The following is a 197,452-nucleotide window of genomic DNA, read 5'->3' on the forward strand; positions in this document are numbered from 1 at the left end:
GGGCGGGCGCGGGAATCCCGCGCCCGCCCCTCCGGCTCGGGGCCGGACCGGGCCTACAGGCCCAGCAGGTGGTCCAGGGCGAGCTGGTCCAGCGCCTCGAAGGCCATGCCGCGCTCGGCGGCGGCGTCCGCGTCGAAGGACTCGAAGGCGCTGGGGTCGGCCAGCAGGTCGGCCAGGGACTCGCCCTCGGCCAGGGTGGGCTGCGCCAGCTCGTGCAGCCGGGAGGCCCGCAGCGCGGCCTGCACCGCCGGGTCCGCGCGGAAGGCGGCGGCCTTGGCCTTGAGCGCCAGGTAGTTGCGCATGTTCCCGGCGGCGGAGGCCCAGACGCCGTTGATGTCCTCGGTGCGCGGGGGCTTGAAGTCGAAGTGCCGCGGGCCGGCGTAGTCGGACGACTCCAGCAGGTCGACCAGCCAGAACGCCTGGCGCAGGTCGCCGGCGCCGAAGCGCAGGTCCTGGTCGAACTTGATGCCGGACTGGCCGTTCAGGTCGATGTGGAACAGCTTGCCGTGCCACAGCGCCTGGGCGATGCCGTGCGGGAAGTTCAGCCCCGCCATCTGCTCGTGGCCGACCTCGGGGTTCAGGCCGACCCGGTCGGCGTGCTCCAGCGAGTTGATGAAGGCCAGGGCGTGCCCGATGGTCGGCAGCAGGATGTCGCCGCGCGGCTCGTTGGGCTTGGGCTCGATCGCGAAGCGGATGTCGTAGCCCTGCGCCTCGACGTAGTCGCCGAGCAGGTCGAAGGCCTCCTTGAGCCGGTCCAGGGCGACCCGGACGTCCTTGGCGGCGCCGGACTCGGAGCCCTCGCGGCCGCCCCAGGCGACGTAGGTGGTGGCGCCGAGCTCGGCGGCCAGGTCGATGTTGCGGATGGTCTTGCGCAGCGCGAAGCGGCGGACGTCCCGGTCGTTGGCGGTGAAGGCGCCGTCCTTGAAGACCGGGTGGGTGAAGAGGTTGGTGGTGGCCATCGGGACGGCCATCCCGGTGGCGTCCAGGGCCTGCCGGAAGCGCTTGATGTGGCCCTCGCGGGTGCCGGCGTCGCTGCCGAAGGGGATCAGGTCGTCGTCGTGGAAGGTCACCCCGTACGCGCCCAGCTCGGCCAGCCGGTGCACCGACTCGACCGGGTCCAGGGCCGGGCGGGTGGCGTCGCCGAAGGGGTCGCGGCCCTGCCAGCCGACGGTCCAGAGGCCGAAGGTGAAGCGGTCGGCGGGGGTGGGGGTGAGGGTGGTCGGGTCAGTCATTTTTCGGCTCCAGAGCACGAGGGGCTATTCGTCATCGCAATAAACAAATTAGTATCAGACGACCGGGAGGGGAAGACCCCGGGCCGGACCAAGGAGGAACCGTGCAGGTCGTGATCGGGATCGACAGTTCCACGCAGTCGACCAAGGCGCTCGCCGTCGAGGTGGGGACGGGCGCGGTGCTCGGCGAGGGCCGGGCCGCGCACACCGTCAGCGGGGGCGGGGCGCGGGAGAGCGATCCGCGCGAGTGGTGGCGGGCGCTGGGCGAGGCGGTGGCCGCGACCGGCTACGCCGAGCAGGCGGCGGCGGTGTCGGTCGGCGGCCAGCAGCACGGCCTGGTGACCCTGGACGCGGCGGGCGAGCCGGTCCGCCCGGCGCTGCTGTGGAACGACGTGCGCTCGGCCCCGCAGGCCGCCGCGCTGGTCTCCGAGCTGGGCCGGACCACCTGGGCGCGGCGGGCCGGAAGCGTGCCGGGGGCCGCCTTCACCGCCGCGAAATGGGCCTGGCTGCGCGAGGTCGAGCCGGAGGCCGCGGCCCGCACCGCCGCCGTGCGGCTGCCGCACGACTACCTGACCGAGCGGCTGACCGGCGCCGCGGTGACCGACCGCGGCGACGCCTCCGGGACCGGCTGGTGGACGCCCGAGGGCTACGACCACCGGCTGCTGCAGCTGCTCGGACTCGACGCCGGGATGCTGCCGGAGGTGGTGGAGCCGGGCAAGGCGGCCGGCTACGTCGGCGCCGGCACGGCGCTCCGGGCCGGGATCCCGGTGGCGGCCGGGACCGGCGACAACATGGCGGCGGCGCTCGGCCTGGGCCTGGAGGCCGGCCGGCCGGTGCTCAGCCTGGGCACCTCGGGCACGGTCTACGCGGTCACCCGGGGCCGCCCGGCCGACCCCAGCGGCACGGTCTGCGGCTTCGCCGACGCCCTGGACGGCTGGCTGCCGCTGGCCTGCACCCTCAACTGCACCCTGGCCGTGGACCGGGTGGCCGCCCTGCTCGGCCGGGACCGGGAGGCGGTGGAGCCCGGCGGCACGGCCGTCGTGCTGCCGTACTTCGACGGCGAGCGGACCCCCGACCTCCCCTACGCGGCCGGTCTGATGCAGGGGCTGCGGCACGACACCACGCCGGGCCAGCTGCTGCAGGCCGCCTACGACGGGGCGGCGTACTCGCTGCTGGCCGCGCTGGAGCAGGTGCTCACCGCGGGCGGCGAGCGTCCGGACGGGGCCGAGGAGCTGCTGCTGATCGGCGGCGGCGCGCAGGGGGCCGCCTGGCAGCGGACCGTACTGCGGCTGTCCGGACGCCCGGTGCGGATCCCGGCGGCCCGGGAGCTGGTGGCGCTCGGGGCGGCGGCCCAGGCGGCGGCGCTGCTCACCGGGGAGCGCGCGGACGAGGTCGCCCGCCGCTGGAACACCGCGGCGGGCCCGCTGCTGGAGCCGGTGGCCAGGGATGACGAGGCTTTGCGGCGGCTGGCGGATACGCTGCAACGATCCGCGACATTGTTCGAGAAGTGAAGCTTTGAGGCCACGGGGGTCCCATGCCGAGTCCGTCCAGTGACGAGCGCCGTCCGGCGTCCCAGCAGGGGATGCGCAGACAGAACCTGGCCCTGGTGCTGGGAGCGATCGCCGAGCACGGCCCGCTCTCCCGCGCCGAGGTCTCGGTCCGTACCGGGCTGACCCGCGCGGCCGTGTCCAGCCTGGTGGTGGCGCTGCACAAGTCGGGCCTGGTGGTCGAACTCGGCCCCGCGCCCAGCGGCCGGGTCGGCCGTCCCGGCAATGCGCTGGTGCTCAGCAGCACCGGCCCGGCCGGGCTGGGGCTCGAGGTCGGGGTGGAGCACCTGGCCGTCTGCGTCGCCGACCTCAGCGGGGAGATCAGGGCCCAGGCCCGGGTCCCCGCCGCCAACCGGGGGCGGCCCGCCGACGAGGTGATGGCCGAGCTGGGCCGGATCGCCGAAGGAGTGCTGGCCGAGGCCGCCGGGCTGGGACTGCGCCCGGTCGGCGCGGTGGTGGCCGTGCCCGGCCTGATCGACGCGGCGTCAGGAGCGGTGGTGCACGCGGCCAACCTGGGCTGGCGCGGGCAGCGGCTGCCGGAGAGCCTGCTCGGGCTGCGGCTGGAGGCCGGCAACGAGGCCAACCTCGGCGCGCTGGCCGAGCTGTGGCACAGCGGCCCGGGCGGCCCCGCCGACTTCGTCCATGTCTCGGCGGAGTCCGGCATCGGCGCGGCGCTGGTGGTCGGCGGCCGGCTGTTCCAGGGCGCCAGGGGCTTCGCCGGCGAGCTCGGCCACGTCCCGGTGCACCCGGACGGGCCCGCCTGCCCCTGCGGGGCGCGCGGCTGCCTGGAGCAGTACGCGGGCGAGGGCGCGGTGCTGGCGGCGGCCGGGCTGCCGGAGGCGTCCGGCGACTGGGTGGCGCTGCTGGCCAAGCACGCGGCCGAGGGCGCGGCCCCGGTCCGGGAGGCGCTGGCGCAGGCCGGGACGGCGCTGGGCACCGCGCTGGCCGGGGCGGTGAACCTGGTCGACCCGTCGGCGGTGGTGCTCGGCGGGGCCTACGCCGAGCTGGGCGAGTGGCTGCTGCCGCGGATGCGCGGTGAGCTGGCGGCCCGGGTGACGGTACGGCCCTGGGAGCCGGAGGCGCTGACGGTGTCGAAGCTGGGCCGGCGCGGACCGCTGCTGGGGGCAGCCCTGGTGACGGTGCGTCGGGTGCTGGACAACCCGGGCCTGGACGATCCGCTGCCGGTGGAGTCCAGCGGCGTGTCATGACCGGATCAGCCTGGATGTAGTGCTACGAATGGCCTGGTTTGTCATTTGATGGTGCGAACAGACAGGCGGGTCGGCATGGCCAGTGGGCTGAGCGGCGCGGGGCTCCAGCGCGGATTCGGTGCCGAGATCAGGGACGCGGTGACCACCAGGGCCTTCGTCCTGGTGCTCGGCGTGCTGCTGCTGCAGTTCGGCTTCATCGTGTCCTACGTGGGCGCGCTGCACCATCCGTACCCGCACCGCGCCTCGATCGCCGTGGTGGCCCCGCCGCAGGTCAGCGGGCAGCTGGTGAGCCGGCTGAACGCGCTGCCCAAGCAGGTGCTGGACGCCAGGGCGCTGCCGGACGAGGCGACGGCGCGTCAGCAGATCCTGGATCAGAAGATCTACACCGCACTGGTGTTCAACGCCGCGGGCAAGCACGACACCCTGCTGGTCGCCAACGCGGCGGGCCCGGCGCTGGCCACCGCCGTGGAGAAGATCATCACTGGGGCGGAGCAGCAGCAGGGCCGCAGCTTCAGCACCGAGGACCTGGTGCCGCTGGCCGCCGGGGACGCGGAGGGGCTCTCCTCCTTCTACCTGGCGGTCGGGCTGTGCGTCGGCGGCTACCTGGTCGCCTCGATCCTCGGCATCAGCGCGGGCTCGCGCCCGGCCAACCGCAAGCGGGCGGTGATCCGGCTGGCGGTGCTGGCGCTGTACTCGGTCGCGGCCGGGATCGGCGGCGCGCTGATCGTCGGACCGATCCTGAACGCCCTGCCGGGCAGCGTCCTCGGGCTCTGGGGGATGGGCGCGCTGGTGGTCTTCGCGGTCGGCGCGATCACCATGGCGCTCGAGTGCCTGTTCGACGTGGTCGGCATCGGCCTGGCGGTGCTGCTGTTCGTGGTCCTGGGCAACCCCAGCGCGGGCGGCGTCTTCCCGCCGCCGCTGATGCCCCCGTTCTGGCGGGCCATCGGCCCCTGGCTGCCGAACGGCGCCGGCACCAGCATCGCCCGCTCCATCGCCTACTTCGACGGCACCGCGATCACCAAACCGCTGCTGGTGCTGACCGCCTGGGTCGTGGTCGGCGTCCTGGTCTCCCTGATCGCCACCGGCCGCCGCCCCCGAGGCGGTCGCCCGATCACGCAGCCCGACCCCGCCTGATCCGCCGGGAGCCGGGCCGGGGCGGCCCCCGGCGGGGCGGGTCAGGCCAGGGCGATCAGGGAGAGGCCGTAGCCGACGGCGGCGAGGCAGGCGGCGAAGCAGAGGGTGGCCAGGGCCAGGGCGGCGCCGCGGGCGGCGGTGCCGTCGGCCACGGCGGTCTCCCGGCGCGAGAGCGCCGAGATGCCGAGGCAGAACACGGCCACCACGCCGACGGTGATCAGCAGGCTGACACCGAAGGTGCTGCCCAGGGCTTGCCAGTTGATCTTCATAGGGGTACGGCTCCAGCTCGAACGGTCGGGCGGCGAACGGGTCAGGCGGCGACGGGCGCGACGGGTGCGGCGGCGTCCAGCGGGGTGACGGTGGCTCCGCCCGGCACGTCCACCACGTTCTCGGCGGTGACGGCCTGCCGGCGGGAGACCAGGTAGATCCAGGTGCTCAGGCCGATGCCGACCGCGGCCAGCAGCGCGATGCCCCAGCTGCCCCGGTCGGCGACCAGGGCGCCGGCCCCGCCGAGCACCGCGGCGGCCGGGAGGGTGAGGCCCCAGGCGTAGACCATCCGGCGGGCAGTGGACCAGTTGACCTGGCCGGTGCGCCCGGCCTTGCCCGCGCCCATGATGCCGCCGGAGCAGACCTGGGTGGTGGAGAGGCCGAAGCCCATGTGCGAGGAGGTGAGGATCACCGTGGCCGAGGCGGTCTGTGCCGCGAAGCCCTGCGGGGCCTCGATCTCGGCGATGCCCCGGCCCAGGGTCCGGATGATCCGCCAGCCGCCCAGGTAGGTGCCCAGTGCGATGGCGACGCCGGAGCTGACGATCACCCAGGTGGGCGGGTTGGCGCCGGGCGACAGCACTCCGGCGGAGACCAGGGTCAGCGTGATCACGCCCATGGTCTTCTGGGCGTCGTTGGTGCCGTGCGCCAGCGAGACCAGCGAGGCGGAGCCGATCTGCCCGACCTTGAATCCCAGGGTGTTGGCCTTCTCGCTGCCCTTGGCGGTGATCCGGTAGGCGACCTTGGTCGCCGCCCAGGCTGCGATCCCGGCCACGATCGGGGAGGCGACCGCCGGGATCAGGATCTTGGTGACCACGGTGTCGAAGTTGACCCCGTGCGTCCCGACCGCGACCAGGGTCGCGCCGATCAGGCCGCCGTAGAGGGCGTGCGAGGAACTGGAGGGGATCCCGCGCAGCCAGGTGACCAGGTTCCAGAGGATCGCGCCGATCAGCGCGGCGAAGACCACCTGGGGGCGGACCCCGGCGCTCTCGTCGATGATCCCGCCGGAGATCGTCTTGGCGACCTCCACCGACAGGAACGCCCCGGCCAGGTTGAGTACTCCGGAGATCGCGACGGCGACCTTGGGACGGAGTGCGCCGGTGGCGATGGAGGTGGCCATCGAGTTGGCGGTGTCGTGGAAGCCGTTGGTGAAGTCGAAGGCGAGGGCCGTGATGATCACGACGCACACCAGGAACGTGATGTGTTCCATTAACCAAACAATCGTCTCAGCGGAATCGTCGTGGCCGACCGTAGGGATGCTGGGTGAACGGAAAGTGAACTGACGGCCGATCTGGAGTTGCCGCAGGCGCGCAACGTGGACGAATCCACCCGGATCGCTCCGCGGAGACCGGGCTGTGGCTGGATCCTGCCGTTCAACGCGCCTTCAGGAGAGAGCTGTGTCACATTCACCGGGCGCTGCTTGGCTGAGACGGACGTGAGAATCCAGGACGTGCACTGCCCAATGTCAGGCAGGCGTGGAAGGATCGCCGGGGCAGGACGACGGGGAGCGAGGGGAATGTCGGTGCGGGGCATGGCGGGGCGCGGTTCGACGGCACAGCGGGACGACACGGCACAGCGGGGCACGGGCGGGACGGGCGCTGCGGCGCAGCGGCCACCGGGCGGGAGCGGGCTGCTCTCCACGGCCACCCGGCCCTGGCTGCGCGGGGTGCTGCGCTGCGGTCTGATGCTCGCCGCGGCCTCGCTCGCGGTGCTGCCGCTGGCCGGGACGGCCAGTGCCGCTGGGGCCCCCGACGGCTCGTCCGGCAACACCGTGCAGGCCCTCACCGCGACCGAGCAGACGCTGCAGCCGATCCTGGACCAGCTGCACGCCACCTACCAGCTGGCCGAGACGGCGACGCAGAAGTACGACGCCCTCTCCGAGCAGCTGAACCAGGCCCAGACGGACGACGACGAGCTGCAGGTCGAGGTCGACAACGCGCAGGCGAGCGTGGACGCCGGGACCGTGGTGGCCGGCCAGCTCGCCTCGGCCCAGTACCGCAACGGCGACCTCTCCCAGCTGGGCCAGCTGATCTTCGCGCAGAACCCGCAGGAGGCGCTGCACGAGGGTGAGTTGCTGAAGGCCGCGGCCACCTCGCAGGCCGTCTTCCTGAAGCAGCTGGAGGCGGACCAGCAGAGCCTGCTCCAGGCCAAGGCCGCCTCGGCGACCGCCAAGGCCAACGCGGCCGGTCTGGTCGCGGCCCAGGGCGTGGCCAGAGACGCGGTCAACAAGCAGCTGGACGCGGTGCGCAAGCAGGTCGCCACGCTCACCGGGGCGCAGCAGGACCAGCTGTCCCAGCTGGAGCAGAAGGACGCCGACGCGGCGCAGACCGCGCTGCTGGCCTCCGGGATCCTCGGCAAGGGCGGCCTCAAGCCCTCGCAGGCCGGCGCGGAGGCGGTGACCTACGCGTTCCAGCAGCTCGGCGCCAAGTACATCTGGGGCGGCATCGGCCCCAAGTCGCCCACCACCGGCTTCGACTGCTCCGGGCTGACCTCGCAGGCCTGGCTGCACGCCGGTGTGCCGATCCCGCGCACCAGCGAGGAGCAGTGGGCGCAGCTGACCCATGTGCCGCTGAACGCGCTGCGCCCCGGCGACCTGATCGTCTACTTCTCCGGCGCCAGCCACATCGCCCTCTACATCGGCGGCGGCATGGTGATCCAGGCCCCGCACACCGGGGCGTTCGTCGAGGTGACGCCGATGGCGCAGAACCCGATCCTCGGCGCGGTCCGGCCCGACCCGAACAGCCCCTCGCTCGGCTCCTACACCCCGCCGGTGATCCCCAAGGGCAGCACCGGACCGCAGCCGATCGGCCCCGGCCCCGCGCCGACGCAGACCCCGAAGCCCAGCTCGACCCCGAAGCCCACCGCGAAGCCGACGACCAAGCCGACGGTGCCCGCGAGCCCCAGCGGCTCGCCCACGGCGACGCCCACCGGCGGGACGCCGACCCCGACGCCGTCCGCGTCCAGCACGCCGTCGGCGGACCCCACGCCCAGCGCCGACCCGACCTCCGCCGGGGCGAGCCCGACGGCGGCCGAGGCCACGCCCACGGCGGGCTGAAGCTCAGCCGGTGACGGCCCCGGCGCCCGAGTCCTCCGCGAAGCGGATCACCACGGACTTGGACGTCGGGGTGTTGCTGGTGTCCGCCGTGCTGTCCAGCGGCACCAGCACATTGGTCTCCGGGTAGTAGGCCGCCGCGCAGCCCCGGGTGGTCGGGTAGTGCACCACCCGGAAGTGCGGGGCGCGCCGGGTGGTCCCGTCGGTCCACTCGCTCACCAGGTCGGTGTAGTCGCCCTCGGCCAGGCCGTGTTCGGCGGCGTCCTCGGGGTGCAGCAGCACCACCCGGCGGCCGTCGGTGATGCCGCGGTAGCGGTCGTCCAGGCCGTAGATGGTGGTGTTGTACTGGTCGTGCGAGCGCAGGGTCTGCAGCAGCAGCCGCCCGGCCGGGACCTCGGGGGCGGTGAGCGGGTTGACGGTGAAGTTGGCCTTCCCGGTCGCGGTGGGGAAGGCCCGGGTGTCGCGCGGGCCGTGCGGCAGAGCGAAGCCGCCGGGCTGCTTGATCTTCTCGTTGAAGTCCTCGAAGCCGGGGACGACCCGGGCGATCCGGTCCCGCAGGATGCCGTAGTCGTCCGCGAACTCCTCCCAGGGCACGGTGTTCCTCGGGCCCAGGGTGCGCCGGGCCAGGCCGCAGACGATCGCGGTCTCCGACAGCAGGTCGTCGGCCGGCGGCCGGAGCGCCCCGCGCGAGGCGTGCACCATCCCCATCGAGTCCTCGACGGTGACCTGCTGCGGCCCGCTGCTCCGCACGTCCCGGTCGGTCCGACCCAATGTCGGCAGGATCAACGCCCGTGCCCCGGTGACCACATGGGACCGGTTCAGCTTGGTCGACACATGGACGGTGAGCCGGCAGCGGCGCATCGCGTCCTCGGTGACGGCGGTGTCCGGGGTGGCGCTGACGAAGTTGCCGCCCATCGCGAAGAAGACCCGCACCTGGCCGTCGCGCATCCCGCGGACGGTGTCCACCACGTCCCGGCCGTGCTCGCGCGGCGGCTCGAAGCGGAACTCCTTGCCCAGGGCGTCCAGGAAGGCCGCGCCCGGCCGCTCGAAGATGCCCATGGTCCGGTCGCCCTGGACGTTGCTGTGCCCGCGCACCGGGCAGACCCCCGCGCCGGGGCGGCCGATATTGCCGCGCAGCAGCAGGAAGTTGACCACCTCGCGGATGGTCGGCACCGCGTGCTTGTGCTGGGTCAGGCCCATCGCCCAGCAGACCACGACCTTCTCCGACTCCAGGACCAGCGCGGCCAGTTCCCGGATCTGCTGCTCCGGCAGGCCGGTGGCCGCCAGTACCGCGTCCCAGTCGGTGGTCAGCGCGTCCTCGGCCCAGTCCTCGAAGCCGTGGCAGTACTGCTCGATGAAGGCCAGGTCGAGGACGGTGCCCGGTTCCTTCCGCTCGGCCTGCAGCAGCAGCTGGTTGACGGCGCGGAACAGGGCCAGGTCGCCGCCGAGGCGGATCTGCAGGAACAGGTCGGTCAGCTTGGTGCCGGTGCCGACCAGGCCGCGGGCGTTCTGCGGGTTCTTGAAGCGCTCGAGCCCGGCCTCCGGCAGCGGGTTGACGCTGACGATCTTCGCCCCGGCGCGCTTGGCGCGCTCCAGGGCGGAGAGCATCCGGGGGTGGTTGGTGCCCGGGTTCTGACCGGCCACGATGATCAGGTCGGCCTGGTAGAGGTCCTTGAGGCTGACGCTGCCCTTGCCGATGCCGATGGTCTCGGTCAGCGCCGAACCCGAGGACTCGTGGCACATGTTGGAGCAGTCCGGCAGGTTGTTGGTGCCCAGCTGACGGGCGAACAGCTGGAAGGCGAAGGCGGCCTCGTTGCTGGTCCGGCCGGAGGTGTAGAAGGCGGCGGCGTTCGGGGTGTCCAGGGCCTTGAGCTCGTCGGCCACCAGCTGCAGCGCGTCGTTCCAGCCGATCGGGGTGTAGTGGGTCGCCCCCTCCTCCAGCAGCATCGGCGTGGTCAGCCGGCCCTGCTGGCCGAGCCAGTAGCCGGAGCGCTCGGCCAGGTCGGCCACCGGGTGCCGGGCGAAGAACTCCGGGCCGACCTTGCGCAGCGTCGCCTCCTCGGCGACGGCCTTGGCGCCGTTCTCGCAGAACTCGGCGATGTGGGCGTGCTCGGGCTCGGGCCAGGCGCAGCCGGGGCAGTCGAAGCCGTCCGGCTGGTTGAGCTTCAGCAGGGTGCGGACCGAACGGCTCGCGCCCATCTGCGCACCGGCGATCTTCGCGGTGTGCAGCAGGGCCGGCAGGCCGGCCGCCGCGTGCTTGGGCGGGGCGACCTCGGGGGCGTCCTGCACGGGGTCCTGGTCGGGAGCCTGCCTGGCCATCTGCGCTCTACCTCCGGTGGTGGGTGCTTCCATCCTGTCACTGCGCGGCGGATCGGGCTCCGACCAGGTCCAGCACCGGGGTCAGCCCGTCCGGGCGCTCGGCCACCGGGAGCGACCTGACGTGGTGGAAGGCGCAGCCGAGGGCGGTCGCGCCGCCGTCGGCGGCCAGGTCGTCGCCGACCATCAGGGTCTCCTCGGGGACGCTGCCGAGCCGTTCGCAGGCGGCCAGGAAGATCCGCGGGTCGGGCTTCTGGACCTCCAGCTCGAAGGACAGGACGTAGGCGTCCACATACTGGTCGAGGCCGCCGTGGACGAAGATCGTCCGCAGGTCCCAGCCGATGTTGCTGACCACCGCGACCGGGACGCCGCGCCGCCGCAGCTCCTTGAGCACCGGCTCGGCGTCGGGGTACGGGCTGCGCCAGCAGCCGGGGGACTTGTGCCGCTGGTAGAGCTCGTCCGCCACCGGGTCCACCCGGTCCCGGCCGAGGGCCGGCAGCAGGGCGAGCCTGGTCTGCGCGGTGTACGCGGCGCGGTGGTGCTCCGCGCTGAGGTCGCGCTGCCCCCAGCCCTCGGGTGCGCGCAGCGGCGGCGGGCCGCCCGGCAGCGCCCCGCTCTCGGTCAACCGCCGGACGCAGTCCGCGCGTTGGTCCTCGGACAGGCCCAGGTCCAGGCCGTCGAACCACTCGGCCACCGACTCGATGTGGAACAGCGTGCCGGAGAAGTCGAACATCACAGCTCTGATCATGGGCCCGATTATTGTCCCGCGAGCTGGACCGATGTTGACCGAACCGGACAGCCACTGGTCCACTGGCGGGGTGAATACCGAGCTGCGCCTGGTCACCAGGGGCCATATTGACTTCGGTCGGGTCTGGTCCGCGGCCTGTCCGCTGTAGGGCCTGCCCTCGGGCTCCCCTCGCGCTGCTTCGTCGCGGAGGTGTGGGGCCCGGACTCCGCTGGGTACGACTCGGGAGAGCGGCCGTCGAGTGGCTCGCGCCACTCCCGTCGCCTTCCTCCCCCTCTCCTCCATCCTCTCCTTCCGTACCGGAGGTACCTCAGTGAGCAGCAGCCTGGACGACTGGAAGCACTGGCGCGACGACCGGGTGGTCGTGGCCCGGGCACCGCACGGCCCGCTCGCCCTCACCGGTACCTACTGGCTGGCCGATCTGCGCGAGGGCCTGCCGGGGGTGCCCGGACGCTGGGAGCTCCAGGGGAGCTGCGTGGTGCTCACCGCGGCCCGCCACGACGGTCTCGAGGTCGACCACGTCGCGCTGGACGGCTCGGTCCGGCTCTGTCCGGACACCGCGCCCAAACCCTCCCTGATCACCCACGGCGGCCGGCTGCTGCTGCTGATCCTCCGTGAGGGGGAGTACGCGGTCCGGATCTACGACCCCGCCTCCGCCGCCCGGAGCGCCTTCGCCGGGATCGACGCCCACCCCTACGACGCGGCCTGGGCGCTGCCGGCCCGCTTCACCCCGTACCCGCAGGCCCGGACCGTGCCGGTGGAGAACGCGGACGGGCGGGAGCGCGGGCTGGCGCTGGCCGGGGAGGTCGCGTTCACCCCGCCGGGCCGCAGGGAGCCGCTGACGCTGCAGGTCGGCCAGGCCGAGGACGGCTCGCTGAGCGCGGTGTTCGCGGACACGGGGAGCGGGAAGCAGGTCTTCCGGTTCCGCTTCCTCGATCTGCCGGCCCCCGACGCCGACGGTCTGACCGAGATCGACTTCAACTGGGCCCACCTTCCGCCGTGCGCCTTCGCGGACCACTTCATCTGCCCCTTCCCGCCGCCGGGGAACACCCTGCCGCTGGCCGTCGCCGCGGGCGAGAAGCGGGTGCTTCAGCACTGAGCGCGCACCACCGGGCCAGGCCCGACTTCCTCAGCAAACCGACCCTGGACGGCGAGCTGGTCGTCCTGCGCCCGCTGACCGACGCGGAGCTGCCCGCGCTGCGGCCGATGCTGGCGGACCCCGAGGTGGCCCGGCTGACCGGCACCCAGGGCGCCGCGCCGGACGAGGACCGGCTGCGGGCCTGGTACCGGACCCGGATCGGCCAGGACGACCGGCTCGACCTGGCCGTGTTCGAGCGGGCCAGTGGGGCCTGCGTCGGCGAGGCGGTGCTGAACGACTGGAACGGGCCGAACGAGAGCTGCAGCTTCCGGATCGCGCTGGTCCCGGCCGCCCACGGCCGCGGGCTCGGCACCGAGGCGACCCGGCTGATCTGCGGCTACGGCTTCGAGAAGCTGGGGCTGCACCGGATCTCGCTGGAGGTCTACGCCTTCAACCCGAGGGCCAGGCGGGCCTATGAGAAGGCCGGCTTCGTGGCGGAGGGCGTGCTGCGGGACGCCCTGCTCTGGGAGGGGGAGTGGGTGGACACCGAGGTGATGTCGATCCTGGCCCCGGAGTGGGAGCGGCACCGCGGCCGGCCGTCCGAGGGGTGACCGCGAGCTGGACGGCTGTCCCAGGGGTTGATATACATCGAGGCTCCTGGCGACGGTGGGCGACCGGACCGTCCTGATCGCAAAGGTGTGTGGTGAACAGGTGCGATTCCTGCGCGTAGGACCCTTCGGGGCGGAGCGGCCTGCCCTGCTGGCCGCCGACGACGAGACGAGGGCGTACGACCTCTCCGGCCTCACCGGGGACATCGACGGCGCCTTCCTGGAGCGGCTGCTCGACGAGGGCACCGAACGGATCGGAACCCTGCTGGCACAGGGCGCACTGCCCGTGCTCGACCTGGCCGGGCAGCGGATCGGCGCGCCGGTGGCCCGTCCGCCGAAGGTGGTCTGCATCGGCCTCAACTACCGGGACCACGCCGCCGAGGCCGGGGCGGAGATCCCGGCCGAGCCGGTCATCTTCATGAAGGCCACCAACACCGTGGTCGGACCGGACGACGAGGTGCTGGTCCCGCGCGGCAGCGGCAAGACCGACTACGAGGTCGAACTGGCCATCGTGATCGGCCGGACCGCCCGCTACCTGGCCTCCCCGGCCGACGCCGACGCGGTGATCGCCGGGTACGCGGTCAGCAACGACGTGTCGGAGCGCGAGTTCCAGCTGGAGCGCGGCGGGACCTGGGACAAGGGCAAGTCCTGCGAGACCTTCAACCCGCTCGGCCCCTGGCTGGTCACCGCGGACGAGGTCGGCGACGTGCAGCGGCTCGGCCTGCGGCTCACCGTGAACGGCGAACCGCGGCAGGACGGCAGCACCGCCGGGATGATCTTCGACGTCCGCCATGTGGTCTGGTACGTCAGCCAGTTCCTGGTGCTGGAGCCCGGCGACATCATCAACACCGGCACTCCGGCGGGGGTGGCGATGGGGCGTGCGGACAAGCCCTACCTGCAGCCCGGCGACGTGATGGAGCTGGAGATCGACGGGCTCGGCCGGCAGCGGCAGGTGCTCGGCAAGGCCTGACGGCCGGCGTCCGGTCCTGGCCCGGTCAGGCCGGGGGTCCGGCGGCGGCTCCGGTGAGCAGGGAGCCGAGCCGGGCCACCAGCCGGGCCCCGGTCTCGGCGCCCGCGCCGGTCAGCATCGACCGCAGCACCCGCTGCGACTGCGGGTCGTGCAGCGCGGACACCGCGAACATGGCCACGAACTCGTCCACCAGCCAGTCGCGCAGCTCCGCCGCCGAGCCCACCCCGGCCTCCCCGGCCGGGGAGGCCTCCCCGGGGGAATCCCGGCGGGCGTCGTCCAGCCAGGTCAGCGCGGCCGTCTCGACCACCGCGATCCAGGACCTGACCAGCAGCAGCAGCCGCGGCCCCGGGTCCTTCACCAGCAGCTGCTCCAGGATGCTGCGGTGGGCCGCCCGGCGGACCTCGTCCACGATCGCGCTGGTGCGCTCGGTCTCGGCCACCGAGCCGCCGCGGAGCAGCGCCCCGTAGCCGGCCGCGTGCTCGTCGACGAAGCCGAAGTACTGGTCCAGCACATGCCCGAGGCGTTCGGCCGGGCCGCCGTCGACCGGCGCGGTGAAGCGCGAGGACAGCTCGTCGGCCGCGGTGCGCAGCGCCGCCTCGTACAACTGCTGCTTCCCGCCCGGGAAGTAGCGGTAGACCAGCGGGCGGGAGGCGCCGGCGGCCAGTGCGACGTCGTCGAGCGAGACCTCCTCCGGCGGATGGCGGCTGAACAGCTCCAGGGCGACGGCGATCAGCTGCTCCCGGCGCTGCTCCACCGGCAGCCGCCGGTACGGTCCGCGCCGGGCCCGCGGCGCACGGGCGGCGGCCGGACCCGCGGCGGCGTCGGCAGGCAGGGGGTCGACTGCGGCGGGGACGTCCATGCGCCCCACCCTACGGCCGCCGCCGCGGGCCCTCAGCCCGCCAGCAGGCCGGAGCGGCGCCACGCGGCACGGTCCAGGCGGCTGTGGATGATGCCGGTCTCCTCCAGGAAGCCGGTCAGCCGCTCCGCCGACCAGCGCATGGTCTCCCGGCGGTGCTCGCTGGTCCGCGCCTGGCGCACCGCCTCGTCCACGTCGAGTCCGACCGCCGCGTACACCGCCGGGCTGACCAGGGCCCGGGCGACCACCACCGAGGCCTCGCCGGAGACGGTACGGGTCAGCTGCCGCTCCCAGGCCGGGCAGGTCGCCATCTGCCGCCGCAGCTCCTCGCGGGCGTAGCGGACGTGCCGGGCCTCCTCGACCACGTGGATCCTGGTGATGCCGCGGATCAGCGGCTGGATGGTCTCGTCCGGGAAGGTCTGCCGCTGGATCCGGTCCAGGATCTCCTCGACCAGCAGGGTGGCGGTGAAGGCCCCCGGGGTGGTCGCGGTGGTCTTCAGGATCCGGCCGAGGAAGCGGGTGACGCCGCCGGGACGGTAGTAGGGGGTCTCCAGCTTGGTCACCATCCGGGCGAACATCCGCGAGTGCCGGCACTCGTCGGCCATCTCGGTGAGCGCGTAGGTGACGTGCCTGCTGCGCGGGTCCAGGTCGTAGATGTGCCGGGTGAGCAGCTGCATCAGGATGATCTCGAACCAGATCCCGGCCGAGGCCAGGCTGGCGGCCTCGTGCCGGGAGAGCTCGATCCGGCGCTCCTCGGAGAGCCGCTCCCAGAGCGGCGTCCCGTAGAGGGAGACCATCCGCTCGGGCAGGAACCACTTCCCCGGCTGCAGCGGGGCGTCCCAGTCCAGCTCGGTGTCGGGGTCGTACGAGTGCTTGGCGGACGCCTCAAGCAGGCGTTCGGCCACCTGCTCACGGTCCGTCAGCAGGGCGGTCGCGGCTTCGGCGCGCATGGTCGGACTCCTTCCCGGGCGGATGTCGCGTAGTTCTCTTATAAGACTCCATGTCAACAAGACAGTCAATCCCCCCGCCGGGCGGCAGGTGTGTCACCCGGCGGGCCCCGCGCGGCAGCCCGCAGAATGGCCCCCATGACGACGGCAGTTCCGCCCCGGCCCCCCGCCGCCCGCTCGCGCCCGCGCCGCTGGGCGGCGGCCGTGGCCCGCTATGTCAGGGCCGCGCCCGGCAGCTGCCTCTGGCTGGTGATCCTCGGTCTGAACACCTTCGCCATGGTCCGGATGTCGCCGCGGATGCGCCGGTACTTCCTGTTCACCCACAGCACCAACCTGGACCAGCTGCGGCACCATCCGATCAAGGTCCTGATCACCAGCGCCTTCTGGACCGAGACCCCGAGCTTCTTCTTCTGGTTCCTGGTCTTCAACCTGTTCCTGGTCCCGCTGGAGCGCTGGCTCGGTACGCGGCGCTGGCTGCTGGTGGTGGTGGCCGCGCACGTCGGGGCGACCCTGGTCAGCGAGGGCGTGGTGAATGTGCTGATCAACACCGGGGCGCTGCCGGAGCGGGACGCCTACGCCCTGGACATCGGCGTCAGCTACGCCGTGGCCGGCGCGGTCGGCATGCTCACCTGGTTCCTGGCCCGTCCGCTGCGCTGGTACTACCTGGGCGCGGCGACCTGCTTCTTCGTGCTGCTGCTGATCAGCTCCTGGGACTTCACCAACCTCGGCCACATCACCGCCTTCCTGATCGGCGTCGGCTGCTACCCCGTCGGCCGAGGCGTCCCCGGCGGCGACCGGAGGCCCCGGTGGCCGCTGCGCGGCGGTGGCCGGGACCGCGAAAAAGCTGTCACCACTGCGCAGGGTGCGACAGGATGACGGCATGGCTGACACAGTGACTTCCGATGTCCCCCGTACGCCCCGGCAGCTCGCCGACTCCTATGTCGAGGCGCTCACCGCACTGAACCCCGGCGTGGCGGCGAGTCTCGGCGTCAACCCCGAGGACGACCGCCAGCCCGACCTGTCCCCGGCCGGCTTCGCGGCCGAGGCCGAGCTGGCCCGCCGGGTGCTGGCCGACCTCGCGGCGCTGCCCGCCGAAGCCCTGCGGGAAAGCGCCGAGGCCAACTGCGCCCGGCTGCTCAAGGAGCGCCTGGACGCCGAACTGGCGGTCCACGACGCGGGCGACCACTTCCGCTCGCTCAGCAACATCGCCTCCCCGGTGCACGAGGTGCGGGCGATCTTCACCCTGATGCGGACCGAGACCGAGCAGGACTGGGCCGTGGTCGCCGGACGGCTGCGGAACGTCGAGGGCGCGCTCCGGGGCTACCGGGCCACCCTGCAGCAGGGCCTGGACCGGGGGCTGCACTCGGGACCGCGCCAGGTCGAGACCGTGATCGGCCAGCTCGGCGACTGGCTGGGCCCGGAGCAGGGACCCAGCTGGTTCGGCGACTTCGTGGCCGCCGGCCCGGATGCCCTGCGGGCCGGCCTGGACGCCGCCGCGGCCGAGGCCACCGCCGCCACCGCGGAGTTCCGGGACTGGCTCCGCACGGAGTACGCCCCGGCCGCGGCCGGCGCCTCCGACATCGCCGGACGCGAGCTCTACCTCCGCTCCGCCCGCTACTGCAACGGCGCCGACCTCGACCTGGACGAGGCCTACGGCTGGGCCTGGACCGAGTTCCACCGGCTGTACGCGGCCCAGCTCGCCGAGGCCGCGCGGGTGCTGCCCGGGGCCACCCCGCTGGAGGCGGTCGCCCACCTGGACCGGCACGGGCACGCCGTCGAGGGCGTCGAGGAGGTCCGCCGCTGGCTGCAGCAGCTGATGGACGGGGCCATCGAGGCCCTGGACGGCACCCACTTCGACCTGGAGGGCCCGCTGCGCCAGGTCGAGGCGATGATCGCGCCGTCCGGCAGCGCCGCCGCCCCCTACTACACCCGTCCCAGCCTGGACTTCTCCCGCCCAGGGCGGACCTGGCTGCCGACCCTGGGCCGGGAGGACTTCCCGACCTGGGAACTCGTCAGCATCTGGTACCACGAGGGCGTCCCGGGACACCACCTGCACCTGGCCCAGCGGATGCGCTCGGCCGAGCACCTGTCCCGCTACCAGATGACCCTGGGCGGGGTCAGCGCCGACACCGAGGGCTGGGCCCTCTACGCCGAGCGGCTGATGGACGAGCTGGGCTACTTCACCGACCCGGGCCACCGGCTCGGCTTCCTGGAGGGGCAGATGCTGCGCACCATCCGGGTGATCATCGACATTGGCATGCACCTGGAGATGGAGATCCCGGCCGACTCCCCGTTCCGCCCCGGCGAGCACTGGACCCCGGAGCTGGCCACGGAGTTCTTCGCCGCCTACAGCGGCAGCCCGGCCGAGATGCGGGAGAGCGAGATCGTCCGCTACCTGGGCTGGCCCGGGCAGGCCATCGGCTACAAGCTCGGCGAGCGGGCCTGGCTGCGCGGACGCGAGGAGGCCCAGCGCCGGCACGGCGACGGGTTCGACCTCAAGGCGTGGCACATGAAGGCGCTGTCGCAGGGCCCGTTCGGCCTGGACGACCTCACCGAGCAGCTCGCCTCGCTCTGATCGCCCGTCAGATCGTTGACCTGATCGTTCCGGTCCGGGCGCAACGGGGCACTTCGCCCCCGGCGGTCGTCTAACGTGGCATCCACGCAGAGCCCGCCAGGGGGAGGCCCTATGACCGCGACCGACCGTCAACTCACGTCCGTGCTGCACTCGGTGGTGGTGTACGCGGCCGGGGCGCTGTGCCGCCGCCGCGCCGTGCTGACACTGCCGCCGGGTCCGGCCGGACCGCTGCGGGTCCGGCTGGACGGGCTGCCGCTGACCGCGGACGCCCACAGCCTGCGGGGTTCGCTGCGCTCCGGCCCGGACGGGCTGCGGATCCTGGACGTGCGCCGGGTGGTGCGGGCCGAGCTGTCGGCGGTCGAGGACCTGTCGCCGCTGCGTCGGGACTGCGACGCCGCCGAGGAGGAGCTGTACGCGGCCGGGGCGGCGCGGGCCGCGCTGGCGGCCCAGGTGGAGCACATCGCCGCGCTGCGGGCGGTCCCGCCCACCCCGCGCCGGGGCGACCCGCCGCGCCGCGCGCCCGCCGCCGCGCTGCTGGCGCTGGCCGACTTCGTGGACTCCCGGCTGGCCGAGCTGCAGCAGCGGCTGCTGGCCGCCGAGGACGCGCTGCGCGAGGCCGAGCAGCGGGCCGAGATCGCCAGGCGGCGGCTGCGGGCCGCCTCGGCCGGGCAGCCGGTCGAGCAGGTCGCCGGGACCACCTCGGTGCTGCTGACCCTCGATCAGACCGCGCCGCTGACCACCGGGGCGGAGGTCGAGCTGGAGCTGGAGTACGGCGTGCCGGGGGCGACCTGGACGCCCACCTACCAGCTGCGGCTGGACGGGATCGACGGCGACCGGCCGACCGGCCGGCTGTTCATGCGCGCCTGCGTGGCCCAGCGCAGCGGTGAGGACTGGACCGGGGTGCGGATCGGGCTCTCCACCGCGGACCTGCGGCGGCGCACCGACCTGCCCGAACTGCGCTCGCTGCGGATCGGGCGCAAGCAGGACGAGCCCGCGCCGCAGCTCTGGCGGGAGCCCCCGGCCGGGCTCGCCGAGCTGTTCGACGGCTACGACGACTTCCTCGGCCCGGCGGTCCGGCAGCAGGAGATGTCCGCGCTGTCGCGGAGGGCGGTGGGCGCCGCGGGCGGGTTCGGGGGCGGTCCGGTGCCGCCGCCGGTGCCCTTCCCGCCCGCGGTGTCCATGCCGATGGCGCCGACGCCGGTGGCGTCCATGCCTCCGCCGCCCCCGGCGCCGGGCGGTGGCGGCTACGGCGCGATGGCGCCGCAGGCCGCCGAGCCGGACCGGTCCCGGTCCCTGCCGAAGACGGCCAAGGCGGTCCGGGCCTCCTCCGCGCCCGCCGCCGCGGAACCAGCCGCGCCCGCCGCTCCGCCGCAGCCGCCGGCACCGGACCCGGCCCTGCGCGACTACGCGCAGCTGGCCCTGGCCGGGGCCGGCCCGGAGGAGCCGCGGGAGGAGCGCGGACGGCTCCGCCCCGCCGCGCCGCCGCCCGGTGCGCTCGCCGCCGAGCAGCGCCGGCAGGCGGAGGCCGTCACCCGGCTGCCGCTGCCGCCGCACTGCCGGCCGGTGCGGGCCTCGGCCGGCTCCTTCGACCACCGCTACGACGCCGGCGCCCCGGTCGACGTGCCGTCCGACGGGGCCTGGCACACCGTCCCGGTGCTGGAGTTCCCGGTCGAGGCGGTGCCCGAGCACATCTGCGTCCCGGCCGTGGACCCCCGGGTCTACGCCGCCGTCCGGCTGGGCAACACCAGCACCCACGCCCTGCTCGCCGGGGCGGCCGAGGTGAGCGTGGACGGCGCCCACCTGATGACGGTCCAGCTGCCCACGCTGGCGCCCGGGGAGCACCGCCGGGTCGGCATCGGCGTGGTGGAGAGCATCCAGGTCGCCAGGCGGGTGCAGTCCAGGGAGTCCAGCGCCGGCCTGCGCGGCGGCACCACGGTGATCACCCAGGGGATCGAGATCGACCTCGCCAACCGGCTCGGCCGCCCGGTCACGGTGGAGGTCCGCGAACGCGTCCCGGTCAGCGACGACCGGGACGTCAGGGTCGAGGAGCAGCCCGCCACCCCGCCGTGGACCGCGGTCCCGCCGGAGCAGGACGAGACGCACCGGCGCGGCATGCGGGTGTGGCGGGTCACCCTGGCCCCGCACGCCCGGCAGCGGCTGAACGGCGGGTACGAGATCCGCGTCCCGGTGGCCAAGGCACTCTTCGACGGAAACCGGAGGCTCTGAACGTGCCGTCTGATGTCATCCCCTGTCCGGTGACCGCCGTCACCCTGCTGGAGGACCGGGCCGAGCTGGAACGCGCGGTGCGGCTCGACCTCGCCCCCGGCGCGCACCGGGTCCGGCTGGGCCCGGTCACCCCGCTCGCGGTGGACCGCTCGCTGCGGGCCGAGCTCGACGGCGTCGAGGGGGCGTCGGTGGTGGACGCCCGCCTGGTCCGGCTCTACACCCCGCCGCCGGTCGGCGCCCCGGGCGAGGACGCCTCCGCGCTCCGCCGCCGGGTCCACGAACTGGGCGAGGCGGTCCGCCGCGCCGAGGCGGACCGGGACCGCACCGCGAGCCGGGTCGCCATCCTGGACCAGCTGCTGGCCGAGCTGCACCGCGACATCGCCGAGGGCACCGGCGCAGGGGAGGCCGACCCCGAGCGCTGGACCGCCGACCTGGACCGGGCCTACCAGGAGCACACCCGCCACACCGAGGCGCTGCGCCTGATCGGCCGTCAACTGCTGCGAGAAGGCGAGCAGTTGCGGCAGGCGGAGCAGGCGCTGCTGGAGGCGGAGGAGCAGCCGCTGGTGCTCTCCGCCTTCGTGGACCTGGTGATCGAGGCGTCCGCCCCGGTCGCGGCGGCCGGGCTGACGCTGCGTCACCTCACCCCCTGCGCGCTCTGGCGGCCCGCCTACCGGGCCGAGCTGTCCGCCGGCGGCGGCTCGCTCACCCTGCAGTGCGACGCCGTCGCCTGGCAGCGCACCGGCGAGGACTGGACCGGCGCCGCGGTCACCCTGTCCACCGCCCGCACCACCCTGGCCGCCGAGCCGCCCGCGCTGGGCGAGGACGTGCTGCTGCTGGTCGACCGCACCCCGGAGGAGCGGCGGACCATCGAGGTGGACCTGCGCGAGGTGGAGATCCAGACCGTGGGCCCCGGCGCGGAGGACGCGGCGGAGACCGGGTTCGACGCGGCCGTGCCCGGGGTGGACGACGGCGGCGAGGCCCGGGTGCTGACCGCGCCCGCCCCGGTGACCGTGCCCTCCGACGGCCGTCCGCACCGGATCCGGCTGGGCGCCGCGACCCTGCCGGCGCGGACCGGGTACAGCGCCGCCCCGGAGCTGTCGTCGCTGGTCAGCCAGGTGGTCAGCTTCCGCAACAGCACCGGGCAGGTGCTGCTCTCGGGGCCGGTGGACCTGGTCAGGGGCAGCGGCTTCGTCGGCCGCGGCGAGCTGCGGTTCACCGCCGTGGACGCCCCGGCCGAGCTCTCCTTCGGCAGCGAGGACACCTTCCGGATCACCCGCTCCGTCGAGGAGTCCCGGGACACCGCCACCCTCACCGGGCGGACCGTGATCGCCCGCACGGTACGGCTGGCCGTCTCCCGCTTCGCGCCGCCGGGAGCGCCCCCGCTGGTGGTCGCGGTGCGCGAGCGGATCCCGGTCTCCGAGCTGTCGGCGGTGGACGTCCGCCTCGACAAGGAGCGCTGCTCGCCGCCCCCGGACGAGTCGGACGCCGAGGGCGTCCTCCGCTACGACCTCACCCTCGGCCCCGACGAGCGCCGCACGCTGACCCTCGGCTACGAGATCAGCGCGGCCCGGGCGGTGGTCATCTGACCCGGCGCCGGGCCTCCACCTCGATCTCGATCCGCATCGCGGGGTCGGCCAGGCCGCAGACCATCATCGTCGCGGCCGGCCTGACCTCCCGGAAGCAGGCGCTCAGCACCGGCCAGCAGGGCTCGAAGTCGGCCCGCTCGGGCAGCAGGTAGCGCACCCTGACCACATCGGCGAAGGAGCTGCCGGCCTGTTCCAGCGCCTCCCCGATGTTGCGCAGGGCCTGCGCGGCCTGCTCCACCACGTCCTCGGAGATGGTCATGGTGCGGTAGTCGTAGCCGGTCGTCCCGGAGACGTGGATCCAGTCCCCGTCGACGACCGCGCGGGCGTAGCCGATGGCCTCCTCGAAGCTGGAGCCGCTCAGGATCGGGTAGCGCTCAGAAGTCATGATCGTGAAAATAGCGCCCGGCCCGGCGCTCACCAGTACCGGCCCGCCACCATCTCCTCCAGCCGGGCCCGGTGCATGATCAGCCGGTCCGGGTCGGCGGGTGCGGCGGCCTCGCCGAAGTGCAGCTGCCGGTAGCCGATCCGCAGCATCACCACGGCGTGCCGCAGCGCCGCGTACAGCAGGTGGAACTCCAGGTCCCGCGGGGTGTGGCCGGTGAGCTCGGCGTAGCGGGCGCAGACCCGCCCGGGGTCCAGGAAGTCCGGCATCCCGGGCAGGCCCGAGCTCTCGGTGAGGTCCTGGAAGAAGCGGTGCAGGAAGACCAGCCAGGCCAGGTCGAGCTCGCGCGGGCCGAGCGAGGCCATCTCCCAGTCGAGCACGGCGGCCGGGTCGAAGCCCCGGTAGACGATGTTGCCGATCCGGGCGTCGCCCCAGCTCAGCACGGTCGGGCCGGGCTGCTCCGGCCACAGCTGCTCCAGCCGGTCGAAGGCCCGCTCGATCAGCGGGGAGCGCGGTCGGCCGTCCACCACCCAGGCGTAGTAGGCCCGTTGCTGCCGCACATGGCGCCGCAGCGCGCTGGTCCGCCCCGCCGCGTCCTCCGGTTCGAGGAAGGCCGCCTGCTCGGCCGGGACGGCGTGCAGCGCGGCCAGCACCTCCAGGGTGGACCGCTCCAACTGCTCCCGTTCCGCGGCGGAGGCGTCGAACAGCCAGTTCCCGCCGTAGGTGTAGGGCATCAGGTCCGGCGGGACCCTGCCGTCCACCCGCTCCATCACCAAGCCGGCCGCGCCCAGCGGTCCCGGGTCGGTCTCCAGCCGCAGCACCCGGGGCACCGGCACCGCGGTCCGCTCGGCCACCAGCCGCATCACCCGGTACTGCCGCTCCATGTCGTACTCCGGGAACACCGCGTAGGCGTCCGTGTCGGCCGCCAGCCGCAGCACGCACGGCCGGACCTCGGCCGGCCCCGGTCCGCGCAGGTCGAACAGCACGGTCTCGCTGGACATCCCGTTGCCCGACGGCACCGACAGCCCGCCGACCGTCGCGCCGGGCAGCCAGCCGTCCACCCAGGCCCCGAGGCGGCGCTCGAGCTCGGCCGGGTCGCGGGTGGTGGTGCGCGGACGCGGCGCCTCCGGCTCGGCGGTCACGGCGCCACCGCCGCGAAGTCGGCGAAGCCGCTGGGGTCGTGGCGGCCGAAGCTGCCGTGCTCGAAGATCCCGTGGCCGACCTCGCTGTCCAGGGTGAACCGGGCCGCGTGGTCGGTCACCCCGTACCCGGCCAGGCCCAGGTCGGCCGGGTCGGCCAGGTCGTACACCCGGCGCTCGCTCCAGCCGCGCCCCTGCCAGGTCCCGTGCTGCCAGCCCTGGGCCGGCGGGTAGCCGGCGCCGACCGCCAGCGGGCTGCCGATCAGGATCTCCGCGTGGATCTCCAGCTGCTTGCGGGCCGCGTCGCTGAGGTGGATCACCGCGGAGCGCGGGTCGCGGGTGCCCGGCGCGTAGGCGATGTCGACGTACGGCCAGCCCAGCTGCTGGTCGGCCCGGCCGCTGCCGTCCGGGTGCACCAGCACCGCGTCGCCGAGGGTGCGGTAGCCGTCCGGGTCCTCCTGCAGCACCACCATCACAAAGCGGTCCCGGAACCGGATCGGGCACCAGACCCAGTGGAAGCCCTCGGTGCGGTGCTCCTCGGCCGCCCGTCCCGGCTGCTCGCCGGGGATCGGCCGGACGCCCCAGCTGCGGTCCCTGGTCCCGGTCCAGCCGCCGGGGTCGACCCGGTACTCGGTCCCACCGGCCCGGACGGTGCCCGAGGGGGCGCCGGCCTGGACGAAGCGGCGGCCCTCCAGGGTCAGCCGGTCGCCGGTGCGGGCGACGTGGTGCGGCTCCCACAGGGCGGGGAAGGCGGCCTCCCAGACCAGGTCGAAGCTGAGCCCGTCCGGTTCGGCCGGATCCGGCTCGCAGACCAGCCGCAGGGTCCGCAGCGGCTCCCGCACCTCGATCCTCAGCGGTCCCACGGCCAGTTTCATCCGGTCCTCGCCCAGCGCGTCGGAGGCCCGTACCGCGTGCATCCGGTCGCCGGCGCGCAGGGTGGCGTAGGCGTCGACCACCCCCTGGTTGGGGTAGACGCCGAGGCCGGCGATCAGCAGCGCCTGCCCGCCATGGTCGAACACATGGAAGATGCACCGGTCGTAGGCGTTGCGGTCGCCGGTGGCGACGTACCGCATGGAGAGCGGGACCTGGTGCACGGGGTACTCGTCGAGCGGCACCGGACGGTGTGTCATACGGTCGTCCTCCCTCGGGATCGAACAAGAGCTGACGGTACGTCAGAAACCAGGTCCCGGAACAGACCCGGGACCGCGCCGACCGCCCCGCGTCGAGACCCTGTCCTCCCGCCCGGTGGTCCAGTAGCGTCGGATGCCTTCGGCACTGGGGGGGCGGAGATGACGGCAGGCGGGCGGCTGTGGACTCGACTGGGCGGCGACCGCAGGTCGTTGGCGCGCTACCGCAGGCCGGCCGCCGCGGCGGCGGAACTGGAGCCGGCCCTGCGGTCGCTCAGCGACCCGGAACTGCGGGCCCATGCCGAGGCCTGGCAGCGGCGCCACCGCGGCACGGTCGGGGCCGACTGCGAGGACCTGCTGCCGGAGGCCGCCGCGCTGGTCCGGGAGACCTCGCGCCGGGTCCTGGGCAAGCGGCTCGACGACGTCCAGCTGATGGGCGGTCTGGCGCTGCACGACGGCGCGATGGTGGAGATGAAGACCGGCGAGGGCAAGACCCTGGCCCTGGTGCTGCCCGCGGTCCTGGGCGCGCTCGCCGGCCGCGGCGTGCACGTGCTGACGGCCAACGACTACCTGGTCGAACGGGACGCGGCGCTGACCGCCCCGCTCTACGGCGCGCTCGGGCTGAGCTGCGGGACCGTCCTCGAAGTGGGGGACGGGAAGCGCCCTTCGGCGGCCCGCAGGGCCGCCTACGCCGCCGACGTCACCTATGCCACGCCGCTGGCCCTGGGCTACGACCTGCTGCGCGACCGGCGGGCGAACACCCCGGAGCGGACCGTCCAGCGCGGCCGGTACCTGGCCCTGGTCGACGAGGCGGACCTGCTGCTCTTCGACGACGCGCGCAAGACGGTCCATCTGACCCGCACCGACGGCGAGGCCGATCCGCGCTACGCCAAGATGACCGCGGTGGTCGGACGGCTCAAGCCGGGCCTGCACTACCGCGTCGACCAGGAGCGCAAGCTGGTCACCCTCACCGACGCCGGCACCGAGCGGATCGAGGACCTGCTCGGCACCAGCGACCTGGACCGGACCGCGGACCCCCGGCTGCTGCGGATCCTGGACGCGGTGCTGCGGGCCAGGGAGGTGTTCCGGAGGGGCGTCGACTACGTGGTGGTGGACGGCGCGGTCGGGGTGATCAGCGGCTACTCCGGCCGGGTCAGCCTGACCACCGACTTCGGCGACGGGGTGACCCAGGCCATCGCCGCCAAGGAGGGCCTGGAGGTGCCCGCCGAGACCAGGCGGCTCTGCACCCTGCATGTGCACTGGTTCCTGCGCGGCTACCAGCGGCTCGGCGCGATCACCGGCGTCGCCGCCGAGACCGAGGCCTACCGCCGGGTCTACGGCCTGGAGACGGTGCGGATACCGACCGGACGGCCGGTGCTCCGGGTGGACCGTCCGGTCCGCTTCTACCCCTCCGACCGGGCCAGGACCGAGGCGGTGGTGGCGGAGACCGCCGCCCGGCGGGCGAAGGGCCAGCCGGTACTGCTCGGCACGGCGTCCATCGCCCAGTCCGAGCAGATGTCCGCCGCGCTCACCGAGCGCGGCATCCCGCACCACCGGCTGACCCCGGAGAACCACGCCGAGGAGGCCGCGGCCGTCGCCCGGGCCGGCAGCGTCGGCGCGGTCACCGTGGTGACCCGGATGGTGGGCCGCGGGGTCGACATCCAGCTCGGCGGCGGCGCGGACGGCGGCGCCGACGCCCCCGACCCCGCCGACCACGACGCGGTGGTCCGCAGCGGCGGCCTCTATGTGCTGGCCGTGGACGCCTACGAGTCCCGGCGGCTGGAACTGCACATGCGCGGACGGGCCGGCCGCCGCGGCGACCCGGGTGAGTCGGCGGTCTTCCTCTCGGTGACCGACCCCTCGCTGAAACCGCTGTTCCCCGCCTGGCAGTTGAAGGTGCTGGGGCTCAACCCCGACCCGGCCGACAGCTCGATGGCGTTCAGCCGGGGCGTGGAACGGGCCCTCGACATCCGGACCGGGCAACTGGCCCAGCAGCTGTGCGAGAGCGTGCGCTACGACGAGGTGATGGAGCGTCAGTCCGACCGGCTGCAGCGGCAGCGGCTGGTCGTCTTCGACGGCAGCGGACGGCGGGACTGGGTCGCCCGCGCCCTCGACAGCACGGCCGACCAGGCCGTCGCCGCCGCGAAGCCGTCCGGCGGCGCCAAGGCGCTGCGCCGCGCCCTGGCCCAGGCCTACCCGGTCGGCCTCGACGTCGAGTCACTGGCCGCGCTGCCCCCCGAGCAGCTGTCCGCGGCGGTACGCGCCGATGTGCACAGCGCGTACGCCCGGCGCGAAGCCGAGGTCACCGCGCCGGTGCTGCGGGACTACGAGCGCTGGATCCCGCTGAACCTGATCGACAACTTCTGGGCCGACCACCTCAGGGCCCTGGACGACCTCAGCGCGGCCACCTCGCTGCACACCCTGACCGGCGCGGACGGCCTGGCCCACTACCAGCAGGAGGCGGAGCGGCTGTTCACCGGCCTGCTCCGGCGGATCGAGCGCCGGGCGGTGTTCCACCTCTTCCGGCAGGAGGGCCCGGAATGACCCGGCCTCAGCCCGCGTCCGAGAGCGGGTCGCAGGGCTTGGAATGCGCCACCGACGGGTCCAGCGCGTCCTCCACCATGCCCAGCACGGTGGGGGAGAAGGCCATGCCGACATGGGTGACCACGATCGGCAGCAGCGAGTGGCAGACGTCCTGGACCACCTCGTTGTGCACGGTGGCGCCGGGCCCCGCGGTGAGCGCCTGGACCGTGTACGGGGTGACCACCATGTCGTCCCTGGTAGAGATCACGGTGTAGTCCACCCCGGGCTGGGTGTCACCGCCGGCGTCCACCGTGGTGTTCACCCAGGAGCCCTTGAGCTGCTGGTGCAGCGCGGGTCCGCCGTTCAGCGCGGTGGTGGTGGCGAAGAAGCCGATCGCGTTCAGGGCCGGGCCGAGCCCGTCCAGGTCGCTGCCGTGGTTGCTGGGCGCGATGCCGATCAGCTTGGCCACCTTGTTCAGCCGCGGGTCGGCCGGGTCGGTCCCGCCGTCGAAGCGCAGGTACCAGCGGGGGAGCACCCCGCCGCCCTGGGAGTGCCCGAGCAGGTCGACCTGCCGGGCCCCGGTGGCGGCCAGCACCCGGTCCACGAACGCGGCCACCTCCCCGGCCGAGGTGGGGATGTCGCCCAGGGCCTTCAGCGGGCCGCGCCCGGTGTCGCCGTAGTTCAGCGCGAACAGGCAGTAGCCCTGCTGCTTCAGTTTGGGGCCGAAGTAGTGCCAGTTGAGCATCATGTTCGCGCCGGTACCGTTCAGCAGCACGACCGGTTGCGGATGGGCCGCGCTGGGACGGCAGCTCCAGTCGTTGGTACCGGGTGCGTCCTCGTTGTAGTGCGCGAGACCGGCCGCGACCGCGAGCGACTCCTCCCCGAGCCCCCGCCGCTGCGGGGCCGCGTTCGCCGCCGACGCCAGGACGGTGGCCGCGAGTACCGCGGCGGCGAGAACGGCCGCGATACGGGGTCGGCGGGTGCGATGCGCCATCGCTGCTCCCTGTGTTCGAACTGTCGACGAACTGTGAGTGTCCGTCAGCAGATCTTCTCACCCGGGACGCGGCGGATCCGACTCCACAGCCGCGCGTCGCTTCGAGGAAGAAGTCCCGGTCACCAGGCCAGCGGAGGATCGAGCGGGCGCAGTTCGGCCGCGATCCGGTGCACCGCCCGCAGCCGGATCCGCTCGCCCTCGGCGAAGGGGCCCGGTATCCCGCTGAGCGGGGTGCCGCGCCAGAGCCCGAACGCCCGCTGCAGCAGGTCGGCGGCGTCGGCGGGGGAGCCGGTCCTGAGCGCGTGGGCCGCGCCGACCAGCCGCTCGAAGGCGATGGCGTCGACCCGGTCCGGGGCGATGTCGAGCAGGTACCCCTCCTCGGTCCGGTACAGCCGTTCGGCCGACCCGGCGAGCAGGGCCCGCAGCCGGTCGGCCTCCCGGCGCAGCTCCTCGGCGGTCCAGCCCCACCGGTCCTCGATGTAGGTGCCCTCGCCGTAGAGGCCGTCGACCAGTTCCTCGGCGCTGACCTCCTGGCCGGCCCGCAGCGCCAGCATGGCCAGCACCGCCTGCTGCCGCGGCGATCCGGTCAGCAGCGGGCAGCCGCCGGACCAGCCCCTGGTCCGCCCCAGGAAGGCCAGGTACGGCGGTTCGGCGGTCGCCGTGGCTTCGGTCGGGCACTGCGGGGCCGCTGTCGGTCTCACGCTTCACGTTCTCCCGGTTCGGGCCGGTACCCCGGCGTCAGGCTGGAGACCGTAGGAGGAATGGCTCAACACCGGTTCAACGCCGTCCGAGAAGAAGCGGTTCACCCGGCTTCCCGCTGTGGCCGCGGGGCAGCCGGTGCTACTGTCCGGGTGCGTCGCAGCGGGAATCCCGCCTGGATTCCGCGTTCGCACGGGGAGACAGACCATGGCCAAGTCGGAGGCGGACCGAGCCGGTCCTCCACTGGAGTTCCAGCTGCTCGGCGCGGTGCGGGCACGTCTGGACGGAATGCCGCTCGAGCTCGGCTCACCGCAGCAGCTCGCGGTGCTGGCCCGACTGCTGCTGGCCGCGGGCCGCGCGGTGCCGGTGCAGGACCTGGTGGGCGGCATCTGGGGCGAGACCTCGCCGCCGCGCGCGGTCGGCACGGTGCGCACCTATGTGTCGCGGCTGCGCGGGCTGCTCGACCCGGCCCGGGCCAAGCGCGGACGGGACACCGTGCTGCTCTCGGTCGGCGACGGCTACGCGCTGCGGATACCCGACGGCGCCCTCGACCTCGACCTGCTGGAGCAGCTGCGGACCCGCGCCGCCAAGGAGTACAGCGCGGGCGACCCGGCCGCCGCCGGAGCGCTGCTCGACCGGGCGCTGGCGCTGTGGAGCGGCGAGCCGCTGGCCGGGGTCCCCGGCGAGTACGCGACCAGGGAACGGGACCGGATCGCGGCGCTCCGGTTCGACCTGGTGGAGGAGCGGGCCGCGGCCGACCTGGCGCAGGGGCTGCACGGCCAGGCCGTCGCCCTGCTGGGCCCGCTGGTCGCCGAGCAGCCGCTGCGGGAGCGGCCGAGGGCGCAGCTCATGCTGGCGCTCTACCGCGGCGGCAGGCAGGCCGAGGCGCTCGGCGTCTACGCCGACACCCGCCGGCTGCTGGTCGCCGAGCTGGGCGTCGAGCCGGGGCCGGAACTGGCCGCCCTGCACCGGCGGATCCTCGCCGCCGACCCGGATCTGGACCCGGCCCCGCAGCCAGGCCCCCGCAGCGATGCGCCGCCGATCCCGCGCCCGTCCCAACTGCCCTCGGACATACCCGACTTCATCGGCCGCGCGGACATCGTGCGGTACCTGCTCCGGGTGCTGACCGCCCGCGAGGGCTCGGCCGTGGGCGTGTACGCGCTCTCCGGCCTCGGCGGCGTCGGCAAGACCACCCTCGCCGTCCATGTCGCGCACCGGGCCAGGGAGGCCTTCCCGGACGGCCAGCTGTACGCGGACCTGAACGGCACCCAGGCCGTCCCGGCCGACCCCTTCGACGTGCTGGCCCAGTTCCTGACCTCGCTCGGGGTGGCGCCGGACCAGCTGCCCGAGCAGCTCGACCAGCGCAGCGCGCTACTGCGCTCGCTGCTGGCGGACCGGTCGGTGCTGATGCTGCTGGACAACGCCAGGGACGCGGCCCAGGTCCGTCCGCTGCTGCCGGGCACCCCCGGCAACGCGGTGCTGGTCACCAGCCGGATCCGGCCGGCCGAACTGCCCGGCGTCCAGTTGCTCGGCGTCTCCACCCTGGGGCAGGACGAGGCGGTGTCGCTGCTGGCCGCGGTCGCCGGTCCGGCCAGGATCGCCGACGAGGAGCCGGCCGCACGCGCCCTGGTCAACGCCTGCGCCCTGCTGCCGCTCGCGGTGCGGATCGTCGCCGCCCGGCTGGCGGCCCGTCCGTCCTGGACCGTGGGATCACTGCTGGCCCGGCTGGAGGACCAGCGCCGCCGACTGGACGAGCTGCGCGTCGGCAGCCTCGCCGTGGAGGCCACCTTCCAGCTCGGCTACCAGCAGTTGACGGAGCATCAGGCCAGGGCCTTCCGGCTGCTGGCGCTGCCCGAGGGCCCGTCCCTGCCGATCGGCGGCGCCGCCGCGGTGCTCGCCGGGGCCGAGCCGGAGGTGGAGGACCTGGCCGAGTCGCTGGTCGACGCGGGGCTGCTGGAGGCGGACGGGGCCGGCCGCTACCGCTACCACGACCTGCTCCGGCTGTTCGCCCGCTCCCGCGCCGAGGCGCAGGACCCGGCGGAACTGCGGGCACAGATCCCGCTGCGGCTGCTCGAGCACCTGCTCGGCCGGGTCTGCGACGCCTGGCGCACCCTGATGCGGGACGAGGCCCTCAGCTGGCGGCTGCACCCCGGGGAGGCCCCCGGCGCCGACTTCGCCGACGAGGACTCCGCCTGGGCCTGGCTGCGGGCCGAACTGCACCTGGTCCCGGCCGTCGCCGAACAGGTGCTGCGGCAGGCCCCGGAACCGTCCCTGCGCGCGGTCGTGGACCTGCTGATCGGCTGGATCTGGCTGTTCGAGAACGAGGCCTCGGCCCAGGGCTTCGGCCCGGTGCTGGCCCTGGCCCTCGACACCGCCCGCACCCTCGACGACGCCCGCAGCACCGGACGGCTGTGCTACCTCACCGGCCTGCTCGCCGCGCTCGCCGGACGCACCACCGAGGCCGAGGAGCACCTCCGGGCCGCCCTGGAACTGCTGGAGGCGGACGACAACCTGGAGATCCGCTACACCGCCGCCAGCGAACTGGCGCTGGCGCTCAACTCCTCAGGACGCCCCGAACAGGCCCTGCCCTACCTGGAGCTCGCCCGCGGCCTCAGCGCGGAACTCGGCCACCTGGCCGACGAGGCCCGGCTGCTGGGCAACATCGCCCGGGCCCACCTGACCGCGGGCCGCGCCGCCGACGCGGTACGCGCCGCCGAGGCCGCGATCGCCACCGCCCAGGTCTCCGGCAACCTCGGCTGCCTGGCGGACGCCGTCTACCAGTTGGGCATCGCCCGGCAGGGCTCCGGCGAACCGGCCGCGGCGGCCGAGCGGTTCCAGGAGGCGCTCGGCCACTTCCGGGCCCAGCAGCGCCCCTGGCTGGAGGGCCCGGCCCTGGCCCGGCTCGCCGACTGCCGCACCGAGCTGGGCAGCCCGGCCGCCGCGGTGGTCCTCGCGGAGCAGGCCCTGGAACTGGGCAGCAGCCTCGACCTGCGCTACTGCCAGGGGCTGGCCCAGGCCGCGCTCGGCCGCGCGCTGCTCGCCCTCGGCCAGGAGTACCGGGCCAGGGGCTGCCTGACCGAGGCCCGGCGGATCTTCGAGGAACTGGACTCCCCCGAGGCCGCGACCGTGCGCAGACTGCTCGACGGGGTCGAGTCGGGAAGCCGGTACCCCTCGTTGATCCGATATTGATCCGGGCCCCGCACAATGACATGTGTGCGGGAGAGTCCCCGCACCGGGTGAAGTAGAACGAGGAGATGCGTCATGAGCACGCCGGAGGAGTCCGCGGTTCCGTCCGAGCAGGACCCGACCGCTGTGGAGCCCGCCGCCGAGGACGCGGCCGGTACCACGAACGACGACACCCAGCCCGATGCATCGGACTCGGGCGGCTCCCCGATCCGCCCCGACCACGTCCGCACCCAGCCGTAACGGGAGAGGCGGCAGGGGGACGAACCGGGGGGAAACCGGGGGGACCGGTCCGGGGGGATATCGGGGGAGTGGGGGAGCGCCGGCAACGGCGTTCCCCCGCCCGCGTTGGGCCAGGGCCTACAGCACCCCGAACACCGCTGTCGCATCGTCATACCGCTTGCCCCGGAAGCTGCCGGCCTCCGCCGCGGCCTCGGCCGCCCGCAGCTCCCGGACCACCGCGGCCGGCCCCCGCTGCTCCAGGGCGTCCAGCACCCGGGCCCAGCTCCACCCGTAGCGCTCGACCAACCGCGACACCCCGTCCGTGACCACCGCGAAGCGCCGCACCTCCGCCGCGGGCACACTGCCGGTCAGCGCGCGGTCCGCCGCCTCCGGCCTGGTACTGGCCACCCAGAAGCCCTCATCGGTATTGCGCAGCCGCGACACCGAGGCCCGGTCGTAGGCAGGCAGATGAGCGGTCCGATCGTCATGGACCTCGACGATCCCTCCCCCCACCCGCTCCACCACGACCCACGAGTCGGCCAGCACCAGCCACTCCAGCAAGCCGCCCCGCTCCCGCACCACCGCCACCGTGCTGGACGGACTGTCCGGGTTCCTGAGATCACACCCCGCGTGCAGCGCAAGCGTGCTGACGATCCCCTCCCGCAGCACCTCCACCAGCCCCAGCTCCGGCCGCTCGATCAGCACCGCCGCCAACCGCCCCCCGAGCCGCCCGGCCAGCCAGGCCACATCGTGCACACACCCCGTGGGCATCCCACTGGCGGTCGCCCCGTCCAACACCACCACGAACCGCTCCGAAGCCAGCACGAAGTCCTCGTTCGCACTCACCTCCGGACTGGCCTCGCACACATAACCGACCTGCACGGGTCTCCTTGCAAAACGAAGGCCCAGGTTCACGGGAACTCCCGCTGACCTGGGCCTTTGTGGCACTCCGTACGAAGTGCCCCCGGTAGGATTCGAACCTACGCACCCGCCTCCGGAGGGCGGTGCTCTATCCCCTGAGCTACGGGGGCCTGCTGTGCAACATGCAGAACACTACCAGCCTCCACCTGCTGCTTGTGCACAGGTTTTGGTCCCCGGAACGAGTGGAAACCGTGAAAGCGGGGACGGGGTGTCACCCCGACGCCTACCCTCAGTGACATGTCGGGCGTGTTCGGACGGGTCCTGGTTGTCGATGACAGCGAGGTGATCCGTCAGCTGATCAGGGTCAATCTGGAACTCGAGGGGTTCGAGGTGGTGACCGCCGCCGACGGCGCCGAGTGCCTCGACGTCGTCCACTCGGTTCAACCCGATGTGATCACCCTCGACGTCGTGATGCCACGGCTCGACGGTCTGAAGACCGCGGCCCGGCTCCGGGCCGACCCGCGGACCAGCCGCATCCCGATAGCGATCGTCAGCGCCTGCACCCAGCTGGATCTTGAGCGCGGCGAGTCCGTCGGGGTGGACGCCTACCTCGGCAAGCCGTTCGAGCCGATGGACCTGATCGACCTGGTGCGCCAACTGGCAGCCGCCCCGTTCAGCCCTGAGCGAACAGCGCAGCCGCCAACCGCCGGACACGACCGTCTCAGCCCCTAAACGCGATGGCGGACGTACCCCCCGTCTCGCCTAGGCTTGCCCCTGTGACACCCGCAGAGCTTTCCCAGGCAGTCCAGTCCGCTGTTCGTGCCGCCGTCGAGGCGGGCGAGCTGAACGTCGCCGCGCCCGCAGCGGTGACCGTCGAGCGGCCCAAGAACAGGGACCACGGCGACTACGCCACCAATGTGGCCCTCCAACTGGCGAAGGCGGCCGGACAGCCGCCCCGACAGGTGGCCGAGCTGGTCGCCGGTCGCCTGCGAGAGCTGCCCGGGGTCGCCAAGGTCGACATCGCCGGGCCCGGCTTCATGAACATCACCCTGGGCGACGCCACCCGGGGCGAGGTGGCCCGCAGCATCCTCGCCGCCGGCCCGGTCTACGGGCACAACGACTCCTTCGCCGGGGCCCGGGTCAACCTGGAGTTCGTCTCCGCCAACCCCACCGGCCCGATCCACATCGGCGGCGTCCGCTGGGCCGCGCTCGGCGACTCGCTCGGCCGGATCCTGCGCGCCTCCGGCGCCGAGGTCACCACCGAGTACTACATCAACGACGCCGGCGTGCAGATGGGCAAGTTCGGCAACTCGCTCCTCGCCGCCGCCAACAACCGCCCGGTCCCCGAGGACGGCTACGTCGGCGAGTACATCAGCGACATCGCCGCCCAAATCGTCGCAGAGAACAAAGACATCCTCTCCCTCCCCGAGGACGCCCAGCGCGAGCGCTTCCGCACCGAGGGCCTCCGGCTGATGGTGGCCGAGATCAAGCGGTCCATGCAGGAGTTCGGCGCGCACTTCGACGTCTGGTTCTCGGAGAAGTCGCTGCACGACTCCGGCGCGGTCGAGAAAGCGGTGGACCGGCTCCGCGAGCAGGGCCATGTCTTCGAGCTGGACGGCGCGACCTGGCTGCGCACCACCGACTTCGGCGACGACAAGGACCGGGTGCTGATCAAGGCGGACGGCGAGACGACCTACTTCGCCTCCGACGCCGCCTACTACCTCAGCAAGCGCGACCGGGGCCACGAGGTCAACGTCTACATGCTGGGCGCGGACCACCACGGCTACGTGAACCGGCTCAAGGCGATCGCCGCCTGCGCCGGCGACGACCCGACCCGCAACATCGAGGTCTTGATCGGCCAGTTCGTCAAGATGCTCAAGGACGGCCAGGAAGTCCGCATGTCCAAGCGTGCGGGCAATATCATCACCATCGACGACGTCGTCGAGTGGATCGGCGTGGACGCCGCGCGGTACACCCTCTCGCGCTCGCCCTCCGACTCCACGATCACTCTCGACATCAACGTGCTCACCAGCACGTCCAACGAGAACCACGTCTACTACGTGCAGTACGCGCACTCGCGGATGTGCTCGATCCAGCGCAACGCCGCCGCGCTCGGTTTCGACAAGGGCCCGACCGAGGGCTTCAAACCGGAACTCCTGAACACCCCCGCGGAGAAGGAACTCCTCGGCGCCCTCGCCGACTTCCCTTCCGAAGTGTCCAAGGCCGGCCGCTTCCGCGAACCGCACCACATCGCCCGCTACCTGGAAGAGACCGCCGGGTCCTACCACCGGTTCAACGACCAGTGCCGGGTGCTGCCCTTCGGCGACGACGAGGTCACCGACCTGAACCGCTCCCGCCTCTGGCTGGTCGAGGCGACCCGTACCGTCATCGCCAATGGCTTGGCCCTGCTGGGCGTTTCAGCCCCCGAACGCATGTGAGGCAGGCGGGGGCCGAGACGCCCCCGCCTCCCCCGACACCGTGGAGAAGTACGCATGAGCCGCTCCGCCCACCCCGCAGGCCCGCGCCACGGGGACGTCATGCCGGAGGGTCACTTCACGGCCCCTCCCGCCGACTTGAACGTCCTCGACCCCAAGGTCTGGGCCCACACGGTCACTCGTACCCGCACCGGCTCGGTCACCGTCGGCGGCATCGACGTGCAGCAGCTGGCCGAGGAGTTCGGCACCCCCGCCTACATCCTGGACGAGCAGGACTTCCGCTCCCGCTGCCGCGCCTGGCGCGACGCCTTCGGCAGCGACGCCGACGTCTACTACGCCGGCAAGGCCTTCCTCTCCCGCGCGGTCGTCCGCTGGCTGCACGAGGAGGGCCTCAACGTCGACGTCTGCAGCGGCGGCGAACTGACCGTCGCCCTCTCCGCCGGAATGCCCGCCGACCGGATCGCCTTCCACGGCAACAACAAGTCGACGTCCGAACTCGAATACGCGGTGAAGTCCGGCGTCGGCCATATCGTGGTCGACTCCTACGACGAACTGGTCCGGCTCTCCTGGATCGCCGAACAGCAGAGCGTCCGTCAGAAGATCCTGATCCGGGTCACTGTCGGCGTCGAGGCGCACACCCACGAGTTCATCGCCACCGCGCACGAGGACCAGAAGTTCGGCCTCTCCCTCTCCGGCGGCCACGCCGCCGAGGCGGTCCGCCGCGCGCTCACCCTCGACGGCCTCGAACTCCGCGGCATCCACTCCCACATCGGCTCGCAGATCTTCGACATGGCCGGCTTCGAGGTCGCCGCCCGCCGCGTGGTCGGCCTGCTCGCCGAGATCAAGGCCGAGCACAACGTCGAGCTCCCCGAGATCGACCTGGGCGGCGGCCTGGGCATCGCCTACACCAGCGAGGACGACCCCGCCGAACCCGCCGACATCGCCCAGGCCCTGCAAAGCATCGTCCACCGCGAATGCAACGCAGCCGGCCTCGCGACCCCCCGCCTCTCCGTGGAACCCGGCCGCGCCATCGTCGGCCCCACCGCCTTCACCCTCTACGAGGTCGGCACCATCAAGCCGCTGGAAGGCCTGCGCACCTACGTCAGCGTGGACGGCGGTATGTCCGACAACATCCGCACCGCCCTCTACGACGCCGAGTACTCGGTCTCCCTGGTCTCCCGCGCCTCCACCGCCGAGCCCATGCTGTCCCGCGTCGTGGGCAAGCACTGCGAGTCCGGCGACATCATCGTCAGGGACGCCTTCCTGCCCGCCGACCTGGCCCCCGGCGACCTGCTCGCGGTCCCGGCCACCGGCGCCTACTGCCGCTCCATGGCCAGCAACTACAACCACGCCCTCAAGCCGCCCGTAGTCGCGGTCTCGGACAACAAAGCCCGAGTGATCGTCCGCCGCGAGACAGAGGAAGATCTCCTGCGTCTCGATATCGGATGACGAAATACACGTCTCAAAATCTGGAACGCGCGCAAATATATCCGCAGCGTCCCTGAGACTGGGAACAGCCAAAAACCCAAGCAGACTGGAGTCGGACGATGCGCACACTGAAGGTAGCGCTCCTCGGTTGTGGAGTAGTAGGCACCGAAGTGGCCCGCATCATGACGACGCACGCCGCTGACCTCGCCGCCCGGATCGGCGCCCCGGTGGAGCTCGCCGGGGTGGCCGTCCGCCGTGCCAACCGGCCCCGTCCGGGCATCGCCGACGAGCTGATCACCACCGACGCGACCGAGCTGGTGAAACGCGACGACATCGACGTCGTGATCGAGGTCATCGGCGGCATCGAGCCCGCCCGCAGCCTGATCCTCACCGCCTTCGACCACGGCGCCTCCGTGGTCAGCGCCAACAAGGCGCTGCTCGCCGCCGACGGCTCCGCACTCCACGCCGCCGCCGCCTCCGCCGGCGCCGACCTCTACTACGAGGCCGCCGTAGCCGGCGCGATCCCCCTGCTCCGCCCGCTCCGCGAGTCCCTCGCGGGCGACAAGGTGAACCGGGTGCTCGGCATCGTCAACGGCACCACCAACTTCATCCTCGACAAGATGGACAGCACCGGCGCCGGCTACTCCGAGGCCCTGGAAGAGGCCACCGCCCTCGGCTACGCCGAGGCCGACCCCACCGCCGACGTCGAGGGCTTCGACGCCGCCGCCAAGGCCGCGATCCTCGCCGGGATCGCCTTCCACACCCGGGTCACCGCCGCCGACGTCTTCCGCGAGGGCCTGACCGAGGTCACCGCCGCCGACATCGCCAGCGCCAAAGCCATGAACAACATCGTCAAGCTGCTCGCCATCTGCGAGCGCTCCGCCGACGGCAGCTCCGTCACCGCCCGGGTCCACCCGGCGATGATCCCCCGCACGCACCCCCTCGCCAGCGTCCGCGGCGCCTACAACGCCGTCTTCGTCGAGTCCGAAGCCGCAGGCCAGCTGATGTTCTACGGCCCCGGCGCCGGCGGCGCGCCCACCGCCAGCGCGGTCCTCGGCGACCTGGTCGCGGTCTGCCGCAACAAGCTGGCCGGCTCCACAGGACCGGGCGAATCGGCGTACGCTCAGCTCACCGTGAGCCCCATGGACGGCGTGGTCACCCGCTACCACGTCAGCCTCGACGTAGCCGACAAGGCAGGCGTCCTCGCCCAGGTCGCCACCGTCTTCGCCGAGCACGGCGTGTCCATCGACACCGTCCGCCAGCAGGGCCGGGAGGGCGACGCCTCACTCGTCGTAGTGACTCACCGCGCCACTGACGCCGCGCTGTCCGCTACGGTCTCCGCACTGCGCAACCTGGACAATGTCCGCGGCGTGGCCAGCATCATGCGTGTCGAAGGGGAATGACGTCATGACCAGCACTCACACCCACCAGTGGCGGGGTCTCATCAAGGAGTACGGCGACCGCCTCCCGGTCACGGCCTCGACCCCGAACATCACCCTCCTCGAAGGCGGAACGCCGCTCGTCCCGGCCCAGCTGCTCTCCGAGCGCACCGGCTGCGACGTCTACCTCAAGGTCGAGGGAGCCAACCCCACCGGCTCCTTCAAGGACCGCGGTATGACCATGGCCATCTCCAGGGCCGCCGAGGAGGGTGCCCAAGCGGTCATCTGCGCCTCCACCGGCAACACCTCCGCCTCCGCCGCCGCCTACGCGGTCCGGGCCGGCATGGTCTGCGCCGTACTGGTCCCCCAGGGCAAGATCGCCCTCGGCAAGATGGGCCAGGCCCTGATCCACGGCGCGAAGATCCTCCAGGTCGACGGCAACTTCGACGACTGCCTCACCCTGGCCCGCGACCTCTCCGACAAGTACCCGGTCGCCCTGGTCAACTCGGTCAACCCGGTCCGCATCGAGGGCCAGAAGACCGCCGCCTTCGAGATCGTCGACGCCCTCGGCGACGCCCCCGACATCCACGTCCTCCCAGTAGGCAACGCCGGCAACATCACCGCTTACTGGAAGGGCTACCAGGAATACGCCAACGACAAACTGGCAACCCGCACCCCCCGAATGTGGGGCTTCCAAGCCTCCGGCAGCGCCCCCATCGTCAACGGCGCCCCCGTCCTGGAACCGAAGACCATCGCCACCGCGATCCGCATCGGCAACCCCGCCTCCTGGGACTACGCCATCGCCGCCCGCGACGAGTCGAACGGCCTGATCGACAAGGTCACGGACCGCCAGATCCTGGCCGCGTACCGCCTCCTGGCCTCCAAGGAAGGCGTGTTCGTCGAACCCGCCTCCGCGGCCAGCGTGGCCGGCCTGCTGCAGGCCGTCGACCAGGGCCTGGTCGACCCCGGCCAGCGCATCGTCTGCACCGTCACCGGCAACGGCCTCAAGGACCCGGGCTGGGCCGTCGAAGGCGCCCCCCAGCCCACGATCATCCCCATCGACGCCACCGCCGCCGCCGAACGCCTGGGCCTCCTCTAGCGGCGAACGCACCGCGCCTTTCCCCACCCCCGCACGGGAGGGGGTGGGACGGGGCGGGGTGGTCGCGGCAGGGGCCGTCAAAGCGAGAAACGGATGTAGCGGCGTAACAAGGGCACCTCGACTCCACGCCATCCGTTTCGCAGCAGGTCCCAGAGCGACTACCCCGACCCGGCCCGCCCCCGACCCCGCGCACCCACCCGCGCCGCAGGCAAAGCAGAACCCCGCAGACAGAACACCCCTTCGATACCCTAAAAACCCAGCCCCAGGCGAGATCCACCCCCCAGGAGCGACAGCAACATGCCGGCCCCCTCCTTCCGCGCAGCGGCCACCCGCGTCCGGGTCCCCGCGACCAGCGCCAACCTCGGCCCGGGCTTCGACGCCTTCGGCCTCGCCCTGGGCCTGTACGACGACGTAGTCGTCCGCATCGCGGACTCCGGCCTCTACGTCGACATCGCCGGCGAAGGCGCCGACACCCTCGCCCGCGACGAGCGCCACCTCGTCGTCCGCTCCATGCGCGCCGCCTTCGACCGCCTCGGCGGTCAACCCCGGGGCCTCGAAGTCGTCTGCGCCAACCGGATACCGCACGGCCGCGGCCTCGGCTCCTCCTCGGCGGCCATCGTGGCCGGCATCACCGCCGCCCGCGCGGTCACCGTCGGCGGCACCGAGCTGATGGACCAGGCCGCCGTCCTCGCCCTGGCCTCGGAGATCGAGGGCCACCCGGACAACGTCGCCGCCTGCGTCCTGGGCGGATTCACCATCGCCTGGACCGACGAGGGCCACGAGGGCCACGACGCCCACGCCGTCACCCTCGCCCCCTCCACCCAGGTCGTCCCGATCGTCTTCGTCCCGGCCAACCCGGTCCTCACCGAGGTCGCCCGCGGTCTGCTCCCCTCCACCGTCCCCCACGCCGACGCCGCAGCGAACGTAGGCCGCGCCGCACTCCTCGTAGAGGCGATCACCCGCCGCCCGGAGCTCCTGCTCCCCGCCACCGAGGACCGGCTGCACCAGGACTACCGCACCCCCGCGATGCCCGAGAGCGCCACCCTGGTGGCCACGCTCCGCGCGCAGGGCGTCGCCGCCGTGATCTCCGGCGCCGGACCCACCGTCCTGGCCCTGACCGACGCCGGCACCGCCGACAAGCTGCTCGCCGAGGCCGACCCGTCCTGGGCCGCGCACCGCCTGGAACTGGACCTCGAAGGCGCCGCGGTCCTCCCCCTCGCCCCCTGACCACTCACCCCCTCACCACCCGACTACTCACCCTCTGAAGAGATGTGTACCGAGGGGTGAGATGGGGGACACGATTGACAGACGCGGAGTGGGGGAATGTTTGTTGGGTCCAGTAGTGTTAATCTCATGTCTGCACCAGGCGCCCTACGGGGCCCGGTGCGCCGCGTCCCGATCCTGGTCCGCTCCGTTCCGCGGAGTGACTGTTCCGGGACAGCAATTCTCCGGGAGCCCGCCACAGCGCGTACGCAGCCTGCCTGCGCAAGTGTGACCGCATCCCGAAGCCGTGTCGGTGCCTCAGTCCCGCATGTGACTCACACCCATGACACGCGACGGGGGCCCGGGAAGCGGTGTGCGTCAGCACACAGAACACCTACACCGCACGTACGCATGACCGCCATCCGGCGGACCACCGCCCCGTAGCTGCGAAAACGAGCGCAGCTCCGGACAGCACAACCGGTCGCCGAGCCAGACAGGCCGACGTCCGCTCCAGGGAAGGACCCTTCGTGAGCGACACCACCGATCTGATGGGCGTGCGCCCGGACGCTGACGCGTCGGACGCAACTACGGCCCCTGCGCCGAAGCGCCGTCGGACCACGGGCACCGGGCTCAACGCCATGGTGCTCGCAGAGCTCCAGCAGCTCGCCACCGGCCTTGGCATCAGCGGCACCGGCCGTATGCGCAAGAGCGACCTGATCGACGCCATCAAGGAGAAGAACGGCGGGGACCCGATCCTTGCCGCCTCCGAGGCGCCGGCCGCGAAGCGCGCCACCCGCAAGGCGGCCACCACCCCCGCCGCCACTGCCGCCGCCGGCTCGGCCGCGGACGCCCCGGCCGCGGACGCTGCCGCCGCCCCGGCCACGGCCGCAGCGGCCGTCGACGCCCCCCCGGCCCGGCGCACCGCCCGCTCCCGCGTGGCCGAGCAGCAGATCGAGATCCCGGTGCAGACCGCCGGTGACGCCACGGCGGAGCGCGCCCCGCGCCGCAGCCGCCGGGCCACCGCCCCGGTGACCTCGACGACCTCGGCCTCGACCTCGCTCACCGGAGCCCCCGCTCCTGCCTCCGAAGGCGCTCCGCAGGAGTCCCCGGCCGCCTCCCTCGCCACCGAGGTGCGCGAGCGCCAGCAGGACGGCGGCAGCGACTCCGGCCGTGAGGGCCGCCGTGACCGCCGCGAGCGCCGCGAGCGCCAGGACGGCAGCACTGCCAACGGAACCGCCACCACCGTGGGCACCGGCACCGGCACCGGCAGCGACGCCGACTCCGCCGACCGCTCCGAGAACCGCCGTGACCGCGGCAACGCGTCCGGCGGCCAGGGCAACGACCGCAGCGAGCGCCGCAACCGCCGCGACCGCAACAACCAGGGCCAGGACGGCCAGCAGAGCCGCCAGGGCCAGCAGGGCGGCGGCCAGCAGGGCAGCGGCGGCGGCGGAGGCCAGAGCCAGGGCCAGCGCCAGCAGGACCAGCGCCAGGACCAGCAGGGCGGCTTCCCGGACGACGACGAGTTCGGCGGCGGCCGTCGCCGCGGCCGTTACCGCGACCGCAACCGCCGCAACCGCCGGGACGGCTTCGACGCCCCGCCGGAGCAGCAGGTCAACGACGACGACGTGCTGATCCCGGTGGCCGGCATCCTGGACATCCTGGACAACTACGCCTTCGTGCGGACCTCGGGCTACCTCTCCGGTCCCAACGACGTGTACGTGTCCCTGGCCCAGGTCCGCAAGAACGGCCTGCGCAAGGGTGACGCGATCACCGGCGCGGTGCGCCAGCCCAAGGACGGCGAGCGCCGCGAGAAGTTCAACGCGCTGGTGCGCCTGGACTCGGTGAACGGCAGCGAGCCCGACAACGGCCGCAACCGCCCGGTCTTCAACACGCTGACCCCGCTGTACCCGCAGGAGCGGCTCCGGCTGGAGACCGACCCGGGCGTGCTGACGACCAGGATCATCGACCTGGTCGCCCCCATCGGCAAGGGCCAGCGCGGTCTGATCGTCGCCCAGCCGAAGACCGGCAAGACGATGATCATGCAGGCGATCGCCAACGCGATCACCCACAACAACCCCGAGTGCCACCTGATGGTCGTGCTGGTCGACGAGCGTCCGGAAGAGGTCACCGACATGACCCGCTCGGTGAAGGGCGAGGTCATCTCCTCGACCTTCGACCGTCCGGCCGAGGACCACACCACGGTCGCCGAGCTCGCCATCGAGCGTGCCAAGCGGCTGGTGGAGCTGGGCCACGACGTGGTCGTGCTGCTGGACTCGATCACCCGCCTGGGCCGCGCCTACAACCTGGCGGCCCCGACCTCCGGACGCATCCTGTCCGGTGGTGTCGACTCGACCGCGCTCTACCCGCCGAAGAAGTTCTTCGGCGCCGCGCGCAACATCGAGAACGGCGGCTCGCTGACCATCATCGCCACCGCGCTGGTCGACACCGGCTCGCGGATGGACGACGTGATCTTCGAGGAGTTCAAGGGCACCGGCAACATGGAGCTCAAGCTCGACCGCAAGCTCGCCGACAAGCGGATCTTCCCCGCGGTGGACGTGGACGCGTCCAGCACCCGCAAGGAGGAGATCCTGCTGGGCTCCGAGGAGCTGGCGATCACCTGGAAGCTCCGCCGGGTCCTGCACGCGCTGGACGGCCAGCAGGCCATCGAGCTGCTGCTGGACAAGATGAAGCAGACCAAGAGCAACGCCGAGTTCCTGATGCAGATCGCGAAGACCACGCCGGGCCAGGACTGACCCCCACCCTGACCCGCCGCAGTCGGAACACCACGCACACCGCCGCCCCGGACGCACCTGTCCGGGGCGGCGGTGCCGTGTTTCACGGCTTGTAAGGATTCGTACAGGGCGGCTCTCATACGGCTGACGTACGCTCGCGGACATGAAGGACAAGTCGGACGAAAAGCCACAGCCCAAGAAGGCAGTCAGCCGCCGCCGGCGCCTGCTGCGGATCCTGGCCTGGTCGACGGCGACTCTTGTCCTGGTCTGCGCGGGAGCCGGCGGCTACCTGTTCTGGAGGCTCAACAACAACATCAGGACCGTGGACATCAGCGGCGCCCTGGGCACGGACCGCCCGGAGGAGTCCACCGGTGCGATGAACATCCTGCTGCTGGGCTCCGACTCCCGCTCCGGCGGCAACGGCAAGCTGGCCGGCGGCGCGACCGACGGCACCGCGCGCTCGGACACCGCGATGGTGATCCATGTGAACCAGGCGCACGACCACGCCGACATCGTCAGCATCCCCAGGGACACCCTGGTCAGCAGGCCCGCCTGCGTCTCCGCCCAGGGGGGCGGCACGGTCGCCGCCTCCGACAGCGCGATGTTCAACAGCGCCTACGAGGTCGGCGGCCCGGCCTGCGCCGTGAAGACGGTCGAGCTGATGACCGGGCTGCGGATGGACCACTACGTCGAACTGGACTTCTCCGGCTTCGCCAAGCTCATCGACGCCCTGGGCGGGGTCACCGTGACCACCACCGTCGACATCAACGACACCGACAGCGGCCTGCACCTCAAGGCCGGTACCACCAAGCTCAACGGCACGGAGGCGCTGGCCTTCGTCCGCACCAGGCACGGCGTCGGCGACGGCAGCGACCTGGGCCGGATCGGGCTGCAGCAGCAGATGATGAAGTCGATACTGACGAAGATCCAGGGCATGGGCCTGCTCACCGACCCGGCCAAGATGATCGGCATCGCCGACACCGCGACCAGCGCGCTCACCACCGACAGCCAGCTGGGTTCGGTGACCGCGCTGGCCTCGCTCGCGCAGAGCATGAAGAAGATCGGCGCCGACGACATCACCGCGGTCACCATGCCCACCGTGACCGCCCCCAGCGACCCCAACCGCCTGGTCGCCCTGGACCCGCAGGCGAACGAGCTGTGGGTGGCGCTGCAGGTGGACCAGCCGGTCCCGTCCGTGGTCCTGGAACTCCAGCAGCAGAACCCGGCCTCCGCCACCCCCACCGGCACGCCCACCGCGACCACCACCTCCGCACCCGGTACGGAATAGCGGGAGGCGGTCTCCGGTTTGGGCAGATGCGGCCAGTGCTGGCAGACTGGTACGTCGGTCCCGGTTCACGGACGGCAATCCGCCCTCCGACCCGGAACCCTCCCGAACCTAGGAGCACCCCTTGAAGTCCGAGATCCACCCCACCTACGTGGTCACCCAGGTCACCTGCACCTGTGGCAACGAGTTCACCACCCGCAGCACCGAGCCGTCCGGCGTCATGCGCGCCGAGATCTGCTCCAACTGCCACCCCTTCTACACGGGCAAGCAGAAGATCATGGACACCGGTGGCCGCGTGGCCCGCTTCGAGGCCCGCTTCGGCAAGAAGCACGCCGCCAAGCACCTGTCGCGGGCCCTCGGCGCCGACCGGGCGCACTCTCCCCCGCGGAGGTGCGACCCGGTCGGCGCCGTTCGCGTTACCCATCGCATCGCGCATCCCCCCACCCCAGCTCACGCACATCGGAAGAAGGCACAGCGCCATGTTCGAGGCAGTCGAGGAGCTCCTGAGCGAGCACGCGGTCCTTGAGGAGCGGCTGGCCGACCCCGCGGTGCACGGCGACCAGGCCGAGGCCCGCAGGCTCTCCAAGCGCTACGCCGAGCTGACCCCGATCACCGCCGCGTACCGCGCCTGGCGGCAGACCGGCGAGGACATCGAGGCGGCCCGCGAGTTCGCCGAGGACGACCCGGACTTCTACGCCGAGATCAAGTCGCTGGAGCGGCAGCGGGAGCAGCTGACCGAGGACCTGCGGCTGCTGCTGGTCCCGCGCGACCCCAACGACGACAAGGACATCATCCTCGAGGTCAAGGCCGGTGAGGGCGGCGAGGAGTCGGCCCTGTTCGCCGGCGACCTGCTCCGGATGTACCTGCGCTACGCGGAGAAGGTCGGCTGGAAGACCGAGATCATCGACGCCAATGAGTCGGACCTCGGCGGCTACAAGGACGTCCAGGTCTCGGTGAAGGCCAGGGCCGGCGCCGAGCCCGGCCAGGGCGTCTGGGCCCGGATGAAGTACGAGGGCGGGGTGCACCGGGTGCAGCGGGTCCCGGCGACCGAGTCGCAGGGCCGGATCCACACCTCCGCGGCCGGTGTGCTGGTCACGCCCGAGGCGGAGGACGTGGAGATCGAGATCAACGCCAACGACCTCCGCATCGACGTCTACCGCTCCTCGGGCCCCGGCGGCCAGTCGGTGAACACCACCGACTCGGCGGTCCGGATCACCCACATCCCCACCGGCATCGTCTCCTCCTGCCAGAACCAGAAGAGCCAGCTCCAGAACAAGGAGCAGGCCATGCGCATCCTGCGGTCGCGGATCCTCGCCGCCGCGCAGGAGGAGGCGGACCAGGAGGCCAGCGACGCCCGTCGGAGCCAGGTCCGCAGCGTGGACCGCTCCGAGCGGATCCGGACCTACAACTTCCCCGAGAACCGCATCTCGGACCACCGCACCGGCTTCAAGGCGTACAACTTGGACCAGGTGCTCAGCGGCGAGCTCGACCCGATCATCCAGTCGGCCGTCGACGCCGACGCCGCCGCCAGGCTCGAAGCAGCAGCCCAGAACAACTGAACCGGGCACCCGACCGGACATCCGACCAGAGGAGGTATGCGGTGAACCTGCTGCTCGCCGAGGTGGCCCAGGCCACCCAGCGATTGGCCGCCGCAGGCGTGCCCTCACCGCGCTTCGACGCCGAGGAACTCGCCGCGTACGTCCACGAGGTCAAGCGGGGCGAGCTGCACACCGTGGCCGACAGCGAGTTCGACGCCCGCTACTGGGAGGTCATCTCCCGCCGCGAGGCCCGTGAACCGCTGCAGCACATCACCGGGCGGGCCTTCTTCCGCTACCTGGAGCTGCAGGTCGGCCCCGGGGTGTTCGTGCCGCGCCCGGAGACCGAGTCGGTGGTCGGCTGGGCGATAGACGCGCTGCGCTCCATGGACGTCGCCGAACCGCTGGTGGTGGACCTCTGCACCGGCTCCGGCGCGATCGCGCTGGCACTGGCCCAGGAGGTGCCGCGGAGCCGGGTGCACGCCGTGGAGCTGTCCGAGCAGGCGTACGCCTGGGCCCGCCGCAATGTCGACACCAGCCCGGACGCCGCCAGGATCAACCTGGTCCAGGGCGACGCCACCACCGCCTTCGACGACCAGCCGGAGCTGCACGGCCGCTTCGACCTGGTGATCAGCAACCCGCCCTACATCCCGCTGACCGAGTGGGAGTACGTCGCCCCCGAGGCCAGGGACCACGATCCGCAGCTGGCGCTGTTCTCCGGCGAGGACGGCCTGGACACCATCCGGGGGATCGAGAAGGTCGCCGCCCGGCTGCTGCGCCCCGGTGGCGTGGTGGTGATCGAGCACGCGGACACCCAGGGCGGGGTGGTCCCGTGGATCTTCCGCGAGGAGTCCGGCTGGACCGACGCCGCCGACCACCGCGACCTCAACAACCGCCCGCGCTTCGCCACGGCCCGCAGGGCCGCGCTGTGACCGTCCGAACTCCGCAGAAGACGCAGAAGATCCGCAGCTGTCCAGCCCACGGAAGGGGCCTGTACCGATGAGCCGCCGCTACGACTGTGCCGATCCGAGTGACCGTGCCGCCGGCCTGCGCGAGGCCGCCTCGGCGATCCGCCGGGGCGAACTCGTCGTGCTGCCCACCGACACCCTCTACGGCATCGGTGCGGACGCCTTCACCCCGGAAGCGGTGGCCGCGCTGCTGGCCGCCAAGGGCCGCGGCCGCAATATGCCCAGCCCGGTGCTGGTCGGCTCGCCGACCACGCTGCACGGCCTGGTCAGCGACTTCTCCGAGTCCGCCTGGGAGCTGGTCGACGCCTTCTGGCCGGGCGGGCTCACCCTGGTCACCCGGCACCAGCCCTCGCTGCGCTGGGACCTGGGCGACACCAGGGGCAGCGTCGCGGTCCGGATGCCGCTGCACCCGGTGGCCATCGAACTGCTGAACATCACCGGCCCGCTCGCGGTCTCCAGCGCCAACCTGACCGGCGGCACCTCTCCGGCCGACTGCGACGAGGCCCAGCACCAGCTGGGCGACAGCGTCTCGGTCTACCTGGACGGCGGCCGGGCCGACCACGCCGTGGCCTCGTCCATCGTCGATGTCACCGGCAAGGTCCCGGTGCTGCTCCGCGAGGGCGCGGTCACCGCCGCGCAGCTCCGCGAGGTGGTACCCGACCTGGTGGTCGGCAGTTGACCGACGTCCGCGCCGGAGTGCTGGCCCATCCCAACAGCGCCGGGCCCCATCGCGGGGCCGCGGCGGCTTCCGTCATTCCCTTGGGCAGCCTCTCCGGTCCGGGGGGCGGACGGCACGCGCGTCCGGTTCCCCGCCCGTACTACGGCGGGGCCGAGCCCCGGCACGGGGCGTTCAAGATCCTCTACGTCTGCACCGGGAACGTCTGCCGCTCGCCCATCGCCGAGCGGCTGACCCGGCACGAGCTGAGCCACCGGCTCGGCACTCGGGCCGGGGACATCCTGGTGGAGAGCGCCGGCACCTGGGGCCACGAGGGCGCGCCGATGGAGTCCAACGCCGCCGAGATCCTCGGCGAGTACGGCGCCGACCCGCGCGGCTTCGTCGGCCGGGAGCTGCTGGACGAGCACGTCATCGGCGCCGACCTGGTGCTGACCGCGACCCTGGACCACCGGGCCCAGGTGATCTCCATGGGCCATGCCGCCGGGCTGCGCACCTTCACCCTCAAGGAGTTCACCCGGCTGGTGCGGGCGATAGACGCGGCCACCCTGCCCGAGGCCGCCGAGGTACCCGGCGAGATCGCCGAGCGGGCCCGGGTCCTGGTCCGGGCCGCCGCCGCGCTGCGCGGCTGGCTGCTGGCCGCCACCCCCGAGGCCGACGAGGTGGACGACCCCTACGGCGCCCCGCTGGGGATGTTCCGCAACTGCGGCGAGGAGATCTTCGACGCGCTGGACCCGATCGTGACCGCGCTGACCGGAGTGGCCCGGGTGCCCGCCTAGCCCAGGCGTAACGATTGCTCCCGTCCTACAGTGAGTTCCCAGGGCCCTTACGGTTCCGGGCCCACACGGTGCGAGCGGGAGCGTGGGGATGTCGGAGCTGAGCGCGCGGGATCCGGAGCTCGCCGACGTCCTGGACGCCGAGCTGCGGCGCAGGAGCAGCCAGCTGGACCTGCTCGCGGGGGAGAACTTCGCTTCGCCCGCCGTCCGCGCGGTACTGGCGGGCCCGCTGGGCGACAAGTACGCCGAGGGCTATCCGGGCCACCGGCACCACACCGGCTGCGCCCAGGCCGACGCCGCCGAACTGCTCGCGGTGCGGCGGGCCAGGACGCTGTTCGGGGCCGACCACGCCAATGTCCAGCCGTACTCCGGCACCACCGCGGTGCTGGCCGCCTATGCCGCGCTGCTCCGGCCGGGTGACGCGGTACTGGCGATGTCGCTGCAGCACGGCGGCCATCTGACCCACGGCTCGGCGGCCAACTTCTCCGGCCGCTGGTTCGAGTTCACCGGCTACGGGGTGCGCGAGAGCGACGGCCTGGTGGACCTGGACCAGGTCCGCGACCTGGCCAGGGCGCTGCGCCCGAAGGCGATCATGGCCGGGGCGATCTCCTACCCGCGGGCGCTGGACTGGGCCGCCTTCCGGAGCATCGCCGACGAGGTCGGCGCGTACCTGGTGGCGGACGCCTCGCAGACGCTGGGCCTGGTGGCCGGGGGAGTACTGTCCTCTCCGGTGCCGTACGCGGACGTGGTCTGCGGGGTGACCCACAAGCTGCTCGGCGGACCCAGGGGCGGCCTGCTGCTGTGCACCGAGGAGCTCGCCGAACGGGTCGACCGGGCGGTCTTCCCGTTCACCCAGGGCGGTCCCGCGATGAACCAGATCGCCGCGAAAGCCCTGGTCCTGGGCCTGGCCGCAGGTCCCGAGTACGCCGACTACGCCCGCCGTACGGTGATCAACGCGCAGACCCTGGCCGAGGCGCTGGGACGGGAGGGGCTGCGTCCGCTGACCGGCGGGACCGACACCCACCTGGTCACCGCCGACGCCCGGCCGCTGCGGCTGACCGGGCGCGAGGTGGAGCAGCGCTGCGAGCGGGTGGGCCTGCTGCTTGGCACGTGCGCGGTGCCCTTCGACCAGGCCCCGCCCACCTCGGCCTCCGGGGTGCGGCTGGGCACGGCCGGGGTGACCACGCAGGGGATGGGGCAGGCGGAGATGAACGAGCTGGCGGTCCTGGTCGGCCGGGCGGTCCGGGCGGCCGGATCCGCCGAGGAACAGCTGGTCGCGGCGGAGGTGCGGGTCATGGCCGAGCGCTTTCCGGTGGACGAGCCGGAGAATTCATAGCCAAAGGGATGTGTAGACAAAACCGCAATGGTGGGTCTCTGCGTCCGTGTGAATAGGGTGGTGCTTTGTGATGCCGCATCAACACCACCCAGCCCACCTGACTCGGCCGCTATGCTCAGCCGAAGTCACGGGGGTGCCGACCGCAACATTGGAGGGCGCTGATGCGTGAGTTCCTGCTGACGCTGTGCGTCGTCACCGCGGTCACCTATCTGCTCACAGGACCGGTGCGCAAGTTCGCCATCATCGCGGGCGCGATGCCGCAGATCCGCGACCGGGACGTGCACAAGGAGCCGACCCCGCGCCTCGGCGGCATCGCCATGTTCGGCGGGTTGTGCGCGGGCCTGCTGGTGGCGGCCCACCTGGACAAGCTCTCCAGCATCTTCAGCAACACCGGGGACGTCCCCGCGCTGCTGGCCGGCGCCACCATCATGTGGGTCATCGGCGTGCTGGACGACAAGTGGGGCGTGGACGCCCTGGTCAAGCTGGGCGGCCAGATGGTCGCGGCCGGCGTGATGGTGTTCAAGGGCGTCACCGTGCTGTGGCTGCCGATCCCCGGCGTCGGCACCGTGGTGCTGCACCAGACCTGGGGCACCTTCATCGCGGTGGCCCTGGTGGTGATCAGCGTCAACGCGGTGAACTTCATCGACGGCCTGGACGGCCTCGCGGCCGGCATGGTCTGCATCGCGGCGCTGGCCTTCTTCGCCTACTCGTACCGGCTCTCCTACGGCTACGGCATCGCCGACGCGCTGCCGGCCACGCTGTTCAGCGCGATCCTGGTGGGGATGTGCCTGGGCTTCCTGCCGCACAACCTGCACCCGGCCAGGATCTTCATGGGCGACTCGGGGGCGCTGCTGCTCGGCCTGGTGCTCTCGGTCTCGATGATCTCGCTGACCGGCCGCGTCGACCCCAGCGTGATCACCAGCGGCTCGCAGACCGTCGCCGTGCACGCGATGGTGCCGATCTACATCCCGCTGCTGCTGCCGCTGACGGTGATCGCGATCCCGCTGGCGGACCTGGTGCTCGCGGTGGTGCGCCGCACCTGGAACGGCCAGTCCCCGTTCGCCGCGGACAAGGGCCACCTGCACCACCGGCTGCTGCAGATCGGCCACTCGCACAGCCGCGCGGTCATGATCATGTACTTCTGGGCGGCCCTGTTCGCCTTCGCCACCGTGGCCTTCTCGGTGAACCGCACGCCGCTGCTGGCCGTGAAGATCGCCATGGCGGCCTGTGTGATCGGGATCATCGTGCTGCTGCTGCCCCGCTTCAAGCCGCACGCGCCCCGGATGGCGGAGCGCTTCCTCCCTCCGCGCTACCGCCGTCCGGCCGAATCCACGGAGCCCGCTCCGGCGCCGGAAAAGGTAAGAGAACTTCTTACCCAGAGCGACCGAATCGGCGCGGAGAGCACCGGTGATCATGGGGATTCCTTTTCCCATGAGGACGAAGAGCTGCTGCGCAAGATCGGGACCGGTGCACACGCCGCCGGACGCCATTCGGGCGCAACCGGACGAAACGGCAGTTAACCCCTCCGGGTGAGGCTGATGTGGCAAGAAGCACAGGTCTAGGGTAAAGACCTCACCAAATAGCTTGTGATACCGTTCACGACATCAGGTAGAAGAGCCGAAGGACCTTATGGGAGAAGGTCGTTCGGTCGCGACCCGCCTCGCGGGTCTGTGATCCAGTGCTCTTTCTCCTCGCTTCCTTTGATCGCCTTTCCATTCCATCGCGCCGGAGTTGACGACGATGCTGTCCAACGACGCCCAGATCCTCCGCGGGTCAGCCGTGCCGGCTGTGCCCGTGGGGATCGTCGCCGCCGTGCTCAGCACAGTCTTCGCCGGCCCCAAGGGTCTGGTCGGTGCGCTGGTCGCCATCGCGGTGGTCGCCGTGTTCTTCGGCCTGGGTTTCTGGGCGCTGATGCGGTTGACCCAGAACAAGCCGCAGTTGGTGATGACGGCCGGTCTTCTGGTCTATGCGGTGCAGATGCTGCTCATCGGCGTCTTCATCGTCGTGTTCAAGAACACCACCCTGTTCAACGGCCGGGCGTTCGCCCTCACTCTGCTGGCCACCGCGCTGGCCTGGGTGGGCGGACAGATCTTCTCCACGCTGCGGAGCAAGACGCTCTACGTCGACCCGGAGCCCTCGGTTCCGGTCAAGGCGGAGTCCCGAGATGGGGCATAAGGGCCGACTAAAGACGCTTCATCCTGATCTGCTATCGTCCGGAATCGCGTCCGGTCGAAAGGGACTCTTCAGTCCCCTCCCGGAGGCGCCAGGGCCGGGTCGAGTCGACCGAGGCGGCGCCACCACCCCATGTCCCCCGTGCCGAACCGTGGCCGCACAGGCCGCACCGACACTCAAGGTTGCAGTTCTTATGCGTCACGACGAAGGAGTCACGGGTGAGTACCCCAACGATGGTCGCTGAGAGCGCGTGCCACATCACGCCCTCGGGCTGTGGTTTCCCCGCCCCGGGTCTCAACTCGTTCGACTTCAAGCCGATCTTCAGCATCGGCAGCTTCGACTTCACCAAGCCGATGCTGCTCGCGCTCATCTGCATGCTGCTGGTGGTCGGGTTCTTCTGGTCGGCGTTCGCCAAGCCGAAGCTGGTCCCGGGCAAGCTGCAGCTGGTCGGTGAGATCGGCTACACCTTCATCTCCCGCGGCATCGCGCGCGATGTGATCGGCAAGAAGGGCGACAAGTACGTCCCCTTCCTGACCTCGATCTTCTTCTTCGTGTGGATCATGAACATCATGTCCATCATCCCGCTGGCGCAGTTCCCGGTGGCGTCCCGCTTCGGGTTCCCGGTGGCCATCGCGCTGCTGGTGTGGGTGACGTACATGTACCTCACCTTCAAGACCCACGGCTTCGTCGGCGGCTGGAAGCACCTCACCGTGCTGCAGGGCCTGCCGGGTTGGCTGCTGCCGCTGATCATCGTCATCGAGTTCCTGCAGAACGTGATCCTGCGTCCGTTCACCCTCGCGGTGCGGCTCTGGGCCAACATGTTCGCCGGCCACATGCTCATCGTGATGTTCAGCGCCGCCACCTGGTACATGCTCACGCCCTCGGTCTTCGCGCTGTTCTCGGGCGGCTCGTTCGTCATGGCCGCCGGGATGACCGCCTTCGAGGTGCTGATCCAGTTCCTGCAGGCCTACATCTTCACGCTGCTGACCTCGCTGTACATCAGCGGAGCGCTCGAAGAGGGTCACTGACCCGCTCGCACCACCTCAGACTTCCGCTGGGAAGCCCCCCAGCGGTACGGCAACACACCTAAGGACAGAGACAGATGTCTAACGTTGAGCTCGCCGCCGGCGTCTCCGGCAACCTCGGCGCCGTGGCCTACGGTCTCGCCGCGATCGGCCCCGGCGTCGGTATCGGCCTGGTCTTCGGCCACTCCATCGAGGCCATGGCGCGTCAGCCCGAGGCCATGCCGATCATCCGCCAGAACATGTTCCTCGGCTTCGCCCTGTGTGAGGTTCTGGCGCTGCTCGGCCTGGTCGTCCCCTTCATCTTCAAGTAAGCCGACAGCCAGCCACACTCGACGAAAGGTTCAGACATGGTGGGCTATCTCCTGGCAGAGGGAGGAGCACAGAACCCGCTCGTTCCCGAGATCCCGGAACTGATCATCGGCCTGCTCTGCTTCTTGATCGTCTTCGGCGTCCTCGGCAAGAAGCTGCTGCCCGGTATCCAGAAGACCCTGGACGAGCGGCGCGACGCGATCGAGGGTGGACTGGAGCGGGCGGCTGAGGCGCAGGCCGAGGCCACCCGGACGCTGAAGGAGTACCAGGACCAGCTCGCGGAGGCCCGTCACGAGGCCGCTCGGATCACCGAGCACGCCCGTGAGCAGGGCGCCGTGATCATCGCGGAGATGAAGGAAGAGGGCCAGCGCCAGCGCGAGGCCATCATCACCGCGGGCCACGCCCAGATCGAGGCGGACCGCCGTCAGGTGACGAACGTGCTTCGTCAGGACGTCGGCCGGATCGCCACCGACCTGGCCGGCCGCGTCGTCGGCGAGTCCCTGGAGGACTCCGCCCGGCAGAGCCGGATCATCGACCGCTTCCTGGACGAGCTCGACGCGAAGTCGGCCGAGGCCGCGGGCGCCGCCAAGTGAGCAGCGCCACGCGTCAGTCGAACGCGGCCGCTCGCGAGCGCCTCGAGGCCCTGACCGACAGCACGTCGGTCGACCCGGCCGCGCTCAGCGCGGACCTGCTGGCCGTGACCGGCGTGCTCGACCGCGAGGTCGGACTGCGTCGGACCCTCACCGACCCGGCCACCTCGGGCCAGCGCAAGGCCGACCTGGTCACCGCGCTGCTCAGCGGCAAGGTCGGCGCGGAGACGCTCGACCTGGTGGCCGGCATGGTCCGGTCCCGCTGGGCGACGTCGCGCGACCTGGTGGACGGCGTCGAGCAGTTGGCCTCGCTCGCCCAGATCATCGGTGCGGACCGGGCCGGCGCGCTGGACGAGGTCGAGGACGAGCTGTTCCGCTTCGGACGGATCGTCGCCGGCAACCCCGCGCTGCGGGCCGCGCTCACCGACGGCGCCGCGGACTCCGCCGCCAAGGGCGAGCTGGTCCGCGGTCTGCTCGGCGGCCGGGCCAAGCCGCAGACCACGCAGTTGGTCGTCGCCCTGGTGACGCAGCCGCGTGGACGTAGCCTGGAAGGCGGCCTGGAGGAGTACTCCCGGCTGGCCGCGGGCCGGCGTGGCCGGGTGGTCGCCCTGGTGACCGTCGCGGTGCCGCTGTCGGACGCCCAGAACGAGCGGCTCGCCGCTTCGCTGGCGCGGCTGGTGGGTCGTCCGGTCCACCTGAACATCGACGTGGACCCCTCGGTCCTCGGCGGGGTCCGGGTGCAGATCGGCGACGAGATCATCGAGGGCACTGTCGAGAGCCGTATGGACGGCGCGCGACAGGGCCTGGCGGGCTGAAGCCCACCCCCACAAGGGGAGCATTGTCCGACCCTCGGTCGGTTTGTACGGTCAGTGGACATGCTGGCCGAGAGTCGAATACTTGCGGCCCTCCACGGGCGGGCCGAGGATCGCAACTAGGAGAGCAGGGAACCCAGATGGCGGAGCTCACGATCCGGCCGGAGGAGATCCGGGACGCGCTGGACAACTTCGTCCAGTCGTACCAGCCGGACGCCGCCTCGCGTGAAGAGGTCGGCACTGTCACCTACACGGCTGACGGCATCGCCCGGGTCGAGGGCCTGCCCTCGGTCATGGCGAACGAACTGCTGAAGTTCGAGGACGGAACCCTCGGCCTCGCACTGAACCTCGACACCCGCGAGATCGGTGTCGTCGTCCTCGGCGAGTACAGCGCAATCGAGGAGGGCCAGACGGTCCGCCGTACCGGCGAGGTGCTGTCGGTCCCCGTGGGCGAGGGCTACCTCGGCCGCGTGGTCGACCCGCTGGGCCAGCCGATCGACGGCCTCGGCGAGATCGAGTCCAGCGGCCGTCGCGCCCTGGAACTGCAGGCCCCCGGCGTCATGGTCCGCAAGTCGGTGCACGAGCCGCTGCAGACCGGCATCAAGGCCATCGACGCGATGACCCCGATCGGCCGCGGCCAGCGCCAGCTGATCATCGGCGACCGCCAGACCGGCAAGACCGCGGTGGCGATCGACGCGATCATCAACCAGCGCGACAACTGGCGCTCGGGCGACCCGAAGAAGCAGGTCCGCTGCATCTACGTCGCCATCGGCCAGAAGGGCTCCACCATCGCCTCCGTGCGCGGTGCGCTGGAGGAGGCGGGCGCGCTGGAGTACACCACCATCGTGGCCGCCCCGGCGTCCGACCCGGCCGGCTTCAAGTACCTTGCCCCGTACACCGGTTCGGCCATCGGCCAGGAGTGGATGTACGACGGCAAGCACGTCCTCATCGTCTTCGACGACCTGTCGAAGCAGGCCGAGGCATACCGCGCCGTGTCGCTGCTGCTGCGCCGCCCGCCGGGCCGCGAGGCCTACCCCGGCGACGTGTTCTACCTGCACTCCCGTCTGCTGGAGCGCTGCGCCAAGCTGTCGGACGAGCTGGGCGCGGGCTCGATGACCGGTCTGCCGATCATCGAGACCAAGGCCAACGACGTCTCGGCGTACATCCCCACCAACGTGATCTCGATCACCGACGGCCAGTGCTTCCTGGAGTCCGACCTGTTCAACTCGGGCATCCGCCCGGCCGTGAACGTCGGTATCTCGGTCTCCCGCGTCGGTGGCTCCGCGCAGATCAAGGCCATGAAGTCGGTGGCCGGACGCCTGCGCCTGGACCTGGCCCAGTACCGCGAGCTGGAGGCGTTCGCCGCCTTCGGTTCCGACCTGGACTCGGCCTCCAAGGCCCAGCTGGAGCGCGGCGCCCGGATGGTGGAGCTGCTCAAGCAGGGCCAGTACCAGCCCTTCCCGGTCGAGGAGCAGGTCGTCTCGATCTGGGCCGGCACCACCGGCCAGCTGGACAACGTCCCGGTCGCGGACATCCGCAAGTTCGAGCGCGAGTTCCTCGACTACCTGCGCCGCGAGCACAAGAACGTCCTGACCACCATCGTGGAGACCAGCAAGCTCGAGGACGGCACGATCACCTCGCTGACCGAGGCCATCACCTCGTTCAAGCAGGAGTTCACCACGTCCCAGGGCGCGCTCCTCGGCGACTCGGCCTGACGAGAGACGGAAAGGACGGTAACTGACCCATGGGAGCACAGCTTCGGGTCTACAAGCGCCGGATCCGCTCTGTCACCGCGACGAAGAAGATCACCAAGGCGATGGAGATGATCTCCGCGTCGCGCATCATGAAGGCGCAGCGCGCGGTGGCCGCCTCCTCCCCCTACGCGGACGAGCTCACCCGTGCGGTGACCGCGGTCGCGACGAGGTCCAACGCCAAGCACCCGGTGACGACGGAGCCGGAGAACCCGGTCCGGGCCGGGGTGCTGGTGGTCACCGCCGACCGCGGTCTGGCCGGCGGCTACTCCTCCAACGCCATCAAGCAGGCCGTCGCACTGTCGGCCCGCCTGAAGGCGGAGGGCAAGGAGGTCGTCACGTTCATGGTCGGCCGCAAGGGCGTGGGCTTCTACGCCTTCCGCGAGATGCCGGTCGCGGCCTCGTGGACCGGCTTCTCGGACAAGCCGACCTACCAGGACGCCAAGACGGTCTCGGCCGGTCTGATCGACGCCTTCGTGACGGAGACGGCGGAGGGCGGCGTGGACGAGCTGTACGTGGTCTCGACCGAGTTCGTCTCGATGCTCACGCAGAACCCGGTGGATGTGCGCCTCCTCCCGCTCAAGCTGGAGGAGACGCAGGCCGCGGCGAAGGAGCACGGCCCCTTCCCGCTGTACGACTTCGAGCCGTCGGTGGAGGGCGTCCTGGACGCCCTGCTGCCGCGGTACGTCGAGAGCAGGATCTACAACGCGCTGCTGCAGTCGGCCGCCTCGGAGCACGCCGCCCGGCGTCGTGCGATGAAGAGTGCGACCGACAACGCGGGCGACCTCATCAAGTCGCTTTCGCGACGCGCCAACTCGGCCCGACAGGCCGAGATCACCCAGGAAATCAGCGAGATCGTCGGTGGCGCTACCGCCCTGGCCGACGCGAACGCGGGGAGTGACTAGACACATGACTGCCACTGTTGAGACCGCGACGGCCACCGGCCGTGTCGCGCGGGTCATCGGGCCGGTCGTCGACGTGGAATTCTCCGTCGACGCCATGCCGGCGATGTTCAACGCCCTCAAGGTCGAGATCGACGCGCCGGACGGTACCGGCCGCAAGATCCTGACCCTCGAGGTCGCCCAGCACCTCGGCGACGGCCTGGTCCGCGCCATCTCCATGCAGCCGACCGACGGTCTGCAGCGCGGGGCCGGCGTCACCGACACCGGCGACGCGATCTCGGTTCCGGTTGGCGACATCACCAAGGGCAAGGTCTTCAACGCCCTCGGTGAGGTGCTGAACGCGGACCGCGAGGAGTTCGAGGCCTCGGTCACCACCCGCTGGCCGATCCACCGGGTCGCCCCGCGCTTCGACCAGCTCGAGTCCAAGACCGAGATGTTCGAGACCGGCATCAAGGTCATCGACCTGCTCACCCCGTACGTGCAGGGTGGGAAGATCGGCCTGTTCGGCGGCGCCGGCGTGGGCAAGACCGTCCTGATCCAGGAGATGATCTACCGCGTCGCCGAGAACTTCGGTGGTGTGTCGGTCTTCGCCGGTGTCGGTGAGCGTACCCGCGAGGGCAACGACCTCATCGAGGAGATGAAGGACTCGGGCGTCCTCGACAAGACCGCCCTGGTCTTCGGCCAGATGGACGAGCCCCCGGGCACCCGTCTCCGGGTCGCGCTCTCGGCCCTCACCATGGCGGAGTACTTCCGCGACGTGGTCGGCCAGGACGTGCTGCTGTTCATCGACAACATCTTCCGGTTCACCCAGGCCGGTTCCGAGGTGTCGACCTTGCTCGGCCGGATGCCCTCCGCGGTGGGCTACCAGCCGAACCTGGCCGACGAGATGGGCCTCCTCCAGGAGCGCATCACCTCGACCCGCGGTCACTCGATCACCTCGATGCAGGCGATCTACGTCCCCGCGGACGACCTGACCGACCCGGCCCCGGCCACCACCTTCGCCCACCTCGACGCGCTGACGGTGCTCTCCCGTCCGATCTCCGAGAAGGGCATCTACCCGGCGGTCGACCCGCTGGACTCGACGTCCCGGATCCTGGACCCCCGCTACATCGCGGCGGACCACTACGAGACGGCGGTCCGGGTCAAGGGGATCCTGCAGAAGTACAAGGACCTCCAGGACATCATCGCGATCCTCGGCATCGACGAGCTGAGCGAAGAGGACAAGGTCACCGTCTACCGCGCCCGCCGGATCGAGCGCTTCCTGTCCCAGAACACCTACGTGGCGAAGCAGTTCACCGGTGTCGAGGGCTCGACGGTCCCGCTCGAGGAGACCATCCACGCGTTCAACGCGATCGCCGACGGGAAGTACGACTCCACCCCGGAGCAGGCCTTCTTCATGTGCGGTGGCATCGACGACCTGGAGCGCAACGCCGCCGAGCTCGCCAAGAAGTAGTCCTTCCTGGATGGGCCCGGTGCTGAGGGGCGGCCCCGTACGGGACCGCCCCTCGTCCGTACCCCCACCCGATTGCACGACTGATCGAGTGGCCCGTTATTCTTTCCGCAACCCGGGCTTTACGGCACGGGCATCAAGACCGAGGAGCCCACTGTGGCTGAGCTGCACGTCGAGCTGGTCGCGGCCGACCGCAAGGTCTGGTCGGGCGAGGCCACGATCGTCCTTGCCCGTACCAAGTCCGGTGACATCGGCATCCAGGCCGGGCACACGCCCGTGCTCGGGGTGCTGGAGTCCGACCCGGTGACCATCCGCCAGGCGGACGGCACCACGGTGATCGCCGCGGTGCACGGCGGCTTCCTGTCCTTCGCGGACAACAAGCTGTCGCTGCTGGCGGAGGTCGCCGAACTCGCCGACGAGATCGACGTCGAGCGGGCCGAGCGGGCTCTGAACGCGGCCAAGGCCGATGCCGAGGCGGGCGCCGCGCGCCGGGCCTCGGTGCGGCTCCAGGCGGCTGCGTCCCGCTAGGCGCAAGCCTTCCGGGGTCGCCGTCGGCCGACCCGCACGACCGGTCCCGGGGCACGCGAGTGGCCCGGGACCGGTGTATTCGCAAGCGCTGGATCGCACGGGAGAACGAGAGTTACCCCCGGGGCGCGACGGCCGTTGAAAAGGCACATGGGCCGACGGGCGAGGGAGGTGGCAGCGCGTGGAACTCGCGGTGGTGATCGTCGTTGCGGTGCTGCTGGCCGCCCTGTGCGGGCTCGGCGCCTTCGCGGTGCGCCGACGGCTGATCCAGCGGGCCGGCGGCACCTTCGACTGCTCGGCCCGGCTCCGGATCCCAGTGCCGGTCGTCCCGGTCGGCGACCCGCCGCCGGTGGACCCGGACGCCCCGCTGCCCTCCGGCTCCGCGCCCGCCCCGGCCTCGGCCGACAACGGCGGCCAGGGCTGGGTGTTCGGCATCGGCCGCTACAACCACGACTCGGTGGAGTGGTTCCGGGTCTTCAGCTACGCCCCCCGGCCGCGCAAGGTGCTCAAGCGCTCCCGGATCGAGGTACTGCACCGGCGCACCCCGCAGGGGCAGGAGGAGCTGGCGCTGCTCTCCAACGCGGTCGTGCTGACCTGTCTGCACGCCGGCGAGCCGGTGGAGCTGGCGATGAGCGAGGACGCCCTGACCGGCTTCCTGGCCTGGCTCGAGGCCGCCCCGCCCGGACAGCGGGTCAACGTCGCCTGAGAGGGCCTAGGCTCGGCCGTATGGTCAACCTCACGCGCATCTACACCCGGACCGGCGACGACGGCACCACCGCTCTCGGCGACATGAGCCGGACCCGGAAGACCGACCCGCGGCTCGCCGCCTACGCGGACAGCAACGAGGCCAACGCGGCGATCGGTGTGGCCATCGCCTGCGGCGGGCTCACCGACGAACTGGCCACCGTGCTGACCCGGATCCAGAACGACCTCTTCGACGTGGGCGCCGACCTGGCCACCCCGGTGGTGCCGGAGCCGGAGTACCCCCCGCTGCGGGTGCTGCAGTCCTACGTGGACCGTCTTGAGCAGGACTGCGACCGCTTCCTCGAGGACCTGGAGAAGCTCCGCAGCTTCATCCTCCCCGGCGGCACCCCCGGCGCCGCCTACCTGCACGTGGCCTGCACTGTGGTCCGCCGGGCCGAGCGCAGCACCTGGGCGGCGATCGAGGCGCACGGGGACAGCGTCAACCCGCTCACCGCGACCTATCTCAACCGGCTCTCCGACCTGCTCTTCATCCTGGCCAGGACGGCCAACAAGGAGGTCGGCGACGTGCTGTGGGTGCCGGGGGAGAACCGCTGAGGCAGCGTCACCCGTACGATGCCAAGAATGACGGAACGGTTGCGGGTGGTGGGCGGCGCGAGGCTCGCGGGGCGGGTGCGCGTGCCGGGCGCGAAGAACAGCGCGTTGAAGCTGATGGCGGCCTCGCTGCTGGCCGAGGGGCGGACCCGGCTGGGGAACCTGCCGCGGATCCTCGACGTGGAGATCATGGCGGAGCTGCTGCGGCGGATGGGCTGCACGGTGACGCTGGAGTGGTCCGCCCTGCCGGGGCACCACAGCGGCACGGCGGTCATCGACGTCCCGGCCGAGCCGGGGCACGAGGCCGACTACGACCTGGTGCGGATGATGCGGGCCTCCATCGCGGTGCTGGGCCCGCTGCTGGCCCGCTGCGGGCAGGTGCGGGTGGCCCGTCCGGGCGGGGACGCGATCGGCTCGCGCGGCCTGGACATGCACATCGACGGGCTGACCAAGCTGGGCGCGGTGATCACCAATGAGCACGGCTTCCTGGTCGCCTCGGCGCCCGGCGGGCTGGTCGGGACCTCGGTGGAGCTGGACTTCCCCAGCGTCGGCGCGACCGAGAACATCCTGATGGCGGCGGTGCTGGCGGAGGGCGCCACGGTGATCGACAACGCCGCCCGGGAGCCGGAGATCGTCGACCTGTGCCTGATGCTGGAGGCGATGGGCGCGAAGATCGGCGGGGCCGGCAGCTCCACCATCGAGGTGCAGGGCGTGCCGAAGCTGTCGCCGGTGGCCTACGAGACGGTCCCGGACCGGATCGTGGCCGGGACCTTCGCGGTGGCGGCGGCGATGACCCAGGGGGACATCACCGTCGAGCACGCCAGGGCCGAGCACCTGCGGATCGCCCTGGACAAGATCACCGCCTGCGGGGCCGAGGTCAGCCTGGTCCCGGACGGCTTCCGGGTGGTGATGGACCGCCGGCCGAAGGCGGTGGACGTGGTGACCCTGCCCTACCCGGGCTTCGCCACCGACCTGCAGCCGCAGTTCGCCGCGCTGAACGCGGTCGCCGAGGGCGTCTCGATGATCACCGAGAACATCTTCGAGGCCCGCTTCGTCTTCCTGCAGGAGCTGGCCCGGCTCGGCGGCCAGGTCCGCACGGACGGGCACCACGCGGTGCTGCGGGGGGTTCCCCGGCTCTCCGGCGCCCCCGTCCGGGCGACCGACGTACGGGCCGGGATGGGCCTGGTGCTGGCCGGCCTGGTGGCCGAGGGCGTGACCCTGGTCTCCGAGATCCACCACATCGACCGCGGCTACGCCGGCCTGGTGGAGCAGCTGAACGCGCTGGGCGCGGAGGTCGGCCGGGAGCCCGACCCGGACGTCGTGCTGCTGCCCTAGGGTCCGGCCGCCGCCCTACGGCGGCCGGTGCGGCCCGGCCCGGTCAGGGCGCCGCGCCGGTGTCGCGCAGCAGTCTGCGGGCGCTGGGGGCGGCGTCCGGCCAGACCATCAGCCGCCGGCCCTGGGTGGTGTCGACCAGGGTCCAGCGGATCCCGGCCGCGTCCAGCCGTGCGGTCAGCCGCCCGGTCTCGGCGTCGTCGGCCGGTGCGGCGACGGCGACCAGCAGCCCGTACTCGTCCGGCGCACCCCGCCGGGGCGTACGCGGGACCAGCGAGCGCCCCTTGCGCGGGCTCCAGGTCCAGCGCAGCAGCAGCACCAGGATGCCCAGGACCGCGAAGGGGAGGGCCAGTTGGATGACCGGATAGATTCTGCCCACGATGCTGCCCCTTTGTTCTCCCCAGCATTATCGAGCGTGAGCTTCGCCACTGGAAGACGGCTTCCCGTCGCCCTGGAGGCACCTGCGACGTTAGATTCTCAAACAGGACAGCGCCGTCCCTCCACACAGATGCAAGGGGTACCACCGTGGCCAAGCAGATCGCCGTCGTCGGAGCCGGCCTGATGGGCTCCGGTATCGCCCAGGTCTCCGCGCAGGCGGGGTACCAGGTGGTGCTGCGCGATGTGACGGACGCTGCGCTGGAGCGCGGGCTCGCCGGGATCCGCTCCTCCTACGAGCGCTTCACCGCCAAGGGGAAGCTCACCGCCGCGGAGGCCGAGGCCGCGCTGGCCCGGATCACCACCAGCACCGACCTGGACGCGGTGGCCGACGCCGACCTGGTGGTGGAGGCGGTGTTCGAGCAACTGGAGGTCAAGCAGGAGCTGTTCCGGGCGCTGGACCGGATCGTCCGCCCGGGCGCGGTGCTGGCGACCAACACCTCGGCCATCCCGATCACCAGGATCGCCGCGGTGACGGAGCGTCCGGAGTCCGTGGTGGGGGTGCACTTCTTCTCGCCGGTGCCGATGATGCAGCTCTGCGAGCTGGTGCGCGGCTACAAGACCAGTGACGAGACCCTGGCCGCCGCGCGGGAGTTCGCCGAGGGCGTCGGCAAGACCTGTGTGGTGGTGAACCGCGACGTCGCCGGCTTCGTCACCACCCGGCTGATCTCGGCGCTGGTGGTGGAGGCGGTGAAGCTCTACGAGTCCGGCGTGGCCTCGGCGGAGGACATCGACACCGCCTGCCGGCTCGGCTTCGGCCACGCGATGGGCCCGCTCGCCACCGCCGACCTGACCGGGGTGGACATCCTGCTGCACGCCGCCAGGAACATCTACGACGAGACCCAGGACGAGAAGTTCGCGCCGCCGGAGATCATGGCGCGCATGGTCACCGCGGGGGACCTCGGCCGCAAGAGCGGTCAGGGTTTCTACAGTTACGAAAAATAGTGCGAACCGAGAAGGAAAATGCTCACCCGAAGGGGTGAATTCACCTCGGATGTCGCCGTGGCCAGCAACCCGGACACCTGCTTCCGCGTCAGATGAGAGAAGCATCGGTTCAACAGCTATTCCATTGGGAGCGCGCATGCGGATCAGGGGTGACCAGACCCAGCTCGCCATCGAGGGACGCCTCGATGTGCGCACCGCGGCCGATGCCCGCTCCGTCCTGCACCGGGCCGTCGACTACGGGGACGGCGACCTGGTGCTCGACCTGTCGCTGCTGGACTCCTGGGACGCCACCGGCCTCGGTGTGATCATGGGCACCCACCGCCGGGCCGGGCGCGGCGGCCGGCGGCTGGTGCTGCGCGGCGTCCCGGCCCAGCTGCAGCGGCTGCTGGTGGCGACCCGGCTGCACCGCATCCTCGCAATCGAGGGCTATGTCCCCGAAGCGGCGGTTTCCGCGCCTTCGTAAGATGACTTTCCCATAACGGTATGGCCGCCCCCTCTCGCCTCGGACCACCGCGTGCGGAAGAGTATGCAAAGCTCCGGGGGCGAAAGAGGATAATGAATCTACCCACTCTGGGCGAAGGTGACGGGGACGGCTCGGCCGACCGCCCCTCGTACAACACCGAGTCGCCTGCACCCACTCGAATATCCCCGTCCGATTCCACCGTGAACCTGCCGGTGCTCCCGCGCGGCACGGCGTCGACCGAACTCGTCAGAGTGGCGCCCGCACCCGTGGAGCTCCCGCAGGTCGAGACCGCCGCGGACGGCAGCGCCCGTACCGGGACCGTGTTCACCGGGGAACTCCAGCTCGCGGTCAACGCCCCCGACGGCAGTACCGCGGCCGACTGCCCGCCCGGACTCCGTCCCCAGGTCACCGCCGTGCCCGCGGACCCGACCGTCCGGCCCCGGGTCGCCAGCGGCCTGCTGGAGCGGGACGCGCTCTGCGAGCGGCTGCGCGGACTGCTGCTGCAGGGGCGCTCGGTCCGGCTGATCGGCCCGCAGGGCTCCGGCCGCTCGGCCATCCTGGACGCCGTCGCCACCGCCTGCTCCGGGCTCGCCCCGGCCGGGGTGGTCCGGCTCACCGGCTACGCCCGTACCTCCGGCGACCTGCTGCAGGACCTGTTCAGCGCCACCCACCAGGCGCCCGGCTACCGCCCGGGCCGGGTGCAGCTGCCCGAGCTGCTGCGCGAGCTCTGCGCCATCGTCGTCATCGACGACGTGGAGTTCAGCGGCGAGACGCTGGAGGAACTGCTCGCGGTCGCCCCGGAGAGCTCCTTCCTGATCACCTCCACCACCGCGACCGCCACGCCGCTGAGCGCCAACTCGAAGGTCGGCGCCCGGCTGGAGGACACCCGGCTGCCCGGGCTCTCCCGGCAGTCCTCGCTGGCCCTGCTGGCCCGCCTGGCCGGGCGCTCGCTGGACGAGACCGAGCGGGCCTGGGCGGTGGACCTCTGGTTCGAGTCCGAGGGCCTGCCGCTGCGCTTCGTCCAGGCCGCCGCGCTGCTGCGGCACCGCGAGTCGGCGATCGAGGCCATGGCGGCGGGAGTGCCCGGCCCGGAGTGGGCCGGGCCCGCGGCGATCGAGGCCGCGCCGTTCCAGCCGACCGTCCCCCGGGGCGACCTGTCACCGGCCCGGCAGCAGCCCACCCCGGGCGGCTTCGAGGCCTATCTGAGCCAGCACGGCAGGGACGACGAGGCGCCGCTGGTCGACCCGGTGCCGCTGCCCTCGGTGGCCGAGAGCGCGGCCCCCGCGGTCCGGATCTCCCGCGGCCTCAGCCAGGGCGCACGGCGCACCCTGGGCCTCGCCACCGCCCTCGGCGGCGAGATCCCGAGCGCCCCGCACCTGCCCGCGCTGATCGACGTCGGCCACGGCGAGGAAGCGCTGGAGGAACTGGTCGCGGCCGGTCTGGCCACCCCGGTCGGCACCCGGCACCACCGCCTGGTCGGCGGAGTCGCGCAACTGCTCGCCGACGAGTGGCCCGGCGCCGACAGCGCCCACAACGCGGCCCAGCACTTCGCCTGGTGGACCGGCCACGCCTCGGTGACGGAGGAGCAGATCGCGGCCGAGGCCGAGGTCCTGCTCGCGGTGATGCACGCGGACCGCGAGCACGGCCGGCACCACCAGGTGGTGCTGCTGGCCCGCGCCTGCGCCCCCGCCTTCGCGCTGGGGCTGCGCTGGGGCGCCTGGGAGCGGTCGCTGCGGTTCGGCCTTGAGTCCGCGCGGGCGACCGCCGCCGTGGCCGAGGAGGCCTGGTTCCACCACGAGTTGGGTGTGCTCGCGCTCTGCGTGGGCGCGCACGACCGCTCCCGCGCCGAACTGGAGGCCTCGGTCGCGCTGCGCGGCGCGCTCGGCGACAGCCGCGGCACCGCGAGCGGGCGCCGGGCGCTGCGGCAGCTGGACCACGTCGGCACGCTGCTCCCCGGGCGCACCGTGGTCCTGGCCGGGCGGAACGGCCCCGGCATCGGCGGGCTGCGCCGGGTGTTGCCCTTCCGCCGGACCGACGAGCCGGGGGCGACCCGGCGTCAGATCGTGCTCGCGGTGGTCGGTGTGGTGCTGATGGGAGTGCTCGGCGCGGCGGTCGCGCTGGGCGTGGGCGCGTTCGGCAAGGTCGGCGCCGGCACCGGGATGACCGTGGCGCCCGCGGTGGGCGACACCGGTGCGGCCGACCCCGGCAGCAGCAGCGACCCGGTGCCCACGGCCACGGACAGCGGGGCGGCGGCCCCGGCCGGCAGCCCGTCCTCGACGGCGAGCCCGTCCGGCCCCGGCGGCGGTTCGGCCGATCCGGGCGGACAGCAGTCCGACCCCGGAGGGCAGGGCACCGGGCCGACCAGCCCGAGCCTCAGCCCCAGCGCGACGATCACTATGCCGCCGACCCACGGCGGGACGCCGAGCAAGACGCCCAAGCCGACCCACACGAATTCGACCCCGCCGCCGACCAGTGTGTCGCCGACGCCGACCGATACGCCGACTCCGACGCCCTCGGACAGCAGCAGCAGCGGCCCGGTCACCGGCTCGGCCTCGGCGCCGCTGCCGTCGCAGTCGGGATCCCCGGTGTCCCCGATCGTCTGATCGGGGACACCGGGGATCCGGTGCCGCTCAGAACAGTTTGAGCTTGTCGTCCTCGATCCCGCGCAGCCCGTCGTAGTCGAGCACGACGCAGCTGATGCCGCGGTCCAGGGCCAGTACCCGTGCCTGCGGCTTGATCTGCTGCGCCGCGAAGACCCCCTTCACCGGGGCCAGCAGCGAGTCGCGGTTCAGCAGTTCGAGGTAGCGGGTGAGCTGCTCCACCCCGTCGATGTCGCCGCGGCGCTTGATCTCCACCGCGACGGTGGTGCCGGAGTCGTCCCGGCAGAGGATGTCCACCGGGCCGATCGCGGTGGGGTACTCCCGCCGGATAAGGGTCCAGCCGGCGCCGAGCACCTCCATCCGGTCGGCGAGCAGCTCCTGGAGGTGCGCTTCCACGCCATCTTTGATCAGTCCGGGATCGATCCCGAGTTCGTGCGAGGAGTCGAGCATGACCTCCTCCAGGGTGATGATGAGCTTCTCTCCGGCCTTGTTCTCGACCGTCCACTGCCCGTCGCCCTCCTTGAGGGTGCAGGGCGGAGACATCCAGTTGAGAGGCTTGTAGGCGCGGTCATCGGAGTGAATGGCGACGGAACCGTCGGATTTCACCAGGATGAGCCGCGGGGCGGACGGCAGGTGGGCGGTGAGCCGGCCTGCGTAGTCGACTGAGCAGCGGGCAATTACGAGACGCACGGCCGACCACGCTAGCCCACGAGGGCCATTCGGAGCGATTCGGAAGAGGAACGCGCTGCCAGGGGTCCGATTGGGTAGAGGGAGCGTTTGCTTGGTGAAAGGGTCGCGGAGCGCAGGCCGCCACCTGCCGTGATGGCTTGTTCCGTACACGGCATTCTGGTGCTCCTGTGTCTACTGGCCTACGGTGAGTCACGAGGTGTTGCGGAGGGGGGTTCCGGATGCAAATGACCGGTTCCTCCCGGGTCGATCGACCTGATCTGGGTCGTATCGAGGCGGAATGTATGGTTCCGCCCCAACTAGGCATATTCCCTGGGACGCTGTTCCCTACGCGTGCCCCCGACAGGGAGCGATGCAGCACCCTTCGCACAGAGCAGCACCACCTCAGTGGGCCGCCCGGCCCGCGAGGCATGCGAGAGGAGAACCCATGTCGCTCGACGTCTCACCGGCCCTGCTCGAAAAGGCCGAGCGAGGCGAGGTCGACGAGAGGGAATTCGTCGACTGCGTCCGTAGTTCACTGCCCTATGCCTGGGCCCTGATCAGCTCGTTGGTCGCCCAGCAGAAGGTCGACGGCAGCGAGTTCGCCGACAACCAGGTACCGCCTCCCTCGGAGCAGGCCCGTGGCCAGTTGCTCCGCGCGATGGCGAGTGATGCGATCCGGGGATCGTTGGAGCGGCACTTCGGTGTCCGCCTGGCGTTCCAGAACTGCCACCGGGTGGCGGTGTTCCCGCCCGGCCCCGGTTCCGAGGCCAGGTATGCGCTGTTCACCTCGGTCCGGGCCCAACTCCTGAATCAGTCCGAGGAACTGAGGGACTGCTGAGGTACTGCGTACACCCGCCGACGGTCCCCCCTGCGTCGGCGGGGCAGCGCGGTTCAGGCCAGCAGCGGCAGCACCTCGGCCCCCAGCCGCTGCACATTGCGCAGGGTCGACTCCCGGTCGCCGGAGCCCTCCACCAGCAGCGCGAAGCGCCGCACCCCGGTCCGCTCGGCCGTCGCCGCGATCCGGTCGGCGCAGAGCCTGGGCGTACCGACCGCGTGCAGGTCGCAGAGCAGCTCGGTGTACTCGTGCGGATCCCGCATCCGGCGCTCCCTGCCGTCCACCGTGCGGTGCGCGGACAGGCCGTAGTTGAACCAGCCCGGCATGGACTTCAGCAGCACCCGGCGGGCCTCGGCGGCGCTGTCCTCGATCTGGGCCAGGCCCGCGGCCACGTGCTCCGCCTCGATCCGGTCGATCTGCTCCGGCGTACGTCCGGCCTCGCGCGCCGCCGTGCGGTAGAGGGCGACCATGGCCGCCTTGTCCTCGTCGCCCGAGTGCATCCCCAGCAGCATCGGCACCCCGCGCTCGGCGGCCAGCCGGACGCTGTTCGGCGAGGTGCAGGCGACCACCACCGGCGGCCCCCCGGTGCCGCCGGCGGCCCCGGCCCCGGCCCCGGTGCCCGACGAGTACTCAGGTCCCTTGCTGCCGCCGGGGGAAGGCAGTGGCAGCGGGTGCTCGGTGGCCCTGGGCACCACGGCGACCTCGGGGAAGCGGTAGCGGGGGCCGTCGGCGCCGACCCTGGACGAGCGCAGCCAGCGCAGCAGCAGGTCGAGCGCCTCGGGGAATCCGCTCTCGTAGGCCTCCACCCCGGTGCCGAACACGTCCAGGTCCACCCAGGGGCCGCCGCGGCCGACGCCGAGGGTGAACCGCCCGCCGGAGGTGAGGTGCAGCAGGGCGGCCTGCTCGCCCAGCGCCACCGGGTGCTGGGTCGGCAGCACGCTGACGGCGGTGCCGACCCCGATCCGGCTGGTCCGCCCGAGCAGCAGCGCGGCCAGGGTGGCGGCGGAGGGGCAGACGCCGTACGGGACGAAGTGGTGCTCGGCGAGCCAGACGCTGTCGAGGCCGGCCTGCTCGGCGGCCACCGCGGCGGACACGGCCCGGTCCAGCGCCTCCGCGTGGCCCTGGCCCGGGAACTGGGCGGAGAGCAGGAAGGCGCCGGTGCGGATCGGGCCGGGGCCGCCGCCGACCGCCGCCGGCGCGGGTCTGGTCGCCGTACCGGGCGCGGTGCGCTGCCGGGGCACCCGCAGGCTGCCGACGATGCCGCCACCGGGGCGGTTCCTTCTCGCTGCGATCCTCGTCCTGGCCGACATCGGAATCAACTCCTAGGTCCCGCGGGGGAACAGGTCCCGCATCTCCCTCTGGAGTAACTCATGTCATGTGCCGCTGGCACGCGAATTCGGCCCCGGCCGCCCGATTAGAGGGGGAATTGGGGTCACTCTCTGGAGATTCAAGGGATCTTGTGCTAAAGCGAGTTCGAGGCAGCTGAACCGTTATCCTGGTGTGTGTCCAGCATCCTCGTCCGCCCAGGGAGAACCGTGTCGCCGCGCCGCAGTCGCCCCCGGGGGAGTGCTCCGAATTCCTCGAACGCCGAGCCGGAACCGCGGGCGGGCGGCGGGCTGGGCTGGGGCGGCGAGCAGACCGAGAGCTACCGCGGCGAGGACTGGAAGGTCCGCCCGGTGGCCGGCGACAGCGGCAAGTTCTACCGCTGCCCCGGCTGCGACCAGGAGATCCCGCCCGGCGTCGGCCACCTGGTGGCCTGGCCGGTGGACGAGATGGGCGCGGTCGGCGGGGTGGACGACCGCCGGCACTGGCACCGGGCCTGCTGGAAGGCCCGTGAGCGGCGCGGCCGGACGATCCAGCGCGGACGCAACGCACCGCGCTACTGAGGCTGCTGAGCCCCCACCAGGGCGTCGCCCAGCGGCGTCCGCGAGTAGAGCACCGAGCGGCCCGAGCGGGCCCGGTGCAGCAGTCCGGCCCGGCGCAGCACCGCCAGGTGGTCGCCGACCGCGCCCACGGCCAGCCCCAGGCTCCCGGCCAGCTGGCTGGTGCTGGCGGGGCTCTCCAGCGCGGCCAGCAGCCGGGCCCTGGACGGTCCGAGCAGGTCCGCGAGGGAGTCCTCGGCGCCGGAGGACGGCGCCGCGGCCTCCCAGAGCGCGGAGATGCCCCGGGCCGGGTAGATGACGGTCCTGGGCCAGGGGTCCTCCTGGTGGGTGGCCACCCTGGGCCAGACGAAGACCGAGGGGATCAGCAGCAGCCCCTCGCCGCCGAGGCCGACCGTGTGCGTGCCGCTCAGCCGGCGCAGCACCTCGACCCCGCCGTCCCGCCAGCGCACCTGCGGGTGCAGCCCGTCCAGCGCGGCGGCCCAGCCCGACCGTCCGAGCAGCCCGGCCCGGTGCACGACGTCCCGCTCGCAGATGGCCCGCAGCTGCGGCCAGTCGCGGGCCAGCAGGGTGTGCCAGGCCAGGTCCAGGGCCTCGGCGACCCGGGCGACCACCTCCGGGCCCTGCAGTACCTCGAGCACCCGGGGATCGGTGACCGGCTGGGCCGCGAGCACCCGGGCGATCTCGCGCCGGGCCTGCGCCAACGGGGTGGCCCGGATCGCGGCCAGGTCGTCGGCCCAGCTCTGGGCCAGGCCGGCCGGCGGCTGGGCCACGAAGTCCGCGCCGAAGGCCGGGGTGTGCAGGGCCAGCGCGGCGTCCAGGTCGGTGCCGCGCCGCAACTCCTGGAACGCGGGCAGCAGCCGGTCCGCCCAGCCGGACGGGAGCTGACGCCGGGTCGGCCGCTCCAGCAGCCGCAGCGCGTTGCACAGCTCGAAGGCGGGGGACAGCGCGAAGCGGCTGTGCAGCAGGTCGTCGGTATTGACCTCGAAGCGCAGCATGCCCCGACCTTACGTCCTGGGACGAAACAGTGGTGCCCGCGGCGGCCCTCGGAGCAGAGTCCCGCCATGACCACCACGCTGGCGCTTCCGCCCCGCACCACCTACCGGGAGGTGCTCTCCGAGCCGCGCTTCCGGCTGCTGTTCCTGACCAGGACGCTGGGGATCGTCGCCGACTCGCTGCGGATCACCACCCTGTCCGTGCTGGTCTTCGCGACCACCGGATCGCCGCTGCTGAGCGCGCTGGCCTTCGGCGCCGGGTTCCTGCCGCAGCTGGCCGGCTCGCTGCTGCTGGGCGGGCTCGCCGACCGGATCCGCCCGCGCCGGCTGATCTCGGCCGGCTACGCGCTGTCCTGCGCGGTGGCGGTGCTGCTCGGACTGGCCCCGCTGCCGGTCCCGGCGGTGCTGCTGCTGGTCGCCGTGCTGGCGCTGCTGACCCCGGTGTTCTCCGGGGCCTCGGCCCGGCTGGTGGCCGAGGCGCTGACCGGCGACGCCTATGTGCTGGGCCGCTCGCTGTCCAACATGGCCTCGTCCGGGGCGCAGCTGGCAGGGCTGGCCGGGGGCGGGATCGCGGTCACCCTGCTCGGGCCGCGGCAGGCGCTGCTGGTCAGCGCCGCCGCCTATCTGATCGCCGCGGTGGCGGTACGGGCCCGGCTCGGCGACCTGCCGCTGCCGCCCACCGCCCCCGGCACGGCGCCGGCCAGGAGCTGGACCGTGCAGCGGGCGCTGCTCGGCGCGCCCCGGGTGCGCGGGCTGCTGCTGGCCCAGTGGCTGCCCTCGGCGTTCTCGGCCGGGGCCGAGGGCCTGGTGGTCGCCTACGCCGGGCGAAGCGGCTTTCCGGCCGGGACGGCGGGGCCGCTGCTGGCCTGCCTGCCGATCGGGATGCTGGTCGGGGACCTGGCGGTGGGCCGGTTCGTCCGGCCGGCGCTGCGGGAGCGGCTGGTGGTCCCGCTGGTGCTGCTGCTGGGCCTGCCGCTGCTGGCCTTCGCCGCCTCCCCTGCGCCGGTGCTCTGCGCGCTGCTGCTGGTGGTCTCCGGGGCGGGCTTCGCCTACGGACTTGGGCTGCAGCGGGGCTTTCTGGAGGCGCTGCCCGAGGACAGCAGGGGACAGGCCTTCGGCCTGCTCTCCTCGGGCAACATGACCTTCCAGGGCGTCTGCCCGCTGCTGTTCGGGCTGCTGGCCGAGGCGGTGCCGGTGGGGGTGGCGATGAGTGCCGCCGGCGTGGGCGTGCTGCTGACGGCCGGTTACCTGCGCGGGGTCATGCGTCCCGGCGCTTGAGCAGCGACCAGCCGCCGACCAGGCAGACCAGGGCCCAGGCCAGGCAGACGAAGAAGGCGGTCACCGGGCCGTAGGGGATGTCGGAGCTGCCGACCACGCTGACCATCTGCGAGCCCGCGCTGTCGGGGAAGTAGTGCGCGACCGACTTCACCTTGGGCACGGCCGACAGGATCGGCGAGATCAGGAAGAAGAACGGCATCAGCAGGCCCAGCGACAGCACCGGCTTGCGCAGCATGAAGCCGACGCCCAGCGAGAGCAGCGCGATGAAGGTCATGTAGAGGGCCAGGCCGAGTACCGCGCGCAGCACGTGCGGATCGCCCAGCGAGGTCCCGTGGTCGCCGAGCAGGGCCTGTCCGAGGAAGAAGGTGACGAAGCTGGTCACCAGGGAAACCGGCAGCGCCAGCGCCACCACCACCGCGGCCTTGGCCAGCAGCAGGGTCCCGCGCTGCGGCACGGCGGCCAGGGTGACCCGGATCATCCCGCTGCTGTACTCGTTGCCGACCACCAGGACCGCGAACACGATCAGCGCCAACTGGCCCAGCAGTATGCCGGAGAAGGCGGTGGAGACCGGGTCGAAGGTCAGCTTGTCCTTGTCCGACATGGTGTTCCACTGGCTGTTGGCGACCAGGCAGACCACCGCGCCGAGGCCGACCGTGACCACGAACGCGATCAGCAGGGTGACCACGGTGGACCTGACCGTCTTGATCTTCGTCCATTCGGAGAGCAGCACCGCTCCCGGGCTCGCCATCTCAGTGCTCCTTCTTCTGCTCGGCGCCGGTCCTGTACTCCACCGAGTCGGCCGTCATCTGCATGAACGCCTCTTCCAGCGAGGCCCGTTGCGGGCTCAGCTCGTGCAGCGCGATGCCGCGGTCCCGGGCCAGGTCGCCGACCGCGGCCGGATCGCCGTCCACGATCTCGAAGCCGCCGTCGGACAGCGGGGTGGAGCTGATCCCGGCCCCGGCCAGCGCGTCCAGCAGCGCCTCGGGCTGGGGCGTCCTGATCCGGACGAAGCTGTGCGAGTTCTGGCTGATGAAGTCGTTCATGGAGAGGTTGGCCAGCAGCCGGCCCCGGCCGATCACCACCAGGTGATGCGCCGTCAGCGCCATCTCGCTCATCAGGTGCGAGGAGACGAAGACCGTACGCCCCTCCTGGGCCAGCGACTTCATCAGAGTGCGGACCCAGAGGATGCCCTCCGGGTCCAGCCCGTTGACCGGCTCGTCGAACAGCATGATCCTCGGGTCGCCCAGCATCGCCGCGGCGATGCCCAGCCGCTGCCCCATACCCAGCGAGAAGCCGCCGGAGCGGCGCGAGGCCACCTCGCGCAGCCCGACCAGGTCCAGCACCTCGTTCACCCGGGACACCGGGATCCGGTTGCTCTGGGCCAGCCACAGCAGGTGGTTGCGGGCGGTCCGGCCCGGGTGCACGGCCTTGGCCTCCAGCAGTGCGCCGATGTACTTCAGCGGCTCGTTGAGCTGGCGGTACTGCTTGCCGTCGATGCTGACCGAACCGCTGGTGGGCCTGTCCAGGTCGAGCATCATCCGCATGGTGGTGGACTTGCCCGCGCCGTTGGGGCCGAGGAAGCCGGTGACCACGCCCTGCGGGACCTGGAAGCTGAGCCGGTCCACGGCGACGGTGTCGCCGTACCGCTTGGTCAGCTCATGGACCTCGATCATCGACGCTCCCGGGGGTCTGGCCTGGCGCTGGTCACTGTGCGTCAGACTAGGACAAACCGCCCGGTGTCGCCCTGTGGGTACGGCCGAGCGGCGCATACGCTGCACGCATGACCGATCGAATCTCCGTACGTGAGGCCGGATCCGGCACTCCGCTGGTCCTGCTGCACGCCTTCCCCCTGTCCGCCCGGATGTGGCAGTCCCAACTGGACGAGCTACCGGGCTCGGACGGCAGCGAGGCCCGGGTCCTCGCCGTCGACCTGCGCGGCTTCGGCGGTACGGAACTCGGCAGCGACGAACCCTCGCTCGACCTGCTCGCCGACGACGTGGCCCTGCTGCTGCGCCGGGCCGGGATCGAACGCGCGGTGGTCGGCGGGCTCTCCATGGGCGGCTACGTGGCCATGGCGCTGGCGCGCCGCCACCCGGAGCTGCTGGCCGGACTGCTGCTCGCCGACACCAAGGCCACCGCCGACACCGAGCAGGCCCGGGCCAACCGCGAGCGGATCGCGGCGGCGGTGCTGGCCGCGGACAGCGTGCGACTGCTGCTGGACGAGCAGGTCCCCGCGCCGCTGCTCGGCGCGACCACGGTGGCCGAGCGGCCCAAGCTGGTGGAGAAGCTGCGCAGGGCGGTCGAGCAGGCCACCCCGCAGGGCGTCGCCTGGGCCCAGCGGGCGATGGCCGCCCGCCCCGGATCGCTGGACGTGCTGGCCGGGCTCACCGTCCCGGCCCTGGTCGTGGTCGGCGAGGAGGACACGGTCACCCCGGTGGCCGACGCCGAGGCGATGGCGGCGGTGCTGCCCGACGCGGTGCTCACCGTCATCCCCGCGGTGGGCCACCTCTCGGCGCTGGAGGCGCCGGACACCTTCAACTGGGCGGTCAGGGGCCTGCTCGCCCGGGTGCGCTGAACGACGAAGGCTCCGGGCACCCCAGCGGGGCCCGGAGCCTTCGTCGATACGTCAGCGCGACTGCTGCGCGGGCACCCCGCGGGTCAGCGAGTCGTCGTCCGGCAGGGTCGCCGCGGCGACGGCCGCACCGGTGAGGGTGGCCAGCATCTCGCGGACATTGGTCAGCTGGGCGTTGATGCTGTCCCGACGGTTCGTCAGCGCGGCGAGCTCACGCTCGGACTCGCTGCGGATCCGGTCGGCCTTGGCGTTGGCGTCCGCGACGATGTCCTCGGACTGGCGCTGGGCCGTCTCGACCGTCTGACGGGCCCGGCGCTCGGCGTCGGTACGGAGCTTCTCCGCCTCCAGGCGAAGCTGCTCCGCGCGGTGCTCGATCTCCGCGAGGCGCTTCTCGGCCTTGGCCTGACGGGCAGCCAGATCCCGCTCGGACTGCTCCCGGCGCTTGGCCAGGTTGGTCTCGAAGTCGGCGGCGGCCTGCGCGGCCTTGGCGCGGGTCTCCTCGAAGAGGGCGTCCGCCTCCTCGCGCTTGTTCTGCGCGTCCTTGGTGGCCTCGGCGCGGAGCTGGGTCGAGTCGCTCTTCGCCTTGTCGACGATGCGCTGGCCCTCGTCCTCGGCCTTGGCCTTGCGGTCCTTGGCGTAGGTCTCGGCCTCGCTGCGGACCTGCTGCGCGGCTGCCTCGGCGAGCTCGCGGTGCTGCTCGGCGGCGCGACGGGCCTCCTCACGAAGGTCCTTCGCCTCCTCCTCGGCCAGCCGCAGGATCTTCTCGACCCGCGCGCCGAGCCCGGCGTACGAGGGCTCCGCGTCGGTGACCTGGGCCTGCGCGTTCTGGGTTTCGAGGTGCAGTTCCTCGATGCGCTTCTCGAGGGCGGTGATACGGGCGAGGGCGCTGTCCCGGTCTGCGACCAGCTTGCTGATGCGCTCGTCGACCTGAGCACGCTCGTACCCGCGGCGCACGGTGTCGAAGCCGTGCGGAGAGTGTGGATCGCTCATGGGGTGGAGTTCCTGTCGTATGCCCGGTGAGGTGTGGGGTGATTAGGCGAATCCTGGCACGGATTCGGAGTGTCATCTGTTGAAAGCGCGTGAAGAGTGGAGAATGTCCGCTCAATCGGGTGGTGTGGCGTCACCATGCTTGCCCCCCAAACGGGTTGCCCCCGCTCTGGGCGCCCCGGCGCCGACGCCCGCCGGGGCCGCGCCCCGGCCTCCGCCCGGCCGGCTTGCGGTACTGCCCCCGTTGCTGCCGTTCGTCTTGCCCGAGCCGGACGCCGGTGACGGAGCCTCGAAGGACTCCAGAGCCTGCAGCACATCCTGGACCCGGGCGATCTCGGTGTTGATGTCCTTCCTGCGGTTGACGAGTTCGTCGAGTTCACGACGCCCCTCGTCGGTGATCCGCTGGGCCTCCGTCAACGCCTCGTCGGTGAGCTGCTCCGCCTCCTCGCGGGCACGGGCCAGCTCGTCCTCGGCGGCCTTGGCGGCGGCCTTGCGGGTCTGCTCCGCGGCCTCGGCGGCGGCGGCGCGAAGCTGCTCCGCCTCCGCCCTGGCGGTGGCCAGGTGCTGATCGGCCTCCGCCTCGCGGGCCTCCGCCTTCGCGGTGGACCCGCTGAGTTTCTGATCCGCCTCCTTCAGCAGCCCCTCCGCCTTGCGGACGGCTGCCAGACGGACCTTGCTCGCCTCGGTGGAAGCCTCGGACTGCGTCTCCGCAGCCTCCCGCTCCGCCGCGGCGACAAGCTCTCCGGCCTTCTCCTCGGCCTCGGCGACGAGCCTCGCGGCCCGCTCCTGCGCCTCGGCCAGGGCCTGCGAGGCCTCCCGCTGGGACTCCTCGACCTGCTCGGTCGCGGCGGCCACCAGCTTGTCGACCCGCTCGCCGGCCGCCTTCATCGCCTCGGCGGACTCCTTGCGGGCCCGCTCGTGCAGCGCGGTGGTCTCGGCGTCGGTACGGTCCCGCAGCTCCTCGGCCCGCTCGCGGATGGCGGTGGCGTCCCTGCGGGCCTCCACCAGCATCACGTCCGCGTCCGCGCGGGAGCGCTCGACCAGCGCCGCGCCCTCCGCCGCGCCCTCGGCGGCCAGCCGCTCGGCCTCCTTGCGGGCGGCCGAGACCATCGCGTCGGCCTGCTCCTCGGCGGCGGCGGTGGTGGCCAGCGCGGCGGTCTCGGCGTCGCCGGTGACCGACTCGGCCAGGGCCTCGGCCTCGTCGACCACCCGGGCCGCCTCCGCCACCGCGGCCACCCGGACCGCCTCGGCCTCGGCCCGCAGCCCGGCGCCCTCGTCCCTGGCCCGGACCAGCTCGGCCTCGGCCTCGGCCCGGATCCGCGCGGCGTCGTCCTCGGCGCCCTGCCGCAGCTGCGCGGCCTCCCGCTCGGCGTCGGCCCGCAGCTGGGTGGTCTGGTTCTCGGCCGCCTCGTACATCCCGGCCACGGACTGGCGGACCTGCGCCGCGTCGTCCTCGGCGGTGGCCACGGCCAGCGCGGCGGCCTGCTCCGCCTCCTGCCGGAGCCGTTCGGCCTCGGTCTCGGCGGCGGCCAGCAGCTCCCCGCGCTCCCGGTCGCCGCGCTCCGCCTCCTGCTCGGCCCGGGTGAGCAGCTCGGCGGCCTGCTCGCGCAGCCGCCTGGCCTCGTCCCCGGCCGCCGACCGCACGCCCCCGGCGTCCGACTCGGCCTCGGCCCGCATCCGCTCGGCCTCGGCCCGCGCGGCGCCCAGCAGCTCGCCGCGGGCCTGCTCCGCCCGCGCGTTCTCCTCGGTCGCCTCGGCGATGACGCGCTCGGCCCGCTCGTCCGCGGCGACCCTGGCCGCCTCCGCGGCGGCCAGCGTCTCGGCGGCGTCACCGCGCAGCCGCTGCGCCTCGGCGAACTCCGCCTCGACCTTCGCCGCCGACTCCGTCCGCAGCGCGGCGACCTCGGCCGCCACCGACTCCCGCAGCTCCAGCGCGAAGGCCTCCGCCGCGGCCAGCGCCTCCGCCGCCGCGGCCTCGTCGGCCTCGGCGGTGGTGCGCCGGCGCTCCAGCTCCTCGCCGGCGTCCGCGTAGTCCTGCCGCGCCTGCTCCTGCAGCGCCGCCGCCGCGGCTGCGGCCTCCTCGGTGCGCTCCCCGGCCAGCTGCTCGGCCGCCCGCAGCACCTGGTCCCGCTCCTGCGCGGCGGCGGCCAGCAGCTCGCCGCGCTCCCGCTCGGCCGCGGCCCGCAGCGCCTCGGCCGCCTCGGCGGCCTGCTCCGCGCGCTCGGCGGCGGCCCGCTCGGCCGCCTCCACGATCTCCGCGCGCTCCTGCTCGGCCGCCGTCGCGGCCTCGTCCCTGGCCTGCTCCGCGCCCACGCGCAGCCGCTCGGCCTCGGCCCTGGCCCGGGCCAGCACCGCCTCCGCCCGGCTCTGCACCTCGGTGGCCTGCTCATTGGCCCGCTCGCGCAGCTTCGCCAGCTCGACCGCCGCGCCCCCGCGCAGCTCGTCCGCGTCGGCCTTCGCCCGGACCAGCAGCTCCTCCGCGGTCTTGGCGGCCTCCTCGATCTGCGTTATGGCCTGCCGGCGGGCCTCGCCGAGCCGCTCGTTGCGCTCGCGCTCGGCCTCCGCGCGCAGTTCCTCGGCCTCGGCCCGGAGCCGGGCCGCCTCGTCCTGGTGCGCCTGGATCTGGTCCAGCGCGCTGCCCTGCGCCTGCTCGACCCCGGCCCGGCTCTCCGCCCGCAGCCGCTCCACCTCGGCCCTGGCCTCGGCCCGGATCCGCTCGGCCTCCTCGGCCGCCGCCGCCCGGGTCTCCTCCGCCTCGCGGGTGGCCCGGCCCAGCACGTCCTCGGCCGTCCTGGCCGCCTTCGCCAGGTGCACCGTCGCCGTCGCGGCGCCCTCGGTACGCCCGGACTCCTCGGCCTCCCGCCGCAGCGTCTCGGCGGCCTCCTCGGCCTGCGCCCGCAGCTGCTCGGCCTCGGCCTGCGCCTGCTCGAGCAGCGCCAGCGCCTCCGCCCTGACCTGCTCGGCCTCCCTGGTCGCGGTGGCGACCATCCGGGCCACCTCGGACTTCGCCGTGGCCGTCCGCTGCTCCCCGGCCGCCTCGGCCTCGGCCCGCACCCGGGCGGCGGCCTGCTCGGCCTCCGCCCGCAGCGACTCCGCCTCCTGCCGCAGCCGCTCGACCTCGGCCTGCTGCTCCTCCGCGGCCCGGCGCAGCGCGTCCCGCTCCGCCTCGACCTGCTGCAGCTGCTCCCCGGCCTCGCTGTGCGCGGACAGCTTCACGCGCTCGGCCGACTCGGTCGCGTCATGGGCCTGCGCCGCCGCGGCGGTCAGCAGCCGCTCGGCCTCGGCCCTGGCCCGCTGCAGCACCTGGTCGGCCTCGGCCCTGGTGGACTGGACGTCCGCCGCGACCTGCGAAGTCGCCTGCTCGGACACCGCCATCGCCTCGGCCCTGGCCGAGGCCAGCAGCCGCTCCGCCTCGGCCCTGGACTCCTCCAGGACCCGCCTGGCCTGCTCCTCGGTACCCGCCCTGGTCTGCTCCGCCCAGGACACGTTCTCGTTCACATGCCGCTCGGCGCTGCGCCGCAGCTCGGCCAGCTCGTTCTCCAGCTGCCTGCGCCGGTTCTCGGCCTCCGCCTGCCATTCGGCCTGCACCCGGGCCGACCGGTCGGCGGCCTCCTGCATCACCCGCTGGGTGGCGTTCTGGGCCTCGATCCGCATCCGCTCGGCCTCGGCCCGCAGCTGCTCCGCCTGCATCTCCGCGGTCCGCAGGATCTGCTCGGCCTGCCCGGAGACGGAATCGAACGCGCGTGGCTGGGCGAGCTGCCGACGTGACTCGTGCAGCTTCGCCCGGAGAACCTCCACCTGGTAGGCGAGGTCCTCGGCGTGTGTGACGGCCTTCTCCCGCTCCGTTCGAAGCCGGTCCATCTCGGCCTCGAGCTTGGAGAGGTGATCGTCAGCCTCGTAGCCCCGCACTCCGCGGTCCCATCCGTCTCCTGGTCGGGTCGCCACCGCACGGCACTGGGCCGTCCGAGTGAGCTCCTTGATGTCGTCGTGCCTCAGGGAGACATGGTGTCAGATCCCGGGGGCAAAAAATCCCCCTCCCCCCGCACAGAGGCACCGGCGCATTTTCTCATGTCACGGGCCTGAAGCGCAGGGGGGTGGCCCCGCTTTCTGTTGTTACTCGTGAGTCGCCGCGGAGGTGACCAGCTCGGTCAGCACCCCGCCGCAGTCCTTGGGGTGCAGGAAGGTGATCCGGGACCCCATCGAACCCGTGCGCGGCTCCTCGTACAGCACCCGCACCCCCTTCTCCCGGATCGCCGCGGCGTCCCCGTCCACGTCCGCCGTGCCGAAGGCCACGTGGTGCACACCCTCGCCGTTCTTCGCCAGCCACTTGCCCACCGCGGAGTCCTCCCGGGTCGGCTCCAGCAGCTGCAGGTACGAGGCGCCGCCGTCGCCGGTGTCATTGATCTTCAGCATCGCCTCGCGCACCCCCTGCTCCTCGTTGACCTCGGTGTGGAACACCTCGAAGCCGTACGTGGCCCGGTAGAACTCCACCGTCCGGTCCAGGTCGAAACAGGCGATACCAATGTGGTCGATCCGCGTCAGCACGATTCTCCTCCAGAGGGGTTGCCTCCAGTGCACCGCAAACCACCGCCCCGCGAAACCCGCCCCCACCGTGCCCGTGATCACACCGGCGCCGGCGTGACGACGACGTTACGCATCAGTACATTGGGGCAAAACCCTGGACCGCAGTGACCGTGGCAGCGCCGCGCCCAGACCTCATCGCAGCAAAGGGGCTACGAAGAATGAGCAACGTGATCGTCGCAGGCGCACGGACCCCGATGGGCCGCCTGCTCGGCTCCCTCAAGGGCTTCTCCGGCGCGGACCTCGGCGGCATCGCCATCAAGGAGGCCCTCCGCCGCGCGGGCATCACCGGCGACCAGGTCCAGTACGTGATCATGGGCCAGGTGCTGCAGGCCGGCGCCGGCCAGATTCCGGCCCGCCAGGCCGCGGTCAAGGCCGGCATCCCGATGAACGTCCCGGCCCTCACCATCAACAAGGTCTGCCTCTCCGGGCTGGACGCCATCGCCCTGGCCGACCAGCTGATCCGCGCCGGCGAGTTCGACATCGTCGTGGCCGGCGGCCAGGAGTCCATGACCAACGCCCCCCACCTGCTGCCCAAGTCCCGCGAGGGCTACAAGTACGGCGCGGTCGAGCTCCTCGACGCGATGGCCTACGACGGCCTGACCGACTCCTTCGAGGGCATCCCCATGGGAGAGTCCACCGAGGGCCACAACGTGCGGCTCGGCATCGGCCGCACCGAGCAGGACGAGATCGCCGCGCGCTCGCACCAGCTGGCCGCCGCCGCCGCGAAGAACGGCGTCTTCGACGCCGAGATCGTCCCGGTCGAGATCCCGCAGCGGCGCGGCGAGCCCGTGGTCTTCAGCAGCGACGAGGGCATCCGCGCGGAGACCACGGTCGAGTCCCTCGCCAAGCTCCGTCCCGCCTTCACCCGCGACGGCACGATCACCGCCGGATCCTCCTCGCAGATCTCCGACGGCGCCGCCGCCGTCGTCGTCATGAGCAAGGCCAAGGCCGAAGAGCTGGGCCTCAGCTGGATCGCCGAGATCGGCGCCCACGGCAATGTCGCCGGCCCCGACAACTCGCTGCAGTCCCAGCCCTCCCACGCGATTCTCGCTGCGCTCGGCAAGGAAGGTCTGACGGTTGACGACCTCGACCTGGTCGAGATCAACGAGGCGTTCGCGGCGGTCGCGGTCCAGTCCGTCAAGGACCTCGGCATTTCGCTCGACAAGGTGAACGTCAACGGCGGGGCGATTGCCCTTGGCCACCCCATCGGCATGTCCGGCGCCCGTCTTGTCCTTTCGCTGGCCCTGGAGTTGCAGCGGCGCGGGGGTGGGGTCGGTGCGGCGGCGCTTTGCGGTGGCGGCGGTCAGGGTGACGCTCTGCTGATTCGCGTTCCTTAAGGCGTTTGCCTGCGGCGCGGGTGGTTGCATGGCAGCGGGGGCGGGCCGGGTCGGGGTAGTCGCTCTGGGGCCTGCTGCGAAACGGGTGCCAAGAGTCGAGGTGCCTTTTCTACGCCGCTCGCACCCGTTTCTCGCTTTGACGGCCCCTGCCGCGACCACCCCGCCCCGTCCCACCCCCTCCCGTGCGGGGGTGGGAAAAAGCGAGGTTGCGCTCGCCGTGGTTTCGTCCGGGGCTCGGGTTGATGGGAGATTGCCGGGATGGATATCGGAACGCTGGTCGAGCAGGCGCGGGAGGGGCGACCGCGGGCGGTCGCGCGGTTGATCTCCCTGGTGGAGGCGGCGTCGCCGCAACTCCGGGAGGTGATGGCGCTGTTGGCGCCGCTGACCGGGAACGCCTACGTGGTCGGCCTGACCGGCTCGCCGGGAGTCGGCAAGTCGACTTCGACCTCCGCCCTGGTGAAGGCCTACCGCCAGGCGGGGAAGCGGGTCGGCGTGCTGGCCGTCGACCCCTCCTCGCCGTTCTCCGGCGGCGCCCTGCTGGGGGACCGGGTACGGATGCAGGACCACGCGACGGATCCCGGCGTGTACATCCGCTCCATGGCCACCAGGGGCCACCTCGGTGGCCTCGCCTGGGCCGCGCCGCAGGCGATCCGCGTGCTGGACGCCGCGGGCTGCGAGGTGATCCTGGTGGAGACGGTCGGTGTCGGCCAGTCCGAGGTCGAGGTCGCGGCCCAGGCGGACACCACCGTGGTGCTGCTCGCCCCCGGCATGGGGGACGGGATCCAGGCCGCGAAGGCGGGGATCCTGGAGATCGGCGACGTCTACGTGGTCAACAAGGCCGACCGCGACGGCGCGGACGCCACCGCGCGGGAGCTCAACCACATGCTCGGCCTCGGCGAGGCCCGCAGCGCGGGCGCGTGGCGCCCCCCGATCGTGAAGACCGTGGCCGCCAAGGGCCAAGGCGTAGACGAACTGGTCGCGGCGCTGGAGAAGCACCGCGCCTGGATGGACGAACACGACCAGCTGACTCAGCGCAGGGTGCGCCGCGCGGCCCAGGAGATCCAGACCCTCGCGGTCACCACCCTGCGCCAACGCATCGACGCCGCAACGCTGGACGCCCTCGCCGGGCAGGTCGCCCGCGGCGAGCTCGACCCCTACACCGCCGCCGACGCCCTCATCTGAACTACGGCGAGCGCAACCTCGCTTTTCCCCACCCCCGCACGGGAGGGGGTGGGACGGGGCGGGGTGGTCGCGGCAGGGGCCGTCAAAGCGAGAAACGGGTGCGAGCGGCGTAGAAAAGGCACCTCGACTCTTGGCACCCGTTTCGCAGCAGGCCCCAGAGCGACTACCCCGACCCGGCCCGCCCCCGACCCCGCGCACCCACCCGCGCCGCAGGCAAACCAAAACCCCGCACAGTGCAACGCCTTGCGCCGCAGGCTAAACCCGGCCCCGTACGGTGCGGAGGTGTTCGGCGATGGGGGCGAGTGCCTGGTACATGGAGGCGATCTGCGAAGGCTCGAGCCTGTCGATGAAGTGTTCACGGACACTGCGGACGTGGTGGGGTGCGACCCGTCGCATCGTGTCCCAGCCGTCGTCGGTGAGCACCGCGTACAGCCCGCGCCGGTCGCCGGGGCACCCCTCGCGGGCGACGAGGCCCGCGGCCTCCATCCGGGTGATCTGGTGCGAGAGGCGGCTCTTGGACTGGAGCGTGGCGGTGGCCAGGTCGGTCATCCGCATGCGGCGCTCGGGGGCTTCGGAGAGTTCCACCAGGATGGTGTAGTCGTTGATGGCGAGCCCGAAGGGCTGGAGCCCCCGCTCCATGGCGTAGCCCAGCAGCCGGCCCACTTCGAGGTGCGCGCGCCAGAGCGCCTGCTCCTCGGGGGTGAGCCAGGGAGCGTCCTCGTCGGTGTCGTCCTGGAGGGTCGTGGCGCTGGTTTCCATGGAGGTGATGATACCCGTCAAAGTTGAAAGTTGGACAATATTACAGACCGAACTGCCGCCCGAGGTTCCCGAGGTTGCCCAGGTTCGGCTGCTGCGCCCGTCCGCCCTGGGCCGGGGGCCGGGCCCCCGGGATGCCGGGTTCGTCCGCGACCGCCCCGGTCGCGTACTCGGGCATCAGGACCTCGGTGGACTGAAGCAGGACCTGGCCCGCGCCCACGAACTCGAACTGGTGCTCCTCGCCGGAGGCCCCGCCGAGGCCGGTGAGCCGGCGGACGCCGCCGAGGACGCCGCGCATGTAGCTGTGGTCGTAGTGGTGGCAGGGGGAGGGGCAGTCGGCCCAGCCGACCAGGGCCTGCGGGTCCACCCGAACGGGGGGTTCCACGAAGTGGACCGGGCCGTTGGAGGCGGCGACGAACTTGCCGCTGCCGATCAGGGTGAGGAAGCCGGGGATGATCGACTGCTTCAGCGCGAGGGTGGAGGCGTAGGCGAGCAGATTGCCGGAGCGGACGGTGAGGTTGCCCTCTTCGAGGTCGTAGGAGTTCACGTCGTAGGCCCGGTCCGCCAGGATCATGTGCCCCTGGCCCTCGGCGACGACCCAGTCGGTGGCGTGGGTGGGGGAGTGGAAGCTGGTGGAGATGAGCTGGTCCAGCGGGCCGTAGCCGATGGGGTGGAAGGTGATGTTGCCGTAGTAGGCGACCATCTTGCCCTTCTGCAGGAACCAGCGGCCGTTGAGGGCGACGGAGAAGGCGTAGGGGTTGACGTTGTCGTCGGTCGGGAGGGTGGAGGGGTCCCAGATCACGGGGCCGGCGTTCACAGTTTCTCCTCGCTGGCCTGGACGAATACCGTTCCGTTGCCGGTCAGTTCGAGCTGGAAGGCCTCGCCGGAGCCGCGGCCGATCGCGTCGCGCCAGCCGATCGCGGTGCTGACCTTGCTCTGCACCTCGCCGCGGTGGGCCACGTAGGCCTGCGGGTCGACGTGGACCGGGTGCTGGGGGGTGATCGGGATCTCGAACACCCCGCCGTGGGCCAGGACCGCGGCGGATCCGTGGCCGGTGAGGGTGGTGGTGAACAGGCCCTGCCCGGTGGCCTGGCCGCGAATGATGCCGCGCAGGCCGCCCTGGGAGCCCATGAACATGGTCGACTGGTTGAGCGTGCCGTCGAAGACCAGCAGCCGGTCGGCCTCGACGTAGAGGGTGTCGCCGGTGAGGTGGACCAGGTGGGCGTGGTGGCCGCCGTGGCCGAACATCACGGTGCCGTGGCCCTCGATGGTCATCAGCGGGGTCTGCTCGTTGGCGATCCGGCGGCCCAGCATGGAGCCGATGCCGCCCTGACCGCCCATCAGGTCGGGGGTGAAGCTGACGTTGCCCTTGTAGGCGAGCATCGCTCCGCGCTGGCTGTAGAGGCGCTGGCCGGGGACGACGGGGGCTTCCACCATCTTGCTGTTGATCTGAGTGAACATCAGACCTCCCCGGCGACGGTGCGGCGCTCGGAGGGCTGCACGTAGACCAGGCCGTTGCCCTCGAACTCGATCTGGAAGCTCTCGCCGCCGGTCTCGCCGACCAGGGCGCGCCAGGTCACGTCGGTGCGGAAGCTCTGCTTGAGGTCGCCGGTGTGGGCGACGTACGCGCCGGGGTCGACCCGGAGCGGGAGGCCGGGGGCGACCCGGAGGATCACTGCGGGGCCGTCGGAGGTGATAGCGGCCCAGCCGGCTCCTTCGACCTTGGTGGTGAACAGGCCGTGGCCCTCGGAGGCGCCGCGGAGGCCGGTGAACTCGGTGCCGGTGCGCAGGGTGGCCTCGGTGCAGAGCAGGTTGCTCGCTTCGACGTGGAGGCGCTCGTTGTTGAGCTGGACCAGGTTGATCTCGGCCGCGCGTTCGGCGAACCAGCAGGTGCCCTTGCCCTGGACCTCCATCACGGTCATCTTCTCGCCGGTGATCCGGCGGGTGACCATGCCGCGCAGGCCCTCACCGCCGCCGGTCATCCGCTTGAAGGTCATCTGGCCGTCGTAGGCGACCATCGAGCCGTTCCGGGCCTTGACGGCGTCGCCGGCGAGGTCCACCGCGAGTACTCGTGAGCCCTGCATTCTGAACTGTGCCACGGCTACAACGTAGTGGGGGTCGAAGTGGCACGGGAAGGGGCGGGGTGATCGCCGGCCGAGGTCTCGACCTCGAGGAGTGAGGCCTCGTGGCGTTCGGCCTCGAACGCCTTCCCGCCGCCGCGGAGCCCGAACAGCCGCTTGGCCAGGAGGATGTAGAGGACCGCGAGGAGGTTCAGGGCCAGGGTGGCGATCTTGAAGCCGCTGACCTTCTCGGTCAGTTCGTAGATCTCCAGCGGCAGGAACGCGGCGGTGGCGACGACGGTGAGGTACTCGGCCCAGCGCTTGGCGGCCCAGAGCCCGAACGCCTCGACGATCTCGATCAGTGCGTAGACCACGAGGGCGGCGGCGGTGATCAGCAGGGTGGAGTGCTTGTAGCTGAAGGTCTTCTGGATGCTGCCGACGATGGGGGAGTTGTTGAGGTCGTAGTGGAAGTGCTGGGCGATCGGCTGCAGGAGGTTGAGGTCGTCGTTGAAGAACTGCTGCACCGAGGTCTGGCTGTTGCTGAACTTCCAGACGGCGATCGCGATCAGGATGATGAAGACGCCGCGGACCATGCGTTCGACGGCCAGGAAGCGGAGGATGAAGAGGTCGCGCAGGGCCTTGCCGCGGGGGACGAACGGAGCGTCCTCGGCCTTGCCGGTGCCGTGCGGCTCGCCGAGGGCGAAGTCGCCGCAGCGGAGGCAGCGCCAGGCGTCGCCGAGGGCGGTGTGGGCGTGGAGGTGCTCACGCAGCAGCGGCTCGGTGGGGGCGTAGGTGATGTGTCCGCGCCGTGAGCAGGTGCGTCTGTTCCAGTCCCACTTCATCGCTGTCCCCGTATGAGTTCGGTGTGCTTGTTAGCCGGAACAATAGCCGGGGGCGGGTCGGTGATACTGGGGTGTCCTTGTTTGTGCTGCTGAGGGGTTCGTTGTGAAGAACAGTGCGGTCCACCGTCTGCGCCTGGTGTCCATGCCGGAAGGGCTGTCCTTCCTGCTGCTGCTGGTGTGCTCGGTGCTGAAGCGGACCACCAGCTTCAATGCGGTGCCGGTGATGGGAATGGTGCACGGCATCCTTTTCACCCTGTATGTGGTGTTCGCGCTGATGGCCTGGGCGAAGCAGCGCTGGAGCCTCAAGCGGGCGGCGGGCATCTTCGTGCTCTCGGTGCTCCCCGGCGGCGGCTTCTATGCCGAGCGGGTGCTGGCCAAGGAGGAGGGCGAGGGTTATCCCGCCCCTGCCGTCGCTGTCTGAGGCTGCGGGTACGGTAAGGACGTGCCCAAGCCGCTGAGCCTGTCCTTCGACCCCATCGCCCGTGCCGACGAGTTGTGGACCCGGCGCTGGGGCGCGGTGCCGTCGATGGCGGCGATCACCTCGGTGATGCGGGCGCAGCAGATCCTGCTGGCGCAGGTGGACGCGGTGCTGAAGCCGTACGGGCTGACCTTCGCCCGGTACGAGGCGCTGGTGCTGCTGACCTTCAGCCGGGCCGGCGAGCTGCCGCTGTCGAAGATCGGCGAGCGGCTGATGGTGCATCCGACGAGTGTGACCAACACGGTGGACCGGCTGGAGCGGGCCGGCCTGGTCGCGCGGCGGCCCAACCCGCTGGACGGGCGGGGCGTGCTCGCGGCGATCACCGAGGACGGCCGGCAGGTGGTGGAGAAGGCGACCAGGGACCTGGTCGCCATGGACTTCGGCCTGGGCGGCTACGACGAGGCCGGGTGCCGGGAGCTGTTCCAGGTGCTCCGGCCGCTGCGGGTGTCCGCGGGGGACTTCGCGGAGGAGTAGGCCGGTGTGAGAGATCCACTTTTGGGCGGCTACGCTCGTTCCGTGAACAAGTCGAATCGTCTGCTGACGGCCTACCGGGTACTGGCGTACGTGACCGGTGTCGGGCTGCTGCTTCTGTGCGCCTCCTGCATCGCCTGGTACGGCTTCGGGGTGGCCCAGATCGCCGTCGCGATCGTCGGCACGATCCACGGCTGGGCGTTCATGGCCTATGTCGTCGTCGCCTTCACGCTGGGCAACAAGATGGGCTGGCCGATCGGCCGGATGGTCTTTGTGATCCTGGCCGGAACCATTCCCACCTGCTCCTTCATCGCGGAACGCAAGGTGATGGAGGAGATCCGGGCGCAGACGGCGGACGCCGGGACGGAGTCCCTGGTCCAGGTCTGAGCTGCTGGAGTGTGAGGCGCGTCTCTCTGAGGCGCGCCTCTTTTGCGCGCTAGAATTAGTAGGACATCCAAGTAGTTTTGATTGCGGGGTCGGCCGATGGACGCACGTGAACGCTGGCAGCTTCGGTATGACAAGGCGCGGAAGCGCGATGCCGACTTCACGACCCTGAGCGGCGACGAGGTCGACCCGGTCTACGGGCCCGCGGACGGCCGGGTGCCGGAGCGGATCGGCTGGCCGGGGGAGTACCCGTACACCCGCGGGCTGCACGCCACCGGGTACCGGGGGCGGGCCTGGACGATCCGTCAGTTCGCCGGCTTCGGCAACGCCCGGCAGACCAATGAGCGCTACCGGATGATCCTGGACGCGGGCGGCGGCGGCCTCTCGGTGGCCTTCGACATGCCGACGCTGATGGGGCGGGACTCGGACGACGCCAGGGCCTTGGGCGAGGTCGGGCACTGCGGGGTCGCCATCGACTCCGCGGCCGACATGGAGGTGCTGTTCGCCGGGCTGCCGCTCGGGGAGGTCACCACGTCGATGACCATCTCGGGTCCCGCGGTGCCGGTGTTCTGCATGTACCTGGTGGCCGCGGAGCGGCAGGGCGTGGACCCCGGTGTGCTCAACGGCACGCTGCAGACCGACATCTTCAAGGAGTACATCGCCCAGAAGGAGTGGCTGTTCGAGCCGGAGCCGCATCTGCGGCTGATCGGCGACCTGATGGAGTACTGCGCCGAGCACATCCCGGCGTACAAGCCGCTGTCGGTGTCCGGCTACCACATCAGGGAGGCCGGCTCGACGGCCGCGCAGGAACTGGCGTTCACCCTGGCGGACGGGTTCGCCTATGTGGAGCTGGGGCTGTCACGGGGTCTTGACGTGGATGTGTTCGCGCCCGGGCTCTCCTTCTTCTTCGACGCGCACCTGGACTTCTTCGAGGAGATCGCCAAGTTCCGTGCGGCGCGCCGGATCTGGGCCCGGTGGCTGCGGGACGTCTACGGGGCGACCAGCGAGAAGGCGCAGTGGCTGCGGTTCCACACGCAGACGGCGGGGGTGTCGCTGACCGCGCAGCAGCCCTACAACAACGTGGTGCGCACGGCGGTGGAGGCGCTGTCGGCGGTGCTCGGCGGCACCAACTCGCTGCACACCAACGCCCTGGACGAGACCCTGGCGCTGCCCTCGGAGCAGGCCGCGGAGATCGCGCTGCGGACCCAGCAGGTGCTGATGGAGGAGACCGGCGTCGCCAATGTCGCGGACCCGCTGGGCGGCTCCTGGTACGTGGAGGCGCTGACCGACCGGATCGAGGCGCAGGCCGAGGCGATCTTCCAGAGGATCCAGGACATGGGCGCGCCGGGGCACCCGGTCGGGCCGATGACCGCGGGGATCCTGCGCGGGATCGAGAACGGCTGGTTCACCGGCGAGATCGCCGAGGCCGCGTTCGCCTACCAGCAGGCGGTGGAGAAGGGCGAGAAGCGGGTGGTCGGCGTCAACTGCCACACCGGCAGCGTGACCAAGCCGCTGGAGATCCTCCGGGTCAGCCACGAGGTGGAGACCGAGCAGGTGCGCGAGCTCGCGGCACGGCGCGCGGGTCGGGACGAGGCGGCGGTGCGCGCGGGTCTCGACGCGATGCTGGCGGCGGCCAGGGACGGCAGCAACATGCTCCCGCCGATGCTGGACGCGGTCCGGGCCGAGGCCACCCTGGGCGAGATCTGCGACGTGCTGCGGACGGAGTGGGGGACGTACACCGAGCCGGCCGGGTTTTAGGACGTCAACGGGGTCAGCAGCAGGGTGGTGAAGCGGCTGATCCAGGCCGGGGAGGCGGGCTCGCCGCTGACCAGCATCCGGTGCTCGACCGCGCCGGCGATGGTGTCGAAGATGATGTCGATGTCCTCGCAGGCCGCCTCCGGGCTGGTGTCGGCGGCGAGCTCGCCCCTGGCCTGGGCGGCGGCGCGACCCAGGCGCACCAGTTCTTTTTGCGGGTCGATGATCGACTCGCGGACCCGCAGCCGCAGCGCCGGGTCGCGGCTGGCCTCGGCGAACAGGGCCAATAGCGCGGCCTGGCTCTCCGGCTGCGCCAGCAGACCGGCGAACTGGCGCACCACGGCCTCGATGTCCGCCCGCAGGCTGCCCAGGTCGGCCATGGCCAGCTCGTCGAAGAGCACCGCCACGGCGTCCACCACCAGCTCGTTCTTGGACGGCCAGCGCCGGTAGAGGGTGGTCTTGGCGACCCCGGCCCGGGTGGCGACGTCGCCCATGGTCAGCCCGCCCCACCCCAGCTCCGCGAGCGCCGCCCGGGTGGCGGCGAGGATCGCCCGATCAGCGTCGGCGCTCCGCGGGCGGCCCTTGCGGGCGGTGGGGGGCTCGGTCACAGCCGTTGACACTACAGCCGCCGCCGGGGGTCGGCAGTGTGGCGCAGGTCATGTCGGAGGGGCTGCGGGGCGAGGCCGGATCGATATACGCTACGACCTGTAGCGAAAGGCGACAACCACGCTGCCGCGCGGGTGGGGATCCGCGCAGTGCTTTGAGTACCACCAGTAGTTCCAGAGGATTCACACCGGAGCGCGCTGACGGGGGAGGATAGGCCCATGCAGCCACGGAACATGTCCATGCGCGGCGCGGTCGACCTCGCCGCGGTCAAGGCGGCGGCGGAGGCCGCCCAGAAGGCGGAGCAGACTCGCGCCGCCCGCGCCCGCCAGGCCCAGGAAGCGGGGGGCGACGGTACGGCCGTCCCTCCGGCGGGCCCTCTGGTTTTTGATGTCAGCGAGGCCGGGTTCGAGGAGCAGGTGGTCCAGCTCTCGGCCGAGGTGCCGGTGGTCCTGAACTTCTGGGCCGAGGGCTACGAGCCGGCCGAGGCGCTCAACCCGGTGCTGGTCAGACTGGCCGAGGAGTACGACGGGCGCTTTGTGCTCGCCATGGTCGACATCAGGAGCAACCAGCAGCTGGCCCGCCAGCTGCAGATCCGGGACCTGCCCACCGTGCTCGCGGTGGTCGCGGGCCAGCTGGTGCCGCTGTTCGAGGGCCCGGCCGGCGAGGCGGACGTCCGCCAGCTGCTGGACTCGCTGGTCGCGGGCGCCGAGGAGCGGTTCGGGATCGTCGGCGAGGTCGGGGTCCGCTCCGGTACGGGCGCCCCGGCGGAGGTCGCCGAGGTCGAGCCGCCGGTGGATCCGGCGCTGGCCGCCGCGCACGAGGCGCTGGACCGGGGTGACCTCGCCGGCGCCATCCAGGCGTACCGCAATGTGCTCTCCGACCGGCCCGCGGACGTCGAGGCCAAGCTGGGGCTGGCCCAGGCCGAGCTGCTGCAGCGGGTGCAGGGCGTGGACCCGCAGGCGGCGCGGACGGCGGCGGCCGAGCGGCCCGCCGACGTCGAGGCCCAGCTGACCGCGGCCGACCTCGATCTGGTCGGCGGCCACGTCGAGGACGCCTTCGCCCGGCTGGTCGACACGGTCGGCCGGACGGCCGGCGCGGACCGGGACCGGGTGCGGGTGCACCTGCTGTCACTCTTCGAGGTCATCGGCGCGGACGATCCCCGGGTCGTCAAGGCGCGTGGGGCGCTTGCGCGGCGGCTGTTCTGACGCTTGACGATTTGACGACAAAACCGCTGCGGGCGGCGTCGTTTACCAAATCTTGACGTTCGACGACGGCGGTCACCCTGGGTGGCCGCCATCGTCTGTTAACTCCATGTTTCATGGAATTTGCCCGAGTGCTGAACCTCCGCATGGTGACGGAAGGTGATATCGGCCTCGTTCGCGTGATCGAAGGTATTCACTCCCTCCTTACTCGCCGGTAATGAAGTACTTGTGCACGGGCCCCGGATGGACCAACATCGGGCTCGCTCGGTCCGTTGCCGAAGCCCCGACCGCCAGTCGGGGAGGCGGACCCGGAATCCCCACCGAGCAGGGACCGGCCGTCCGGTCCCTAAGAGGGCAGGGGGGTCTTCGCCTTCCCCGGCGGAGCCTGTCCTCTCACGGCCGAGCAGCCAGCACGGCCGGTGGTTGTCGCTCGGGGGTGATCGCCGATGCTGCCGATCAGAGACTTCGTACCCACGACCTCACGCACGCAGCCGACGCGCTCCCCTTCCCGAGGACGTAGCTCTTCTCCCCATCCCAGGCCAGGGCCCAAGCGGGGCAGGCCGGAGATGTACGTCCGAGAAGGAGGATCTCGTTAATGTCACAGACTTTCGGTAAGACCCGCTGGAAGCGGTTCGCCGTTGTCATGGTTCCCACCATTGCCGCGACTGCTGCGGTTGGTATCAGCATCGCCCAGGGCGCGCTCGCCGCGTCGTTCAGTGTCTCCGGGCAGCAGTTCGAGGTGTCGGCCGGTCACCTGCACGGTGACAACTTCCGCCAGTACGGCACTGTGTTGGACGGGACCAAGACCCCGAGCAACCCGTCCGGCAAGGACCCGGTCGCGGTGTCGGGCTTCGACAGCGCCACCATCAACCAGCTGTGCCAGTCGGTGGACTTCCCCGTTCCGGGCCTGGGGGACTTCACCCTCAGGATCGACGCGGGCGGCTCCTACGACGCGAAGACCGGCAAGGCCTCCGGCCCGGTGGTCTCCGCGACCGGACTGTTCATCTCGATGTCCGACCTGAAGGCCGACTCCGCGGTCTTCAACGGCATGAACATCGGCGTCGCCACCGGTGACGTCGGCACGGCGGCGGGCCAGACCTCGCCCGGCACGACGTTCAACGGGCCCACCAACCCGGGTGCGTTCGCCCAGACCGCTGAAAGCGCCGACCTGACCGGCGTCCAGCAGACGGCGTGGGCCACCTCGGCGGCCACCTTCACCCTGAACGGGATGCACCTGCACCTCGACTCGGGCAACACCGGCTGCTTCTGACCCCCACCCGGGTCGGCAGTAGCGAACCGCACGGCGTGGGGAGGGGCCCAGGTCCCTCCCCGCTGTGCTTCCAAGACCATCTGCACCACCTCCATCAGGGAGTTGCCACGTGACCAGCGCGACCGCCCATGCGCGGCCCGAGCCCGAGTCCCGGAACGGCTTCAGCAAGGGCCGTGAGGCGTTCCGCAACTGGCGCCGCAGCCGTCCCTTCTGGGGCGGGCTGTTCGTCCTCCTCGCGAGCATCCCGATCATCTACTTCCCCTACAACGACATGAGCGTCGGCGCGCTGCGCATCCATATGGCCACCACGGCCGGCGCGGGTGCGCTGGTCATCGGGCTGCTGCTGCTCGCGCTCGGCATCTCGGTCTGGTTCCAGCCGCTGATCCGGGTCTTCGCGGGCATCGCCGCCATCGTGCTGTCGCTGGTGTCGCTCCCGGTCTCCAACTTCGGAGGGTTCGGGCTCGGCCTGTTCCCCGGGCTGATCGGGGGCGCCCTGGTGTGCTCCTGGGCTCCGATGAAGGTCAAGGAGACCGCTGCCCCGGAGGGGGCCGCCGAGGCGTTCGAGGCGGAGGCCGACAGCGAGTTCGAAGGGCCCGAGTCCAAGCTCTCCGAGCTGATGGAGCCGGAGCAGCAGGAGACCGCGGTGGAGCAGGCCGGGAGGCACGACGGTGGCGAGTGACCCCGAGCGCCCCCGCAGCGCCGGGCGGCACGCGGCCCCTCGGATCACCGTGCGTGGCCGGATGCAGCTCCCGGTGGGCCGGGCCCTGGCGCTGACCGCTGTGCCGACCGCCCTGATCATGGGCTCGCTGGCGCCCAAGTTCGCCTTCGCGGCGGACGCCGCCAAGGCGGCGCCGGTCAGCAGCACGGTGCAGGAGGTCGTCAAGGGCTCCAACGGAGCTGACTGCACGACGCCTTCCGCGGCCCCGACGTCGGCGGCGAAGAGTTCTACGGCGAAGGCTCCGGCGGCGAAGAAGAGCACGACGGCCAAGAGCAGCACGACGGCGAAGAGCAGCACCGGGAAGACCGCCACGACGCCGGAGCAGCACACGGTGCCGACCGCGACGTCGACCCCGAGCGCCACCGCGACGCCGACCCACCGGGCCGCTCCCCCCGCGGATCCGATCAAGACGATCCTGGACGGGCTGGGCGGGCTGCTCGTCCCCAAGGCGACCCAGCCGGCGGCCACCGCGGCGCCCAAGGCCGCTGCGAGCACCCGTGCTGCTGCCGCCCCGACGGCCACACCGACCGCGACGGCCACGCCGACCCCCGACCCGACGGTGAAGGCGACCGCCACGCCGTCCGCGCCGTCGGCGTCCTCGCCGAAGTCGGCGACTCCCTCGTCCAGCGCCTCCGCCAAGGCGCAGGCGAACCGGGTGTGCGACGTCAGCAAGCTGGCCGCACCGATGGACGCCGCGGCGCCGACGGGCGGGATGCCCGCCGTCCCATGGACGCTGAAGACCTCGCGGCTGGCCCTGGGCAACACCCAGTTCTGGGGTGTGAAGACCGTCGACACCGCGGCGGGGCCGGTCCGGGTGCTGAAGTTCACCTCCCAGACGGTCCAGATCGACAACCTGGACATGTCGGCGAACCAGAACGGTCAACTGCTGCACGTCCAGGGCGGTCCGAACACCACGTCCACCATGACCGGCGGGACCGTCACCATGTACGTGACGAGCCTCTCCGGGACCCTCTCCAAGGCCGAGGGGATTCCGCTGGCGGAACTGGGCATCAAGCTGACGCTGACGCCGGACACCCTGCCCGAGTGGCTCTACAACCTGATCGGCTCGGTGCCGATCCCGTTGAACCTGGAGCTGAACGACGCCACCGCGATCCAGGCGGGGCAGTTCGGCGGCAACCTCACCATCCCGGGGATGCACCTGTACTACACGGCGCTGAGCTAGTCACCGCAGGCGCACGGAATGAGGGCCGGTCCGGTGGTTCCCGGACCGGCCCTCCGCCGTTGTGCGGCTCCCGCGATGCGGTCAGCGCCGGCTTCCGTCGGCGCGCTCGCCCAGGTGGTGGACCCGGAGCATGTTGGTGGTGCCCGACAACCCGGGGGGCGATCCGGCGGTGACGATCAGGGTGTCGCCGTCGACGTAGCGGCTGAGGTGGGCCACCGCGTCGTCGACCTGGTCGACCATCTGGTCGGTGGTGTCGACCTGCGGGGTCACGAAGGTCTCCACGCCCCAGCTGAGGGCCAGCTGGTTGCGGGTGGAGGCGTCAGGGGTGAACGCCAGCACCGGGATCGGCGAGCGGTATCGGGACAGCCGGCGAGCGGTGTCACCGGACTTGGTGAACGCCACCAGCGCCTTGGCGCCGAGGAAGTCGCCCAGCTCGCAGGCGGCACGGGCGACCGCGCCGCCCTGGGTGCGCGGCTTGCGGCCGGGGTTGAGCGGCTGCAGGCCCTGCGACAGCATCTCCTCCTCCGCCGCCTCGATGATCCGCGACATGGTCTGCACGGTCTCGACCGGGTACTTGCCGACGCTGGACTCGGCGGACAGCATCACCGCGTCCGCGCCGTCCAGGATGGCGTTGGCGCAGTCGGAGGCCTCGGCGCGGGTGGGGCGCGAGGCGGTGATCATCGACTCCATCATCTGGGTGGCGACGATGACCGGCTTGGCGTTCCGGCGGCACAGCGTGATCAGGCGCTTCTGCACCAGCGGCACCCGCTCCAGCGGGTACTCCACGGCGAGGTCGCCGCGGGCCACCATCACCGCGTCGAAGGCCAGGACGATCTCCTCCATGGCCTCGACCGCCTGCGGCTTCTCGACCTTGGCGATGACCGGCACCCGGATGCCGACCTCGTCCATGATCTTGTGCACGTCGTCGATGTCGGCGGCGTTGCGGACGAAGGAGAGGGCGACCATGTCGACGCCGAGGCGCAGCGAGAACCGCAGGTCCTCCTTGTCCTTCTCGGACAGGGCGGGGACGTTGACGGCGGCTCCGGGCAGGTTGATGCCCTTGTTGTTGGAGAGGACGCCGCCCTCGACGACGCGGGTGACCACGCGGGGGCCGTCGACGCTGACGACCTCCAGGGCGATCACGCCGTCGTTGATCAGGACCGGGTCGCCGGGCTTGACGTCGCCGGGCAGGCCCTTGTAGGTGGTACCGCAGATGTGCTGGTCACCGGGGACGTCCTCGGTGGTGATGGTGAAGGTGTCGCCGTTCTCGACGGTGACCGGGCCGTTGGCGAAGGTCGCCAGACGGATCTTCGGGCCTTGCAGGTCGGCGAGTACGCCGACGGCGCGTCCGGTCGCCTCCGAGGCGGCGCGCACATTGCGATAGCGCTCCTCGTGGTCGGCGGGGACGCCGTGACTCATGTTCAGACGGGCGACGTTCATTCCAGCTTCGATCAGAGCTTTCAACTGTTCGAAGTTGTCCGTCGCGGGACCCAGGGTGCAGACGATCTTGGCTCGGCGCATATGGCTCATTCTATCGGGTCACCTTTCATGGGCATTTTCGAACAAATCGCATGTCTATCCGAGGTCGCTGACGAGGGAGAACGTCTGCCGGGCGATCTCCAGCTCCTCGTCCGTGGGCACCACCGCCACCGCGACCCGGGAGCCCTCGCGGGACACCAGCCGGGGCTCCCGGGAGCGCGCCGAGTTCCGGGCCGGGTCCAGTTCGATGCCCAGCGCTTCGAGCCCCGCCATCGCCGCCGCGCGGACCGGGACGGCGTTCTCGCCCACACCCGCGGTGAAGACGACCGCGTCGACCCGTCCGAGCACCGCGTAGTACCCGCCGACGTACTTGCGCAGCCGGTGCACATAGATGTCGAAGGCCAGCTTCGCCTGCGGGTCGCCCTGGTCCAGCCGGCGGGTGACCTCGCGCATGTCGTTGTCGCCGCACAGGCCGGCCAGGCCGCTGCGGCGGTTCAGCAGGTCGTCGATCTCGTCCACGGACAGGCCGCCGACCCGGTGCAGGTGCAGCAGCACGGCCGGGTCCAGATCGCCCGAGCGGGTGCCCATGACCAGGCCCTCCAGCGGGGTGAGGCCCATCGAGGTGTCCACGCAGACCCCGCCGGCCACCGCGGCGGCGCTGGCGCCGTTGCCGAGGTGCAGCACGATCACATTCACTGATTCGGGTGACTTTCCCAGGAGTTGTGCCGCACGCCTGGACACGTACTGGTGGGATGTCCCGTGGAAGCCGTAGCGGCGGACCGAGTAGCGGTCCGCGGTGGCTGTGTCGATGGCGTAGCGGGCCGCGCTCTCCGGCAGCGTGGCGTGGAAGGCGGTGTCGAACACCGCCACCTGGGGCAGGTCGGGCCGCAGTTTGCGGGTGGTCTCGATGCCGGTGATGTTGGCGGGGTTGTGCAGCGGCGCGAGCGGGACCAGCTCCCTGACCGCCTGCAGCACCTCGTCCGTGATCAGGGTGGGCGCGGTGAAGCGGGTGCCGCCGTGCACCACGCGGTGGCCGACGGCCGCGAGCGCGGGGGAGTCGAGACCGGTGCCGTTCGCGGCGAGCTGCTCGGCGACCAGGTCCAGCGCCGCGGTGTGGTCCGGCACCTCGCCGCCGCCGATGCGTTCCACCAGGCCGGAGCCGAGGCGGGCGCCGTCCGCCATGTCGATCAGTTGGTACTTCACGGAGGAGGAACCGGAGTTGAGCACAAGTACACGGGTGGCACCGGTCATCGGCGCTGCTCCTCTGCTGCCGCGGGCGCGGCGGCCTGCTGCGCCTGGATCGCCGTGATGGCGACGGTGGTGACGATGTCCTGCACCAGGGCCCCGCGGGAAAGGTCGTTCACCGGCTTGCGAAGACCCTGCATCACCGGTCCGACCGCGACCGCCCCGGCCGAGCGCTGGACCGCCTTGTAGGTGTTGTTGCCGGTGTTCAGGTCGGGAAAGATCAGCACGGTCGCCTGCCCGGCCACCTTGGACCCCGGCAGCTTGGTCGCGGCCACCTTGGGCTCGACCGCGGCGTCGTACTGGATCGGCCCCTCGACCAGCAGGTCGGGGCGCAGCTCGCGGACGATCTCGGTGGCCCTGCGCACCTTGTCCACGTCCGCGCCGCTGCCCGAGGTCCCGGTGGAGTAGGAGAGCAGGGCGATCCTGGGCTCCACCCCGAATCTGGCGGCGGTCTCCGCGGACTGGATCGCGATGTCGGCGAGCTGTTCGGCGTCCGGGTCGGGGTTGACCGCGCAGTCGCCGTAGACCAGCACCCGGTCGGCCAGGCACATGAAGAACACCGAGGAGACGATCGCGGCCCCGGGCGAGGTCTTGATGATCTCGAAGGCCGGGCGGATGGTCGCGGCGGTGGAGTGCACCGCCCCGCTGACCATGCCGTCGGCCAGGCCCTCCTGGACCATCAGCGTGCCGAAGTAGCTGACGTCGGTGACCACGTCCTGGGCGGCCTCCACGGTCATGCCCTTGTGCTTGCGGATCTCGGCGTAGAGCTCGGCGAAGCGCTCCCGCAGCGGGGAGGTCGCCGGGTCGATGATCCGCGCCCTGGCGCTCTTGGAGGTCTCGGCCCGGTCCAGGCCGAGGTCGAGGCCCAGGTCGGCGACCCGCTTGCGGACCGCGTCCTCGGCGCCGAGCAGGGTGAGGTGGCAGACGTTGCGGCGCAGCAGCACCTCGGCGGCCCGCAGCACCCGCTCCTCGGTGCCCTCGGGCAGCACCACCTCGCGCAGCTGCGAGCCCCGGGCCCGTTCCAGCAGCTCGTGCTCGAACATCATCGGGGTGACCCGCTCGGAGCGGCTCAGCTCGATCCGGTCGGTCAGCTCGACGGTGTCGACATGCAGTTCGAACAGGCCGAGCGCGGTCTCGGCCTTGCGCGGGCTGGCGGCGGTGAGCTTGCCCTCCAGGGCGGAGAGCCCGGTGGCGGTGGGGAAGCTGCCCTCCTGGACCAGCATCACCGGGGTGCCAGGGGCGAGCCGGGCGGCCAGCTTCATCACGTCCGCGCCGGGGGTCTGACCCATGGTCAGCAGCACCCCCGAGATCGGCGGGGAGCCCGCGGCGTGGGCGGCGAGCGAGCCGATCAGCAGGTCGGCCCGGTCGCCCGGGGTGATCACCATCGCGCCGTCGGAGAGCGCGCCGAGGAAGTTGGGCAGCATGGCGCCGCCGAAGACGAACCTGCGGACGTCCCTGGCCAGCCCGGAGGCGTCACCGAGCAGCACCTCGGCGCCGGTGGTCTCGACGACCTGGGCCACCGTCGGCGCGGACAGGGCCGGCTCGTCCGGCAGCACATAGACCGGGACGTCCAGCCGGCCGGCCAGTCGGCGGGAGACCTCCTGCTTGTCCCGTCCGGCCACCCGGTTGGCGATCATGGCGAGCATGCTGCAGCCCAGGTCGGAGTAGGCCCGGTGGGCGTTGCGCACCTCGGCGACCACGGTGTCGGCGCTGTCCCGGTGGCCGCCGACCACCGGTAGCACCAGGGCGCCGAACTCATTGGCGAGCCGGGCGTTCACCGCCAGCTCGTCCGGGATGTTGGTGCCGGCGAAGTCGGTGCCGAGCACCAGCACCGCCTGGCACTGCCGCTCCAGCGCGTGGAACCGGTCCACCAGCATGCCGACCAGCTCGTCCTGGCCGCGCTCGGCCTGCAGCGCGGCGGCCTCGTCGTAGCTGAGCCCGTACAGGTCCTCGGCGGCGAGGTCGATCCGGTAGCGACCGCGCAGCAGCTCCACCACGTGGTCGGTACGGGTGTGCATCAGCGGGCGGAACACGCCGACCCGGTCGACCTGACGGCTCAGCAGTTCCATCATGCCCAGCTCGACCGCCTGCCGGCCGTCCCCCCGGCCGATACCGGTCACATACACACTGCGCGCCACCGGGGCACTCCGTTCTTTGCCACTTCACCGAGCGCGGGAGCGGACAGCGGAAAACCAGGTCCCGTCAGGCCCGCTCAACGAGCCTACCTTCGCACTGGTGCCCGCGGCTCGCGCGCCGGGGTGGCCAGGGCCGCGGCGGATCCGCAGCCTGCTCAGCCGAGCAGCTGGCCGCGCCAGTGGTCGAACAGCTGCTCGGGGTCGCCGGAGTAGGACCACGGGACCCGGGTGGGCCGGTCGCCCAACTGGCTGAACACCTGCCCGGCCTTGTCCAGCATCCCGGCGAAGACCAGGCCGTGCACCAGCAGGTTGAGGTCGGCGACGTCCTGCGCGTACTCGATGCCGGCCCGGTGGCCGATCCACTGCCGCAGGGTGGTGTGCAGGGCCTGGACCGCCACCTCGTGGGTCCAGTGGTAGGTCAGGCCGACCGCGCCGGGACCCTCGGTCTCGACCCGCTGCCGGTAGTGCTCGGCCCGGGCGGCCTGGGTGAGCGCGGCCAGCGGCGAGCCCAGCGGCGCGAAGGCGGCACTGTCCCTGGCGAAGTTGTACATCTCGCCGTGCGAGCCGTGCCAGCGGGCGGAGAGGTGCCGCAGCACCTGGTGGTGGCCCTCGCGGCTGTAGGGGTCGCGGGCCTGCAACTCGCGCCACCAGTGCCAGACATGCGGATGACCCTGGCCGTAGAGCCGGGCCAGGGTCATCAGGGAGACCCAGGGAACCGGGTCGGAGGGATTCATGTCGGCGGCCTGCAGGCAGATCCGGGCCACCCGGTCGAGCTGCGGCCGGTCCAGGCAGTCCACGGCGGGTGGCGGTGCGCCGTTGCTCCGGTGGGACTCGGAGACGATCGCGAAGATCCGCATCACCTCGGTCTCGGCGCGGAGCGCCAGCGCGTCCGGGTTGTCCGGTTCGGCGCCCTGCCAGGCCTCCACCGTGCGGATCCGGGAGGCGGTGTCGGCGAGCAGCCGGATCCGGTGGGTGCGCCGGTCCCAGTCCCGCCCGGTGTCCCGCAGCAGGTCCCGGGCGCCCTGCCAGCGGCCCACCACCAGGTCCTGGCGGGCGGTGGCCAGGGCCCGGTCGCCGAGGGCCGGGTCGAAGCGGGCGGCGGTGTGGGTACGGCGTCGTGCTCTGGCCATGGGAGAGGACCGCATCTCGTCTGGTTCGGTAGAGCTCGGTAAGGCTCGGTGGAGCTGAGGGCGGCCGGGGCGCGGCTCGGCGGTGAGCCGCGCCCCGGGACCGTCGGTGAGTGGACGTCAGATGTCGGTGGCCAGGCCGTCGCCCGCGGCGGAGGTCACCAGCGCGCTCTCCCCGTACAGGGCGTTGACCTGGTCGGCCGATGCGGCGTCCAGGCGGGTCGCCCCGCTGCGGTAGTAGTCGCTGCCCTTGATCCAGTACCAGGCCATCGGGATCAGGCCGACGGCCAGTGCGCCGAGCCCGATCTCCAGGTCGTGCGGAGCCAGGTTCTTGACGTTCTCCACGAAGGTGTAGCCCATGAAGACCGCGCCGGCCAGCGGCCAGATGCCGATGAAGAACAGGTTGGAGAGCGACTTGGTGAGCAGCTTCCGGTAGGCGACCACCACGGCCAGGCCGGCCAGCGCGTAGTAGAACGCGATCTGCAGCCCGATGGCGTTGAAGCCGTGGAGCAGGATGTGGTTGAACTTGGTCACGTTGTTGGCGGCGATGAACATCGCCAGCGACACCACGACGACCGCGGCGATGGCGACCCACGGGGTCTGCCAGCGGCTGTGGGACCTGCCGAAGGCGGCCGGGAGGGTCTTGTCGCGGCCCATCGCGAACAGCGAGCGGGTGACCTGGATCAGCGTGGTCTCCAGGGTGGCGATGGTGGACAGCATCACGGCGACGACCATGATCTTGCCGCCGACGCCGGACCAGACGCTGTTGCCGAGGACCACCAGGACCGGGTCGCCGTTGCCGGCGATCTGCTTCTGGGTCTCCACGATGTTGATGGCGATGGTGACCATCTCGAACAGGCCGAAGACCGCGATCACGCCGATCAGGCCGCCGTAGCCGGAGTTCTTCCGGCTGTTGCTGGTCTCCTCGCTGAGGTTGGCGGTGACGTCCCAGCCCCAGAAGTAGAAGGCGGCGATCAGGGCGGCGGCGGCGAAGCCGCTGGGACCGCCGAAGTGGCCCCAGCCCCAGAGCCAGGACCAGGAGAAGACCGCGCCGTTGCCGCCGTGCACCAGCGCGGCGATGCCGAAGACCAGCAGGATGACCAGCTCGATCCCGGTCATGATCCACTGGGCGTGCGCGGTGATCCTGGCGCCCAGCGTGACCAGGGCGGCCATCGCCAGGAACCAGAGGGCGCCGACCAGGATGCACAGCGAGGTGTTGTCCGCGGCGGACGCGGAGAACAGCGTCAGCGTGTACTGCCCCGCGGGCAGTGAGCCGATCACCATGAAGATGGTGGCCGAGGCGACCACCGACCAGCCGGCCATGAAGCCCAGCGAGGGGTGCAGCGCCCGGCCGACCCAGGAGTAGCTGGCGCCGGCGTTGACGTCGATCCGGCCCAGGTAGTTGAAGGCCCAGGCGATGCCGAGCATCGGGATGGCGCACCACAGCAGCGCCGCGGGGCCGATCAGCCCGGCCGTGGCCGAGAGGGCGACGGTGGTCGCGGCCAGCGAGTACGCAGGGGCGCTGCCCGCGATGGCCATCACAACGGTGTCGAAGCCGGTGAGGACATTGGCCCGGAGGCCGCCCCGGCTCTCGGTGGACGGAGTGTCCTTGCTCAAGGTGCTCACAGTGTGGTGCCTCTCCAGAGGCCACCGCCGGAAGGCGCGACGCGGGGGGAACGCGGCAGGGAGTACCTCGCGGCGGGGGGTGCGTGCGAAAAGGGGAGCGTGAACGAAGGGGTGCGAACGAAGGGGGAGCGTGAACGGAGGCGTGCCGGTGGCCGGAGGAAGGATTGCCACCTCGGCACCACGGGGATCAGCGCGTGCCACATGGTGCCCGTCCACCTCCTCCGCTGGCAATGGTTCACCGGATTTCGTTCACTGGCCTTCCGGAACTGCGAATTTCGTGGCAAGATCGCTTTTAGGCAACTGAATCCGTTGAGATGGAGGCGTTATATGGCTGAAACATCAAGCGCCGGAGTCGGCCAAGCGCCTCTCTCCGGTACCGACCGGACCCGGCTGCGGCGGATCAGCGAGGAGGGCCGCACCGATCGGGCCGAGCTCCACGCCGTGCTCGCGGCCGGCTTCGTGTGCCACCTCGGCGTGGTGCTGGACGGGGCGCCGATGGTGGTCCCCACCGTCTACGGCGCCACCGCCGACACCCTCTACTTCCACGGCTCGGTCGCCAGCCGCAGCCTGGTCGCCGCCCCGGACGCGACCGTCTGCGTCACCGTCACCCATGTGGACGGGCTGGTGCTGGCCCGCTCGGTGTTCGAACACAGCGTCAACTACCGCTGCGCCATGGTCTACGGCGTCCCCCGGCTGGTCACCGACCCGGAGGAGAAGCTGGAGGGCCTGCGGGTGCTGACCGAGCAGACTGCCCCCGGCCAGTGGGACTACGCCCGCCGCCCCAACCGCAAGGAGCTGGCCGCGACCTCGCTGCTGGCCCTGGACCTCACCGAGGCCTCGGTCAAGATCAGCGAGGACCCGCCGGAGGACGGCGAAGGCCCGGACGCCGCCCTCGGCATCTGGGCCGGCCAGCTCCCCCTGCGACAGAACTGGGGCACCCCGGTCCCCGACCCGGTCCTGCCCGCCGGCATCCCGGTGCCGGCACACATCGTCGGACGGACCTTCTAGAGCTGCCACTCCGCGCGGAGCGCGGACAGAGCCTCGTGGAAGCCGGGGAAGGTCTTTCGGACGCAGGCGGGGTCGTCCAGGGTGACGCCGCCGGGGGTGCGCAGGGCGGTGACGCTGAAGGACATGGCGATGCGGTGGTCGCCGTGGCAGGCGATGGCGGCGGCGTGGGGTTGACCGGGGTGGATCTCGATCCAGTCGCGGCCGGTGCTGACCCGGACGCCCATCGCGCGCAGGTTCTGCTCGCAGGCGGCGAGGCGGTCGCACTCCTTCACCCGGGTGTTGTAGACGTCCTCGATCCGGACCGGTCCGTCCCCGAAGGGGGCGATCGCGGCCAGGGTGGGGACGGTGTCGGAGATGTCGCGCATGTTCACGGTGATCCCGCGCAGCCGCTCCGGGCCGGTGACGGTGACCGAGTCGGCGGACAGCGAGACCTCCGCGCCCATCTGCCGCAGCACCTCGGCGAAGCGGATGTCGCCCTGGAGCGAGTCCGAGCCCAGCCCGGGGATGGTGACGGTGCGTCCGGTCAGCGCGGCGGCGGCCAGGAAGTAGCTGGCGGTGGAGGCGTCCGGTTCGATCAGGTAGTCGGTGGCCCGGTAGGGCTGGGCCGGGACGTGGAAGGTGTCGCCGACCCTGCGGGCGTCGTTGCCGAAGCGCCGCATCATGGCCAGGGTCATCTCCACGTAGGGCACCGACACCAGGTCGGAGACGGTGATGTCGAGGCCGTCGGCGGTGAGCGGACCGGTCAGCAGCAGCGCGGTGAGGAACTGCGAGGACAGGCCCGCGTCCAGGGTCAGCGCGCCGCCCTTGATGCCGTCGGCGCGGACGGTGAGCGGGTGGTGGCCCTCGGCCTGCTCGTGCGTCAGGTCGACGCCGAGTTCGCGCAGCGCCCCGGTGAGCGGCCCGAGCGGGCGGCGCCGCATCTGCGCCGAGGCGTCGAAGCGGAAGGTGCCGCGGCCGGCCGAGACCAGGGCGGGCAGGAAGCGGGCGGTGGTCGCGCCGTCCCGGCAGAAGACGTCCGCCTCGGCGACGGCGGGCCCGGCCGGGCGGCCCTCGACGGTCCAGACGCCGGGCTGCTGGTCGATCCGGTAGCCGAGGGCGCGCAGGCCCTCGGCGAAGCCCTCGCTGTCGTCGGACAGCAGCGGACGGCGCAGCACGGTGCTGCCCTCCGCCGCGGCGGCCAGGAACAGGGCCCGCGCGGTGATGGACTTCGAGCCGGGGATCTCGACGATCGTCATGGGGCCCAGGGTATGAGGTCGGAAACGCGCGGGGGCGGCTCGTCCGGGTTCCGGACGGGCCGCCCAACCGCTGCGCGAGGCGACCGCTCAGGCTGGTGAGAGCCAGATGGTGCCGAGCGGCGGCAGGATCAGCTCGGCGCTGCTGTCGCGGCCGTTCCAGGGGGTCGGGTCGGCCTTGACCGGGTCCGGGTTGCCCACCCCGCCGCCGCCGTAGGCGGAGGCGTCGGTGTTGAGGACCTCCAGCCAGACCGAGTCGTGCACGTCCGGCCGCACCGTCGGCAGTCCGACCCGGTAGTCGGCGCGGACCACCGGGGACAGGTTGGTCACGCTGACCAACGGTCGCCGCTCCTCGTCGAAGCGGACGAAGGAGAACACATTGTCCTCGGCCGCGCCGCCGTCGATCCAGGCGAAGCCGGCCGGGTCGGTGTCCAGCCGCCACAGCGCGGGGGAGTCGGTGTAGATCCGGTTGAGGTCGCGGACCAGGTCCTGGACCCCGCGGTGGTCGGGGGCGGCCGGCCAGTCGTCGCCGAGCACCCACCACTGCGGCCCGGTGTCGTGGTTCCACTCCGCGCCCTGGGCGAACTCCTGGCCCATGAACAGCAGCTTCTTGCCCGGGTGGGCCCACATGTAGGCCAGGTAGGCCCGCATGTTGGCGCGCTGCTGCCACCAGTCGCCGGGCATCTTGGAGACCAGCGAGCCCTTGCCGTGGACCACCTCGTCGTGGGAGATCGGCAGCAGGTAGTTCTCCGAGTACGCGTACACCATCGAGAAGGTCATCTCGTTGTGGTGGTAGCGGCGGTGGATCGGGTCGTGGCTCATGTAGTCGAGCGAGTCGTGCATCCAGCCCATGTTCCACTTCAGCCCGAAGCCCAGGCCGCTGTGCTCGGTGGGCCTGGTGACGCCCGGCCAGGCGGTCGACTCCTCGGCGATGGTGACCACACCGGGGCAGCGCCGGTAGACGGTGGCGTTCATCTCCTGCAGGAAGCCGACCGCGTCCCAGTTCTCCCGGCCGCCGCCGGCGTTGGGGGTCCAGGCGTCGCCCTCGCGGGAGTAGTCCAGGTAGAGCATGGAGGCGACCGCGTCCACCCGCAGGCCGTCCACGTGGTACTCCTGGCACCAGAACACGGCGTTGGCGACCAGGAAGTTGCGGACCTCCTTGCGGCCGTAGTCGAACTCCAGGGTGCCCCAGTCGGGGTGCTCGGCCCGCAGCGGGTCGGCCGGCTCGTAGAGCGGCTGGCCGTCGAACTGGCGCAGGGCGAAGTCGTCCTTGGGGAAGTGCGCCGGCACCCAGTCGACGATCACCCCGATCCCGGCCCGGTGCAGGGCGTCGATCATGAACTTGAAGTCGTCCGGGCCGCCCAGCCGGGCGGTCGGGGCGTAGAAGCCGGAGACCTGGTAGCCCCAGGAGCCGCCGAAGGGGTGCTCCATCACCGGCATCAGCTCGACATGGGTGAAGCCGAGCTCGCTGACGTACGCGGGCAGCGACACGGCCAGCTCACGGTACGTCAGGCCGGGCCGCCAGGAGGCCAGGTGCACCTCGTAGACCGACATCGGCGCGTCGTGCTGGGTGGCGGTCGCGGCGCGGTCGGCCAGCCAGTCCTGGTCCTGCCAGGTGTGGGACGAGGTGTGCACCACCGAGGCGGTGGCCGGCGGGGCCTCGGTGGCCTGCGCCAGCGGGTCGGCCTTCTGCAGCATCCGGCCGTCGCGGGTGGCGATCTCGTACTTGTAGCGGGTGCCCTCGCCGATGCCGGGGACGAACAGCTCCCAGACGCCGCTGCCGCCCAGCGAGCGCATCGGGTGCGCGGCGCCGCTCCAGCCGTTGAAGTCGCCGATCACCCGGACGCCGGAGGCGTTGGGGGCCCAGACCGCGAAGGCGGTGCCGCTCACCCGGCCGATCGTCCGGACGTGCGAGCCGAGGACCTTCCACAGCTCCTCGTGCCGGCCCTCGCCGATCAGGTGCAGGTCGGTGTCGCCGAGCGTGGGCAGCATCCGGTAGCCGTCCTCCTGGACCAGCTCCGCGCCGTCGTAGCTGACCCTGAGCCGGTAGGCCGGGAGGTCGGTGTGCGGCAGCAGGGCGGTGAACAGGCCGTCCTGCTGGTGCGTCAGCTCGTACTGGTCGCCCGGATCGCTCGGGTCGCCGTCCGGCCCGGTCGTCTCCAGGACCACCCGCTCGGCGAAGGGGCGCAGCACCCGGACCGCGGTGCCCTGCGGCACCGGGTGGGCGCCGAGCACGCCGTGCGGGTTGTGGTGCCATCCGCCGACCAGGCGGGTGACCTCGCTCGGGGCGAGCGTGGCGTCCGCCGCGAGCTCGGCCGGGGCGGCCGGGGCCGTGGGGGCGACCGGGGCGGTGGCGGCCGGTTCGGGCTCGGGGCGGAGTGGGGGTGGGGTGACGGCCGGCCGGATCGCCCGGAAGGTGTCCGGCACCTTGGTGCCTCCGGTGCCGCCTGCCGCGGCGGCGGTTGGACGGGTCGGGTCGAGCTTGGTCACGGCCGGTGCCTCCCTGCGATGAGTGATGGACTGGTGGATGGGTCTGGTGGGGGTGGACGTTATGCGGCTGCGGTTAGCGGGTTGTTACCGTCCTGCTGCCTCGGCGAGGCGGCTGATCGCCGACATCGGGATGCCGAGCCACTCGGGCCGGTTGCGGGCCTCGTAGACCACCTCGTAGACGGCTTTGTCGGTCTCCATCGCGTGCAGCAGCACCGGGTCCGCGACCGGGTCCTCCGCGCCGGCCGCCGCGTAGCCGGCGCAGAACGCGGCCCGGTTGCGCAGCGCCCAGGTCGCGGCCAGCGCGGCCAGCCGCGGCCGGGCCGGATCGTCCTGGTCCAGCTCGGTGAGCAGATGCGCCGCGGCGTAGTCGAAGGACCGCAGCATCGCCGCCACGTCCCGGACCGCGGGCTGCGGACGGCGGCGCTCCTCCAGAGTCTTCGCCGGTTCGCCCTCGAAGTCCAGCAGCGACCAGCCGCGCGCCGTCCGCATCGACTGGCCCAGGTGCAGGTCGCCGTGGATCCGCTGGGCCCGCAGCAGCCGCCCGTCGCGGGCGGACGCGGCCAGGGCCTGGAAGATCCGCCGCAGCGCCGCGCGGTACGGGGCCAGCGCCGGGACGGCGAGCACGGCGGCGTCCAGCCGCAGCGCCATCGCGTCGGCCAGCGCCTCGATCTCGGCCCGGTCGAGCACGGTCACCGGCAGGGTCCTGGCCAGCGCAAGGTGCACCTCGGCGGTGGCCCGGCCCAGCAGGAAGGACTCGGCCGAGAAGTTCCCGCTGATGTGGTCGCTTGGCTGCCCTTCCCTGCTGCCCTGCCACTCCGGATCGGTGCGCAGCTGCTGGACGTGGGCCAGCGCGAACTCCCAGCCGTCCTTGCCGCCGTGCAGGAAGCGCTGCAGCAGGCCGAGGGTGGCCGGCTGGTCCGGGGCGTCCGGGAGGTCGCCCTCGTACCAGGCCAGCGGGGCCGGGATGCGGGCGGAGCCGGCCCGGCTGAGCGCCAGCGAGAGTTCGAGGTCGGGGTTGAGGCCCGGGTTGATCCGGCGGAACAGCTTGAGGATGGCGGTGTCGCCGAAGACCACCGAGGTGTTGCTCTGCTCCGCGGTGCCGATCCGCGCGGTCGCCCCGGGGGCGGTGAGGTCGCTCAGCTCGGGGCCGAGCAGGGAGCGGAACCGCAGCGGGCCGAGCCGGCTGTCCTGGGCGGCGTTCTCGCTGGTCATGAAGGTCAGCAGACGAAGTGTCAGGGTCGGGTCGTAGGCCGCGTCATAGGTCAGCAGGCCGTCGTGCGGTCCGCCGCCGATCCGGCCGATCACCGCCGCGCCGGGCAGTTCGGGGACGGCCGACGACCGCGCGCCCAGCAGCAGTTGGTAGAGGTCGTGGCCGGTCCCGCCGTCGCGGGTGTCCTGTTCCACCCGGAGCAGCAGGTGCAGCAGCAGCGGCTCCCCCGGGCGCGGGCCCGGGAGCAGGGTCACTGTCGCCGGGCTGATCGCGGAGATCGCACGGCCCTTGCCGGCGAACCAGCGCTGCCTCGGCAGCCACTCCAGGATCAGCGGCAGGGCGTCCTGGACCAGGGTGCCCAGGTCGGTGCCGCGGACGGCGGTCGCGGACGAAGGGGCCATGGTGCGAGGCCGGGAGGTGTCGGACATGTCTCCCTTTCCCCGGAGTTGCGGCAACCCGGCAGTGGATCGGCCCGAGGGTGGGTCGGGAGCGCTGCCGGGTACGCCAGTCTTCCGGATTCTTTGGGCGTGGGGGCTTCGGCACGCGGCGGCTGACCGGGTGTCACGCCTTTCGAGTGTGTCGGGCTGCGCTGCTCCTGGGGGATGGGCGGATGGGTTCGGTGGTCGGCTACGCCTCCGACGTGCGCAGCCGGAACCAGTAGAAACCGTGCCCGGCCAGGGTCAGCAGGTACGGCAGTTGGCCGATGGCGGGGAAGCGGACCCCGCCGATCAGCTCCACCGGATACCGGCCCTCGTACTCGCGCAGGTCCAGCTCCGTCGGCTGGGCGAAGCGCGAGAAGTTGTTCACGCACATCACGATGTCGTCCCCGCCGTCGGGCAGGGCCAGCGTGCGGACGAAGGCGAGCACCGCGGGGTTGCTGGAAGGCAGCTCCGCGTACGAGCCGAGCCCGAACGCCGGGTTGAGCTTGCGGATCTCGATCATGCGGCGGGTCCAGTGGAGCAGTGAGCTGGTGCTGCTCATCTGCGCCTCGACATTGGTCACCTGGTAGCCGTAGACCGGGTCCATAATCGTCGGCAGGTTGAGCCTGCCCGGGTCGGCCGAAGAGAAACCGGCATTCCGGTCCGGGGTCCACTGCATCGGGGTGCGGACCCCGTCGCGGTCGCCCAGCCAGATGTTGTCGCCCATGCCGATCTCGTCCCCGTAGTACAGGACCGGGGAGCCGGGCAGGGACAGCAGCAGCGCGGTGAACAGCTCGATCTGGTTGCGGTCGTTGTCGAGCAGCGGCGCCAGCCGCCGGCGGATGCCGACGTTCGCCCGCATCCGCGGGTCCTTGGCGTACTCCGCGTACATGTAGTCGCGTTCCTCGTCGGTGACCATCTCCAGGGTCAGCTCGTCGTGGTTGCGCAGGAAGATGCCCCACTGGCAGCCGGACGGGATCGCCGGGGTCTTGGCCAGGATCTCGGCCACCGGGTAGCGGGACTCGCGGCGGACGGCCATGAAGATCCGCGGCATCACCGGGAAGTGGAAGGCCATGTGGCACTCGTCACCGCCCTTCTTGAAGTCGCCGAAGTAGTCGACCACGTCCTCCGGCCACTGGTTGGCCTCGGCCAGCAGCACGGTGTCCGGGTACTCGGCGTCGATCTCGGCCCGGACCCGCTTCAGGAACTCGTGGGTGGCCGGCAGGTTCTCGCAGTTGGTCCCCTCCTCGGTGTAGAGGTAGGGCACCGCGTCCAGCCGGAAGCCGTCGATGCCGAGGTCCAGCCAGAACCGCAGCGCGGCCAGGATCTCCTCCTGGACCGCCGGGTTCTCGAAGTTCAGGTCCGGCTGGTGCGAGAAGAAGCGGTGCCAGAAGTACTGCTTGCGGACCGGGTCGAAGGTCCAGTTGGAGGTCTCGGTGTCGACGAAGATGATCCGGGCGTCCGGGTACTGCTTGTCGTCGTCGGCCCAGAGGTAGTAGTCCCCGTACGGCCCGTCGGGGTCGTTGCGGGAGGCCTGGAACCAGGGGTGCTGGTCGCTGGTGTGGTTCATCACGAAGTCGATGACCACCCGCATCCCGCGCTGGTGCGCGGAGTCGACGAACTCCACGAAGTCGGCCAGGTCGCCGAACTCGGGCAGTACCGCGGTGTAGTCGGCCACGTCGTAGCCGCCGTCGCGCAGCGGGGAGGCGAAGAACGGCGGCAGCCACAGGCAGTCCACCCCGAGCCACTGCAGGTAGTCCAGCTTGGAGGTGAGGCCGCGCAGGTCGCCGACCCCGTCCCCGTTGCTGTCCTGGAAGGAGCGCACCAGCACCTCGTAGAACACGGCGCGCTTGAACCAGTCGGGGTCGCGGTCCTTCTGCGGGGTGTCGGTGAAGGTGTCGGGTACGGGTTCGTTGACGATCACGAGGCGGCCCTCCGGACCGTGAGGATGTGGGCCGGCTGCAGGGACGGGTCGAGCCGGACGTAGTTGTCGACGCCCCAGCGGTACTGCGCACCGCTGAGCCGGTCGTGGACGTCGAGCCGGTCGTGCCAGTCGAGTCCGAGGGCGGGCAGGTCGAGCGAGACCGTGGTCTCGTGGGTGTGGTGCGGGTCCAGGTTGACCACCACCAGCACGGTGTCGTCCCCGTGCTGTTTGGAGTAGGCCAGGACCTGGTCGCTGTCGGTTCGGTGGAACCGCAGGTTGCGCAGCAGCTGCAGCGAGCGGTGCTCCCGGCGCAGCGTGTTCAGGGTGGTCAGCAGCGGGGCCAGGGTGTCGGTACGGGTCCAGTCGCGCGGCCTGAGCTGGTACTTCTCCGAGTCCAGGAACTCCTCGGAGCCGGGCCGCGCCGCCGCGTCCTCGAACAGCTCGTAGCCGGCGTAGATCCCGATGCTGGGCGACAGCGTCGCGGCCAGGATCGCCCGGATCGCGAAGCCGGCCCGGCCGCCGTGCTGCAGGTAGGCGTGCAGGATGTCCGGGGTGCTGGGGAAGAAGTTGGGCCGCATGTACGAGGCGGCCTCGCCGGACAGCTCGGTCAGGTACTCGACCAGCTCCTGCTTGCCGGTGCGCCAGGTGAAGTAGGTGTAGGACTGGTGGAAGCCGACCTTCGCCAGGGTGTGCATCATCGCCGGACGGGTGAACGCCTCGGCCAGGAACAGCACGTCGGGGTCGGTGCGGGCGATCTCGCCGAGCACCGTCTCCCAGAACACCACCGGCTTGGTGTGCGGGTTGTCCACCCGGAAGATCCGGACCCCGTGCTCCATCCAGTACCGGAGCAGCCGCAGGGTCTCGGTGACCAGGCCCTCGAAGTCCTGGTCGAAGTTGATCGGGTAGATGTCCTGGTACTTCTTCGGGGGGTTCTCGGCGTAGGCGATGGTGCCGTCGGCGCGGGTGGTGAACCACTGCGGGTGCTTCTGCACCCAGGGGTGGTCCGGCGAGCACTGCAGCGCGAAGTCCAGGGCGACCTCCAGGCCCAGCTCCCCGGCCCTGGCCACAAAGGCGTCGAAGTCCTCGATGTCGCCCAGGTCCGGGTGGACCGCGTCGTGGCCGCCCTCTGGCGAGCCGATCGCCCAGGGCGAGCCGACGTCGTCGGGTCCGGCCTCCAGGCTGTTGTTGGGGCCCTTGCGGTAGGCGCGGCCGATCGGGTGGATCGGCGGCAGGTAGACCACGTCGAAGCCCATCGCGGCCACCGCCGGAAGCCGCTCGGCGGCGGTGCGCAGGGTGCCGCTGACCGGTGGCCGCAGGCCGGCCCGGTCCACCACCGCCCCCTCGGAGCGGGGGAAGAACTCGTACCAGGAGCCGTAGAGCGCGCGTTCCCGGTCCACCTGGAGCACGCCAGGACGGGAGGCGGACACCAGTTCCCGCAGCGGGTAGCGGGACAGCGCCTGCAGCAGCGGCTCGGCCAGGGCGGCGGCCAGCCGCTGCCCGGCCGGCAGCTCCACCCGGCGCATGGTCGCGGCGGCGGCCAGCAGGCCCGCGCGCCCCTGCCGGACCGGGACGCCGGGGGCGGCGCGCTCCAGCAGCAGCGCGCCCTCCTCCAGCATCAGCTCGGTGTCGATCCCGGCCGGGACCTTGATCTCGGCGTCGTGCCGCCAGGTCCCGAACGGGTCGCTCCAGGCCTCGACGGTGTAGGTCCAGCGGCCGGGGGAGGTGGCCACCACCTCGGCGCCGAGCCGGTCGGTGCCCGGGGCCAGCTCCCGCATCGGGGTCCACGGCCCGACCCGTCCCCTGGGGTCGCGGAGCACCACATTGGCGGCCACGGCGTCATGGCCCTCGCGGAACACCGTCGCGCTGACCTCGAAGGGCTCGCCGACCACGGACTTCGCCGGGTGCAGCCCGCAGTCCACCCGCGGGCTGACGTCCAGGACCGGGATCCGGCCGATCAGCTGCTGGCGCTCGTCCGCGGCGGCCAGGGCCTCGGCCGCCGCCGCGGCCTTGGCGGTCTTCGCGGTTTTTGCTGTCTTGGCTGTCTTCTCAGAGGTCTTCTCCGAGGCCGCGGTCTTGCGCGGGCTCGGGGTGCGCCGGGCGGGTCCGGTGGCTGATCCCTTGCGGGACGGTGTGGTGTCCAACGACTGCTCCTCGCGCGTTTCCCGCATATCCCGCTCCTGACCACGATCCGGCGGTGACCTTTGATCCAGTTCCACGCCTGCCCCGAACGAGTGACCCCGAGAACCTTCCCCCGGACCTGGCTGTCAACCTGGTGAGTGCCCGTCACCGCTATCGTGTCCGCGCCTGCGCCGGAGCGCGCACCGGCGTGCGCGCGCTCCTGGGAACCGACGGGTGTCTCGATGGATCGCTGCGTACAACGACCAGGTGAGGAGGGGGACACGCGCAGCACTGCGGGTCCTGGGGGGAGATGTTCGAGGAGGTCCGCTCGACCTGGTTCGATCCTCGCACCGTCAGGGGGTTCTACGCACGGGTATCCACACGTTTCGGCCATGGTGAACATCAGTTCGGTGCATACGGCCATATGTGTGAGCCGTCCGTGCAACGGCCGTGAGACGGTGACATTTCGGTCGGATGAACACGCGCCCCCGTGCGCCGTCGTGCGCCTCCCCCGTACGGGTGAGGGGCCGTCACCCCGGGCGTACCGCCGCCCGTGAATATGCCTCGATCGGGACCGGCAGCCTTCCTGACCTCCTTCGCAGCCGGGCCGGGTCACGCTATCTTCGCTTGGGTGAAGGCAATCCGACGTTTCACGGTTCGCACCGTCCTGCCCGAACCCCTTCAAGCCCTGGGTGAGTTGGCACTCAACCTGCGCTGGTCCTGGCATCCGGAGACCCGCGACCTGTTCCGCGAGGTGGAACCGGAGACCTGGGAGGCAGCGGGCCGGGACCCGGTCCGGCTGCTCGGCCAGGTCGCCCCGCAGCGGCTGACCGCCCTCGCCGCCGACCGCAGGTTCCTGCGCAGGCTCGGCGACGCCGCCGACGACCTGCGCGACTACCTGACCGGACCGCGCTGGTACCAGGAACAGCAAGCACGTCCCGAAGCACCGAAACTGCCCGCCGCCATCGCCTACTTCTCCCCCGAGTTCGGCATCACCGCGACCCTGCCGCAGTACTCGGGCGGCCTCGGCATCCTCGCCGGGGACCACCTCAAGGCCGCCAGCGACCTCGGCGTCCCGATCATCGGGGTCGGCCTGCTCTACCGCCACGGCTACTTCCGGCAGTCCCTGTCCCGGGACGGCTGGCAGCAGGAGCGCTACCCGCTGCTCGACCCCAACGAACTCGCCGTCAGCCAGCTCCGTGAGCTCGACGGCAGCCCGAGCACCGTGTCGCTGGCCCTCCCCGGGGGCCGCCGACTGCACGCCCGCATCTGGAAGGCCCAGGTGGGGCGGGTTCCGCTGCTGATGCTCGACTCCGACACCGAGGAGAACGCCGCGTCCGAACGCGACGTCACCGACCGCCTCTACGGCGGCGGCAGCGAGCACCGGCTGCTGCAGGAGATGCTGCTCGGCATCGGCGGCGTCCGCGCCGTCCGCACCTTCTGCCGGCTCACCGGCCACCAGGCCCCCGAGGTGTTCCACACCAACGAGGGCCACGCCGGCTTCCTCGGCGTGGAACGGATCCGCGAGTTCGCGGCCGGCGACGGCGGCGAGAAGTCCGGGCAGCTGGACTTCGACACCGCGCTGGAGGCCGTCCGGGCCGGAACGGTGTTCACCACGCACACCCCGGTCCCGGCCGGAATCGACCGCTTCGACCGCGACCTGGTCCGGCGTCACTTCAGCGCCGACGCGCAGCTGGACGGCGTCCCGGCCGAGCGGGTGCTCGCCCTCGGCTCGGAGAGCTGGTCCGGCGGCGACCCCAACCTGTTCAACATGGCCGCGATGGGGCTCCGGCTGGCCCAGCGCGCCAACGGCGTCAGCACCCTGCACGGCCAGGTCAGCCGGGGGATGTTCAACGGCCTCTGGCCGGGATTCGACGCCGAGGAGGTGCCGATCACCTCCGTCACCAACGGGGTGCACGCGCCCACCTGGATCGACCCCGAGGTGGTCCGGCTCGGCGCCAGGGAGATCGGCGCAGGCCGGGCCGAAGAGGCGATGATGGTCGGTGAGTCCCGGCGCTGGCACGGCATCGAGACCATCCCCGACCAGGAGATCTGGGAACTGCGCCGACGGCTGCGGGAGCAGCTGGTGGACGAGGCCAGGAACCGGGTCCATGCCTCCTGGCGGCAGCGCGGGGCGACCGAGGCCGAGCTCGGCTGGGTCTCCGGGATACTCGACCCGGATGTGCTGACCATCGGCTTCGCCCGCCGGGTGCCCTCGTACAAGCGGCTGACGCTGATGCTGCGCGACCCGGTGCGGCTGCGCGGACTGCTGCTGCACCCGACCCGTCCGATCCAGATCGTGGTGGCCGGCAAGGCGCACCCGGCGGACGACGGCGGCAAGCGGCTGATCCAGCAGATGGTCCAGTTCGCGGACGACCCGGCGGTGCGCCACCGGATCGTCTTCCTGCCCGACTACGACATGGACATGGCCGGGGCGCTCTACCCCGGCTGCGACGTCTGGCTGAACAACCCGCTCCGCCCGCTGGAGGCCTGCGGCACCTCCGGGATGAAGTCCGCGCTCAACGGCGGGCTGAACCTCTCGGTGCTCGACGGCTGGTGGGACGAGTGGTACGACGGCTCCAACGGCTGGGCGATCCCCACCGCCGAGGGCCTCGGCAGCATGGACCCGGACGGCCCCGAGGCCGACCGCCGCGACGACATCGAGGCGGCCGGGCTGTACGACCTGATCGAGCACCAGGTCGCCCAGCGCTTCTACGACCGGGGCGCGGACGGCCTGCCGCCGCGCTGGATCGAGATGGTCAGGCACACCCTGATCAACCTCGGCCCCAAGGTGCTGGCCGGCCGGATGGTCCGCGAGTACGTGGACCGGCTCTACACCCCGGCCGCCGAGGCCGAGCGCAGCCTGGCCGGCGACGGCGACTACCGGGCCGCGCGCGAGCTGGCCGAGTGGAAGTCCAGGGTCAGGGCCGCCTGGCCCTCGGTCCGGGTCGACCACGGCGAGACCGCGGACAACCCGGACCACGCGGAGCTGGGCAGCACCCTGCCGCTCCGGGTCCATGTCGCGCTGGACGGGCTCGACCCGTCCGACGTGGACGTCCAGGTGGTCTCCGGGCGGGTCGACGACGCCGACCGGATCACCGACGCCACCGCGGTCTCGCTCAAGCCGGCCGACCGGGCCGACCTGGACGGCCGCTGGCGCTACGAGGGCCCGCTGGAACTGGGCCGCACCGGGCCCTTCGGCTACACCGTCAGGATCCTGCCCTCCCACCGGCTGCTGGCCTCCGGCGCGGAGCTCGGCCTGATCGCCGTCCCGGCCGAGTCGTCGGGGATGGACTCGGGGCTGCTCAGGTAGCAGTCGGGACACAGGCAGCGAGGGGCCCAGGACCGATCGGTCCTGGGCCCCTTCACTGTTCCTCGGCCGGCCCGTCACACCAGGCTGTCGCGCCAGGCTTCGTGGAGGCGGCTGAAGCGGCCGGTGCCGGCGATCAGGTCGGCCGGGGTGCCGTCCTCGACGATGCGGCCCTGCTCCATCACCAGCACCCGGTCGGCGATCTCCACCGTGGACAGCCGGTGGGCGATGATCACGGCGGTGCGGCCGGCCAGGACCGTGCGCATCGCCTCCTGGACCGCCCGCTCGCCGGGCACGTCCAGCGAGGAGGTGGCCTCGTCCAGGATCAGCACCGACGGGTCGGCGAGCAGGGCCCGGGCGAAGGCGACCAGCTGGCGCTGGCCCGCCGAGATACGGCCGCCGCGCTTGCGCACATCGGTGTCGTACCCCTCCGGCAGGGCGCGGATGAAGGCGTCGGCGCCGATCGCCTTCGCCGCGTCCTCGACCTCCTCCCGGGTCGCCCCGGGGCGGCCGACGGCGATGTTGTCGGCAACCGTCCCGGAGAACAGGAAGGACTCCTGAGTGACCATCACCACGCCGCGGCGCAGCTCGGCGGTGGCCAGTTCGCGCAGGTCCACGCCGTCCAGCAGGACCCGACCGCCGGTCGGGTCGTAGAACCGGGCCAGCAGCTTGGCCAGGGTGGACTTGCCGGCGCCGGTGGCGCCGACCACGGCGACGCTCTGGCCGGACGGCAGCCGCAGCGAGAACGGCGGCAGCACCTGCTTGCCGGTGCGGTAGGAGAAGCCGACCTCCTCGAACACGATCTCGCGCCCGGCGTGCGAGCCCTCCGGCTGGGCCGGCAGCGGCACCGGCCGGACCGGTTCCGGCACCGAGGGCTCGTGCGCCAGCAGGCCGGCGATCTTCTCCAGCGCGGCGGCGGCCGACTGGTAGCTGTTGACGAACATCGCCAGCTGGTCGATCGGGTCGAACAGCCGCCGCAGGTACAGCACGAAGGCCGCCAGCACACCCAGCTGCAGTTCCCGCTCCGACACCAGGTAGGCGCCCCAGAGCACCACCCCGACGATCCAGACGTTCGCGGTGGCGCGGGCCGAGAAGACGAAGCGCGCCATCGACTGCATGCTGTCCGCGTTGGACTTGGAGTACTCGGCGTTGGCGATGCCGAAGGCGGCCTCGTTGGCCTCCTCGCGGCGGAACGCCTGCACCGGGCGGATGCCGTTCATGGTCTCGGTGAAGCGGACGATGACGGTGGCCACCGCGGTCCGCGAGCGCCGGTAGATCTCCTTGGAGCGCAGCCGGTAGGCGCGCTGCAGCAGGAACACCGGCACCGCCGAGGCAATGGACACCAGCCCGAGCCGCCAGTCCAGCACCAGCAGCAGGCCGCTGATGTAGAGGATCTGCAGCGCCACCGAGAGCAGTTCCTGCAGGCCCTCGTTCAGCAGTTCGCGGACCGCGTCCACGTCGCTGGTGGCCCGGGAGATGATCCGGCCCGAGGTGTAGCGCTCGTGGAAGTCCAGGCTGAGCAGCTGGGCATGACGGAAGATCCGCTGCCGCACCTCCAGCAGGATGTCCTGGTTGATCAGCCCGGACAGCCGGATGAAGGCGCGCTGCAGCAGCGTGGCGACCGCGGCGCAGCCCAGGTACCCGGCGGTGATGGCGATCAGCGGGCCGGCGTCGTGGTCGCGCAGCGCCGGGATGCCCCGGTCGATGGCGATCGACACCAGCAGCGGGCCGACCTGCAGCGCGGCCTGCTGCAGCACGATCATCAGGATCGCCAGCACGATCCGCCGGCGGTGCGGGCCCATCAGCGAGCGCAGCAGCGCCCGGGGCGCGCCCGGCGGGACCGGGATGTCCTCGCCCTCGGGCGTCGTCGCCGCGACCGGGAGCTGCGGTTCCTCGGCCTCGGCCGGGTCCTGCTCCCGGTCCTTCAGACCGGTACCGGTACCGGCACCGGTACTGCTGCCGGTGCCGTTACTGCTGCCGCTCATGCGTTGCTCCCTTCCCTGGCGGAGCTGAGCTCGCCGGACATCAGCGTTCGGTACGCGGGGGTGGACTCCAGCAGCTCGTGGTGCGTGCCCACGGCCGCGATCCGCCCGTCCACCAGCATCGCGACCCGGTCGGCCAGCATCACCGTGCTGGGCCGGTGCGCGACCACCAGCGCGGTGGTGTCGGCGAGGACCCGCCGCAGCGCCTTCTCGACCAGCGCCTCGGTGTGCACGTCCAGCGCCGAGAGCGGGTCGTCCAGCACCAGGAACTGGGGCCGGCCGACCACCGCGCGGGCCAGCGCCAGGCGCTGCCGCTGGCCGCCGGACAGGCTCAGCCCCTGCTCGCCGACCTGGGTGTCGGGGCCCTGCGGCAGCGCCCTGACGAACAGGGCCTGCGCGGTCTCCAGCGCCCGCTCCAACTCCTCGTCGTCCGCCTCGGGCGCGCCCATCAGCACGTTCTCGCGGACCGAGGCGGAGAACAGGGTCGGCTCCTCGAAGGCCACCGAGACCAGTTCGCGCAGCCGGGCCCGGGACAGCTCGGTGATGTCGGTGCCGTCCAGGGTGATCCGGCCCGAGGTGGCGTCGTAGAGCCGGGGGAGCAGCGCCGTCAGCGTGGTCTTGCCGCTGCCGGTGTTGCCGACCAGGGCCATCGTCTCGCCGGAGCGGATGTGCAGGTCGACGCCCTGGAGCAGGTCCGGGGTGTCGCCCGGGGCGTCCGGGTAGCGGAAGCGGACGCCCTCGAAGCGGATGCCGTCGTGGCCCTCCGGACGGTCGCCGGCCGGCGCCGGCCGGTCCTCGGCGTCCGCCAGCGGGGCGTCCATCACCTCGAAGTAGCGGTCGGTCGCGGTCGCGGCCTCGTTGCTGTAGGCCAGCAGCCAGCCCAGCGACTCCACCGGCCAGCGCAGCGCCAGCGCGGTCGACAGGAAGGCCACCAGGGTGCCGGCCGTGGTCACGTCGTGCGCGACCTGGACCACGCCCAGCGCCAGCGCGCAGGCCAGGGCCAGTTCGGGCAGGCCGACGATGACCGCCCACAGGTTGGCCAGCAGCCGGGCCTTGTTCAGCTCGGTGCCGCGCAGCTCGCGGGCCTGGTCGCGGAACCGCTGCGCCATGCTCCGGTGCCGCCCGAAGGCCTTGAGGATCCGGATGCCGAGCACCGACTCCTCGACGATGGTGGCGAGGTCGCCGTTCTGGTCCTGGGCCAGCCTGGCGGCGGCGGAGTAGCGGCGCTCGAAGTAGGAGCACAGCATGATCAGCGGCACCGCGGGGACCACCGAGATCACCGCGAGCTGCCAGTCCAGCGCGAACATGATGCCGATGCCGATCAGGAACACCGTCGAGTTGACGATCAGGAAGACCAGCGGGAAGGCCAGGAACAGCCTGATGGTGAACATGTCCGAGGTGGCCCGGGAGAGCAGCTGCCCGGACGGCCAGCGGTCGTGGAAGGTCACCGGCAGCCGCTGCAGCCGGGCGTAGAGGTCGGCCCGCATGGTCCGCTCGACCGTGGACAGCGGCCGGGCCAGCATCCAGCGGCGGATGCCGAAGAACAGCGCCTCGCCGAGGCCCAGCGCCAGCAGCAGCACGGCGGGCCACCAGAGCGCGCCGGCGTCGTGGTGCGACACCGGCCCGTCGACGATCTGTCTGAGCACCAGCGGGATCAGCAGCCCCGCCAGCGACCCCACCATGGCGGCGGCGGTCGAGCCCAGCAGGTACCAGCGGATCGGCCGGGCGTAGGGCCAGATCCGCAGCAGCGAGCGCACGGTGGAACGCGGCTTCGGCTGGGCGGGGGTGTCGTCGTGAGCGGGCGTGGGCGGCTCGGTCATGGCAGGTACGTCCGGTCTGTCGGCTTCGGGGTGTCCGGAGCTGTTGATTCCGGCGATCGGCGTTTGTGACGCGTTCGGGGGCGAGGTGGAGTCAGGCATCGTCTGTGAGCGTACGGGCCACCACTGACAATCCTCATCTGGTTTTCGGGCGGCCGGGCCCCACGCGCCCGACCGGACCGTCAGTGCCTGGGCAGCTGCACCAGCATGTTGCCGGAGCCGTCCACGATGTCGAGACCGGTGATCTCCGCCGGGCTGATCGAGGTCGAGGCCGGGATGACGGCCCAGGGACCGTAGTTCGAGCCCCAGGTGCCGGCTGTCTCGCTGCGCCCGTCCTTGGCGTGCACCACCATGTGGCAGGTGATGCCGGAGGGCAGCCCGCCGAGCTTCACCTCGAACTTGGTCCCCCACGCCTCCGGGATCATCGCCGCGCTGGCCGACACATGGGTGGTCGGGTCGGTCGCGCTCCAGGTCGCCGCGGCCGCGGTACGGGGCGCGGACGGGTTGTCACGTCCCACCGCCGCGTACACCGCGACCCCGGCCACGCAGGCCGCCAGCGCCAGCCCGGCCGCGGTGAGCAGTCCGCGCCGCCGCTGCCTGCGGTGCTGCGCCGGAACCGGGACCTGTCCCGAAGCCGGTACCGGCATCAGTTCCGGCACCGGCACGGGAGCCGGGGCCGGCCCGGGGAGGGACTGCTCCCGCAGCGGGCTCAGCGACTCGGCCGCCGCCGCCGTCTCCGGCAGCTCCTCGAACGGGGTGTGCCGCAGCAGTCCCGGCAGCGGGGCCAGCTCCACCAGCTCGGCCCGGCACTGCTCACAGCCCGCCACGTGCAGTTCCATCGCCCTGCGCTCGTCGGGGTCGAGGGCCCCGAGCAGATAGGCGCCGAGCGAGACGCTCTCCTGGCACGGTGTCGTCATCGGGATGTCACCCCTCTCTCCTCCAGTACGTTGCGCAGGGCCCGCAGCCCGTAGTAGCAGCGGGATTTCACGGTGCCGAGCGGCACCCCCAGGTGCTCCGCCGTCTCCGCCACGGTACGGCGCAGGTAGTACACCTCGATCAGGACGTCCCGGTGCTCGGGCCGCAGCCCGCGCATGGCGTCCAGCATCTGCCAGCGCTCCAGCATCCGGTCGAGCTCCTGGTCGCCGCCGTCGGTGTCCTCGGCCCAGCCGCCGCTGTCGTCCTCCGGCATCGGGGACTCGGCCGGCCTGGCCTTCACCTTCCGGTAGGCCGAGACCACCAGATTGTGCGCGACCGTGTGCAGCCACGGGCCCGCCCGGTCCGGATCGAGCGAGTCCTGGTGCTGCCAGGCGCGCAGGAAGGTCTCCTGCACGATGTCCTCCGCCCGCTGGTAGTCACCGTGGACGAGCCCCAGCACCCGCCCGAGCAGCGAGCGCCCGTACCGGGAGTAGAGGGAGCGCACGAACTCCGAGTCGCGCGCCGACGAATGGTCCACACCCCTCAGTACGCACCACCCGGGCGGAAGGTTCAACCGCTGCCGCCGCCTCCTCTGCCGTGGGCGCGCAGCAGCAGCAGCGAGCGGCCGGGCAGGGTGAGCGTGCTCCCGGCCTCGTGCTGTCCGCCGGGTTCGGCCGACTGGTCCTCCAGCGAGGTGTCCAGCACCGTCCCGAAGGACTCGGCCCAGCGCGGGCCCGGCAGCACGAACCGCAGCGGGCGGTGGTGGGCGTGCAGCACCAGCAGGAAGCTGTCGTCGGCGACCTCCCGGCCGAGCGGGTCGCGCTCGGCCATCTCGTCCCCGGCCAGGAACATGCCGAGGGTGGCGCCGGGGCTGTACCAGTCGGCCTCGGTCATCTCCCGGCCGCGCGCGGTGAACCAGGTCAGGTCGGGCAGCCCGCCGGGGTGGGCCGGGCGGCCGGAGAAGAATCCGCGCTGGCGCAGCACCGGGTGCTCCCGGCGCAGCCGGATCAGCCGGGCGGTGAGGGCGTGCAGCGACTGCCAGCCGGGGTCCTCCCGGAGCAGGCTCCAGTCGATCCAGCTGGTGGGGTTGTCCTGGCAGTAGGCGTTGTTGTTGCCGCCCTGGGTGCGTCCCATCTCGTCGCCCGCCACCAGCATCGGCACCCCGGTGGACAGCAGCAGGGTCGCGGTGAGGTTGCGCAGCTGCCGCCGCCGCAGCGCGTTCACCTGCGCGGAGTCGGTCTCGCCCTCGAAGCCGCAGTTCCAGGAGTGGTTGTCATTGGTGCCGTCCCTGTTGTCCTCGCCATTGGCCTCGTTGTGCTTGTCGTTGTACGAGACCAGGTCGCGCAGGGTGAACCCGTCGTGCGCGGTGACGAAGTTGACCGAGGCGTAGGGGCGCCGCCCGCCCTGCTGGTAGAGGTCGGAGGAGCCGGCCAGCCGCGAGCCCAGTTCCCGTACGTCGGGGCGGGCCCCGCGCCAGTAGTCGCGCACGGTGTCCCGGTACTTGTCGTTCCACTCGGTCCACAGCGGCGGGAAGCCGCCGACCTGGTAGCCGCCGATGCCGATGTCCCAGGGCTCGGCGATCAGCTTCACCCGGCTCAGCACCGGGTCCTGCGACACCGCGGAGAGGAAGGGGGCGAGCATCGACACCTCGAACGGCGACCGGGCCAGCGCCGCCGCCAGGTCGAAGCGGAAGCCGTCCACGCCCATCTCGCTGACCCAGTACCGCAGCGAGTCGGTGATCAGCCGCAGCACCTGCGGCTGGTTGCTGTCCAGGGTGTTGCCGCAGCCGGTGAAGTCGGCGTACGCCCGCCGGTTGTGCGGCTGCAGCCGGTAGTAGCCGGCGTTGTCGATCCCGCGCAGCGACAGGGTGGGGCCGCCCTCGTTGCCCTCCGCGGTGTGGTTGTAGACCACGTCCAGGATCACCTCGATCCCGGCCGCGTGCAGCGCCCGCACCATCCGCTTGAACTCGGTGACCTGCTGGCCCCGGCTGCCCGAGGCGGAGTAGCCGGCGTGCGGGGCGAAGTAGCCGATGGAGTTGTAGCCCCAGTAGTTGCCGGCCCCGCGCTGCTGCAGGTGCTCCTCGTCGGCGAACTGGTGCACCGGCAGCAGCTCGACCGCGGTGACGCCGAGCCCGGTCAGATGGGCTATCGCGGCCGGGTGGGCCAGTCCGGCGTAGGTGCCGCGCAGCTGCTCCGGGATCCCGGGGTGCCGCTGGGTGAAGCCCTTGACGTGCAGCTCGTAGAGGACGGTGTCGGCCCAGGCGGTCTTCGGCCGCCGGTCGTCGGACCAGTCGTCGTCGTCGTGCACCACCACGGCCTTGGGCATGTACCGGGCCGAGTCGCGGTTGTCCCTGACCGTGTCCGCGACCTCCCGCTCCGGCCAGCCGCGGACGTGCCCGTACAGGGCGTCGTGCAGCCGGAACTCGCCGTCCACGGCCCGCGCGTAGGGGTCGAGCAGCAGCTTCGCCGGGTTCCAGCGGGCCCCGGTCCAGGGGTCCCAGCGGCCGTGCACCCGGAAGCCGTAGCGGCTGCCCGGCAGCACGCCTGGCAGGTGGCCGTGCCAGATCTGGAAGGTCTGCTCGACCAGCGGGTACCGGGTCTCCTGGCCGAGGTCGTCGAACAGGCACAGCTCGACCGCCTCCGCGCCGGCCGCCCACAGCGCGAAGTTGGTGCCGGGCCGCCCGTCCGGGCCGAGGTGGAACCGCGCCCCCAGCGGCTGCCAGCTGCCGGGCCAGACCGGTACGGCCGGCGCGGGCGCCTGCGCCGGTACCAGCTCCGGGGCGTCCAGCGTGTCCTCGGCGTGCTCGGGCAGCTGCACCTCGGCCGGTACCAGCTGCAGCCTGCCGCGTTCGGGCGCGGCGCCGTCGGGCACCGCCCGGTCGCCCGCCCCCTGCCATGCCGCCATGACGCGTACCTCCCCGCCGCGGGGAGTCCCGTTCCCCGACTGGAAGGTACGTTCCCTCCCCAGTGGCAGATGTCACGTGGTTGAGGCGATGTATCCACCTGCCGGACGTGTCCCCGTCCGAGTGTCCTCGTTGATCCTTAGCGACGAGCTAAGGAGTCACTGACGGTGGGTCAGCACAGCGGGGCATGGAAGTCGACGACACGGTGGACCGGACGGGCCCTCGCCCTCGGTGCGCTGGTCCTGGTCGCGGGCTGCGGGAGCGGCCCGCACCGGCAGCCGGTGTCCAGCGACGCCGGACCCGCGGGCCCGGCCGCGGCCTCCACCGCGCTGTCCACCGCGGTGGTCACGGTCACCCCCGGTGACGGCGCCGCGCAGGTCCCGGCCACCGGCGGGGTCGGCGTCACCGTGCGCTCCGGGCGGCTGACCCAGGTCCGGCTGAGGGACGACCGGGGCGACGCGGTGCCCGGCGCGATCACCGCCGACGGCGGGTCCTGGAAGCCGGCCGGCAAGCTGATGCCGGAGACCCGCTACACCCTGGACGCGGTCGCCGCCGACGCCCAGGGGCTGCAGGCGGCCAAGCACGCGGTGTTCACCACCTTCGTTCCCAGGAACACCTTCATCGCCTTCTACACCCCGGAGAACGGCAGCACCGTCGGGGTCGGCATGGAGGTGTCGCTCCGGTTCAGCCACCCGGTCACCGACCGGGCCGCGGTCGAGCGCGCGGTCGGGGTGACCGCGAGCCCGGCCGTCCCGGTGGTCGGGCACTGGTTCGGCGGCAGCCGGCTCGACCTCCGCCCGGAGCACTATTGGAAGCCGGGCACCAGGGTCACGCTGGCGCTGCGGCTCAAGGGGGTCGAGGGCGCCCCCGGGGTGTACGGGACCCAGGACAAGAAGGTCGTCTTCGGCATCGGCCGGGCCCAGGTCAGCACCGCCGACGCGGTCACCGACCAGCTCACCGTGCGCCGGGACGGGGTGGTGCTGCGCACCCTGCCGATCTCCGCGGGCGAACCCCAGCACGCCAGCTACCGCGGGATCATGGTGATCTCCGAGATGGACCGGGTGACCCGGATGAACTCGGAGAGCGTCGGCCTGGGCGACGAGTACGACATCCCGGCGGTGCCGCACGCGATGCGGCTGACCGACTCCGGCACCTTCGTGCACGGCGTCTACTGGCGGCCGGCCTCGGTCTTCGGCAGCCAGAACACCTCGCACGGCTGCATCGGGCTGCACGACGTCAAGGGCGGCTACAGCGACAGCACCCCGGCCGGGTGGTTCTTCGACCACTCCATGCCGGGCGACGTGGTCCAGGTGGTCGACGCGCAGGGCGGCCTGGTCGCCCCGGACAACGGGATGAGCGGCTGGAACCTGAGCTGGGCCCAGTGGGTCGCCGGCAGCGCCCTGCACTGACCCGCGGCGGAGCGGGCCCCGGTGCGGGCCCTGGCGCGGGACCTCCCACGAAAGCCGGTTAAGCTCACCACGGCCATGTGAGATGCCACACACGCACCCCCTGATGCAACGGGACAGTGCCGGACGGCGTTCATAGAGGTTGTACATCCGGGATGGGGAGAGTCGGTTGAATTCGGCACGGGCTGTTGAGGCCACCACACACATGAACACGGCCACCGCGACGGGCCGGAGGGGGCTCCGGCGGGGCGCCCGGCGCGGCCTGCTGGCCCTGGCGGTCGGCTCGGCGCTGCTGCTCACGGCCTGCGGCAGCGGTGGCGGCGCCACCCCGGTCCCGGCCCAGGGCGGCGGCGCGACGGCGTCCAGCGGCGCCTCGGCCGGCTCCGGCGACGCCACCGGCGCGGCGAACTCGGCCGCGGTGGTGACGATCCTGCCGAAGAACGACTCCACGGACGTGGACACCACCGGCGCGCTCAGGATCACCGCCGCCTCCGGCAAACTGACCACGGTCAAGGTCACCGCCGCGGACGGCACCGCCGTGGCCGGCACCCTCGCCGCCGACGGCAGCAGCTGGACCCCGTCCGGCGTGCTGCGCAGCGGCACCAAGTACACGGTGGCGACCACCGCGGTGGACAGCGAGCAGGTCCCGGTGACGGACCGGTCGACCTTCACCACGCTGACGCCCAGCGCCGTCAACATCGGCAACTTCAACGTCGACCCCGGGGCGACCTACGGCGTCGGCATGGAGGTGTCGATCAACTTCACCCACAGCGTCGGCAGCGCCTACAAGAAGGCGGTGCTGAAGGCCGTCACCGTCACCGCCTCCCCGGCGGTGGAGGTCGTCGGCCACTGGTTCGGCGACAGCAGGATCGACTTCCGTCCGAAGTCCTACTGGGCGCCGGGCACCAAGGTCACCCTGCACATGGACATGGACGGCGTCAGGACCGGTGCCGCCACCTACGGCAAGCAGTTCAAGGACGTCAGCTTCACCATCGGCCGCAGCCAGACCAGCGTCGCCGACAACACCGCGCACACCCTGAAGATCTACCGCAACGGCGCCCTCTACCGGACGCTCCCGGCCAGCCTCGGCGACTCCACGCACACCACGTACAACGGCAAGATGGTGATCACCGAGAAGGACCCGACGGTCGACATGGACTCGACCACGGTCGGCCTGGGCAACGCCTACCGGATCAAGGACGTGCCGCACGGGATGCGGCTCACCACCTCGGGCACCTTCGTGCACGGCAACTACTGGCGGCCGATCTCCACCTTCGGCAGCCAGAACACCTCGCACGGCTGCGTCGGCCTGCACGACGTCAAGGGCGGCGGCAGCTCGACCACCCCGGCGGCCTGGTTCTACAACAACTCGATCATCGGCGACGTGGTGCAGGTGGTGCACTCGCCCGACAAGATCGTCGCCCCGGACAACGGCCTGAACGGCTGGAACATGTCCTGGGCCGCCTGGACCGCCTGACCCTCCCGCCGCGCCGACGGCCCGCCACTCGAACCCCGGGTGGCGGGCCGTTAACATGCGTTCACCCCCTCCCTCGGGGGCAGCGCCGATCCCTGGAGGCACCGCATGACCGCGTTCGTCACCCTCGAAGTCGAGGACGCCGTCGGTACGATCCGACTGGCCCGCCCGCCGATGAACGCGCTGGACTCGGTGATGCAGGACCAACTCCGCGCGGTCGCGGAGGAGGCGGCCGGCCGGGCCGACGTCCGCGCCGTGGTGCTCTGGGGCGGGGAGAAGGTGTTCGCCGCGGGGGCGGACATCAAGGAGATGCAGCGCATGTCCTACACCGACATGGTCGAGCGCGGCGGCGCGCTGCAGGAGTCCTTCAACGCGGTGGCCCGGATCCCCAAGCCGGTGCTGGCCGCGGTGACCGGCTACGCCCTGGGCGGCGGCTGCGAGCTGGCGCTCTGCGCGGACATCAGGATCGCCGCCGACAACGCCAAGTTCGGCCAGCCGGAGATCCTGCTCGGGCTGATCCCCGGCGCCGGCGGCACCCAGCGGCTGTCCCGGCTGGTCGGCCCGTCCCGGGCCAAGGAGCTGATCTTCACCGGACGCCAGGTGCGGGCGGACGAGGCGCTGCGGATCGGCCTCGCCGACCAGGTGGTCCCGGCCGAGGAGGTCTACCCGACCGCCCTGGCCCTGGCGGCCAGGCTCGCCACCGGTCCTGCCTACGCGCTGCGGGCCGCGAAGGAGGCGGTGGACCGCGGTCTCGAGACCGATCTCGACACCGGCCTGGCGATCGAACGACAGCTCTTCGCAGGCATGTTCGCCACCGAGGACCGGGAGATCGGCATGCGGAGTTTTGTCGAAGAGGGCCCGGGGAAGGCTAAGTTCCGCTGACCTGCGGGTTAACGCCGCAGGTCGATCATCGGCCTGCTAGGTCAGCGGCATATGCCAGAAGCAATGATGATTCTTTACGCATTGTGCTCCCCAAGTCACCCCAGAGTCGCGATGATAAGGACATGGCGGCACGGGGCAATGTGGAGCAGCATCAGCTGACGGCGGGCGGAGGTGCCTCGGGCACCCTCGCTGAGCCGGTCCGTCCGGAGGCCCGTACAGAGGTCCGTGCGGAGGTCCGCCCGGACGACTGGCTGGAGCTCTGGCCCGACGTCCTCGCCGAGGCCGCCGTCACCGCGGAGGAGCTCGACCTCGCACTCTTCGGTCTGCTCACCGACCCGCTGACCGACGAGGTGCGGTTACCCGCGGGGCGCGACTCCTCGGTGAGGGCCCGCCGCCTCACCCGGTCCGTCCTGGAGTCCTGGGGACTGGGCGGCCTGGGCGAGGTGGCGGAGCAGCTGGTCGCCGAACTCGTGGCCAATGTGGTGCGGCACACCGGCGGCCGGTCGTTCGGCCTGCGGGTGGTCCGCCGCCAGGGCGGGGTCCGCTTCGAGGTCCGCGACCCGTCCAGGGCGCTGCCCTGCCTGATCATCGGCGACCCCGAGGACGACTCCGGCCGCGGCCTGCAGCTCGTCAACATCCTCTCCGACCGCTGGGGCGCGGACCTGATGTCCCGCGGCAAGTCGGTCTGGTTCGAACTGCGCGGTCGGGAAACTCCTGCGGGCTGATGCAGGATCGGATCATGACGACTCCGCGCCCTGCCCCGGCACCCGCTGTCCCCGCACCCCCGTTCCGGCTGGCCGGCCACGGCCTGGTGCTGCGCGACTGGACGGACCAGGACGTCCCGGCGATGACCGCCCTCTTCGACGACCCCGAGGTCGCCCGCTGGACCCCGCTGGTCGACACCGAGGCGGCCCGCCGCTACCTGGTCCGCAGTCAGGAGGCCCGGAGCGGTGGACGACGGCTGCAGCTCGCGGTCACCCTGGACGGCCGGGTGCCGCTTGGCGAGGTGGTGCTGATGCTCAGGGACGAGCAGGGCGAGGTCGAGCTCGGCTATCTGATCGGCGCGCTCTACCGCGGTCAGGGCCTCTCCGCCCGCGCGGTCCGGCTGCTCACCGGTTTCGCCTACGACTCGCTGGGCGCCCGCCGGGTGGTGCTCCGGATCGCCCCGGCCAACGCGCCGAGCATCGCCGTCGCCCGTACCACCGGGTTCGAACTCGCGGACGAGCCCCCGACGGTGATCCATGACCCGACCGGGGCGGAGATCACCCTCCGGCTCTGGGAGCACCTCGGGGCGCCTGGGATCCGGCGGCCGCAGCCGGTCTGACGGTCAGTCAACCGCCAGTGAGCGCGCCGCGATCCGTTCCAGCTTCTCGGTGAACAGCTGCCGGGCGTCCGGGTTGATCCGGGTCAGGGCGACCATCGCGGTCACGATCACATCGCACAGCTCCTCCTGGACGTCGGCCCAGGTGTGCGAGTAACCCTTGCGCGGGTTCTGCCCGGTGGCCCCGATCACCGCCTCGGCGACCTCGCCCGCCTCCTCGGTGATCTTGAGGATCTGCAGGATCGTCCGGGTCTCCTCCGGCAGTTCGCTGTTCCGGTCGAGCCAGGCGACCAGGCGGTCCACGGTGTTCCAGGCGGTCTCGTCCACGCCGGTCAGGCTACCCCGCGGATCCGGTGCACCAGCAGCGAGCCGACGATGCCGATCACCCCGGCGACCGCGTAGAGCGTGGTGTAGCCGCCGAGGTGGTCCACCACGGGCGCGGCCAGGACCGGGGCGATCACCTGCGGCAGGGCCGCCGCGATATTGATCACGCCCAGGTCCCGGCCCCGGCTGCGCGCGGCCGGGAGGACGTCGGTGAGCAGTGCGAAGTCCACCGAGGTGTAGACGCCGAAGCCGAGGCCGAGCACCAGCGAGGCCACGACCGCGCCGGTCCAGGTCTGCCAGACCGCCAGCAGCAGGGTGGCGGCGGACATGATGATCCCGGCCCAGGCCACGAACACCTTCCGTCGGCCGGTGCGGTCCGACCAGGCCCCGCCGACGACCACGGTGGCCAGCAGGGTGACCGCGTCCAGCGCGGTCAGCACCAGCACGCCGGTGTCCGCGTCGCCGGTGTAGTGCACCGCGTCGGTGAGGTAGTAGAGCAGGTACATGGTGCAGATGGCGTTGCTGAGGTTGACCAGGAAGCGGGTCAGCCAGGCCCAGCCGAAGTCGGGGAAGCGGCGCGGGTCCACCCAGAACCCGGCCAGGAAGGCGCCCCAGCCGAACGGCGGCCGGTCCGCCCGGGCCAGCGCGATGTCCCGGCGCATCAGCAGGTAGGGCAGTACGGCCAGCACCGAGAACCCGGCGCAGGCGAGATAGCCGGCCCCGGTCCCGCCGGCGACGGTGGCCACCGCGGTCCCGGCCAGCACCCCGAGGATCTGGGCCACCCCGAGCCACCCGCCGACCACCCCGCGCTGACGGGTCGGCACCTGGTCCGGGACGGCGGCGGTGAGCGCGGCGTACGCGGCGTTCAGGGTGAACTGGACCGTGCACCAGCCGACCGCCATCACCGCCACGCTGGACGCCGCGGCCAGCACCGCCAGCCCGACCGCGCCGCCGAGCACGCCGAACACCACCCAGGGCAGCCGCCGTCCGACCCGTGCGGTGGTCCGGTCGGACAGGGCGCCGAACAGCGGGTTGGCGACCACCGAGACGATCGCCCCGAGCATATTGACCAGGGCCAGGGTGGAGGTCTTGTGCGCCGGGGCCAGGTGCTCCGCCTGCAGCGCCAGCAGGATCTGCAGCGGCCCGTACCAGGCGGCCCAGACACCGAGGTTGGCGAGGGTGAGCGCGCCGGTCCACCGTCCGCCGACCCGCTCGACCGGTTGTTGACCCAGGGTCAGCGTCATGCGTGCACTGTGCTGGGCTGATCATCACCATGTCAATGGCAAGGCGAGCATCTCTCATGTTTCTGGGCGGCACCGGTCCCGCCAACCCCTCTAAGCTGGGCCGGGTCCCGTCCGCAACGTTCCTGGCAGAGGCCTCAGACATGACAGATTCAGCACGGCCGGCAGTCCCGGGGGAACCGCAGGCGGCCGAGCAGTTGCAGGCCTATCTCGCCAGCGCGCTCACCGGACTCGCCGCCGAGGCCCGCGAGCAGATCTTTGAGATCTCCGACGTGGTCGCCGCGTCCTGCCGGGAGCACGGGATCGACCTGTACGAGCCCCGGAAGATCACCGACCCGGTGCACCACCCCGACGTCCCCGACACGGAGGTCTTCCGCCTCGACCGGCAGCGGGTGGTCCGCTCCGACCTGCTGGTCTACCTGGCCGATCAGCCCAGCACCGGCGCCGGGCAGGAACTGGTCTTCGCGACCGAGGCGATGCTCCCGATCATCGTCGTCGCCAGGAGCGGGCTGAAGGTCAGCCGCATGGTCACCGGCATGCCCGGCAGCGTGCAGATGGTCCGCTACCAGGGGCCGGACGGCCTCGGCAAGGACCTGAACAGCGTTCTGGCCGAACTCCGCCCCGCCCTGCTGCGGCGCCGGAGCGTGCTGCGCGAGTACCGGGCCCCGGGCCTCGGCCCACGCATCCGGGAGCTCCGCGAGAGCCGCCGGATGTCCTACGAGGACCTGGTCCGGGCGGTGCGGATCCCGGGGTTCCTGAGCGCCGATCAGATCCGGCGCTGGGAGGAGGGCGGCGACCTGGACAACAACCTCAGCATCCTGGTCCTGCGGGAACTCGCCGCGGCCCTGGGCGTCGGCGCGGCCGACCTGCTGCCGTAGCCGCCGACTGCCGCACAAGCTGCAGACAGCGCAGGCGGGTTGAGGGCACCATGGAGGCACGTACGGCTGCTTCCGGTGGGGGGACTGGTGCTTGTGGTGAACGGTGACGGACGTCTGCTCTCCGGGCAGGGACTGCTGGACGCGCTGAACCAGCCGGACCGGATCTTCCGCGCCGGATCGTGGAGCAGTGACCAGGTGCTCGGGGCCGGCTACAGCGTCCGGCTCGGCGGCGACCTGCTGGTCATTCCGTCCACCCCGGGGAACGCGAGGTACACCGCGGTCACCGACGGGGCCAGGGTCTCCGAATTCACCCTGGCGCCGGGGGACTCCGCGCTGATCTCCACGATCGAGAGGTTCACCTTCGACTTCGACGTCACCGCGACCATCGGCGACAAGTTCGGCCTGTCGGCGCGGGGCCTGCTGATCCTGCACGGCTCGACGGTCCACCCCGGCTACGGCAGGCAGTACGACCAGGACACCTCCCGGTGGTCCGCCAAGAGCAATGAGCGGCTCTACTTCGTCGTCGCCAATGTCGGCCCGACGGAGATCCATCTCCGCGAGGGCGACCAGATCGCCTATCTGCAGTTCTTCGCCATCGAGCCGGCGGCCGAGCCGAAGTCCGTGTCCAACGTCGGATTCGACTACCTCAGCAAGCTCTTCAGGGCGGACCACGACTCGGAGGACGGCGGCCTGGCGTACTTCCGCAACGTCAAGGACCTTCGCAGCGAGACCGAGACCATCGCCGGCGACCTCCGGGCCGGCATGGAGCGGCTGCAGCGGGAGTTCGAGGCCGAACTCAGCGGCATGCGGCGCGAAGTGGCCGAGGCGCAGACCTCGGTGGACCGGGTGACCAACGGAAGCAACACGGTGGTCGTGTTCGGCGTCTTCCTGGTCGGTGTCACCCTGCTGGGATTTGTGCTGACCAGCATCGCCGACCTGGTCGAGAAGCTCCCCGAGCACCTCAGCACCGGCCGGTACACCCTCGTCGTCGCCCTGGCCGTGGCCTACGCCCTGGCCGCCGTCACCGGCGTGGTCTTCGTCGCCCAGGCCGCCCGCGCCACGGTCAGGGGCGCCGCCACGAATCGGAAGGGCAAGGAACCGGGGACACCACCGGGTTGACTGACCTGTTGCTAGTGTTCGGGCTGGACCACCGTGATCCCGGGGTCCAGCCCTGACACCTCGCGGAGCATGACCGCGGAGAAGACGATGAGGGTGGGGACGCCGATCAGCGCGGCGCACCCCCACAGCGCCGACGAGATGCCGATCGACCCCACGATCGCGCCGCCGAAGAAGAGGCCCACCGGGGTGAACAGCTCCGACCCCAACTGGTCGTAGGCGTAGGCCCTGCTGAGGATCCGCAGCGGCAGCCGCTGCTGCAGCGCGGTGTCCCAGAGGAGATTGTGCTGTTCGACGCAGAACCCGGCGGCGAGAGCGGCCAGCAGGACAATCCACAACTGCTGCCTCGTGGCCAGGGCGACGAGCGGCAGCACGCCGCCGAGGAGATAGGCCACGCATACCGGTACGGAGTGCCGGGGTTTCCAGGCGATACCGGTCAGGCCGCCGAGGACATAGCCGAGGCAGCGCGCCGAGAGCAGGAATCCCCAGGTGCTCGCGCCGCCGTAGTGCTGCTCCATGGCCACCGGCATCAGCAGGAGCCGGCCGGCGTAACTGCCCACATTGGCAAAGGTGCTCTGAAGGACGACCATCCACAACCAGGAGCGCGACCGGAATTCCGTCCATCCCTCGCGGATCTGGTCGATGAAGCCGGGGACATCCGCCGCATTCACCGGCGCTTCCGACGCCGAGGCGGCAATTCCGCGGCTGAGCTTCAGCAGGATCGGGATAGAGGCGACAAAACTCGCGGCGTCGATCAGGATGGCCCAGGCGGGGCTGGTCGCCGCGACCAGCAGTCCGGCCAGCGACGGGCCCAGCGTGACGCAGACGCTGTTGGCCAGCCGGATCTGGGCGTTGGCCCGTTGCAGCCCGTCGGCCGGTGCCACCATCGGGATCAGACCCTGGGCGGCGGGCCGGGAAAAGGCACCGGTCAGGCCGGACGCCGCCGACAGGGCCACCAGTTCCCAGACCCGGACACAATTCGTCAGAATGCTGATCGCGGTGAATATCTCCAGCACGGCACTTGTCAGCGAGGTCAGCAGCAGTACCCGGACCCGCGGCCATCTGTCCGCGGCCGTGCCGCCGAGGAGAAGAAATCCGAGGCCGACGACGGCTGCCGCCCCCAGGGTGTAACCGAGATCGGCGGCGGAACCGGTGAGATCGAGTACGGCGAAGGCAAGTCCGACCGGGAAGAATCCTCCACCGACCCTGGACACGGCATTGGACAAATAGAGGAGCCGATAATTCGTCAGGGCGGCTGCCATTACGTCAAGTTAGGCCACGGTGTTTATTCCCGTCAATGGTTTCTATCCGATTCTTTGTGGAGGCAATTCCTCCGCGGCGGGCCGAGGGCCGGGCACCGCCGCTTCGTCCGCGGTCTCCCGGCGCGGGAGCAGTAGCGGGGTGGCCAGCAGCAGGACTCCGGCGGCGGCGATGGCGGTGCGGGGGCTGGTGGCGGCGGCCAGCAGGCCCCAAGCGGCGGTCAGCGCCGCGATGGTGGCGCTGCTGCTGATCGACCACGCGGACAGGGTGCGGGCGATCCGGTCGGGTTCGGTGTGGTTGAGTCGGTAGGTGGCCAGCACCGGGTTGAACACGCCGATGCAGGTGACCAGGCCGAGTTGGACGATCACGATCAGGACGATCCCGGGGGCACCGGGCCGGACGAAGGCCAGCCCGACCGGCCAGCAGGCGCGCAGCACCCCGGAGCTGCGCAGCACCCGGCGCTGCCCGAACCGCGCCACGAGTCCGGGCGCCATCCGTGAGCCGACCAGCCCGCCGATGCAGGGGGACGCGAACACCAGGCCGTACTGCCAGGGCGCGAATCCCAGGCGGCCCAGCAGCAGGACGGCCATGAGCGGTTCGGAGGCCATGATCAGGCCGTTGACCACGATCGTATTGAGGAACAGCGGGCGCAGCGCGGGGTGGGCGAGGAGGTAGCGCCATCCTTCGAGCAGGTCGCCGGCCCGCAGTCGCGGTGTGCCGGTCCGCGGCGTGGCGGGTGGGGTGGCCGGTGTCGTGGTCGGTGCCGTGGCCGGTGCGGTGGCCGGTGCCGTGGCGGGTGCGGTCCGCGCGGGGTGCGGTTCGGCGCCGCCGATGGCACGGATGCCCAGCGCCGAGAGCAGGTAGCTGACCGCGTCGGCCAGCACGGTCGTCACCGGGCCGAACAGCCCGATCGCGGCCCCGCCGAGCGGTGGTCCGACCGTGGTCGCGGTCCATGTCGTGGACTCGAACCGGCCGTTGGCGACGAGCAGGTCCTCCGGCGGCACCAACGCCTTCAGATACGCGCCACTGGCCGCCTTGAAGGCGATGTCGGCTGCTGCCACGACGACGGAGACGACCAGGAGTTGGGCGAAGCTGAGCAGGCCGAGCGCGAACGCGCCGGGGATGCTCATCAGCGCCGCGAACCGGGTCAGGTCCATCGCCACCATGACCGGCCGCTTGCGGCGGAACTCCACCCATGGACCGAGCGGCACCGCGACCAGCGCTCCCACCGCCCGCCCCGAGGCCGCCAGCGCCGCCACCTGGGCCGGCCCGGAGTGCAGCACCAGGATCGCGATCAGCGGGAACGCGCCGAACCCGAACCCCGTGCCGTACGCGCTGACCGCATAGGCGGCCCACAGCCACCCGAACCGCCTGCCCAGCGTCCGCCGACCCGCCATCCGCCACGCACCTCTCGCCGACCCGGACAACCGCCCGCTGACCACTGGCATCCAAGCGCCTGGCGGATGCCCGGATCAAACAACCGATCACCCGGGTAGGCACAACCCCTCGTTGTGCGCATGTCCGGATCGGCCGCTCTCAGGCAGTAACAAGCAGCCGCGACATGAGGTCGACGAACTGACGCCGCTGGGCAGCGGTCAACGGTGCCAGCACGGCTTCCTGGATCTCGTCGACCATGGCGTCCAGGTCGCGAAGAGTCTCCAGGCCCTGCGGTGTCATCGTCACGATGTTGCGGCGCTTGTGGTCGGGGTCGACCCTGCGTGCGACGAGGCCGCGTGATTCCAGCGCGGTGAGCGCGGCGGTGACGTCGCTCCGGTCGATGCCGGTATCGCGGCCGAGATCGGCCTGGCTCGCGGGCCCCCACTGCTCCAGCGCGGCGAGCAGCCGGTAGTGGTACCCGCGCAGGCCGTTGCCCTTGGCTTCGAACCCGGCGGCGAGCAGGGCCGTGGTGTGCGCGTAGGCGCGACTGATGAGCCAGGTGGGACGGTCCTTGAGCCGATCCGGCGTACGGCCGGGCTGAACGGGGTGCGCAGACATGGCTTCAGGCTACCAATTGTGGGTACGGCCAACATCACCTATGTTGGTACTGCCAACACTGACCGAGCCAAGGAGATCCAACAATGAGCACCCCGCCCACCCCGCCCGCTGACCCCGGTCGCATCCTCGTGGTCGGCCGCAGCCCCGGCGTCCTGGTCGCCACGGTCGACATCCTGCGGGCCAAGGGCTACACCACTGACGCGACCAACCAGTTCGACCGTGTCCTCGACGACTACGACGTGGCCGGCCTCGACGTCCTGGTCTTCGGCGGGATGGTCCCGGCCGACACCAAGCAGTACCTGCGCGAGGAAGTCTCCAGGCGCAACCCGCGGGTGAGCATCGTCCAGGGGCTGGCCGGCATCGCCGGTGTGATCGCCGCCCAGGTCGAGGCCGCCGGCTCCGAGCAGCGGGACGACCCGGCCGGTGTGGAGATCGCCTACGACGAGGCCCGCCGGTGCGTGCAGCTGGTGTTGAAGGAATCCGCGCATGTCACCGTCGAGGCGCTGTGGGCCACATCCTTCACGCCGCCCGAGCCCAGGAGCACCTCGATGCAGGTCTTCGACGGTGCTCTCGGGGCCGGGTTCCACGTGGTCCCGCTGCCCGACCAGGTGCCGTCCGAAGCCTCCTACGCCACCGTCGCCGTCGACGACCTGGTCCGCGTGTTCACGGTCGGCGCGATGCCCGACGCGGTCACCCGGATGGCCCCTCGGTCGGCGGACGACACCCGCCTCCCCGAAGTCGACCGCGTCACCACGACCGGCGACGATCACGGACGGGGGGTTGGTCGCTGAGCGTGAGCGAGGCGATCCCGCTTTGCGGGTGATGTCGTTTCGCTGTGACGACTAGCGATCGTGCGGAACTGCGGGGCGGGTCACCGGTACGACGGTCAGGAGGGTTTCCAGGCCCTTGAAGTCGTCGGGGTTGGTGGTGAACAGAGGGAGGTCCTCGGAGACGGCGATAGCGGCAATCATCAAATCGCCCACGCGCCTTCGCGGTTTCCGCCCCGCGCCGATCACGGCAGCACAGATCCGACCGTAGATGCGTGCGGCCTCGGTGTCGAAGGGAATGGGGTCGAACTCGTTCTCGGCGCGTTGGAGGACGTCGAGTCGGCGGGCCCGCTCCGCGTATTCGTCGTAGTCGGCCTGTTCCTCGTTCCGCCGGACCTCGTGCGGTCCGGCGGACAACTCCGCCAAGGTGATCGCGCTGATGGCCATCTCAACCGGCAGTTCGGCCGGATCCACCCACCGGCGCAGGATCATGATGTTGGTGTCGAGCAGACCCCGCTCGTGCTCAACGGGCATAGGGGTCGTCCGTCTCCTGTGCGGCCGTGGCGTCCTGATCTGCCCGGAAGGCATCCAGGGAGATCTCCGGTGCGCTGCGCGACATCGCGGCGAACTCCGCCCGAGGAACGAAACGCCTGCGGCGCTTCAGCGGGATCAACTCCCCGATGCGGTGGCCGTCACGGGTCACTATGAACGACTGCCCGGCCTCGACAGCGTCCATGATCTCTCTCGACCTGCTGCGCAGGTCCCGCTGGGTGATCTCCGGCTGTGCTGTCATGCCACCAGGCTAGCGAGGTGTGCTACCAAGTGCTACACGGTGGCGCAACGCGTATGCCGGCTCTCAGCACTCGATGACGTTGACGGCCAAGCCGCCGCGACTCGTCTCTTTGTACTTGACCTTCACGGTACCGGCGTACGTCATTAGGTCGCTGACCTGCGGATTTCATTGGGATTTCGACGAGCTAGGGTAACGCCAGGGACTTCTCGGGACTTTTTGCCGAAAGCCGGTGCGATTCAGCTGTCCTGGCCTGGAGGCCCCGCTCGCCCGTCTGCGGCATGAAGTGAGCGGAGTGGCCCAGGGTGATATTGGGCGAGGCATGGCCCAGCCATTCGGAGAGGCTGACGACAACTCGTCCACCGGGACCACGCCGGTGCTCGTGCACAACATCGACTGCGGCCCGGCCCTGAAGGCAGCTATATCAGTGCCGGGACTCAGCTCGCTGTGGACCGATTCGAACCGGTTGACGATCGAGGCGGCCCTCGGCGGCAACCTGGTGAAGGGCTATCCGTACATCGACATCTGGGACGCCGAGACCGCCACCGCCACCAGCGTCAAGTCCATCAAGCTGCGTGCTGACAGCCATCGGCTCCCGAACTCCTACGTCACCTCGACGGGCAAGAGGTATGTCAACGACATGGTCAACTTCAGGCGGAACGGCACGCCACGTAGTGATCCAGCGCTCAGTCCTGACATGGTGAAGAACTACGTGCTCAGGCTCGCCTTCCCGGACGGTGCGACGGCCGATCAGCTCGTCGCCCTACAGAAAGTGGTGGGCTATGGCGCCCAGAACGGGATCACCGTGTTCCTGCATCCGATCATCGGGTGAACTCTGATGACCGAAGCCACCGCACTGATCGGCACGCGCGAAAGCCTGCAGCGCGACGACCGGCGAGGCAGCGGGGCGGATCCGTTGTTCGTTGAGCTGCCGCAGGGATTTGTGCTGGTACCGCTCGATGAGGACGCCTGGAGGGTGATCGGCTCTGCGCTCACCGACGATGACGAGGTGGCCGCGAGCCTGTCACGGCTCCTTGCGGTCATGCTCGGCGCGGCGGGACTGCGCCAGGATGTACCCGGCTCGGTCGCCTACCTGGAACTGGACCAGTTCCACCAGTCCGGGTGGGTCGCCCTGGACGGGACTGTCGTCGAGGCCCTCGTCACCGACTTCGACGGCAGCCAGTTGCTGACGCCGGAGACGGACTGGGCCTTCAACCGCCTGCTCCGCCGCCTGGGCGTGCGGGCGGGGGACGGCACCGACGAGTGCACGGCGGTGGGCCTGACCGAGTACCTGGGGGAGCAGGCCTGAACGCCACGACATGAATCTGACCTGGGTCACGGAGTCTCCGGCCGTCCCGGAGGCCCCCCGTCCAGGATCTGGAGCTGGTCAGGACCTGCTTCCTGGAGACCTCAGCACTCGATGACGTTGACGGCCAAGCCGCCGCGACTCGTCTCCTTGTACTTGACCTTCATGTCGGCGCCGGTTTCCTTCATGGTCTTGATGGCCTTGTCCAGGGAGACGTGGTGGCGGCCGTCGCCGCGCAGCGACATGCGGGCGGCGGTGACGGCCTTGACCGCGGCCATGCCGTTGCGTTCGATGCAGGGGATCTGGACCAGGCCGCCGACCGGGTCGCAGGTGAGGCCCAGGTTGTGCTCGATGCCGATCTCGGCGGCGTTCTCGACCTGCTCCGGGGTGCCGCCCAGCACCTCGGCGAGGCCGCCGGCGGCCATCGAGCAGGCGGAGCCGACCTCTCCCTGGCAGCCGACCTCGGCGCCGGAGATGGAGGCGTTCTCCTTGAAGAGCATGCCGATCGCCCCCGCGGTCAGCATGAAGCGGACGATGCCGTCGTCGTCCGCGCCGGTGATGAAGTTGGTGTAGTAGTGCAGGACGGCCGGGATGATGCCGGCCGCGCCGTTGGTGGGGGCGGTGACGACCCGGCCGCCGGCGGCGTTCTCCTCGTTGACGGCCATGGCGTAGAGGGTGACCCACTCCATCGCGTTGGCCGGGCTGATGCCCTCGACCCGCAGCGCCCGGGAGGCCGGGGCGGCGCGGCGGCGGACCTTGAGGCCGCCGGGCAGGATGCCCTCCTGGTTCATGCCGTTGCGGACGCACTCCTGCATGACCCGCCAGATCTCCAGCAGTCCGGCCCGGATCTCGGCCTCGGTCCGCCAGGCCTTCTCGTTCTCCAGCATCAGCGAGGAGACCGAGAGCCCGGTCTCGGCGGCCATGCGCAGCAGGTCGGCGCCGGTGCGGAAGGGGTACTTCAGCACGGTGTCGTCGGGCTTCACCCGGTCCGCGCCGAGCGCGTCCTGGTCCACCACGAAGCCGCCGCCGACCGAGTAGTAGGTCTTCTCCAACAGCGGTGCGCCCGCCGCGTCGTAGGCGCAGAGGGTCATCCCGTTCGCGTGGTACGGCAGCGACCTGCGGCGGTGCAGCACCAGCTGGCTGTCCGGGTCGAAGTCGATCTCCTGGGCGCCGAGCAGCCGCAGCCGCTTGGCCGCCTTGATCCGCTCCACGTCGAGGTCCGCCTGGAGGATGTCCACCGTCCGCGGCGAGTTGCCCTCCAAGCCGAGCAGCACCGCCTTGGGCGTCCCGTGCCCGTGTCCGGTCGCGCCGAGCGAGCCGAACAGCTCGGCCCGGACGGCGGTGGTCTGCGCCAGCACGCTCTCCGACTTCAGCCGGCGGGCGAACATCCGGGCCGCCCGCATCGGGCCGACGGTGTGCGAGCTGGACGGCCCGATGCCGATGGAGAAGAGATCGAACACGCTGATGGCCACGGTGACGCCCTTGTCTGGTGGAGGGTGCGGTGAGCAGTGGGGACGTGCGGCGGGGCACCGCGCCCACTGGTCCAGTGTGCGCGATGCCCCGTGCAAACTATTCGGAATATGCTGGTCTGCCCCTTTTGAGGGCTGCGGCTCCGAGTGCTGCAGGCCGGGTACTACAGCTCCGGGTACAGCGGGTGCTTGGCGGCGAGCGCGGTGACGCGCTCGGTCAGCGCGGTCCGGGTGGCGTCGTCGAACGAGGGCTTCAGCGCCTCCGCGATGATGTCGGCGACCTCGGTGAAGTCCTCGGCGCCGAAGCCGCGGGTGGCCAGCGCCGGGGTGCCGATGCGCAGCCCCGAGGTGACCATCGGCGGACGCGGGTCGAAGGGCACGGCGTTGCGGTTGACGGTGATGCCGACCGAGTGCAGCCGGTCCTCGGCCTGCTGGCCGTCCAGCTCGGAGCTGCGCAGGTCGACCAGCACCAGGTGCACGTCGGTGCCGCCGGAGAGGACGGACACGCCGGCCTCGGTGAGGTCCGACCGGGTGAGCCGCTCGGCCAGGATCTTGGCGCCTTCGAGGGTCCGCTGCTGGCGGTCCTTGAACTCGTCGGTCGCGGCGACCTTGAAGGCCACCGCCTTGCCGGCGATGACGTGCTCCAGCGGGCCGCCCTGCTGGCCGGGGAAGACCGCGGAGTTGATCTTCTTGGCCCACTCGGCCTTGGACAGGATCACCCCGCCGCGCGGCCCGCCGAGGGTCTTGTGGGTGGTGGTAGTGACGACGTCGGCGTAGGGCACCGGGTTGGGGTGCAGACCGGCCGCGACCAGGCCGGCGAAGTGCGCCATGTCCACCATCAGCAGCGCGCCGACCGAGTCGGCGATCCGCCGGAAGGCGGCGAAGTCGAGCTGCCGCGGGTAGGCGGACCAGCCGGCGATGATCAGCTGCGGCTGGTGCTCCTTGGCGAGGCGCTCGACCTCGTCCATGTCGACCAGGTTGGTCTCGGCGTCCACGTGGTACGCGGCCACGTTGTAGAGCTTGCCGGAGAAGTTGATCTTCATGCCGTGGGTCAGGTGGCCGCCGTGGGCCAGGTCCAGGCCCAGGATGGTGTCGCCCGGCTTGATCAGCGCGAACATCGCGGCGGCATTGGCGGACGCGCCCGAGTGCGGCTGGACGTTCGCGGCCTCGGCCCCGAACAGCGCCTTGACCCGGTCGATCGCCAGCTGCTCGATCACGTCGACGTGCTCGCAGCCGCCGTAGTAGCGGCGGCCGGGGTAGCCCTCGGCGTACTTGTTGGTGAGCACCGAGCCCTGCGCCTCCAGCACCGCGACCGGGGCGAAGTTCTCGGAGGCGATCATCTCCAGGGTGGACTGCTGGCGGTGCAGCTCGGCGTCCACGGCCGCGGCGACCTCGGGGTCGAGCGCGTGCAGGGACTGGTTCAGAACCGTCATGGTGTGTGTTCCCTCAGGGGTGCGGCGCGGAGCGCCTCAAGCAGGGGTCTCAAGCAAGGGGGGTCGGGTGGACCGGTGGCGGCGGGGTCAGGCGCCGGTGTGGGCGGCGTACTCGTCGGCGGTCAGCAGGCCCTCCGGGGTCCCGGCCAGGCGGACCTTGAACAGCCAGCCCTCGGCGAAGGGCGCGGAGTTCACCAGCGCGGGGTCGTCCACCACGGCCTGGTTGGCCTCGACCACCTCACCGGTGGCGGGGGAGTAGAGGTCGCTGACGGACTTGGTCGACTCCAGCTCGCCGCAGGTCTCGCCCGCGGTCACGGTCTGGCCGACCTCGGGGAGCTGGACGTAGACCACGTCACCGAGGGCGTCGGCGGCGTAGGCGGTGATGCCCACGGTCGCCACGCCGTCCTCGACGGCGGTCAGCCACTCGTGTTCCTTGCTGTATGTGAGGTGCTGGGGGTTGCTCATGGGGTGATTCTCCAGGATGAGAGGCGGTCGGGGCGAAACGGACCGAATTGCGGAAGCGGGCAGCTCAGCGCGAGCAGCCCGGAAGCGGGCAGCTCAGCGGGCGCGCTTGTAGAACGGCAGGGCGACGACCTCGACCGGCTCGTGCGTGCCGCGGACGTCCACGGCGACGGTGGTGCCGGGGACGGCGTGGTCGGCGTCCACATAGGCCATGGCGATCGGCTTGCCGAGGGTCGGCGACGGGGCGCCGGAGGTGATCGCACCGATGACCGAGCCGTCGGTGGCCGAGACCACCCGCATCTCGGCCCGGGGCACCCGGCGTCCGGCGGAGACCAGCCCGACCAGCACCCGCGGCGGACTGGTCACCGCCTCGGCGGCGGCCTTCTCCAGCGCCGCGCGGCCGACGAAGTCGCCGCCGTTGGTCGTCTTGTCGAAGCGGACGACCCGGCCGAGGCCGGCGTCGAAGGGGGTGAGCGAGGTGGTCAGCTCATGCCCGTACAGCGGCATCCCGGCTTCCAGCCGCAGGGTGTCCCGGCAGGAGAGCCCGCAGGGGATCAGCCCGGCGGACGAGCCGGCGGCGGACAGCGCGGCCCACAGCTCCGCCGCGTCGCCCGGGGCGACGAACAGCTCGAAGCCGTCCTCGCCGGTGTAGCCGGTACGGGCGAGCAGCGCCGGGCGGCCGGCCACCGTGGCCGGCAGCGAGGTGTAGTACTTCAGCCCGGGCAGGTCGGCGTCGGTGAGCGGGGCCAGGATCGCGGTGGCCTCCGGGCCCTGGATCGCGATCAGCGCGTAGGCGTCCCGGTCGTCCCTGACCGCGGCGTCGAAGCCCTCCGCGCGGGCGGTCAGCTCGTCCAGGACCAGCTGCGCGTTGGAGGCGTTGGCGACCACCAGGAACTCGGTCTCGCCGGTGCGGTAGACGATCAGGTCGTCGAGGATGCCGCCGTCCGGTGCGCAGATCATGGTGTAGCGGGCCTTGTTCACGGCCAGCGCCGAGACGAAGCCGACCAGCGCGTGGTCCAGCAGCTCGCCGGCGCCGGGGCCGGTGACGGTGATCTCGCCCATGTGGGAGAGGTCGAACAGGCCGGCCCTGGTGCGGACGGCGTTGTGCTCCTCGCGCTCGCTGCCGTAGCGCAGCGGCATGTCCCAGCCGGCGAAGTCGGTCATGGTCGCGCCGAGGGCGCGATGGACAGAGTCGATGGCGGTCGAACGCAGGCTCATCAGAACAGCTCCTAAGCTCTCAAGGACATGCTGCAGCAGGGCTCCCGCTCTGTCGCTGCGACCTGAGAGCTTCACCACGTCCCCGCGGACCCGCGCGCGGCGCACGGGGCGCGGACGGCGGTGGGGGAGCGGCTTGCACCGTTGGTGGGCCGGGCACGCGCTCCGGGGAGCGCGCCGACCACTTTCCAGATGTGCCTCGCCCGTGCGGTAGCTGTGCCTGAGAGATTCCGGGGAGGGCTTGCTCCTTCGGCGCCGACTGCGTCCCCCAACCGAGATCGTTGCGATCGGAATCGTTGCGATCGGAGGGGACGGCCTGGCTCTCCCGCGCGGGCTGTAACGGCCGGTGTTCAGTTGTGGTGGGGCGCCGCCCATCATGGCATGCCTGCGGTGGAGTCGGCGGCGCGGTCTCCGCGTACCCGGGCGTGCCGCGGCTCCGGCCGGATACTGTTTCCAGCTGTCGGAACAACGGCGCAGAACGGCACAGCGAACGGTGGGAGCGGCAGATGCAGTACCCGACGATCCCGGCACAGGCGCAGGGCTGGCCCGCGAACGAGCTGGAGCGGGTCCTGGTCGCCGCGGTCGGCGACCCGGGCGCGACCCCCCGGGTGGTGGAGGTGCTGCGCCGCAGCCAGGTCTGGGTGCCGCTGCCCGGCGGGGCCGGCCACGACGCCGGGACGCTGGCGCTGCCGACCACCGAGCTGGCGGGCCAGCCCTTCGTGCCGGTGTTCAGCTCCGAGGACCAGTTCCGCCGGATCGCCGGGACCATGCCGTTCACGGTGGCCCCGGTGCGCGAGCTGGCGCAGGGGATGCCGCTCGGGGTCGGCATCGTGGTGAATCCGGAGGGCGCGGTCGGCATCCCGATCCCGGCGGCCGGAGTCGCTGAGCTCTGCGGCGGCGGCCATGGCGGCAGCAGTGCGAACGAGGCCGCCGAGCACGAGGCGGCGCGCGTCGCCGCGGCCGGCGCCCGGGTCGGCCTGCGGCTGCCCGAGCCGTACGAGGAGCCGGTCGAGTTCCTCACCGCCGCGATCGGTGAACTCGCCCGCACCGACGTGGTGCTGACGGCGCGTCGGGCGCTGGCCCAGGTCGAGGGCGACGCCGAGAAGCTGTTCGTCGGGGTCGAGCTGGACCGCTGGCAGCCGGAGGACCAGGACGCCGTGGTCCAGGCGCTGGGCCGGGCGCTCGGCGCCGTGCCGCTGCCCTGGGGCCTGGACGTGGTGCTGCTGGACTCGGCCCAGGATCCGGTCGGGGACTGGATGCTGGTGTCCGTGGCGCCGTTCTTCGAGCGCGCCCCGTCCGAGTACCTGCCCGGGTACTAGGCTGACCGTTCGAGCAGCGGCCGGAGCAGGGCCGGGGGTAGGGGAGAGAGTGGCAGTGGTCGAGTCAGGCGGTGCCGCGGGCGGCGGGGCCGCCATCGAACAGGTACTGCGCGAGGTCGTGCCGGGGCGCTTCGACACCTATGAGTCCCTGCTCCACGCGGTCGCCGAGGGGCAGGTGTGGATGCTGCTCTGGCACGGCGAGCCGGGCCGCCCCGACGCCCAGTACGGGAACATGGAGGTCGGCGGCGCCGGCTACGCGCCCTGCGTCACCTCCCCCGAGCAGCTGGCCGCCAGCGGCTGGAGCCGCGCCCACCAGGTCAGTTCGGGGCGTGAGATCGCCGCCGCGCTCTACCGCGAGCGCTGGGGCCTCTGGCTCAACCCGCACCAGCCCGGCGGCGGTGTCGGGCTGCCCTGGGCGGATCTGCGCCGGATCGCCGGCGGCCTGGACCGGCTGCCGGCCGGCCCGCTGCGGATCAGCGAGCCGCAGGTCGCCGCGGACCAGTTCTACGCGCTGCTGAACCAGGCCGCGCACGGCACGCCCGCGGTCCGCTCGCTGCGCCGGGCCTGGGTCGAACCCGCCTGGGGCACCCCGTATCTGGTGATCGGTCTGGATTTGTACGACTCCAGCCCGCCGGCCGTCGAGTCGGTCCGGCAGATGATGCAGCACGCCCTGTCCGGGGTCCCCGAGGGCGTGGCGGTGTCGACGGTCGCGATGTCCGACCCCTTCGACCCGGTGGCGCTCTGGCTCCAGGTGCGCGCCCTGCCCTTCTTCGAGCGCCCGGTGGCCGGCGGCGGGTACGGCTACCCCCGGGTCTGACCCGGCGTCCGCCCCGGGCCCGACGGCCCTGACGATCATTCAGCCGGTAGCGCTCTGTGACATATCGAAATGGTCTCGAAGCGCCCGATTCAGGCCGTCCGTATCGGGGTGACACCCACTTCAGTGGTGTCAGATATGCGCCTGACCTGCGGGAACGTTATCTGCACGCGTAGATCTGAGTGGCGGGGTCCGTGTAACAGGCGTGTGAAGAGAGGTATTCGCAGGTCCCGGGCATGTATCGATGCAGATCACGGTTAGGCAACCTTTGAGTAGGGGGTCTGGCGGAGGCCCTATTCGGTGTTGAAGAGTGGCGCCGCGAGTGGTGGGTCGAGGCTGCCTCACAACTTGCACGCACAGTACGACTTTCGACCGTTACCCCGGACCGGAGTGGTGCAGCTGCGGGACGGGGGTGAGTATGTCCGGTTCGTCCGGCCGACTTGAGTTTTATCCACTTATGCGACTAAAAATAGGCATTCGAACGCTTTGTCAGTGAACGCCTGACTTATCGTCACCGCAATCTCGTTCCAAAGCACTTGGCACCAACTGTGAACTGCGACCTCGTCGGTCGGTCCGCGTCCCGACCGGGACTCACGACCAGGCGGGTCGACCGGGCACCGTGTGCCGGTCACCACCGGCTTGGGGGTCTATCCACTCATGACTGCGCCACTTCACGACTCCGGCACCGCGACTCTGGAGGTCGAAGCCGACCCCACGATCGCCCCGGGGAAGATCGTCGGTCGCTCACCCGGCCGGATCGCCTGGGAACGCCTCAAGCGCGACAAGGTCGCCCTGGGCGGCGGGGTCATGGTGCTGCTGCTGATCCTGGTCGGCATCCTGGCGCCGCTGCTGACCGCCCTCGAGGGGCAGAACGCCGATGACTTCCATCCCAAGGAACTGGACTTCGGCGACATCGGCATCGGTCTTCCGCGCGGCTCGCTGGGCGGCATCAGTGCCACCCACTGGCTCGGCCTGGAGCCGAGCACCGGCCGCGACATCTTCGCCCGTGTCGTCTACGGAGCCCAGATCTCGCTGATTGTGGCCTTCGGCGCGGCCCTGCTCGCGGTGATCATCGGTGTGCTGCTGGGCATGGCCGCCGGCTTCATGGGCGGCTGGGTCGACACCGCCATCAGCCGCAGCATGGACGTCCTGCTGTCCTTCCCGCAACTGCTTTTCTCCATCGCGCTGGTCTCGGTGGTCCCGGACAAGATCTTCGGTATGGGTGGCAGCACCCCGAGGATCTTCGTGCTGATCTTTGTGATCGGCTTCTTCGGCTGGCCCTACATCGGACGCATCGTCAGAGGGCAGACGCTGTCCTTGCGCGAACGGGAGTTCGTCGAGGCGGCCCGCAGCCTGGGCGCGGGCCAGGTGCACATCCTGATCAAGGAGCTGCTGCCGAACCTGGTGGCGCCGATCCTGGTGTACACCACGCTGATGATCCCGACGAACATCCTCAACGAGGCGGCGCTGAGCTTCCTCGGGGTGGGTGTGAAGCCGCCGACGCCCTCGTGGGGGCAGATGCTCTCGGATTCGATCACGTACTACACGATCGATCTCCCCGACCTGCTGATCCCGGGCCTGGCGATCTTCATCACCGTCCTCGCCTTCAACCTGTTCGGCGACGGGCTGCGCGACGCCCTGGACCCGAAGGGCAACTAAGACGTCCGAACCTGGCGCCGACGGCCCGGGCACGGCACTTTCTCACCCCCCGACCAGGAATTCCAGTCCTGGTCACACTCGGAGGTTGACAGCACATGAAAAAGCAGACAATGGCTATCCTGGCCGTCGGCGTGGCCGGACTCATGTCCGTGACCTCCGCCTGCGGTGGCAGCAAGGGCGGCGGCAGCAGCAGTGCGCCGTCGAAGTCCGGCAACGGATCGACCTTCAATGCCGCGGCGACCAGCATCGTGAACCCTTCCACCAAGAAGGGCGGCACGATCCACCTGCTGAGCACGCAGGACGTCGACTCGCTCGACCCTGCGATCGGCTACTACGCCTTCGTGTGGAACCTGCAGCAGCTCTACACCCGCACCCTGGTCGCCTACCCGATGAAGCCGGGCCAGGCCGGTCTGCAGCTCGCCCCCGACCTGGCCTCGGCCATGCCGACCATCTCGGCGGACGGCAAGACCTATACCTTCAAGCTGAAGAGCGGCATCAAGTTCGACGACGGCGCCCCGATCACGTCGAAGGACATCAAGTACGGCATCGAGCGCACCTTCGCGCAGGACGTCCTGCCCGGTGGCCCGACCTACCTGATCGCCGACCTCGACGAGGGCCAGAAGTACCCCGGCCCGTACAAGGACACCGACCCGAACAAGATGGGCCTGAAGTCGGTGGAGACCCCCGACGACAGCACCATCGTGTTCCACCTGGCCGAGGCCAACTCGGACTTCATCTACCACCTGGCCATGGGCTCCGCCTCGCCGGTCGAGCCGAGCAAGGACACGGGCGCCAAGTACGCCCAGGCCCCCGAGTCCAGCGGCCCGTACAAGATCGCCTCCTACGCCCCGCAGAAGTCGATCAAGTTCGTCCGCAACCCCAACTGGGACCCGTCGACGGACAACATCCGCACCGCGCTGCCGGACGCGTACGACTTCACCATCGACACCAACGCCGATGACGTCGACAGCCAGCTGCTGGCCGGCACCGGTGACATCGACGCCGGACAGCGCGGCGTGCAGACCGCCGCCCAGGCGAAGATCCTCACCACCCCGTCGCTGAAGGCGGACGCGGTGGACGCCCCGGCGGCGACCATCCGCTACATCTCGATCCAGACCAAGGTCGCGCCGTTCGACAACGTCCACTGCCGCAAGGCCGTGGAGTACGCGACCAGCGGCACCGGTCAGCAGACCGCGCGTGGCGGCAAGTGGGCCGGCGCCCTGGCGCTGAACATGCTGCCCCCCACCGTCGCGGGCTACGACAAGTACGACCCGTACAACCTGGCGGCCGGTCAGTCGCAGGTCGACAAGGCGAAGTCCGAGCTGGCCCTCTGCGGCAAGCCGAACGGCTTCAGCACCGTCATCGCGGCCCGCAGCACCAGCCCGAAGGACGTCAAGCAGGCCGTCTCGCTGCAGAACGACCTGAAGCAGGTCGGCATCAAGGCCGACATCTTCCAGTACGACGGCTCCAAGTCCAGCTCCACCGTGGGCGCCCCGGCGATCATGCACCAGAAGGGGATCGGCCTCAACGTCTTCGGCTGGGGATCCGACTACCCGACCGCCTCGGGCTTCCTGAGCGTCCTGATCGACGGCCGCCAGATCCTGCCCGCCGGTAACAACAACTACAGCGAGATCAACGACCCGCAGATCCAGGGCTGGCTGATCGACGCGGCGAAGAGCACCGACCCGGCTGTCTCCGCTGCGGACTACACCAAGATCAACCACCGGGTCATGGACCTGGCGCTGTACTTCCCGGGTGTGGTCGAGCAGTCGCTCAACTACTACAACCCGCGCCTGACCAACGTGCAGTTCTCGGCCGCGCTCGGCATGATCAACTTTGCCTCGCTCGGCACCTCCGACGGCAAGTGATTTCACTTCACCTGTAGTAAGTACAGCTAGACCGAAGGGCAGGTGAAGGCAGGACTCGGCCGGCCGCCGACCCCACAAGGGAAGGCGGCCGGCCGGTGGCCGGGCCGATCGCAGTGCTTCTCTACCTCTTCCGGCGACTCACGCACGTGGTCGTCATGCTGCTGGTGGTCTCGATGATCACCTTTGGCGTCTTCTTCATGGTGCCGAAGATCACTGGCACCGACCCCGTCATGCTCTATGTCGGCAAGAACGCCAACCCGACGGCCATCGCCGGCCTCCGGGTGAAACTGGGGTTCGACAAGCCGCTCTACGAGCAGTACGGCCTCTACGTCAAGGGGATCGTCGCCGGTCGGCACTACAACAACGGGCCTGACAAGACCTACTGCCCGGCCCCCTGCCTCGGCCTGTCCACCCAGGACAACCGGCCCGTGTGGAACACGCTGACCGGCGCGCTGCCGGTCACCGCCTCCCTCGCCGCCGGCGCCGCCGTCATCTGGCTGATCTTCGGTGTGGGCACCGGCATCCTGTCCGCCCTCCGCAAACGCAGCCTGCTGGACCGGGTCACCATGGTGGCGGCCCTGGCCGGTGTGTCACTACCCGTGTACTTCACCGGCCTGGTCTGCTCGGCGATCGTGGTCTACAAGCTGGACTGGCTGCCCAACAGCAGCGGGATCAGCTTCGGCGACGACCCGGTGACCTGGTTCCAGGGCATGCTGCTGCCCTGGATCACCCTGGCCTTCCTCTTCGCCGCCACCTACGCCCGGCTCACCCGCGCCACCATGCTCGACGTGATGGGCGAGGACTACATCCGCACCGCCCGCGCCAAGGGCCTGGCCGAGCGGGTGGTGGTGGGCAAGCACGCCATGCGTTCGACGCTGACCCCCATCCTCACCATCTTCGGCATGGACCTGGGCGGCCTGCTCGGCGGCGCGATCCTGACCGAGAACGTGTTCAACCTGCACGGCCTCGGGTTCTGGGCGCTGGTGGGGATCCAGAAGAACGACCTGCCGATGATCATGGGCGTCACCCTCTTCGCTGCCTTCTTCATCATCATCGCCAACCTGGTCGTCGACCTGCTCTACGCGGTTGTCGACCCCCGTGTGAGGCTCGCATGAACATCCGCAAGAACACGTCCGCGGAGGACCGCAGCGACCTGGTCGACCTGGGTCCGAGCAGCCCGCTGCTCGCTCCGCCCACCGCGTTCCTCGATGTCCGCGACCTCCGGGTGCACTTCCCCACCGACGACGGCGTGGTCAAGTCCGTGGACGGGCTGAGCTTCAGCCTGGAGCGCGGCAAGACCCTGGGCATCGTCGGCGAGTCGGGCTCCGGCAAGTCGGTGACCTCGCTGTCGATCATGGGTCTGCACCGGGCCGCCGGCAAGACCCGCGGCGCCCGGATGACCGGGGAGATCTGGCTCGACGGCAAGGAGCTGATCGGCGCCCATCCGGAGGAGGTCCGCAAGCTGCGCGGCCACCAGATGGCGATGATCTTCCAGGACCCGCTGACCGCGATGCACCCCTTCTACACGATCGGCCAGCAGATCATCGAGGCGTACCGGGTGCACCACCCGGACGTCAGCAAGAAGGCGGCCCGCGAGCACGCCATCAACATGCTCGACCGGGTCGGCATCCCGCAGCCCAACAGGCGGGTGGACGACCACCCGCACCAGTTCTCCGGCGGTATGCGGCAGCGCGCGATGATCGCCATGGCGCTCTCCAACGACCCGTCCCTGCTGATCGCGGACGAGCCGACCACCGCGCTGGACGTCACCGTCCAGGCGCAGATCCTGGACCTGATCCGGGACCTGCAGCAGGAGTTCGGCTCCGCGGTCATCATCATCACCCACGACCTGGGCGTGGTGGCCGAGCTGGCCGACGACATCCTGGTGATGTACGGCGGCCGCTGTGTGGAGAAGGGTCCGGCGGACCAGATCTTCACCGCGCCCGAGCACCCCTACACCTGGGGCCTGCTCGGCTCGATGCCCCGGATCGACCGGGAGATCCAGGAGCGGCTGATCCCGGTCCAGGGCAACCCGCCCAGCCTGATCAACCTGCCGACGGGCTGCGCCTTCCACCCGCGCTGCCCCTACGCGGGACGCACCGGCGGACAGTCCGAGACCGAGGTCCCGGAGCTGGTGCAGACCGGCCCGAACCACTCGGCCGCCTGCCATCTGCCGCTGGAGACCCGGCACCAGATCTTCACCGAGGAGATCGCCCCCCGGATCTAGCCGCAACGCTGGATCAGGACCGCACTCCGGTCCCCTCCGCCACAAGCGGAGGGGACCGCGGGGCCCCACCCCGACAGAGCACCGCACTGCGACAGCACCCGTCGCACGTCGAGGAGACGAGAACGAACCATGGCTGATGACAGCTCCACCGCCGCGAGCGCGACTGTCCCCGTGCCTTCACCCGCGCCGGTCGCCGAGGGCGAACCGCTGCTGAAGGTCAACGGGCTGGTCAAGCACTTCCCCATCAAGAAGGGGCTGCTCCAGCGCCAGGTGGGGGCCGTCCAGGCCGTGGACGGTCTCACCTTCGACGTCCGCCAGGGCGAGACCCTCGGCGTCGTCGGCGAGTCCGGCTGCGGCAAGTCCACGATGGGCCGCCTGGTGACCCGGCTGCTCGAGCCCACCGGCGGGAGGATCGAGTTCGAGGGGGTGAACATCACCCACCTCGGCACCTCGCAGATGCGCCCGCTGCGCCGGGACATCCAGATGATCTTCCAGGACCCGTACTCCTCGCTGAACCCCCGGCACACCGTCGGCACCATCGTCGGCGCCCCGTACCGGCTGCAGAACATCAAGACCGAGCACGGCATCAAGCGCGCGGTCCAGGACATGCTGGAGCTCTGCGGCCTCAACCCGGAGCACTACAACCGCTACCCGCACGAGTTCTCCGGCGGCCAGCGGCAGCGCATCGGCATCGCCCGGGCGCTGGCGCTGCGGCCGAAGATGATCGTCGCGGACGAGCCGGTCTCGGCCCTGGACGTGTCGATCCAGGCGCAGGTGGTCAACCTGCTGGACGACCTGCAGAAGGAACTCGGCCTCACCTACATCGTCATCGCGCACGACCTCTCGGTGGTCCGCCACGTCTCCGACCGGGTCGCGGTGATGTACCTCGGCAAGATCGTGGAGCTGGCCGACCGCGAGTCGCTCTACGCGGGGCCGATGCACCCGTACACCAACGCTCTGATGTCGGCCGTCCCGGTGCCCGACACCAAGCGCAGGGGCGCCGGGCAGCGCGAGCGGATCCGGCTCACCGGCGACGTCCCCTCGCCGATCAACCCGCCCTCGGGCTGCCGCTTCCGCACCCGCTGCTGGAAGGCCCAGGACGTCTGCGCCTCCCAGGAGCCGCCGCTGGTGGCGCTGAAGACCGGTCACCAGGTCGCCTGCCACTTCCCGGAGAACCCGCCGGCCTAGCGTGAGGTGTCGGAGGGGCGGCGGTCGGTCCGCCGTTCCTCCGACACGGTAGAACTGGGGCTGTGACCTCGCAGATCTTCACCCCCGACGTGCAGCAGGTGCTCGACCTGATCGGGATCTTCGTCTTCGCCCTCTCCGGCGGGCTGCTGGCCGTGCGCAAGAACCTCGACATCTTCGGCATCGCCGTGCTCGCCGAGGTCACCGCGCTCGGCGGCGGGGTGTTCCGCGACCTGGTGATCGGCGCGGTACCACCGGCGGCGTTCCAGAACATGGGGTACTTCTTCACCCCGCTGGTGGCCACCCTGGTGGTCTTCTTCCTGCACCCCGAGGTGCAGCGGATCAACGGCACCATCCAGCTGCTGGACGCGGCCGGCCTCGGCCTGTTCTGCGTCACCGGCACCGCCAAGGCGCACGACTACGGCCTCGGCTCGGTCGCCGACATCGCGCTCGGCATGCTCACCGCCGTCGGCGGCGGTGTGGCCCGCGACCTGCTGGCCCACGAGCTGCCCTCGCTGCTGCGCTGGGACCGCGCCCTCTACGCCGTCCCCGCCCTGGTCGGCGCGGGCATGGTGGCCGTGCTGATCTGGCTGAACGCGCTGGACGGGGTCACCGGGACGCTCGCCGCGCTGGTCGCCTTCACCCTGCGGATGCTGGCGCTGCGCTACGACTGGCGCGCCCCCAGGGCCTGGCACCGGGGGAGCTCCAGCAGCGGGGGCGAGAGCGGCTGACGGCGCATCAGGCCTCGACCCGGCCGCCGTACTCCTGGGAGACCGCCTCGGCCGTCCGCAGCAGCTCGGGCACCAGCCGGCGCAGGGTGCCCATCGGGGCGACCACCGTGGGCGTGGAGATCGAGCAGGCCGCGATCACCCGCCCGTCGATGCCCCGGATCGGCACCGCCACGCAGTTCACCGTCTCCTCGTACTCGCTGCGGTCCACCGCCCAGCCCTGCTCGCGCACCGTGGCCAGCTCGGCCAGCAGCGCCTCGGGGGTGCGCAGCGAACGGGCCGTGTAGGCGGGGTACTCCAGGGTCGCGGCGACCTCGCGCCGCCGCGCCTCCGGCAGGTCCGCCAGCAGCACCTTGCCGACGGCGGAGGCGGTCAGCGGCGCCCGCTTGCCGATCCGCGAGTACATCCGGACCGGGTAGCGGCTCTCCAGCTTGTCGACATAGGTGACCTCGCCGTCCTCGTACACGGCCAGGTGCACGGTGTGCCCGCAGCGCTCGTTGAGCGCGGCCAGGTGCGGGGCGGCGACCACCCGGACGTCGATGCTCTCCAGCGCGAGCTGGGCCAGCGAGAACAGCTTGCCGCCGAGGCGGTAGCGGTAGTCCGGCTGGCGGTGCACGAAACCGTGCTCCTCCAGGGTGCGCAGCAGCCGCATCGCGGTGGACTTGTGCACCCCGATCCGGTTGGCGGCCTGCTCCAGCGAGGCCGGGCCCTCGGCCAGCGAGGCGAGGATCACCAGCGCCCGGTCCACCGTCTGTGCCATCCAGTCCCGCCTTGCCCGGTCTCGATCTGTCCCCGGATCCTAGGGACCCGTTGCACAGAGCGCAACGCGGGAGGCGGCGGCCGGTGGCGCGAGGCCGGAGCCGGGGCCGTCGCGGTCCGGGTCCGGACCGTGGCACCGTGGCCGCGCCGCTCCCCCTACACTTGATCCCGCCATGCCCTATCTCGACCATGCCGCGACCACCCCGATGCTCCCCGAAGCGGTCAGCGCCATGACCGCACACCTCGGCAGCACCGGCAACGCCTCCTCCCTGCACGCCGCCGGCCGCCGAGCCCGCCGCGTGGTCGAGGAGTCCCGCGAGACCCTCGCCCTGGCCCTCGGCGCCCGTCCCAGCGAGGTGGTGCTGACCGGCGGCGGCACCGAGTCCGACAACCTCGCGGTCAAGGGCCTCTACTGGGCCCGCCGCGACGCCGATCCGGCCCGGGTCCGGATCCTCTGCAGCCCGGTCGAGCACCACGCCGTGCTGGACGCGGTGGAGTGGCTGGAGCGGCACGAGGGGGCCAGGGTCGACTGGCTGCCGGTGGACGGCCACGGCCGGGTGCACCCCGAAGCCCTGCGCGAGGCGATCACCGCGAACCCGGCCGATGTGGCGCTGGTCACCGTGATGTGGGCCAACAACGAGGTCGGCACCATCCAGCCGGTGCGGGAACTCGCGGCGGTGGCACGGGAGTTCGCCATCCCGATGCACGCCGACGCGGTGCAGGCCTTCGGCCAGCTCCCGCTCTCCTTCGCCGACTCCGGCCTGGACGCGCTCACCGTCACCGGCCACAAGATCGGCGGCCCCTACGGCATCGGCGCACTGCTGCTGACCCGCGCCGCCACCCCGGTCCCGCTGCTGCACGGCGGCGGCCAGGAGCGCGACGTCCGCTCCGGCACCCTGGACGTGCCGGCCGCGGCCGGCTTCGCGGCGGCGGCGGCGATCGCAGCCGAGCGGCAGCCGGAGCACGCCAGGACCCTCGCCGCGCTGCGCGACGAGCTGGTGATCGCGGTCCTGGGCGCGGTTCCCGACGCGGTCCTCAACGGCGACCCCACGGCCGAGGGGCGGCTCTCCGCCAGCGCCCACTTCTCCTTCCCCGGCTGCGAGGGCGACGCCCTGCTGATGCTGCTGGACGCCCGCGGCATCGAGTGCTCCACCGGGTCCGCCTGCTCGGCGGGCGTGCCCCAGCCGAGCCATGTGCTGCTGGCGATGGGCGTGGAACCCGCGCTGGCCCGGGCCTCGCTCCGGTTCTCGCTCGGCCACACCTCGACCGCGGCGGACGTGGCGGCGCTGGCGGCGGCGATCGGCCCGGTCGTCGAGCGGGCCCGGATGGCCGGCGCGGCGTCGCGGCGCTAGCCCGGCGGTCCGGGACGGCGCGGGGCGGGCGCCGCGTCCGCCGGAGGCGGGTTCTGGGGAAAGCGATTGTCTTGCTGCTGGGGACGGAACGTACCCTGGGGGCATCATGACTGACTTTCCCGGTGCCCCCGACGTCTCCGATCCCGCGACCGCGCCCCTCGGCGGCGGACGCCTGCGCGTGCTCGCCGCGATGTCCGGCGGCGTGGACTCCGCTGTCGCCGCCGCCCGGGCCGCGGAGGCCGGGCACGAGGTGACCGGGGTGCACCTGGCGCTGTCCAGCAACCCGCAGTCCTTCCGCACCGGCGCCCGCGGCTGCTGCACGCTGGAGGACTCCAGGGACGCCCGCCGGGCCGCCGATGTGATCGGCATCCCGTTCTACGTCTGGGACCTGGCCGAGCGCTTCCGCGAGGACGTCATCGACGACTTCGTGGCCGAGTACGCCGCCGGGCGCACCCCCAACCCCTGCCTGCGCTGCAATGAGAAGATCAAGTTCGCGGCGCTGCTGGACAAGGCGGTCGCCCTGGGCTTCGACGCGGTCTGCACCGGCCACTACGCGCGGATCCTGACCGGCCCCGGCGGCGTCCGCGAGCTGCACCGCGCGGTGGACCCGGCCAAGGACCAGTCGTACGTGCTGGGGGTGCTGGACACCGAGCAGCTCGACCACGCCATGTTCCCGCTCGGGGACACCCCCAAGGAGCAGGTCCGCGCCGAGGCCGAGCGGCGCGGCCTGGCCGTTGCCAAGAAGCCGGACAGCCACGACATCTGCTTCATCGCCGACGGCGACACCCAGGGCTTCCTGGAGCAGCGCCTGGGCACCGCCCCCGGCGAGATCGTCGACGTGGACGGCACCCGGCTCGGCGAGCACAGCGGCGCGTACGGCTTCACCATCGGCCAGCGCAAGGGCCTGCGGATCGGCCACCCGGCGGCGGACGGCAAGCCGCGCTACGTGCTGGACATCTCCCCGGTCGACAACCGGGTCACCGTCGGCCCGGCCGAGGCCCTGGACGTGGCCGGGCTGACCGGCATCAGGCCGCGCTGGTGCGGGTCCACCCCGTTCACCGCGGGCGCCTGCACGGTGCAGCTGCGGGCCCACGGCGAGCCGGTGGCGGCTACGGCCGCGCTGGTCGACGGCGAGCTCAGGGTCGAACTTGCCGAGCCCGCCCGGGGGATCGCTCCGGGCCAGGCGGTGGTGCTCTACGACGGCACCCGGGTGGTCGGCTCGGCCACCATCGCCACCACCGAGCGCGCCGTACTCACCCACTGACCCGTACCGACCGACCCGTACCGACCGACCCGTACCGGGGGACCCGCTCATGAACGTCACCGTCTTCTGCTCCGCCTTCGACCTGGACGAGCGCTACACCGGCCCGGCCCGGGAGTTCGCCCGGCTGCTCGGCGAGCGCGGCCACACCCTGGTCTGGGGCGGCTCCCATGCCGGCCTGATGGGGTTGGTCGCGGACGAGGCCAAGGCGGCCGGCGGCAAGCTGGTCGGCGTCTCGGTCGAGCTTCTCTCCCACAAGACCTACCAGGGCGCCGACGAGCTGGTGATGACCCGTGACCTGGCCGAGCGCAAGGCCGTGCTGCTGGCCCGCGCCGACGCCATCGTGGTCCTGGTCGGCGGCCTCGGCACGCTGGACGAGGTCACCGAGGTGGTCGAGCTGAAGAAGCACGGCCTGCACATCAAGCCGGTGGTACTGCTCGACACCGAGGGCTTCTACCAGGGGCTGCGCACCCAGCTCGACCGGATGGAGGCCGAGGGGTTCCTGCCGAAGCCGCTGGACCAGCTGGTCCGCTTCGCCCAGGACCCGGCCGAGGCCCTGGCCCTGCTCGAAGGCTGACCCTTCCCGCTCAGTCGCCCTCCTCCGGGTACGGGGCGCTGGGCTGGGCCCGGGGCAGGTGCGGCAGCGGCGCGGGGGCGGAGCCCGGTGCCGGGGTGGGAGCCGGGATGGTGATCGGCCCGCTCCACGGCTCCACGAGCTCGGTGTCCGTCTCGGGCGCGGTCTCCCGCAGCTCCCCGGCCTCCGCCTCCTCCGCGGCCGTGCCGACCGCACCGCGCCGGAGCAGCAGGCCGAGGCCCTCCCTGGTCGCGACCACCACCACCCGGTCCTCGTCGGTCAGCAGCCGTCCCGGGTCCGGGTTCCAGTGCAGCGGTGCGCCGCGGCCCTGGAGCCCGACCACCCGCCAGCCGCCCGGACGGAAGGCGTCGCCGACGGTCCGGCCCGCCAGCGCCACCCGGCCGCGCACCCCGAGGGTGGCGACCAGCAGCATCTGCCGCTCGACCGGGATCGCGGCCAGCACCTGACGCCCCATCATCGCCGCCGCGAAGGCCGGCGCGGCGAGGTAGGAGACACTGCGGCTGCGGGTGGGGACCTGCGGATAGGAGGCGTTCAGGGCGCGGTAGACCGTGCTGGCGAAGGCGTCGTCGAAGAGCCGCAGCACCACCCGCAGATCGGGCCGCTGTTCCCTGGCGTAGAGCACCGCCTCCAGGTTGACGCTGTCATTGCTGGTCAGCGCCATCAGCGTGCGGCAGCGGCTGATCCGGGCGTCGCGGTAGACCTCGGGCTGCGAGATGTCGCCGATCACCACCGGGACCTGCAGCTTGCGGGCGCGGGCCACCCCGAGGGCATTGGGGTCGCGCTCCACCGCCACCACCGGCACCCGCATCTCGGCCAGCCGTTCCAGCACCCGGCTGCCGACCTTGCCCAGCCCGATGATCACGATGTGGTCGGCGATGCTGCGCCGGGGCCGGTCCAGCACGCTGACGTTGTGCAGCGCGCCCAGGCTCTCCAGGACCAGCGCCAGCACCAGCGGCATGATCAGCATCCCGGCGAAGACCGAGAGCACCTGCAGTATCTGCCGCGCCAACGGGGCGTCCTCGGCCGGGTTCCCGGCCGCCGCCACATCCATCAGCACCTGGTAGAAGGACAGCGCCGGCGACTCCCCGGTGGCCAGCCAGGTCGCCACGGTGATCACCGCGACGAAGCCGGCCAGGCCGAGCGCCGCCTTCCGCACCCGCCGGGAGAACAGCGCGCCCAGCGGCAGCCGGGGGAAGCGCGGCCCGGGCAGGGCGGGCGGGTTGGGGTCGTGCCGCAGCCGCAGCACGGCCCTGGTGCCGGCCTCCGTCGCGGCGGCGGCCTGCTCCGCGGAGGGGAGCAGGGTGTGCACCGGGTTGTCGCCGGAGCCGACCAGGTTGCCGGTGCGCGGGGCGAGCAGCGCCAACGGCACGGTGCCGGGCTCGGTCTCGGCGCCGATCGGGGACTCGGCCACCGAGAAGGTGCCGCCGTCGATCGGGATCAGCTGGTTGCGGTCGGTCACGGCGGCCGAGACCAGGGCCGGGGTCGCGGTCTCCGAGGCGGAGAGCACGGCGGTGGACCCGCCCGCGTGGTCGGCGTGGTCGGCCTCCCGGTCCAGCAGGTGCTCGAGCCGCTGCCCGAGGGCGTTGCCGAAGACCCGGATCACCAGCCGCAGCCGGGGGTTGAGCCCCCGGGCCAGCAGCGCGGCCTGGGTGACGGCGGGGTCGTCGTCCATGGTCAGCGCGAGCGCGGTGGCCTCGGCGATCCCGGCGGCGATCAGGGTGGCCTCGTCCGGACTGCGCCCGGTGATCACCGTGACCGAGCCGTCCTCGGTGGCCAGCGCCGCGAGTTGGGGGCCGTGGCCCTGCTCCGGGTCGGGAATGACCAGGGTCACCCGCTCGCGGTAGAGGTGGATCAGCTCGAGCGCCAGCCGGTGCGTCAGCGCGTCGCCGCCGCAGACGATCATATGGCCCGGTGGCAGCGGCGCGGCGGACTCCGCGGCCGGTGCCGCTGTGCCGTTCAGTGGATGGGTCACGAACCCATCGTGATGGATCATCATCTGTGCCGGGCGTGATACCAATGAAGACATGGCAACACATCTGATCACTGGCGCGGGCTCCGGCATCGGCGCGGCGGTCGCGGCACGGCTCGCGGCGCGCGGGGACGAGCTGTGGCTGCTGGCGCGGGACGCCAACCGGGCGGCGGTGCTGCGGAAGCTGTATCCCGGGGCCAATACGCTGATCGGCGACCTGGCCGTGCCGGACCGGCTGTCCTGGGCGCTGGGGCAGCAGACCCAGCCGGTGCGGCTGGACTCGCTGCTGCACATCGCCGGGGTGGTCGACCTGGGCCTGGTCGGGGATCTGGGCACCAAGGTCTGGAACCGGACCCTGGCGGTGAACCTGGTCGCCCCGGCCGAGCTGACCCGGCTGTTCCTGCCCACGCTGCGGGTCACCCGGGGACACGTGGTCTTCGTCAACTCGGGTGCCGGGCTCACCGCGCACCCGGAGTGGGGGGTCTACGCGGCCTCCAAGTTCGGGCTCAGGGCGCTCGCCGACTCGCTGCGCGGCGAGGAGCGCGGCAACGGGGTCCGGGTCACCTCGGTCTACCCCGGCCGCACCGCCACCCCGATGCAGGAGAAGGTGCACGCGCAGGAGGGCAAGCCCTACGACGCCGCCGCCTGGATCGACCCGGAGTCGGTGGCGACCGCCATCGTCACCGCCCTCGACCTGCCCCGGGACGCCACGATCACCGACCTGACGGTCCGTCCGGGCGGCTGACGTCCGTCCGGCAGGTGTCCGGACGGAACGTCAGAGCGCGGTCCGGGCGGACGCCCTGAGCAGGCCGCGGGCGGCGACCAGGGCGGTCGCCAGGGCGAAGCCGAGCAGCACCGCGCAGCACTCCAGCACCCGCGGGGCCTCGCCCGCGAGCGCGGCCCGCAGCGCGCCCGCGCCCCAGTAGCCGGGGGAGGCCGGGGCGATCGTCCTGACCCAGTGCGGCAGCGCGGACAGCGGGACGAACGCGCCGCCGAGGCTGCTCAGCAGCATCCCGCCGATGTCGTAGCCGGCGGACAGCTCGCCGTGGCTGCGGGCCAGCACGCCCAGCGCCGAGCCGAGGCCGAGCAGGGTCAGCGTCCAGCAGAGCAGGGCGGCGCCGAGCAGCGGCAGGTGGTCCAGCCGCAGGCCGAGGGCGAGCGCGCCGAAGCCGAGGACCACCGCCTGCTGGGCCAGCAGCGCGGCGAGCACCGGGACGGCCTTGCCGGCCAGGATCTCCAGCGGGTGCGCGGTGGTGGCCCGCAGCCGGTCCCAGGTGTGCCACAGCCGCTCGGTGAGGATGGAGCCGCCGACGATGCTGAGGGCCAGCAGCGAGAAGGTGATCAGCGTGCCGGTCACCGCCTGGACGGTGCCCGCCGCGGTGCCCTCGGCGGCGGTGTAGAGCGGGCGCAGCAGGGTCACGAACACCAGCGGCAGGATCATCCGGCTCGCCAGCGGGCCGGGTTCGCCCAGCAGCAGCGCGGTGTTGTGCCGGACCAGCGCGGCGCAGCGGCGCAGCGGGGCCGGCAGCGGCACGGCGCCGAGGGCGGTGGTCCGCAGTGCGGAGTCAGGCAGCACGGGGGATCTCCGGTGCGGTGGCGGGGGAGTGGTCGGCGAGGGAGCGGTAGAGGTCGTCCAGGTCGGGCCGGCGGATGTCGACGGTGCTGGGGGTGCAGCCGGCCGCGAGCAGCGCGGCCAGGTCGGCGGGGGCGTCGGCGGTGCTGATCCGGGTCTCGCCGCCGTGTTCGGTGGCCCGGGCCAGGAACCGCTCGGGGAGCGGGTTGCCGCCGCTGAGCCGCAGCCGCAGTTCCCCGGGCAGCCGCCGGGTCAGCTCGGCCCGGCTGCCCCTGGCGATGATCCGGCCGGCCCCGGCGACGGCCAGGGTGGCGTCCAGGTCGGCCAGTTCGGGCAGGTAGTGGGTGGTGTAGAGGACGGCGGTGCCCTTCGCCGCGCGGGCCCGTACCGCGTCCAGCAGGGCGGTCCTGGTCTCCGGGTCGGCGCCGGCGGTGGGCTCGTCCAGCAGCAGCAGCGGCGGGTCGCCGATCAGCGCGGTGGCGGCCTGGACCCGGCGGCGCTGGCCGCCGGAGAGCAGCCCGGCCGGCCGGTCGAGTACCTCGGTGAGCAGCAGTTCCGCGCCGAGTGCGGTGATCCGCTTCGAGAGCACTGCTCCGCTCAGCCCGGCCAGGGCGCCGAAGAGCCGGAGCTGCTCCCGGGCGGTCGCGGCCGGGTAGAGCGCGATCTCCTGCGGGGCGAGGCCGATCAGCCGCCGAACCCGGCGCGGGGAGCGCAGCACGTCCAGGCCGCCCACGGTGATCCGCCCGGAGTCGGGGCGGGTCAGGCCGGTGACCGCTTCCACGAAGGTGGACTTGCCGGCCCCGTTGTGGCCGATCAGCCCGGCGATCTCGCCGGGGGCGACGTCCAGGCTGAAGCCGTCCAGGGCGGCGGTGCCGCCGTAGCGCTTGACCAGTGCGTGCGCGGAGAGCAAGAGGGCCTCCTCGGCCGGTCCCAGTAAATGATCTACGCTGTATAGATCTACACTGTAGAGCCATGAGTGGGCGAAGGCAAGAGATCCTCGACGCAGCGCTGCTGATCGCCGACGAGCGCGGGCTCGCCGGGGTCTCCATGCGGGCCGTGGCCGAGCGGGTCGGGGTCACCCCGATGGCGCTGTACCCGCACGTCGGCAGTAAGGCCGCGCTGCTGGACGGGATGGTCGGACGGCTGCTCGGCGACCTGGTCCCGGCGATGGAGGCGGAGGGGGAGTGGCCCGCCCTGCTCGCCGCCTACGCCCGGCAGGCGCGGGTGATGGTCGCGCGGCACCCCTGGGCGGTGAACCTGATGTTCGGCCGCCCTGCGGTCACCCCCGAGGCGGTGCGCTTCGTGGACGCGATCTACACCGCGCTGCTCGCGGCCGGGGTCCCGCCGGCGCAGGTGCCCCGGATCGAGCGCCTGGTCAGCACGTTCATGCTGGGCTTCGCCGCGTCCGAGGCCGGGGGCCGGTTCGGTCCCGGCACGCTGGACCCGCGCGGACGCCGGGGCCAGCTGCCCGAGGGCGTCCTGCCCGGCCATGCCGCGCTGGCCCCCTGGCTGGACCGGCCGGTGGACTGGTCCGCCGAGTTCGAGGCCGACCTGGCCGACCTCCAGCGCATGATCGCCGCGATCGCCGGCGCCGGGGACGGCACGGAGCCGTCCGGCTCCCGTACGCTGCCCGGGTGAGCGCTGAGAGCACGTTTCCGCAGTTGGCAGGACCCGGGGCGACCGGCATCGGCTCGATGCCGGGGACGGACGCCCGCGAGGCCGCGAAGACCGTCACCGGCTCGCTGGAAGCCCTGCCCCACCTGCCCGAACTCCCCGACCGGGGCCCCGGCGCGGACATGGTCGGGCGCAGCCTGGGCCTGCTGGTGGAGCTGTTCGCCCGGGTCGAGCCGTCCGGCTGGCGCTTCGGCGACCACCCGGGGCGGGACACCCGCCGGGCCCGCTCCTGGCTCGGCGAGGACCTGGACGCGCTGGAGGAGCACACCCAGGGCTGGACCGGGCCGCTGAAGATCCAGGCGGTCGGCCCGTGGACCCTGGCCGCGAGCGTGGAACTGCAGCGCGGGGAGAAGGCGCTGGCCGACCCCGGCGCCGTCCGCGACATCGCCGCCTCGCTGGCCGAGGGCCTGCGGCTGCACCTGGCGGACCTCCGCCGGCGGATCCCCGGCGCGCAGCTGGTGCTGCAGCTGGACGAGCCCTCGCTGCCGGCCGTGCTGTCCGCCCGGGTGCCCACCGCCAGCGGCTGGCAGCGGCTGCGCGCGGTCGACCGGCAGGTCGCCGAGGAGACGCTGCGCTCGCTGATCGGCCCGCTGGACCTGCCGGTGATCGTGCACTGCTGCGCCGCGGACGTCCCGCTGCCGCTGCTGCGCCGCGCGGGCGCGGCCGGGGTCTCGCTGGACTTCGCTCTGCTGACGGAACGTGACGACGACGCCATCGGCGAGGCGGTGGAGGACGGCACCGTGCTTTTCGCCGGTGTGGTGCCCGCCGTCGGACCTGCTCTGTCAGACCCGGCCGGTAGTGTCAGCGGTGTCAGGACGTTGTGGCGCAGGCTGGGTCTCGACCCCGGTCTGCTGGCCCGACGCGTCGTGGTGACCCCCAGCTGCGGTCTGGCCGGGGCCTCCCCGGCGTACGCACGGCTCGCGTTGTCACACAGCGTGACCGCTGCGCAGAGCCTGGCCGACAACCCGGAGTAGATGGAGGAGAGTGGCGTGACCGACGCGGACCGGGCAAGGCACGCGCAGTTGGCGCAGGAGCTGCAGGACCACCGCACCCGCTACTACGCCCATGACGCGGCCACCATCAGTGACGCCGAGTTCGACCTGCTGATGCGGGAGCTGGAGGCGATCGAGGAGCGCCGCCCGGAGCTGCGCACCCAGGACTCGCCGACCCAGCAGGTCGGCGGGGCGCTCTCCGAGGACTTCGCCAAGGTCACCCACCGGGAGCGGCTGCTCAGCCTGGACAACGCCTTCACCGACGAGGAACTGGACGCCTGGGGCGAGCGGATAGAGCGTGACCTGGCCGGCCAGCCGTACCACTTCCTGTGCGAGCTGAAGATCGACGGGCTGGCCATCAACCTGACCTACGAGCACGGTCGGCTGACCCGCGCCGCCACCCGGGGCACCGGCCGGGTCGGCGAGGACATCACCGCCAACGCCCGTACCATCGCCGACATCCCGGAGCAGCTGGCCGGGGAGAACCCGCCGGCCCTGGTGGAGATCCGCGGCGAGGTCTACATGTCGACCGAGGACTTCGAGCGGTTCAACGCCGCGCTGGTGGCGGAGAACGAGCGGCGCAAGGAGGAGAACGTCCGGCTGCTCGCCGAGGGCAAGCGCCCGCACGCGCTGGAGAAGCTCTACTCCAACCCCCGGAACACCGCCGCCGGATCGCTCCGGATGAAGGACCCGCAGGCCACCGCGGGCCGGCCGCTGCGGATGCTGGTGCACGGCATCGGGGCGCGCGAGGGCTTCGACATCGACTGCCAGTCGCACGCCTACGAGCTGCTGCACGCCTGGGGGCTGCCCACCGCCCGGCACAACAAGGTGGTCGGCTCACTGGCCGAGGTGAAGGAGTTCATCGCCTACTACGGCGACAAGAACCGGCACTCGGTCGAGCACGAGATCGACGGCGTGGTGGTCAAGGTCGACGAGATCGCACTGCAGGGGCGGCTCGGCGCCACCTCCAAGTCGCCGCGCTGGGCCATCGCCTGGAAGTACCCGCCGGAGGAGGCGGTCGGCAAGTTGGAGCGGATCGAGGTCGGCATCGGCCGCACCGGCCGGGCCACCCCGTTCGCGGTGCTGGCCGAGCCGGTGCTGATCGCCGGGTCGATGGTGCAGTACGCCACCCTGCACAACCAGGAGGTGGTCAAGAGCAAGGGGGTGCTGCTCGGGGACACCGTGGTGCTGCGCAAGGCGGGCGAGATCATCCCGGAGATCCTCGGCCCGGTGGAGGACCTGCGGGACGGCAGCGAGCGCGAGTTCGTCATGCCGACCCACTGCCACGAGTGCGGCAGCGAACTGCGCCCGATGGCGGAGGGGGACATCGACCTGCGCTGCCCCAACGCCCGCTACTGCCCGGCCCAGATCCGCGAGCGGATCGCCTACCTCTGCGGCCGGGAGTCGCTGGACGTCGACAACTTCGGCTACGTGGCCGCGGTCGCGCTGACCCAGCCGTTGGAGCCGGCCACGCCGCCGCTGACCAACGAGGGCGACATCTTCGACCTGTCGATGGACCAGCTGCTCCCGATCCGGGCGCTGGTGCGCGATCCCAAGACCGGTCTGCCCAAGGTGGACGAGACCACCGGCGAGCAGAAGGTCGTCTCGTTTTTCGCCAATCTCAAGGGCGAGCCCAAGAAGACCGCCGTGCTGATGCTGGAGAACCTGGAGGCGGCCAAGCAGAGCCAGCTGTGGCGGTTCGTCAACGGACTGTCCATCAGGCGGGTGGGGCCGGTCGCCGCACAGGCCCTGGCCAGGGAGTTCCGCGACCTGGACCGGATCGCCGCCGCCTCCGAGGAGGAGCTCGCGGCCACCGAGGGGGTCGGGCCCGGGATCGCCGCGGCGATCACCGCCTGGTTCGCCGAGGACTGGCACCGGGAGATCATCGAGAAGTGGCGCGCCGCCGGCGTCCAATTCGTCGAGGAGGGCGGCGAGGAGGAGGGTCCGCGCCCGCTGGAGGGGCTGACCGTGGTGGTCACCGGCACCCTCGCCGCGCACACCAGGGACGGCGCCAAGGAGGCACTGCAGGCGCGCGGGGCCAAGGTCACCAGCGCCGTCTCCAAGAAGACCGACTTCGTGGTGGTCGGCGACAACCCCGGTTCCAAGTACGAGAAGGCGATGCAGCTGAAGCTCGCCGTGCTGGACGACGAGGGCTTCGAGGTGCTGCTCGCCGAAGGGGCGGACGCGGCCAGGGCGGCAGCACTCCCCGTAGTCGAGGAGGCACCCTGAATTACTGTCAAAAGTGATCTAACGCCTCGTCAAGTTACTTAACGCAAAGGCAAATACGGGCATGCTGGGCAAAACGCAGCCCGGACCTGCCGGTAACGACACCGCTGTGTTACAGCTGTCCGATTCACTGCCACTCCAGAAGTCCCGGCTTTACCCTTGAAAACAACCCGCTCCCTCAGCGGGCGAACGGGGAACAAGAGGACCACTTCATGGAGCGCACGTCGAGGCTCGGCCGTGCCCCGGGTACGGGCCGGGCCGGGCCGCGGGTCAGGGCCGCCGCTCTGATCGGCATGCTGGTCGTGGGAGCGGCGCCGCTGCTGCCGCTCGCCCTGCTCACCACCCGTCACGACCCCCGGCTCCTGCCGCTGTTCGCGGTGCCGCTGGCCGTCCTCTACGCCGCCTGGCACATCGCCAGGGAGCGGGCCAGGGACCAGGCCACCGACCCGCTCACCGGGCTGGCCAACCGGGACGCTCTGCTGCGCGCCGCCCGCACCGCCATCGCCCATGCCGAGCAGCACCCGGGCCGCCGGGTGGCGCTGATCGTCTTCGACCTGGACCGCTTCCGCTCCCTCAACGACACCCTCGGCCATGCCGTCGGCGACCGGCTGCTGGTCCAGGTCGGCCGTCGGCTGCGCCGCGCGGTGGAGGACAGCCCGGTCGGCGCCGCCGCCCCGCTCCCGCTGGTGGCCCGGCTCTCCGGCGACGAGTTCGCGGTGCTGCTGCCCGACGCCGGGGAGCACCCGGTCCGCACCGCCCGGGCCCTGGTCGCCGAACTGGCCGCGCCGGTGTACCTGGACGGCCTGCAGCTGGTGCTGGAGTCCAGCGCGGGCGTGGCGGTCACCCCCGCCGACGCGGCCGACGCCGAGACCCTGCTCCGCCGCGCCGACGTGGCCATGGCGCACGCCCAGCGCACCCGCAGCGGGGTCGAGGGCTACCGCCCGGAGCAGGACGCCGACACGCCGCAGCGGCTCGGCCTGCTCGGAGATCTGCGGCGGGCCCTGGACACCGACCAGGTGAAGATCCACTACCAGCCCAAGGTCGCCTTCGACGGCCATGTGGTCGGCCTTGAGGCCCTGGTCCGCTGGAACCGCGAGGGCCACGGCCCGGTCAACCCCGAGGAGTTCGTCGGCCTGGCCGAGTCCAGCGGGCTGATGCCCCGGCTCACCGACTACGTGCTGGAGGCCGCGGTCACCCAGCTCGCGGCCTGGCGGGCCGAGGGCATGGCGGTCCAGGTCGCCGTCAATGTCTCGCCCCGCGACGTGCTCCGCCCCGGCTTCGCCCGCTCCATCGCCGACCGGCTGGCCCGGCACCAGCTCCCGGCCGGCGCACTGCAGCTGGAGATCACCGAGCGGCTGCTGCTGGAGGACGGCCAGCTCGCCGCCGACACCCTGGAGGAACTGCGCGGCCACGGGGTCGGCATGTCCCTGGACGACTTCGGCACCGGCTACAGCTCGCTGGTCCGGCTGCGCCGACTGCCGGTCGGCGAGCTGAAGATCGACCGCTCCTTCGTCAGCCGGATGGTCGCCGACGACCACGACGCGGCCGTGGTCCGCTGCTCGGTCCAGCTGGCCCACTCGCTCGGGCTGACCGTGGTCGCCGAGGGCGTCGAGGACGACGAGACCTGGGAGCGGCTGCACGCCATGGGCTGCGACGCGGTCCAGGGCTGGCTGGTCTCCGCCGCCCTCCCCGGCGACCAGGCCACCGCCTGGCTCCGGATCCGCAACGCCGCCGCCCCGCTGATCCCGCCGCAGCCCTACGGCTCCGTCGCCCCCGCCTGATCCGGCACCGCCTGATCGGCCCCCGCCCGAAACGGCTGTGCGGCGGTGGCGGCGGCGTCCGTAGGATGGGCCCTGCCCCGCTGTCAATAGACTGGGGCCGGTAACCGGATACTCACCACCCCGAAGGGGATCGCTGCATGCCTGGCATTACGCGCGAGGAGGTCGCCCACCTCGCCCGGCTGTCGCGGCTGGAGCTCAAGGCCGAAGAGCTGGACCACTTCGCCGAGCAGCTCAACGACATCGTCGACGCGGTCGCCCGCGTCAGCGAGATCGCCGCCGAAGACGTACCGCCGACCTCGCACCCGCTGCCGCTGACCAACGTCATGCGCCCGGACGTGGTCCGCCCTTCGCTCACGCCCGCCGAGGCCCTGGCCGGCGCCCCGGCCGCGGAGGAGCAGCGCTTCCGCGTGCCCCAGATCCTCGGGGAGGACTAACAGCATGACCGACCTCATTCACAGCACCGCCGCCGACACCGCCGCCGCCATCGCCAAGGGCGAGGTCTCCGCGGTCGAGGTGGCCCAGGCGCACCTGGACCGGATCGGCGCCGTCGACGAGAAGGTGCACGCCTTCCTGCACGTCGACACCGAGGGCGCGCTCGCCGCGGCCCGCGCCGTGGACGACAGGCGGGCCAAGGGCGAGGAGCTCGGCCCGCTGGCCGGGGTCCCGCTGGCGCTCAAGGACGTCTTCACCACCAAGGGCGTCCCCACCACCGCCGGATCCAGGATCCTCGAAGGCTGGGTCCCGCCCTACGACGCGACCCTGACCAGCCGGCTCAAGCAGGCCGGCGTGGTCATCCTCGGCAAGACCAACATGGACGAGTTCGCCATGGGGTCCTCCACCGAGAACAGCGCCTACGGCCCCACCGGCAACCCCTGGGACCTCTCCCGGATCCCCGGCGGCTCCGGCGGCGGCTCCGCCGCGGCCCTGGCCGCCTACGAGGCCCCGCTGGCCATCGGCACCGACACCGGCGGCTCGATCCGCCAGCCCGGCGCGGTCACCGGCACCGTCGGCGTCAAGCCGACCTACGGCACGGTCTCCCGCTACGGCCTGATCGCCTTCTCCTCCTCGCTGGACCAGGGCGGGCCCTGCGCCCGTACCGTGCTGGACGCGGCGCTGCTGCACGAGGCCATCGCCGGGCACGACCCGCTGGACTCCACCTCCATCGACACCCCGGTGCTCCCGCTGGTCGAGGCCGCCCGCAACGGCGCCCACGGCGACCTCAAGGGCCTGCGGGTCGGCGTGGTCAAGGAGTTCTCCGGCGAGGGCTACCAGCCGGGGGTGATGCAGCGCTTCAACGAGTCCGTGGAGGTGCTGCGGGCGCTCGGCGCGACCGTGGTCGAGCTGTCCTGCCCGTCCTTCACCTACGCGCTGCCCGCGTACTACCTGATCGCGCCGTCCGAGGCCAGCTCCAACCTGGCCCGCTTCGACGCCATGCGGTACGGGCTGCGGGTCGGCGACGACGGCAGCCGCTCGGCCGAGGACGTCACCGCGCTGACCCGGGCCGCCGGGTTCGGCCCCGAGGTCAAGCGCCGGATCATCCTGGGCACCTACGCCCTGTCCTCCGGCTACTACGACGCCTACTACGGCTCGGCGCAGAAGGTGCGGACCCTGATCACCCGGGAGTTCGACCGCGCCTTCGCCGAGGTCGACGTCCTGGTCTCGCCGACCACCCCGACCACCGCCTTCCCGATCGGCGAGCGTGCCGACGACCCGATGGCGATGTACCTGGCGGACCTCTGCACCATTCCGTCGAACCTGGCCGGCAACGCGGCCATGTCGGTGCCCTGCGGGCTCGCCCCGGAGGACAATCTCCCGGTCGGCCTGCAGATCATCGCCCCCGCCCTGGCTGACGACCGGCTGTACCGGGTAGGTGCGGCGGTCGAGGCGGCACTCAACGACAAGTGGGGACACCCCCTGCTGGAGGAGGCACCGGCACTATGACGTCGACCATCGAGAAGAAGAGCGGCCTTTCCGCGACAGCCGGCAAGGCCAAGCAGCTCAAGGGCTTCAAGCACTCCAAGCCCGGCATCCTGTTCGGCATCGGCGGCAGCGCCTTCGGCGCCTTCGGGGTCTTCAAGGACATCCGCAAGGCCCGCGCCGAGGGCGACACGCTGAAGCTGGTCAACGCCGCCGTCGCCGCGGTGGCCCTGGTCACCGGCACCGCCCTGCTGCTCCGCGAACTGCGCCAGCTCGGCGACGACGACATCCTGCTCGGCTGAGCATCCGTGCACGTGAACGACGAAGAGGGGACGCAGCAGTGAGCGTCATTGACCTGGTGCCGTACGACGAGGCGCTGGCGACGTACGACCCCGTGATGGGCTTTGAGGTCCACATCGAGCTGGGAACCGCCACCAAGATGTTCTGCGGCTGCTCCACCGAGCTGGGCGCCGAGCCCAACTCACAGGTGTGCCCGATCTGCCTGGGGCTTCCCGGGTCGCTGCCGGTGGTGAACGCGATCGGCGTGGAGTCCGCGATCAAGATCGGGCTCGCGCTGAACTGCGAGATCGCCGAGTGGTGCCGCTTTGCTCGGAAGAACTACTTCTACCCGGACATTCCCAAGAACTTCCAGACCTCCCAGTACGACGAGCCGATCGCCTTCAACGGCTACCTGGACGTCACGCTGGAGGACGGCGAGGTCTTCCGGGTGCAGATCGAGCGCGCCCACATGGAGGAGGACACCGGCAAGTCCTCCCACATCGGCGGCGCGACCGGCCGGATCCACGGCGCCTCGCACTCGCTGCTGGACTACAACCGGGCCGGCATCCCGCTGATCGAGATCGTCACCAAGCCGATCGAGGGCGCGGGCAGCCGCGCCCCCGAGGTGGCCAAGGCGTACGTGGCCGAGCTGCGCGAGGTGATCAAGGCGCTGGGCGTGTCCGAGGCCCGGATGGACAAGGGCCAGATGCGCTGCGACGTCAACCTGTCGCTGCGTCCGCACGGCCGCGAGCAGTTCGGCACCCGCTCGGAGACCAAGAACGTCAACTCGCTGCGCAGCGTCGAACGGGCCGCCAGGTTCGAGATCCGGCGGCACGCCGCGGTGCTGAACGACGGCGGCAGCATCGTCCAGGAGACCCGCCACTTCCACGAGGAGGACGGCAGCACCACCGCCGGGCGGATCAAGGACAACGCCGAGGACTACCGCTACTTCCCCGAGCCCGACCTGGTGCCGGTGGCCCCGTCCCGGGAGTGGGTGGACGAGCTGCGGGCCGCGCTGCCGGAGATGCCGCGGGTGCGGCGGGACCGGCTGCAGGCCGAGTGGGGCATCTCCGACCAGGAGATGCAGTCGGCGCTGAACGCCGGCGCGATCGAGCCGATCCTGGACACCATCACCGCCGGCGCCCCCGCCGACCAGGCCCGCAAGTGGTGGATGGGCGAGATCGCCCGCCGCGCCAACGAGTCGGGCAGCGAGCTCGGCGCCCAGCCGATCACCCCGGCGCAGGTCGCCAGGGTCTGCGCGCTGGTGGCCGAGGGCGCGCTGAACGACAAGCTGGCCCGGCAGGTGATCGAGGGCGTCCTCGACGGCGAGGGCGACCCGGACCAGGTGGTCGCCAAGCGCGGCCTGGCCGTGGTCTCCGACGACTCGGCGCTGGGCACGGCCGTGGACGAGGCCATCGCGGCCAACCCGGGCATCGCCGACAAGATCCGCGACGGCAAGCTCGCCGCGGCCGGCGCGCTGGTCGGCGCGGTCATGAAGGCCACCCGCGGCCAGGCGGACGCGGCCAGGGTCAAGGAACTGATCATGGAGCGCCTCGGCTGAGGCTCAAAGACGGCAGGGGGCCCGGGGTCATCTCCCCCACAGGGGGGACCCCGGGCCTTCGTCCCACGCCTGCCCGCGACGAGGAACTGTGCACCTGGCACGGCCGCAAGGGCGAACGCACGAGCTTTGCCCTGGCGACTAGCATGCATCCGGTTCAAGGGCCTCGCCGTCCGCCTGGAGAAGGCTCAACAGGTCGGTTCCCCGAAAACGACGCCCTCTATTATTCGAAGGGGAACTTGTCTGCGAGGGCCGGCTTCAGGTCCGACAACCATTTCGCTTCCGAGTCGTAGTGAGCAAAGAACGGCCGCCCCACCAGCGACGCGTCGCGCGCCTGGATGAGCCGGAGCACAAACAGCCGCTCGCCGTTGATCTCCGTGACGCCCTCGACACACACCTTGCCGGGCACGGCCGACATGGACGGGCCGCGGACGGTCCGGCAGAGGCCGGAGACTGAGGCGTAGGCATCCCGGAAGATCTCGTACGCGCGGCCGAGCGGGACGGCGAAGTGATCTTGAGGGCCGGTGTCGCGCTCGACGAACATGTAGTAGGGGATCATCCCCATGGCGTGCTGTTGCCGCCACATGTCCGACCAGTCGCCGGGGTTGTCGTTGATCGATCGAATCAGAGGGGCCTGCGTCCGGATGATCGCGCCCGTTGAATGGATGCGGCGGACTGCCTCGGAGAGCAGCCGCGGTGCCATCTCCCGCGGATGGCTGAAGTGCGCCATGAAGGCGAGATTCTTTCCGGCGCCGACGACCCGCTCGAACAGCCGGAGCGTGTCGTCGGCGTCCGGGTCGGTCACGAACCGCTGCGGCCAGTACGCCAGGGCCTTGCTCCCGATCCGGATCGATTCGAGCTGCGGCAGTTCCAGTAGCGGCTCAATGTAGCGCTTGAGAACTGGCTCACTCATGATCATGGGATCGCCGCCAGTGATGAGTACGCTGGTGACGTCCGGATGTGCCAGCAGATAGTTACGCAGGTTCTCGACGTCGTCGGAGGCGAATTTCAGATTCGGCTCTCCGACGAACTGCGCCCAGCGGAAGCAGTACGTGCAGTATGAATGGCAAGTCTGGCCCTGCTTGGGGAAGAACAGCACCGTCTCTCGGTACTTGTGCTGGATGCCCTCCATCTCGTCGGGGACGTTCAGCTCCATCTGCCCGGCGGGATGCGGGTTCAGCTTCATCCTGACCTCATGGGCTGCGCGCTGGATCTCGTGGCTCGGTACCTCTCGGCGGAGCAGGTCCGCGATCCGGGCCACATCCGATTCGGGCAGCATGTCCTCCTGGGGGAAGACGAGCCGGTAGATCGGGTCGTTGGGGGCAGCGGACCAGTCGATCAGCTCATCCACCACGTAAGTGTTCGTCCGGAAGGGCAGGACCGTGGCCACGGCTCGAATCGCGAGCCTCGCCTCGGGCCCGAGTCCGGTTCGGGCAACCAACTCATCGAGGTGCTTGGTGGTGTAGGCACGGAAGCGGTGCGTGGTGGGCGCCGACATATCGGCCGACTCGGCGAACGGTGTGTTGACGAGCAATGTCACTCGCGGACCCTTCTCTGGTGCCGATGATGTACGGACTGGTGTCACAACCACTGGTGATGGCAATGCAAAACGCGTGGATGCCAGCAGAGGCTCACTATTAATCTTCATGCTTACCAGTCGCGCGGGCCATGAATTCCCAAGCCTCGAAGGATCTCCGAGGGCGTGGGCCTGCTGGGTACCGATGAAGAATTGGCTCGCATCGGCGGCTTGCTGGACCAGTGAATGGAGATCGGCCCGGCGGCTGACCCCTGCCCGAGCCGTCCAGTCCCTGCTGCCTGTCATCCGACTCTCCGTCCCGGTACTGGCTACGCTCCGTATCTCTGACCGTCCTGATGCCCCGTCACAGCAACGACCACCAACTCCGGCAGCACCAGTGGCGCACCGAGTACCAGTCCTGCGCCGGCTGCCGCGCACGACCGTCGCCACGGCAACCCACTCCCCGCCGTCAACCCCCGGAAACACGGCGACAGTTGAGCCAAGGGCCATGGATCAGCAAGCAACCACGGAGTAGTATGAGTGACAGATGGGCATTCCTCCCCATGGCAGCCCACCCGTGGTGTAGTCAGGTGGATCCCCCGCCGTGGGAATAAAGGGGGCAATGATGGCGGTTAGCTCGAAAGTCGACTTCTTCGTCTCGTATAATTCGGCCGACGAGTCATGGGCCGAGTGGATCACCTGGACCCTTGAGGAGGCTGGCTATACGACCGTCATGCAGTCATGGGATTTCCGGCCGGGTGGAAATTTTGTCATGGAGATGCAGCGCGCACTTGAGTACGCAGAGCGCCTTGTTGCAGTTCTTTCCGACGAATTTCTCGCGGCGAGCTTTACGCAGCCCGAATGGGCAGCGGTTTTCGCGGCCGACCCGCAGGGACTACGACGCGCGCTTGTTCCAGTGATGGTTCGCCAATGCCAGCCTGCTGGCCTGCTCAGTACGATCATTCATATCAAGGTCTATGGAATGGACGAGAACTCCGCCCGGAACCGACTCATCGACGGTGTCCGGCCCGGTCGCGTGAAGCCTGGCCACAGGCCGTCTTTTCCCGGTACGGCAACGATCACGCCGTAACCATCGGGCGCAGTCATCTCGTGGGCGGCCCGGCCAGTTCGGCGAGGACGGCCCCGATTGAGGCGTCGAGGGCCTCCACGCAAGCCCCGGGAGTCATGGGAGCTATGACTGAAACCATAGGTGATGCTGCCGGGGCCGGAGTTCCGTACCACACCACGTCGATTTCGCTGAAGTGATCTGCGAGCGTCCTCAAGGACGGCGCGGTGATCGCGCTTCCGACATCGAATGTCTTGGTATAGAAGGCACCGTTGTAGCGGGATATCCAAGCTTCACCAGCAGAACGCAGCCCTCTACGCATATTGAAGTCGGTAGCAACAATCCTGCCATCCGTCGTGATAATTACGTCGATATAACTGTATCCGGTCCTGTAGCCGATCCCTACAAGCGCTTCCGAGATGCATGCGGCGACTCCTATTATGCGCTGGTACGTGGAGTCGTCGAGGCCTACGAGTTCGGAAGTGTTCGAGTGAATCATCCTGTTTGTGGCATCGGTCGGAGAATTGACATTCCTACCGACGTAGCACGGATAGAAGTCGCCATCCACTAGGAGTCCGCCAACGGTGAACTCACGGGGCCCCATCTCATCGCTGCCCTTTGGTAGACGCTCATCAATAGTGGCTGTCTCCTGTCGGGAGTCGATTCTCCTCTCGCTGAGAATCTGACGCATCCGGGTAATTCTGGCCTCGTGCGGAGCACTGATCTCGTAGACTACCGGATCCTGGCTGGGAACCACATTGGCCAGCCCCGAAACCCCGCGCTGGGACAGCTTGATGTACGAAGCCATATCTCGGGCCGCGAAAATATCTACGGCCTCAATAATATTGTGAACATACGTGTCGGGATCGGTCGGTCTCACCAGTATTCCGTCCGGCACCTGTGACCTCAGTCCCGCGTCGACCAATGTACGGGCTACGAACGCCTTGTCGTTGAGCCTGTCAGCGGGGTCGCACAAAAGGACTTGGTCCCCGAAGCAGCGGTAATGATAGTCCAAGGTCTGGTACGGGAGGAACAGAGTCTGACGTGTTGACGACAGCCAGGAGAGCAGCTCAGGGATTCGAGAGTCATCTGGGCCCGGTAGGTCTACTCCCGCCTGTTGTGCGGCATAGCGTTTCCAGTGATCCTCTTGATCAAGTGCGCCAACGTTCACCCATCTGCCACCGGAAAGTGCGAGCACTCGAAAGGAGTGGCTACCGGTAAGCGACCTTGCCCTGGCCATTTCTGGTGGAGCGGGAAGCCTGCGGCAGATGGCCACTGAGTCGATGACGGCGGATGCTGCGGCTGCAGGGAGCACGGCGCGCTCAAAGTCTATCGTCGAAGGAATGAGAGAGTGTTGAAATTGGGGAATTCCACGCCACGTGTCATCGTAGAAGAGTATTTGCTCCGCTCGCATGTGCGTGACGAGCGCGCGGAGCGCCGCTGTCAGGGATGGGTTTGGCATTGATCTCTGCATCAAGGGCTTTAGGTCGAGGTAGCCCTGCGGTGCGTTTCTTCTTTGGTTCATCCATGCCTCGAAAGAAGTCTTGCTTCATTGGCTATCGTCGTTCGTTCGAAGAAGCTCGAGTTGGCCCGGGTCAAACATTCCACAATATTTGTGAATGTCAGCGCCTTGAAGTCTGTATCACCTATTCCGCATTCTCTCCGGAGCCTCCAGATTTCTGGCAGAACCTGGCGTGCATCGGAAACATCCCAATGGCCGATGTCGCTAGCGAAAACTGGCCTCAGCGGAGAATCACCTGGATTGATCTGACGGTCGAAGGACAGGGGAATGAGTCGATCATCTGGTTCGCAGCCGAAATAGAAGCGCTTGAACAGGTCTGTGATATCATCCCGCGAGGTCAATCCGGATTCCGCGAAATCGTTCAGGAGGGGCCGGCCGTCTGCGGGGTCAGCCAAGTAGGGCGTTCGCGAGGTGAAGATATCGTCTCGGTCAGCCATGTGGGGGCTTCGATACTCCTTGTACAGGTTCGCCATGAGCGGCCAGTCAACCCGACCGGGGTCATATTGTGATATCGATTCCGGGCCGCGCTTTTCAAAATGTTCAATCAAGTCTGCCTGCAACTGTGCGGCCCAGGAGACACCCCCTTCCAGAAAGCACCAGGAGAGCTGGGGGAATCGTCTGGCGGCGCCACCCATCACAATGGCTCGGCAGCACGCTTCATTTGCTGCGGCGAAGTTTCCCAGATGGTTGTAGACATAATTTTTGGGTGAGGTGCGTGACCCCCATCCCATGCCAGTGCCATGGAAGGTGGGAACGACGCCCAGGCGTTCGCACTCCACCCATACCGGGTCGTAGTCGTAGTCACTTCCGTATGCAACAGTATCGGTCCACGTAGCACCGGGGACTCCGCTGCCGATGATCTGACGTGGGACAACGCCCGTCATGACGACCGTACGAAAGCTGAGCGTTTCCACGGCGTACCGGAGTTCGTTGATGGCCTCTGCCGGTGTGTGCATCGGGATTACAGCTGCCGGTTCGATGCGATCCCGCACTCCGTCGAACATGCGTGCGTAATATGTATTGAAGCTGCGTGCCATCAGATTGCGAATATCCTGATCCTGGACGAGGAAAACCAGCAGCCCCAGTGTCGGATAGATCAATTGAAAGTCGATGCCGAACTGTTCCAGGCGATTATGCAGGAGGCGCGGCAGTGTGGTGGTCGCCCGGTCCAGGGTATTTTCGGCGGGTACCCCCCACCAACTGCCGCGCCAGATCCCAGCACTACGCCTGTCGGCTAAGGAAACACTGTTGAGACGGGTGGAGCGATCACACAGGAGCCTGAGCATGGCATCCGCCGTATCAGTGTCGGACAGCTCCTGGGCAATCTCGTGGATGAACGGCAGGAGTTCCAGTACATGACTGTCGCCATCCACGATCGGGTGTGAGATGGCGCGTCGGATCGCCCGTACCTCAGATGACTGCGGAAAGCTGAACATATTTCCTCCGTCGGTGATCGCGCGTGTTTTCAGCAGAGTAGGCCTAAGCCGGGCTGCTGGGATCAGTCCTACCCGAGGGGGGAGCATAAGGAATTGCCCCGGACGACTTTGATGTCAGGACTTCTCGCAGGAAACTTTCCACAGTGGAGGATGCCCACGCCGGTGCAGTGGCCGGCAGCGTGAGGTCCACGGCACCCCGATGGGTCGCGGCTGGAACGATGTGGACTGTTGATATGCCCATACTGCAGGCCGTGTCAATATTTGCCGACGCATCATCGAAATAGAGAAGCTGCGTGGGTGTCAAGGTCTCCGACAGGAGCAGCTTCCGGTATACGACGGGGTCGGGTTTCTGTTTGAAATCGGCATCTTCCATACCATACGTCCGAATGGGTAGGCAGCCCAAGCCCAGACGGTCCAGGACACGTTCGGCGTGGCCTCTGGAAGAGTTGGTTAAAACGAGCAGACGGATGCGGCTGGCCAGTATGGATAGAACTGAGGCGAGGCCTCGATCCTCCCGGATTCCAGCCAGGTCGAGACGGAAGTAGATCTCCTCGAGTAGTACATTTGGATCCGTGCCGGATAACCGCGCCAAACCCTCCACGGCGTGCTGGCCGGCCGCCCGCATTGCATGGAGAATCGAGTCGGCAGCGGCGGCGGAACAGTTGGCAACGGACATCGCGGTGAACCTTAGAGATTCTTTGTACTGACGCTCAAGGTCTGGGAGGGACGGGTACAGTGTGCCATCCAAGTCGAATACCAGGGCTCGGTAACCATTGAGTTGCGGCAGTCGTGAATTCATGATACTCCGACTCTCAGGATCCCCTGAATTGTGCTTGTGTAAGTATGTTTCCAGAATCTTTCTTCCAGCCATGAATTGGTGATAAAATCAGCAGTCGACCGTGCGACTTTTTCCATCTTGCTTCGCACTTGGTACGACAGGTCGTCATCCAGTAGTAAGCGCCGCAGGAGAATGGAAAGCAGCAGGCAGGACAGTCCGATGTCAGGCAGCTCGGAGCCTGGATGGTACGGGATTCCGCCGTCTCGTTCGAACGAGACGATATGGAGGATCGCTCGCGTGACTGTGGACAGTAGCGGAGGCGGTGTCGGGTTCGGCAGCAGGTCGATCGTGGAGAGCGCCGTGTCGAATAGCATTTGGGGATACGCACCATAAGGCGACCACAGTGGTGCTCGCACTGATGTGACCGCACCTTCGACAAGCTCCTGGATCAACAACTCGACTGTCTCGTCGTCGAATGTGATCCCACCGCCCGTTTCGAGCGCCAGCAGAGCGGCCGGGGCAGTGGAGGGGGATGCTTCGTCCGACCAGTGCGCATTCGATACATGTTGCTTCAGGAATTTGATACCCAGATCTACGGCTCGTCGCGGACCCTCCAGCATCATGATTGAGGAGACAGCAAATGCGGTGTGTCGGATGGACTGGTGGATCTCTCTCCCGCTTACGGATTCCACATGGCGCCCGAATCCACCATCGGCGGCCTGCCGTTCAATGAAATACTTCAGGGCACGTTGGGCGGCATCGGTGAGCAGGAACGCGGCGTCATCAGCCTCGTGTGCACGCAGGGCCACGAGCGCCGAATAGGTGCTGTACAGTCCTCCTTCGTTGAATTCTAGGTCAGTGAGCGGCACCCGACCGAAACTGGCCATCAGACTTTTCTGGCTTCTGCCCCAGCCTCCGCTGTCGAGCTGATCCTCCAGCATCCACTGGTGCGCGAGTTGTGGAATGCTGTGCAGGTTGAGTTTCTCGACGACGTCTGCGATCAGTGCTTCGGCCCTGGTGGCGGAAGCACTGGCGGGAACATTGAGCGCGGCGTTGGCCGTGCGTAGGCGGCCTGGAAAAGAAGGAGCGGTGAGCGGTTTTTGTCGCGTACCCTTGGCAGCCTCGAGCAGTCGACGCCGCGCCGTCTCTTCATCAACTCCAATAAAATCAACGCTGATCAGGTCTGCGATGACGCCTGCCAGTCGTACGTTCTCCACCCGAACCGGCAGCATCGCTCCGAAGCGTCCGCCCCTGTCCTCGTTGAACGCTGGTCCCCAATGGGCGGCCGTCAGTTCGATCTCATATGCGCTCGACATCACGAGAATCGTTCTAATGCTATGCTGCGCCGCCCGCTGGATCTCAAGAATCACATTGGTGCCGGGGCGGAAATCCCACTGCTTTAATATGGTGGAAAAGCCGCCTTCTTCCAGATTCCAGGCGATCCATTCGGCCCACTCGCGATCCACTTCGGCATAGCTGATGTAAAAATCAGCCCGACTGTCTTCTCTGCCTAGAAGCACTTCGCCGGCCGACTCGGAAGGTGTAACGCTGGACGCCATCCACGCTCCTGGCCGACGACTGGGTAGGGTGGTATCTGGACAAAGACTACTCACGGTCGTTGACTGTGTACAGGAAGCCGCTCTCCAGAAATCCGCCCCCTGAACGACCGGGGGTCTTCGCTGAAGGGGAAGCGCCCATCGACGTCCGCGTTGGTTCGTGAGAGGGCGGAGGGCCGGGGCGCGGACGCTCGCCGCAGGGTGGGTGGGCCAGGACGTGGGCCAGGCGGGTGCCTTTGTAGCGAGAGTCCATCAGGATGATGATGTCCGCATCGCCCAAGTGCCAGTGGACTGCGGGGAATCAGTCCTGCAACGACTCGCGCAGTCGGGTGTCTAGGCCGTCCCACCCCTCGGGTAGGACGGCCCTCGCGCTGTCTAAGGCCCTTGCCGGCCGGAAGATCGGGCAGGCACCCGATGCCCGGCACCCCCCTTGCGGAGGAATCTTGACCTCAGAAGGAAAAGAGACCAGCACAAAAGAGACCAGCACAGAGGAACCGGGGAGCCCGCCATGTCGAACGACTACTTCCAGTACCAGGCCACCAAGTACCAGCAGGCCGAGCTGGCCCGCGCGGCCGAGCAGCACCGGCTGGCCAAGCAGGCGGCCGAGTCGAATCGCGCCGCACGGAAGGGGGGTGCGACCGGTTCGCACCACCGGGGGGTACGCCTCTTCGGCCGCTCGCCCCGGGCCAGCGCCTGCTGAGCCCGGGCCGAGCGAAACCTGACCCCAGCGCCCACCGAATATGAGTCGGGCCTTGTCGGAGGCTTGTGCGATGCTCACTCCTGTGGAGCGCATATCAGTAAGTCCCGTGTTCGTCGGACGCTCCGCCGAGTTGGCGGAGCTGACGGCGGCGCTGCGGCGCGCGGGTGAGGGGCAGCCGCAGGCGCTGCTGATCGCTGGGGACGCCGGGGTCGGCAAGACCCGGTTGCTGGAGGAGTTCGTCTGCGCCGCCGCCAGGACCGGGGCCGTGGTGGCGATGGGCGGCTGCATCGAGATCGGCGCGGACGGCCTCCCGTACGCGCCGATGGTCACCGCGCTGCGGGCGCTGCACCAGGCGCTCGGGGTGGAGGTGGAACTGGCCGCGGCGGGCAACGAGGGCCGGCTGTCGCAGCTGCTGCCCGAGCTCGGGCAGGCCGCGCCGGAGGCGCACGACGAGTTCGGCCGGGCCCGACTGTTCGAACATACCGCTCAGCTGTTCGAGCGACTGGCCGCCGACCGCACCATCGTGCTCGCCCTCGAGGACCTGCACTGGTCCGACCGCTCGACCCGTGAGCTGCTCGTCTACCTGCTGCGCTCGCTGCGCAACTCGCGCTTCGTCATCGTCGGCACCTACCGCAGCGACGACCTGCACCGCCGGCACCCACTGCGTCCGTTCCTGGCCGAGCTGGAGCGGCTGCGGATCGTCCAGCGGCTCGAACTGCCGCGGCTCGGCCGCACCGAGGTCGCCGACCAGCTGACCGGCATCCTGGACGGCGCCCCGGAAGCCCGGCTGCTGGAACGGATCTTCCGCCGCTCCGAGGGCATCCCGTTCTTCGTCGAGGAGCTGGCCGCCAGCTACCAGGCGGGCTGCTCCACCGGCCTCACCGACTCGCTGCGCGATCTGCTGATGGTCCGGGTGGAGGCGCTGCCGGAGCCGGTCCAGCCGGTGCTGCGGGCGCTCGCCCAGGGCGGCTCCGCGGTGGAGTACGGCCTGCTCAGGGCGGTGCTGGAGCAGGGCGAGGACGAGCTGTTCGCCGCGCTGCGGACCGCCGTCGACGCCAATGTGCTGCGCCCCACCGCGCGCGGGGACGGCTACTGCTTCCGGCACGCCCTGGTCCGCGAGGCCGTCGCCGACGACCTGCTGCCCGGCGAGGGCAGCCGGATCAAGCGCCGCTACGCCACCGTACTGACCGAGCAGCCGCAGCTGGTCCCGGCCGAGGAGCGGGTGACCCGGCTCGCCAACTACTGGTACAGCGCCGGTGAGCCGGCCCGGGCGCTGCCGGTCGCGTTGGACGCGAGCCGGGAGGCCCGCCGCCGCAACGCCTTCGCCGAGCAGCTGCAGATGCTGGAACGCGCGTTGGAGCTGTGGGACCGGGTCCCCGAGGACGTGCTGGCCGAGCTGCGCCCGGCCGACTACGCCGAGTCCTACCCGGCCTGCAGCTGCGACGAGGACCCGAACGGCGCGTGCTGCGAGCGGCTGCGGCTGGTGGACGTGTTCGCCGAGGCCGCCGTCGCCGCCCGGCTCTGCGGGGAGCGGGAGCGCTGCCTCAGCCTGTGCAAGCAGGCGCTGCGGCTGATCGACGAGGAGTCCGACCCGTCCAGGGCCGCCTGGTTCTGGGCGATGCGCTCCCGGGTCAGCACCAAGATGACCCAGGACGGCGGCCGGTCCGAGCTGGCCCACGCCCGCCGGCTGGTGGAGAACCGGCCGCCGAGCTCGGTGCAGGCCGAGGTGTTCGGCCGGCTGGCCGCCTGCGACATGGTCGACTGGCCCGAGCCCGAGGACATCGCCCTGGCCGAGCGCGCGGTGCTGATCGCCCGTCAGGTCGGGGCGGAGACGGTCGGCCTGCACGCCCGGGTCACCCTGGGCACCCTGCTGGTGATCCTGGGCCGCCAGGAGGAGGGCCTGTCCGAACTCCACGAGGTCCACCGCCGGGCCCTGGAGCTGCAGGAACCCGATCTGCTGTCCCGGGTCTACGTCAACCTCTCGGACACCCTGGAGGGCCTCGGCCGCTCCGCCGAGGCCGCCGAGGCGGCCCGCAGCGGCTGCCGGATGGCCCGCAGCAACGGCCTGCTCGGGGCGGCCGGACCGATCCTGCGCGGCAACCTGGTCGAGTCGCTGCTGTCCCTCGGGCAGCAGGCGGAGGCCGAGGACCTGCTCGACACCGCTCCCGCGGACCTGGGCTCGGGCATCGACCGCGGCTTCCTGCACCGGCTCAGGGCCGATCTGGCCCTGCTCAGGGACGACCTGCCGGCCGCCGCCGAGCACCTGGCCCGGGCGAAGGAGAGCATCGGCCCGGCCAAGGCGCAGGACTGGCTGCCGATGTCCACGCTGGTGATCCGGATCGCCGTGGCGAACGGCCGCTTCGACGAGGCCCGCGCGGAACTGCTCAAGGTGATCGACACCGGCTACCCCAAGGGCAAGGAGCGCTACATCTGGCCGATCCTGGTGTACGGCGCCGCCGCCGAGGCGGACTCCCGCGGCCTGCCCGCGCTGGACGCCGACCGGGCCCGGGTGCTGGACCTGGTCCGCGGCGTGGTGGCCGGAATGGAGACGCCCTGGCCGCTGTCCCCCAGCTGGTCGCTGCTGCTGGACGCGGAACTGGCCCGGGCCGAGGGGGCGTCGGAACCGGACGGCTACCTCCGCGCCGTCGAGGCCCTGGAACCGCTCGGGCTGCCCCACCCGCTGGGCCTGGCCCTGTTCCGCGCGGCCGAGGCCAGCGCGGTCCAGGGGGACCGGGCCGCCGCCGCCGGGCTGCTGCACCGGGCCGAGGCCCAGGCCGTGGCCCACGGCGACCTGCGGCTGCAGCGGGAGGCGGCCAGGCTGGCCGACCGGGCCCGGCTGCGCAGCGCCCACGGGACGGCCGCGCCGGCCCCGGCGGAGCCGCAGCCGGTGCTGTTCAATCTGACGCCGCGGGAGCAGGCCGTGCTGAACCTGGTCGCGCTCGGCCGGACGAACCGTCAGATCGCGGACGAGCTCTACATCTCGCCCAAGACGGCCAGCGTCCATGTCTCCAACATCCTCGCCAAGCTGGAGGTCACCGGACGCGGCGAGGCCGCCGCCCTGGCCCACCGGCTGCACCTGGTCGGATAGCGTCGGGGGATGAACCCGCGCTTCCTGCTGCCCTATCCGCCCGAGCAGATCGGCGGCCTCCCGGCCGGTCTCGACCTGCTGGTCTGGGACGACGAGGGCGAGCCGCCGCCGCAGCGGGAGCTCGACGGCGTCGAGTTCTTCTGCCTGCCCTACATGCGGCACCCGGCCGCGCTCGCCCTGCTGCCCCGGCTCCCGGCGCTGCGCACCGTGCAGACGCTCACCGCGGGGACGGACGACGTGCTGCCGCACCTCCCGCCGGGGGTCCGGGTCTGCAACGCCCGCGGGCTGCACGACGCCAGCACCGCCGAGCTGGCGATGACCCTGATCCTGGCCTCGCTCCGGGGCATCCCCGGCTTCGTCCGCAGGCAGGCGGAGGAGTTCTGGGACCAGACCTTCCAGCCCGCCCTGGCCGACCGCACCGTGCTGGTCATCGGCTACGGCTCCATCGGCGCGGCGCTGGAGGCCCGGCTCGCCCCCTTCGAGTGCGACGTCCTGCGGGTGGCCCGTACCGCGCGGGAGAGCGCGCACGGGCCGGTGCACGGCATCGCCGAGCTGCCCGGGCTGCTGCCCGCCGCCGACGTGGTGGTGCTGCTCACCCCGCTCACGCCGGAGACCCGGCACCTGGTCGACGCGGACTTCCTGGCCCGGCTGAAGCAGGACGCGCTGCTGGTCAATGTGGCCAGGGGACCCGTGGTCGACACCGCGGCGCTGCTGGCCGAGCTGGAGTCGGGCCGGCTCCGGGCGGCCCTGGACGTCACCGATCCGGAGCCGCTGCCGGCCGGGCACCCGCTGTGGCGGGCCCCCAACACCCTGATCACCCCGCATGTCGGCGGCCCCAGTTCGGCCTTCCTGCCGCGGGCGCTGCGGCTGCTCCGCTCGCAGCTGCTGCGGGCCCACGCCGGCGAGCCGCTGGCCAACGTCGTGCGCTGAGCCCGGGAGCCTGGCCTGAGCCCGGGAGTTGGGCCGGGCCGGGGTGCAGGGCGCGTGCCCTGCCCCCTGCGCCCCGGGCGTACGCCCGGCCATTCGGCCGATTCACCGCGCTCAGGGCCACCTTTCCCACCCAATCCCCTGCAGTGGCCACCCCCCGCTCCATTACTCTGAGTTGAGTGTGGATGTCGCAGAGTGACGAGAGTGGTGTAGGGTCCCGACCGGGAGAGCCGGTACGGAGCGATCCGCACCGCCGTTCCGCCCGCACCCGGGACCGGAGGGGGAGTTGCCGGTGACGCGTACCGAGACCGTGCTGCCCGGCCCGCCCTGGGCCGAGGAGCATGCCGTGCAAGGGTCAAGCCCGACCGGTTCCACCTTCGACGACTTCCGCGGCGGCCTCGGCCGGCGCCTCGGCGAGGTCGGACGGCTCGACGAGCCGCAGTACCCCGCCGAGGAACCGCCGGAGGACGAGGGCCCGGCCGACCGGGCCCCGCGGCTGCCGCGACTGCTCATCCTGCTGGTCTGCCTGGGATACCTGCTGGGCTCCGCCACCGGCTGGGGCTCGCAGAACCTCGCCGACTTCATGGGCGACTTCGGCCTGGCCGCCGCCGCGCTGACCGCCTCGCTCTCCTGCCTGGTGCACGGCTGCACCGCGGGCGGGCAGCACCGTCCGGCCTGGCTCTGCTTCGGGGTGTCCTCGCTGATGGTGGCCCTGGGCAACGGCACCTGGGGCTGGTACGAGGTGGTGCTGCGGGTCCCGATCCCGACCCCCTCGTTCGCCGACTACGCCTTCCTGATGTTCGCGCCGCCGGCCATCCTCGGCCTGCTGCTGCTGGCCAACCGCCCCCGCAACGCGGCCGGCTGGCTCTGCCTGGCGCTGGACGGCTGGCTGATCGCCGGCTCGCTGCTGACCCTCAGCTGGAGCCTGGCGCTGGCCAGGACCGCCCGCGGCGACCAGGGCAGCCCGCTCCGGCTGTCGATGGCGCTGGCCTACCCGGTGCTGGACATCCTGCTGGTCAGCATGGTGCTGGGGCTGCGCTTCCGGAGCCGGGACGGCAACCGGGCCGCGGTGCACACCGCCATAGTGGCGCTGGCGCTGACCGTGCTCTGCGACGCCCTGTTCACCAGCCAGGCCCTCAAGGACGCCTACCACTCGGGCCAGTTGCTCGACGCGGGCTGGTTCACCGGCAGCATGCTGCTGGCCTGGGCCCCCTGGGCCCGCCCCGGCGGCCACGGCATCGCCGTGGTCGCCCGCTCGCCCCGGGTCGCCTCCACCTTCAGCGCGCTGACCCCCTATGTCGCCGCCGCGGTCTGCACCGTCGGGCTGCTCTACAACGCCTTCGGCCAGGGGCAGTTGGACCGCTTCGTACTGATCATCGCGTGCACCGTGGTGTTCGCGCTGATCCTGCGCCAGGGCATCATGCTGCTGGACAACCTGGCCCTGGCCCAGAAGCTCTCGCACCAGGAGAACCACTTCCGCTCCCTGGTCCAGGGCTCCAGCGACGTGATCATGATCGCCGACCCGGACGGCGTGCTGCGCTACGTCAGCCCGGCCGCGCACGGCGTCTACGGCCGCCCGGCCGAGGAGCTGATCGGCACCCGGCTGCCGGACCTGGTCCACCCGGAGGACCTCGGCCACGTGCTCTGGGAGGTCCAGCGCTACCTCGCGCAGAGCCCGTCGGACGAGCCCACCGCCAGGATCGAGTGCCGGATCCGCTCCGGCGCGGGGGAGTGGCTGGACGTCGAGTCCACCGTCAACCGCTACCGCGACGGGCTGATCTTCAACTGCCGCGACGTCTCCGAACGGGTAAGATTGCAGGCCCAGTTGGAGCACAACGCATTCCACGACACGCTCACCGACCTGCCCAACCGGGCGCTCTTCCTGGACCGGGGCCGGGCCGCCCTGGCCGCGCCCGGCGACCCCGCCGGCGTCGCGGTGCTCTTCCTGGACCTGGACGGCTTCAAGGCGGTCAACGACACCGCCGGGCACCAGGTCGGCGACGAACTGCTGGTCCAGGCCGCCCGCCGGCTCCAGGACACGGTCCGCACCGGTGACACCGTGGCCCGGCTCGGCGGCGACGAGTTCGCGGTACTGCTCTGCGGTCTCGACCAGCAGCAGGCCGAGACCGTGGCCGAGCGGCTGCGGACCGCGCTCACCGCCCCGTACTGGATCGGCGGCGAGGAGCTCGCCGTCGCCGCCAGCATCGGGATCGCCTTCGCCGAGCTCGGGATCACCCCGGCCAAGCTGCTGCGCAACGCCGACCTGGCGATGTACCAGGCGAAGAAGAACGGCAAGGGCCGGGTCGCCGTCTACGACCCGCAGCTGCGCAACGACCTGCGCCGCCGCACCGAGCTTGAGCAGCGGCTCCGGGTCGCCGTCCGCGAGGGCCGGTTCGCGCTGCTGCACGAGCCGGTGGTGGAACTGGAGAACGGCGCCGTCGCCGCCCTCTCCGCCCAGGCCCGCTGGCGCTCCGCGCAGGGCCTGCTGCTCACCCCGGCCGAGTTCCTGCGGGCCTCCGAGGGCGGCGACCGGGCCGCCCGCTTCTCCCGCTGGATGGTCGAGCAGGCGGTGCAGCTCGCGGTGGAGCGCCGGGCCCGGCTGGGGCCGGTGGTGGAGGACGTGCCGGTGGCGGTGCGGCTGTCGGCCCGACGACTGGCCGCGCCGGGGCTGTGCGAGTCGATCGAGGCCCTGCTCCGGCGCACCGGGCTGCCCCCCTCGTCCTTACTGCTGGAGATCGCCGAGGGGGACGCCGCCGACGGCCGCGCCCACCACCTGGACGACCGCCGCTTCGAGGATCTGGGCCGCCGGCTCACCGCCCTCCGCGGCCTCGGCATCGGCCTGGCCCTGGACGGCCTCGGCGGCCCCTCGGCCCCGCTCAGCGGACTGCACCGGCTCCCGGTGGAGCTGATCAAGCTGGACCGGGGCCTGGTCGACGGCCTGCTGGAGTCCACCTTCCTGCGCACCCTCGCCACCAGCGTGCTGCGGCTCGGCCGCGAGCTGGGGCTGACCACCGGCGCCGAGGGGGTGGACCACGCGGCGCAGGCGGCGCTGCTCCGCGAGCTGGGCTGCCGGCGCGGCCAGGGCGCCTTCTTCTCCGGCCCGCTGGACGAGCCGCGGTTGGACGCGGTGCTGTGCGGCCCGGGGTTCCCGCTGCCGCGTCCGGCCATGCCCGACCTGTCCAGGCTGGTCCACCCGTCGGGGCCGGTCCACCCATCGGGTGAAGTCCGCGGCGACCTGCGGCACCATCGTGCCCCGCATGCCCGCCCCGGCTCTGACCAGCCAGTACGTCCCTATCCGCCGGTCCTGGGGAGCCATCTCGGCATGGGTCCGCATGATGAGACGTCATTCCCTCCGGCTTGACACTCCGCCGGGTGGCGGAGGAAGGTCGATGCCATGCGCACCCGAATTCTCGTACTTGGCGGGCGCGTCGGCTGATCCGGAGTCCCCGCGGACCCGGAATCACTCAGGCCGACGCGCCACCCCTCGCATGCCCATGGGCACGAGGGGTTTTTTGTTGCCCATCGCCTCGCCCAAGGCACGTGCCAGCAGGGCACTGTCCCCCAAGACGCCGTCCGTACGAAAACCCTCCGAGAAGGAACCAGCAGATGACTGAGCAGGCACCCGCCGCCCCGCACCGGGGCGAGACCCCCACCGCCGAGCCCATGACCGGGGCCCAGTCGCTCATCCGCTCGCTCGAAGCGGTGGGGGCCGAGACGGTCTTCGGAATCCCGGGCGGGGCGATCCTGCCGGCCTACGACCCGCTGATGGACTCGACCAAGGTGCGCCACATCCTGGTCCGGCACGAGCAGGGCGCGGGCCACGCGGCCACCGGCTACGCCCAGGCCACCGGCAAGGTCGGGGTCTGCATGGCCACCTCGGGCCCGGGCGCGACCAACCTGGTCACCCCGATCGCCGACGCCTACATGGACTCGGTGCCGATCGTCGCCATCACCGGCCAGGTCGCCAGCGCCGCGATCGGCACGGACGCCTTCCAGGAGGCGGACATCTGCGGCATCACCATGCCGATCACCAAGCACAACTACCTGGTCACCGACCCGTCCGAGATCCCGAGGGTGATCTCGGAGGCGTTCCACATCGCCGCCACCGGGCGCCCGGGGCCGGTCCTGGTCGACATCGCCAAGGACGCGCTGCAGGCGCAGACCGTGTTCCGCTGGCCGCCGGAGCACCAACTGCCCGGCTACCGCCCGGTCACCAAGCCGCACGCCAAGCAGATCCGCGAGGCGGCCCGGCTGCTGCTCTCCTCCAAGCGCCCGGTGCTCTACGTCGGCGGCGGGGTGATCAAGGCCGGCGCGACCGCGGAGCTGCGGATCCTGGCCGAGCTCACCGGCGCCCCCGTGGTCACCACGCTGATGGCGCTCGGCGCCTTCCCCGACACCCACGACCAGCACCTGGGCATGCCCGGGATGCACGGCTCGGTCGGCGCGGTCACCGCGCTGCAGAAGGCGGACCTGCTGTTCGCGCTGGGCACCCGCTTCGACGACCGGGTCACTGGCCGGCTGGACAGCTTCGCCCCGCTGGCCAAGATCGTCCACGCGGACATCGACCCGGCCGAGATCGGCAAGAACCGCACCGCGGACGTGCCGATCGTGGGCGACGCCCGGGAGATCCTGGCCGACCTGATCCAGGCCGTCCAGGCCGAGTTCGCCGCCGGGGTCGCCCCCGACTACGCGGACTGGTGGGAGCAGCTCAACACCTGGCGCAAGACCTACCCGCTGGGCTACGACACCGCCCCGGACGGGATGCTGAGCCCGCAGCAGGTGATCGAGCGGATCGGCCAGCTGGTCGGCCCGGACGCGATCTACGCGGCGGGCGTCGGCCAGCACCAGATGTGGGCCTCCCAGTTCCTGACCTTCGAGAAGCCCGCCACCTGGCTGAACTCCGGCGGCGCGGGAACGATGGGCTACGCGGTCCCGGCCGCGATGGGCGCCAAGGCCGGGATGCCGGACACCCAGGTCTGGGCGATCGACGGCGACGGCTGCTTCCAGATGACCAATCAGGAGCTGGTCACCTGCGCGCTGAACAACATCCCGATCAAGGTCGCGGTCATCAACAACGGCTCGCTGGGCATGGTCCGCCAGTGGCAGACCCTGTTCTACGACCAGCGCTACAGCAACACCGTGCTGCACGCCGGCCCCGAGCACGACGGCATCGCCCAGCCCGCGCAGGGCACCAGGATCCCGGACTTCGTGAAGCTCTCCGAGGCGATGGGCTGCTACGGCCTGCGCTGCGAGCGCCCGGAGGACCTGGACGCGGTGATCCAGCAGGCGATGGCCCTCAACGACGCGCCGGTCGTGATCGACTTCATCGTGCACCAGGACGCCATGGTCTGGCCCATGGTCGCCGCCGGCACCAGCAACGACGAGATCCTGGCGGCGCGCGACGTCCGCCCGGACTTCGGCGACCAGCTCGACTGACACCTCGGAAACTAGGGATAGAGACCTCATGTCCAAGCACACCCTCTCCGTCCTGGTCGAGAACAAGCCCGGCGTGCTCGCCCGCATCGCCGCGCTGTTCTCCCGCCGGGGGTTCAACATCGACTCGCTCGCGGTCGGACCGACCGAGCACCCCGACATCTCCCGGATGACCATCGTCGTCAACGTGGAGGACCTGCCGCTCGAGCAGGTCACCAAGCAGCTCAACAAGCTGGTCAACGTCATAAAGATCGTCGAGCTGGACCCGGCCGCGGCGGTCCGCCGCGAGCTGGTGCTGGTCAAGGTGCGCGCGGACAGCGAGACCCGCTCCCAGATCACCGAGATCGTCCAGCTGTTCCGTGCCAAGACCGTGGACGTCGCCCCGGACGCGGTGACCATCGAGGCCACCGGCAGCTCCGACAAGCTGGAGGCGATGCTGCGGATGCTGGAGCCGTACGGCATCAAGGAGCTGGTGCAGTCGGGGATGGTGGCGGTGGGCCGCGGCGCCCGCTCCATCACCGACCGCTCGCTCCGGGCACTGGAACGCAGCGCCTGAGACAGTAGTCTCACCATTTGAGAACAAAACCCGGACGCCGCCGACCGGCGTACGGTGGTCCCCAATCAAAGCCCCATGCAAGGAGAAGCCAGCGATGGCCGAGCTGTTCTACGACGACGACGCTGATCTGTCCATCATCCAGGGCCGCAAGGTGGCGATCCTGGGCTACGGCAGCCAGGGCCACGCCCACGCGCTCTCGCTGCGCGACTCCGGTGTCGACGTCCGCGTCGGCCTGCTGCCCGAGTCCAAGTCCCGTGTCAAGGCCGAGGAGCAGGGCCTGCGCGTGGTCACTCCGGCCGAGGCCGCGGCCGAGGCCGACGTCATCATGATCCTGGTGCCGGACCCGATCCAGGGCGACGTCTACAAGGAGGTCGTCGAGCCCAACCTCAAGGCCGGCGACGCGCTGTTCTTCGGGCACGGCCTGAACATCCGCTTCGGCTTCATCAAGCCCCCGGCCGACGTCGACGTCTGCATGGTCGCCCCCAAGGGCCCGGGCCACCTGGTCCGCCGTCAGTACGAGGAGGGGCGCGGCGTCCCCTGCATCGTGGCGGTCGAGCAGGACGCCACCGGCAAGGGCCTGGAGCTGGCGCTCTCCTACGCGAAGGGGATCGGCGGCACCCGCGCCGGCGTCATCAAGACCACCTTCAAGGAGGAGACCGAGACCGACCTGTTCGGTGAGCAGGCCGTCCTCTGCGGTGGCACCTCCGCGCTGGTCAAGGCGGGCTTCGAGACCCTGGTCGAGGCCGGCTACCAGCCGGAGATCGCCTACTTCGAGTGCCTGCACGAGCTGAAGCTCATCGTCGACCTGATGTACGAGGGCGGCCTGGAGAAGATGCGCTGGTCGGTCTCCGAGACCGCCGAGTGGGGCGACTACGTCACCGGTCCCCGCATCATCACCGCCGACACCAAGGCCGCGATGAAGCAGGTCCTGGCCGAGATCCAGGACGGCACCTTCGCCAACGCCTGGATCGCGGAGTACAAGAACGGCCTGCCGAAGTACAACGAGTACAAGAAGGCCGACAGCGAGCACCTGCTGGAGACCACCGGCAAGAAGCTCCGCAAGCTGATGAGCTGGGTGGACGAGGAGGCGTAAGCCCCCGCCCTCCCGCCCGGCGGGGGTGCTCCCACGGGGGCACCCCCGCATCTTTGTACGGTTCGTAAGGTCCCGTGCGGGTGATTCCACCGCAGGGGTGCGAGGGCGGTCGCCGACCCTCGCTAGACTCCCGAGTGCGCGTCAGGCCCACAGCGTCGTGCGTCTCCAACGCGGCATGCCACCGTTCCCACCATGCCGTCAGTTCCAGGGTGCCACCCACACCCATGCGGCAGGGGAGATCCGGACAGTAAGGACAACTGTCGTGAGCGCTGCAACCACCAAGAAGCCTGTCGTTCTCATCGCGGAAGAACTCTCCCCCGCGACCGTGGACGCCCTCGGCCCCGACTTCGAGATCCGCCATGTGGACGGCGCCGACCGGGCCGCGCTGCTGCCCGCCATCGCCGACGTGGACGCGATCCTGATCCGCTCCGCCACCAAGGTCGACGCCGAGGCCATCGCCGCCGCCGGAAAGCTGAAGGTCGTCGCCCGCGCCGGCGTCGGCCTGGACAATGTGGACGTACCCGCCGCCACCAAGGCCGGCGTGATGGTCGTCAACGCCCCCACGTCCAACATCGTCACCGCCGCCGAGCTGGCCTGCGGCCTGCTGATCTCGACGGCGCGGCACATCCCGGCCGCCAACACCGCGCTCAAGGCCGGGAAGTGGGCCCGCAGCAAGTACACCGGTGTCGAGCTGGCGGAGAAGACCCTCGGTGTGGTCGGCCTCGGCCGGATCGGCGTCCTGGTGGCGCAGCGCATGTCCGCGTTCGGTATGAAGATCGTCGCGTACGACCCCTACATCCAGGCCGCCCGCGCGGCCCAGATGGGCGTCAAGCTGATGCCGCTTGACGAGCTGCTCGAGGTCTCCGACTTCATCACCGTGCACCTCCCGAAGACCCCGGAGACCATCGGCCTGATCGGCGACGAGGCGCTGCACAAGGTCAAGCCGACCGTGCGCATCGTCAACGCCGCCCGCGGCGGGATCGTCGACGAGGAGGCGCTGGCCTCCGCGCTCAAGGAGGGCCGGGTGGCCGGAGCCGGGCTGGACGTCTACTCCAAGGAGCCCTGCACCGACTCCCCGCTGTTCGCCTTCGACAACGTGGTCTGCACCCCGCACCTGGGCGCGTCCACCGACGAGGCGCAGGAGAAGGCCGGCATCTCGGTCGCCAAGTCGGTCCGCCTCGCGCTGGCCGGCGAGCTGGTCCCGGACGCGGTGAACGTCCAGGGCGGCGTCATCGCCGAGGACGTGCGCCCCGGCCTGCCGCTGGCCGAGAAGCTGGGCCGGATCTTCACCGCGCTGGCCGGCGAGGTCGCCGCCCGGCTGGACGTCGAGGTCCGCGGCGAGATCACCCAGCACGACGTCAAGGTGCTGGAGCTCTCCGCGCTCAAGGGCGTCTTCGAGGACGTCGTCGCCGAGACGGTCTCCTACGTCAACGCCCCGCTGTTCGCCCAGGAGCGCGGCCTCGAGGTCCGGCTCACCACGACCAGCGAGAGCCCCGAGTACCGCAACGTCATCACCGTCCGCGGCACCCTGACCGACGGCCGCGAGGTCGCCGTGTCCGGCACCCTGGCGGGCCCCAAGCGGATCCAGAAGATCGTCGGCGTCGACACCTTCGACGTGGACGTGGTCCTCACCGACCACATGGCCTTCTTCCGCTACGACGACCGCCCCGGCGTGGTCGGCATCCTCGGCCGCCTGCTCGGCGAGGCCGGCGTCAACATCGCCGGCATGCAGGTCTCCCGCGACGACGAGGCCGGCGACGCGCTGGTCTCGCTGACCGTGGACAGCGAGATCCCGCAGCCGCTGCTGGCCGAGATCTCCGCCGAGATCGGCGCCAAGTTCGCCCGCTCGGTGAACCTCAGCGACTCCTGAGCACCCGGCACCCCCGACAGCGCCCCGCGGCCGTTCCTCCGGCCGCGAGGCGCTGTGCGTCCGGCTGCTGTGCGTTCGGCGGCGGGGGCCGGGTGACCCTCGTCTCAGATAGTAGGAAATCCAAGTACTTCTGCAGACAGTCGCGGTCCCCTGTCGTACCGTGAAGTTGTCGGACGATCTGCTGTATCCACAGCCAGTTCCGATCGGCCCTTGTCGCGGGCGACCCCTGCGCGGCCCCTTTGCTCACCACCCCCGCGCGTCAAGAGGAGTCCCCTCATGGACCAGCAGCGCCCGCAGACCCCCGCCCGTCCCCAGAGCAACGACCGCGCCAACGCCATCGCCGCACTTCAGCGCGCCCTCGACCGCCGTGACAACGGCGGCGCGACCGGCCACAAGTAGGCCACGGGCAGCAGGACCCCGGGTCCACATGCCGGACGGTCGATGCCCACCTGCTGGAACCAGGAGTAAGGTCCCGGGCATGTCTCGCACTCTCCGCCTCGCAGTGATCCCCGGTGACGGCATCGGCCAGGAAGTCGTCGCCGAAGGGCTCAAGGTCCTCGCCGCCGTCCTCCCCGCCGACTCCAAGGTGGAGACCACCGAGTACGACCTCGGCGCACGCCGCTACCACGCGACCGGCGAAACCCTCCCGGACAGCGTGCTGGAGGAGCTCAAGCACAACGACGCCATCCTCCTCGGCGCCATCGGCGACCCCTCCGTGCCCTCCGGGGTGCTGGAGCGCGGGCTGCTGCTCAAGCTGCGGTTCGCCTTCGACCACCACGTCAACCTGCGCCCCGGCAAGCTGTTCCCGGGCGTCAGCTCCCCGCTCGCGGGTGAGCCGCAGATCGACTTCGTGGTGGTCCGCGAGGGCACCGAGGGCCCGTACGTCGGCAACGGCGGCACCCTGCGCACCGGTACCCCGGAGGAGATCGCCACCGAGGTCAGCCTGAACACCGCGTTCGGCATCGAGCGGGTCGTCCGCGACGCCTTCGCCCGGGCCCAGGCCCGTCCGCGCAAGAAGCTGACGCTGGTGCACAAGAACAATGTGCTGGTCCACGCCGGCCACCTGTGGACCCGGATCTTCAACGCGGTCGCGGCCGAGTTCCCCGAGGTCAGCACCGACTACCTGCATGTCGACGCGGCGACGATCTTCTTTGTCACCCAGCCCGAGCGCTTCGACGTGATCGTCACCGACAACCTCTTCGGCGACATCCTCACCGACCTGGCCGCGGCCGTCACCGGCGGCATCGGCCTGGCCGCCAGCGGCAACATCAACCCGAGCGGCGCCTTCCCGTCGATGTTCGAGCCGGTCCACGGCTCGGCCCCGGACATCGCAGGCCAGGGCAAGGCGGACCCGACCGCCACCGTGCTGTCGGTGGCGATGCTGCTGCAGCACCTGGGCCTGGTCGACGAGGCCGCCCGGATCGAGTCCGCGGTCGCCGCGGACCTGGCCGAGCGGATCGGAAAGGCCCCCCGCTCCACCTCCGAGGTCGGCGACGCCCTCGCCGCGCGAGTAGCCGGCTGACCGGCCGGCACTGCGCGAGGACCGTCCAGGCGGTCCGGAAGACAGCATGCCGAGACCCGGCTGGTCAGCTACGAACTGTGACCCCGGCACCACCGGTACGCACCTTCCGGGCCGCTTTGTCGTATCCCAGCATGGGCGACTGTTCGAGCGGTCCGGGAAAGTGCGACCATCGACCTTGGGCGGCTCTGCAGACCTGAGCGCGGCCCGCCATGACGACACGGTGAAGGACGTAACGCCATGACCTCCCCTATCGAGATCGAGCTCAAGCCCTCGGCCCACCCCCTTGCCGCCGAGGAGCGCGAAGCCCGGCTCGCCAACCCCGGCTTCGGCCGCTACTTCACCGACAACATGGTGACCATCCGCTGGACCGAGGGCCGGGGCTGGCACGACGCCCAGCTGACCCCGTACGCGCCGCTGGAGATCGACCCGGCGAACGCGATCCTGCACTACGGCCAGTCGATCTTCGAGGGCCTGAAGGCGTACCGCACCGCGGACGGCAGCATCCAGACCTTCCGCCCGTTCGCCAACGCCGCCCGGTTCCAGAACTCGGCGCGCCGGCTGGCCATGCCGGAGCTGCCGCAGGAGACCTTCGTCGCCGCGGTCGAGGCCCTGGTCACCCAGGACGCCGCCTGGGTCCCGAGCCAGGACGAGGCCAGCCTCTACCTGCGCCCGTTCATGATCGCCACCGAGGTCGGCCTCGGGGTCCGCCCGGCCAACGAGTACCTGTTCATGGTCATCGCCTCCCCGGCCGGCGCCTACTTCAGCGGCGGGGTGAAGCCGGTCTCGGTCTGGCTCTCCGAGGAGTACGTCAGGGCCGCGCCCGGCGGCACCGGCGCGGCCAAGTGCGGCGGCAACTACGCCGCCTCGCTGGTGGCCCAGGCCCAGGCCGCCGAGCAGGGCTGCGACCAGGTGGTCTGGCTGGACGCCGTGGAGCGCCGCTGGATCGAGGAGATGGGCGGCATGAACCTCTACTTCGTCTTCGGCGAGGGAGCGGACGCCCGGATCGTCACCCCGGAGCTGTCCGGCTCGCTGCTGCCCGGCATCACCCGCGACTCGCTGCTGAGCATCGCCGACGACCTCGGCTACCCGACCGAGGAGCGGCGGATCTCCACCGACGAGTGGCGCGACGGCAACGCCGACGGCACCCTCACCGAGGTCTTCGCCTGCGGCACCGCCGCGGTGATCACCCCGGTCGGCTCGGTCAAGTCCGCCCGCGGCCACTGGACCGTCGGCGAGGGCACGCCCGGGCCGGTCACCCTGAAGCTGCGGGAGACCCTGCTGGCGCTGCAGACCGGCCGCCGCGAGGACACCCACGGCTGGATGCACCCGATCGCGTAGCGCGGACGGGCCCGGCCGGTCTCACTGAGTGAGACCGGCCGTCCAGTCCGGCGCGGCTGTGCGAAACTGCTGCTGTGTCCTCGCTCGCGCTCATTATTGGCAGCAGGCGCGCCGGTCCGCAGTGACCGCTCCGCACGATCGATCCGTGACGGAACGGCCACCGTGTCAGAAGACCCGCGCGCAGACCTCTCGCACCCGCGAGGGGTTTTTTTGTTTGCCGACGCGTTCCCACAAGGAACGCCCCGGCAGTCGGAGCGCACGCGGCGAAGGTGACAACGGAGTCGGCCCCCCGGCGGGCGTCCCAGTCCGCCGGGGGCCAACCAGACCCCCGGACAGCCCCCGACAGGAGATTCAGCTCATGAGCCTCAGCGACGACTTCCATGTCTTCGACACGACCCTGCGAGACGGTGCGCAGCGCGAGGGCATCAACCTCACCGTCGCCGACAAGCTCACGATAGCCCGCCACCTGGACGACTTCGGGGTCGGCTTCATCGAGGGCGGCTGGCCCGGCGCCAACCCCCGCGACACCGAGTTCTTCGCCCGGGCCGCCACCGAGCTGGAGCTGCGGCACGCCCAGCTGGTGGCCTTCGGCGCCACCCGGCGCGCGGGCGGCGACGCGGCCACCGACGCCCAACTGGCCGCGCTGCTGGCCTCCGGCGCCCCGGTGGTGACCCTGGTGGCCAAGTCCCACGACCGCCATGTCGAGCTGGCCCTGCGCACCACCCTGGACGAGAACCTGGCCATGGTCGCCGACAGCGTGCGCTTCCTCCGGGCCCAGGGGCGCCGGGTGTTCATCGACTGCGAGCACTTCTTCGACGGCTACAAGGCCAACCGCGACTACGCGCTGGCCGTGGTCCGCACCGCGCACGAGGCCGGCGCGGACGTGGTGGTGCTCTGCGACACCAACGGCGGCATGCTCCCGGCCGGGGTGAACGCCATCGTCGCGGACGTGCTGGCGCAGACCGGCGCCCGGCTCGGCATCCACGCCCAGGACGACACCGGCTGCGCGGTCGCCAACACCCTGGCCGCCGTGGACGCCGGGGCCACCCACGTCCAGTGCACCGCCAACGGCTACGGCGAGCGGGTCGGCAACGCCAACCTGTTCCCGGTGGCGGCGGCGCTGGAGCTGAAGTACGACCGCCGGGTGCTGCCGGAGGGCTGCCTGCCGGAGATGACCCGGATCTCGCACGCCATCGCCGAGGTTGTCAACCTCACCCCGTCCACCCACCAGCCGTACGTCGGGGTCTCCGCCTTCGCCCACAAGGCCGGGCTGCACGCCTCGGCGATCAAGGTCGACCCGGACCTGTACCAGCACACCGAGCCGGCCCTGGTCGGCAACCGGATGCGGATGCTGGTCTCCGACATGGCCGGCCGCGCCTCGGTCGAGCTCAAGGCCAAGGAGCTCGGCTACGACCTCTCCGGCGACCGCGACGCGGTGGGCCGGATCGTGGCCAGGGTCAAGGCGCGGGAGAACCTCGGCTACACCTACGAGGCCGCCGACGCCTCGTTCGAGCTGCTGCTGCGCGACGAGGTCAGCGGCACCCGGGCCCGGTTCTTCGCGCTGGAGTCCTGGCGCACCATCGGCGAGCAGCGCGCGGACGGGGGCCAGGCCAACGAGGCCACCGTGAAGGTCGTCGCCAGGGGCGAGCGGATCATCTCCACCGGAGAGGGCAACGGCCCGGTCAACGCGCTGGACATGGCCCTGCGGGCGGCCCTGGAGCGGTTCTACCCGCAGTTGGCGGAGCTGGAGCTGGTGGACTACAAGGTCCGGATCCTGGAGGGCGAGCACGGCACCACCTCGCAGACCCGGGTGCTGATCACCACCAGCAACGGCAAGGACGAGTGGTCCACGGTCGGCGTCGCCCAGAACGTCATCTCGGCCTCCTGGGAGGCGCTGGAGGACGCGTTCACCTTCGGCCTGCTCCGCAGCGGCCTGGAGCCCGGTCTGGAGCCGTAGCCGCACACACTGAGGGGCCGTCACGCAGCGCGTGACGGCCCCGCAGTGTCCGGCTAGCGCAGTCGGGCCAGGAGTGCGTGCTCGACCAGGGTGATGAGCGCGGAGTTGG

Annotated in this window: 164 protein-coding genes, 1 tRNA gene, 2 pseudogenes and 1 riboswitch; of the genes and pseudogenes, 103 read left to right on the forward strand and 64 right to left on the reverse strand. The window is 71.3% G+C overall.

Annotation, left to right across the window (positions count from 1 at the left end):
- Positions 1–53: 53 nt before the first annotated feature.
- Complete coding sequence (gene xylA / locus ACEZDG_RS22875) at positions 54–1,232, reverse strand: xylose isomerase (RefSeq protein ID WP_380512541.1); 1,179 nt, start codon at positions 1,230–1,232, stop codon at positions 54–56.
- Positions 1,233–1,333: 101 nt separating this feature from the next.
- Here xylA and xylB point away from each other — a divergent pair, with 101 nt between their 5' ends.
- From xylB to ACEZDG_RS22890, 3 genes are all read left to right on the forward strand, one after another.
- On the forward strand, positions 1,334–2,740 hold the full coding sequence (gene xylB, locus ACEZDG_RS22880; protein WP_380512543.1) for a xylulokinase: 1,407 nt from the start codon (positions 1,334–1,336) through the stop codon (positions 2,738–2,740).
- Between the two features lie 23 nt (positions 2,741–2,763).
- Positions 2,764–3,984 carry an ROK family protein gene (locus ACEZDG_RS22885; protein WP_380512544.1) on the forward strand — a complete coding sequence of 407 codons (1,221 nt, stop codon included), beginning with the start codon at positions 2,764–2,766 and terminating at the stop codon, positions 3,982–3,984.
- A 75-nt stretch (positions 3,985–4,059) separates the two neighbouring features.
- Positions 4,060–5,118: a DUF3533 domain-containing protein gene (locus tag ACEZDG_RS22890; RefSeq protein ID WP_380512545.1), complete on the forward strand. Its 1,059-nt coding sequence runs from the start codon at positions 4,060–4,062 to the stop codon at positions 5,116–5,118.
- A gap of 41 nt (positions 5,119–5,159) precedes the next feature.
- Here ACEZDG_RS22890 and ACEZDG_RS22895 read toward each other — a convergent pair whose 3' ends face one another.
- Together ACEZDG_RS22895 and ACEZDG_RS22900 are read right to left on the reverse strand one after the other, a co-directional pair.
- The gene (locus ACEZDG_RS22895) at positions 5,160–5,387 is read right to left on the reverse strand and encodes a hypothetical protein (RefSeq protein ID WP_380512547.1); all 228 of its coding nucleotides are present in this window, start codon (positions 5,385–5,387) and stop codon (positions 5,160–5,162) included.
- A 41-nt stretch (positions 5,388–5,428) separates the two neighbouring features.
- Positions 5,429–6,592 carry an inorganic phosphate transporter gene (locus ACEZDG_RS22900; protein ID WP_380512549.1) on the reverse strand — a complete coding sequence of 388 codons (1,164 nt, stop codon included), beginning with the start codon at positions 6,590–6,592 and terminating at the stop codon, positions 5,429–5,431.
- A gap of 306 nt (positions 6,593–6,898) precedes the next feature.
- Between ACEZDG_RS22900 and ACEZDG_RS22905 the strand changes: the two genes are divergently transcribed.
- Positions 6,899–8,437: a C40 family peptidase gene (locus ACEZDG_RS22905; protein ID WP_380512551.1), complete on the forward strand. Its 1,539-nt coding sequence runs from the start codon at positions 6,899–6,901 to the stop codon at positions 8,435–8,437.
- A 3-nt stretch (positions 8,438–8,440) separates the two neighbouring features.
- Here the strand turns inward: ACEZDG_RS22905 and ACEZDG_RS22910 are convergent, their stop codons facing one another.
- Both ACEZDG_RS22910 and ACEZDG_RS22915 read right to left on the reverse strand, forming a co-directional pair.
- Positions 8,441–10,753, reverse strand: a complete 2,313-nt coding sequence (locus tag ACEZDG_RS22910; protein ID WP_380512553.1) for an FdhF/YdeP family oxidoreductase — start codon at positions 10,751–10,753, stop codon at positions 8,441–8,443.
- Between the two features lie 37 nt (positions 10,754–10,790).
- Positions 10,791–11,498, reverse strand: coding sequence for an HAD family hydrolase (locus ACEZDG_RS22915; RefSeq protein ID WP_380512555.1), 708 nt, complete (start codon positions 11,496–11,498; stop codon positions 10,791–10,793).
- Between the two features lie 310 nt (positions 11,499–11,808).
- On the opposite strand from ACEZDG_RS22915, the gene ACEZDG_RS22920 reads away from it, so the two are divergent.
- The 3 genes from ACEZDG_RS22920 to ACEZDG_RS22930 all read left to right on the forward strand — a co-directional run bounded on the left by ACEZDG_RS22920 (position 11,809) and on the right by ACEZDG_RS22930 (position 14,151).
- On the forward strand, positions 11,809–12,594 hold the full coding sequence (locus ACEZDG_RS22920; RefSeq protein ID WP_380512556.1) for a DUF1684 domain-containing protein: 786 nt from the start codon (positions 11,809–11,811) through the stop codon (positions 12,592–12,594).
- Positions 12,595–12,638: 44 nt separating this feature from the next.
- On the forward strand, positions 12,639–13,184 hold the full coding sequence (locus ACEZDG_RS22925) for a GNAT family N-acetyltransferase (protein ID WP_380512839.1): 546 nt from the start codon (positions 12,639–12,641) through the stop codon (positions 13,182–13,184).
- Positions 13,185–13,284: 100 nt separating this feature from the next.
- On the forward strand, positions 13,285–14,151 hold the full coding sequence (locus tag ACEZDG_RS22930; protein WP_380512558.1) for a fumarylacetoacetate hydrolase family protein: 867 nt from the start codon (positions 13,285–13,287) through the stop codon (positions 14,149–14,151).
- Positions 14,152–14,176: 25 nt separating this feature from the next.
- On the opposite strand, the gene ACEZDG_RS22935 is transcribed toward ACEZDG_RS22930, so the two are convergent.
- Positions 14,177–15,010, reverse strand: a complete 834-nt coding sequence (locus tag ACEZDG_RS22935; RefSeq protein WP_380512560.1) for a TetR/AcrR family transcriptional regulator — start codon at positions 15,008–15,010, stop codon at positions 14,177–14,179.
- Between the two features lie 32 nt (positions 15,011–15,042).
- Positions 15,043–15,957: an AurF N-oxygenase family protein gene (locus ACEZDG_RS22940; protein WP_380512561.1), complete on the reverse strand. Its 915-nt coding sequence runs from the start codon at positions 15,955–15,957 to the stop codon at positions 15,043–15,045.
- A gap of 135 nt (positions 15,958–16,092) precedes the next feature.
- Here ACEZDG_RS22940 and ACEZDG_RS22945 point away from each other — a divergent pair, with 135 nt between their 5' ends.
- The 4 genes from ACEZDG_RS22945 (at position 16,093) to ACEZDG_RS22960 (ending at position 22,341) form a co-directional block, all read left to right on the forward strand.
- The gene (locus ACEZDG_RS22945) at positions 16,093–16,830 is read left to right on the forward strand and encodes a rhomboid-like protein (RefSeq protein WP_380512563.1); all 738 of its coding nucleotides are present in this window, start codon (positions 16,093–16,095) and stop codon (positions 16,828–16,830) included.
- 4 nt (positions 16,831–16,834) lie between these two features.
- On the forward strand, positions 16,835–18,529 hold the full coding sequence (locus ACEZDG_RS22950) for a DUF885 domain-containing protein (RefSeq protein WP_380512565.1): 1,695 nt from the start codon (positions 16,835–16,837) through the stop codon (positions 18,527–18,529).
- Between the two features lie 111 nt (positions 18,530–18,640).
- A complete protein-coding gene (locus ACEZDG_RS22955) occupies positions 18,641–20,755 on the forward strand; it encodes a DUF4139 domain-containing protein (protein ID WP_380512567.1) in 2,115 nt (704 codons plus the stop codon).
- A 2-nt stretch (positions 20,756–20,757) separates the two neighbouring features.
- Complete coding sequence (locus ACEZDG_RS22960; RefSeq protein WP_380512568.1) at positions 20,758–22,341, forward strand: mucoidy inhibitor MuiA family protein; 1,584 nt, start codon at positions 20,758–20,760, stop codon at positions 22,339–22,341.
- Here the strand turns inward: ACEZDG_RS22960 and ACEZDG_RS22965 are convergent.
- From ACEZDG_RS22965 to ACEZDG_RS22975, 3 genes are read right to left on the reverse strand one after another with little or no spacing between them, the layout of a single operon-like run.
- A complete protein-coding gene (locus ACEZDG_RS22965) occupies positions 22,334–22,726 on the reverse strand; it encodes a RidA family protein (protein WP_380512570.1) in 393 nt (130 codons plus the stop codon). The two genes, ACEZDG_RS22960 and ACEZDG_RS22965, sit on opposite strands and share 8 nt — an antisense overlap.
- Before the next feature lie 29 nt (positions 22,727–22,755).
- The gene (locus ACEZDG_RS22970) at positions 22,756–23,865 is read right to left on the reverse strand and encodes a phosphotransferase family protein (protein ID WP_380512571.1); all 1,110 of its coding nucleotides are present in this window, start codon (positions 23,863–23,865) and stop codon (positions 22,756–22,758) included.
- Positions 23,862–24,992, reverse strand: coding sequence for a hypothetical protein (locus ACEZDG_RS22975; RefSeq protein WP_380512573.1), 1,131 nt, complete (start codon positions 24,990–24,992; stop codon positions 23,862–23,864). The genes ACEZDG_RS22970 and ACEZDG_RS22975 overlap by 4 nt, the downstream gene beginning before the upstream one ends.
- Positions 24,993–25,151: 159 nt before the next feature.
- On the opposite strand from ACEZDG_RS22975, the gene ACEZDG_RS22980 reads away from it, so the two are divergent.
- Positions 25,152–27,533: a preprotein translocase subunit SecA gene (locus ACEZDG_RS22980; RefSeq protein ID WP_380512575.1), complete on the forward strand. Its 2,382-nt coding sequence runs from the start codon at positions 25,152–25,154 to the stop codon at positions 27,531–27,533.
- Positions 27,534–27,540: 7 nt separating this feature from the next.
- Here the strand turns inward: ACEZDG_RS22980 and ACEZDG_RS22985 are convergent, their stop codons facing one another.
- Both ACEZDG_RS22985 and ACEZDG_RS22990 read right to left on the reverse strand, forming a co-directional pair.
- Positions 27,541–28,506 carry an esterase/lipase family protein gene (locus tag ACEZDG_RS22985; RefSeq protein ID WP_380512577.1) on the reverse strand — a complete coding sequence of 322 codons (966 nt, stop codon included), beginning with the start codon at positions 28,504–28,506 and terminating at the stop codon, positions 27,541–27,543.
- Positions 28,507–28,625: 119 nt separating this feature from the next.
- Entirely contained in the window at positions 28,626–29,207 is a 582-nt protein-coding gene (locus ACEZDG_RS22990) for an AfsR/SARP family transcriptional regulator (RefSeq protein WP_380512578.1), read from the reverse strand.
- Between the two features lie 205 nt (positions 29,208–29,412).
- Here ACEZDG_RS22990 and ACEZDG_RS22995 point away from each other — a divergent pair, with 205 nt between their 5' ends.
- Both ACEZDG_RS22995 and ACEZDG_RS23000 read left to right on the forward strand, forming a co-directional pair.
- Positions 29,413–32,394, forward strand: a complete 2,982-nt coding sequence (locus ACEZDG_RS22995) for an AfsR/SARP family transcriptional regulator (RefSeq protein WP_380512580.1) — start codon at positions 29,413–29,415, stop codon at positions 32,392–32,394.
- Between the two features lie 72 nt (positions 32,395–32,466).
- Positions 32,467–32,631, forward strand: a complete 165-nt coding sequence (locus ACEZDG_RS23000; protein WP_380512582.1) for a hypothetical protein — start codon at positions 32,467–32,469, stop codon at positions 32,629–32,631.
- A 117-nt stretch (positions 32,632–32,748) separates the two neighbouring features.
- Here ACEZDG_RS23000 and ACEZDG_RS23005 read toward each other — a convergent pair whose 3' ends face one another.
- Positions 32,749–33,492, reverse strand: coding sequence for a protein phosphatase 2C domain-containing protein (locus ACEZDG_RS23005; protein WP_380512583.1), 744 nt, complete (start codon positions 33,490–33,492; stop codon positions 32,749–32,751).
- 77 nt (positions 33,493–33,569) lie between these two features.
- Positions 33,570–33,641: transfer RNA gene (locus ACEZDG_RS23010), tRNA-Arg, on the reverse strand.
- Positions 33,642–33,768: 127 nt separating this feature from the next.
- Here ACEZDG_RS23010 and ACEZDG_RS23015 point away from each other — a divergent pair.
- The 27 genes and pseudogenes from ACEZDG_RS23015 (at position 33,769) to murA (ending at position 62,487) form a co-directional block, all read left to right on the forward strand.
- Complete coding sequence (locus tag ACEZDG_RS23015; RefSeq protein ID WP_380512585.1) at positions 33,769–34,203, forward strand: response regulator; 435 nt, start codon at positions 33,769–33,771, stop codon at positions 34,201–34,203.
- Positions 34,204–34,247: 44 nt separating this feature from the next.
- Entirely contained in the window at positions 34,248–35,909 is a 1,662-nt protein-coding gene (gene argS / locus ACEZDG_RS23020; RefSeq protein ID WP_380512587.1) for an arginine--tRNA ligase, read from the forward strand.
- A gap of 54 nt (positions 35,910–35,963) precedes the next feature.
- Complete coding sequence (gene lysA, locus ACEZDG_RS23025; RefSeq protein WP_380512589.1) at positions 35,964–37,355, forward strand: diaminopimelate decarboxylase; 1,392 nt, start codon at positions 35,964–35,966, stop codon at positions 37,353–37,355.
- Between the two features lie 98 nt (positions 37,356–37,453).
- On the forward strand, positions 37,454–38,737 hold the full coding sequence (locus ACEZDG_RS23030; RefSeq protein ID WP_380512591.1) for a homoserine dehydrogenase: 1,284 nt from the start codon (positions 37,454–37,456) through the stop codon (positions 38,735–38,737).
- A 4-nt stretch (positions 38,738–38,741) separates the two neighbouring features.
- Positions 38,742–39,812 carry a threonine synthase gene (thrC, locus tag ACEZDG_RS23035; protein WP_380512593.1) on the forward strand — a complete coding sequence of 357 codons (1,071 nt, stop codon included), beginning with the start codon at positions 38,742–38,744 and terminating at the stop codon, positions 39,810–39,812.
- A gap of 297 nt (positions 39,813–40,109) precedes the next feature.
- Positions 40,110–41,039, forward strand: a complete 930-nt coding sequence (gene thrB, locus ACEZDG_RS23040) for a homoserine kinase (RefSeq protein ID WP_380512595.1) — start codon at positions 40,110–40,112, stop codon at positions 41,037–41,039.
- Positions 41,040–41,542: 503 nt separating this feature from the next.
- Positions 41,543–43,768 carry a transcription termination factor Rho gene (rho, locus tag ACEZDG_RS23045; protein WP_380512596.1) on the forward strand — a complete coding sequence of 742 codons (2,226 nt, stop codon included), beginning with the start codon at positions 41,543–41,545 and terminating at the stop codon, positions 43,766–43,768.
- Between the two features lie 142 nt (positions 43,769–43,910).
- On the forward strand, positions 43,911–45,035 hold the full coding sequence (locus tag ACEZDG_RS23050) for an LCP family protein (RefSeq protein WP_380512598.1): 1,125 nt from the start codon (positions 43,911–43,913) through the stop codon (positions 45,033–45,035).
- Positions 45,036–45,156: 121 nt separating this feature from the next.
- A pseudogene (gene rpmE / locus ACEZDG_RS23055) lies at positions 45,157–45,366 on the forward strand (50S ribosomal protein L31); the annotation flags it as partial.
- A gap of 145 nt (positions 45,367–45,511) precedes the next feature.
- A complete protein-coding gene (prfA, locus tag ACEZDG_RS23060) occupies positions 45,512–46,591 on the forward strand; it encodes a peptide chain release factor 1 (protein ID WP_380512600.1) in 1,080 nt (359 codons plus the stop codon).
- 41 nt (positions 46,592–46,632) lie between these two features.
- Complete coding sequence (gene prmC / locus ACEZDG_RS23065) at positions 46,633–47,499, forward strand: peptide chain release factor N(5)-glutamine methyltransferase (RefSeq protein WP_380512602.1); 867 nt, start codon at positions 46,633–46,635, stop codon at positions 47,497–47,499.
- 67 nt (positions 47,500–47,566) lie between these two features.
- Positions 47,567–48,214 (forward strand): L-threonylcarbamoyladenylate synthase, encoded by a 648-nt coding sequence (locus ACEZDG_RS23070; protein WP_380512603.1) that lies wholly within the window; start codon positions 47,567–47,569, stop codon positions 48,212–48,214.
- A gap of 74 nt (positions 48,215–48,288) precedes the next feature.
- Positions 48,289–48,987: an arsenate reductase/protein-tyrosine-phosphatase family protein gene (locus ACEZDG_RS23075; RefSeq protein ID WP_380512841.1), complete on the forward strand. Its 699-nt coding sequence runs from the start codon at positions 48,289–48,291 to the stop codon at positions 48,985–48,987.
- Between the two features lie 88 nt (positions 48,988–49,075).
- Complete coding sequence (locus ACEZDG_RS23080; protein WP_380512605.1) at positions 49,076–50,320, forward strand: serine hydroxymethyltransferase; 1,245 nt, start codon at positions 49,076–49,078, stop codon at positions 50,318–50,320.
- A gap of 161 nt (positions 50,321–50,481) precedes the next feature.
- Positions 50,482–51,840: an MraY family glycosyltransferase gene (locus tag ACEZDG_RS23085; protein ID WP_380512607.1), complete on the forward strand. Its 1,359-nt coding sequence runs from the start codon at positions 50,482–50,484 to the stop codon at positions 51,838–51,840.
- A 220-nt stretch (positions 51,841–52,060) separates the two neighbouring features.
- Positions 52,061–52,495: a hypothetical protein gene (locus ACEZDG_RS23090; RefSeq protein WP_380548878.1), complete on the forward strand. Its 435-nt coding sequence runs from the start codon at positions 52,061–52,063 to the stop codon at positions 52,493–52,495.
- A gap of 230 nt (positions 52,496–52,725) precedes the next feature.
- Positions 52,726–53,520, forward strand: a complete 795-nt coding sequence (gene atpB / locus ACEZDG_RS23095) for a F0F1 ATP synthase subunit A (RefSeq protein ID WP_380512843.1) — start codon at positions 52,726–52,728, stop codon at positions 53,518–53,520.
- 74 nt (positions 53,521–53,594) lie between these two features.
- Positions 53,595–53,828: an ATP synthase F0 subunit C gene (gene atpE / locus ACEZDG_RS23100; RefSeq protein ID WP_380512611.1), complete on the forward strand. Its 234-nt coding sequence runs from the start codon at positions 53,595–53,597 to the stop codon at positions 53,826–53,828.
- A gap of 36 nt (positions 53,829–53,864) precedes the next feature.
- Positions 53,865–54,419, forward strand: coding sequence for a F0F1 ATP synthase subunit B (locus ACEZDG_RS23105; protein WP_380512613.1), 555 nt, complete (start codon positions 53,865–53,867; stop codon positions 54,417–54,419).
- A complete protein-coding gene (locus tag ACEZDG_RS23110; RefSeq protein ID WP_380512615.1) occupies positions 54,416–55,231 on the forward strand; it encodes a F0F1 ATP synthase subunit delta in 816 nt (271 codons plus the stop codon). The genes ACEZDG_RS23105 and ACEZDG_RS23110 overlap by 4 nt, the downstream gene beginning before the upstream one ends.
- 137 nt (positions 55,232–55,368) lie before the next feature.
- On the forward strand, positions 55,369–56,943 hold the full coding sequence (gene atpA / locus ACEZDG_RS23115) for a F0F1 ATP synthase subunit alpha (RefSeq protein ID WP_380512617.1): 1,575 nt from the start codon (positions 55,369–55,371) through the stop codon (positions 56,941–56,943).
- Between the two features lie 29 nt (positions 56,944–56,972).
- Complete coding sequence (locus ACEZDG_RS23120) at positions 56,973–57,884, forward strand: F0F1 ATP synthase subunit gamma (protein WP_380512619.1); 912 nt, start codon at positions 56,973–56,975, stop codon at positions 57,882–57,884.
- Between the two features lie 4 nt (positions 57,885–57,888).
- Positions 57,889–59,334 (forward strand): F0F1 ATP synthase subunit beta, encoded by a 1,446-nt coding sequence (gene atpD, locus ACEZDG_RS23125; RefSeq protein WP_380512620.1) that lies wholly within the window; start codon positions 57,889–57,891, stop codon positions 59,332–59,334.
- Positions 59,335–59,487: 153 nt separating this feature from the next.
- Positions 59,488–59,859 (forward strand): F0F1 ATP synthase subunit epsilon, encoded by a 372-nt coding sequence (locus ACEZDG_RS23130; RefSeq protein ID WP_380512622.1) that lies wholly within the window; start codon positions 59,488–59,490, stop codon positions 59,857–59,859.
- Between the two features lie 178 nt (positions 59,860–60,037).
- Entirely contained in the window at positions 60,038–60,562 is a 525-nt protein-coding gene (locus ACEZDG_RS23135) for a DUF2550 domain-containing protein (protein WP_380512624.1), read from the forward strand.
- 20 nt (positions 60,563–60,582) lie between these two features.
- The gene (locus ACEZDG_RS23140; protein ID WP_380512626.1) at positions 60,583–61,155 is read left to right on the forward strand and encodes a cob(I)yrinic acid a,c-diamide adenosyltransferase; all 573 of its coding nucleotides are present in this window, start codon (positions 60,583–60,585) and stop codon (positions 61,153–61,155) included.
- Positions 61,156–61,182: 27 nt separating this feature from the next.
- Positions 61,183–62,487: a UDP-N-acetylglucosamine 1-carboxyvinyltransferase gene (gene murA / locus ACEZDG_RS23145; protein ID WP_380512628.1), complete on the forward strand. Its 1,305-nt coding sequence runs from the start codon at positions 61,183–61,185 to the stop codon at positions 62,485–62,487.
- 43 nt (positions 62,488–62,530) lie between these two features.
- Here the strand turns inward: murA and ACEZDG_RS23150 are convergent, their stop codons facing one another.
- Positions 62,531–62,863, reverse strand: a complete 333-nt coding sequence (locus tag ACEZDG_RS23150; RefSeq protein ID WP_380512630.1) for a hypothetical protein — start codon at positions 62,861–62,863, stop codon at positions 62,531–62,533.
- Between the two features lie 146 nt (positions 62,864–63,009).
- Here ACEZDG_RS23150 and ACEZDG_RS23155 point away from each other — a divergent pair, with 146 nt between their 5' ends.
- The 3 genes from ACEZDG_RS23155 (at position 63,010) to ACEZDG_RS23165 (ending at position 66,930) form a co-directional block, all read left to right on the forward strand.
- Positions 63,010–63,864: a 3-hydroxyacyl-CoA dehydrogenase family protein gene (locus ACEZDG_RS23155; protein ID WP_380512631.1), complete on the forward strand. Its 855-nt coding sequence runs from the start codon at positions 63,010–63,012 to the stop codon at positions 63,862–63,864.
- A 136-nt stretch (positions 63,865–64,000) separates the two neighbouring features.
- Positions 64,001–64,327 carry an anti-sigma factor antagonist gene (locus tag ACEZDG_RS23160; protein WP_380512633.1) on the forward strand — a complete coding sequence of 109 codons (327 nt, stop codon included), beginning with the start codon at positions 64,001–64,003 and terminating at the stop codon, positions 64,325–64,327.
- Between the two features lie 92 nt (positions 64,328–64,419).
- Entirely contained in the window at positions 64,420–66,930 is a 2,511-nt protein-coding gene (locus ACEZDG_RS23165) for an ATP-binding protein (RefSeq protein ID WP_380512634.1), read from the forward strand.
- A 27-nt stretch (positions 66,931–66,957) separates the two neighbouring features.
- Here the strand turns inward: ACEZDG_RS23165 and nucS are convergent, their stop codons facing one another.
- On the reverse strand, positions 66,958–67,617 hold the full coding sequence (gene nucS / locus ACEZDG_RS23170; protein ID WP_380512636.1) for an endonuclease NucS: 660 nt from the start codon (positions 67,615–67,617) through the stop codon (positions 66,958–66,960).
- 424 nt (positions 67,618–68,041) lie between these two features.
- Here nucS and ACEZDG_RS23175 point away from each other — a divergent pair, with 424 nt between their 5' ends.
- On the forward strand, positions 68,042–68,434 hold the full coding sequence (locus ACEZDG_RS23175) for an SCO5389 family protein (RefSeq protein ID WP_380512638.1): 393 nt from the start codon (positions 68,042–68,044) through the stop codon (positions 68,432–68,434).
- Positions 68,435–68,487: 53 nt separating this feature from the next.
- Here ACEZDG_RS23175 and ACEZDG_RS23180 read toward each other — a convergent pair whose 3' ends face one another.
- Complete coding sequence (locus ACEZDG_RS23180) at positions 68,488–69,597, reverse strand: LLM class flavin-dependent oxidoreductase (protein ID WP_380512845.1); 1,110 nt, start codon at positions 69,595–69,597, stop codon at positions 68,488–68,490.
- Positions 69,598–69,966: 369 nt separating this feature from the next.
- Between ACEZDG_RS23180 and ACEZDG_RS23185 the strand changes: the two genes are divergently transcribed.
- On the forward strand, positions 69,967–70,317 hold the full coding sequence (locus tag ACEZDG_RS23185) for an ATP/GTP-binding protein (RefSeq protein WP_380512640.1): 351 nt from the start codon (positions 69,967–69,969) through the stop codon (positions 70,315–70,317).
- Here the strand turns inward: ACEZDG_RS23185 and ACEZDG_RS23190 are convergent.
- Positions 70,311–71,309, reverse strand: coding sequence for an ArsR/SmtB family transcription factor (locus ACEZDG_RS23190; protein ID WP_380512641.1), 999 nt, complete (start codon positions 71,307–71,309; stop codon positions 70,311–70,313). The two genes, ACEZDG_RS23185 and ACEZDG_RS23190, sit on opposite strands and share 7 nt — an antisense overlap.
- 66 nt (positions 71,310–71,375) lie before the next feature.
- Here ACEZDG_RS23190 and ACEZDG_RS23195 point away from each other — a divergent pair, with 66 nt between their 5' ends.
- Positions 71,376–72,584 (forward strand): MFS transporter, encoded by a 1,209-nt coding sequence (locus tag ACEZDG_RS23195; RefSeq protein WP_380512643.1) that lies wholly within the window; start codon positions 71,376–71,378, stop codon positions 72,582–72,584.
- Here the strand turns inward: ACEZDG_RS23195 and ACEZDG_RS23200 are convergent.
- Both ACEZDG_RS23200 and ACEZDG_RS23205 read right to left on the reverse strand, forming a co-directional pair.
- On the reverse strand, positions 72,565–73,332 hold the full coding sequence (locus ACEZDG_RS23200) for an ABC transporter permease (RefSeq protein ID WP_380512645.1): 768 nt from the start codon (positions 73,330–73,332) through the stop codon (positions 72,565–72,567). The genes ACEZDG_RS23195 and ACEZDG_RS23200 overlap by 20 nt on opposite strands.
- Before the next feature lies 1 nt (position 73,333).
- Positions 73,334–74,257 carry an ABC transporter ATP-binding protein gene (locus ACEZDG_RS23205; protein WP_380512647.1) on the reverse strand — a complete coding sequence of 308 codons (924 nt, stop codon included), beginning with the start codon at positions 74,255–74,257 and terminating at the stop codon, positions 73,334–73,336.
- Positions 74,258–74,364: 107 nt separating this feature from the next.
- On the opposite strand from ACEZDG_RS23205, the gene ACEZDG_RS23210 reads away from it, so the two are divergent.
- Positions 74,365–75,159 (forward strand): alpha/beta fold hydrolase, encoded by a 795-nt coding sequence (locus ACEZDG_RS23210; RefSeq protein ID WP_380512649.1) that lies wholly within the window; start codon positions 74,365–74,367, stop codon positions 75,157–75,159.
- Positions 75,160–75,210: 51 nt separating this feature from the next.
- Here ACEZDG_RS23210 and ACEZDG_RS23215 read toward each other — a convergent pair whose 3' ends face one another.
- From ACEZDG_RS23215 to mce, 3 genes are all read right to left on the reverse strand, one after another.
- The gene (locus ACEZDG_RS23215) at positions 75,211–76,146 is read right to left on the reverse strand and encodes a cellulose-binding protein (RefSeq protein ID WP_380512650.1); all 936 of its coding nucleotides are present in this window, start codon (positions 76,144–76,146) and stop codon (positions 75,211–75,213) included.
- A 111-nt stretch (positions 76,147–76,257) separates the two neighbouring features.
- Complete coding sequence (locus ACEZDG_RS23220; RefSeq protein ID WP_380512652.1) at positions 76,258–80,052, reverse strand: hypothetical protein; 3,795 nt, start codon at positions 80,050–80,052, stop codon at positions 76,258–76,260.
- 204 nt (positions 80,053–80,256) lie between these two features.
- Positions 80,257–80,688, reverse strand: coding sequence for a methylmalonyl-CoA epimerase (gene mce / locus ACEZDG_RS23225; protein ID WP_380512654.1), 432 nt, complete (start codon positions 80,686–80,688; stop codon positions 80,257–80,259).
- Between the two features lie 197 nt (positions 80,689–80,885).
- On the opposite strand from mce, the gene ACEZDG_RS23230 reads away from it, so the two are divergent.
- Positions 80,886–82,064, forward strand: a complete 1,179-nt coding sequence (locus ACEZDG_RS23230; protein ID WP_380512656.1) for an acetyl-CoA C-acetyltransferase — start codon at positions 80,886–80,888, stop codon at positions 82,062–82,064.
- 258 nt (positions 82,065–82,322) lie between these two features.
- Positions 82,323–83,246 carry a methylmalonyl Co-A mutase-associated GTPase MeaB gene (gene meaB, locus ACEZDG_RS23235; RefSeq protein WP_380512658.1) on the forward strand — a complete coding sequence of 308 codons (924 nt, stop codon included), beginning with the start codon at positions 82,323–82,325 and terminating at the stop codon, positions 83,244–83,246.
- A 255-nt stretch (positions 83,247–83,501) separates the two neighbouring features.
- Here the strand turns inward: meaB and ACEZDG_RS23240 are convergent, their stop codons facing one another.
- From ACEZDG_RS23240 to ACEZDG_RS23260, 5 genes are read right to left on the reverse strand one after another with little or no spacing between them, the layout of a single operon-like run.
- A complete protein-coding gene (locus tag ACEZDG_RS23240) occupies positions 83,502–84,005 on the reverse strand; it encodes a MarR family winged helix-turn-helix transcriptional regulator (RefSeq protein ID WP_380512660.1) in 504 nt (167 codons plus the stop codon).
- 40 nt (positions 84,006–84,045) lie between these two features.
- Positions 84,046–84,819, reverse strand: coding sequence for an AIM24 family protein (locus ACEZDG_RS23245; protein WP_380512662.1), 774 nt, complete (start codon positions 84,817–84,819; stop codon positions 84,046–84,048).
- Entirely contained in the window at positions 84,816–85,466 is a 651-nt protein-coding gene (locus tag ACEZDG_RS23250; RefSeq protein WP_380512847.1) for an AIM24 family protein, read from the reverse strand. The genes ACEZDG_RS23245 and ACEZDG_RS23250 overlap by 4 nt, the downstream gene beginning before the upstream one ends.
- Positions 85,463–86,101, reverse strand: coding sequence for an AIM24 family protein (locus tag ACEZDG_RS23255; RefSeq protein WP_380512664.1), 639 nt, complete (start codon positions 86,099–86,101; stop codon positions 85,463–85,465). Before ACEZDG_RS23255 ends, ACEZDG_RS23250 begins: the two co-directional genes overlap by 4 nt.
- Before the next feature lie 2 nt (positions 86,102–86,103).
- Positions 86,104–86,904: a DUF2127 domain-containing protein gene (locus tag ACEZDG_RS23260; RefSeq protein WP_380512666.1), complete on the reverse strand. Its 801-nt coding sequence runs from the start codon at positions 86,902–86,904 to the stop codon at positions 86,104–86,106.
- 103 nt (positions 86,905–87,007) lie between these two features.
- Between ACEZDG_RS23260 and ACEZDG_RS23265 the strand changes: the two genes are divergently transcribed.
- From ACEZDG_RS23265 to ACEZDG_RS23280, 4 genes are all read left to right on the forward strand, one after another.
- Positions 87,008–87,325, forward strand: a complete 318-nt coding sequence (locus ACEZDG_RS23265; RefSeq protein WP_380512668.1) for a DUF3817 domain-containing protein — start codon at positions 87,008–87,010, stop codon at positions 87,323–87,325.
- 21 nt (positions 87,326–87,346) lie between these two features.
- Positions 87,347–87,856 carry a MarR family winged helix-turn-helix transcriptional regulator gene (locus tag ACEZDG_RS23270; RefSeq protein ID WP_380512670.1) on the forward strand — a complete coding sequence of 170 codons (510 nt, stop codon included), beginning with the start codon at positions 87,347–87,349 and terminating at the stop codon, positions 87,854–87,856.
- Between the two features lie 42 nt (positions 87,857–87,898).
- Entirely contained in the window at positions 87,899–88,240 is a 342-nt protein-coding gene (locus ACEZDG_RS23275; protein WP_380512672.1) for a DUF3817 domain-containing protein, read from the forward strand.
- 96 nt (positions 88,241–88,336) lie between these two features.
- Positions 88,337–89,995, forward strand: coding sequence for an acyl-CoA mutase large subunit family protein (locus ACEZDG_RS23280; RefSeq protein ID WP_380512674.1), 1,659 nt, complete (start codon positions 88,337–88,339; stop codon positions 89,993–89,995).
- Here the strand turns inward: ACEZDG_RS23280 and ACEZDG_RS23285 are convergent.
- On the reverse strand, positions 89,992–90,600 hold the full coding sequence (locus ACEZDG_RS23285; RefSeq protein WP_380512676.1) for a TetR/AcrR family transcriptional regulator: 609 nt from the start codon (positions 90,598–90,600) through the stop codon (positions 89,992–89,994). The two genes, ACEZDG_RS23280 and ACEZDG_RS23285, sit on opposite strands and share 4 nt — an antisense overlap.
- A gap of 216 nt (positions 90,601–90,816) precedes the next feature.
- Here ACEZDG_RS23285 and ACEZDG_RS23290 point away from each other — a divergent pair, with 216 nt between their 5' ends.
- The 4 genes from ACEZDG_RS23290 to ACEZDG_RS23305 all read left to right on the forward strand — a co-directional run bounded on the left by ACEZDG_RS23290 (position 90,817) and on the right by ACEZDG_RS23305 (position 94,971).
- Positions 90,817–91,803 (forward strand): tetratricopeptide repeat protein, encoded by a 987-nt coding sequence (locus ACEZDG_RS23290; RefSeq protein WP_380512677.1) that lies wholly within the window; start codon positions 90,817–90,819, stop codon positions 91,801–91,803.
- Positions 91,804–92,395: 592 nt separating this feature from the next.
- Positions 92,396–93,070, forward strand: coding sequence for a DUF6230 family protein (locus ACEZDG_RS23295; RefSeq protein ID WP_380512679.1), 675 nt, complete (start codon positions 92,396–92,398; stop codon positions 93,068–93,070).
- Positions 93,071–93,179: 109 nt separating this feature from the next.
- On the forward strand, positions 93,180–93,749 hold the full coding sequence (locus ACEZDG_RS23300) for a DUF6114 domain-containing protein (RefSeq protein WP_380512681.1): 570 nt from the start codon (positions 93,180–93,182) through the stop codon (positions 93,747–93,749).
- A complete protein-coding gene (locus ACEZDG_RS23305) occupies positions 93,739–94,971 on the forward strand; it encodes a hypothetical protein (protein WP_380512683.1) in 1,233 nt (410 codons plus the stop codon). The genes ACEZDG_RS23300 and ACEZDG_RS23305 overlap by 11 nt, the downstream gene beginning before the upstream one ends.
- An 81-nt stretch (positions 94,972–95,052) precedes the next feature.
- Here ACEZDG_RS23305 and pyk read toward each other — a convergent pair whose 3' ends face one another.
- From pyk to ACEZDG_RS23330, 5 genes are all read right to left on the reverse strand, one after another.
- Positions 95,053–96,492 carry a pyruvate kinase gene (pyk, locus tag ACEZDG_RS23310; protein ID WP_380512685.1) on the reverse strand — a complete coding sequence of 480 codons (1,440 nt, stop codon included), beginning with the start codon at positions 96,490–96,492 and terminating at the stop codon, positions 95,053–95,055.
- Between the two features lie 54 nt (positions 96,493–96,546).
- Positions 96,547–97,701 (reverse strand): acetate kinase, encoded by a 1,155-nt coding sequence (locus tag ACEZDG_RS23315; RefSeq protein WP_380512687.1) that lies wholly within the window; start codon positions 97,699–97,701, stop codon positions 96,547–96,549.
- Entirely contained in the window at positions 97,698–99,833 is a 2,136-nt protein-coding gene (gene pta, locus ACEZDG_RS23320) for a phosphate acetyltransferase (protein ID WP_380512689.1), read from the reverse strand. The genes ACEZDG_RS23315 and pta overlap by 4 nt, the downstream gene beginning before the upstream one ends.
- A gap of 152 nt (positions 99,834–99,985) precedes the next feature.
- Positions 99,986–100,960 (reverse strand): hypothetical protein, encoded by a 975-nt coding sequence (locus tag ACEZDG_RS23325; RefSeq protein ID WP_380512691.1) that lies wholly within the window; start codon positions 100,958–100,960, stop codon positions 99,986–99,988.
- Between the two features lie 117 nt (positions 100,961–101,077).
- Positions 101,078–102,574, reverse strand: a complete 1,497-nt coding sequence (locus ACEZDG_RS23330) for an APC family permease (RefSeq protein WP_380512693.1) — start codon at positions 102,572–102,574, stop codon at positions 101,078–101,080.
- A gap of 336 nt (positions 102,575–102,910) precedes the next feature.
- Between ACEZDG_RS23330 and ACEZDG_RS23335 the strand changes: the two genes are divergently transcribed.
- Positions 102,911–103,591: a pyridoxamine 5'-phosphate oxidase family protein gene (locus tag ACEZDG_RS23335; protein WP_380512695.1), complete on the forward strand. Its 681-nt coding sequence runs from the start codon at positions 102,911–102,913 to the stop codon at positions 103,589–103,591.
- Here ACEZDG_RS23335 and aroA read toward each other — a convergent pair.
- From aroA to ACEZDG_RS23360, 5 genes are all read right to left on the reverse strand, one after another.
- A complete protein-coding gene (aroA, locus tag ACEZDG_RS23340; protein ID WP_380512697.1) occupies positions 103,588–104,826 on the reverse strand; it encodes a 3-phosphoshikimate 1-carboxyvinyltransferase in 1,239 nt (412 codons plus the stop codon). The two genes, ACEZDG_RS23335 and aroA, sit on opposite strands and share 4 nt — an antisense overlap.
- Positions 104,827–104,913: 87 nt before the next feature.
- On the reverse strand, positions 104,914–107,340 hold the full coding sequence (gene glgB, locus ACEZDG_RS23345) for a 1,4-alpha-glucan branching protein GlgB (protein ID WP_380512849.1): 2,427 nt from the start codon (positions 107,338–107,340) through the stop codon (positions 104,914–104,916).
- Between the two features lie 57 nt (positions 107,341–107,397).
- Entirely contained in the window at positions 107,398–108,951 is a 1,554-nt protein-coding gene (locus ACEZDG_RS23350; RefSeq protein WP_380512699.1) for a maltokinase N-terminal cap-like domain-containing protein, read from the reverse strand.
- Positions 108,952–109,150: 199 nt separating this feature from the next.
- Positions 109,151–110,866, reverse strand: a complete 1,716-nt coding sequence (gene treS, locus ACEZDG_RS23355) for a maltose alpha-D-glucosyltransferase (protein ID WP_380512700.1) — start codon at positions 110,864–110,866, stop codon at positions 109,151–109,153.
- A complete protein-coding gene (locus ACEZDG_RS23360) occupies positions 110,863–112,824 on the reverse strand; it encodes an alpha-1,4-glucan--maltose-1-phosphate maltosyltransferase (RefSeq protein ID WP_380512851.1) in 1,962 nt (653 codons plus the stop codon). Before ACEZDG_RS23360 ends, treS begins: the two co-directional genes overlap by 4 nt.
- A 791-nt stretch (positions 112,825–113,615) precedes the next feature.
- Here ACEZDG_RS23360 and glgP point away from each other — a divergent pair.
- On the forward strand, positions 113,616–116,297 hold the full coding sequence (glgP, locus tag ACEZDG_RS23365; protein WP_380512702.1) for an alpha-glucan family phosphorylase: 2,682 nt from the start codon (positions 113,616–113,618) through the stop codon (positions 116,295–116,297).
- Between the two features lie 74 nt (positions 116,298–116,371).
- On the opposite strand, the gene ACEZDG_RS23370 is transcribed toward glgP, so the two are convergent.
- The 5 genes from ACEZDG_RS23370 to glgX form a co-directional block, all read right to left on the reverse strand.
- Complete coding sequence (locus tag ACEZDG_RS23370; RefSeq protein ID WP_380512703.1) at positions 116,372–118,279, reverse strand: ABC transporter ATP-binding protein; 1,908 nt, start codon at positions 118,277–118,279, stop codon at positions 116,372–116,374.
- A complete protein-coding gene (locus tag ACEZDG_RS23375) occupies positions 118,276–120,096 on the reverse strand; it encodes an ABC transporter ATP-binding protein (protein WP_380512705.1) in 1,821 nt (606 codons plus the stop codon). The genes ACEZDG_RS23370 and ACEZDG_RS23375 overlap by 4 nt, the downstream gene beginning before the upstream one ends.
- Positions 120,097–120,275: 179 nt before the next feature.
- Entirely contained in the window at positions 120,276–121,010 is a 735-nt protein-coding gene (locus tag ACEZDG_RS23380; protein ID WP_380512707.1) for an anti-sigma factor family protein, read from the reverse strand.
- Entirely contained in the window at positions 121,007–121,546 is a 540-nt protein-coding gene (locus tag ACEZDG_RS23385; protein ID WP_380512709.1) for a sigma-70 family RNA polymerase sigma factor, read from the reverse strand. The genes ACEZDG_RS23380 and ACEZDG_RS23385 overlap by 4 nt, the downstream gene beginning before the upstream one ends.
- 32 nt (positions 121,547–121,578) lie before the next feature.
- On the reverse strand, positions 121,579–123,912 hold the full coding sequence (gene glgX / locus ACEZDG_RS23390; RefSeq protein ID WP_380512710.1) for a glycogen debranching protein GlgX: 2,334 nt from the start codon (positions 123,910–123,912) through the stop codon (positions 121,579–121,581).
- Positions 123,913–124,077: 165 nt separating this feature from the next.
- Here glgX and ACEZDG_RS23395 point away from each other — a divergent pair, with 165 nt between their 5' ends.
- From ACEZDG_RS23395 to ACEZDG_RS23415, 5 genes are all read left to right on the forward strand, one after another.
- Positions 124,078–125,319: a L,D-transpeptidase gene (locus ACEZDG_RS23395; protein ID WP_380512712.1), complete on the forward strand. Its 1,242-nt coding sequence runs from the start codon at positions 124,078–124,080 to the stop codon at positions 125,317–125,319.
- Positions 125,320–125,521: 202 nt separating this feature from the next.
- On the forward strand, positions 125,522–126,793 hold the full coding sequence (locus ACEZDG_RS23400; protein ID WP_380512714.1) for a L,D-transpeptidase: 1,272 nt from the start codon (positions 125,522–125,524) through the stop codon (positions 126,791–126,793).
- Between the two features lie 105 nt (positions 126,794–126,898).
- Positions 126,899–127,672, forward strand: coding sequence for an enoyl-CoA hydratase/isomerase family protein (locus tag ACEZDG_RS23405; protein WP_380512715.1), 774 nt, complete (start codon positions 126,899–126,901; stop codon positions 127,670–127,672).
- A 122-nt stretch (positions 127,673–127,794) separates the two neighbouring features.
- Complete coding sequence (locus tag ACEZDG_RS23410) at positions 127,795–128,397, forward strand: ATP-binding protein (protein ID WP_380512717.1); 603 nt, start codon at positions 127,795–127,797, stop codon at positions 128,395–128,397.
- A gap of 14 nt (positions 128,398–128,411) precedes the next feature.
- Complete coding sequence (locus ACEZDG_RS23415) at positions 128,412–128,996, forward strand: GNAT family N-acetyltransferase (protein WP_380512719.1); 585 nt, start codon at positions 128,412–128,414, stop codon at positions 128,994–128,996.
- Between the two features lie 3 nt (positions 128,997–128,999).
- Here the strand turns inward: ACEZDG_RS23415 and ACEZDG_RS23420 are convergent, their stop codons facing one another.
- Both ACEZDG_RS23420 and ACEZDG_RS23425 read right to left on the reverse strand, forming a co-directional pair.
- The gene (locus tag ACEZDG_RS23420; RefSeq protein WP_380512721.1) at positions 129,000–129,320 is read right to left on the reverse strand and encodes a MazG-like family protein; all 321 of its coding nucleotides are present in this window, start codon (positions 129,318–129,320) and stop codon (positions 129,000–129,002) included.
- Between the two features lie 5 nt (positions 129,321–129,325).
- Complete coding sequence (locus tag ACEZDG_RS23425; RefSeq protein ID WP_380512723.1) at positions 129,326–130,561, reverse strand: MFS transporter; 1,236 nt, start codon at positions 130,559–130,561, stop codon at positions 129,326–129,328.
- 140 nt (positions 130,562–130,701) lie between these two features.
- Here ACEZDG_RS23425 and ACEZDG_RS23430 point away from each other — a divergent pair, with 140 nt between their 5' ends.
- Entirely contained in the window at positions 130,702–131,436 is a 735-nt protein-coding gene (locus ACEZDG_RS23430; protein WP_380512725.1) for an XRE family transcriptional regulator, read from the forward strand.
- A 96-nt stretch (positions 131,437–131,532) separates the two neighbouring features.
- Positions 131,533–132,555 carry a dCTP deaminase domain-containing protein gene (locus ACEZDG_RS23435; protein ID WP_380512727.1) on the forward strand — a complete coding sequence of 341 codons (1,023 nt, stop codon included), beginning with the start codon at positions 131,533–131,535 and terminating at the stop codon, positions 132,553–132,555.
- 11 nt (positions 132,556–132,566) lie between these two features.
- Here ACEZDG_RS23435 and ACEZDG_RS23440 read toward each other — a convergent pair whose 3' ends face one another.
- The 3 genes from ACEZDG_RS23440 to ACEZDG_RS23450 form a co-directional block, all read right to left on the reverse strand.
- Positions 132,567–133,814 (reverse strand): MFS transporter, encoded by a 1,248-nt coding sequence (locus ACEZDG_RS23440; protein WP_380512728.1) that lies wholly within the window; start codon positions 133,812–133,814, stop codon positions 132,567–132,569.
- 42 nt (positions 133,815–133,856) lie between these two features.
- On the reverse strand, positions 133,857–135,209 hold the full coding sequence (locus ACEZDG_RS23445) for an MFS transporter (RefSeq protein WP_380512729.1): 1,353 nt from the start codon (positions 135,207–135,209) through the stop codon (positions 133,857–133,859).
- Between the two features lie 139 nt (positions 135,210–135,348).
- Positions 135,349–135,807 carry a MarR family winged helix-turn-helix transcriptional regulator gene (locus ACEZDG_RS23450; RefSeq protein WP_380512731.1) on the reverse strand — a complete coding sequence of 153 codons (459 nt, stop codon included), beginning with the start codon at positions 135,805–135,807 and terminating at the stop codon, positions 135,349–135,351.
- A gap of 83 nt (positions 135,808–135,890) precedes the next feature.
- On the opposite strand from ACEZDG_RS23450, the gene ACEZDG_RS23455 reads away from it, so the two are divergent.
- Positions 135,891–136,598 carry a hypothetical protein gene (locus ACEZDG_RS23455; RefSeq protein ID WP_380512733.1) on the forward strand — a complete coding sequence of 236 codons (708 nt, stop codon included), beginning with the start codon at positions 135,891–135,893 and terminating at the stop codon, positions 136,596–136,598.
- A gap of 51 nt (positions 136,599–136,649) precedes the next feature.
- On the opposite strand, the gene ACEZDG_RS23460 is transcribed toward ACEZDG_RS23455, so the two are convergent.
- Together ACEZDG_RS23460 and ACEZDG_RS23465 are read right to left on the reverse strand one after the other, a co-directional pair.
- Positions 136,650–137,108: a type II toxin-antitoxin system VapC family toxin gene (locus tag ACEZDG_RS23460; RefSeq protein WP_380512735.1), complete on the reverse strand. Its 459-nt coding sequence runs from the start codon at positions 137,106–137,108 to the stop codon at positions 136,650–136,652.
- Positions 137,098–137,367, reverse strand: a complete 270-nt coding sequence (locus tag ACEZDG_RS23465) for a type II toxin-antitoxin system Phd/YefM family antitoxin (RefSeq protein WP_380512736.1) — start codon at positions 137,365–137,367, stop codon at positions 137,098–137,100. Before ACEZDG_RS23465 ends, ACEZDG_RS23460 begins: the two co-directional genes overlap by 11 nt.
- Before the next feature lie 319 nt (positions 137,368–137,686).
- Here ACEZDG_RS23465 and ACEZDG_RS23470 point away from each other — a divergent pair, with 319 nt between their 5' ends.
- Positions 137,687–138,196, forward strand: coding sequence for an endonuclease toxin domain-containing protein (locus ACEZDG_RS23470; protein WP_380512738.1), 510 nt, complete (start codon positions 137,687–137,689; stop codon positions 138,194–138,196).
- 6 nt (positions 138,197–138,202) lie between these two features.
- Positions 138,203–138,673, forward strand: a complete 471-nt coding sequence (locus ACEZDG_RS23475; RefSeq protein ID WP_380512740.1) for a hypothetical protein — start codon at positions 138,203–138,205, stop codon at positions 138,671–138,673.
- Positions 138,674–138,774: 101 nt separating this feature from the next.
- Here ACEZDG_RS23475 and ACEZDG_RS23480 read toward each other — a convergent pair whose 3' ends face one another.
- From ACEZDG_RS23480 to gcvT, 4 genes are all read right to left on the reverse strand, one after another.
- On the reverse strand, positions 138,775–140,142 hold the full coding sequence (locus ACEZDG_RS23480) for an L-serine ammonia-lyase (protein ID WP_380512742.1): 1,368 nt from the start codon (positions 140,140–140,142) through the stop codon (positions 138,775–138,777).
- 161 nt (positions 140,143–140,303) lie between these two features.
- Entirely contained in the window at positions 140,304–141,572 is a 1,269-nt protein-coding gene (gene glyA / locus ACEZDG_RS23485) for a serine hydroxymethyltransferase (protein ID WP_380512744.1), read from the reverse strand.
- A gap of 87 nt (positions 141,573–141,659) precedes the next feature.
- Complete coding sequence (gcvH, locus tag ACEZDG_RS23490) at positions 141,660–142,037, reverse strand: glycine cleavage system protein GcvH (RefSeq protein ID WP_380512746.1); 378 nt, start codon at positions 142,035–142,037, stop codon at positions 141,660–141,662.
- Between the two features lie 93 nt (positions 142,038–142,130).
- Positions 142,131–143,252, reverse strand: coding sequence for a glycine cleavage system aminomethyltransferase GcvT (gene gcvT, locus ACEZDG_RS23495; RefSeq protein WP_380512748.1), 1,122 nt, complete (start codon positions 143,250–143,252; stop codon positions 142,131–142,133).
- Between the two features lie 195 nt (positions 143,253–143,447).
- Positions 143,448–143,587: riboswitch (glycine riboswitch) on the reverse strand.
- A 168-nt stretch (positions 143,588–143,755) separates the two neighbouring features.
- On the opposite strand from gcvT, the gene ACEZDG_RS23500 reads away from it, so the two are divergent.
- From ACEZDG_RS23500 to ACEZDG_RS23535, 8 genes are all read left to right on the forward strand, one after another.
- Positions 143,756–144,568 (forward strand): enhanced serine sensitivity protein SseB, encoded by an 813-nt coding sequence (locus ACEZDG_RS23500; RefSeq protein WP_380512749.1) that lies wholly within the window; start codon positions 143,756–143,758, stop codon positions 144,566–144,568.
- A 55-nt stretch (positions 144,569–144,623) separates the two neighbouring features.
- Positions 144,624–145,385 carry an enhanced serine sensitivity protein SseB C-terminal domain-containing protein gene (locus ACEZDG_RS23505; protein ID WP_380512750.1) on the forward strand — a complete coding sequence of 254 codons (762 nt, stop codon included), beginning with the start codon at positions 144,624–144,626 and terminating at the stop codon, positions 145,383–145,385.
- A 654-nt stretch (positions 145,386–146,039) separates the two neighbouring features.
- Positions 146,040–147,041: an ABC transporter permease gene (locus ACEZDG_RS23510; RefSeq protein ID WP_380512752.1), complete on the forward strand. Its 1,002-nt coding sequence runs from the start codon at positions 146,040–146,042 to the stop codon at positions 147,039–147,041.
- 110 nt (positions 147,042–147,151) lie between these two features.
- Positions 147,152–148,909: an ABC transporter substrate-binding protein gene (locus ACEZDG_RS23515; RefSeq protein WP_380512754.1), complete on the forward strand. Its 1,758-nt coding sequence runs from the start codon at positions 147,152–147,154 to the stop codon at positions 148,907–148,909.
- Between the two features lie 113 nt (positions 148,910–149,022).
- On the forward strand, positions 149,023–150,024 hold the full coding sequence (locus ACEZDG_RS23520; RefSeq protein WP_380512853.1) for an ABC transporter permease: 1,002 nt from the start codon (positions 149,023–149,025) through the stop codon (positions 150,022–150,024).
- Positions 150,021–151,136, forward strand: coding sequence for an ABC transporter ATP-binding protein (locus ACEZDG_RS23525; protein ID WP_380512755.1), 1,116 nt, complete (start codon positions 150,021–150,023; stop codon positions 151,134–151,136). Before ACEZDG_RS23520 ends, ACEZDG_RS23525 begins: the two co-directional genes overlap by 4 nt.
- Before the next feature lie 129 nt (positions 151,137–151,265).
- Complete coding sequence (locus ACEZDG_RS23530) at positions 151,266–152,324, forward strand: ABC transporter ATP-binding protein (RefSeq protein WP_380512757.1); 1,059 nt, start codon at positions 151,266–151,268, stop codon at positions 152,322–152,324.
- A 62-nt stretch (positions 152,325–152,386) separates the two neighbouring features.
- Positions 152,387–153,052, forward strand: coding sequence for a trimeric intracellular cation channel family protein (locus tag ACEZDG_RS23535; protein WP_380512759.1), 666 nt, complete (start codon positions 152,387–152,389; stop codon positions 153,050–153,052).
- 7 nt (positions 153,053–153,059) lie between these two features.
- Here ACEZDG_RS23535 and ACEZDG_RS23540 read toward each other — a convergent pair whose 3' ends face one another.
- A complete protein-coding gene (locus ACEZDG_RS23540; RefSeq protein WP_380512761.1) occupies positions 153,060–153,809 on the reverse strand; it encodes an IclR family transcriptional regulator in 750 nt (249 codons plus the stop codon).
- Positions 153,810–153,981: 172 nt separating this feature from the next.
- On the opposite strand from ACEZDG_RS23540, the gene ACEZDG_RS23545 reads away from it, so the two are divergent.
- The 3 genes from ACEZDG_RS23545 to ACEZDG_RS23555 all read left to right on the forward strand — a co-directional run bounded on the left by ACEZDG_RS23545 (position 153,982) and on the right by ACEZDG_RS23555 (position 156,998).
- Complete coding sequence (locus ACEZDG_RS23545) at positions 153,982–155,160, forward strand: cysteine desulfurase family protein (RefSeq protein WP_380512763.1); 1,179 nt, start codon at positions 153,982–153,984, stop codon at positions 155,158–155,160.
- Positions 155,161–155,266: 106 nt separating this feature from the next.
- Complete coding sequence (gene mnmA, locus ACEZDG_RS23550; RefSeq protein ID WP_380512765.1) at positions 155,267–156,424, forward strand: tRNA 2-thiouridine(34) synthase MnmA; 1,158 nt, start codon at positions 155,267–155,269, stop codon at positions 156,422–156,424.
- A gap of 49 nt (positions 156,425–156,473) precedes the next feature.
- Entirely contained in the window at positions 156,474–156,998 is a 525-nt protein-coding gene (locus ACEZDG_RS23555; protein WP_380512767.1) for an LOG family protein, read from the forward strand.
- Positions 156,999–157,008: 10 nt separating this feature from the next.
- Here ACEZDG_RS23555 and ACEZDG_RS23560 read toward each other — a convergent pair whose 3' ends face one another.
- Positions 157,009–158,988 carry an NAD-binding protein gene (locus ACEZDG_RS23560; protein ID WP_380512769.1) on the reverse strand — a complete coding sequence of 660 codons (1,980 nt, stop codon included), beginning with the start codon at positions 158,986–158,988 and terminating at the stop codon, positions 157,009–157,011.
- Between the two features lie 52 nt (positions 158,989–159,040).
- Between ACEZDG_RS23560 and ACEZDG_RS23565 the strand changes: the two genes are divergently transcribed.
- Positions 159,041–159,730 (forward strand): SDR family oxidoreductase, encoded by a 690-nt coding sequence (locus ACEZDG_RS23565; RefSeq protein WP_380512770.1) that lies wholly within the window; start codon positions 159,041–159,043, stop codon positions 159,728–159,730.
- Positions 159,731–159,760: 30 nt separating this feature from the next.
- Here ACEZDG_RS23565 and ACEZDG_RS23570 read toward each other — a convergent pair whose 3' ends face one another.
- The gene (locus tag ACEZDG_RS23570; RefSeq protein ID WP_380512772.1) at positions 159,761–160,561 is read right to left on the reverse strand and encodes an ABC transporter permease; all 801 of its coding nucleotides are present in this window, start codon (positions 160,559–160,561) and stop codon (positions 159,761–159,763) included.
- A complete protein-coding gene (locus ACEZDG_RS23575; protein ID WP_380512774.1) occupies positions 160,551–161,468 on the reverse strand; it encodes an ABC transporter ATP-binding protein in 918 nt (305 codons plus the stop codon). The genes ACEZDG_RS23570 and ACEZDG_RS23575 overlap by 11 nt, the downstream gene beginning before the upstream one ends.
- Before the next feature lie 62 nt (positions 161,469–161,530).
- Here ACEZDG_RS23575 and ACEZDG_RS23580 point away from each other — a divergent pair, with 62 nt between their 5' ends.
- The 8 genes and pseudogenes from ACEZDG_RS23580 (at position 161,531) to gatB (ending at position 170,988) form a co-directional block, all read left to right on the forward strand.
- Positions 161,531–162,196, forward strand: coding sequence for a TetR/AcrR family transcriptional regulator (locus tag ACEZDG_RS23580; RefSeq protein ID WP_380512776.1), 666 nt, complete (start codon positions 161,531–161,533; stop codon positions 162,194–162,196).
- The gene (locus ACEZDG_RS23585; protein ID WP_380512778.1) at positions 162,193–163,206 is read left to right on the forward strand and encodes a methionine synthase; all 1,014 of its coding nucleotides are present in this window, start codon (positions 162,193–162,195) and stop codon (positions 163,204–163,206) included. The genes ACEZDG_RS23580 and ACEZDG_RS23585 overlap by 4 nt, the downstream gene beginning before the upstream one ends.
- Positions 163,207–165,453 (forward strand): NAD-dependent DNA ligase LigA, encoded by a 2,247-nt coding sequence (gene ligA, locus ACEZDG_RS23590; protein ID WP_380512779.1) that lies wholly within the window; start codon positions 163,207–163,209, stop codon positions 165,451–165,453.
- Positions 165,454–165,692: 239 nt separating this feature from the next.
- A pseudogene (locus ACEZDG_RS23595) lies at positions 165,693–167,231 on the forward strand (putative bifunctional diguanylate cyclase/phosphodiesterase); the annotation flags it as partial.
- A 137-nt stretch (positions 167,232–167,368) separates the two neighbouring features.
- On the forward strand, positions 167,369–167,665 hold the full coding sequence (gene gatC / locus ACEZDG_RS23600; RefSeq protein ID WP_030262330.1) for an Asp-tRNA(Asn)/Glu-tRNA(Gln) amidotransferase subunit GatC: 297 nt from the start codon (positions 167,369–167,371) through the stop codon (positions 167,663–167,665).
- Positions 167,666–167,669: 4 nt separating this feature from the next.
- Positions 167,670–169,172: an Asp-tRNA(Asn)/Glu-tRNA(Gln) amidotransferase subunit GatA gene (gatA, locus tag ACEZDG_RS23605; protein WP_380512782.1), complete on the forward strand. Its 1,503-nt coding sequence runs from the start codon at positions 167,670–167,672 to the stop codon at positions 169,170–169,172.
- Positions 169,169–169,450, forward strand: coding sequence for a hypothetical protein (locus ACEZDG_RS23610; protein WP_380512784.1), 282 nt, complete (start codon positions 169,169–169,171; stop codon positions 169,448–169,450). Before gatA ends, ACEZDG_RS23610 begins: the two co-directional genes overlap by 4 nt.
- A 38-nt stretch (positions 169,451–169,488) precedes the next feature.
- Complete coding sequence (gatB, locus tag ACEZDG_RS23615) at positions 169,489–170,988, forward strand: Asp-tRNA(Asn)/Glu-tRNA(Gln) amidotransferase subunit GatB (RefSeq protein WP_380512786.1); 1,500 nt, start codon at positions 169,489–169,491, stop codon at positions 170,986–170,988.
- A gap of 220 nt (positions 170,989–171,208) precedes the next feature.
- Here gatB and ACEZDG_RS23620 read toward each other — a convergent pair whose 3' ends face one another.
- The gene (locus tag ACEZDG_RS23620; protein ID WP_380512788.1) at positions 171,209–172,525 is read right to left on the reverse strand and encodes a KamA family radical SAM protein; all 1,317 of its coding nucleotides are present in this window, start codon (positions 172,523–172,525) and stop codon (positions 171,209–171,211) included.
- Positions 172,526–173,105: 580 nt separating this feature from the next.
- Here ACEZDG_RS23620 and ACEZDG_RS23625 point away from each other — a divergent pair.
- A complete protein-coding gene (locus ACEZDG_RS23625) occupies positions 173,106–173,591 on the forward strand; it encodes a toll/interleukin-1 receptor domain-containing protein (RefSeq protein ID WP_380512790.1) in 486 nt (161 codons plus the stop codon).
- A gap of 13 nt (positions 173,592–173,604) precedes the next feature.
- Here ACEZDG_RS23625 and ACEZDG_RS23630 read toward each other — a convergent pair whose 3' ends face one another.
- Genes ACEZDG_RS23630 through ACEZDG_RS23645 form a run of 4 tightly spaced genes read right to left on the reverse strand, consistent with a single transcriptional unit; the run spans position 173,605 to position 178,862 of the window.
- Positions 173,605–175,092, reverse strand: a complete 1,488-nt coding sequence (locus tag ACEZDG_RS23630; protein ID WP_380512792.1) for a hypothetical protein — start codon at positions 175,090–175,092, stop codon at positions 173,605–173,607.
- Positions 175,089–176,525, reverse strand: coding sequence for an amidohydrolase family protein (locus tag ACEZDG_RS23635; protein WP_380512794.1), 1,437 nt, complete (start codon positions 176,523–176,525; stop codon positions 175,089–175,091). Before ACEZDG_RS23635 ends, ACEZDG_RS23630 begins: the two co-directional genes overlap by 4 nt.
- A gap of 43 nt (positions 176,526–176,568) precedes the next feature.
- Complete coding sequence (locus tag ACEZDG_RS23640; protein ID WP_380512796.1) at positions 176,569–177,396, reverse strand: HAD-IA family hydrolase; 828 nt, start codon at positions 177,394–177,396, stop codon at positions 176,569–176,571.
- Positions 177,321–178,862 (reverse strand): TIR domain-containing protein, encoded by a 1,542-nt coding sequence (locus ACEZDG_RS23645; protein ID WP_380512798.1) that lies wholly within the window; start codon positions 178,860–178,862, stop codon positions 177,321–177,323. Before ACEZDG_RS23645 ends, ACEZDG_RS23640 begins: the two co-directional genes overlap by 76 nt.
- 505 nt (positions 178,863–179,367) lie before the next feature.
- Between ACEZDG_RS23645 and ACEZDG_RS23650 the strand changes: the two genes are divergently transcribed.
- The 12 genes from ACEZDG_RS23650 (at position 179,368) to cimA (ending at position 197,343) form a co-directional block, all read left to right on the forward strand.
- A complete protein-coding gene (locus ACEZDG_RS23650; protein ID WP_380512800.1) occupies positions 179,368–179,559 on the forward strand; it encodes a hypothetical protein in 192 nt (63 codons plus the stop codon).
- Between the two features lie 70 nt (positions 179,560–179,629).
- Complete coding sequence (locus ACEZDG_RS23655; protein ID WP_380512802.1) at positions 179,630–182,647, forward strand: helix-turn-helix transcriptional regulator; 3,018 nt, start codon at positions 179,630–179,632, stop codon at positions 182,645–182,647.
- Positions 182,648–182,656: 9 nt separating this feature from the next.
- Complete coding sequence (locus ACEZDG_RS23660) at positions 182,657–183,577, forward strand: 2-hydroxyacid dehydrogenase (protein ID WP_380512804.1); 921 nt, start codon at positions 182,657–182,659, stop codon at positions 183,575–183,577.
- Between the two features lie 493 nt (positions 183,578–184,070).
- The gene (locus tag ACEZDG_RS23665) at positions 184,071–186,935 is read left to right on the forward strand and encodes a putative bifunctional diguanylate cyclase/phosphodiesterase (protein ID WP_380512855.1); all 2,865 of its coding nucleotides are present in this window, start codon (positions 184,071–184,073) and stop codon (positions 186,933–186,935) included.
- A gap of 245 nt (positions 186,936–187,180) precedes the next feature.
- Positions 187,181–189,010 (forward strand): acetolactate synthase large subunit, encoded by a 1,830-nt coding sequence (locus tag ACEZDG_RS23670; RefSeq protein ID WP_380512806.1) that lies wholly within the window; start codon positions 187,181–187,183, stop codon positions 189,008–189,010.
- A gap of 28 nt (positions 189,011–189,038) precedes the next feature.
- A complete protein-coding gene (gene ilvN / locus ACEZDG_RS23675; protein WP_380512808.1) occupies positions 189,039–189,563 on the forward strand; it encodes an acetolactate synthase small subunit in 525 nt (174 codons plus the stop codon).
- 94 nt (positions 189,564–189,657) lie between these two features.
- Positions 189,658–190,656: a ketol-acid reductoisomerase gene (ilvC, locus tag ACEZDG_RS23680; protein WP_380512811.1), complete on the forward strand. Its 999-nt coding sequence runs from the start codon at positions 189,658–189,660 to the stop codon at positions 190,654–190,656.
- Positions 190,657–190,918: 262 nt separating this feature from the next.
- Positions 190,919–192,526, forward strand: a complete 1,608-nt coding sequence (gene serA / locus ACEZDG_RS23685; protein WP_380512813.1) for a phosphoglycerate dehydrogenase — start codon at positions 190,919–190,921, stop codon at positions 192,524–192,526.
- 276 nt (positions 192,527–192,802) lie between these two features.
- On the forward strand, positions 192,803–192,925 hold the full coding sequence (locus ACEZDG_RS23690) for a hypothetical protein (protein ID WP_380512815.1): 123 nt from the start codon (positions 192,803–192,805) through the stop codon (positions 192,923–192,925).
- A gap of 79 nt (positions 192,926–193,004) precedes the next feature.
- Positions 193,005–194,048 (forward strand): 3-isopropylmalate dehydrogenase, encoded by a 1,044-nt coding sequence (locus ACEZDG_RS23695; protein ID WP_380512817.1) that lies wholly within the window; start codon positions 193,005–193,007, stop codon positions 194,046–194,048.
- 237 nt (positions 194,049–194,285) lie between these two features.
- Positions 194,286–195,386 carry a branched-chain amino acid aminotransferase gene (locus ACEZDG_RS23700; RefSeq protein ID WP_380512819.1) on the forward strand — a complete coding sequence of 367 codons (1,101 nt, stop codon included), beginning with the start codon at positions 194,286–194,288 and terminating at the stop codon, positions 195,384–195,386.
- Positions 195,387–195,744: 358 nt separating this feature from the next.
- On the forward strand, positions 195,745–197,343 hold the full coding sequence (gene cimA, locus ACEZDG_RS23705) for a citramalate synthase (protein ID WP_380512821.1): 1,599 nt from the start codon (positions 195,745–195,747) through the stop codon (positions 197,341–197,343).
- Positions 197,344–197,452: the final 109 nt, after the last annotated feature.

The sequence above is a fragment of the Streptacidiphilus alkalitolerans genome (genome assembly GCF_042511045.1).
GTDB classification, from domain to species: Bacteria; Actinomycetota; Actinomycetes; order Streptomycetales; family Streptomycetaceae; genus Streptacidiphilus; species Streptacidiphilus alkalitolerans.

Coding starts and splice junctions, on each gene's coding strand:
- ACEZDG_RS23515 (WP_380512754.1), top strand. CDS start 147,152: ATGGCTATCCTGGCCGTCGGCGTGGCCGGACTCATGTCCGTGACCTCC.
- ACEZDG_RS23690 (WP_380512815.1), top strand. CDS start 192,803: ATGGACCAGCAGCGCCCGCAGACCCCCGCCCGTCCCCAGAGCAACGAC.
- ACEZDG_RS23470 (WP_380512738.1), top strand. CDS start 137,687: ATGGCCCAGCCATTCGGAGAGGCTGACGACAACTCGTCCACCGGGACC.
- ACEZDG_RS23215 (WP_380512650.1), bottom strand. CDS start 76,146: ATGAGCGATCCACACTCTCCGCACGGCTTCGACACCGTGCGCCGCGGG.
- ACEZDG_RS23175 (WP_380512638.1), top strand. CDS start 68,042: ATGTCGCTCGACGTCTCACCGGCCCTGCTCGAAAAGGCCGAGCGAGGC.
- ACEZDG_RS22935 (WP_380512560.1), bottom strand. CDS start 15,010: ATGGACGTCCCCGCCGCAGTCGACCCCCTGCCTGCCGACGCCGCCGCG.
- ACEZDG_RS22965 (WP_380512570.1), bottom strand. CDS start 22,726: ATGACTTCTGAGCGCTACCCGATCCTGAGCGGCTCCAGCTTCGAGGAG.
- glgX (WP_380512710.1), bottom strand. CDS start 123,912: ATGGCGGCATGGCAGGGGGCGGGCGACCGGGCGGTGCCCGACGGCGCC.
- ACEZDG_RS23430 (WP_380512725.1), top strand. CDS start 130,702: ATGACAGATTCAGCACGGCCGGCAGTCCCGGGGGAACCGCAGGCGGCC.
- ACEZDG_RS23190 (WP_380512641.1), bottom strand. CDS start 71,309: ATGCTGCGCTTCGAGGTCAATACCGACGACCTGCTGCACAGCCGCTTC.
- ACEZDG_RS23660 (WP_380512804.1), top strand. CDS start 182,657: ATGAACCCGCGCTTCCTGCTGCCCTATCCGCCCGAGCAGATCGGCGGC.
- ACEZDG_RS23415 (WP_380512719.1), top strand. CDS start 128,412: ATGACGACTCCGCGCCCTGCCCCGGCACCCGCTGTCCCCGCACCCCCG.
- prfA (WP_380512600.1), top strand. CDS start 45,512: ATGTTCGAGGCAGTCGAGGAGCTCCTGAGCGAGCACGCGGTCCTTGAG.
- ACEZDG_RS22975 (WP_380512573.1), bottom strand. CDS start 24,992: ATGACACACCGTCCGGTGCCGCTCGACGAGTACCCCGTGCACCAGGTC.
- ACEZDG_RS23440 (WP_380512728.1), bottom strand. CDS start 133,814: ATGGCAGCCGCCCTGACGAATTATCGGCTCCTCTATTTGTCCAATGCC.
- ACEZDG_RS23475 (WP_380512740.1), top strand. CDS start 138,203: ATGACCGAAGCCACCGCACTGATCGGCACGCGCGAAAGCCTGCAGCGC.
- ACEZDG_RS23325 (WP_380512691.1), bottom strand. CDS start 100,960: ATGGCCAGAGCACGACGCCGTACCCACACCGCCGCCCGCTTCGACCCG.
- ACEZDG_RS23670 (WP_380512806.1), top strand. CDS start 187,181: ATGACTGAGCAGGCACCCGCCGCCCCGCACCGGGGCGAGACCCCCACC.
- ACEZDG_RS23260 (WP_380512666.1), bottom strand. CDS start 86,904: ATGAAGTGGGACTGGAACAGACGCACCTGCTCACGGCGCGGACACATC.
- ACEZDG_RS23315 (WP_380512687.1), bottom strand. CDS start 97,701: ATGACCGGTGCCACCCGTGTACTTGTGCTCAACTCCGGTTCCTCCTCC.
- ACEZDG_RS23085 (WP_380512607.1), top strand. CDS start 50,482: ATGCGTGAGTTCCTGCTGACGCTGTGCGTCGTCACCGCGGTCACCTAT.
- cimA (WP_380512821.1), top strand. CDS start 195,745: ATGAGCCTCAGCGACGACTTCCATGTCTTCGACACGACCCTGCGAGAC.
- ACEZDG_RS23375 (WP_380512705.1), bottom strand. CDS start 120,096: ATGACCGAGCCGCCCACGCCCGCTCACGACGACACCCCCGCCCAGCCG.
- ACEZDG_RS22940 (WP_380512561.1), bottom strand. CDS start 15,957: ATGCGCGCCGAAGCCGCGACCGCCCTGCTGACGGACCGTGAGCAGGTG.
- gcvH (WP_380512746.1), bottom strand. CDS start 142,037: ATGAGCAACCCCCAGCACCTCACATACAGCAAGGAACACGAGTGGCTG.
- ACEZDG_RS22985 (WP_380512577.1), bottom strand. CDS start 28,506: ATGGCGCATCGCACCCGCCGACCCCGTATCGCGGCCGTTCTCGCCGCC.
- ACEZDG_RS23295 (WP_380512679.1), top strand. CDS start 92,396: ATGTCACAGACTTTCGGTAAGACCCGCTGGAAGCGGTTCGCCGTTGTC.
- ACEZDG_RS23630 (WP_380512792.1), bottom strand. CDS start 175,092: ATGAACCAAAGAAGAAACGCACCGCAGGGCTACCTCGACCTAAAGCCC.
- ACEZDG_RS23695 (WP_380512817.1), top strand. CDS start 193,005: ATGTCTCGCACTCTCCGCCTCGCAGTGATCCCCGGTGACGGCATCGGC.
- ACEZDG_RS23555 (WP_380512767.1), top strand. CDS start 156,474: ATGAACGTCACCGTCTTCTGCTCCGCCTTCGACCTGGACGAGCGCTAC.
- atpE (WP_380512611.1), top strand. CDS start 53,595: ATGTCTAACGTTGAGCTCGCCGCCGGCGTCTCCGGCAACCTCGGCGCC.
- pyk (WP_380512685.1), bottom strand. CDS start 96,492: ATGCGCCGAGCCAAGATCGTCTGCACCCTGGGTCCCGCGACGGACAAC.
- ACEZDG_RS23280 (WP_380512674.1), top strand. CDS start 88,337: ATGGACGCACGTGAACGCTGGCAGCTTCGGTATGACAAGGCGCGGAAG.
- gcvT (WP_380512748.1), bottom strand. CDS start 143,252: ATGAGCCTGCGTTCGACCGCCATCGACTCTGTCCATCGCGCCCTCGGC.
- ACEZDG_RS22980 (WP_380512575.1), top strand. CDS start 25,152: ATGACGGCAGGCGGGCGGCTGTGGACTCGACTGGGCGGCGACCGCAGG.
- ACEZDG_RS23335 (WP_380512695.1), top strand. CDS start 102,911: ATGGCTGAAACATCAAGCGCCGGAGTCGGCCAAGCGCCTCTCTCCGGT.
- ACEZDG_RS23465 (WP_380512736.1), bottom strand. CDS start 137,367: ATGACAGCACAGCCGGAGATCACCCAGCGGGACCTGCGCAGCAGGTCG.
- aroA (WP_380512697.1), bottom strand. CDS start 104,826: ATGACGATCGTCGAGATCCCCGGCTCGAAGTCCATCACCGCGCGGGCC.
- ACEZDG_RS23640 (WP_380512796.1), bottom strand. CDS start 177,396: ATGGCTGGAAGAAAGATTCTGGAAACATACTTACACAAGCACAATTCA.
- ACEZDG_RS23700 (WP_380512819.1), top strand. CDS start 194,286: ATGACCTCCCCTATCGAGATCGAGCTCAAGCCCTCGGCCCACCCCCTT.
- ACEZDG_RS23545 (WP_380512763.1), top strand. CDS start 153,982: ATGCCCTATCTCGACCATGCCGCGACCACCCCGATGCTCCCCGAAGCG.
- glyA (WP_380512744.1), bottom strand. CDS start 141,572: ATGACGGTTCTGAACCAGTCCCTGCACGCGCTCGACCCCGAGGTCGCC.
- mnmA (WP_380512765.1), top strand. CDS start 155,267: ATGACTGACTTTCCCGGTGCCCCCGACGTCTCCGATCCCGCGACCGCG.
- ACEZDG_RS23635 (WP_380512794.1), bottom strand. CDS start 176,525: ATGTTCAGCTTTCCGCAGTCATCTGAGGTACGGGCGATCCGACGCGCC.
- ACEZDG_RS23445 (WP_380512729.1), bottom strand. CDS start 135,209: ATGGCGGGTCGGCGGACGCTGGGCAGGCGGTTCGGGTGGCTGTGGGCC.
- ACEZDG_RS23460 (WP_380512735.1), bottom strand. CDS start 137,108: ATGCCCGTTGAGCACGAGCGGGGTCTGCTCGACACCAACATCATGATC.
- ACEZDG_RS23565 (WP_380512770.1), top strand. CDS start 159,041: ATGGCAACACATCTGATCACTGGCGCGGGCTCCGGCATCGGCGCGGCG.
- murA (WP_380512628.1), top strand. CDS start 61,183: ATGACGGAACGGTTGCGGGTGGTGGGCGGCGCGAGGCTCGCGGGGCGG.
- ACEZDG_RS23610 (WP_380512784.1), top strand. CDS start 169,169: ATGACGTCGACCATCGAGAAGAAGAGCGGCCTTTCCGCGACAGCCGGC.
- ACEZDG_RS22945 (WP_380512563.1), top strand. CDS start 16,093: ATGACGACGGCAGTTCCGCCCCGGCCCCCCGCCGCCCGCTCGCGCCCG.
- ACEZDG_RS22900 (WP_380512549.1), bottom strand. CDS start 6,592: ATGGAACACATCACGTTCCTGGTGTGCGTCGTGATCATCACGGCCCTC.
- ACEZDG_RS22895 (WP_380512547.1), bottom strand. CDS start 5,387: ATGAAGATCAACTGGCAAGCCCTGGGCAGCACCTTCGGTGTCAGCCTG.
- atpA (WP_380512617.1), top strand. CDS start 55,369: ATGGCGGAGCTCACGATCCGGCCGGAGGAGATCCGGGACGCGCTGGAC.
- ACEZDG_RS23655 (WP_380512802.1), top strand. CDS start 179,630: ATGCTCACTCCTGTGGAGCGCATATCAGTAAGTCCCGTGTTCGTCGGA.
- ACEZDG_RS23530 (WP_380512757.1), top strand. CDS start 151,266: ATGGCTGATGACAGCTCCACCGCCGCGAGCGCGACTGTCCCCGTGCCT.
- ACEZDG_RS23510 (WP_380512752.1), top strand. CDS start 146,040: ATGACTGCGCCACTTCACGACTCCGGCACCGCGACTCTGGAGGTCGAA.
- atpB (WP_380512843.1), top strand. CDS start 52,726: ATGGTCGCTGAGAGCGCGTGCCACATCACGCCCTCGGGCTGTGGTTTC.
- ACEZDG_RS22905 (WP_380512551.1), top strand. CDS start 6,899: ATGTCGGTGCGGGGCATGGCGGGGCGCGGTTCGACGGCACAGCGGGAC.
- ACEZDG_RS22955 (WP_380512567.1), top strand. CDS start 18,641: ATGACCGCGACCGACCGTCAACTCACGTCCGTGCTGCACTCGGTGGTG.
- ACEZDG_RS23000 (WP_380512582.1), top strand. CDS start 32,467: ATGAGCACGCCGGAGGAGTCCGCGGTTCCGTCCGAGCAGGACCCGACC.
- ACEZDG_RS23210 (WP_380512649.1), top strand. CDS start 74,365: ATGACCGATCGAATCTCCGTACGTGAGGCCGGATCCGGCACTCCGCTG.
- ACEZDG_RS23195 (WP_380512643.1), top strand. CDS start 71,376: ATGACCACCACGCTGGCGCTTCCGCCCCGCACCACCTACCGGGAGGTG.
- meaB (WP_380512658.1), top strand. CDS start 82,323: ATGGATATCGGAACGCTGGTCGAGCAGGCGCGGGAGGGGCGACCGCGG.
- ACEZDG_RS23090 (WP_380548878.1), top strand. CDS start 52,061: ATGCTGTCCAACGACGCCCAGATCCTCCGCGGGTCAGCCGTGCCGGCT.
- ilvC (WP_380512811.1), top strand. CDS start 189,658: ATGGCCGAGCTGTTCTACGACGACGACGCTGATCTGTCCATCATCCAG.
- ACEZDG_RS23370 (WP_380512703.1), bottom strand. CDS start 118,279: ATGAGCGGCAGCAGTAACGGCACCGGCAGCAGTACCGGTGCCGGTACC.
- ACEZDG_RS23165 (WP_380512634.1), top strand. CDS start 64,420: ATGAATCTACCCACTCTGGGCGAAGGTGACGGGGACGGCTCGGCCGAC.
- ACEZDG_RS23410 (WP_380512717.1), top strand. CDS start 127,795: ATGGCGGCACGGGGCAATGTGGAGCAGCATCAGCTGACGGCGGGCGGA.
- atpD (WP_380512620.1), top strand. CDS start 57,889: ATGACTGCCACTGTTGAGACCGCGACGGCCACCGGCCGTGTCGCGCGG.
- ACEZDG_RS23205 (WP_380512647.1), bottom strand. CDS start 74,257: ATGATCGAGGTCCATGAGCTGACCAAGCGGTACGGCGACACCGTCGCC.
- thrC (WP_380512593.1), top strand. CDS start 38,742: ATGACCAGCACTCACACCCACCAGTGGCGGGGTCTCATCAAGGAGTAC.
- ACEZDG_RS23200 (WP_380512645.1), bottom strand. CDS start 73,332: ATGGCGAGCCCGGGAGCGGTGCTGCTCTCCGAATGGACGAAGATCAAG.
- ACEZDG_RS22890 (WP_380512545.1), top strand. CDS start 4,060: ATGGCCAGTGGGCTGAGCGGCGCGGGGCTCCAGCGCGGATTCGGTGCC.
- ACEZDG_RS23455 (WP_380512733.1), top strand. CDS start 135,891: ATGAGCACCCCGCCCACCCCGCCCGCTGACCCCGGTCGCATCCTCGTG.
- ACEZDG_RS23050 (WP_380512598.1), top strand. CDS start 43,911: ATGAAGGACAAGTCGGACGAAAAGCCACAGCCCAAGAAGGCAGTCAGC.
- lysA (WP_380512589.1), top strand. CDS start 35,964: ATGAGCCGCTCCGCCCACCCCGCAGGCCCGCGCCACGGGGACGTCATG.
- ACEZDG_RS23030 (WP_380512591.1), top strand. CDS start 37,454: ATGCGCACACTGAAGGTAGCGCTCCTCGGTTGTGGAGTAGTAGGCACC.
- ACEZDG_RS23580 (WP_380512776.1), top strand. CDS start 161,531: ATGAGTGGGCGAAGGCAAGAGATCCTCGACGCAGCGCTGCTGATCGCC.
- ACEZDG_RS22995 (WP_380512580.1), top strand. CDS start 29,413: ATGGCCAAGTCGGAGGCGGACCGAGCCGGTCCTCCACTGGAGTTCCAG.
- gatA (WP_380512782.1), top strand. CDS start 167,670: ATGACCGACCTCATTCACAGCACCGCCGCCGACACCGCCGCCGCCATC.
- ACEZDG_RS23380 (WP_380512707.1), bottom strand. CDS start 121,010: ATGACGACACCGTGCCAGGAGAGCGTCTCGCTCGGCGCCTATCTGCTC.
- ACEZDG_RS22915 (WP_380512555.1), bottom strand. CDS start 11,498: ATGATCAGAGCTGTGATGTTCGACTTCTCCGGCACGCTGTTCCACATC.
- ACEZDG_RS23650 (WP_380512800.1), top strand. CDS start 179,368: ATGTCGAACGACTACTTCCAGTACCAGGCCACCAAGTACCAGCAGGCC.
- ACEZDG_RS23015 (WP_380512585.1), top strand. CDS start 33,769: ATGTCGGGCGTGTTCGGACGGGTCCTGGTTGTCGATGACAGCGAGGTG.
- ACEZDG_RS23425 (WP_380512723.1), bottom strand. CDS start 130,561: ATGACGCTGACCCTGGGTCAACAACCGGTCGAGCGGGTCGGCGGACGG.
- ligA (WP_380512779.1), top strand. CDS start 163,207: ATGGAGGAGAGTGGCGTGACCGACGCGGACCGGGCAAGGCACGCGCAG.
- thrB (WP_380512595.1), top strand. CDS start 40,110: ATGCCGGCCCCCTCCTTCCGCGCAGCGGCCACCCGCGTCCGGGTCCCC.
- ACEZDG_RS23350 (WP_380512699.1), bottom strand. CDS start 108,951: ATGTCCGACACCTCCCGGCCTCGCACCATGGCCCCTTCGTCCGCGACC.
- ACEZDG_RS23525 (WP_380512755.1), top strand. CDS start 150,021: ATGAACATCCGCAAGAACACGTCCGCGGAGGACCGCAGCGACCTGGTC.
- ACEZDG_RS23540 (WP_380512761.1), bottom strand. CDS start 153,809: ATGGCACAGACGGTGGACCGGGCGCTGGTGATCCTCGCCTCGCTGGCC.
- ACEZDG_RS23400 (WP_380512714.1), top strand. CDS start 125,522: ATGAACACGGCCACCGCGACGGGCCGGAGGGGGCTCCGGCGGGGCGCC.
- ACEZDG_RS23230 (WP_380512656.1), top strand. CDS start 80,886: ATGAGCAACGTGATCGTCGCAGGCGCACGGACCCCGATGGGCCGCCTG.
- ACEZDG_RS23290 (WP_380512677.1), top strand. CDS start 90,817: ATGCAGCCACGGAACATGTCCATGCGCGGCGCGGTCGACCTCGCCGCG.
- ACEZDG_RS23140 (WP_380512626.1), top strand. CDS start 60,583: ATGGTCAACCTCACGCGCATCTACACCCGGACCGGCGACGACGGCACC.
- ACEZDG_RS23080 (WP_380512605.1), top strand. CDS start 49,076: ATGTCGGAGCTGAGCGCGCGGGATCCGGAGCTCGCCGACGTCCTGGAC.
- ACEZDG_RS23405 (WP_380512715.1), top strand. CDS start 126,899: ATGACCGCGTTCGTCACCCTCGAAGTCGAGGACGCCGTCGGTACGATC.
- gatC (WP_030262330.1), top strand. CDS start 167,369: ATGCCTGGCATTACGCGCGAGGAGGTCGCCCACCTCGCCCGGCTGTCG.
- ACEZDG_RS23450 (WP_380512731.1), bottom strand. CDS start 135,807: ATGTCTGCGCACCCCGTTCAGCCCGGCCGTACGCCGGATCGGCTCAAG.
- ACEZDG_RS23105 (WP_380512613.1), top strand. CDS start 53,865: ATGGTGGGCTATCTCCTGGCAGAGGGAGGAGCACAGAACCCGCTCGTT.
- ACEZDG_RS23160 (WP_380512633.1), top strand. CDS start 64,001: ATGCGGATCAGGGGTGACCAGACCCAGCTCGCCATCGAGGGACGCCTC.
- xylA (WP_380512541.1), bottom strand. CDS start 1,232: ATGACTGACCCGACCACCCTCACCCCCACCCCCGCCGACCGCTTCACC.
- ACEZDG_RS23500 (WP_380512749.1), top strand. CDS start 143,756: ATGCAGTACCCGACGATCCCGGCACAGGCGCAGGGCTGGCCCGCGAAC.
- ACEZDG_RS23120 (WP_380512619.1), top strand. CDS start 56,973: ATGGGAGCACAGCTTCGGGTCTACAAGCGCCGGATCCGCTCTGTCACC.
- ACEZDG_RS23645 (WP_380512798.1), bottom strand. CDS start 178,862: ATGGCGTCCAGCGTTACACCTTCCGAGTCGGCCGGCGAAGTGCTTCTA.
- ACEZDG_RS23070 (WP_380512603.1), top strand. CDS start 47,567: ATGAGCCGCCGCTACGACTGTGCCGATCCGAGTGACCGTGCCGCCGGC.
- ilvN (WP_380512808.1), top strand. CDS start 189,039: ATGTCCAAGCACACCCTCTCCGTCCTGGTCGAGAACAAGCCCGGCGTG.
- ACEZDG_RS23240 (WP_380512660.1), bottom strand. CDS start 84,005: ATGGAAACCAGCGCCACGACCCTCCAGGACGACACCGACGAGGACGCT.
- ACEZDG_RS22910 (WP_380512553.1), bottom strand. CDS start 10,753: ATGGCCAGGCAGGCTCCCGACCAGGACCCCGTGCAGGACGCCCCCGAG.
- ACEZDG_RS22950 (WP_380512565.1), top strand. CDS start 16,835: ATGGCTGACACAGTGACTTCCGATGTCCCCCGTACGCCCCGGCAGCTC.
- ACEZDG_RS22885 (WP_380512544.1), top strand. CDS start 2,764: ATGCCGAGTCCGTCCAGTGACGAGCGCCGTCCGGCGTCCCAGCAGGGG.